This window comes from Bacillus sp. LUNF1 (assembly GCF_011008975.1).
GTDB classification, from domain to species: Bacteria; Bacillota; Bacilli; order Bacillales; family Bacillaceae; genus Bacillus; species Bacillus velezensis.
Genome location: NZ_CP048876.1, coordinates 345,514 through 576,199 on the forward strand (window position 1 = coordinate 345,514; position 230,686 = coordinate 576,199).

The following is a 230,686-nucleotide window of genomic DNA, read 5'->3' on the forward strand; positions in this document are numbered from 1 at the left end:
ATTTTCTGCCTTAATCAGCAGGCATGAAGCGCTCAGAACATCGTTTCAATCAGAGGACGGCACGCCGAGACAGGTGATTCACGAACATGTTCCGTTTCATATTGAAATGATTGAAGCGCGCGGAAGAACGAATGAACAGGTCATGAAGGACTTTGTGCGCCGTTTTGATTTATCTGAGGCGCCGCTGTTCAGAATCGGCCTGCAAACGCTCGATCACAATCGCCATATGCTGCTGTTTGATATGCATCACCTGATTTCTGACGGGGTGTCTATTTCCATCATGCTGAAGGAACTGGCTGACATCTACGGCGGAAATCAGCTGCCTGAATTGCGCATTCAATATAAAGATTATGCCGTATGGCAGGCGGAACGGGCGAAAGAAGGCTACAAGAAGGAGCGGGCGTACTGGAAAGAAGTCTTCAGCGGCGAACTGCCGGTGCTTCAGCTGCTCCCTGATTATCCGCGGCCGCAGGTGCAAAGCTTTGAAGGTGACCGCGTGTCCGCCAAGCTGCCGAAAATGCTGCGGGAACGGCTGCAGAAGCTTGCCGAGAAAAACGGAGCCACCCTTTACATGGTGCTGTTATCAGCTTACTATACGCTGCTTTCTAAGTATTCAGGACAGGAAGACATCATCGTGGGAACACCGTCAGCGGGAAGAAATCACTCTGATACCGAGGGGCTTATCGGGATGTTTGTCAACACGCTTGCGCTGCGAAGCTCCGTGAAGCAGGATCAGACATTTGCCGGCTTGTTAGGTCATGTGCGCAAGCAGGTGCTGGACGCGTTTTCTCATCAGGATTATCCGTTTGAGTGGCTGACCGAGGAGCTGAACGTGCCCCGGGATATGAGCAGGCATCCGATATTTGACACGATGTTCAGTCTGCAAAATGCTTCGGACGGTATTCCGGAGATCGGTAATCTGACGCTGTCTCTTCATGAAACAAACTTCAATATCGCCAAATTCGACCTGACCATGCAGGCTCGGGAAACAGCGGAAGGCCTTGCGCTTGATTTGGATTATTGCACGAAGCTGTTTAAGCGCTCAACTGCGGATCGCATGCTTGCGCACTATGTCCGTCTGCTGGAGAGCGCGGCAGCTCAGCCGGATGTGAAAATCAGCGAATATGATCTGCTTTCTGAACGGGAGGCTTTGACTCAATTACAGCGGGTCAATCCGGAGCGCACGGCGTACCCGAAAGAGCAAACGATCGTGCAGATCTTTGAAGAACAGGCCCGAAAGAACCCTGACCGGACGGCTCTTCAGTTCGAAGGGGAAACCCTGTCGTATCAGCAGCTGAATGAACGCGCCAATAGGCTTGCGCGGCATATTCTTTCAGTCGGAGGCGGCGGGAAAACCGCGGCTGTTCTGTGTGAACGGTCAATGGATATGATTGTTTCCATTATGGCTGTGTTAAAAGCGGGGTCCGCCTATGTGCCGATTGATCCTGAGCATCCGGTTCAGCGGATTCAGCATTTCTTCCGTGACAGCGGGGCGAATGTGCTCATGACTCAGCAAAGCCTCAAGCCGCTTGCGGAAAAGGCCGGTTTTCAAGGCGTCATTGTGCTTGCTGATGATGAGGCGAGCTATGAAAAGGACTCTCACAATCCAGCATTGCCGTTTGATTCCAAAACGATTGCCAATCTCACTTATACATCTGGCACGACGGGAACGCCGAAAGGAAACATCGTCACACATGCCAACATTTTGCGAACGGTAAAGAACACGAACTATTTGACCGTTTCTGAAGAGGACACAGTGCTCGGTCTGTCAAACTACGTCTTTGACGCTTTTATGTTTGATATGTTCGGTTCGCTGTTAAACGGTGCAAAGCTTGTGATCGTCCCGAAAGATACGGTGCTGGATATGTCACGTCTGTCCCGTGTGATCAAACGGGAGAACGTCAGCATTCTGATGATTACGACGGCCCTGTTCCACCTGCTTGTTGATATGGAGCCGTCCTGTCTGACGACGCTTCGGAAAATCATGTTCGGGGGCGAAAGAGCGTCAGTAGAACATGTCAAAAAGGCGCTGGCGGCAGTCGGAAAAGGAAGACTGCTTCATATGTACGGCCCGTCGGAAAGCACGGTGTTTGCGACATACCATCCAGTGGATGTCATTGAAGAGGATACGCTCTCCGTTCCGATCGGGAAACCGGTCAGCAATACGGAAGTCTTTATTATGAACTCAGCCGGACGCATTCAGCCGGCCGGTATCGCGGGAGAGCTGTGCGTCAGCGGTGAAGGTCTCGTAGAAGGCTACTACAACCGTCCTGAACTGACGGAAGAAAAATTTGTAAAGCATCCGTTTAAGGAAGGTGAACGGATGTATAAAACGGGCGACTTGGCCAGATGGCTTCCGAATGGCGATATCGAGTTTATCGGACGTATCGACCATCAGGTGAAAATCCGCGGTCAGCGGATTGAGCTTGGCGAAATTGAGCATCAGCTTCAAAGTCATGACCAGATTCAGGAATGCATTGTGCTCGCTGTGGATCAGGGCGCGGGTGACAAACTTCTTTGCGCGTATGTTGTCGGCCTCAGGGAAATCTCTTCCCGGGAGCTGAGGGAGCATACGGCGAAGGATCTTCCGGCTTATATGATTCCGTCCGTCTTTATTCAATTGGATGAACTGCCTCTAACAGGGAACGGAAAAATCGACAGGCGGGCGCTGCCGATGCCGGATGTGACCGCAGCGAATGCCGTGTCATATACGGCGCCGCGCAATGAAACAGAACAAAAACTGGCGGATATTTGGGCTGAGGTGCTGCAAATGGAGCGGGTCGGCGTCCATGATCAGTTCTTTGAGATCGGGGGCCACTCGTTAGCGGGGATGAAACTGCTGGCCCTTATCCAGAAGACATTCGGCGTGCAGCTTACCTTAAAGGATCTGTTCACTTCTCCGACGGCTGCGGGGCTGGCGCAGCTGATTGAAGGGGCTGAGCGGAAAACGGCAGAGAGCATCGCACCGGCTGCCGAGCGGGAAACGTATCCGGTTTCTTCACCGCAGAAGCGGATGTTTGTGCTTCAGCAGCTGGAAGGCGCTGAAACAAGCTATAACATGCCGTCTGTGCTCCGCTTAAAAGGAAAGCTTGATGCAGAAAAGCTGAAATCCGTCATGAAACAGCTGACAGAACGCCATGAAGCCTTCAGAACGACATTTGACATAAAGGATGGAGAAACGGTTCAGCGCATATGGGCGGAAGCTGATATCGACATGGAATATTATGAAGCCTCTGAAGAAGATGCTGAACGGATTATTCAGAGCTTTATCCGGCCGTTCCGCCTGGATCAGCTTCCTCTCGTCAGAACGGGACTGGTCAAGCTGGCTGAACATGACCACCTGTTGCTGTTTGATATGCACCATATCATTTCGGACGGCGCTTCAGTCGGCGTGCTGATAGATGAACTGTCCCGCTTGTATGGCGGCGAAACGCTTGATCCGCTGCGGATCCATTATAAAGACTATGCGGTATGGCAGCAGAAATTTATTCAATCAGAGCAGTACCGCAAGCAGGAGGAGCATTGGCTTCGGGAGCTTGACGGCGAGCTTCCGGTATTGACGCTGCCGGCTGATTACAGCCGTCCGGCCGTGCAAACCTTTGAAGGAGACAAGCTGGTCTTTTCTCTGACTGGGGAACAGACGTCGGCTCTTCGCAGTCTTGCGAAACAAACAGATTCTACCATGTACATGGTGCTGCTGGCGTCATACAGCGCCTTTCTCTCAAAACTGAGCGGACAGCATGACATCATTGTCGGTTCGCCGGTTGCGGGACGGTCACATGCGGATCTCGCAAACGTCATCGGTGTTTTTGTGAATACACTCGCGCTTCGTACGTATCCGGAAGCGGACAAAACGTTCACGGACTATCTTAAAGAAGTGAAACAAACCGCTTTACATGCATTTGACGCGCAGGATTATCCGCTTGAAGACCTTCTGCAAAAGGTTGAGGTGCAGCGTGATACGAGCAGAAATCCGCTGTTTGATGCAGTATTTTCAATGCAAAATGCAAATGCGGAAGATCTGGTCATGGAAGGAATTGAGCTGAAGCACCATCCGTTTGACAGAAAAACAGCCAAGTTTGACCTGACAATGACGGCTGAGGACACAGACGAAGGCTTAACGTTTGTGCTTGAATATAACACCGCGCTGTTTAAACCGGAAACGGCAGAGACATGGAAGCATTACTGGCTTCAACTGTTAGAAGCAGCAGCGGAAAATCCGGCTGCGAAGCTTTCTGGGCTTTCATTGGTGAATAAAACAGAAAAACAAGCCCTCCTTGACGCATGGAAAGGAAAAACAATTTCTGTGCCGCGGGACAAAACGGTTCACCGTCTCTTTGAGGAAACGGCCGCCCGCCACGCGAACCGGCCGGCCGCGGCATACAACGGCGCGAAGTGGACGTACGGCGAGCTGAACGCAAGGGCGAACCGCATCGCACGCATTCTCATGGACTGCGGCGTCACGGCTGACGAACGTGTCGGCATTTTGACGAAACCGTCCTTGGAAATGGCCGCGGGCGTACTCGGCGTCTTGAAAGCGGGCGCGGCATTTGTGCCGATTGACCCCGACTACCCGGAAGAGCGCATCAGCTACATCCTGCAGGACAGCGGCGCCAAGCTTCTTCTCACACAGGAAGCGCTGGACGTGCCGGAAAGCTACAAAGGAGAAACGATTCTGCTTGACGGCGGACGCTCCATTCTGAGCCTGCCGCTTGATGAAAACGATGAAGCGAACCCGCAGACGGAAACAACGGCGGATCATCTCGCTTATATGATTTACACGTCAGGAACGACCGGACAGCCGAAGGGTGTCATGGTCGAACACCATGCGCTGGTGAACCTGTGCTTCTGGCATCACGACGCATTCGCCATGACGGCGGATGATAAAAGCGCCAAATACGCGGGCTTCGGTTTTGACGCCTCCATCTGGGAAATGTTCCCGACATGGACCATCGGCGCGGAGCTTCACGTCATTGACGAAGCGATCCGGCTGGATATCACCCGCTTAAATCACTATTTCGAGGAGAACGGCGTGACCATCACCTTCCTGCCGACGCAGCTGGCCGAACAATTTATGGAGCTGGAAAATACCTCTCTCCGTATGCTTCTCGTCGGCGGTGACAAGCTGAAGCGGGCGGTGAAACAGCCGTACACGATCGTCAACAACTACGGCCCGACGGAAAACACCGTCGTCGCGACAAGCGGCGTCATCAATCCGGAGGAAGGATCGCTTTCGATCGGACGGGCGATTGCCAATACGAGAGTTTATATTCTCGGGGACGGCGATCAGGTGCAGCCGGAAGGCATTGCCGGTGAATTGTGTGTGGCCGGCCGCGGTCTTGCGCGCGGATACCTGAACCGTGAGGAAGAAACGGCGAAGCGGTTTACCGCAGATCCGTTCGTGCCCGGCGAGCGCATGTACCGGACCGGCGACCTCGTCAAATGGAACGCGCAGTGCGGCATCGAATACATCGGCCGTATCGACCAGCAGGTCAAAGTGCGGGGCTACCGGATCGAGCTTTCAGAAATCGAAGTCCGCCTCGCCCAGCTTGCGGACGTTCATGACGCAGCGGTGACGGCCGTGGAAGACAAAGCGGGCAATACCGCGCTTTGCGCCTATGTCGCGCCTCGGCAGGACGATATTGAAGCGCTCAAAGCCGCGCTGAAAGACACGCTGCCTGACTACATGGTGCCGGCGTTCTGGGTGGAGATGGACGAGCTTCCGGTCACCGCAAACGGAAAGATTGACAAAAAAGCCCTGCCGGCACCGGACATTGAAGCGGGAAGCGCCGCTTACAAAGCGCCGGAAACGGAGATGGAGACGCTGCTTTCTGACATTTGGCAGGAAGTGCTCGGTCTTGACCAGATCGGCGTAAGCGATAATTTCTTCACGCTCGGCGGGGACTCGATCAAAGGCATCCAAATGGCAAGCCGTCTGAACCAGCACGGCTACAAGCTGGAGATGAAAGACCTCTTCCAGCACCCGACCATTGAAGAGCTCGTCTCCTATGTGGAGCGAACGGAAGGCAAGCAGGCCGACCAGGGACCTGTCGAAGGCGAAGCGGAGTTAACGCCGATCCAGCGCTGGTTCTTTGAGAAAAACTTCACCGACAAACACCACTGGAACCAATCCGTCATGCTTCACGCGAAAGACGGCTTTGATCCGGAGATAACAGAAAAAACATTACATGTCCTGACGGTGCACCATGATGCGCTCCGGATGATTTATCGTGAACAAAAACCGTATTACAGAGGACTTGAGGATGTGTCTGTTGAACTGAACGTCTTTGAGCTGAACGGACCTGCTGAAGACCATGAGGACCGTATCGAAAGGGAAGCAGACCGTCTTCAAAGCAGTATTTCACTGGAAACAGGACATCTGCTGAAAGCCGGGCTCTTCCGGGCTGAAGATGGAGACCACCTTCTTCTCGCAATCCATCACTTGGTCGTGGATGGTGTATCTTGGCGGATTTTACTGGAGGACTTCACGTCCGTTTATACGCAGCTGAAGCAAGGCAATGAACCAGCGCTGCCGCCGAAAACACATTCATTCGCCGAATTTGCTGAGAGAATCAAAGAATACGCAAATACGAAGGCGTTTCTGAAAGAAGCGGATTACTGGAGAGAGCTTGAGGAAAAAGAGGTATGCACTCAGCTTCCGAAAGACAGGCAGTCTGGTGATCAGCGCATGAAACATACGAGAACGGTCAGCTTCTCTCTGACGCCTGAACAAACTGAACAGCTGACGACAAACGTACATGAAGCCTATCACACCGAAATGAACGACATCCTGCTCACGGCGCTCGGACTGGCGCTGAAAGAGTGGACGGGTGAAGACACGATCGGCGTTCATTTGGAAGGCCACGGGCGCGAAGACATTCTTGACGGCTTGAATATCACCCGGACGGTCGGATGGTTTACGAGCATGTATCCGATGATCCTTGAGATGAAGCACGCCGACGATCTTTCATATCAGCTGAAACAAATGAAAGAAGACATCAGACACATCCCGAACAAAGGAGTCGGCTACGGCATTCTGCGTTATGTAACGGCGCCCGAGCATAAAGAGAATCTTTCATTTGAGATTGATCCGGATATCAGCTTTAACTACTTAGGCCAGTTTAATGAGATGTCGGATTCCGGCTTATTTACAAGATCCGGGATGCCGTCAGGACAATCGCTGAGCCCTGACACAGAGAAGCCGAATGCGCTTGATATTGTCGGATTTATAGAAAATGGGCAGATGACGATGACGTTTGCCTATCATTCTCTCGAATTTCATGAAAAAACCATTCAATCGTTCAGTGACAGCTTTAAAGGGCACCTCTTGAAAATCATAGATCACTGCCTGGCCCAAGACGGACCTGAGCTTACGCCTAGTGATCTTGGCGATGATGATCTGACGCTTGATGAACTTGATAAATTAATGGAAATTCTCTAACAGAAAAGACAGAGGTGACATATGAGCAAAAAATCAATTCAAAAGGTGTATGCACTCACACCGATGCAGGAGGGAATGCTGTATCATGCGCTGCTTGATCCGCATTCTTCCTCCTACTTCACACAATTAGAGCTTAGGATTCACGGAAGCTTTCAGCTGGAGCTTTTTGAAAAAAGCGTCAATGAGCTGATCCGGACATATGACATCCTGCGTACGGTATTCGTGCACCAGCAGCTTCAAAAACCGCGCCAAGTCGTATTGGCGGAGCGGAAGACGAAGGTGCACTATGAAGATATCAGTCAATTAGATGAAGCGCGCCAAACCGAATATATTGAACGCTATAAACGCGGCGTGCAGCAGCAGGGCTTTCATCTGGCGAAGGATATTCTCTTTAAAGCGGCGGTGTTCAGACTCAGTGAGAAGGAGCTGTATCTCGTCTGGAGCAATCATCATATCGTCATGGACGGCTGGAGTATGGGCGTTTTGATGAAAAGCCTGTTTCAAAACTATGAAGCGCTTCGTGCCGGCCGGCCCGCCGGGGGAAGTCAGGGCAAACCTTACTCTGACTATATCAAATGGCTCGGAGGCCGGGATTATGAGGAGGCGGAACAATATTGGAGCAGCCGCCTGGCGGATTTCGAACAGCCGAGCCTGCTCCCGGGCCGTCTGGCAGCAGAAAAGAAAGACTACCAAAATGAAGAATATTCTTTTGTCTGGGATGAAGAGCTGGTCGCACAGATTCAGCAGACCGCCAACCGGCATCAAGTCACGGGGCCTAACCTGTTTCAGGCCGTTTGGGGTGCGGTGCTCAGCAAATACAACTATACAGACGATGTGGTGTTCGGCACCGTTGTATCAGGCCGTCCTTCAGAAATCAACGGCATAGAAACGATGGCGGGGCTGTTCATCAATACGATTCCCGTCAGAATCAAGATTGACAAAGGTGCAGCCTTTTCGGACGTGATGGCGGCAGTTCAGAAAAACGCCGTGGAAGCCGAGCGCTATGATTATGTGCCGCTCTATGACATTCAAAAGCGCTCCGCCCTGGACGGCAGCCTCTTAAATCATTTGGTCGCGTTTGAAAACTATCCGCTGGACAAAGAGCTGGAAAACGGGGGCATGGAGGAAAGACTCGGATTTTCCATTAAAGTTGAACATGCTTTTGAGCAGACGAGCTTTGATTTCAATCTCATCGTGTATCCGGGAAAAACGTGGACTGTCAAAATCAAATACAACGGAGCGGCTTTCGCCCATGATGCCATCGAACGAACGGCGCATCATCTGACCCGCATGATGAAAGCGGCGGTCGGAACGCCTGACGCGCCCGTGCGGGAACTCGGCCTTGTTTCAGGTGAAGAAGAGCGGCAGATTGTTGAGGTATTCAATGATACGAAAACGGCGCTTCCGGAAGAGGAGGCCGTTCACCGTTTGTTTGAAGCACAGGCAAACCGGACGCCTGCAAGTATCGCGATAAAAGAAGCGGGACGCGAATGGACCTACCGTGAAGTGAACGAAGCGGCCAACCGCCTGGCGAGACACCTTGTGAAGAGCGGGCTGGAAAAAGGCCGGACCGCCGCTATTATGAACGACCGGTCTGCGGAAACCGTTGTAGGAATGCTTGCCGTCCTAAAAGCAGGCGGCGCATATGTGCCGATTGATCCGGCTTTTCCGGAGGACCGTCTCCGCTTTATGGCGGAAGACAGCTCGATTCGGCTCGTGCTGACAGTTCAGGCATATCAAGAACAAGCGGGCGCATTGCAAGTCCCGGTCGTCATGCTGGATGAAAGCGCGGATGAAACGGTAAGCGGAACAGACTTGAATCTCCCCGCTGGCGGCAACGACTTGGCGTATATCATGTATACATCCGGATCGACCGGCAAACCGAAAGGCGTCATGATTGAACACAGAAATATCATCAGGCTCGTCAAACATTCGAATTACGTGCCGGTTCATGAAGAAGACCGGATGGCGCAAACGGGAGCCGTCAGCTTTGATGCCGGAACCTTCGAAGTCTTCGGCGCATTGCTGAACGGAGCGTCATTGCATCCGGTGAAAAAAGAGACGCTGCTTGACGCCGGACAATTCGCCCAATTTCTGAAAGAGCAGCGGATCACGACCATGTGGCTGACGTCTCCGCTGTTTAATCAGCTTGCCCAAAAGGATGCCGGCATGTTTAACACGCTCCGGCACCTCATCATCGGCGGTGATGCGCTTGTGCCGCATATCGTCAGCAAAGTGAGGAAGGCATCACCGGAGCTGTCGCTTTGGAACGGCTACGGGCCGACGGAGAATACGACGTTTTCGACGAGTTTTCTCATTGATCAGGACTACGACGGCTCGATCCCGATCGGGAAGCCGATAGGAAATTCCACTGCGTACATTATGGATGAAAACCGCAGCCTCCAGCCGATCGGCGCGCCCGGTGAGCTGTGCGTCGGCGGAAGCGGAGTGGCAAGAGGCTATGTGAATCTGCCTGAATTAACGGAGAAGCAGTTTTTACGCGATCCGTTCAGACCGGATGAAATGATATACCGGACGGGGGACTTGGCGAAGTGGCTTCCGGACGGCACGATCGAGTTTCTCGGCAGAATTGACAACCAAGTAAAGGTCCGCGGTTTCAGAATCGAGCTCGGCGAAATCGAGGCGAAAATCAGCCAGGCGGAGAATGTGACGGAATCTGCGGCTGTGATCCGGAAAAATAAAGCGGATGAAAATGAAATCTGCGCTTACTTTACCGCAGACCAAGCCCTTTCGCCGGAAGACCTGCGCAAAACGCTTTCGGAATCACTTCCGGAATACATGATTCCGGCGCACTTCATCCAGATGAATCAGTTTCCGCTGACGGCGAACGGAAAGATTGATAAAAAAGCGCTGCCTGAGCCTCAGGCTGAAGCTGTTCAAAAAGAATACGTAGCGCCGAAAACGGAAGCGGAGCAGAAACTCGCGGACATTTGGGAAGGCATTCTCGGTGTAAAAGCGGGTGTGACTGACAATTTCTTCACGATTGGCGGACATTCTTTAAAAGCCATGATGATGACCGCTAAAATTCAGGAGCACTTTCAAAAAGAAGTGCCGATTAAAGTGTTATTTGAAAAGCCGACCATTCAGGAGCTTGCGCATTATTTGCAGCATGAGAGCGAGGAGGAGCAGCAGTTTGAACCGATCCGACAAGCGCCTTATCAGAAGCATTATCCTGTTTCCTCAGCACAGCGCAGGATGTATATCCTTAATCAGCTCGGACAGGCCAGCACGAGCTACAACGTCCCTGCTGTACTTCTGCTGGAAGGATCAGTAGACAAAAAGCGTCTTGAGGAGGCCATGCAGGCATTAATCAACCGTCATGAGACACTGCGTACGTCGTTTGACATGGCAGATGGAGAAGTCGTGCAGACCATTCATAAAAATGTGTCGTTTGAGCTTGAAACCGCCGAGGGCCGGGAAGAAGATGCAGAAGAGCTGACAAAAGCCTTTATCAGACCGTTTGCGCTCAACCGCGCGCCGCTTGTCCGTTCGAAGCTGATCCGGCTTGAAGAAGACCGGCATCTTCTGCTGATTGACATGCACCACATTATTACGGACGGAAGCTCAATGGGCATTTTCATCGGTGATCTTGCGAAGCTTTATCAAGGCACGGAGCTTGCGCTGCCAAAGATTCATTATAAGGATTTTTCAGTCTGGCAGCGTGAAAAAGCAAATCTCGATCAGCACGAAGCCTACTGGCTTGAGACGTTCAAAGGCGATCTGCCGGTGCTGGATCTGCCGCTTGATTTCCCGCGTCCTGCCGAGCGCAGTTTTGAAGGGGAACGCGTCATCTTCGGGCTTGATAAACAGGTGACGGCGCAGATTAAGAAGCTGCTGGCTGATACGGATACGACGATGTACATGTTCTTGTTAGCCGCTTTTCAAGTGCTGCTGTCCAAATATTCGGGGCAGGAAGACATCATAGTCGGGTCTCCGGCGGCCGGTAGACAGCATCCTGATCTCCAAGACGTGCCGGGCATGTTTGTCAACACAGTTGCGCTTCGGTCGCATCCTGCCGGCAAAAAAACGTTCAAACAATTTCTGGATGAGGTGAAAACAGCGAGCCTTCAAGCTTTTGAGCATCAAAGCTATCCGCTTGAAGAATTAATTGAAAAACTGCCGTTAATGAGGGACACAAGCCGGAGTCCGCTGTTCAGCGTGTTATTTAATATGCAGAACATGGAGATCCCGGCCCTGCGGCTCGGAGATTTGGAGATTTCTTCATACTCCATGCATCATCATGTCGCTAAATTTGATCTTTCCTTAGAAGCGGCTGAACGCGGAGAAGAGGTCGGATTGAGCTTTGATTACGTGAAAGCCTTATTTGCGGACGAAACCATCCGCCGCTGGAGTGCTCATTTTGTCAATCTGATTAAAGCCTGCGCTGAAAATCCGGATATTCAGCTGGCCGACGCAAGCCTGCTGTCCGCTCCTGAACGGGAAGCGCTCCTTTCTGATGAAAAACGTACGGAAGCGGATCTGCCTGAGGGCACTTTTGTTTCGCTGTTTGAACGGCAAGCGCAAAAAACGCCTGATCTCACGGCGGTTGCGGGCGGAACAAGTCTGACATATCGTGAGCTTGATGAACGCTCGAACCGGTTTGCCCGCCACCTTCAGGCTTGCGGAACGGGCAGTGAGGACATCGTGGCCATTATGATGGATCGTTCGGCCGACTTGATTACCGCGATTCTCGGCGTCATGAAAGCCGGAGCGGCATTTCTCCCGATTGATCCGGAGACTCCTGAAGAGAGAATCCGCTACTCTCTCGAAGACAGCGGAACGAAGCTTCTGGTCGTCAATGAGAGAAACATGACCGCGGCCGCCGTTTATAAAGGAAAAACGGTCGTAATGGAAGACGGAGAATGGCAGAACGAAAGCGCCGACCGGCTTGAAACGAAGCCCGGCGCCGACCAGCTTGCATATATCATTTATACTTCGGGAACAACGGGCAAACCGAAAGGCGTCCAGCTGGAGCACCGCAATCTAATCAATTATGTCACATGGTTCAGCCGTGAAGCCGGTTTGACCGAAGCTGACAAATCCGTGCTGCTGTCTTCTTACGCATTTGATCTCGGCTATACGGCTATATTCCCTATTCTTCAGGCGGGCGGCGAGCTGCACATTGTGCCGAAAGAGACGTACACCGCGCCTGATCAGCTTGGTGAGTATATACAGAAAAACGGCATTACGTATATGAAACTGACGCCGTCATTGTTCCATATGATCGTCAATACAGCCCGTTTTGCGGCAGAACGCCGTTTCAGCCCGCTTCGTTTAGTGGTGCTCGGCGGAGAAAAGATCATCACGTCCGATGTCCGCAAGTTTCATGACGTATACGCCCATACCGACTTCATCAATCACTACGGGCCGACGGAAACGACGATCGGCGCCATTGCCGGACGGATCAATATGGAGCGCCTTGATCAATATGAGCAGCGTCCCGTCATCGGCCGCCCGATCGCGAATACCGGCGCGCTTGTATTGGACGGAGCAATGCAGCTCGTTCCTCCGGGCGCAAGCGGCGAGCTTTATATTACCGGGAAGGGGCTTGCAAGAGGATATCTTCACCGTCCGCAGCTGACGGCGGAGAAATTTCTCTCAAATCCTTTTTCACCGGACAGCCTGATGTACAAAACGGGAGATGTCGTCCGCAGGCTTCCTGACGGGACGATTGAATTTATCGGCCGTGCGGATGATCAGGTGAAAATCCGGGGCTACCGCATTGAATTAAAAGAGATTGAAACCGTGCTGTTAAGCGTAAACGGCATTCAGGAGGCGGTCGTTCTCGCAGTCAGCGAAGGCGGGCTGCCGGAACTGTGCGCGTACTATAAAGCCGGCAGCGAGCTGAAAGGCTCTGAGCTTCGTAAACAGCTTTCCGAAACACTGCCGTCTCATATGCTTCCGGCCTATTTCGTGCAGGTAGACCGCATTCCGCTCACAGCCAACGGAAAAACTGATAAAAACGCCCTGCCGAAACCGGGCGTCAGCCAAACGGCGCAAACAGTTTCAGCCTTGCCGGAAACGGAATTGGAGGAAAAGCTGTGCCGCATTTGGAAACAGACACTCGGTACGGATACGCTCGGCATCGACGATAATTTCTTCGATTACGGCGGGCACTCTTTAAAAGGCATGATGCTCCTCGCCAATATTCAGGCTGAACTGGACAAAACGGTTCCGTTAAAAGCGCTGTTCGAACAGCCGACTGTCCGCCTGCTTGCCGCATATATCGAAAAATCGGCGGTATCTGAGGGATATCGGGTGATCACACCGGCAGACAGTGCAGACGCGTACCCGTTATCATCCGCCCAAAAACGGATGTACGTCCTGAACCAGCTTGACCGGGAGACAATCAGCTATAATATGCCGTCCGTTCTTCTGATGGAAGGAGAAGTCAATATTTCAAGGCTTCAGGAAGCCCTCAATCAGATGATCAATCGCCACGAGTCTTTGCGGACGTCCTTTATCGATCAAAACGGCCGCCCGATGCAGCAGATCGCAGAACAGGCTGACATCGACCTGCACATCTTTGAAGCAGCGGACGAGGAGAAAGCGGATCTTATCATTCAGGCATTCATTAAGCCGTTTGATCTGAGCGCGGCTCCGCTCATTCGGACCGCTCTTGTCAGACTGAATGAAAAGAAACATCTGCTGCTGCTGGATATGCATCATATTATTGCCGACGGCGTGTCCAGAAGCATGCTGGTCAAAGAGCTCGCTCACCTTTATAAAGGGGGAAGTCTGCCGTCGCCGAACCTGCACTATAAAGACTTCGCCGTCTGGCAGAATGAACCTGAGCAGGCCGAACGGATGAAAGACAATGAGCGTTATTGGCTCTCCGCATTTTCCGGCGAGCTTCCTGAATTGAATCTGCCGACCGATTTCCCCCGTCCGCCGGTCCAAAGTTTTAAAGGACAATCCGTCCGTTTCAGAGCGGGGTGTGAAACGGAAAAAGCGGTGCGTGAATTAATGGAATCATCGGGAGCGACTCTTCATATGGTGCTTCACGCCGCGTTCCATGTCTTTTTGAGCAAAATCACGGGGCAGCGCGACATCATTATCGGCTCGGTGACCGCCGGAAGAACGAGCGCCGAAGTTCAGGAAATGCCGGGGATGTTTGTCAATACGCTTGCGCTTCGCAATGAAACGCGCAAAGAGCAAACCTTCGCCGGGCTGCTCGAACAGGTGAAACAAACCAATCTCGACGCGCTGGCGCATCAGGATTATCCGTTTGAGGATCTGATCGGAAAGCTTGACCTGCCGAGAGACATGAGCCGCAACCCGTTGTTCCAGGTGATGGTGACGACAGAAGATCCGGATAAAGAAACACTGGAACTGGAGAACCTGCGCATCACTCCGTATGAGTCGAACCAAGGCACGGCGAAATTCGATCTGACACTCGGCGGGTTTACGGATCAAGAAGGCCTCGGCCTTCAGTTTGAATATGCGGCTGATCTGTTTAAAAAAGAAACAATTGAAAAGTGGAGCGCCGGGTTCCTGCGGATTCTGAAGCAAGCGGCAGAAAGCCCGGACAGAAAGCTGCCTGAGATTTCACTGATCAGCGATGCTGAAAAACAAGCTCTCCTTGATGCATGGAAAGGAAAAACAATTTCTGTGCCGCGGGACAAAACGGTTCACCGTCTCTTTGAAGAAACGGCCGCCCGCTACGCGAACCGGCCGGCCGCGGCATACAACGGCGCGAAATGGACGTACGGCGAGCTGAACGCAAGGGCGAACCGCATCGCACGCATTCTCATGGACTGCGGCGTCACGGCTGACAAACGTGTCGGCATTTTGACGAAACCGTCCTTGGAAATGGCCGCGGGTGTACTCGGCGTCCTGAAAGCGGGCGCGGCATTTGTGCCGATTGACCCCGACTACCCGGAAGAGCGCATCAGCTACATTCTGCAGGACAGCGGCGCCAAGCTCCTTCTCACACAGGAAGCGCTGGACGTACCGGAAAGCTACAACGGAGAAACGATTCTGCTTGACGGCGGACGCTCCATTCTGAGCCTGCCGCTTGATGAAAACGATGAAGCGAACCCGCAGACGGAAACAACGGCGGATCATCTCGCTTATATGATTTACACGTCAGGAACGACCGGGCAGCCGAAGGGTGTCATGGTCGAACACCATGCGCTGGTGAACCTGTGCTTCTGGCATCACGACGCATTCGCCATGACGGCGGATGATAAAAGCGCCAAATACGCGGGCTTCGGTTTTGACGCCTCCATCTGGGAAATGTTCCCGGCATGGACCATCGGCGCGGAGCTTCACGTCATTGACGAAGCGATCCGGCTGGATATCACCCGCTTAAATCACTATTTCGAGGAGAACGGCGTGACCATCACCTTCCTGCCGACGCAGCTGGCCGAACAATTTATGGAGCTGGAAAATACCTCTCTCCGCATGCTTCTCGTCGGCGGCGACAAGCTGAAGCGGGCGGTGAAACAGCCGTACACGATCGTCAACAACTACGGACCGACGGAAAACACCGTCGTCGCGACAAGCGGCGTCATCAATCCGGAGGAAGGATCGCTTTCGATCGGACGGGCGATTGCCAATACGAGAGTTTATATTCTCGGCGACGGCGATCAGGTGCAGCCGGAAGGCATTGCCGGTGAATTGTGTGTGGCCGGCCGCGGTCTGGCGCGCGGATACCTGAACCGTGAAGAAGAAACGGCGAAGCGGTTTACCGCAGATCCGTTCGTGCCCGGCGAGCGCATGTACCGGACCGGCGACCTCGTCAAATGGAACGCGCAGTGCGGCATTGAATACATCGGCCGTATCGACCAGCAGGTCAAAGTGAGGGGCTACCGGATCGAGCTTTCAGAAATCGAAGTCCGCCTCGCCCAGCTTGCGGACGTTCACGACGCAGCGGTGACGGCCGTGGAAGACAAAGCGGGCAATACCGCGCTTTGCGCCTATGTCGCGCCTCGGCAGGACGATATTGAAGCGCTCAAATCCGCGCTGAAAGACACGCTGCCTGACTACATGGTGCCGGCGTTCTGGGTGGAGATGGACGAGCTTCCGGTCACCGCAAACGGAAAGATTGACAAAAAAGCCCTGCCGGCACCGGACATTGAAGCGGGAAGCGCCGCTTACAAAGCGCCGGAAACGGAGATGGAGACGCTGCTTTCTGACATTTGGCAGGAAGTGCTCGGTCTTGACCAGATCGGCGTAAGCGATAATTTCTTCACGCTCGGCGGCGATTCGATCAAAGGCATCCAAATGGCGAGCCGTCTGAACCAGCATGGCTACAAGCTGGAGATGAAGGATCTCTTCCAGCATCCGACCATCGAAGAGCTCGTCTCTTATGTGGAGCGGACGGAAGGCAAGCAGGCCGACCAGGGACCTGTCGAAGGCGAAGCGGAGTTAACGCCGATCCAGCGCTGGTTCTTTGAACGAAACTTTACCGACAAACACCACTGGAACCAATCCGTCATGCTTCACGCGAAAGACGGCTTTGATCCGGACCTGGTGGAAAAAACCCTGCAAGCATTGATTGAACACCATGATGCGCTCCGCATGGTTTACCGTGAAGAAAGGGAAGGCATCATTCAGACATACCTCCCTGTCACAGAATGCAAGGCAAGCTTTGACATCGTTGATCTGTACGGAACTGACGAGGATATGCTGAAAAGCCAGATTCAGCGGCTTGCCGATCATCTTCAGGGAAGTCTGGATCTGGAGAACGGTCCGCTGTTAAAAGCGGAGCAATACCGGACAGAACTAGGCGATCATCTGTTAATCGCGATTCACCATCTCGTCGTGGACGGGGTTTCATGGAGAATTCTGCTTGAGGATTTCGCTTCAGGTTATAAACAGGCGCAGCAGCAAAACAGCATCGTCTTCCCGCAGAAAACCCACTCCTTTAAAGATTGGGCGGAGGCGCTGAACACATTTGCGCAATCAGAAGAGCTGAAAAAGCAGGCGGATTATTGGGCGCAGGCAGATGCGGAAGAACTCCAGCCGCTGCCGAAAGATCATGATCCGAACAAACGGCTCGTCAAACATACGGCGGCCGTGAAATGTGAATTGACTGAGGAAGAAACGGCGCAGCTGCTCACAGATGTTCATCATCCGTACGGAACGGAAATCAACGACATTCTGCTCAGCGCGCTCGGCTTAACGATCGGTGAATGGACGGAAAACGGCAAAGTCGGCATCAACTTAGAAGGACACGGCCGGGAAGAAATCATACCGAATGTCAATATTTCACGGACGGTCGGCTGGTTTACGGCCCAATATCCTTTGATTCTGCAGATCAGCAAGGAAGACGGCGTCTCTTCCGTCATTAAAACGGTAAAAGAGACGGTGCGGCGCGTTCCTGATAAAGGTGTAGGATACGGGATTCTCCGGTATCTGTCATCCGATAAAACAGAAAGAGGCGTCACGCCTGAAATCAGTTTTAACTACTTGGGGCAGTTTGACAATGAAGTGAAAACGGAATGGTTTGAGCCGTCTCCATACGATATGGGACGTCAAGTCAGCGAAGAGTCAGAGGCGTTATACGCACTGAGCTTCAGCGGGATGGTTACAGGCGGCCGCTTCGTCATTTCTTGCTCATACAATCAGGAAGAATATGAAAGAAGCACCGTCGAAACACAGATGCAGCGGTTTAAAGACAATCTCTTAATGATCATCCGCCATTGCACGGCCAAAGAGGAGAAAGAATTTACGCCGAGCGATTTCAGCGCGCAGGATCTTGAGATGGATGAAATGGGAGACATCTTTGACATGCTTGAGGAGAATTTAACGTGACAAAAACAGATCACAGAAGGGGGGAGCGGAGCAGATGAGCCAGTTCAAAAAAGATCAAGTTCAGGACATGTATTATTTGTCGCCGATGCAGGAGGGAATGCTGTTTCATACTCTCCTGAATCCCGGCCAAAGTTTTTACATCGAACAAATGACAATGAAAGTAAAAGGCAGCTTGAATATCAAATGCCTTGAAGAAAGCATGAATGTGATTATGGACCGGTACGATGTATTTCGTACCGTGTTCATTCACGAAAAAGTAAAAAGGCCGGTCCAAGTCGTATTGAAAAAACGGCAGTTTCAGATAGAAGAAATCGATCTGACACATGTAACGGACAGCGAGCAAACAGCCAAAATCAATGAATACAAAGAACAGGATAAGATCAAGGGCTTTGATTTGACGCGGGATATTCCGATGCGGGCAGCCATTTTTAAAAAATCGGAAGAAAGCTTTGAATGGGTGTGGAGCTACCACCACATCATTTTGGACGGCTGGTGCTTCGGCATCGTCGTGCAGGATCTGTTTAAGGTATACAATGCCCTGCGCGAACAAAAGCCGTACAGCCTGCCGCCGGTCAAACCGTATAAAGACTATATCAAGTGGCTTGAAAAGCAGGATAAACAAGCATCACTGCATTACTGGCGCGGGTACTTAGAAGATTTTGAAGGACAAACGACATTTGCGGAGCAAAGAAAGAAACAAAAGGACGGCTATGAGCCGAATGAGCTGCTCTTCTCACTGCCGGAGGAGGAAACAAAAGCATTTACCGAGCTTGCAAAATCGCAGCATACCACTTTGAGTACGGCGCTGCAGGCGGTTTGGAGTGTATTAATCAGCCGCTACCAGCAGTCCGGCGATTTGATCTTCGGCACAGTCGTTTCCGGGCGTCCCGCAGAAATCAAAGGCGTTGAACATATGGTCGGGCTGTTTATCAATGCTGTTCCGAGGCGGGTGAAGCTGTCTGGGGATACCACATTTACCGGCTTGCTCAAGCAGCTGCAGGAGCAATCGCTGCAGTCTGAGCCGCATCAATATGTGCCGCTCTATGACATCCAAAGCCAAGCCGATCAGCCAAAGCTGATTGACCACATCATTGTGTTTGAAAATTATCCGCTTCAGGATGCAAAAAATGAAGAGAACAGTGAAAACGGCTTTGATATGGAGGATGTACACGTTTTTGAGAAATCGAATTATGATCTCAACCTGTTGGCTTCTCCAGGTGATGAGATGCTGATTAAGCTTGCCTATAACGGGAATGTGTTTGATGAGGCGTTTATCCTGCGCTTAAAATCTCAGCTTCTCACAGCGATTCAGCAGCTCATCCAGAAGCCGGATCAGCCTGTCAATACGATCAGACTTGTTGATGAAAAGGAAAGAGAGCTTCTGCTTACCGGCTTAAACCCGCCGGCTCAGACTCATCAGGCGAAGCCTCTGACGGATTGGTTCAAGGAAGCGGTGAATGTAAATCCTGATGCGCCGGCGCTTACGTATTCCGGCCAGACTCTTTCCTACCGTGAATTAGATGAGGAAGCGAACCGTCTTGCGCGCCGTTTGCAAAAGCAAGGTGCGGGCAAAGGCTCCGTTGTCGCGTTGTACACGAAGCGCTCGCTTGAACTGGTGATCGGCATTCTCGGCGTATTAAAAGCGGGAGCGGCTTATCTGCCGGTTGATCCGAAGCTGCCGGAAGACCGAATCTCGTATATGCTGGCTGACAGTGCGGCAGCCTGTCTGCTGACACATCAGGAGATGAAAGAAAAAGCGGCTCAGCTGCCGTATACAGGAACAACACTCATCATCGATGATCAAGCACGGTTTGAGGAACAGGCAAGCGATCCTGCAGCCGCAATTGATCCCGATGATCCGGCGTATATTATGTATACATCCGGCACAACCGGAAAGCCGAAGGGCAATATCACCACTCATGCCAATATTCAAGGATTGGTCAAGCATGTAGATTACATGGCATTTTCTGAAAAAGATACGTTCTTATCTGTTTCCAATTACGCCTTTGACGCATTTACCTTTGATTTCTACGCATCAATACTGAATGCGGCACGGCTCATTATCGCAGATGAACATACACTGCTTGATACAGAACGGCTCACTGATCTGATCCGGCAGGAGAATGTCAATGTCATGTTTGCGACAACCGCACTTTTTAATCTTCTCACCGATGCGGGAGAGGAGTGGCTGAAGGGGCTTCGCTGTGTGTTATTCGGGGGTGAGCGCGCGTCTGTGCCTCACGTCAGAAAGGCGCTTGAGATCATGGGGCCTGGTAAGCTGATTAATTGCTACGGGCCGACTGAGGGAACGGTGTTTGCGACAGCTCACGTCGTGCATGATATCCCGGATTCCATTTCCTCATTGCCGATCGGAAAGCCGATCAGCAATGCAAGTGTTTATATTCTTAACGGGCAAAATCAGCTTCAGCCATTTGGAGCTGTCGGTGAACTGTGCATCAGCGGAATGGGTGTATCAAAAGGGTATCTGAACCGTCATGACCTGACGAAGCAAACGTTTATTCCAAATCCGTTCAAGCCGGGAGAAACGCTTTACCGCACAGGGGATTTAGCACGCTGGCTGCCGGATGGAACAATTGAATACGCCGGGCGTATTGACGACCAGGTCAAAATACGCGGACACCGGATTGAGCTTGAAGAAATCGAAAAGCAGCTGCAGGAATACCCGGGTGTGAAAGATGCGGTCGTTGTTGCGGACCGCCATGAGTCCGGAGATGCATCAATCAACGCCTACCTCGTGAACCGGACGCCGCTTTCAGCTGAAGACGTAAAGAGGCACTTGAAAAAACAGCTTCCTGCTTACATGGTGCCGCAAACCTTTACTTTCTTAGAGGAGCTTCCGTTAACGACAAACGGGAAGGTCAATAAACGGCAGCTGCCGAAACCGGATCAGACTCAGGCGGCGAAAGAATGGATCGGGCCTCGAAATGCGACGGAAGAAACAATTGCGCACATCTGGTCCGACATTCTCGGCAGACAGCAGATTGGGATTCATGATGATTTCTTCGCGCTCGGAGGCCATTCCTTAAAAGCGATGACAGCAGCGTCGCGCATTAAAAAAGAGCTAGGTACGGACATTCCGGTGCAGCTGTTATTCGAAGCGACGACAATCGCAGACATTGCCGGTTATCTGCTTCACGGTGAAGAAAAAGGTATGAAAGATCTCACCATCATGAATAAAAATCAGTCTGACACACTGTTTACGTTCCCGCCGGTTCTCGGTTACGGGCTGATGTACCAGCCGCTGGCAAAACAGCTGTCCGGCTATCGAATCTGTGCGTTTGATTTTATCGAGGAAGACAACCGCATCGAACGCTACACAGAGCTGATCAATCAGCTCCAGCCGGAAGGACCGGTCAAGATGTTCGGATACTCGGCAGGCTGTACGCTCGCCTTTGAAACGGCCAAACGGCTTGAAGCCGAAGGACGTAAAGTGGAGCGGCTGATCATGGTTGATTCTTATAAAAAACAAGGCATCAGCGACTTAGAAGGCCGCACCGTAGAAAGTGATGTCCAGGCGCTGATGAAGGTAAACAGGGACAATGAAGCGCTGAATAACGAAGCCGTCAAAGAAGGGCTCGCCAAAAAAACAAACGCGTTTTATTCTTATTTCGTGCATACCGTCAGCACCGGCACGGTCAAAGCGGATATAGATCTATTAACGTCAGAACCGGACTTTGCGATGCCGCCGTGGCTCGCTTCGTGGGAGGAAGCCACGACAGGTGAATACCGTGTGAAAAAAGGCTGCGGCACGCACGCAGAAATGCTTCAGGGAGAATGTCTCGAAAGGAATGCGGCATATTTGCTCGAATTCCTAAGGAAGGAACATCTGAAGCTGACAACTTCACGATAGAAAAGGAGGAAGCCCGCCAATGGTCCAGCTCTTTAAATCGTTCGATACCACAGAAAAAACGCAGCTTATCTGTTTTCCGTTCGCAGGAGGCTATTCCGCATCATTCCGCCCGCTCCACACCTATCTTCAAGGTGAGTGTGAGATGCTTGCCGCGGAACCGCCGGGACACGGAACAAATCAAATGTCCCCCGTTGAGGATTTTGAACAGCTTGTCAGTTTATACAAGCAGGAGTTGAATCTCCATCCTGACCGCCCGTTTGTGCTGTTCGGCCACAGTATGGGAGGCATGGTCGCTTTCAGGCTGGCGCAAAAGCTGGAGCGGGAGGGCATTTACCCGCAGGCCGTGATCATCTCAGCCATTCAGCCGCCGCATGTGGAAAGGAAAAAAGTGTCTCATCTTGATGATGAAAAATTTCTCGCCCATATTATCGAGCTTGGCGGAATGCCGCAGGAGTTAGTGGAGAATAAGGAGGTCATGTCATTTTTCCTGCCTTCTTTCAGATCCGACTACCGCGCGCTTGAAAGCTTCCGTCCGTCTGATTCTCACATGATTCAATCACCCGTCCATATTTTTAACGGGCGGAAAGATAAAAAATGTATCAAAGATGCGGACGGATGGAAAAAATGGGCCGACAATCCCGTATTTCATGAGTTTTCGGACGGCCACATGTTCATATTAAGTGAAACTGAAAAAGTGGCGGAACGAATCTATGAGATTATTAACAGGAGCACGGCAGGCCAATTGTTATAGGATATGACAGACAGCATTTGCTGTCTGTTTTTTGTAACAAAATCCGCCCGCGCGTTTTCTCATTTATCAAAAATTTTATGTTATGATTTGATGGAATATAATTTTGAAGGGATTGTCGTACATGAATGATGCAGCAAAAGAGCTGAACAGAACATTATCTGAAGAAAACCCGCACGTGCTTCATATGCTTTCTGATTTGGGCAGAGAGTTGTTTTATCCGAAAGGGGTGCTGACACAATCGGCTGAAGCGAAAGCCAGGGCCGGAAAGTATAATGCCACGATCGGGATTGCCACCTCACAAGGCGAGTCCATGCACTTTTCCCATATTCAAGAGACACTGTCCGCCTATAACCCCGATGATATCTACGATTATGCTCCGCCGCAGGGAAAAGAGCCGCTCAGACAGGAATGGCTGAAAAAAATGCGTCTCGAAAATCCTTCATTAGCCGGCAAAGACATCAGCACGCCGATCGTGACAAACGCTTTAACACACGGGCTGAGCATCGCCGCCGACTTGTTCGTCAATGAAGGGGATACACTGCTTCTGCCTGATAAATATTGGGGAAATTACAATTTCATTTTCGGTGTCCGGCGCAAGGCATCCATTGAGACATACCCGCTTTTTCAGCAGGATGGGCGTTTTAATGCGGCGGGGCTGTCCGAGCTGCTGAAAAAGCAGGAAGAAAAGGCGATTGTTGTGCTGAATTTCCCGAATAATCCGACAGGCTATACGCCGGGGGAAGAGGAAGCGTCAGAAATCGTCAGCGTGATCTTGGAGGCGGCGGAGGCCGGCAAAGAGATTGTCGTGCTCGTAGACGATGCGTATTACAATCTGTTTTACGATGAAACTGCCATTCAGGAATCCATCTTCAGCAAACTCGCCCAAGTGCACGACCGGGTGCTTTGCGTGAAAATAGACGGCGCGACGAAGGAAAATTACGCGTGGGGCTTCCGCGTCGGTTTTATTACGTACAGCACAAAAAGCGAAAAAGCGCTGCGCGTGCTCGAGGAAAAAACAAAAGGGATTATCAGGGGGACGATTTCAAGCGCCCCGCATCCGTCCCAAACGTTTATGCTGCGGGCGATGCAGTCACCGGAATACGAGAAAGAAAAATCGCTGAAATATAACATCATGAAAAAACGGGCTGACAAAGTGAAAGCCGTTCTTGCAGAAAACAAGCACTATGATGACGTATGGACGCCTTACCCGTTTAACTCTGGTTATTTCATGTGTGTCCGGCTGAAAGACATAAACGCCGGCGAATTGAGATTGTCGTTGCTTGAAAAGAGAGGAATCGGGACGATATCCATTAATGAAACCGATTTGCGAATCGCATTTTCATGTGTTGAAGAGGAACACATCGCGGATCTGTTCGAAGAAATTTATCAGGAAGCAAAGCAGCTGCAGAAACAGGCGGAAATATCAGGCTGACAAAAAAGGAGGGGGACACCCTCCTTTTTCTATGCTTACAGCAGCTCTTCATACGTTTTCATCTCAATCCCGTCACAAAAATCGGGATGCGCCGCACAAACGGCCAGCTTATACTCCTCGTCAGCCTCATATGTGCGGATGAAACAAGGTTCATGTCCGTCCGGGAGCTCAATGGACACATGGCCGTCGTCTTTGAGGCGGACGCTGAATGAATCAAGCGGCAGGGAAAGCCCTTTTCCGGCCTGTTTGATAAAGCTTTCTTTCATCGACCACAGGTGGTAAAAATAATCGGTCTGCTGATCGGGGTGTTTCGCTTGCAGATCACTGTATTCCGTCGGCGAAAAAAACCGTTTGGCGATATCAATCGTGCCGGGCTTCATTTTTTCAATATCAATGCCGATCGGTTTTGAATCAACGGCGCACACGATCCAGCGACCGGAGTGGGAAATATTAAAGTGCATGTCCGGAAGCGCGGGGATGTACGGCTTTCCGTATTCCTGAACGCTGAATGAAATCCCGGCCGGATCAAGTCCGTAAGCCTTCGCCGCAGCGGTGCGGATCAGCATGTCGCCGATCAAGGTGCGGTGAGCATCCTCCTTATGGTAAAAGCGCCGGCATTTTTCCCGCTTTTCGGCGGACACGGCCGCCATCATCCGATCCTCTTCCCCTGCAGAAAGCGGGCGGTCCATATATACTCCGTAAATCTTCATGTCCAGATCCTCCGTCTGAAAATATTGTCAAAACCATCCTATCATATCAGACGAAAGCTGTCCGAAAATAAAAAAACAAAACCGTTTCGGCTTTGTTTTTAATGAACGGACGTTGCCCGCCCGGAGATCGCGTATGTTAACAGTTTAGAGGATTGCGGCAAAGAAAAACGCAGAATCAGCCCCGTCAAAACAGCCGTAATAATGGTTCCGGCGCCGATCGGTCCGCCCATCATCCAGGCTGCGGCAAGAATCGTCAGCTCAATGCCGTTCCGCACCCATTGCACGTTCCAGCCCGTTTTTTCAGATATCAGCATCATCAGAGAGTCCCGGGGGCCCGCGCCGAGCCCTGCTGATACGTAAATACCGACGCCGCACCCGATCAGCAGCAATCCGATAGAAAAACACACGGCCGCTAAGGAAAAAGCGTGCGTCTCAGGAAGCAGAAACGAAAAGAAATCAATAAACATTCCCATCAGCACCATGTTTAAGATAGCGCCGATTTTCGGGAGTGTCCTCGTGAACAGGCAGGTTAAAGCCACAATGACCGCGCCGACCACGATGGACCATTGGCCGACAGAAAGACCGAAATGCTGAAAAAGCCCATAATGAAAGGCATCCCAAGGGCTGATGCCGAGAGCTTTTCCTTTAATGGTTAACGATACCCCGAAAGACAAAATCAACAGACCAGCAAAATAAAACGTCCAGCGCATCAAGAATTCCCGCTTCAAAGAGGTCCCTTCTTTCATAAAATTTCATTAATTGTCATTGTAGCATAACCGCCAAAAAAAAGAAGAAGCGAAATCAGTGTTTCGCTTCTTCTCCCGCTCCTACAAAGGATTCAGTATACGATTTAAAAACCGCTGCGTGCGTTCTTCTTTCGGCGCGGAAAAGATGTGGGCCGGCGGTCCTTGTTCCACAATGACGCCGCCGTCAATGAAGATGACTTCATCGGCCACTTCCTGCGCGAATTTGATTTCATGGGTGACGACGACCATCGTCCAGCCTTCGTTCGCCAGATCCTTAATCACTTTGAGCACCTCGCCGACCAGCTCCGGATCGAGCGCTGACGTCGGTTCGTCAAACAGCATCAGCTCGGGCTGAATCGCAAGCGCGCGGGCGATGCCGACACGCTGCTGCTGACCGCCGGAAAGCTGGAACGGATATAAATCCATTTTGTCTTTCAGTCCGACTTTTTCCAGAAGCTCGATCGCTTCTTTTCTGACTTGCTCCTTGTCGCGCTTTTGCACTTGAACGGGTCCTTCCATGACGTTTTCAAGCGCCGTGCGGTGAGGAAACAGATGATACGCCTGAAAGACCATGCCTGATTTGCGGCGGAGGCGAAGAATATCAGCCTGCTTCACTTTTTTGGAGAAATCTATTGAAAAATCGGAGAATGCCAGCTCGCCGCGATTGGGGATCTCAAGCGCGTTCAGACAGCGCAGAAGCGTCGTTTTTCCTGAACCGGACGGCCCCAGAATGGCGATGACTTTCCCTTTTTCTATCTCCATATCTATCTTTTTTAAAATTTCATTCTGTCCGAATGATTTATTTAATCCTTTGACGGAAAGCATATCGAAACCTCCTTATTTGGCCACATAACGGTCGAGACGCCGTTCGATCACGTGCTGTACGATTGACAGCAAGAAGCAGATGATCCAATAAATAAAGGCGGCTTCAATATAGATGACCAAGATTTGATCAAGGTTTTGCGCGCCGATTTCCTGCGCTTTTCTGAACAGCTCCGCGACGAGAATCTGTGAGGCGAGAGATGTATCCTTGATCAGGCTGATAAATGTATTTGATAATGGCGGAATGGACACGCGAAACGCCTGCGGCAGGATCACGCGGAACAATGTCTTGCGATAGGTCATGCCGATCGTATAACCGGCTTCCCATTGCCCTTTCGGCACGGATGAAATAGATGCCCGGATGATTTCAGAAGCGTAGGCGCCCACGTTTAATGAAAACGCGATGACTGCGCTTGGGAAAGGGTCCAGCGTAATATTAAATGTCGGGAACAGATAAAAAATGATGAACAATTGAACGAGAAGAGGAGTGCCGCGCACCGCTGATACGTATACGCTGAACACCCATCTCAATGGTTTCATATTTGACATTCTGGCGAGCGCCGTCATCAGCGCGATGATCATTCCGAAAATAAAGGAAAGAATGGTAAGGGGAATCGAGTAATAGATTCCCCCGGAAAGAATCGGCCAGAATGACTGCTGCACCAAATCCCAAGGAATGGCTGTTGCAATCACGGGCTCCGGCAAGTTACTTAGAAACATCTTCGCCGAACCATTTTTTGGCTATTTTAGAAAGAGTCCCGTCCTCTTTCATTTCTTTTAACGCCTTGTTGACGTGAGTCACAAGTTCGCCGCTTCCTTTTCGGAATGCGAAATACGTTTGCTGCGGCTGGCCTGCTTCAAACGCGATTTTCACGTTTTTATTGCCGGACGTTTTTAAGTAGTTCAGTACGGCAAGCTTATCGTTGTAAGTCAGATCAGCGCGGCCCTGCTGAATGAGCTGAAGGGATTGCGCATGCCTTCAACGCCTTCAATTTTCGCGCCGGCTTCTTTCGCTAATTTATTGTAATTGCTTGTTAATGACTGAGCCGCTGTTTTTCCTTTGACATCAGCCTCTTTCGCAATCGTGCTGTCTTTTTTCGTCACGACGACTGCATTTGACGTTGTGTATTTATCAGAAAAATCATATTGGTTCTCACGGCCTGTTTTGCCGACTTGGTTGGCGACGACGTCAAACCGTTTCGCGTTTAAACCGGCAAACATGCTGTCCCATTGTGTTTCTTTAAAGTCAGCTTTCAGACCGAGGCGTTTCGCCACTTCTTGAATCACTTCAACATCATATCCGGTCAGTTTGTCAGTCTTTTTATCATGGAAGGTAAACGGTTCGTACGTTCCTTCTGTACCGACGGTCAGTACGCCTTTTTTCTTGACAGAAGCCCAAAGATCGCCGTCTTTTGACTTAGATCCGCTGTCCTGTGAGTTTCCGCAGGCTGCAAGCATTGCGATGCTGACCATCATGAACAAAGCGAATAATGCTTTTTTCATCTTCTTTATTCCCCACTTTTCTGAGTAGTTTTATTGAGAAAAAATAGCTCCCAATTGTAAAGGATAACTTTTTTTTAGTATGAGTCAAGTAATTGGTTTTCATGAGCGGGAATTCTTCGTGTTCCGGGATCAAAATAATTCCAAAAACTGTCTGACAGGCTTCGGCAGGTAGCTGTCTTTCCTCCAGATGACGGCCGGTGTCATGACAAACGGGTTGTCTTCGATGATAACCGTTTTGACATGCGAGCGCATATGGACGGGAATCATCGTCAAAGGCAGAATTGTGGCGCCGAACCCTGATGATACGAGGCTCAAGAGCGTCGCGGAGTCATGGCATTCACAGACAACCTGGAGGTCGAGACCGTACTGTTCACAAACTTGGAGGACTTGGTCATACACACCTCTTCCATTGACGGTGCGCAAAAGGATCAGAGGCAAAGAGGCGATGTCATTCAGTTTAATCGTTTCTCCGCACATTCGTTTTGAATGCTCGGACAGCACCAATACACACGGAATGTCTTCAAGCTCCTTCGATTCAATGCCGTCGTTTTTAATCAAGGTGGTGGTGACGGCGGCGTCAATCTGCCGGGTTTCCAGAAGCTCAAGCAGTGAGACGGGTTCATCTTCCCAAATGTTAAAGGTGAGATGCGGAAACCGCTCTTTCATCTGTGACACTTTCTCAAGCATGAGCGCTGCGCAGTAAATGGTTGACCCGACGGCAAGTGTCCCGGCCACTTCTTCCTTCAGCTCTTGTACCTCGATAATGGCATCCTCAAACTTATGAAGAATCTCTTTCGCTCTTTTCAAAAAGACATTTCCTTCATATGTAAGGGTCATTTGTTTCTTTTTATTGCGGTCAAACAGAATGACGCCCAATTCTTCTTCGAGCTGTTTCAGCTGTCTGCTTAAAGGCGGCTGTGCCATATGGAGCTTTTTGGCGGCCGTCGTGATTTTCTGCTCTTGGGCAATGGTGATGAAATAACGCAATTGCCGGATATCCATGAGAACGCTCGCTCCTTTCTTTTATACCTTTAAGGTATGATACATAGATTTAACGAATATTTTTCATATGGATATATCAGGAGTATGATGGTTTTGACACCACATTTCAAGCGTAAAGGAGGGGTCAATATGAAGCTCGTCATCGGAATGACCGGGGCAACGGGAGCCATATTCGGGATCAGGCTTTTAGAATATTTAAAAGCCGCGGAGATCGAAACCCATCTTGTCGTTTCTCCTTGGGCAAATGTCACCATTACACATGAAACCGATTATACGTTAAAAGATGTCGAGAAACTCGCATCCTATACGTATTCTCACAAAGACCAGGCAGCGGCGATTTCAAGCGGTTCGTTTGAAACGGACGGGATGATCATCGCTCCGTGCAGCATGAAATCACTGGCAAGCATCCGCACCGGAATGGCTGACAATCTGCTGACAAGGTCGGCTGACGTCATCCTGAAGGAGCGGAAAAAACTTGTGCTGCTGACAAGAGAAACACCGCTCAGCCAAATTCATTTAGAAAATATGCTAGCGCTTACAAAAATGGGTTCCGTCATTCTTCCGCCGATGCCGGCATTTTATAACAAGCCGGCTGACATGGATGAATTGATCGACCATATTGTGTTCCGGACGCTCGATCAGTTCGGTATCCGTCTGCCGGAAGCGAAACGGTGGTACGGAATTGAAAAACAAAAAGGAGGAATCTGATAATGGCCTATCAGGATTTTAGGGAATTTCTCGCCGCTCTTGAAAAAGAAGGGCAGCTCTTAACAGTAAACGAAGAGGTGAAACCGGAGCCGGATCTGGGCGCCGCAGCGCGTGCAGCCAGCAATCTCGGGGATAAAACCCCTGCGCTTTTGTTTAACAATATTTACGGACATCACCATGCGCAGGTGGCTCTGAATGTCATCGGCTCGTGGCCGAATCACGCGATGATGCTCGGCATGCCGAAAGATACGCCTGTAAAAGAACAATTCTTTGAGTTTGCCAAACGGTACGATGCATTTCCGGTGCCGGTCAAACGGGAAGAAACCGCGCCGTTTCATGAAAATGAAATAACGGAAGATATCAATCTATTTGACATCCTTCCGCTATTCAGAATCAACCAGGGGGACGGCGGCTACTATTTGGATAAAGCGTGTGTCATTTCCCGCGATCTTGAAGATCCGGACAATTTCGGCAAGCAAAATGTCGGCATTTACAGAATGCAGGTAAAGGGAAAAGACCGTCTCGGCATTCAGCCCGTGCCTCAGCATGATATTGCGATTCATCTTCGCCAAGCTGAAGAACGCGGCGTGAATCTTCCCGTTACGATCGCGCTTGGCTGTGAGCCGGTGATTACGACGGCTGCGTCAACTCCGCTGTTATACGATCAATCCGAGTATGAAATGGCCGGCGCGATTCAAGGGGAGCCCTACAGAATCGTCAAATCTAAATTGTCTGATTTAGACATCCCTTGGGGCGCTGAAGTCGTTCTGGAAGGAGAGATCCTTGCGGGAAAACGGGAATACGAAGGACCTTTCGGTGAGTTCACGGGCCATTATTCAGGCGGCCGCAGCATGCCGGTGATCAAAATCAAACGGGTATATCATAGAAACAATCCGATTTTTGAACATTTATACTTAGGCATGCCGTGGACGGAGTGCGATTATATGATCGGCATTAATACGTGCGTGCCGCTTTACCAGCAGCTCAAGGAAGCTTATCCGAACGAAATTGTCGCCGTGAATGCGATGTATACGCACGGGCTGATCGCCATTATTTCCACGAAAACGCGCTACGGCGGATTTGCCAAGGCGGTCGGCATGCGCGCCCTGACCACGCCGCACGGACTCGGCTACTGCAAAATGGTCATTGTCGTGGATGAAGATGTCGATCCGTTTAACCTGCCGCAAGTCATGTGGGCGCTCTCAACGAAAATGCATCCGAAACACGATGCAGTCATCATTCCTGACCTGTCCGTCCTTCCGCTTGACCCGGGGTCTGATCCGGCAGGGATGACACACAAAATGATTCTTGACGCCACAACGCCTGTCGCGCCGGAAACAAGAGGCCATTATTCGCAGCCGCTTGATTCTCCGCTGACAACGAAAGAGTGGGAACAAAAACTGATGGACTTAATGAATCAATAAGAAAGGATGAGGTTGCAATGAAAACATGCCCGCGCTGTGAATCGAAAAAAGGAGAAACCGTCAGCCAATCGCCGGTCAAAGGCGCTTGGGAAATTTACCAATGCCAAACCTGCTTTTTCACATGGAGATCCTGTGAACCGGAAAGCATCACGAATCCGGCGGCATTCAACCCGGCATTTAAAATTGATCCGAAAGAAACGGAGACGGCCGCACATGTTCCCGCTGTCCCGGAAAGAAAAGCGTAATGCTGACGGAGCACTTGCCGAAGGCGCTTTACACGCTTTTAGACGGGATGGAGCTTGAAAAAAAGCAGCACGACGCGTTTGTGCTGCAATCTGTGACAAAAGAAGGCCGTCCGCACGCGGCTATGATCAGCGCCGGTGAAATCGTGGCTGTGAGCAGAACAAATCTCCGGCTCGCCTTATGGAAAAACACGACGACCGTAAAAAGCCTGCTGCATTCGGGACAAGCTCTTTTCATCGCCTGGCACGGAGGAGCCGCATATTACGTCACATTGGAATGTGAGGCGCTTCCGCCGCTGAAAGAGGCGAAACACGAGCGGGAACGGTTCAGCTGCCGCGTGATCACCGTCAAGGAAGATCGGGCGAAATACGCGGATCTGACATCCGGACCGGCCATCCAGCTCCACGAACCGGAAGATGTCTTGAAGAGATGGAGAGAAACACTTGAGGAGTTAAAACGATAGACGCATAAAAAAAGCCTGCGGACGATTCCGCAGGCTTTTTTTTTATTGTACGCCTTTCATCGCCCGTTTAATAACGGGAGATAGAAGAATCAAAATAATACCAAGAATGATCGAAATAAGACCGATTGAGCCGAAGTAGGCCGCTTCAGAAATCTTATCAAACAAACCGACTACTTTTGCGTTCAGGGCTTGACCGCAGGCGTTTGTTAAAAACCACATGCTCATCGTCTGCGCTGAGAAAGCGGCAGGCGCAAGTTTCGTTGTGACGGATAAACCGACCGGTGAAAGGCAAAGCTCACCAAGCACAACCAAAAGGAAGCTGAGCACAAGCCAAAGCGGGCTCACAAGCTCGCCGCTTCCGCCCATAACCGGAAGCACCATGACTAAAAATGATAATCCGGCAAGGATAATGCCGATCGCGAATTTAATCGGTGTTGAAGGCTGGCGTTTGCCGAGCTTCATCCAGATCCACGCGAACACCGGCGCGAAAATAACGATGAATAACGGGTTCAGAGACTGGAACCATGAAGACTCAAGATGCATGCCCGCAAAGGAAAGTCTCGTGCGCTGATCCGCATATAAAGCAAGAATCGTCGCGCCCTGCTCCTGAATCGCCCAGAACATTGCGGCTGCAATAAACAGCGGAACATAAGCCGCAAGCCGTGATTTTTCCGTTTTCGTCGCTTTTTTGCTCGTGAACATCACGATAAAGTAAATAACCGGAATGACAATGCCGAGGATACTGACGGTGTCAATCACACGCTGGATCGTCAGCCAGCCGGTTTGAATCAGAACGACGATAACGGCTGCTGCGATGACCACTCCGATTCCCGTGCCGATCACTGATGATTTAGAAATCGGATTCGGTACATTGGAGCCTGCTTTGCCGAGGTATTTCTTTCTCGTAAGAGCGAAAACAATCAGTCCGAGGAACATACCGGCCGCGGCGCATCCGAAGCCTAAGTGGTAGTTGTACTTCTGTCCGAGTGTTCCGACAATTAGCGGCGCAAGCAATCCGCCGAGGTTGATCCCCATGTAAAAGATGCTGAAACCTGAGTCGCGGCGCTCGTCTTCCTTCGTATATAAATCTCCGACAACGCTGGATACGTTTGGTTTAAGCAGGCCGGTTCCGATAATGATCAGAGCCATGCTGGTAAAAAACGCCGCCGTGCTGCCAGGGAAGGCAAGAGCGATGTGCCCGAACATAATTAAAATTCCGCCGTAAAATACGGTGTTTGCCGTGCCGAATACCCGGTCGGCCAGCCATCCGCCGATGACGCTCGACATGTATACGAGAGACCCGTATATGGACATGATGGCAACTGCGGTCGTTTTATCAAAGCCGAGACCGCCATGAGCGACTTCCGTGTATAAATAGTAAAGCAATATGGCTCTCATACCATAGTAGGAGAAACGCTCCCAAAATTCGGTGAAAAACAGTGTAAACAAGCCGCGGGGATGACCGAAAAAGCCTCTTTGCGGCACAGTTTCTGTTATAGAGTCCTTATCAATAGATGCCACCTGAGCCAACCCTTTCTTAAAAAAGTGTATTACAAAAATCATATTCTTATATAATACTTGTGTCAATATAATTTATACTGAATTCAAAAAATTCCAGAATGAAAAGATATTAAAACGTTGAATATAGACGAATCTTCCTAATTCCAATGACTTATTTTGTTATATTATCTGACGAAACTATCTTTATAAACTTTTTTAATAAAATTTAAAGTATGTACAGGCGGAGCGGGATATGGCGGAATAAGATGACAATAAGAGAGGAAGGAGGAGATTATTACTTGCCGAATTGTATATTGGATATTACGGATTGCGGTGTGGCGGCAGACGGAAAAACCGACGTGACGGTAGCCATCAATCAATGCTTGGCCAGGGCCGTAAGCGAAGGCTGTCATACAGTGTTTTTTCCGCCCGGAACGTATAAAATCAACGGCACGCTTGGCGGGGACAGAAGCCAGCCGTTTCGGAACGCCGGGATTAACGTGCCGAGCCATCTCACCATCGTTTTAGATCCGGAATGCACGATTAAAGTGGCGCCGAACAGCTCCTGGGGCTACTCGGCTTTCTATATAGGCAGGCGTGAAAATGTCACCATCACCGGCGGCCGGATCATCGGGGAACGGGATGAACACACGTATACCAATGTCCCTTTGCGGTCGACCCATGAATGGGGGTTTGGAATCTGTATTGAAGGCAGCAGCAATGTGCTGATCGAAAATGTGAAGATTTCGGATTTTACGGGAGACGGCATAATTGTCAGCCCGCTCGGGTTAAAAACAAACAGTGATTACGAAACTTCAGAACAGGTGACCATCCGCCGCTGTGAGGTCAGGCAGTCAAGGCGGAACAACATTTCAATCACCGGCTGCAATACCGTTACGGTGGAAGAATGCGTGATTGAAGACGCCGGGCAAGGGAACGGAACGGCTCCGAAATTCGGAATCGATATTGAATCGTACGGAGAAGGCGATATTGATTATGAGGAAGCTCTTCATATTACGGTCCGCAACAACTTCTTCTCCGGAAACGCCGCAAGCTCAGTCACCAATTTTAACGGATATAATGTGTTAATTGAAGGAAATCATTCCGATAACACAATCAGCTACGGGTATGGGGCACATACCGTCATTTCGGGGAATGTCTTCTTTCGGTCAGACGGCGGCTCAAGAACCGCAGTCGCCGGACAAGGTGTGTCACAGGGACAGGACAGCAGCAATGCCGTCATTTCCAACAATCTGATTACCGGTTTTTCCACCGGAATAGATGTAAGGGGAAAAAGCGTCCTCGTCACCCACAACAAAATCAATCAATTTGAAAATACGGGCATCTCCGTCTATCAGGCAGAAGATGTGACCGTTGACGGCAATGTCATTGAAAACGGACGTTCCGAAACGAGACGAAGCACGGGGATGCGGGCGACGCTGTCGGAAAACGCCGTTTTTACGAATAACACTCTGAATCAGGTGACAGACGGAATCAGCATGTCGGCCGGCAATATCACCGTAAAACAAAATGTGCTGAAATCGTTCAGCCGGGGCATATGGGTCACAGGCGGAAATGCCGTTATTGAAGGAAATACGCTCATTCCGAATGCGTATCAGGGCGCCGCGGAGTCCTATGCCGTATCTGTAACAAATGAAGCCAGGGCTGTCATCAAAGGCAATCTCTTTAAGAACTATAAAAACTATCCCGTATTCAGTTCAACATCCTTGGGAACCTCTGTCATCAGCAACCGCTTTGAATCATCACCGCTCGTCGTTACCGTGTATCTGAACTCAGGCACGCATGAAGTCATAGACAATACGCTCACGATCAACCGAACGGCGGGCAGCCCGATCGGCATCTATCTGAACGGAGCCTCCAATTCCCTCGTGTCGGGCAATACCATCAACAACCTTTCCGCCGCTTCTGCTTCCGCCATCCAAACCAATTCCTCCGCAAGCACCAAAATCATCGGCAACCGCATAATCAGAGGCGTCATTGTGAAACACACGACAGATACGGAAAGCGGAAATATCGTCATCTGAAAACAATCTGCGCCGGAAAAATAAAAAGAACACATGAACTCCGAGAGAAGGAGGGATGTGTTCTTTTTTGACACAATACAGCCGTGCGCCTGTCAGGCATCTTTTTTACCTGATTTATATAAAGCGATCATTTCTCTGATTAAAAAGAGGGCGAATAAAAACAGCATCAGCCATTCTGAGAAGGTGGTCAATTTAAAAGCGGACAGGTTGTTTTGGACCGCTCCATAGAAACTGAAACCTTGTAGCATATCCATCGCGAGTGAAATCACCAGCAAGGCAGCCAGCAAAAAAAATGAAACTCCCAATATTTTCATGAGCAACACTCTCCCTTTTTATCCTTTTCGATTACGCAAAATTTATACAGACTTTCCGCCGTGCATAATCTTTTGCCGTACAGGAAGAATATGAAAAAAACGAGGAAAGGTTTTTTGCGATATGCCGCCATTTTTTAAGCAGAAGAAACAAAAAAAAGCCGATCAAAACGACCGTGACAATGAAGACAGAAAAGAAGCGGCCAGCCAGCCGGACAAAGAGCGGGATGAGCCGATCTCCCTCAGCTTAAAGCAAAATATGAAGAAGCTGTCTGAGAGGTTCGGCAACAGTGCCGATGTCGTCATCCGCCGGCTGAAAATCGGAAAAGAAGAGCTTCCGGCCGCAATTGTGTATATCGCCGGTTTGGTAGACGAACAGCTTGTCAGCCAATCCCTTCTGGAGGATTTAATCGACATCCCGTCCGTTCAGCCGGAACAAGCGGTCTGCCTGATATACGATAAAACGCTTGCGATCGGCGGGGTGAAAGAGGAGGAAAAATGGAAAAGTCTTTATGCCGGGCTGGTGGCGGGCAGCACGCTCATTTTTGTCGACGGGGCTGACAAGGCGCTGATCGCCAGCACGGAAGGGGGAGAGCACCGGTCCATTCAAGAGCCGAGCACTCAGGTCTCTTTCCGCGGCCCGCGGCAGGGATTCACTGAATCTCTGCAAACCAATATTTCCATGATCCGCAGGTATGTAAAAACGCCTGATGTATGGGTTGAAAAAATGGAGATCGGACACGAAACGAATACGGATGTCGCGCTGATGTATATTAACGGAATTTGCGATAAAAAGCTGATTAAGGAAGTCCGCAAGCGGCTGAAGCACATTGACATCGACAGCATTCTGGAATCCGGCTACATTGAACAGCTCATTGAAGACGCGCCGTTTTCTGTGTTCCCCACCGTATATCATACGGAGCGGCCGGACGTTGTGGCGGGGAATCTGCTGGAAGGACGATTTGCGATTATAGTGGACGGAACGCCGTTCGTTCTCCTCGCGCCGGCCTTATTTATTCAATTTTTTCAATCGGTTGAGGATTATTATTCACGATTTGATATCGCCACCAGCATCAGGGTGCTGCGGGTTTTGATCTTCTTCATTTCACTGGTGGCGCCGGGGATTTATGTGGCGGCGACGACCTTTCACCAGGAAATGATTCCGACGCAGCTGCTGATTGTCATCGCGGCCCAGCGGGAGACGGTGCCGTTCCCGGCCGTGATTGAAGCGCTGACGATGGAAGTGGCCTTTGAGATTCTCAGGGAGGCGGGTGTCCGGCTTCCGAGAGTTGTCGGCTCCGCCGTTTCCATAGTCGGAGCGCTTGTCATCGGCCAGGCCGCCGTACAGGCCGGCATTGTTTCCCCGGCCATGGTTATCGTCGTCGCCCTGACGGCGATTGCCAGCTTTGCGACCCCGGCTTTTGACATGGCGATATCTGCGCGGCTGATCCGGTTTCTCTTTATTCTGTCGGCGGCGGTCATGGGATTTTACGGGCTGATTCTGGGCATTATCATGATGTTTGTCCATCTGTGCGGCCTGCGTTCATTCGGATTTCCGTATATGTCCCCGCTCGCTCCTTTAACCCCGGGCGGACTGAAGGATTCCCTCCTCCGCGCTCCGTTATGGGCGGATGAAAAAAGGCCGGGACTGCTCGTGCAGGAAAACAACAGGCGCCAAGGGGAACATCAAAGACCGAAACCGGAGACATCCAGAGGAATGGTTAATAAAGATGTAGAAGAGGGCGACGGTAATGAAAAGACGTAAATGGATGCTTATCCTTTGTACGATGGTTTCCCTTATGTTTGTATCCGGATGCTGGGATAAAAGGGAGCTGACCGATTTAGCGGTGATCTCCGCCATCGGTATTGACCGGACCGAAACGGGAAAGTACGTCCTTCACTTTCAAATTATCAATCCGGGAAACGTGGCCGGCGGTCTGCAGGGCGGCGGAGCGGGAGACCGGCCTCCGGTTTCCGTCTATTCGGTGTCCGGAGACAATTTGACGGAAGCTTTGAGAAAAGGCTCGATGAAAGTGTCCAGGAGGCTCTATTTTGCGCATACAAATCTCGTGGTGTTCAGTGAAAAACTGGCGAAAGAGGAAGGGCTCAGTTTTATTCTGGACAATCTTGACCGCGACACCGAATTCAGGACGACCGCAACCGTTGTGATTGCGCATAATTCCAAGGCGGAAGACATTATTAAAGTGCTGACGCCGATTGATAAAATCCCTTCCAATAAAGTGAACAAGACGCTCAGCTTCACGCAGGAACAATACGGCAGAGTCATTAAAACCAGCCTTCAGGACGTTCTGATTGATCTCGCTTCTCCGACCGGGTCGCCGTTTATTCCTGGTTATGAAATGCACGGAGACGATAAAGCCGGTCCTACGATGGAAAATACGCAGACAACTGAACCGAAAGCAGTGCTGTCAGCGGACGGACTGGCGGTGTTCAAAAAGGATGGGAGGCTGGATTACTGGATTGAGGATGACGACAGTGTGGGGGCTGTATGGCTGCTCAATAGGATCAAGCATACGTTCATCAATGCGGATTGGAAGAACGTGAAGCATGCAATCAGTCTGCAGGTCACCCGCCAGAATACAAAGGTGACGGCCACTTTTCCGAACGGAAAACCGCATATTCACGTGCATGCTCAGGTCGAGGGGCTGGTGGACGCTGTCAGATACCCTTTCCATCTGTCTGATCCGCAAGTGCTGATGACGATGCAAAAGGCGCTCAGCGTGCAGCTTGAGAAAGATATCACCAAATCGATTGAAGATATAAAAGCCCATAAGAATGACTTCGTCGGCTTCGGAGACCTGATCTATCGGAAGCATCCGGACAAATGGAAAAAGTTCAAAGGGAAGTGGGATGAAGAATATTTCCCAAATCTCCCCGTAGATGTCAAAACGGAAGTCATTATCAGAAGAACGGGCTTGCGGAATAATCCTCTCTCAGACAAGCTTGAGCATGATTGATTTGAGGAGAAAGGAGCGAAGCGTATGGAAAATGCGAAAATCGGCACGCGTCAGCTGTTTATTATGATCATTTTGTTTGAATTGGGCAGTTCGTTATTGATCCCGCCGGGCACGATGGCCGGGCGGGATGCGTGGCTGTCCGTGCTTCTCGGGTGCGTTACCGGTCTCGGACTTTTCTACGTTTATCAGGCGCTGTATCAATTTTTTCCTGAGTCTTCTCCGAGAGATTACATGAACGAACTGATCGGCAGACATCTGAGCTGGGCGGTCTCCCTTCTTTATATTCTCTATTTTGCTTATATCGCCGCCCGCGTATTGCGGGATTTTGGCGAAATGCTTGTCACCTTCGCCTATCAGGACACGCCGATTTTAATTGTGAATGCCATGCTGATGATCGCCGCGATATTTGCGGTCAGAAAGGGAATTGAAGTGATAGCGAGAGCCGGCGAGCTGCTGTTTGGCATTATGTATTTCCTGACAGCCGTCGGGCTGATCCTCATTATCAGCTCAGGCACGATAAACCTCAGATTTCTCCAGCCCGTTTTAGCGGAGGGTGCAGGAACGGTCATTTATTCCGTGTTTAAACAGACGATGTTCATCCCGTTCGGTGAATTAATCGTGTTTGTCATGATTTTCCCTTATTTAAAAGATCGGAAAAAGGTGAAGAAAACCGGATTTATGGCGATTATCATCAGCGGGCTGTTTTTGGCGATGTCAGTGGCGATTAATATTTGTGTGCTGGACGTCAACTTAATGCTCCGCTCTCAATTTCCGCTGCTGAGCACCATACAGACAATTAAAGTGGAAGAGTTTTTAGACCGGCTGGATGTCTTTTTCATGCTCGTGCTCGTCATCGGCGGTTTTTTCAAAGTCAGCCTTTTTACATATGCGGTTGTCGTGGGCGTGTCCACGCTGTTTAAAGAAAAAAATCCGTCCCAGCTGGCCTTCCCGGTCGGATTGGGGGTGCTGATTCTCTCCATCAGCATCGCAAGCAATTTTTCGGAACACATGAATGAAGGCTTAAACATTGTGCCGATCTATATTCATCTTCCGTTTCAAGTGCTGTTCCCCGTTTTGCTGCTTATCATTGCCGTTATTAAGAAAAAGGTCAAAGGGACCGTCTATACAGTTTCGAAGAAATAACCCGGCCGGTGCGCCGGGTTATTTTAAATATCATGATTTTTGTCTTAATGCATTGACAAACTTGCCTGACAATTGTACATTTTGATTTATTCTTATAAAATTACTAGGAAATATAGGTTTAGTGGTGTTAATGTTTTCCGAACCGTATTTCAGAATAGAAGGAGATCCATCATGACAAAGAAAAAAGAAATCAAACTCGGTGTGTTTCTCGCGGGCACCGGCCATCATGTCGCTTCTTGGAGACATCCTCAGGCACCGGCGGACGCGAGCATGAATTTGGATTATTTCAAAGAACTGGCGAAAACAGCTGAGCGGGGGAAATTGGACATGCTGTTTTTGGCGGACAGTTTATCAATAGACGGCAAATCACATCCGAATGTGCTGACGCGCTTTGAGCCGTTTACGCTGCTGTCGGCGCTCGCTCAGGTCACATCCCGCATCGGTCTGACGGCGACCGCATCTACCACATACAGCGAACCGTTCCATATCGCGAGACAATTTGCATCGCTTGATCATCTTTCCAACGGCCGTGCGGGCTGGAATGTCGTCACATCTTCGATTGAATCGACCGCGCTTAATTTCAGCGGCGAAAAGCATCTTGAGCACCATCTCAGATATCAGCGCGCGGAAGAATTCGTTGAAGTCGTCAAAGGATTATGGGATTCGTGGGAGGAAGACGCCTTTATCCGTGACAAAGAATCAGGAGCATTTTTCGATAAAGACAAAATGCATGAATTGAACCATAAAGGAACATATTTCTCCGTGAGAGGGCCGTTAAATGTCGCCCGCACACCACAAGGGCGCCCAGTCATTATTCAGGCCGGATCATCAGGAGACGGAAAAGCGCTGGCAGCCAAAACGGCGGAAGTCATTTTCACCGCGCAAAATCATTTGGAGTCCGCGCAGGAATTCTATCAATCTATTAAAGAACAAGCGGCTTCTTTCGGCCGTGATCCTGAAAAAATCGCGATCATGCCGGGAATTTTTCCCGTTATTGCCGATACCGAAGAAGAAGCGCAGGCAAAATATGAAGAGCTCCAAGACCTCATCATTCCGTCTGTCGGCCTGAACATTCTGCAAAACTATCTGGGCGGCGTCGACCTTTCCGCCTGCCCGCTTGACGGCCCGCTGCCTGAATTGGATGCGGATGCGTCGAATGCCGTTAAAAGCCGGTTCAAGCTCGTTCAGGAGATGGCCAAACGCGATAACATGACCATCCGCGAGCTGTACAAATATGTGGCGGGTTCAAGAGGCCATCATATCTTTGTCGGAACGCCGGAACAGCTTGCCGATAAGATGGAAGAATGGGTCGGAAAACAAGCTTGTGACGGTTTCAACATCATGCCGCCGCTTTTGCCTGAAGGTCTCACTCTTTTTGTAGACAAAGTGATTCCAATTTTACAAGAACGGGGCGTGTTCAGAAAAGAGTATGAAGGAACGACGCTCAGAGAACATTTCGGACTGGAAAAACCGGCAAACCGATATGCCGACTAAAGGAGGGCTCATCATGTCAAGACAATACCGGCTCGCAACGGAGGCAGACGCTGATGAGCTGCTTTCACTGACACTGCGGGCGTATGAACCGATCCGCAAGCTCGGCATCAACTTTGCCGCAGCAACGGCGGATAAGGAGCTCGTTTTGAATAACATACAAAAAAACGCCTGTTACGTTTTGGAGGAAGACGGACGGATTCTGGCGACGATTTCTCTGCGGATGCCGTGGGGGCCGAATCCCGGGCCGTACGGTGTCCCTCATATTTGGTGGTTCGCCGTCGATCCTGAAACCGGAAAAAAAGGGACGGGCTCAGACATGCTGGAGTGGCTGGAGAATACAGTGCTCCGCGATACATTAAAAGCGCCTTTCGTGTCACTAGGCACAGCGGACAAGCATCCGTGGCTGATCGGCATGTACGAGCGGAAAGGCTACGTCCGTGCAGGCGAAAAGGATTTAGGAAAAGGGCACATCACCATTTATTTAAAAAAACAATTGCAGGATTAACATTTTAATAGGAAAAGGCGGGATTTCAATGAAGAAGAAAACATGGGCTTTGCTGCTGTCTGCCGCGCTTTTGGCGGTCTTAACAGCATGCGGAAACGGAAACGAAAGCGAAGGCGGCGATAACGTACTGCATGTAGGCGCCACGGGGCAAAGCTATCCGTTCGCATATAAAGAAAACGGCAAGCTGACCGGCTTTGACGTGGATGTCATGGAAGCCGTCGCGAAAAAAATCAACATGAAACTGGACTGGAAGCTGCTTGAATTCAGCGGTCTGATGGGAGAGCTCCAGACCGGCAAACTCGACACCATCTCAAACCAGGTCGCTGTCACGGACGAACGCAAGAAAACGTATAACTTCACAGAACCGTATTCGTATGCGGGCACTCAAATCGTCGTCAAAAACGATAACAAAGACATCAAATCAGTCAACGATCTAAAAGGAAAAACAGTGGCGGCCGTTCTGGGCTCAAACCACGCGAAAAACCTTGAGAGCAAGGACCCGGATAAAAAAATCAACATTAAAACGTATGAAACACAAGAAGGTACGCTGAAAGACGTGGCTTACGGACGGGTTGACGCTTATGTGAACAGCCGCAGCGTCCTGATCGCCCAGATCAAAAAGACAGGTCTGCCTCTGAAATTAGCAGGAGACCCGATTGTCTATGAAAAAGTCGCTTTCCCGTTTGCGAAAGATGCGGCTCACGATAAAATCCGCAAAAAAGTAAACAAAGCCATTGAAGACCTGCGAAAAGACGGCACGCTGAAAAAGCTGTCTGAAAAGTATTTTAAAGAAGACATCACAACGGAAGCAAAGCATTAAGAAACGGCGGTGAAAATCGAGAATGAACAGCATTGATTGGGGATTTATGTTTTCAGCTTTTCCCGCGTTAATCGAAGCCTTGCCGATCACATTACTAATGGCCGTCGCGGCCATGGTATTTGCCGTGATCGGCGGCCTTATATTAGCGCTTATCACAAAAAATCGTGTTCCTGTGCTTCACCAGCTGTCAAAGGTGTATATTTCATTTTTCCGGGGCGTGCCGACGCTCGTGCAGCTTTTCTTAATTTATTACGGCCTGCCCCAGCTCTTTCCCGGAATGAGCAAGATGACGGCGTTAACTGCGGCGATTATCGGGTTAAGCCTGAAGAATGCCGCCTACTTGGCTGAAATCTTCCGCGCGGCGCTCAACTCAGTCGATGAGGGGCAGCTTGAAGCCTGTCTGTCTGTCGGAATGACAAAATCCCAGGCGTACAGACGGATCATTTTCCCGCAAGCCGTCAGAAACGCGCTTCCCGCGACGGGAAATACGTTTATCGGCCTGTTAAAGGAAACATCGCTCGCCTTTACATTAGGAGTGATGGAAATGTTCGCCCAAGGAAAAATGTACGCATCAGGCAACCTCAAATATTTTGAGACGTATTTAGCCGTCGCGGTCATGTACTGGATTCTTACGATTATTTACAGTGTGCTGCAGGATCTGCTCGAACGGGCGATCAGCAAGCCTTATCGCACATAGGAGGAGGCTCAGGATGATACAAGTCAGACATATTCGAAAAGCATTTAAAGACCTTACCGTACTTGACGGGATCGATCTTGAGATCAAAAGCGGCGAAGTCACGGCCATCATCGGCCCGTCAGGCTCGGGAAAATCAACGCTCCTCCGTTGTTTGAATCTGCTGGAGCGCCCGGATGACGGCATCATTGAAATCGGTGATGCAAAACTGAATGCAGCGTCCTATTCGCGCAAAGACGTTCATAAGCTTCGCCAGCAGACGGCGATGGTGTTTCAGAATTACAACCTGTTCAAAAACAAAACCGCCCTGCAAAATGTGACAGAGGCGCTGATCACCGCGCAAAAGAAACCGAAAAAAGAAGCGGAACAGATCGGTATGGATCTGCTGCGGCAAGTCGGTTTAGAACACAAAGCGGACAGCTACCCGATTACGATGTCGGGCGGGCAGCAGCAGCGGATCGGGATTGCGCGCGCCTTGGCCGTTGATCCTCACGCGATTTTACTGGATGAACCGACTTCGGCCCTTGACCCTGAGCTTGTAGCCGGGGTGCTCCAAGTCATCAAATCAATTGCCGAAAAACAGACAACCATGATCATCGTCACGCATGAGATGACTTTTGCTCGTGAAGTGGCCGACAAAGTTATTTTTATGGCAGACGGACGCATCATCGAACAGGGAACGCCGGAAGAGCTGTTTGACAATCCGCAGAACGAACGGACGAAAAAATTCATTAAGCAAGTGGGAGAGCCCGCCGAACTTGTCTAAGAAGGGAAGAAGAAGAAATGGCAAATGAAACGTATGAATCATTAAACAAACGTTTAATCAATATCCGCCGCGACCTTCATGAACACCCTGAGCTGTCAGGCGAGGAATACGAAACGACGAATAAAATCCGCCGCTGGCTGGAGGAAGAAGGAATCACGGTTCTTGATATGCCGAAACTTCAAACCGGAGTGATCGCTGAAATCAAAGGAGACAAAAGCGGCCCCGTCATCGCCGTCAGAGCGGACATCGACGCATTGCCGATCGAAGAGAAAACAAACCTTCCGTTTGCTTCGCGCAACAGCGGCGTGATGCACGCCTGCGGCCATGATTTCCATACGGCATCTATCCTCGGCACGGCTTTTTTATTAAAAGAGAGAAAGCATGAGCTGAAAGGAACGGTGCGGTTTATTTTTCAGCCCGCGGAAGAAATCGCCGCCGGAGCAAGACAGGTCATTGAAGCCGGCGCGCTTGACGGTGTATCGGCGATATTCGGCATGCATAACAAACCTGACCTCCCCGTCGGTACGGTCGGTCTGAAAGAAGGCCCGCTGATGGCGAGTGTCGACCGCTTTGAAATCACCGTTAAAGGAAAAGGCGGCCACGCCGGAATCCCTGATAACAGCATTGATCCGATTCAGGCGGCAGGGCAGATTACCGGCGGCCTGCAATCAGTTGTCAGCAGAAATATCAGCTCGCTTCACAATGCCGTCGTCAGCATCACAAGAGTTCAAGGCGGCAGCTCTTGGAATGTCATCCCGGACCATGTTGAAATGGAAGGCACCGTCCGGACGTTTCAAAAGGATGCGCGTGACGCTGTTCCGAAACATATGAAGCGGGTTGCCGAAGGAATCGCAGCCGGGTTCGGGGCAGAAGCCGAATTCCGTTGGTATCCTTACCTTCCGACAGTGATGAACGACGCCCGTTTCATCCAGGCGGCGGAACAAACGGCTGAAGATCTCGGGCTTCAGACCGTTCGGGCAGAACAGTCGCCCGGCGGCGAAGACTTCGCGTTATATCAAGAAAAAATCCCCGGCTTTTTCGTCTGGATGGGAACAAACGGAACAGAAGAATGGCACCATCCCGCCTTCACACTCGACGAAAAAGCGCTCCCGGCAGCGGCTGAGTTTTTCGCCCGGCTTGCCGTCAATGTATTGGAGCAGACGGAATGAATACGGAAAATCTGACGGCCGGGCTTGCTGAGGCCGTCATGTCGTCTGTGCCGGAAACATCCGCTGAAGCGATGAAAGAAGCGCGCAAAGGACTGCTTGATTTTACAGCGGCAGCTTTTGCGGGGAGACGGGATAAAGGAGTTGAAAAGCTGGTAAAACTGGCCGAAGAAGAAGGCGGGGTGCCGATAGCGCCGCTTATCGGCAGAAATCAAAAAACCACGCCGTCCCAATCCGCGCTCATTAACGGATTCATCGCACATGCGCTTGATTTTGACGATGTTCATTCTGATGTAAGAGGACATCCGAGCGCAGTCATCCTCCCGGCTTTGATTGCAGCCGCATCAGCCGGCCGTATAGACAAGGGCCGCTTTCTCGGTGCTTATGTGACGGGAATCGAAGTGATGGCGCGGATCGGCGAGTCAGCTGGAAGGCATCATTACGAGAAAGGCTGGCACAATACAGGAACGTTAGGTGCCATTGCGGCCGCATGCGCCGTCGGATTCGCGGAGAATCTGAATCAAATCCAATTGCAGAAAGCAATCGGGTTTGCGGCCGCCCGTTCCGGAGGCATGAGAGTGCAATTCGGGACAGAAATGAAGCCGCTCCACGCAGGACTGGCCGCTCAAGCCGGATTGTTCGCCGTAAAGCTTGCAAAGGCCGGTTTCGGCGGCTCAGTTCATGCGCTCGACGGGGAGAAAGGTTTTTTCGGACTGTACGGCGATCTTGAACGGGCAGAAACCCTGCTTGTAAACAGGTGGGGAAACCCTTGGCGGATTGTGAGCCCGGGACTTTGGTTTAAGGTTTATCCGTTTTGCTCGGCGGCTCATCATGCGGCGGACGCCATTCTCAAGCTGAAGGCCGAACATGGTCTCACTTTCGGCCAAACGGAACGGATCGACGTGATTTATCCGCCGGGCGGGGACGCCGCATTGACAGAACGGCGTCCGAAAACAGGCGAAGCGGGAAGATTCAGCGTGGAATATGTGATCACCTTAGCTTTGCACGGTAAGGATTTTTCAGTTGAACATTTCACATCCGAGCCGATTCCTGAATCCTTTCAAAAAGGATTTGAGCGGATTCACCGCAGCTGCGATGACCAAATTCAGCCGGCTGAAAACGCCGTTCCGAAGGGCCGTTTTACAATTGTACGGGTTACGGCTTCCGGCGGTCATGTCTATGAAACACGTATCGACTGTCCGAAGGGAGCGCCGGGAAACGGCCTTTCTGAAAAAGACATTGAAGACAAACTCCGGCTCGCTTTGCCGGGGGAAGAGGAAAAGGCGGAAGAATTGATCAAAGCAGCCGGACAATCAAATATTGACCGTTATTTACAGCTGATATAAATAAAAAGAGCGAGGGGATGCAGCCCTCGCTCTTTTTACGTTCACTTCTATTGAATAGGGGGATATAGGGTGCGCCCCTGTCTGCGCTGGCAGGGGCGCGGTATCAGGAAACGGCCGTGCCGTTTTCTTTGACCGTGAAACTTCCTCTTGATAAGCGGATGTTGATATCAGACACTTTGGCAATTTGTTCGTCGTGCGTCACCATGATGACGCATTTGCCGTCTTTATGTGCCAAGTCCTGAAAGAGCCGGACGATTTCCTTTGACGTATCCTCGTCGAGATTTCCCGTCGGCTCGTCCGCGCAAATCAAATCCGTGTCACAGCAGAAAGCCCGCGCAATTGAAACGCGCTGCTGCTGTCCGCCGCTTAATGTCAGCACTCGCTGACGGGCCTGCTGTTCGGTGATGCCGACTTTTTTCAGCATGCTGAGCGCGAACGCATCTTTGTTGTTCTCCTTAGAGCCGGTGATCTCCATCGCTGTTGTGACATTCTGGAGCGCCGTCATATACGGGATCAGATGATAAGATTGAAAGACGATAGAGACATATTGATTTCTGAATTTGGTTAATCCGATTTTGGAGATGTCTTCTCCGTTATAAAGGATGCTTCCCTCTTTAGGTGTATCAAGGCCGCCCGCCAGAGACAGAAACGTTGTTTTCCCCGTCCCGGAGGCGCCGACAATTGTATAAAACTTCCCTTTTTCAAAGCTGATCGTTATATCCTGAAACAGCGGCTGTGATTTGTCTTGGTACCAGTAGCCGGTCTGTTGAAAGGTTAATAGGCTCATTATGCTGCCTCCTCTTATTCCTGCTTGGTCAGGATCGTTTTAGGGTGAAGCCGCATGACTGATACAGACGGCAGTAATGTGGCGATGACGGCAATTGCGACGCCGATCCCGCCAAGAATCAGAAGGTCATTCAGCGAGACGTTTACCTGCATTGTACTGATGACATCCGCGCCGGATGAATGCTGACCGAACAAGCCGCCTCCCCGCGGCATTTCTCCGCCGCCCCAGCCGCTTGTTTGCTGCTGTGAATCATCGGCTGAGCTGACCTGCTGGGAAAGAAGCTGATTTCCGAGCTGATTCGCCACAAGGCTGCCCGTGACGGATGCGATCCCGATGGCAATAACGGCGACAACCAGAATTTCCGTTAAGAATTGTCCGATGAGCTTCCAGCGCTTTTCGCCGATCGCCATCAAGACACCCATTTCATACTTGCGTTCCCTGATCGACATCATCACGATCAACCCGAGAATGACCGCGCCCGCGATGGATACAAGGTATACCACGTTTTTAGAAAATGACGCGACATTTTCAATCGGACCGGCCATTTGCTGATACACCTGATCATTTGTCGTCAGCGCGTAGGTTTTATCATCTATAGATGTTTTTTTCGCAGCCGCAACGAATGAGTCAATATATTTTGCATCATCCATATAATAAACGGCTGAGCTGATTTTGTTTTTGTTATCAGACCCTTTTAACGCCGCCGCGGCGGTGTAAGGCGTGTAGATTTTATTGTCAGGATTTAAGAATGAAAAATGCTGTGCCTGATCGTCTCCTGATGATGTTGTTTTATAGATTCCCACAATTTTAAGCTTCGTTTTCAAAGAATCATCCGCTGCTGAGGAAACGGTAATGGAGCCGCCGACTTTCAGCTTATTTTGGTCTGCCAGCGTTTCATTAATCACGGCGACTTTTGCGTCCGCATCTGTTTTTGTGATAGCGCGTCCGTCAGTGATTTTTGAACTCCCGCCTGTGAAATCATCAAGCAATGCCGTAGAGAGCACGCCTTCGATCGAGATATCCGCTGAAATCATCTGTCTTCCGCCGCCTTGAAAACGGCCGGCGCCGGAACTGGCTGATTCGCCTGAGCTTTTTATCGCATCAAAGCTTTCTGCATTTGCTGACGCTGTCGTGAGGAAGTTGTAATTTTTAACATGCTGTAAAGATGTAAGCTTCTTGGCATCTGAGACGGAAATCGGCGTTGATTCAAACGTCCTCTTTTCACCGTCTTTTTGCTGCTGCGCCATTTGCTTTTGGCGGTCAGCCTGGAGTGTGACGCTCCCGCCGAGCTGCTGCCTTGCCAGTTCGCTTGATTTCTTTGCCGCTGACTGGATCGTAAGACCGGACAGGACAAAAATGCAAATCACTGAAAACACAACCAGCTGCAAAAATGTTTTTCCCTTTTTTTCCTTCATGCTCCAAAAGGCTCTTTTTATAAAGTTCATGTCTGTTCCTCCGTGTGGGTGTCAGATCTTGTAAAACCGGCCTTCTTTAGCACCGGTCATCCGATATGTATATAGTAGGAGAAATGTATGAAAAAAATATGAACAAACTATTTCCGGGTGATGAAATAAAAACTAACAATTGTGAAACCCGAAAACATCCGAGTAAAATGGTGCTATTATAAGAAAAAGCGTCAAGATAAGCGGAGGAACCAATGAAGATATTAATGATAGAAGACAATATAAGCGTATGCACCATGACGGAAATGTTCTTTTTTAAAGAAGGGTTTGAAGCCGAATTTGTCCATGACGGAGTGGAAGGCTATCAGCGGTTCACGGAAGAGGACTGGGATTTGGTCATTCTGGACATTATGCTTCCATCCATGGACGGAGTGACGATCTGCCGGAAAATAAGAGAGACGAGCAGTGTGCCGATTATTATGCTGACCGCAAAGGACACGGAGTCTGATCAGGTGATCGGGTTTGAAATGGGGGCCGACGATTATGTCACCAAGCCGTTCAGCCCGCTGACACTAGTAGCGCGGATTAAAGCGGTGATCAGAAGATACCGGGCGACGGGGCAGGCCGTAAAAAGTGACGAATTGATCGAAACGGCGTGTTTTTCAATCAATAAGAAGACGCGGGAAGTGTTTCTGCACGGAAAACCTGTCGAGAATCTGACGCCGAAGGAATTCGATCTGCTCTTTTATCTCGCACAAAATCCGCGCCAGGTCTTTTCGAGAGAGCAGCTGCTTGAGCAGGTGTGGGGCTATCAATTTTACGGCGATGAACGTACGGTTGATGTTCATATTAAACGGCTGCGCAAAAAACTGTCCAGTGAGGAAAAACCGTTTTTATACACGGTGTGGGGGGTAGGATACAAATTTGATGAGGATTAAATACTTATATCAGCTGCTGTTAAGCCATGTCAGCATTTTGATTTTGGCCTTTTTCATCATCATTTCCCTGTTTTCGCACTTTGTGAAAGATTTTGCGTATCAAAATAAAGTGGATGAGCTGTCATCTTACGCGCAGCAGATCACAAGTGAGCTGAACGGCCGCGATCTTGATCTGCGCCGCCTGTATCCGTATCAGGACATGTTAAAAACGCGCGAGACCAGGTTTATTATTTTTGATGAACATCAGCGGCCTTACTTTTTTCCTGACGATATGCCGCCGCGCGAGAAGCTGAAAAGTAAAGAGTGGCACATGCTGAAGCAAGGGAAAACCGTTCAGATCAGAGCGGAGATGAACCGTTTTAATACGGAAGGCTTAGAAGTATCGCTTGTCGCAAAGCCGCTTTTTATCAACGATCAATTTAAAGGGGCGGTGCTGTTCGTGTCTCCCGTCAGAGGTGTCGAGCAGATGATCAGCCAGGTCAACCGCTATATGATTTACGCGATCATCAGCACCCTTATCATCACGATTCTGCTGAGCTGGCTTTTATCTAAATTTCACGTCAAGCGGATTCAGACATTGAGGGATGCGACCGGAAAAGTGGCATCAGGTGATTACGATATTTCGCTCAAGAACAGCGGCGGCGATGAAATCGGCATGCTGGCGTCCGATTTCAACACCATGGCCAAAAATCTGAAGCAATCGAGAGAGCAGATTGACCGCCTTGAAAAGCGGAGGCGCCAATTTATCGCCGATGTCTCCCATGAGCTGAGAACACCTTTGACGACCATTAACGGACTTGTGGAGGGGCTTAACAGCAACACCATCCCGGAAAAAGATAAAGAGAAATGCTTCTCGCTGATCAGCGAAGAAACGAAGCGGATGCTCAGGCTCGTGAAAGAAAACCTGGATTATGAAAAAATCAGATCCCAGCAAATCAAACTGGACAAGCTCAGTCTGCCGCTCATCGAGGTGTTTGAAATTATTAAAGAGCATCTCAATCAGCAGGCGGAGAAAAAACAAAATCAGCTGCGGATTCAAGTGGAGGACGGCGTCAAAGTGTTCGCCGATTATGACAGGCTGATCCAGATTCTCGTCAACATCACGAAAAACAGCATTCAATTTACGCAAAAGGGAGACATCACGCTGCGCGGGTATGAAGGCTATAAAGAAACGGTGATTGAAATCGAAGACACCGGGATCGGCATCTCCAAAGAGGAAATTGAGCATATATGGGAGCGGTTTTATAAGGCGGACGTGTCCAGAACGAATACGGCATACGGCGAATACGGACTCGGCCTTTCCATCGTCAGGCAGCTCGTCGAAATGCACAAGGGCACGATAGATATTGACAGCGAAAAAGGAAAAGGCACGACCTTTACAATCCGCCTTCCGCTGAATACGAAAAATGAATCATCTTGAAACCGGCGGTCCCGTCTGGCCGCCGTCTGTTTTAACTCCACTCGGAAAATTGCGCTCTGCCGAAACAAAGTTTGCGTGTTTTTCGGGATGGAAAGAGACGGAAACGTGATAAAATAACTGGTAAACAGGTCTTGGATGGGGAGGGTGAAGGAATGAAGAGCGGGTTAATTCCTTCTTCAGCAGTCGGGCAGAAAATTAACGAGTGGTACCGATACATCAGAACATTCAGCGTGCCGGATGCGGAGATCTTGAAGGCCGAGATCAAACAAGAGCTTGACCATATGGAGCCTGATTCGAACTTAGTGCTTTATTATTCCCTCATGGAATTTCGCCATCAGCTGATGCTGGACTACTTGGAGCCGCTGGAAAAACTGAAGATAGAAGACCAGCCGACCCTGTCGGAAATTCTTGATAACATTGATAACAGCCAGGCCGGCCTCAAGGGGCTTCTCGATTATTACGTCAATTTTTTCAAAGGCATGTTTGAATTTGATAAAAGAGAATTTATCTCAGCGATTACATATTATAAACAAGCTGAGAAAAAACTGGCCTTCGTATCGGACCATGTGGAACGGGCGGAGTTTTATTTTAAAGTGGCCGAAGCTTATTATCATATGAAACAAACGTATTTTTCTTTGATACATATAAAAAACGCTTATGAAATTTACGTGGAGCAGGACACATATAACGTCCGGATTATTCAATGCCATTTTGTATTCGGCGTCAATTTAATGGATGAAAGGCGCTTTGAACAGGCGGCCAAACATTTTCAGCACGCTCTGCAAATGGCCGAAAAAGAACAAAAAGCGCAGCTTGTCGGGAGGGCGCTGTATAACCTCGGACTGTGCTACTACAATCAGGACCGCATCGGCGAAGCGATTCCGTACTTTGAACGGGCGGTTGATACATTTGAATCACAAAGAATCGTCAATTCTCTTCCTCAAGCATATTTTCTAATCACACTCATTTACTTTAAACTCGGAAAAAAAGAAAAAGCGTCGGAATATCACAAGCGGGGATATGAATATGCTAAAGAAACAGACGATCCCGTTTACACGGTAAAATTCGAATGGCTGCAGGCTCTGTATCAGGCGAAACCGGATGAGGAAACAATCAGCGCGTGTTTCCGTTACCTGGAAGATAAAAATTTATACGCCGATATAGAGGATTTAGCACTAGAAGCAGCTAAATATTACTATGAACAAAATTGCTTTAAGATTTCTTCTGACTATTTTCTGAAAGTCGAAGAGGCAAGGAAACAAATACAAAGGAGTGAGGGTTTGTATGAAATTGAAATCTAAATGGTTTGTTATTTGTTTAGCAGCCGCCGCGATTTTTACAGTGACAGGAGCAGGCCAGACAGATCAGGCTGAATTCCATGTAGCTGAAAGAGGAATGACGTGAGAAGAAAATAGCCTGAACAAAGGAAAAGACTGCCCCGAGAATGTTCCCGGCAGTCTTTTTTTTGCGCGGCCGGACTCGGACAGCGGCGGAAAACAAAAGAAAACGCCGCAGGTCAAAACCTGCAGCGTCCTCATATAGACGGAGCGATGCTTAGAAACCGCCAACGAAGGCAGTACCAACAATAATCAACAGGATAAATAAAACAACGATCAAAGCGAAAGAGCTGACTCCTGAATATCCTGACATGAGCTTCACCTCCATATTGTCTATACCATACAATATGTAAAAGAAGCTGCTTTGTAAGGGATATTAGTGGACAAGAGAAAAAAGAGGCGGTGTCCTATGAGAGTAAGACTCCGGCAAAAAATTCGTCATACAGTGCCCGCACCGCGTGTCTTTCCTGTTCTTCTTTCACTCCGAACATCATACTGACTTCCGATGACCCTTGATTGATCATCTCGATGTTGACGCCGGCTTCCGACAGTGCTTTGGATGCCCTGGCGGTTGTGCCGACATTATGGCGCATCGCTTCCCCGACGACCATAATCAGCGCCAGATTATGCCTGACTGTGACCTCATCTGCTTGAAGTTCCTGCTTCAGACGGGTGACGAGCCTGTGTTCCAGTTCTGAGTCCATCTGATTGTGCCGGAGGATGATCGTGATGTCGTCAATGCCGGATGGAACGTGTTCATACGTCAATCCTTCTTCCTCCAAAATGTGAAGGGCTTTGCGGCCGAAACCGATTTCCCGGTTCATTAAATATTTGCTTATGTAAATGCTGCAAAAGCCCGTGTCGCTTGCGATGCCGATGACTGGCCCGTTCGTATTGTCACGGCTGCTGACGACGCGTGTTCCTTTCGCATCCGGATTATTCGTATTCTTAATCTGAACGGGGATGCCGGCCCGAAATGCGGGAATCAGCGCTTCATCATGAAAAACGGAAAATCCGGCATAGGAGAGCTCACGCATTTCCCGATACGTCAGTTCGTTAATTTCTTTCGGATGCCGCACGATTGACGGGTTGACGGAATAGACGGCGTCCACATCAGTAAAGTTTTCGTACAGGTCGGCTTTTAAGCCGCTGGCGAGAATGGAGCCGGTAATATCAGAACCGCTCCGGGAAAACGTCACAATCTCATGTTCCTTCGTGTAACCGAAGAATCCCGGAAAAATGATCAAGCCTTCACGGTTTCTCAGGCGGTACAAATGATCATAAGACTCAGGGAGCACCTGCGCGCTTCCGGGTTCATTCGTCACAAACAGCCCCGCTTCTTTCGGACTTACATATTCCGCTTTCACGCCCTGGCGCCGGAAGTAGGCTGCGATCAGCTTCGCGTTGTTGTCCTCGCCGCTCGCCTTCACCGCATCCATATATTGTTCGGGATTGGTTTTACAGCTGTTTAAGAGAGCGAATAGGTCACTGCGAATTCTTTCTATAATAGAGAAATCCAGGTTCAGCTCACGCGCGATGGCGGCGTACCGCTCAATGACCGTTTCGGCAAGCTCGGGCGCTGCACCTTTTTGTAAATAATGCTCCGCACAGCGGATTAACAGATCCGTCACCTTTGTATCGTCCGAGAAGCGTTTTCCCGGTGCCGATACGACGACGGCTTTCCGCGCGGGATCAGCCGTCACGATTTGAAACACTTTCTCAAGCTGGGCTCCTGACGCAAGAGAGCTGCCTCCGAATTTTACAACTTTCATGATTTACATCCCCTAATATTTAAATTTTCTCACAAATTTAATTTTTATTATCTCTCTTTCAAACATGTAAATCAAGGATTTTTTCTACGTGGGGAGAACATTTGTATTTACATGGAGGAATTTTTCCTCTGTTTGTCAGATTTGTTTCCCTCAAGCGTGTCATCATGTGCAAAAAATGATAAGCAGCCAAATGAAGGTTATAGAAAATCCTGCAAATTCTTGATAGACTGATTGTAAGACAATTTAGTGTACGGCCCGCGGATGACCGCTTTTGAAAGCAAAACTGTATTGACTGCGCTTGGAAAGATGATAAGATTATAATTGTCGTTGATAATGATAATCATTACGAGTGGGATATATGGGAGTTGTTTGGCAATCAGTCATACCGTTTGTGATGGGTGCAGGGAGGCAGCATGAAGCTACGTTACTTACTTTTGCTACTGGCGGTTTTGGCGTGTACTTCTATATTTATCGGTGTAGAAGATTTGTCGCCGCTGGATATTTTTCATTTAAATAAAGAACAGGCAGGTACATTGTTTGACAGCCGGCTGCCGCGTTTGGTGAGCATTATCATCGCCGGCATGAGCCTGAGCATCTGCGGATTAATCATGCAGCAGATCAGCCGGAATAAATTTGTATCGCCGACGACTGCGGGAACGATGGACTGGGCAAGGCTCGGAATTTTGATTTCATTAATGCTTTTTACATCAGCCAGTCCGCTTGTGAAAATGTCTATCGCTTTCGTTTTCGCGTTGGCGGGAAATTTCCTGTTCATGAAAATTCTCGAGAGGATCAAGTTTAATGATGCGATTTTTATTCCTCTCGTCGGTTTAATGCTTGGGAATATCGTCAGTTCAGTCGCCACGTTTATCGCATATAAATACGACCTGATCCAAAACCTGTCGTCCTGGCTGCAGGGGGATTTCTCACTGGTCGTCAAAGGCCGGTATGAGCTTTTATATCTGAGTATCCCGCTGGTGATCATCGCTTATGTGTATGCGGATAAATTTACGGTGGCGGGAATGGGAGAGAGCTTTTCCGTCAATCTCGGCCTAAAATACAAACGCGTCGTCAATATCGGTCTGATTATCGTGTCGCTCATCGCTTCACTGGTGATCCTGACCGTCGGGATGCTGCCGTTTCTTGGTTTGATCATTCCCAATATGGTGTCGATTTACAAAGGGGACAACCTGAGGAGCAGCCTGCCTCACACCGCTCTGCTGGGCGCTGTTTTTGTGCTGTTTTGCGACATTTTGGGAAGGGTGATCATCTTCCCGTACGAAATTTCCATCGGCCTGATGGTCGGTGTTATCGGCAGCGGCATCTTCCTGTATATGCTGTTAAGGAGAAAAGCATATGAGTCATAATAAAAAAATTACGCTGCTGGCGGCGCTCGCCATGATATGTATCGGATTCTTCCTGTTCTACGGACTGGGCAATTGGGAATACTCCCTGCCGAGACGATGCTTCAAAGTGCTTGCCATGATGCTCACCGGAGGAGCGATCGCGTTTTCAACGGTCATCTTCCAGACGATTACAAATAACCGCATACTGACACCGGGCATTTTAGGCCTCGATTCCCTGTATATGCTCATTCAGACCGTCATCGTGTTCCTGTTCGGTTCAATGAATATCGTCATGATGAACAAAAATCTTAATTTCGTCATCTCCGTCGGGCTGATGGTGCTCTTGTCACTCGTTTTGTACCAGCTCATGTTTAAAGGCGAGGGGCGGAACGTGTTTTTCCTTCTGCTTGTCGGCGTCGTGTTCGGCACGCTGTTCAACAGTCTGTCATCCTTTATGCAGATGCTGATTGATCCGAATGAGTTCCAGGTTGTTCAGGACAAAATGTTTGCCAGCTTTAACAATATCAACACCGATCTTTTATGGTTTGCCGGTGCTGTCTTTCTTCTGACAGGCATTTATGTCTGGCGGTTCACGCGGTTTTTTGACGTGCTGTCCCTCGGCAGGGAGCACGCCGTCAACCTGGGGATTGATTACGATAAGCTTGTGAAACAGATGCTCATTGTCGTCGCCATTCTTGTGTCTGTCTCTACGGCTCTTGTCGGGCCGATTATGTTTTTAGGACTGCTTGTCGTCAATCTGGCGAGAGAGTTTTTAAAAACCTACAGGCACACGTATTTAATCGCGGGTTCTGTCCTGATCAGCATCGTCGCGCTCGTCGGGGGCCAGTTCGTCGTGGAGAAAGTGTTCACATTTTCCACGACGCTGAGCGTCATCATTAATTTTGCCGGCGGGATTTATTTTATCTATCTGCTGTTAAAGGAGAATAAATCATGGTAGAGGTCAGAAATGTAAGCAAACAATACGGAGGGAAAACCGTCCTTGAGAAAACGTCTCTATCCATTCAAAAGGGCAGGCTCACCTCATTTATCGGTCCGAACGGCGCGGGGAAAAGCACGCTGCTGTCTATCATGAGCCGGCTGATTAAGACGGATTCCGGGGAAATCACGGTCGACGGGCAAGAGATCGGGGCCTGCAAAAGCAACGATCTGGCAAAAAAAATCAGCATCTTGAAGCAGACGAACCAAATCAATATCAGACTGACAATTAAAGACCTGGTCAGCTTCGGCAGATTTCCGTATTCCCAAGGGAAACTGACGGATGAAGATTGGGTGCATATCAACCAGGCCCTCAGTTATATGAAGCTGGATGATTTAAAGGATAAATACCTCGATCAGCTCAGCGGAGGCCAGTGTCAGAGGGCGTTTATCGCGATGATCATCGCTCAGGATACGGACTATATTTTTCTCGATGAGCCGCTGAACAATTTAGATATGAAGCATTCCGTTGAAATGATGAAGCTGTTGAAGCGGCTTGTGGAAGACTTCGGAAAAACGGTCGTCGTAGTGATTCACGATATCAACTTCGCATCCGTGTATTCAGACCATATCGTCGCACTGAAAAACGGACGGATCGTCAAAGAAGGGCCGGCGGAGGAGATCATTGAAACCTCCGTGCTTGAAGATATTTATGATATGACCATCCCGATTCAAGAGATTGACAGTCAGCGGATCGGTGTGTACTTTTCTTAAAAACCAGATGAGGTGAAAATCATGAAAAAATTCGCATTGCTATTCATTGCGCTCGTTACGATTTTTGTTGTTTCTGCATGCGGAAACGGGGACAAAACATCAGGCAAATCAAAAGAAACAATCACAATCAAAGATGATCTGAACAAAGAAGGAGTCAAAGTGCCGAAGAATCCGAAAAAAGTCGTCGTATTCAACTTCGGAATGCTGGACACGATGGATGAACTCGGTTTACAGGATCACGTGGCGGGGCTTCCGAAACAAAACCTTCCAAAATACTTATCTTCATATAATAGTGATAAATACGCCAATACCGGCGGTTTAAAAGAACCGGATTTTGAAAAAGTCGCGGATATTGATCCGGATTTAATCATTATCGCCCACAGACAATCTGATTCTTATAAAGAGTTCTCAAAAATCGCGCCGACGATTTATCTTGATGATGACTATACAAACTACGTTGACAGATTCAAGCAAAACACCGAAGTGATCGGCAAAATCTTCAACAAAGAAAATGAAGTGAAAGATAAGCTTGCGAAAATTGACAAATCCATTGCCGATCTGAAGAAAAAGACAAGCAGCACGGATAAAAACGGGTTAGTGGTGATGGCGAACGACGGCAAAATCAGCGCGTTCGGATCTAAATCAAGATACGGCTTCATTCATGATGTGTTCGGCGTCAAACCGGCTGACAAAAACATCGAAGCCTCATTGCACGGACAAAGCATTTCCTATGAATATATCGCCAAAACAAACCCTGATTACATGTTTGTCGTTGACCGCGGAACAGCGATCGGCACAAAATCTTCAACAAAACAAGTGGTTGAAAATGATTATGTAAAATCGGTGAAAGCTGTGAAAAACAACCATGTTGTCTACCTTGATTCAGCTACATGGTATTTATCAGGAGGCGGCCTGGAATCCATGGCTCAGATGGTGAAAGAAGTAAAAGACGGAATCGAGAAGTAAAAAAAGAACCCGGTCACATACGTGATCGGGTTCTTTTTGGTTTACCGCGTAACGGCCTGCTGCTGCTCGGGCTGACGCGGTTTTTTCTTTAATGTAAAAGATAAGAGGAAGCCGGCCAGCGCGATGCAGGCGGCTACGACAAATGCCGCATTCATGCCGTGCAGGGCGGCGTTTCCCGGAGTTGACGCATTGGCGTGTGCGGCCTGGCTGCTCATCACGGAAACTAAAAGCGCCGTACCGATAGAACCCCCGACTTGGCGGACGGTATTGTTCATGGCTGTGCCGTGCGGAATTAAGTGGCGCGGCAGGGCGTTGATTCCCGCTGTCGTCACCGGCATCATAATCATGGCTGTTCCCAAAAGCCGCGCGGTATAAACGACGACAATCCAAATGAGAGACGTCGAGTCTGTCAGATTCATAAACGGAAGGGACGTGAGCAGGATGATGAAGAATCCGGTCATCGCAAGGCCTTTTCCGCCGATTCTGTCAAACACCCGGCCGATAAACGGAGACATCATTCCCATCACAATCGCGCCCGGCAAAAGCATTAATCCGGTATCAAACGCGGATACGCCCCGGACTTTTTGCGTGTAAAGCGGGAGAATGGTTTCTGTTCCGATCAGCAGCGCGAAGACAAGCGTTCCGAGCAGGGTGGTCAGGCTGAAAATCCCGAAAGAAAACACGCGGAATTCCAGCATCGGTTTTTTGAGCTTCATCTGTCTTGCGATAAAGAAAATCAGCGCGGCCGCTCCGACAAGCAGCGAAGTCAGCACTTCAGCACTGGTCCACCCTGATGAACCGGCGCTTGAGAAGCCGTAAAGCAGGCCGCCGAATCCGAGGGTCGATAAGATCACGGATAAAATATCAATCTGTGTTTCTCGTAATGTCGTGACGTTTTTCATCAGAATAATCGCTAAAAGCAAATCGATGACCGCGATCGGGAAGATAATATAAAACAAAGACCGCCAAGAGAATGCTTCGACCGCCCATCCGGAAAGCGTCGGGCCGATCGCCGGCGCGAACGAAATAACCAAGCCGACCATACCCATGGCGCGGCCGCGCTTTTCCATCGGGAAAATCGTGAGAAATACCGTCTGCATGAGAGGCAGCATAATCCCGGCGCCGGCCGCCTGAATAATCCGGGCCGTTAAGAGCACCGGAAAATTCGGGGCGAATGCGCCGACAATGGTGCCCGCCGTGAAAATACTCATGGCGGAAATCAAGAGGGTGCGGCTCGTAAATTTCTCTATTAAAAATGCGGTAATCGGAATCAAAATCCCGTTCGTCAGCATAAACGATGTTGTCAGCCATTGTGCTTTGTTGGCGTCTATATTGAAGTCATTCATAATGTGCGGCAGCGCCGTGATAAGCAGTGTCTGGTTCAAAATGGCGACGAACGCTCCCGCCAAAAGAATCCCGACAATGACAGAGCGTTTGTATGGTGCAGTTTCAATACTCTTATTCAAGCTGATTCCTTCTTTCTTTATAGTTTGAGCAATGTTTTAACGGCTGCAAGCGGCTGGTGCAGCGGTCCGGCCTGCTCCAAATAACCGATGAGCGCTTTTATAAGAAAATCCCGCGGCTGTTTGTCCGCTGATTCTTTCTCCAGCATAGCCGCCGCGGAAGCGAGTCCTGCGACGTCATATTTTTCCTCCGGAAGGACTGAGACCGCTTCTTTCAGTTCCTTCAGGCTTTCAGCCAGCAATACGGTTTTGTCTTTCGGCTCAAATGAGGAAGCGGAGGCGATATAAAGGTCAATCATCTCCTGAGGCAATGCGGTTTCGGTTGTCCTGTTTTCGACGATGAGATTGAGATGGCGGATGATAAACTCCGTGAGCGGCTCCAGGGCGAGCGGTTCTTTTTCCAGCTTAATCAGCGTGATGCATTCTCTCAGGAGCCCCTGCAGGACGATCACCAGCTCCCATACATAAGGAATAATGTCTTCGCCGTACGTCTGAATCAGTGAATCGCGATGCCAGCAGATAAAGGTGGAGCGGGCTCTGTGGATATGCCGCTTTACCCGCTCATTAATGGAAGAGGGGCTTCCGTACATCAGCATATTAAAAAACTGCTGATTGCGCCTGAAGCCTTCAAGCTCAGCCATCAGTTTTTTGGCAAACCGTTCCTCAGGGGAGAGGCTTGTTTCTTCATTCAATAATGAAGCGGCGGCTACCATCTGTTTCTGGTTAAAATCGAGCAGCTCCAGGAGCAGGTCTTCCTTTGATTCAAACAGCTTATATAAAGATGCTTTGGAGACTTTGCACTCCTCTGCGATCGCCTGCATCGAAACCGACGAAAAGCTTTTCCCGGAAAAAAGCTTCCTTGCCGCCAGCAGAATATCCGTTTTCTTATCATTCATAAGCCCAGATTCCTTCTTTCGTCACAATAGAAAACCCATCGGTTCACAGAAAACCAATGAGTATATGATGAAAATATTAACAAAAATTTTTACATAGTGTCAACGCTTTTGTTTGAGAAATAGAAAAAACCTGCCGGAGTGTTCCGGCAGGCTGATACGTTTATTTATCCGTCTTAAATCCTTGTTTTTCAAGCATTTCACGAATGTGAGGATAATAAACCTGCTTATAGTAGGAAGTGATACCTTGTGACCAGTTTCTTGTTTCCTGTCCGTCGGTGCGTTTTTTCATGTATTCGGACATCTGCTTGTCATAGGCCTCGATATGGGTTCTTAAATCTTCTTCTTGATACGTTTCATGATGCAGAACGGCTGCTTGCGGCAGACGCGGTTTTTTCGCGGAGCGGTCTGCCGGATGGCCGATGACGAGACCGGAAACCGGGAAAACGTATTTCGGAAGTTTCAGCAATTCAATGAGTTCGTCCGGCTTGCCGCGCACGGCGCCGATCGGCACAGTGCCGAGTCCCATTGATTCAGCCGCAGCCGTTGCCGTACCCAGCGCAATCCCGACATCTACGGCTCCGACTAGAACGGACTCTAAACCGTTCGTGATCTCAAGCGGTGTATCATTATATTCTTCAAGCGCAATTTTGGCGCGGTTAAAATCAGCGCAGAATAAAAGGAAAACCGGCGCTTGGTCAATCCACGGCTGGCCGCCCGCCAATTCGGATATTTTTTTCTTCCGTTCCTTATCTTTCACCGCGATAACGGTAAATTGCTGACCGTTAATGGAAGTCGGCGCTGCCTGAGCGGCTTGGATGATAAGATCCAGCTGTTCATCCGATACGGTTTCATCTGTGTAGCTGCGGATGGAACGGTGGTCTGTTAATAATTGAAGGACTTCGTTCATGTCATTCATCCTTTCGTTACTCTGACAGTTCTGTGCGGACGACGTCAAGCGGCGCACTCAGCACTTCTTTCGCTTTTGCCACGAATCCTTGGAAATGGTCAGTTGCGTTATGGAATTTCATCGCTTCTTCATCTTTCCATTGTTCAAGCATGACGAATGTATTCTCCTCACCGACTTTTTCGAAAAGATCGTATTGCACATTTCCTTCTTCCGCGCGTGAATGCTGAAGAAGTGATTGCGCTTCTCCTAAAAATTCCTCGCGTTTATCCGCTTTTACTTTCATGTAAGCCTGTAAGACGATCATTGTTATTCCTCCTGATTGGGTTAATTTGTTATAGTTCGAATATTATCGAACTAACTGTAACATGTTTCATTGCGAAAGGTAAAGGAAAAACCCTCACCGCCTAAATTGTCACCCGCCGCTTTTATGTGTTACATTTGACTCATGAACATTCCAAACCATCCTGAAACCGAACGCTTACAGCTGACAAAGGTTCTTCATGCTCTGAGTGATCCGCTCCGCTTAGAGCTGGTCAAACAATTGGCGGAAACAACAGAAAAAACGTGCGGAACCTGCGCTGATGTCCGGGTCGCTAAATCAACGCTGTCCCATCACTTCAAAGTGCTGCGGGAAGCGGGGATCGCCCAAGTGCGCATAGACGGGAAGCACCGTTATTATTCCCTGCGCAAAGATGATTTACAAGCGGTGTTTCCCGGCCTGCTGGAGGCGATTTTGCAGACAGAACCGGACCGCTGGTAAATAAGTCCCCGAATTCCGGGGGTTTTTTTATGCGCCGAAAACTGCCCGGTAAAGCCTGAGGACGCCTTCTTGAATATCGCTCTCCTTCAGACGGGCGAACCCCAGGATAAGCTGCGGTTTGTTTGAATCGCCTCCCGCTTTCAGACGGAACCGGCTCATCGCAAACAGATCGAGCTGTTCTGCATCCGCCCGTGCCAATATCTCTTTTTCTGAACGGGCGCAGTCAAACTCCGTGACAAAATGAAGCCCCGCATTGGCGCCCTTTACACTTATTCTTTCTCCGAATGTTTCTTCCAAAGCCGAAATGAGGCGTTCCCGCATGTTCTTATAATGCTGCTTCATCTTTTTAATATGTTTCTGATATTCACCTGAATCGATAAATTCTTTCAGCGCGAGCTGGGCAAGCGTACTGCACGTATGCAGGTCATACGTTCTCTCTTTGAACGTCCGCAAAAGCCCGGGCGGCAGAACCATATAGCTGATGCGCAGACCTGGGAAAAGGGATTTTGAAAAGGTCCCCATGTAGATGACATTTTGAAACCGATCAAGGCTTTGAAGCGCCGGTATCGTATCGGCGTCATATTTAAATTCACTGTCATAATCATCTTCAATGATGAAGCGGCCGTTCTGTTCGGCGGCCCAGTTTAAAAGCTGAATCCGCCGGGAAGCCGGCATGATCACGCCTGAGGGGAATTGATGGGAAGGCGTGGTGATCAATACAGAGGGCCGGCGCTTTTCGATTTCGGCCATGGACATGCCTTTCTCATCAAGGCCGATCGTTGCTGTCTTTTTCCCGAGGTTTTGCAGCAGCCGGTACATCCTCATATATCCCGGGTTCTCCATGGCGTAGAGCGCGTCTTTTGGCAGCAGTTCCGTCAGCAGCTGCACCAGCATTTGCGTGCCCGCCCCGAGCACGATTTGTTCCGGGCGGCATGTAACGCCCCTTGTCAGGGAAATAAGCCGCGAAATTGTTTCACGGACTTCATATAAACCTTGCGGATGGACGAGTTCACCGAGTGTATGAAATGAACGGGCGGCTGCTTTATGCTCACAGCGGAACCAGCTTTTCAGGGGGAAATGCGCCGTATCCACGCTCATATGAGAAAACGAAATCCAGCCGCTTTTATCCGTCTCCCGCTCTTTCAAATCATCCGGCAATAGGAGCGAAGGCGCTTCTTCATGATAAACCGTATCAATTTCCTCCACGAAAAAACCTTTTCTTTCGACCGCATATAAATAACCTTCCGAAAGCAGCTGCTGATAAGCTGAATTCACTGAATTCACGCTGACCTTCAGCGTCTCGGCAAGCTCCCGTTTAGACGGCACCTTTGTATGAGGCATCAGGCTGCGCTTCAAAACGGCCGCTTTTATGTGCTGATAGATCTGCTGATAGATATAATCCGCCGTTTCCGAATGATCAATGGAAATCGTCAGCATCCAGACCCTGCCCCTTTCTGATACCATGGATAAATTGATTTTGGTACTTTTCATCATACCAAAAAGAAGTCAGAATGATAAGAAAACAATGCAGGGGGATGGAATCTATGAGCCAAACAGCATCATCAGAAGTGACAACTGCCCAGTGGCAGCAAAAACGGGATCAATTCGTTTCCAAGGGGGTCGGCAACGGAAACCGCGGCATGGCGGTAAAAGGGGAAGGGGCGCTTTTGTACGATTTGGACGGCAGACGATTCATTGATTTTGCCGGAGCGATCGGAACGCTGAATGTCGGCCATTCCCATCCGAAAGTGGTGGAGGCCGTGAAGAAACAGGCGGAGGATCTGATTCACCCGGGTTTTAACGTTATGATGTATCCGTCTTATATTGAGCTGGCCGAAAAACTTTGCGCCCTTGCGCCGGGAGATCATGCGAAAAAAGCGATTTTTCTCAATTCGGGGGCGGAAGCGGTGGAAAACGCCGTGAAAATCGCGAGAAAATATACGAAGCGCCAGGCTGTCGTGTCATTTACAAGAGGGTTCCACGGCCGCACGAACATGACGATGAGCATGACGAGCAAGGTGAAGCCTTATAAATACGGTTTCGGCCCATTTGCCTCAGAGGTGTATCAGGCGCCGTTTCCTTACTATTATCAAAAGCCGGCCGGCATGAGCGACGAGCAGTATGACGACTTTATCATCAGCGCTTTTGAGGATTTCTTTATCGCCGCAGTTGCACCGGAAACCGTCGCCTGTGTCGTAATGGAGCCGGTTCAGGGAGAAGGCGGCTTCATCATTCCGTCAAAACGTTTCGTCCAGCACGTCGCCGCTTTTTGTAAAAAACACGGCATTGTTTTTGTAGCGGATGAGATTCAGACCGGTTTTGCCAGAACGGGAACGTATTTTGCGATTGAACATTTCGGAGCCGTTCCGGATTTGATCACCGTTTCCAAATCACTTGCGGCCGGATTGCCGCTGAGCGGCGTCATCGGCCGGGCGGAAATGCTTGATGCCGCCGCGCCGGGTGAACTCGGGGGCACATATGCGGGAAGCCCGCTCGGCTGTGCGGCTGCGCTTGCGGTCTTGGATATTATTGAAGAAGAAGGGCTGAATCAGCGTTCCGAGGAGATCGGCCGGATCATTGAGCATCAAGCGCTCGAGTGGAAAAAAGAGCATGCCTGCATCGGAGAAGTGCGCAGACTCGGCGCGATGGCGGCCATCGAAATTGTCAAAGATCCGGACACGCGGGAACCGGACAAAGCAAAAGCCGCGGCGATCGCTAAAACGGCGAACGAGAACGGGCTGCTGCTGCTGACGGCCGGCATAAATGGCAACATTATCAGATTCCTGACGCCGCTTGTCGTGACGGATGAGCAGCTCAAAGAAGGCCTTTCCATTATCGAAGCAGCTCTGTGAGTTCAATTATTGGAATGCCGGCGGATGTGTCTGCTATCATGAAAGTATAGATACATCAACAAGCATTCAATGGCTTTACTATAGCAGAGAAAGGAATGTTCAATATGCCAGAACAATTAACAGTGTACAACCCGGCAACGGGAGAGGCGATCGAAAGCATCCCCCAGCAGACGGCCGAAGATGTTGAAAAAGCGATTGAACGTTCACATCAAGCGTTTCAATCATGGTCCAAAACATCAGCGGGAGAACGTGCCTCACTTTTGAGAAAATGGTATGAGCTGATTGTTGAAAATAAAGAAGAACTTGCGGAATTAATTACGAAAGAAAACGGCAAACCGTACGAAGAAGCGGTCGGAGAAGTTTTATACGGCGCCGGCTATATTGAATGGTTCGCCGAAGAAGCAAAACGGATTTACGGCAGAACCGTACCTGCGCCGACAACGGGCAAACGGATTGTCGTCACCCGTCAGGCGGTCGGCCCGGTAGCCGCAATCACGCCGTGGAATTTCCCAAATGCGATGATTACAAGAAAAGCCGCGCCGGCTTTGGCAGCAGGCTGTACGTTCATCATCAAACCGGCGGAGGATACGCCGCTTTCCGCTTACGCCCTTGCGCGTCTCGCATATGAAGCGGGAATTCCGAAGGACGTGATGCAAGTGGTGATCGGTGACGGAGCCGAAATCGGAAACGTCTTTACCAGCAGCCCGAAAATCCGTAAAATTACCTTCACCGGCTCAACGCCTGTCGGCAAAATCCTGATGAAAAACAGCGCCGACACCGTAAAACATATGTCAATGGAGCTTGGCGGACATGCGCCGCTGATCGTGGATGAAGACGCTGATCTTGATCTGGCGGTAGCCCAAACAATGGCCTCTAAATTCAGAAACGCCGGCCAAACTTGCGTCTGTGCGAACCGGCTGATCGTACACGAATCCGTGAAAGACGAGTTTGCGAAAAAACTGAGTGAAGAAGCTGCGAAACTCAAAGTCGGAAACGGTCTTGAAAAAGGCGTAAACGTCGGCCCTGTCATCAACAAAAAAGGCTTCGATAAAATCGTCGGCCAAATTAATGACGCCGTGGAAAAAGGCGCAAAAGTGCTGACGGGCGGAACGTATGACCAAAACGATGAAAAAGGATGCTATTTCGTGACGCCGACCGTGCTTTCAAATGTAGATACATCCATGAACATCATGCATGAAGAAACATTCGGCCCGGTTGCGCCGATCGTTACGTTCTCAGATATTGATGAAGCGATCAAGCTTGCGAACGATACGCCGTTCGGGCTTGCGGCTTATTTCTTCACAGAAAACTACCGCCGCGGCATTTATATTTCTGAACAGCTTGAATACGGCATCATCGGCTGGAATGACGGCGGTCCGTCCGCGGTTCAAGCGCCGTTCGGAGGAATGAAAGAAAGCGGCATCGGCCGTGAAGGCGGTACGGAAGGCATTGAACCGTACCTGGAAACCAAATACATGTCTATCGGACTTTAATGAGCCGAAAAGAAAGCCCCGCTACTAAGCGGGGCTGTTTTTATTGAGCGGTCTGCCGGTGAATATCGCCGGCAGGCTTTTTTGATCTTGCGGGAATAATCGGTTCGATTCCAGACAAAATAACAGCAAATACGATTGAAAGAAGGTCGCCATCATGGATATATTACTGGCTCTTCTCCCGGCTTTATTTTGGGGGAGCATCGTGTTATTTAACGTTAAATTAGGCGGCGGGCCTTACAGCCAGACGCTGGGAACGACAATCGGGGCGCTCATCGTTTCGTTTGTGCTGTATCTGTTTGTCCACCCGGTGCTGTCTGGGCGCATTTTTATTGTCGGCATCATCTCGGGGCTGTTTTGGTCGCTCGGCCAAAGCAATCAGCTTAAAAGCATACAGCTGATGGGCGTTTCAAAAACGATGCCGATATCAACGGGAATGCAGCTCGTCTCGACTTCTTTGTTCGGTGTGATCGTATTCAAAGAATGGTCAACCCCGATCGCGATTACGCTGGGTATTCTCGCCCTTATTTTTATCATCATCGGGATTGTGCTCACATCTTTAGAAGATAAAAAGGGGCGGGCGGACGGAGAACCGGGAAACTTAAAAAAAGGCATTGTCATCCTGCTGATCTCCACGCTCGGTTATTTGGTCTATGTCGTCGTCGCCCGGCTGTTCGGCGTATCCGGATGGTCAGCGCTTCTGCCGCAGGCAATCGGGATGGTCATCGGCGGACTGCTCCTGACGTACAAGCATAAACCGTTTAATAAGTACGCCCTCAAGAACATTCTGCCGGGAATCATCTGGGCGCTCGGGAATATGTTTCTGTTCATCTCACAGCCGCGCGTCGGAGTTGCGACAAGTTTTTCCCTTTCTCAAATGGGAATCGTCATCAGCACGCTCGGCGGAATCTTCATTCTCCGTGAGAGCAAAACGAAGCGTCAGCTGGTCGCGATTGCCATCGGGATTATCCTGATCATTGTGGCCGCGGTATTCTTAGGCGTTGCGAAATCAAATTCATAACATATGCAGGAGGTTTGAACATGTACACGGATTTAAAGGGAAAAGTCGTTGCCATTACGGGAGCTTCATCAGGATTAGGAAAAGCGATGGCGATCCGCTTCGGACAGGAGCAGGCGAAAGTCGTGGTTAACTACTATAGTAATGAAAAAGACGCCCAAACCGTTAAAGAAGAGATTCAAAAAGCGGGAGGCGAAGCGGTCATCGTTCAAGGAGACGTCACAAAAGAAGAAGATGTCAAAAACATCGTGCAGACCGCGGTGAAGGAATTCGGCACATTGGATGTCATGATCAATAACGCCGGCATGGAAAATCCGGTTCAGTCACATGAAATGCCGCTTAAAGACTGGAACAAAGTCATCAATACCAATCTGACCGGCGCTTTCTTAGGAAGCCGCGAAGCCATTAAATATTACGTAGAGAATGATATTCAAGGAAACGTCATTAACATGTCAAGCGTACATGAAATGATTCCATGGCCGCTGTTTGTTCACTACGCGGCGAGTAAGGGCGGCATCAAATTGATGACGGAAACGCTGGCGCTTGAGTACGCGCCGAAGCGCATCCGTGTTAACAATATCGGACCGGGAGCCATCAATACGCCGATCAACGCGGAAAAATTTGCGGATCCCGTTCAGAGAAAAGATGTGGAAAGCATGATTCCGATGGGATATATCGGTGAGCCGGAAGAAATCGCGGCTGTCGCCGTCTGGCTTGCTTCGAAGGAATCAAGCTACGTGACCGGCATTACGCTGTTTGCTGACGGAGGAATGACCAAATATCCGTCATTCCAGGCAGGCCGCGGATAAGAAAAAAAGCGATCGCAGGCTCTTTAGAGCCGGATCGCTTTTTGCTTACGCGCGTTTTTTCTTTACAAGCGCCGCGATGGAAAGGATAATCGCCGCAGCTGACAGAACGATGGCCGCAATATCAAGCGCTGATACGCCGGATTTGCTTTCTTCGTTTGACTGTTCAGCTCCGTGCGCATCCGTCACGCTGGCCGATTTCGTGATTTTCGTAATCGAGTGGGGCGTGTCGGCTTTCTCATCACCCGTCCATTCTACAATGCTGCCGTCTTTGTAATATTGGTAAGCGTCCCAAGCGGCATCTCCGCTCTTTTCAGGATTTTTCGCAACGAACGTGAACTGCTGGAATTGGCCGGGCTGAATGCCGCCGTCCTTTGCTTCCCAAGTGACGGAGACCGCTTTGTCATCATGTTTGGATACGGATGTTTTCCAGCCCGGAATCGGCTGATATTGCTGAAATTCAACGCCGGCGGGCATTTTCAGCACGACTTTCGTTGTCGGCTCATTCTTTTCCACAGGCACTTTCATCGTGTATGTTTCCCAAGAACCGGCCGCGGATTCCGCGGGTTTGACTGAGACGTGGGCGCTTGCTGTCGCCGTAAAACCGACGAGTGACAGGGTCACGGCGGATATGAATAATAAAGCCTTTTTTTTCAACATGAGATACACTCCTTAGTTTGTCGTTGAGAATATTTGGTTGATTTCATTAAAATCGTTTGTCAGCCCGTGGACTTTGATCTTCCAGTTTCCCTTTTCGGTGATGGACAGGTTGGCGGCTTCAAATGTGCCTTCCTTCGTCTTCTTCAAATCAAAGGTGCTTTCATGCTGTTTGCCGCTGAAGCCCGTCTGGTAAACAGTGACCGTAAATTGCTGAATGTCTTTTACCAAGCTGCCGTTGTGATCGGTGACAATGACTTGAAATTCATTTTTACCCGGCTGGTTCGGCGTAATGTGCAAGGACAGGGTTTCCCCGTTTCCGATCGTTTCTGAGCCGTTAAAAGGCAATGGCGCAGGCGGCGGCGGACTGGGCAGGCTTGTGAAGACGGCGGTTGTAAATAACACCGCAATGCCTAGTGCCCATTCGGCCTTTATCGTTGCGCTGATGCTCCTTTTTCTGCTGAACTTCGTCATCCATACGTGAACGGCGCCGAGCACAAGCACGATGACAAACAGTCCGATTTTCAAAAGGAGCGTCTTACCGTAAGCAGTGTGAAAGAGTGAATCAAACGTGCGGATAATGAAAAATCCGTTCAGCACGCCTGAAAATAACAGCACACCGACAGAGGCGAACGCCCAAGGAGAAAACCGTCTGACCGTTTCCCAAGCGATGGTTTTATCGGGTTTTCTCCACTCTGATGAAAGAAGCAGCACAAGCGCGGCGATACCGCCCATCCATACAGACGCGGCCGATAAATGGAGAAAGTCCATCGCGATGCCGACCGCTTTTTCGTCGATAACCGCCGCATGCCCGGCGAATGCTTTTGCCAAAAGCGAAGCGAAGAAGAATAACAGCGGCGCCGTCCAGTACGCAAATGACCGGAATGCTTTCTTCTTCAACAGCGGGATCATGGACAGGGCGAGCAGGATAAATAAGCTGATCTGGATCATCCAGACGTACCCGCCTGCCGTTTTCAGAAGCGTTTCTTTTACATAGTCCGGCTGAAACGCGGCGCTCCAAGCGCCGCCCGCGTTTTCTTTCGTCTGGATCGGGAGCTGGCAGATAAGCGCGAGCCCCGTTAAACATAAAGAAATCACGAGCAGCTTTACAGTTCGTTTTGCTTTTGATGAATCTTTATTATTTCTGTACCAAAACAGATGGAAAAAAGCCGTGCCGATAAACAGGGAGAGAGCGGTGTACAAAATACCGCGGTCGATGGCCGCTTCGGGATGAAGCGCCGCTTGCGATGATGTCTGCTCCTGAAGTTCTCCGCCGGCTTTTCCGATACTGAAAGGGATGACGCCGGATACCGGATGTCCGTCGGCCGATACCGCGTTCCATTCCGCTCTGTAAATATCATGCGGCAGATTATTTTTCAATGCCGCGGTCATGATGCGGGCATTATTTTTTTGAATCACCGTTTTGCCCGCGTCAACCCGTTCGCCGGATGAATTATAGACCTTAATGGAGTGGAATCCTTCTTCAATCTGTTCATTAAACTCAATTTCAATCTGCTTCGGCGCTTGTTTTAATTCGCTGTTCTCACCCGGATTTGAGTTTGTGATGTAGGCGTGGGCGAAGCTTGTTTTCGGAATCAAAACAAGGAACAGCAAAAAGATGAGCCAGCGTTTGTTCTGTCTCATGGATGATGACACCGCCTTCCGGTTGGTTGTTGTTATGTCTTGCTGCAGGTGCATCCCTTCTGCCTGTCGTGTAAGATGATGTCCGCCGCCTCGTCAAAGGTGCAAATGACCCCGCCGAATCCTTTTTGAAACCGTTCTGCGTAATCAAGCGTTGAGAAGGGAATCGCCTGAGGCCGGCAGCAGTGAAGGTCAATATCGGCATGGACTAAAAAGTATGCGGAAGCGGCCGTCAGCGTCGTCTGGAGAAGAAAATCTTTACAAATGACATGGGACACTTCTTCCTTTTTATCCTCATACCGCAAAATCGCGCAATGAATGCAGCACATCTGCTCAACGGCTTGTGAAACGGTAATAAGCTGAACAGAATACGAATGCTGAATCGGCCGCAGGCAATAGCCGCATTGATTGGCGCTTCGTTCTGAAGCGGGAGGGAGCGTAATGCCGCCGGGTGTCCGGATAATCCGGTTTGCATCCGCCAGCTGATTGACGTCTCTGTACACGGTCATCTCGGAGACGCCGAATCTCTCGCTTATGTCAGAGATTTTCAGCGCGCCCTCTTCTTTCAGCCATTCAAGCAAGGTTTGCTGTCTGTGAATCGGAAGCAATTCTGCATCCTCCTTTTTATACGAATGAGTGATGAACCTCCCTCTAAGAGTAGATGTTTTCACAAATGCACACAAGAGCCTGATGATAAAATATGTGAAAAAATGTTGAACAATCACAATGTAAAAGACGTAGTCAGACTCTGTTATAATAGAAGAGTTGAATGGAGGAATAAACATGAAAGAAACGACCTGCCCGAACTGCGGCAAGCCGATTACAGGCGACATGGTCAGATCATCCATGATCCCGTGCCAGTTTCAGTGCGGGCATTGCCATGTGAAATTGCGTGAATATAAAGTATCCGCTCCGATTATGGCTGTGGCCATTGCGATCACGGTGCTTTTGATTTATCTTGTGCAGATGGCCAGAACCGCCGTCATGCCGATGTTTCCGGCAGCGCGGTATGTGCCGGCCGCCATTTTCGCGCTCGTATGTGCGTATCCGGTGTTTATTGTCAGTGAGCGGCTCATTGCCAAACTCGTCGTCACAAAAGGACACATTATATACAGAAAGCGTTAAGACACCTTTGATGAGGTGTCTTTTTTTGTTAAGGAGTTGTCACAGTCTCTGTGCCAAACTCCTCTTTACTTTTCATTGAATGGGGATTGTAAGCGTTTTATGATGAAGACACAGGGGAGAGAGAAACCCCGTGTCTTATTTATTTTCATCTGAAGGCAAGCAAACAGGGAGGGAATGAACATGCAGCAAGAACAGCAAGCTGGCATGAAAGTGAAGATACAGCGGTTCGGCAGTTATTTAAGCGGTATGATCATGCCGAATATCGGCGCATTTATCGCATGGGGAATTATCACCGCGCTGTTTATTCCAGCGGGATGGTTTCCGAATCCGCAGCTGAATACATTGGTAAGCCCGATGATTACGTATCTACTGCCGCTTTTAATCGCATATACGGGCGGAAAAATGATTTACGATCACCGCGGGGGAGTCGTCGGAGCGACGGCCGCCATCGGAGTCATTGTCGGAGCGGACATTCCGATGTTCTTAGGGGCAATGATTATGGGGCCTTTGGGCGGTTATCTCATTAAACAATTAGACCGTGTGTTTAAAGATAAAGTCAGACAGGGTTTTGAAATGCTGATCAACAACTTCACGGCGGGAATTATCGGAGCTGTGCTGACGATTATCGCATTTTATGCGATCGGCCCGGTCGTCCTGTCTCTTAACAAATTGCTGGCGGCAGGTGTGGAAGTCATTGTCCACGCGAATTTGCTGCCGATTGCAAGCGTTTTCGTAGAACCGGCGAAAGTCCTGTTCCTGAATAACGCGATCAACCACGGCATTTTAAGTCCGATCGGAATCGAGCAGGCCGCCAAAGCGGGTAAATCCATTCTGTTCTTAGTGGAAGCGAACCCCGGGCCGGGACTCGGTATTTTACTGGCATATATGTTCTTTGGGAAAGGCTCTTCAAGATCGACGGCTCCGGGAGCGGCGATCATTCATTTCTTCGGGGGGATTCATGAAATCTATTTCCCTTACATTTTAATGAAACCGATGTTGATCCTCGCGGCGATCGCCGGGGGAGCGAGCGGACTGCTTACATTCTCGATCTTTAACGCGGGTCTTGTCGCCGCATCATCTCCGGGAAGCATCATCGCCATTTTGGCGCTGACGCCGAAAGGAAGCTATCTCGGCGTGCTGGCGGGCGTCATCGTTGCCGCGGCCGTATCGTTTATCGTCTCGGCGCTTATTCTGAAATCGTCTAAAGCAGGCGAAGAAGATTTGACAGCCGCGGCGGAAAAAATGCAGGAAATGAAAGGCAGGAAAAGCGAAGCGGCGGCCGCATTGGCAGACAAAGAGGAAGAGCCGGAAAACAGCGCCGCTGATATTTCCGCTGACCAAGTCAGCCGCATTATCTTCGCATGCGACGCAGGTATGGGATCGAGCGCAATGGGCGCCTCTATTTTAAGAAACAAAGTGAAAAAAGCAGACCTGGATATTGATGTGACAAATACGTCGATCAATAATCTGCCGAATGACGCGGATATCGTCATTACGCATAAGGACCTGACTGACCGCGCGAAAGCGAAGCTGCCGCAGGCGGTGCACATTTCGGTTGATAATTTCTTGAACAGCCCGAAATACGATGAACTGATTGAAAAGCTCAAAAACTAATCAAACAGAAAGAGGGATCTTCATCATGGAAGTATTGGCTAAAGCGAACATCAAACTGAACCAGACGGTGAACTCAAAAGAGGATGCCATCCGCCTCGCGGGACAGACATTGATTGATAACGGCTACGTGAAGAACGGCTATGTGGAAAAAATGTTCGAACGTGAAGAAACATCATCCACGTTTATGGGGAATTTCATCGCGATCCCGCACGGCACGGAAGATGCGAAGGATGAGGTGCTTCATTCAGGCATTTCCGTCATCCAGATTCCGGATGGTGTGGAATACGGTGAAGGCAATACGGCAAAGGTCGTTTTCGGTATCGCCGGAAAAAACAATGAACACTTAGACATCCTGTCAAACATCGCCATCATCTGCTCAGAGGAAGAAAACATCGAACGGCTGATCAGTGCAAAGACGGAAGAAGAACTGGCCGCTATTTTCAGCGAGGTGAACTGACATGATTGCCCTTCATTTCGGAGCGGGAAACATCGGACGGGGCTTTATCGGCGCCCTGCTCCATCATTCCGGCTATGACGTAGTTTTCGCTGATGTGAATGAAACGATGGTCAGCCTTCTCAATGAAAGGAAGGAATATACCGTGGAGCTTGCCGACGGCGGCCGGCAGACAGAAATCATCGGCCCTGTTTCAGCCATCAACAGCGCGGTGCAAGAACAAGAGCTGTACGGGCTGATCAATGAAGCGGCGATCATTACGACGGCGGTGGGCCCGAACGTTCTCAGACTCATCGCCCCGTCCATCGCGGAAGGGCTGAAGCGCAGAACGTCTTCTGAGCCTCTCAATATCATTGCCTGTGAAAATATGATCGGCGGTAGCAGTTTTCTGAAAAAAGAAGTTTTCGGACATTTGACGGATGCGGAGCGGGAACTCGTGAACCGGACGGTCGGCTTCCCGGATTCTGCGGTAGATCGGATCGTGCCGATTCAGCACCATGAAGATCCGCTGAAAGTATCCGTAGAACCGTTTTTTGAATGGGTCATAGACAGAACCGGCTTTGCCGGCGGCCAGCCGGTACTTAAAGGCGCGTTGTTTACGGATGATCTTACGCCTTTCATCGAGAGAAAGCTGTTTACCGTCAATACCGGTCATGCCGTTACGGCGTACGTCGGCTATCAGCGCGGATTAAAAACCGTCAAAGAGGCCATCGGCCATCCGGAAATCCGGCGTGTCGTGTACGATGCACTTTCAGAAACGGGCGAGTACTTGGTGAAAGCGTACGGCTTTAAGCAATCCGAACACGAGCAGTACATGAAGAAAATCATCGGCCGCTTTGAAAATGAATACATCACGGATGATGTGACAAGAGTCGCCAGATCACCGCTCAGAAAACTCGGAGCGAATGACAGATTAGTAGGGCCGGCTAAAAAAATAAAAGAACCGAACGCGCTGGCAGAAGGCATCGCCGCCGCCCTGCGCTTTGACTATCAGGATGATCCGGAAGCGGTTGAGCTGCAAAAGCTTATCGCGGAAAAAGGCACGAGCCGCGTTCTTCAAGACATTTGCGGTATTCAGCCGCATGAACCGCTGCACGGCATCGTGCTCAAAAAGCTCAATCAATAAAAATGAACCCGCGTCGGGGGACGCGGGTTTTTTCTTGCGTTATAATGAGAGGGAAGGGAGGCTGCGTGATGAATCAGAAGCTATTGCCACATCGTTATCCGTTTCTTTTAATTGACGGCACGACGAACAGTGAAGCCGGAAAATGGGCGGCTGCTTACAAAAATATCAGTGAAAATGACTGGTTTATAACTGAATCCCAAAGAGAGATGCCATTTTCGCTCGTCGTTGAAGCAATGGCCCAAACGGCGGCTTGCGCGGGAATTACCGGCGGTGACAGCCTCGGTCTCTTATCCGCGGTGAAGAAAGCGGAAAGGTTAGGTGCCGCTTTGCCGGGAGACCGTCTGGATCTTTTGTTTGAGGTCACGCGAATCAGACGCGGTTTTGTGTTCGGCCGGGCGAAAGCGTCCGTTGCCGGGAAGCCTGTGGCGGAAGCTGAACTCAGCATATTTATCCAGCCATCGTAAAAAAAGCCGCCTCCAGCGGCGGCTTTCGGACAAGCGTGTTATTTTGTATCATAGTCTCTTTCACTTTGTGAATTGTCCCTTTGGTCATGTTTGTGTTTTTCGTCATTGGCGTTTTCCTTCAGCTCTTCCAGCGGAATCGGATCGGTTAAATCATGATGTTCAGGATTTTCATTCGGTTTGTTCTTTTGTTTTCTTTCTTTCATCCTCCATCACCTCAATATTTCTTTTCCTCAACGTTCTCCCCGCCAAACGCAGGAAGCGGTTTTTTGTTCCTGTGGGTCATATGTATTAAAATAGAGACGACTACATTATAAAAAGTGAGGTACATATATGCCGATACAAAGAGAAGACGCAGATATTAAACTGATCGCGATTGATATGGACGGAACCCTGCTCAATGACGAGCAGCTCATCCCGGAGGAAAACCGGCGGGCGATCAAGGAAGCGGAGGCGAAAGGAATTCACGTCGTCATCAGCACAGGACGCACGCTGATGACCTGCCGCGAACTGGCTGAGTCTCTCGAGCTGTCATCCTTTTTAATCACGGCAAACGGCAGCGAGATCTGGGATTCCAACTTTGAGCTGGTTGAGCGCAAGCTTCTTCATACCGATCATATTCAAAAATTATGGGATCTGAGGAATAAGCACAACACGAATTTCTGGGCCTCTACCGTCGATAGAGTGTGGAGAGGGGAATTCCCGGAAACGATTACAGATCATCAGTGGCTCAAGTTCGGATTCGAAATCGAGGATGACGAAGTGCGGAATGAGGTGCTGCAAGAGCTCAAGGAATACAAGGAGCTCGAGATCACAAACTCCAGTCCGATCAACATCGAAGTCAATGCCCTCGGTATCAACAAAGCGGCTGCGCTGGCGAAGGTATCGGAAAAACTCGGCTTCACGATGGAAAATGTGATGGCCATGGGTGACAGTCTGAATGACATTGCCATGATTGAAAAAGCGGGTGTCGGCGTCGCCATGGGGAATGCGCAGGACATTGTGAAAGAAACAGCTGACTGGGTGACTGATGTCAACACGGAAAACGGGGTCGCCAAAGCGATCCGCCACTGGGTGTTATAATAGAAAAAAGAGAGAGTCTCAGTATGAGGCTCTCTTTTTTTAGTTTTGTCAGATTTATGACTAGGTCCATGGTAGGTTTTCTGACAAAAGGATGTTCAAACCTGTCAGAATTAAATATAATGAAGAGAAATTCAACAATTCGGAATAGTCATTCCGAATAGCGGAATGATAATAATATAAAACGTTTACAATACAGGAGGGATCTTATGTTTCAGATTGACATCAATTGTGATTTAGGAGAGAGTTTCGGTGCTTATAAAATCGGACTGGATGAAGAGATTTTGGATTATGTGACATCTGCAAACATCGCCTGCGGCTTTCATGCGGGTGATCCCAGCGTGATGCGCAAAACGGTTGCGCTTGCGGCGGAAAAAGGCGTGAAAATCGGCGCTCATCCCGGGCTGTTCGATCTGCAGGGATTCGGGCGGCGGCAGATCGCGATTACACCCGAGGAAGCGTATGATCTGACGCTGTACCAAATCGGCGCGCTGTCAGGTTTTTTAAAAGCAGAAGGTGTCGAGATGCAGCATGTGAAGCCGCACGGCGCTTTATATAATATGGCCGCCGTCAATCCCGGCCTGTCAGCAGCCATCGCTCAGGCGGTCTGTCATTTTGATCCCGGGCTTATTCTTTTCGGGCTTTCCGGAAGCGAGCTGATTAAAGCGGGAGATCGAATCGGACTGAGGACGGCAAGCGAAGTGTTTGCGGACCGCACCTATCAGGAAGACGGCACGCTGACGCCGCGTTCAGAGCCGGATGCGCTGATTCAGGATGACAAAAAAGCGGTCGGTCAAGTGATTCAAATGGTGAAAGACAGCACGGTGACATCACGTAAGGGACAAGCTGTAAGCCTGAAAGCGGACACGGTCTGCATTCACGGAGACGGAGCCCACGCCCTCACATTCGCAAAAACAATCAAAAAAGAATTAAAAACGGCAGACATTCAAATCAGCGCGCTTGCAAAAGACTGAGCAGCAGAGGGAGGAAGACAGCATGGAGCAAAAGAAAAAAACAGCCGGAAAGGCTTCCGGCAAATGGTCGATTCTTTTAGGCGCGACATTTTTGATGGCGACATCATCAATCGGGCCCGGCTTTCTGACGCAAACGGCCACGTTTACCAATACATTGGCGGCAAGCTTCGGCTTTATCATTTTAATTTCTATTATTTTGGACATTTTCGCGCAAACCAATGTATGGCGGATTATCGCGGTTTCCGGAAAGCGCGGCCAAGAGATTGCCAATATGGTGCTTCCGGGCGCCGGTTATGCCATTGCTTTTCTGGTCATGCTCGGCGGACTTGCGTTTAATATCGGAAACATCGGCGGCGCGGGTCTCGGTCTTCAAGTATTATTCGGGATCAAACCGGAGATCGGCGCTTTAATCAGCGCAGCGGTCGCGGTGCTGATTTTTGTCATAAAGGAAGCCGGAAAAGTCATGGACCGTTTTATGCAGATCGCCGGCATCGTCATGATCGTATTGACGGTGTATGTTGCCGTAACGACGGCTCCGCCGGTCGGACACGCCGTTGTGAAAACTTTTATGCCTGATCATATCAGTGTGCTGGCGATCGTGACGCTTGTCGGCGGCACAGTCGGCGGGTACATTACATTTGCCGGAGGCCACCGTTTGCTTGATTCAGGCATCCAAGGGAAAGAAGTCATCCCTCAGGTTACGAAAAGCTCCATCACAGGCGTTCTGATTACATCGATTATGCGGATTGCCCTGTTTCTCGCCGTGCTCGGCGTCGTCTCAAAGGGCCTGAGCATTGATCCTGATAATCCGGCGGCTTCTGTATTCCGGCTTGCGGCGGGAAATGTAGGCTATAAAATTTTCGGCGTCATCATGTGGTCTGCCGCTATCACGTCTGTCATCGGCGCCGCCTATACATCGGTATCATTTTTCAAATCATTTTCAACAAAAATCGAAAAGCACTCACATGGCGTAATTATCGGTTTTATCATCGTATCCACTCTTATTTTTGTCACGATCGGCCAGCCTGCCAAAATTCTGGTCGCGGTCGGTTCGCTTAACGGCTTAATTCTGCCGCTTGCATTAGCGATGATTCTGTTGGGCGCTTATAAGAAAAAAATCGTCGGCGATTACAAGCATCCGATCTGGCTCACGATTGCAGGGGCGATCGTAGTAGTTGTCATGGCGGTTATGGGCATCTATACATTATTCACGCAAATGCCGCAGCTATGGAGCTGATGATATGAAAAACCATATGAGTGACATGAGCCCCGAAGAAGCCAGACAGCTGATCAGGAAAGGGCAGATGACCGGGCCGACGGTGGGGATGGCCGCTTCTTACGCACAAGCCAATCTCGTCGTTTTGCAAAAGGATCTTGCCTTTGATTTTCTCTTATTCTGCCAGCGCAATCAAAAGCCTTGTCCGGTGCTTGACGTGACGGATGCGGGTTCACCCGTTCCGGCAATAGCTGCGCAAGGAGCTGATATCCGGACGGACTTTCCGAAATACAGGATTTATCGGCATGGCGTGCTTACTGAAGAGGTAACGGATATTACGCCGTATTGGAAGGATGATGATGTCGGGTTTTTGATCGGCTGCAGTTTTTCATTCGAGCAAGCCCTTATTAATCAGCACATTCCAATCAGGCATATTGATGAAGGCGTGAACGTTCCCATGTATAAAACAAATATTGACTGTGTTCCCGCCGGCCCATTTTCAGGAAAGATGGTCGTCAGCATGAGACCGATTCCGGAAAGGCTTGCAGTCCGGGCGGCGCAGGTCACGTCACGTTTTCCCGCCGTGCACGGCGCCCCCGTCCGCATCGGAAATCCGCAAAGCATCGGTATCAGCGATTTGCAACAGCCGGATTTCGGAGATGCCGTAACGGTGCGGGAAGGTGAAGTTCCCGTATTCTGGGCCTGCGGCGTTACACCCCAGGCGGTGATCATGGAAGCAAAGCCTGATATTGTGATAACACATTCACCGGGGCACATGCTGATCACCGATATACGAAATGAATCGCTTGCTGTCCTGTAAGTGAGAAAGAATACAACGAGGTGATGACAATGATGCAGTATAGCGGAAATACAGCGCTTGATATACAGCCGTACGGTGATTCCGCCGTTATCATCCGCTTTGGCGGGCACATCAGCGAAGAGGTCAACAGCCGGGTGCATGCGGCGGCAGCCTGTATGGAAGAACGGCCGTTTCCGGGCTTCGTTGAATGTATTCCGGCATTCACAAGCTTAACGATCTTTTATGATATGTATGCCGTCTCAAACATAAAAAAAGGCGTCTCTCCTTTTGCCTTGGTCAAGAAAGAAGTGACAGAACGTCTCAGCCATATAATGACCGACCGCCAGAAAGAGCGCCGGGTGATGGAAATCCCCGTTTGTTACGGCGGTGATTTCGGTCCCGATTTAGAAGAGGTCGCTGAGATGAACGATCTGACCCCGGAAGACGTCATCCGTATTCATACTGAAGGCGAATATCTCGTTTATATGCTCGGATTTGCGCCGGGATTTCCGTTTTTAGGAGGAATGTCTGAGCGGATCAGAGCGCCGAGAAAGGCGTCACCAAGGCCGTCCATCCCGGCCGGTTCAGTAGGAATCGCGGGAATGCAGACCGGTGTGTATCCGATATCCACTCCCGGCGGCTGGCAGCTGATCGGCAGCACCCCGCTCCGGCTTTTCAGGCCGGAAGAACATCCGCCGAGTCTTTTGAGAGCGGGCGATACGGTGAAATTCGTCCGGATCACGGCAGAGGAATACAGCCGCATCAAGGAGGGAGCCGAATGAGTATGAAAGTGGTAAAGCCCGGTCTCTTGACGACGGTTCAGGACACGGGACGCACGGGGTATCAGAAATACGGTGTGCTGGGAAGCGGCGCAATGGATACGATCTCTCTGCGCATCGCCAATCTTCTTGCCGGAAATCAAGAAAAAGAGGCGGGACTGGAAATTACGCTCATGGGGCCCGGGCCTTCCTTTGAATTTTCAGAACCTGCGGTTATTGCCGTGACGGGAGCTGATTTTGCCCTTCATATTAATGGGGAGCCCGCTCCTCTGTGGAAACCGGTTTTGATAAAGGAAAACAGCGTCGTCTCATTCGGGCCGTGCAAGATGGGGAGCCGCGCATATCTCGCCGTCGCGGGGGGATTTGACGTGCCCGCCGTCATGGAAAGCAAGAGCACGTATGTCAGAGCGGGGATCGGCGGTTTTTGCGGAAGAGCGCTGCAAAAAGATGATGAGCTGCCGCTCGGCCGTATGACGCCATGTTCGGAATCAATCGCGTACCGTCTGAGCGATTCTTTCGGACAGCATGGTTTCTCAGCGCCTGATTGGTCTGTCAGCAGCAGAGGGTTTCTGCCGCTGAAAAAAAATCCGGTTATACGAGTGCTTGAAGGCGCTCAATTTCACGCTTTTACAGAAGAAGCAAAATTGCGTTTTTATCAAGAGTCATATACGGTCACGCCTCAATCCGACCGAATGGGCTACCGGCTGAAGGGCGCTCCGCTTGAATTGCGGGAGCCGCTGGAGATGGTATCTGAGGCCGTGACGTTCGGAACGGTGCAGGTGCCGCCGGACGGCAATCCGATTATTCTGCTGGCTGACAGACAGACGACGGGGGGCTATCCGCGGATGGCGCATATCATATCCGCCGATCTTCCTCTCGTCGCCCAAACGATGCCGGGGGAACATATCACGTTCCGGGCCGTTTCGCTGGAGGAAGCGGAAATGCTGCTTTTGGAGAAGGAACAGCAGCTGAAGGAGCTGAAAGCAAGGCTCAAAATGGAATGGCTGATCTGACAAAGGGGCTAAAGACCATGGAAAACTTAAACAAAACCGTCATCAAATCAATGGAACTGCTTCATTTGTTTCTGACTGAACCGAGCCTGAGCTTAAATGAACTGGTTTCTCTATCGGAGATGCCGAAGACCTCGGTTCACCGGATGGCAAGCTCGCTGGAAGAAACGGGGTTTCTCATCCGGGCGGCAGACGGCCGTTATCAGCTTGGTCTGATCTTTTTACAATTCGGCCAGCTCGTCTCTGAACGTCTGGATATCAGGAAAATAGCCAAACCGATTATGGAAGAGCTGTGCGGCGAAGTGGATGAGGCCGTTCAGCTGATCATGAGGGACGGGGATGAAGCCATTTACGTCGAGAAAATTGAAGGCACCCAAACCGTCCGCCTGTATACGGCAATCGGCCGCCGGTCTCCGCTGTACGCGGGAGCGTGCGCCAGAAGCATTCTATCGTTTCTGCCAAAAGAGGAGATTGACACATACATTCAGAAGACAAAGCTTGCCGCAATCGCCTCAGGCACGATGACGGATCGGGCTGAACTGCTTCAATCTATTGAAAGATCCTTACAATCAGGTTATACGATCAGCTATTCGGAATTAGAGGATTACACGGCGGCGATCGGAGCGCCGATTTTCAATCACGAAGGTAAGGTGGCTGCCGGAATCAGCATCGCCGGCTTCGAAGCCCGGTTTTCAGAGGACAGGCTGCCGTATTTAACCGAAAAGGTCAAAAACGCCGCACAGCATATTTCTGAGAAATTGGGTTATTGACCGAGCCAATTTTTCTTCACTCGCGTACATTACAATATCGATAGTAACGAGTGGAGGAAAGTAAATGGGACTTGTTTATACGGCGCTGGGGGATTCTTTGACGACGGGAAGGGGATCCGGGCCGTTTTCCGCCGGTTTTGTCCAGCGGTTCGGGCGCATGATGGCAGAAGATTTACAGACAAGAACCGACGTATCCATCTTTGCCAAATCAGGCCTTGAGACGGTAGAAATTCTCGGGCTTATGTCCTTGCCGTACATTCAGAGGCGGATTCAGGCTGCTGATATGATTACGATTACAGGCTGCGGCAACGATTTGATCGATTCGGTTCAGGCATATCAGCAAACATCGGACGCTTCGGTGTTCACCAGCGTGTCCAGTCACTGCCATGAGAACTTTGAAAAGATGATAGCCAAGATCGCTGCCTTAAAAGGGCCGCACCCGTCTCCTTATGAGATCCGCGTCTTTAATTTATACAATCCTTTCCCGGGCATCTCCATTGCAGAAAAATGGATATCCTCTTATAATGCGCACCTCAGCACACTCGCATCGGCGCCGCACGTCAAAATCGCCGACGTCCACAGCGCTTTCAAAGGAAAAATGAATGAATATCTCTCTCATGACCGCGTACACCCCAACAGTAAGGGATATGAAGTCATGGCATGCGTCCTGCGGGGGCTCGGATACGGAAGCCTCGCCCGCTCATAAAAGCGCGCTCCTTTTCATCGGGAGCGCGCTTTTCGTGCTCCTTAAAACAAACTTAAAATTGCCCGACTTTCGTTCTATCCGCGCAAAAAATACGCTAGAATAATGGGGGATAAAGACAGAAATAGAATTGTGTTCAAAAAATGATAACAGAAAGGATGGATTGCTTTGCTGCGCGCCTTAAAACTGTCACTCGCGATGCTGATTATTATACTTGCGGCCGCCGCATTTACGTATGCGGAACATACCTCAGTCATACAGCCGGTTATGCTCGTGTTTCTCGGTGCGGTCATGTTCATTCAGGGGCTGGAGGAAAAACGGAAAGAAAACGACGGCTCCGGGAAATTCAATATCTATACCGCCGTTTTTGTATGGTCAATCTCCTTAATCGGTTTTACGCTTCACGCGATCTGAGTCTGATAGATCCTGAAAATGCTCCACAACGGGAAATGGTGAATAAAAACGGTGCAGTAAGGCTTTCCATTCCTGATATTCCGGCGATCCGCGAAAGCCTTTTGTATGATCTTCTAATGTCTCCCATTCCACAAGCAGCAAATATTTATGCGTCTTTTCCATACATTTGGACAAGGAATGGGACAGATAACCTTTCATGCCCGCGATAATCGGCTCCGCCCGGCGGAATGCCTCTTCGAATTCCCCCTCAAGACCTTCTTTTACATAAAGCATGGCTGCTTCTCTGATCATCTGAAATTCCCCCTTTTTTTAATAGATACATTGTATAAGAATATGGCCCGTGACGGCAGGAAAAACAAAAAAATTTAAAACAATATGAGAAAAAAATCCTTGCCAGCCTGATTTGGTTTAGGAGAAAATAACAGTTGGAAGGCAGGGGAATAGACAGTGAAAAAAGGGTTATACCTATTACTTTTACTCGCAGGAATCATAGGTTTGATCGGCTGCTCGAAAACGGAATCGGCCGAAGACAGAATGAAAGATTTCGTAAAAGACTGGAACAGCGGTCATTACGATAAGATGTACCAAAGTCTCACCCAGGATGAAAAGAAAAAGCTATCCAAAAAGGATTTTGTAAAACGATATGAAACCATTTATGAACAAGCAGGGGTCAAAAATCTGAAAGTCACTGCCGAAAAACAGGACGAAGACGACAAGAAAAAAGATGACCTCCAGCACATCGATTATAAAGTCAGCATGGATACAAAAGCAGGGAAGGTCGCTTTTGAAAACACGGCCGTCCTGAAAAAAGAAAAAACAGACGATGGAGAATCATGGAACATCGACTGGAATCCTTCTTTTATTTTCAAACAGCTTTCCGATGACAAAACCGTGCAGATCGCAAATGAAGAACCGAAGCGCGGACAAATTTACGACAAAGACGGAAAAGGTCTCGCCGTGAATACCGAGGTGCCGGAAATCGGCATTATCCCTGGAAAACTCGGTAAGGATAAAGACAGCGTGATCAAAAAACTGTCTGAAAAACTGGACCTTTCTGAAGACGATATCAAAAGCAAACTGAAACAGGGCTGGGTAAAAGACGACTCCTATGTCCCGATTCAAAAAATCAGACCGGATGATGAAAGCAAGGTCAAAAGCCTGCTCGCATTAGACGGCGTGACGAAAACGAAAGTCAGCTCCCGCTACTATCCGTACGGCGAAAAAGCAGCCCATCTGACCGGCTATATTAAAACCATCACAGCGGAGCAGCTGAAAAAAGCGAAAGACGGCCAATACAGCGATACTTCCAAAATCGGCATCGCCGGCCTTGAGAATGTATATGAAGACAAGCTGCGCGGCACGGCCGGCTGGAAAATATACGTCCCGCAAACAGGTGAGGTCATTGCTGAAAAGAAAGCCGAAAGCGGGCAGGATATTCATGTAACGATTGACATGAAAACGCAGACGAAGCTGTATGATTCTATGAAAGATGACAGCGGAGCGGCAGTCGCCCTCGAACCGCAAACGGGAGAGACACTCGCGCTCGTCAGCGCACCGTCTTATGACCCGAACGGCTTTATTTTCGGCTGGAGCGGAAAAGAATGGAAAAACCTGAATGAAGATAAAAACAATCCATTTTCAGCGAAATTCAACAAACTTTATGCGCCGGGATCAACGATTAAACCGATTGCCGCGGCAGTCGGCCTGACAAACGGCACATTGAAAGCGTCGGAAAAGAAAAAAATCACCGGAAAAGAGTGGCAGAAAGATTCAAGCTGGGGCGGTTACCATGTCACACGCGTATCAGAGCGCCTGAATGAAGTGGATCTCGAAAACGCGCTGATCACATCGGACAACATCTACTTTGCGCAAAATGCCATAGATGCCGGAGCGGACGCGTTTACAAAAGGATTAAAAACATTTGGCTTTGATGAAGAGATTCCGTACCAATTTCCGATTGAAAAGTCTTCAATCGCTAACGGCAAGCTTGATTCCGAGATCCTTCTCGGAGATACGGGCTACGGCCAGGGGCAGATGATGATGTCTCCGCTGCACTTAGCGGCTGACTATACCGCATTTGTAACAGACGGAAATCTCGTCAAACCGACATTGATCAAAGACGGAGAAAAAACACCGCAAATCTGGCATAAGCAAGTGGTGTCGAAAGCCAATGCCGAAGAAATCACGAAAGGGCTGAGAGGCGTCGTTGAAGATCCGCGCGGCTCTGCATATCAGCCGGCCGTAAGCGGCATTACCGTAGCCGGAAAAACCGGTACAGCCGAGCTGAAAACGTCTAAAGAAGATAAAGACGGCAAAGAAAACGGCTGGTTTGTCGGTTACGATTATAAAAAGAAAGACCTCTTGATCGCGATGATGATTCAAGACGTCAAAAAACGCGGCGGAAGCCATTACGTCGTTGAAAAAGCGAAAAAGCAGTTTCAGAATCATTAAATGACGATTTTTGCGGGCTGAAAGGAAAATCGGCCGCCGAAGCAGAATGAAACAGCATGGGCAATTCCTGAAAACAGAGATACAAGAGGCTCTAAGAAAAAAGGGGGATTTCACATGCAGCGCATTCAATTGGCTGAAGACCTGGAATTTTCAAGAGTGATACACGGGCTTTGGCGTCTGAACGAATGGAATGTTTCAGACGGAGAGCTGCTGAATCTGATTGAATGGTGCATCAGCCAAGGCATCACCACCTTCGACCATGCCGATATATACGGCGGTTATACGTGTGAAAAGCTGTTCGGCGGCGCTTTGTCCCTTTCGCCTTCAATAAGGGAGCGAATCGAAATCGTCACAAAATGCGGGATTGTCATTGAATCACCGGAACGGCCCGGAAACAAGTCGCATCATTATAATACGTCGAAGTCTCACATTTTAGCGTCGGCGGAGCAGTCGCTTTTGAATCTGAATACGGATTATCTGGACGTGCTGCTCATTCACAGACCGGACCCGCTTATGGACCCGGAGGCTGTGGCTGAAGCGTTTCACGCGCTGAAAAGCTCGGGAAAGGTCAGATATTTCGGGGTGTCGAACTTTAAAGCGCACCAGTACAGAATGCTCGAATCCTATTTGGATGATCCGCTTATCACAAACCAAATTGAAATTTCGGCGTACGAGCTTGAAAATATTCATGACGGCACGCTGGATTTCTGTCAGGAAAAACGCATTCCGCCGATGGCGTGGTCACCGCTTGCGGGCGGGAGCGTCTTTACCGGACAATCAGATAAGGACGTCCGAATCCGTGCCGCGCTTCGTTCCGTACAGGAAGAAATCGGCGCCGCTTCCATTGACGAAGTCATGTACGCATGGCTGTTCACCCACCCGGCAGACATCATGCCGATTGTCGGCAGCGGAAAAGAGAACCGCATTTCCGCCGCGGTGCGTGCATCCGCGTACAAACTCAGCCATGATCAGTGGTTCCGGATTTATACCGGTGTCCAAGGCTGCGATATTCCATAAACAGAACAAACGCCCGGAAGCTAGCTTCCGGGCGTTTGTTTATGTGGTGTGCAATGTCTAAAAACAAGTAAGGTCACTTTGAAGTATAGCCGTGCGGATCAAGAGTAACAAGCGTCATGGCATATTATCTGACACATTTTTCTTTTTCAATACTGTCACACGGCCCAGTGCCAAATTGCCATTTGAAAATGGTTGAATAATCATTGAAAGCGTTTTATATTATAACTTACACCACTTTCCCCGGCAGCACTCCCCATATGCCATACTTCTCACAACTAGAAAATCTGGAGGCGCGTTTCATGTATATGACAGCGAGAGAACAAAAATTAATGAAACATCTTTTACTGCAGAACCGGTACGAGACAGTGCATGAACTGGCGGAAGCTTTACAAGTCAGCACAAGAACCGTTCACCGCGAGTTAAAAACAATCAAACCGATGATGGAATCATTCGGTCTGGCACTTGATAAACAGCCCGGCAAAGGACTGAAAGCGGTAGGAAACCCGGAGGACAAACAAAAACTCCTGTCAGACCTGTCCTATGAACAGTATGAATACAGCGCTGAGGAGCGGAAACTTTTAATTCTATGTTCACTATTAGAGTCTCAAGAGCCGATTAAGCTCTACAGTCTGGCGAACGAACTGCAAGTGACAAACGCGACGATCAGCTATGACCTGGATGAGCTGGAGACTTGGATTGCGCCCTTCGGCTTGACGCTGATCCGAAAAAGGGGCTTCGGCATTCAGCTGACGGGGCCGGAAAATGCGAAACGGAAAATCGTCGGCAATCTCATCGTCAACCGCCTTGATATTCAAAGCTTTTTGGAAGCGGTTGAATTGAATATTAAAGGAAAACCGGACGATGCTGAAAAAATGTTCGGCGTCGTAAATAAAGCGGAACTTTTGAAAATGGACCGGCTCTTAATTCAGCTCAAGGAAAAAATCGCGATCGCCTTATCTGACAGCTCATACATGGCGCTTGCGGTTCATTTAACCTTTGCGATGGACCGGATCAGGCTCGGAGAAACCATCACGATGGAGGATTCGGAACTAAAAGCGCTGCAGCAGACGAAGGAGTACGGCTCTGCGCTGGAAATGGCAAAAGAGCTTGAAAAAGCGTTCGGCGTTTCAATTCCGGAAGCTGAGATCGGATATATCACCATTCATTTGCGGAGCGCCAACCGCAAATACAAAACGGAATTCAAACCGGAAGACATAGAGGTTGAAACGGCCTTGCAAACGAAGCAGCTGATCGGCTTCATTTCTGAAAAAATTAAAATTGATCTGACGGAAAACGGTTCTTTATACGATGGTTTAATCGCCCATCTGGAGCCTGCGATCAACCGGGTAAAAGAAAATATCGACATGTACAATCCGATGACTGAGCAAATTAAACGCGACTACTTTCTGCTGTACATGGCCGTAGAAGAAGGAATGGAAAAATTCTTTCCGGGGCTTCTTTTCTCTGATGATGAGATCGCTTTCATCGTTCTTCACTTCGGCTCCGCTCTGGAAATCAAACGGGAAGAAGCGAAGATCAAAGCGCTGATCGTCTGTTCAAGCGGCATCGGATCGTCCAAAATGCTCGCATCCAGGCTGAAAAAAGAGCTTCCGGAAATCCGTTCCTTTGATATGTCTTCCCTCATCGAACTGAAGGATCGAGACATCACCGCGTATGACATGATCGTATCCACCGTTCCGATCCCGTATGAAAACATTGATTACGTCATGGTCAGTCCGCTTTTAAACGAAGAAGACGCTGATCAGGTCAAGCAGTACATCAAAAGAAAAATTCCGCTGATTCTTGACAAAAAAAGAAACGGTAAAAGAGAAGAGAAGCAGCCGGAGACGCCTGATATGCTGGAAGCGGCCGGCCGTATGGCGCATTACGCGGCGGTTATCCAAAGCGTGCTGCGGAACTTTTCGGTCAAATCCATTGAGTCAAACACGGCGTATGAGCTGTTTTTGAACCGTATGTTTGACATGCTGGAGCAAGAAGGATTGATTCATAATGCCCAAAAAACCGCACAGTGCCTTGCTGAGCGTGAACGACAGGGCGGACTCGGCATTCCGGGAACGGCGATGGCCCTGTACCATCTCAAAAATGAAGAAATTGTCACGCCTTTTTTCAAAATTTATGATTTGACAGCTCCATGCAGTGTCAAAGGCATGGACGGAAATTCCCTGACCGTCGACCGCGCTTTGGTGATGATGGCGCCGGCTGATATGCCTGCTGAAGGGTCGGAAATACTAAGTGCGGTCAGTTCGGCCATCATCGAGTCCGAAGACAGTATAAAAGCCTTCCAGACTGAGGATGAGGCCGATTTATACAAACGTTTAAACAAGCTGTTTTATCATTTCATTCGGGAGAAAGGACAGCGGTAAACAGGAAGCGCACACCTCATGTGGGGTGTGTTTTTTTATGCATGTATGAGGGTAAGGGGAAGGGAAGAAACTAAAAACACGGGACTATTGTATCATTCACCGATGGAATAGTTCTAAAACAAAATAGTTTTACAAGTTATATTTTTTGGTTTAAAATGGGTTGCGTGAGAAAGAAAATCTGACAGAGTTTTTTTGTGATTTATCATTATGGGAGATGAAAATATGGAGACATTACAGCATCTGATTCTGCATGACATTTCAAATAGCGAAGAGATCGAAGCTGTAAAAAGCGGTGCGCATACCCTGACCTACGCGGAATATCGAAAACGAATCAACCAGCTTGCACAAGCGCTTCTTGATAAAGGAATAAAAAAAGGCGACAGAGTGGCGATGCTTTGCAAAAACGGCCACGCGGCATCCATTGTCATGTTTGCGGCACTCGAAATCGGCGCGGTGGTTGTGCCGGTCAGCTGGCAATTAACACCTTACGAAATGAAGGGCATTTTAGCAGCCTGTGAACCGAAAGCTGTTTTTTACGGCACTGAATTTAAAGAGATCATGGAAGAAGTGCTTCCTGCGCTTGCATCTTCTCTTAAACTGAAGGTCGTAACAGGAACAGCTGCGGAGACAACGCCTCAGTTTGACGCTTTATTGACAGGCTCCGGTGAAACACCGGACGTCGAAACGGTGTCTGAAAACGATACGGCATTGCTGATGTTTACCTCAGGTACAACCGGCAATCCGAAACGCTGCATGATCACTCACGGCGGCATATACAACTACGTAAACGCGACATTGGCATACACGGGGAGAATGCAGCATGTCCGCTTCTTAGCATGCCATCCGAATTACCATACGAGCGCGATTATCTGCCAGATGGTCGGCACGATGAGCGGAACGACATTCATTATGACAGACAATCAGGACCCTGTGGAAAACCTGAAGCTCATCGAAAAAGAAAAAATACAAACCATCATGGCGCTGCCAGTCTATTTCACATACCTGCTGAAAGCATGGGAAACGCATCAGACTGACATGTCTTCTATCGTTTATATGATGACGGGAGGAACAAAGGTGCCAAGCAGTCTGATTCAGCAGTATCTCGACATCGGCATTCCGCTCATGCATGGATATGGAAGCACGGAAGCGTGGGGCATCAGCTCTTGGAATCCGCAAATGGGAATGGATAAAGCCGCTTCCGCGGGTAAACCGATGGAAGAAGTGGACGTCCGCGTTGTAGATCCGGAAACAGGTGAATTCCTTCCGCAAGGTTCAATCGGAGAAGTCGCTGTGAAAAGTCCGTTTTTATTCAAAGGCTACGAAGGTAACGAAGAAGCGACACGAAAAGTGCTGAAAGACGGCTGGTTCCATACCGGCGATTCCGGCTATGTGGATGAAGACGGATTTATCTTTATCACCGGACGTTATAAAGATGTCATCATCTACGGCGGCGATAATATTTATCCCGACCAGATTGAAGAGGTCATTCAGCAAGTGCCGGGCATTCTCGAAACGGCGGTTGTCGGTATCCCTGATCCGCTCTACGGCGAAAAGCCGAAAGCGTTCATCGTGACAAACGGCAGAGAAGGCCTGACAGAAGAAGAAGTGACCCGTTTCCTTCAAGAACGTCTTGCCGCCTTTAAAATTCCGGACATTGAGTTCGTCAGCGAACTTCCGAAAAACAACCTTGGAAAAGTGAGAAAAGACGTGCTCCGCAAACAAGCGGTCCGTTCATAATTGAAAACAAAGACCCGGCTGCGAGCCGGGTTTTTTTCTTGCGTTCCATGTGAAACATTTTACTCCGAAAACATTTTGAACTGTCTCAATCATGTTTATCCGGAAGACTGCCGAGGTAGACAAGAAATATGAGATCGAACAAGAAGGAGGAACTTGACATGGAAAACTATCCGAAGGAATTCCCGGCGGAATCACAAAACCGCCAGCCGGGCATTGAGAACGAAATGAATCCGGCGCCTGTTTACGAATACAAAGAATATAAAGGCGCTGACAAATTAAAAGGAAAAACCGCACTTATCACAGGGGGCGACAGCGGTATCGGACGCGCCGTAGCGGTTGCTTACGCGAAGGAAGGCGCAAATGTCGCGATCGTCTATTTTGATGAACACGGTGATGCGGAAGATACAAAAAAACGAGTGGAAGAAGAAGGCGTAAAATGTCTGTTAATCCCCGGCGATGTCGGTGAGGAAGACTTTTGCAATGAAGCCGTTGAAAAAACGGTTGAAGAATTCGGGCGTCTTGATATTCTCGTGAATAACGCCGCGGAACAGCATCCGAAAGAAAGCATTAAAGACATCACAAGCGAGCAGCTTCACAGAACCTTTAAAACAAACTTTTACTCACAATTTTATTTGACTAAAAAAGCGATTGATTACATGAAGCCGGGCAGCGCGATCATTAATACGACATCCATTAATCCTTACACAGGCAATCCGCAGCTGATTGACTACACGGCTACGAAAGGCGCGATTAACGGTTTTACGAGATCCATGGCGCAAGCGCTCGTCAACGACGGTATCCGTGTCAACGCCGTGGCGCCGGGACCGATCTGGACACCGCTTATTCCGGCGACATTCTCAGAAGAAACAGTCGCTTCCTTCGGTCAGACTACGCCGATGGGCCGGGCAGGCCAGCCTGTTGAACATGTCGGCTGCTATGTGCTCTTGGCCTCAGACGAATCATCTTATATGACCGGACAGACGCTGCATGTCAACGGCGGCAAATTTGTGACCACATAAGGGGGCTGAAGCATGACGATATCGAAGCATGACGTGAATGCATACTATCAAAAAGCGGGAATCGTTCTGACTGATGATGAAGTCGAAGACATTCAAATCATGGATTACGGCTTAGGCAAGCTTAAGGAAACCGGGCTTCAGCTGTTTATTTACGTGAATACCGACCGCTACTGTTCGAAAGAATTGGTGCTCTTCCCGCGCCAGACGTGTCCGGAACACCGCCATCCGCCGGTCGGCAGCGAGAAGGGAAAACAAGAGACATTCCGCTGCCGCTGGGGGAAGGTGTATCTCTACGTGGAAGGCGAAAAGACAGAGAACCCAAGCGTCCTCCCGCCGAAAGAAGACAAGGAATACTACACCGTCTGGCATGAGATTGTGCTTGAGCCGGGCGGACAATACACCATTCCGCCGGATACGAAGCATTGGTTTCAAGCGGGAGAAGAAGGGGCGGTCGTCACGGAAATGTCATCGACAAGCACGGATGATCACGATGTTTTCACCGACCCGCGCATTTAAGGATGAGGCTGCACGCCTCATCTTTTTTTGTATGGAAAAAAGTGAATTTACCTGTATAATGGCTAATAAAGGAAAGAAGGTGCGGTCGTGTTTTCCTGTCAAATCTGGGAACATCTGAAGATCAGATTGCTTGCTAAAGAAGATACGGACGAATTGTATTCTGTTATGAAGCGAAATCAAAACCATCTCAGCGAATGGCTCAGCTGGGCGGAAGAACTGGCTGATATCGATACGTACCGAGATGTGATCATCCCCGAATGGCGCTATAAATACGCGGAAGAGAATGGGTTTGACGCCGGAATTTTTGTGAAGGGCCGGTTTTGCGGCATGATCAGCATCCATAATGCCGATCCAGTCAATCAAAAAGCAGAGATCGGCTACTGGCTGGATCGAGAGCATGAAGGATTCGGCATTATCACCGCAAGCTGCCGGGCGGTCATCACCCATGCATTTCAGGATCTCGGCCTGAACCGCATCATGATCAGCGCGGCTGAAAAAAACACGAAAAGCAGGGCGGTGGCGGAACGGCTCGGATTTCAGAAAGAAGGACTGACGAGAGAAGGCATTTTCGTACAGGGCGCCTATCATGACACGGTGAACTACAGCATGCTGAAGCGGGAATGGAGCGAAGATCGGCAGAAGAGCACATTTCTTGGTTTAAATGTCTCCCCAATGTGGAAAAGTAACAGCGGAGACGTTAAAAAGGAGTGATTCTTCATGAATCAAAATGAAATCAAAGAAAAAGTGCTTGAAGTACTGGATCATCATAAAGTCGGTTCGCTTGCGACGGTAGAGCAAGGCAAACCGCATTCACGCTACATGACATTTTTCCATGACGGCTTAACGATTTACACGCCGACGAGCAAAGACACTCATAAAGCGGAAGAAATTGAAAACAATCCGAATGTTCATATTCTGTTAGGGTATGACTGTGAAGGATTCGGTGACGCTTATGTGGAAGTGGCCGGAACCGCCAAACTGAACAACTCAGCCGATTTAAAAGAAAAGCTGTGGGATCCGAAACTGGAACGCTGGTTTGACGGAAAAGACGATCCGAACCTTGTGATTCTGGAAATTGAACCGAAGCAGATCAAGCTCATGAACGCGGGTGAAAAAACGCCGGCCGAGCTGGAACTTTAATAAATCATTTGATTATTCAGGGGCAATCTGTTATACTTAATTGCTAAGTGACAACATGCAAATAAAAAAGAAAGTAAACTTCTTTTTTCTGTTTTGATATAGAAGCTTCAGGCTTCAACGGACAGCTTGAAAAAAAGCTGAGCTTATTCTTTTCCTTCTGACATTCGCCCCTAACGAAGAGATGGAAAAAAGACTTTTTGTTTTACAATTCACACCGGCGCGGCTTCGGAGCCGCAGTGACGATTGAGAGGTAGGGCTTTCGTTGTCTTGTGTTCAAGAACTTCCATGGTGTTTACTTTCGAAGAATGATTCTGTCGGAACTGTTTATACGAATCACCCGCGGGCTAAGGCGGGCAACCATATATTATTTATTTGCGTAAGAAAAGAATAAGACAAAAACCGCGCCGGACATCCGGGCGGTTTTTTTATGTAACCGGCCGAAACCTCGCCGCAGTCTGCAGAGTCTAATCAGTAGAAAAGATTTGGAGGAATCATACATTGCACGTTATTACTTCACAAGTACTGTTTATCTTCTGTTTTCTGCTGCTGATACATTCGGTTGAAACGCTTGCCTATGCAACACGGCTTTCCGGCGCGAGAGTCGGATTTATCGCGTCAGCGCTGTCATTATTTAATGTCATGGTCATCGTGTCGCGTATGTCAAACATGGTTCAGCAGCCGTTTACCGGACATCTGATTGATGCCGCCGGATCAAACGCCCTGTCTGTTGTGGGCGCTCAGTTTCGATTTTTAATATTCGGCTCCACGGTCGGAACGATACTCGGCATCTGTCTTTTGCCGACATTCGTCGCGTTATTCACCAGGGCGATTATACACTTGGCGGACGGAGGAGGCTCCGTCATGCAGGTATTTAAAAAAGGATTTTCACTGAACGGGCTGAAGCATGCGCGTTCTTATATCAGACTGCCGTCAGTCTCCTATTTAAAGGGGCTTCAATTCCGAATGATCCCGAAACGCTTGTTTGTCATTAATATGGTCATTACGTCTATTTACACGATCGGTGTTCTGTCCGCTCTGTACGCCGGCCTTCTGGCGCCTGAGCACAGCACGACCGCCGTGATGGCATCAGGCTTAATCAACGGAGTTGCGACCATGCTGTTGGCTGTGTTTGTTGATCCGAAAGTATCCGTACTGGCAGACGATGTGGCGAAGGGCAAGCGCAGCTACGTCTCCTTAAAATGGACATCATTGACGATGGTGACATCAAGGGTGGCGGGCACGCTTCTCGCCCAGCTCGTGTTCATCCCCGGCGCTTATTATATCGCCTGGGTGACGAAATGGATGTAACGCATGAAAAAAGCTCCTCTTCTGCAGAGGAGCTTTTTTATTGATAATTTCTCAGGCCGCGATCATAAATAAAATTACCGAACGGAATAAAGGCCGCGATAAAACCGGCGGCTGACCATTTCACATGCCATTTGACAGTAAACGCCGCATACGCCAGCACCGCCAGATAAATGATAAACAAACCGCCGTGAATGGAACCGGCAATGGTGACGGCGAGCGGATGATGAGCCCAATACTTCAGCGGCATCGCGATAAACAGCAGCACCAAAAGCGACATTCCTTCAATAAACCCCATCGTGCGAAGTCTGCCGATCGGCGTGTGTAACATACAGCTCCCTCCTGTCGGACATCTTTTTTCCTCTATACTATAAGCAAAGGGCAGTCCTAATATGACCATTTCGCGTCAGTTCCTAAAAAACCTTTATTAATTCAGCCTGTTGTTCTTGTCATTTTTCGGATTTCTCTTGATAATATAGCCAAAAGGGTAAGGAAGGACTACAGTCATGAAACTAGATAATGTTGATCTGAGCATCATTAAAGAGCTGCAGCGGGACAGCCGCCTGTCCATGCGGGAGCTTGGCAGAAAAATCAAATTGTCAGCCCCGTCCGTCACAGAGCGTGTCAGACAGCTTGAATCTTTCGGCGTTATTAAGCGCTATACATTGGACATTGATCAAAAAAAGATCGGGCTTCCCGTCTCCTGCATTGTTGAAGCGACAGTGAAAAACGGAAAATACGATCAATTCAAAACCTACATTCAATCCATTCCCAACATTGAATTTTGCTTTCGGGTCGCCGGCGCGGCGTGTTATATGCTGAAGATTAACGCGGACAGCCTGGAAACGATCGAACACTTCATCAACCGCACCTCTCCGTATGCCCAAACCGTGACCCACGTCATTTTCTCAGAAATTGACACAAAAAACGTCCTCGATTAGAGAGAGCGTGAGGAAGTCTGTTATAATAACAGGATGATTGTGAAAGAAAGAGAAGTGAAAAGCATGTCAAAAACAGTTGTATTAGCTGAAAAACCTTCAGTCGGCCGGGACTTGGCCCGCGTGCTGAAGTGTCATAAAAAAGGAAACGGATATCTTGAAGGCGACCGCTACATCGTCACATGGGCGCTCGGACATCTGGTAACGCTCGCTGACCCTGAAGGATACGGCAAAGAATTTCAATCATGGCGGCTTGAGGATCTGCCGATAATTCCGGAGCCTTTGAAGCTCGTCGTCATTAAAAAAACAGGAAAACAGTTCAATGCGGTCAAAGCTCAGCTTGTCCGAAAAGACGTCAGCCAGATCGTAATCGCTACAGACGCAGGACGGGAAGGGGAACTTGTGGCCCGCTGGATCATCGAAAAGGCAAACGTCCGCAAACCGATCAAGCGGCTGTGGATTTCCTCTGTGACGGATAAGGCGATTAAAGAAGGATTTCAAAAGCTCCGCAACGGCAAAGAGTACGAAAATCTGTATCATTCCGCCGTTGCCAGAGCGGAAGCGGATTGGATCGTCGGCATCAACGCGACCCGCGCGCTGACGACAAAATTTAACGCGCAGCTGTCATGCGGACGCGTCCAGACTCCGACACTGGCGATGATCGCCAAGCGTGAAGCGGACATTCAGGCGTTCAAACCCGTCCCTTATTACGGTCTCCGCGCGGCGGCTGATCAGATGACGCTGACATGGCAGGATAAAAAAACAAAGCAGACTAGAACATTCGATCAGACGGTGACCGGCCGTTTGGCAAAAGACCTGCAAGGAAAGCCGGCAGTCATTTCAGAATTGAAAAAAACGGCGAAGAAAAGCTTCGCACCCGGTCTTTACGACTTGACGGAATTGCAGCGGGACGCTCATAAGCGCTTCGGTTTCTCCGCAAAAGAGACGCTGTCCGTGCTTCAAAAGCTGTATGAACAGCATAAGCTTGTCACTTACCCGCGGACAGATTCCAGATTCCTTTCCGCAGACATCGTGCCGACTTTAAAAGACCGTTTAAACGGCATGGAAGTTAAGCCGTACGCGCAATACGTCAATCAAATACTGAAGCGGGGCGTCAAAGCGCATAAAGGATTCGTCAATGATGCGAAAGTATCGGATCACCATGCCATTATTCCGACAGAGGAGCCGCTGATCCTTTCAAGCCTCAGCGACAAAGAACGAAAGCTTTACGATCTGATCGCCAAACGTTTTCTCGCCGTGTTAATGCCGGCGTTCGAATACGAAGAAACAAAGGTCACAGCCGATATCGGCGGCGAAACATTTACCGCAAAAGGGAAAACGGTTCAATCGCCTGGCTGGAAAGCCGTGTATGATATGTACGAAGATGACGACGATCATGAGGAAGACAAAGACCAGACGCTCCCGGATCTTCAGCAGGGTCAGCGCCTCACTGTCTCATCATTGAAAGAAACGAGCGGACAGACGAAACCGCCGGCGCGCTTTAATGAAGGCACGCTGTTATCCGCAATGGAGAACCCAAGCGCCTTTATGCAGGGAGAAGAGAAGAACCTTGTGAAAACATTGGGTGAAACCGGCGGACTCGGAACAGTCGCCACCCGCGCTGATATCATTGAAAAACTGTTCAATAGTTTCTTAATCGAGAAAAAAGAAAAAGATATTTTCATCACGTCAAAAGGGAAGCAGCTCTTACAGCTCGTCCCGGAAGATTTAAAATCACCGGCCTTAACCGCTGAGTGGGAGCAAAAGCTCTCCGCCATCGCAGCGGGTAAACTGAAATCCGCCGTGTTCATTAAAGACATGAAAACATATGCGGGCAAAACGGTGAAGGAAATCAAAAACAGCAGCCAGACTTTCAGACATGACAACATTTCAGGCACCGCCTGCCCTGATTGCGGCAAAATGATGCTTAAAGTCAACGGCAAACGCGGCACGATGCTCGTGTGTCAGGATCGGGAATGCGGCAGCCGGAAAACGCTGGCGAGAAAAACAAACGCCCGCTGTCCGAACTGTCATAAGAAAATGGAGCTTCGCGGCCAGGGCGAAGGCCAAACCTTCGCATGTGTATGCGGCCACCGGGAGAAACTGTCCGTCTTTGAAAAGCGCAAGGCGAAAGATAAATCCGGACGCGCATCCAAGCGGGACATCAACTCTTATATGAAAAGCCAAAACAAAGAGGAGCCGATGAACAACGCGCTGGCAGAACAGCTGAAAAAACTCGGCCTGGATAAATAGATCAGTGAAAGGCAGCATTTGTAAAGAAATGCTGCCTTTTGTTGTGTTTTTAACTGTAATGGGAATACGATCCAGACGAAGAGGGGAAAGGTGAGCAGGCGGCGCTCCCATTTAAAATTTTCCAATGTGAAAAAATGCTAGTATTCTTTTATCGTTTCCTATATAGTAAAAATACTTTGTGAAAAAATAAGATATGGGTCTAAAAAAGGGTTTATAAAATAGGAGGATGGACTGTGAAGCAATTCGTTTTTCGTCTGATGATCCTTTTGATTTCGATCGTTCTGACGGCGGGGTGCGCGGAGGCCGGCACTGAAAAACAGGCGGCGGCCGAACCGTCCGGACCGCTTCAGCCCGCAGAGCATTTTATTTATCATAAATTGATGAACGGGCGGGGGATGATCCGGACGAACATATCCGGTGAGCCGGAATATTTATCTGAGTCTCTCGGACTATGGATGGCATTTTTGCTGAACAGGAAAGATGAACGGCAGTTTCAAGCGCAATATCAGCTTCTCACCGATTCGTTTCTGACGAAAAACGGGCTCGTGTCGTGGAAGATTGACGGGAATAAAGCGAGCGGCACCAATGCCTTAATTGATGATTTCAGAATTATGAACTGTCTGAATGAGGCCGGAACCCTGTGGGGAAACAGTGAATACGGGAAAACGTCGGTGCAGATCGGGAAGGCGCTGGAAAAATACAATACGAATGACGGGTATTTTACGGATTATTATGATGCCGCTTCAAATGCCGCGTCAAAGACCGTGACGTTGTCCTATGTCGACCCCGGCGCCTTACAGATGCTCAGAGAAAAGGGAATTATCGATGAGAAAACGGAAAACCTGAACCTTGATGTTCTCAATCTTGCGCCCCTGAAAAATGGTTTTCTGCCGAAATCGTTCAATACCGAAACTAAGGAATACAAATATGACAGCGAAGTGAATATCATCGACCAGCTGTACGCCGCCGTGAATCTGAAGCGGGGCGATGGCAAAGCCGCTGTGCTGTCGAAATGGATTATAAAGGAATTTAAGTCGCGCGGACAGCTGTACGGACGATACAGCGCAGACACGAAGGAGCCGGCGGTTCAATACGAATCACCGTCCGTTTACGCCCTGGCCGTTCTTTTTTTAGCAGAACAAAAAGCTGATCCGGCTGTCATCAAGCCGCTTTATGAAAGAATGACTTCATTTGAAACACTGGACACGCTGAAACCTGATTACGGCGGCTATATGAGCGGGGACGATACACATTCTTTCGATAACCTGCTGCCGCTTCTGGCTGAAAGGAAATTGTTTAATGAAAATATCATTCAATGAATCACAAAAACTGTGCAGCTACACAGCAGTTATGCTGGTGCTGCTGTCTTTTTTTATTTACTATGCGTCTCAGCAATCCGCAGGGCTTCTGATAACCTGCATCACATTGCTTGTCACGGGAGCCGGCATATGGTTCGGGGCAATCTACGCGCTCGTCATCACCTTACTCGTCTTATTTGTTCTCGGCAGCCTGCTCCTGTGGTTTCAGACCGGGAGCTTTATGGCGTCTGCCGGTGCCGAAAGTCTGCAGGTGCTGGTCATTTGGGGGATTGCGCTGCTGCTCTTTTCTTACATAGCGGGAAGGATTCACGAGTTGGCGAAGGGGCTTGAGCGCTCAGTGAAACAGCTGCGTGAAGAGATTACGAGCTTTGTCGCCGTCGACAGGGTGACCGGCTTTGACAACCATCTGCGGATGAAGCTGGAGCTTTCTGAGGAAATCAAGCGGGCGGAACGCTACGGCAATTCCTTCGTCTTTTTGCTGCTGCACATGCATTATTTCAAAGAATTCAAATCCCTCTACGGAGAAAAAGAGACCGATCGGCTGCTGGCGTTTATCAGCCGCCAAATCCGGTCAAGCGTTCGGGAAACAGACAAAAAATTCAGGCCGTCCGCCGAACGGTTCGGCATCGTGCTGACCCATACGCCTGAAGAAAACATGCCGGCCGTTCTGGCGAAGCTGAAAAAGGAATTGGATACGTACCGGCTGCAAAACGGTAAATACGTCTCCATCACCTTCCGTGTATGTTACTTGGCGTACCGAAAGGATTTACAAACGGCCGAGCAATTTTTAAATGAACTGGAAAACGAGATGATGATGAATGAACTCTAAATGGATACGTCTCTTACTCTCGGCGCTCTTCATGATTTCGGCGGTTTATGTTCCCCTCACGGCGGAAGCAAAAGACAAAAAGGACGGCATTCTCATTATTTATACAAGCACGGACGGCAAAGAAACCGCTGAGGTCAAAATGCTTGATCTGACCGCGGGCCATTTCTCATCCGCCGTCACCGTGAAAAGCGACGGAGACATCACAGCAGCCGATCTCAAAAAGAATCGGCGCGTCATCTATTACGGCGTCACGAAAAAAAAGCTCAGCACATCATTTGTGTCTCTGATCAGCAGTATGCCGCAGCAGCTTATCAGCATCGGCTATAACGCTGGGCAGTTCCGCCAATTTGCGGGTTTGTCCCTGGCAGAAAAAGAAACGGTATACTGCATTTACAGCAAAGAAGAAAAAACAGACATGCCGCTTGAAAAAGGGATGTCCGTGCTCGGCGTATCGGGAGTAAAAGGGGAGCCCCTTTATACATACCGGTCCGGTGACGGCAGCACCCGCCCTTTTATGTGGAAAACGGCGCGCTCTGACTATTATTTCGGTGTGACGAGCCTGTTAAATGATTCGTTTCTGACGGCGAAAGCGCTGCGCAACGCATTCGGAGAATCAGAGGACGGCACCCTCCTTTATTTGCGGCTTGAGGACATCAGTCCGATGTCAGATGAAACATTGCTTTACGAAGCGGGCGCTTACCTGCATAAAAGACACATTCCGTTTATTCTGGCGGTCATTCCGGTCTATCTCAACCCGGAAAACGGAGAAAAAGTATACCTGGCGGACAAGCCGAAAATGGTCAGCGTCCTGAAAAAACTTCAGCAAATGGGCGGCAGTATCATTATTCACGGCTACACGCACGCATACCGATACAGCGAAACGGGAGAAGGCTTTGAATTTTGGGATGCCAAAGCGGATCAGCCGATTACGTCAGAAAATGCGGATGATACTCCGGTCAAGCTTGAAAAGGAACAGGATTTTCCGAATGAAAAAGCGTACCGGGCGTATGTGAAGCCTTTCCGTGAAAAAGAAAACATCTACACAAGAACGAAGCTGGAGCAGGCGATTGACGATCTGACAGAGCTCGGCCTTTACCCGCTGTCATTCGAAGCGCCGCACTATACGATGTCTGAAGAAGGCTACAAAATCGCATCTTCTTATTTCTCCAGCATTTTCGGACAAGTGCAGCTCAGCGGCACGACGTGGAAAACCTCGGGCGCCCCTCCGTTCGTCTCAAAGCCGGCTATGCTGCACGGGATGACGCTGTACCCAGAAACAATCGGTTATGCCGATAGCTCAAAGGAAAATCCGCTCGGAGATATGGAGAATCATATTTCGCAGATGATTGATTTCGGCGGCGGAACGGCGGGCGGTTTCTACCATCCGTATCTCGGCATGAAATACCTCCCCGAGCTCGTCAATCAGATGGAGCGGATTCCCGGCGGCGAGTGGCTCGATCTGAAGAAAACGAAGCAAACGGTAACGTCGGACAGCGTCAGGATCAAAACGGACGGAGACGGAACCATTCATGTGGAAAACAAGATTCATCCGATAACGGCCTTTTTCAATCACCATCAGCAGACGCCTCTGGAAAAAGCGCTTTGGATTCTCTCCGGCGTGGTGTTATTGTTTATCATCATGTTCGCCTGCTACGTTCTATATTTGCGCGCCACATTAAAAAAACGAATCTTTAAGGAGAGAAGAACCCTTGAGTAACATTCTGTTTTTTATCTCATTAAGTTTAATATGGGTGATGCTTCTCTATCACATGTTTCTGATGCAGGGCGGATTCAGGCATTATATGACCTTCGAACGGAACATTCCGAAATGGCGCGCAATGATGGGGGAGCTCCCGAAGGTCAGCGTGCTCATTCCCGCGCATAATGAGGAGGTCGTCATCAGGCAGACGCTGAAGGCGATGGTGAACCTGTATTATCCGAAAGAAAGGCTTGAGATCATCGTCGTTAACGATAATTCCTCCGACCGGACGGGAGACATCGTCAATGAATTTTCCCGTCAGTATGACTTCATTAAAATGGTCATCACAAAGCCCCCGAACGCCGGAAAAGGAAAATCTTCGGCGCTGAACTCAGGGTTCGCGGAATCGAACGGAGACGTGATCTGCGTGTATGATGCAGACAATACGCCGGAAAAAATGGCGGTGTACTACCTGGTTCTCGGTCTGATGAATGATGAGAAAGCGGGAGCGGTTGTCGGGAAATTCCGTGTCATCAATGCGGCCAAAACGATCCTGACGAAGTTTATCAATATAGAAACCATCTGCTTTCAGTGGATGGCGCAGGGCGGCAGATGGAAATGGTTCAAAATCGCCACCATCCCGGGAACGAACTTCGCGATCAGGCGGAGCATTATCGAACAGCTCGGCGGCTGGGATGATAAGGCGCTGGCGGAGGATACCGAGCTGACCATCCGCGTGTATAATCTCGGCTACCATATCCGCTTTTTCCCGGCGGCTGTGACATGGGAGCAGGAGCCTGAGACATGGAAGGTCTGGTGGCGTCAGCGGACAAGATGGGCGCGCGGCAACCAATACGTTGTTCTCAAGTTTTTATCCCAATTTTTCAAGCTGAAACGCAAGCGGATCATCTTCGATCTGTTTTATTTCTTTTTTACGTATTTTTTGTTTTTCTTCGGTGTGATCATGTCAAACACGATTTTTATCATCAATCTTTTTTACGACCTGCATCTGGCAGTCGGGTTTTTGGCGATGATTTTGTGGATACTGGCCTTTTTCCTGTTTATGACTGAGGTCATGATTACTTTAAGCATTGAAAAAACAGAAATGAACAAACAAAACTTCTTTATCGTATTTCTGATGTACTTTACATACTCCCAGGCTTGGATCGTGCTCGTCATCTGGTCATTATTCACAGAGATTAAGCACCGCTTGTTCAAGCAGGAAGTCAAGTGGTACAAAACGGAGCGATACAATCAAAATAAAAGCGGGTGACCTTTTTGAAAAAAGCGATCATATTGATAACTGGCCTTTTGCTATTGATGTATAACGGGCAGGCGGCCGCGGCCCGGGAACTGAAAACGGACGGTTCCGCCCTCGGAACAAGCGCCGGCGCAAAAGAGCAGCAGGCGCTGACCGGCGATCTGATGACACTGTACGGGGCGAAAGACAGCGCAGAGCTGACCTATCAGATTCCTGCGGGAGCTTCGAATGCCGATCAGTCGCTTCTGATTGATTACGAGGCGTCAAACTTATTAATTGCCCCGTCTTCTTTAACCATCGCCATTGATGATGAACCCGTCAAATCCATAAAGCTTGACGGCAGTTCCAAGCGGAAAACGGTGAAGCTCAATCTCAGCAAAAGCCAATCCGCCCAAGGCTATCACAATGTATCATTACGATTTTACGGCGTATTAAAAGAGGGCGTCTGCGTCAGGCAGGATACGTCAGGCAACTGGATAAAAATTTATCCGGACAGCCGCCTTGTGCTTTCAGAAGCAAGCAAGTCAAAGGGAGCGGATCTCGGCCATTTCCCGTATCCGTTTGCCCAATCAGGCAATACGGGTGAAGAAACCGATATTATCCTTCCTGACAAACCGACCTCGGCGGAAGCTGAAGCCGCAGTCAAAACAGAAGCATATCTGAAAACGGCAGACAGCAGGCTGAAGGTATCCTATGTAAAAGAATCCGACGCCGGCAAAATCAGCAATCCGTCAATTGTCATCGGCGCTGATCAGCATTGGAACGGGAAAATAAAAGAGCTTTTCGAACGGGGGAACATCAAAGCGGAAGACAACAAACTTCTTCTCGCTGAACGGGTTCTGACATCAGGGGACAAACGGCAGCCCGTCCTGTTTGTCACGGCGCAATCAGACAAAACGCTGGCGGATAAAATCCGCGTCATCACAGACAGCGCTTATTCAAGCCAGCTGGGCGGAGATACTTTGACAATCGGCCGCCTTCAGCCCGCTGCGGAAAAGACAGGCAATAAACTGACACTAGAGGACTTCGGCGCGGGAAATGTAACGGTCGGATCAAACAAAACGGCGTCAGAGCACTTCTTTTACCCTGCGGCGGCCGCTGTTGATAAAGACGGGAAGGTCAAGTTTTCGCTCACATTAAAGACGTCGGAATCGGTCCGGACGAAGGCGGATTCAGATGATGATGCTGAGAGAGCGGAACTGAACGTCATGGTCAACGGACAGCCGAATGCGGTGCGTCTTGATGATCTCGGCAATCAAGATAAAGACGGCTTTTACCACGTCTCAATCCCGATTGATCCGAAGCTTTTGCGAAGCAGCAGGTACATTGATCTGCAATTTGTCACATCAGGTTTGAAACATAACAATCCGTGTATCGACCGTGACGAAAACAAATGGGTCTATATTGATAAAAGCAGCACGCTGACGTATCCGGTAAGCGATGCGGCGCAGAAAGCGGACTTCGGGCAATGGCCGCTCCCGTTTGCGGGCGGCGGGAAAGAGAAAACAGTGATCGTCATCCCGAATGACGTAAACATGCAGACACTGAAAGAACTTTCTCTGGTGGCGGATTCATTCGGAAACGGCTTTACCGTAAAGACGGCATCAGACATGAAGGAAGCGGATGCCAAAGGCCGGAATGTTGTGTTTATCGGAGGCCTGCCGCAAATTCCGCTTTTGAAATCAAACGCCTCTAAGCTTCTCGTGCCGTCAGACCGCAGCGGAGCTTACGATGTTTCTTCGTTTCAGATGCTGAATGAGACAACGAAACAAGTCGCGTTTACCCAGAAATCACCTTGGGACTCAGACAGCAGTATTGCTGTTTTTGCTCCGTTATCAGGAAGCGGCGCGGCTGTCACAAAAGAGCTGATCAGCTTTTTAGACAGCACAAGCGATGCGGCAACCGTCGTCAACGAAACGACAGGCAAGCAGCTGTTTTCGAACCATCAGCAAATCAAGTCAGATAACAGCAGTCCATCGGCTGATACGAAAAGCCGTTCCGCAACACTGAACGTCACGTATATCGCTGTTTTCGCGGCGCTTATGATCATTGCGGCCGGTCTGATCTGGCTGACGGCAAGAAGGAAAAAAAGAAAAACGGATCATGAAAAAAGCGAAGAGTAATGAAGGAAAAAGAGGCCGTTAACAGGCCTCTTTTTTTGTATTTTTATTTCCATTTTTGGCGGTGATTTTTTTATTTTTGAAACAGCATAAAAGCCCCTTTACAACTGAACGGGACGGGAGTATGATCTCTTTTATAATCTATATCGCTTAATCTGTAATCAGAGCGGGGGAACCAATTTGCGGCGCGTCATGCCGCTTGGGGTGAATCCTTTTTCAGGTAGGGCCAACTCTCATAAGCCCGAATCCGACAGCTAACCTCGTAAGCGTTCATGAGAGGAGATGAATGAAACCTGTGCACGATTATGGCGCAGGGGCATCCGTTTGCCTCTGTGTCTTTTTGCTGTGCTGAAATAAGGCATGCAATCAGCATTCGGAGACATCATAGCAGTAAGAGTTTGTAAATCAAACGGAAAATGAAAAAAAGGGGAAGACAACAAATGTACCATTCAATCAAAAGATTTTTGATTGGGAAACCGCTGAAATCACAGGCGGCCGGAGAGCAGAAACTCACGAAACTCAAGGCGCTCGCCATGCTTTCTTCAGACGCGCTGTCATCAGTTGCTTACGGAACGGAACAGATTCTGATCATTTTGGCTGCGGTAAGCGCGGCCGCGTTTTGGTATTCCATTCCGATCGCAGTCGGCGTTCTCATTTTGCTGCTTGCTTTGATTCTGTCCTACAGACAGATTATTTACGCTTATCCGCAAGGCGGAGGCGCTTATATGGTTTCAAAAGAAAACCTTGGTGAGAAGCCGGGCCTGATTGCGGGCGGCTCATTGCTTGTTGATTATATTCTGACGGTGGCGGTAAGCATTTCTGCCGGAACTGACGCCATTACATCGGCATTTCCGGCTTTGCACCCGCATCATTTGCTCATTGCTGTTTTGCTTGTGATTCTGATTATGATTTTAAATTTGAGAGGACTGTCAGAGTCGGCGTCCATTTTGGCGTATCCCGTCTATCTGTTTGTGGCGGCGCTTGTCCTTTTGATCGTCGTCGGACTGTTTAAGCTTATGACGGGTCAGGTTCATCCGGCCGAACACACGCCGATCGGCACACCCGTGGCGGGCATCACGCTGTTTTTGCTGCTGAAGGCCTTTTCATCCGGCTGTTCGGCACTGACCGGTGTTGAAGCCATTTCAAACGCGATCCCTGCCTTTAAAAATCCTCCGGCGAAAAACGCGGCCCGCACTTTGGCCATGATGGGGATTCTGCTGGCGATCTTATTTACGGGGATTACGGTGCTGGCGTACGGCTACGGCACGGGACCGAAGCCTGACGAGACCGTTATTTCACAAATCGCCGCGGAAACTTTCGGCCGCCATACGGTGTATTATTTCATTCAAGGCGTTACATCCTTGATTCTCGTGCTTGCGGCGAATACGGGCTTTTCCGCTTTTCCGCAGCTGGCGTTTAATTTAGCGCGCGATCAGTATATGCCGAGAATGTTTACGGTACGGGGCGACCGGTTAGGATTTTCAAACGGAATTATCTTTCTCGGTATCGCGTCCATCTTGCTCATTCTTTTATTCGGGGGCCGCACGGAACATTTAATTCCGCTTTATGCTGTCGGCGTGTTCATTCCGTTTACGCTGTCGCAAACGGGAATGTGCATCAAGTGGATCAGGCAGAAGCCGAAGGGCTGGGCGGTAAAAATGCTGATCAACTCATGCGGCGCCGCCATTTCATTTATGGTGCTGTGTATTTTATTCGCGACAAAGTTCAATCTTGTCTGGCCGGTGCTGTTATTCATGCCTGCTGTCGTCATGCTGTTTTTCGTCATTAAAAATCACTACACCGCGGTCGGCGAACAGCTGCGGGTCGTTGATCAGCAGCCTGAGGAAATCAAGGGAACTGTCGTCATCGTGCCTGTCGCCGGTGTCACCACCGTCGTCCAAAAATCGATTCAGTATGCGAAATCATTATCGGATCAGGTCATTGCGGTTCATGTTTCCTTTGACAGAGAAAACGAAAAAAAGGTGGAAAAGCGCTGGGAAGAGCTTCATAACGGCGTCCGCCTCGTCACCCTGCATTCCTCATACCGCAGTTTGGTTCACCCGTTTGATAAGTTTTTAGAAACGGTCGAACAGAAAGCGAAAAAAGAACAGTTCTCCGTGATGGTGCTGTTTCCGCAATTTATTACGAAGAAACGCTGGCAGACCATCCTTCACAACCAATCAGCCTTCTTGCTCCGCGTCCGGCTGTTTTGGAAGAAGGACATCATCGTCGCCACCCTGCCGTATCATTTTAAAAAGTAACGGCAAAGACCGCAGGCTGAAATGCCGCGGTCTTTTTTGTAAAGGAGGACGACATGGCACAAGGCGCTTTTGTCATCATACAAAATGACGGGCGGGACATATTGCTCGTAAAACGAAAACATTCCCTTATGGGATTTGCCCGGCGGCGGGATCGCAGAAGGTGAAACACCTGAAGCCGCAGCCGTCAGAGAGGCCTTCGAAGAAACCGGTTATAACGTGACCATCATAAAAAAAGCCGGTGAGTATGAAAGGCCGGCATTTGAAGATACACAGCACGTTTTCATCGGAGCCATTACCGGAGGAACTCCGCTGATGAACGGGCCGGAAACCGCCGCCTTACGCTGGTTTTCCCCAAACCGGCTGCCGCTGTTCATGGTGCCGAACAGAAAACAGCAAATAAAAGACGGACTCAATGGGGCGGCAAATCATAAGGCAGTCCTTAAAGACCGGAATCTGTTATCCATCCTTGATCTGCTAAGAAAAAAGCTGAGAGTATAGCCCGTGTTTCAACCCGTTTGAAAAAGGGGATGAATACAGGTAAAAGGAGGATGCAGTATGCCAAGTAAAACAGCAGGACACGTAATGACGGAGCTGCTTGAACAATGGGGAGTCGGTCATATATACGGCATTCCCGGAGACAGCATTAATGAATTTATCGAAGAACTGAGACATGAACGAAATAACCTGACATTCATCCAAACCCGGCACGAAGAAGTCGCAGCCCTGGCCGCCGCGGCTGAGGCAAAACTGACCGGGCAGATCGGTGTCTGTCTTTCAATCGCAGGGCCGGGGGCCGTTCATCTGCTGAACGGTTTATACGACGCCAAAGCGGACGGCGTTCCGGTGCTGGCGATTGCGGGACAGGTGGCTTCCGATGAAATCGGCCGTGACAGCTTTCAGGAAATCAAATTAGAGCAAATGTTTGAGGACGTGGCGGTGTTCAACCAGCAAGTACATACGGCAGAAGCGCTGCCCGATCTTCTGAATCAGGCGATCCGCACGGCTTACAGCAAAAAAGGCGTTGCCGTTTTAACCGTTTCTGATGATTTATTCGCGCAAAAAATCAAACGGGAGCCGGTTTATACATCGCCGATATACCTCAAAGCCGATATAGAGCCGAAAAAAGAACATCTCGTGACATGCGCGCAATATATTAACAACGCAAAAAAACCGGTCATTCTCGCCGGCCAAGGGTTAAAATCAGCAAAAGAGGAGCTGCTCGCATTCGCCGATAAAGCGGCCGCTCCAATTGTGATTACCCTTCCGGCAAAAGGCGTCGTGCCTGACAGCCATCCCCACTTTCTCGGGAATCTCGGACAAATCGGCACAAAGCCCGCCTACGAAGCCATGGAGGAATGTGATCTGCTGATTATGCTCGGCACATCGTTCCCGTACAGGGATTATCTCCCAGATGATACGCCTGCCATTCAGCTTGATTCGGATCCGGCGAAAATCGGGAAGCGCTATCCCGTCAATGCGGGAATTGTCAGTGATGCGGCTCTGGGGCTGAAAGAGCTGACGGAATACATTGAATATAAAGAAGACAGAAGATTTTTAGACGCCTGCACCGAGCACATGAAGCATTGGTGGAAGGAAATCGAAAAGGATGAAACCGAAGCGACTCATCCGCTCAAGCCGCAGCAGGTCATTGCCCGGCTTCAGGATGCCGCCGCAGAGGACGCTGTCCTGTCGGTGGATGTCGGAACGGTTACGGTGTGGATGGCCCGCCATTTTAAAATGAAGAAGCAGGACTTTATCGTCTCAAGCTGGCTCGCCACGATGGGATGCGGGCTTCCGGGAGCGATTGCCGCAAGCCTTGCCGAACCTGAGCGGCAGTCCATCGCCATTTGCGGAGACGGCGGATTTTCAATGGTGATGCAGGACCTGCCGACGGCTGTTAAATACAAACTGCCGATTACGGTTGTCGTTTTAAACAACGAAAATTTAGGCATGATTGAATATGAACAGCGGGTCAAAGGCAACATTGACTACGTCACCCAGCTGCAAAATATGGATTACGCCGCTTTTGCAGAAAGCTGCGGAGCAAAAGGCATCAAAGTGACGAAACACGAGGAATTGGCTCCCGCTTTTCATGAAGCGCTCAACTCAAATGAGCCAGTCGTCATCGACGCCGTCATCGGCGATGAGCCGCCGCTTCCGGGAAAAATCACTTACGGCCAAGCGAAGGGCTTCAGCAAATACATGCTGAAAAACTTCTTTGAAAACCAAAAAATCGAAATGCCGTCACTCAAGAAAAGCTTAAAACGGCTGTTTTAAAAAAGCCGGCGCTTACAAAAAAATAAACAGGCAGCATGCCTGTTTATTTTTTTGTTTGTTGAGGCGACTTGGCTTGCATATAGCCGTCCTAAACGGAAACGGAGATTGTGAATAACCACAGCTGGCGAGCGATGGCTGATAAAAAACTTAAGAAGGACCAGGACAGTTCATAACAAACGTGGTTCGCACATCAGCATCGCCCAGCCCTTATCAGCAAAAACAGGAACTAAGACCAGCGGGGCGACGTACACCGTCAAGAAAGGCGATGCTCTTTCTGTCATTGCACAGAAAAACGGCGTGAGCATGGCCACCCTGCAAAGGTTGAACGGCATCAAGAATCCGAATTTTATCAAAGTCGGCCAAGTATTAAAGCTGACGGATTCGGCCAGCCCCCAACAAAAGGCAAAAAATCATCTTACACGCTGCCTTCAGGCGTTTTTAAAGTGACAAGCCCCTTAACTAAGGGAACGTCCGTGAAACAGATACAGACAGCTTTGGCGGCTCTTTATTACTATCCGGACAAAGGGGCGAAGAATAACGGAATAGATGGTGCATACGGGTCGAAAACAGCAAATGCAGTCAAACGGTTCCAGTCCATGTATGGATTGACTGCTGACGGCATTTACGGGCCGAAAACGAAAGCAAGGCTTGGAGAAATGTTAAAATGGAAATAAAAAAGCAGGCTCTAAATTGCCTGCTTTTCTTTTTATTAGCCTAATTTCTCTTTTGAGATCTTATCCAAATTAGTAAAAAGTATATCCAGGCCCGAAAATAAGAAAGTTATGAAGAATGAAAGAAGAATTTCTCCACCTTGAAATATAGATATGTTTTCAATGATATTATTGGAAACATATTTAATTGAGAAGTAAACAGCAGCCCATGCAAAAATGAATTCAAGTATATAGGCTAACCAAGTAGGTAATTTAAAAATATGAGTAATTCCTTTTACAATTGCCATAAGGATTAGCATATAAATTAAAGCTAAAATACTTACGACGACAGAAAATATGTATAAGTCTGAAAGTGAACCATAGATGATATACTCTCCGAAAAAATGATTTACAGTTATAGCTACAAAATAAATAACTAGGCTAGGTACAGTTATAGCGAAGAACAGGGAGAATCCAATAAGCCCTATGAATGCTGCATGAGCTAAGTGGTTGGGTGGTGTATCCACAATCTCCTTTTTTAATAGAATCATAAAAATAAGAGATGAAATAACAAGACAGCATAGTATGGTGAGCAATACGGTAATAAAGATAGCCATGTTAACCTCCAATGAAAAAGTGCTATTAGAGTGAGTCTAACAGCACTTTAAATTTTAAATATGTTAAATCAAAGCAACAATGAATTTAGCTAAAGTGGTAGCTACATCTGTAGGAGCTCCGATAGCTTTAAAAGCTTTTGTAAATTGTTTTACACCCCAATTTTCACCTTTATCCATAATGTCGGCAACCTTTTTAGAATTTTTTCTAATCCATGCCGCAGCTTTAGGGGAGAAAGGCTTTAAGGCTTTTGATAAAAGCCATCCACCTGAACGGCAGGCAGCTCTGAAAGCCTTATAGGACCATGAAACTACACCTTGGGTTTGGTAGTCACCATTGAGAGCCGCTTTGGTTGGAATAGTGCCAGGCATTCCAGTTGGAATAGTTCCTGGTGCAGTTTTCGTTACCGGTACAGGAGTTGCGGTTCTGTTTTCAGCTGCTAAAGCACCTGAAGTACCCAAGAATGATGTAAGTAGAGTTGCGCTTAAAACTACAGGAATTACTTTCTTCTTCATATATATTTTCCTCCTAATAATTTATGAATAATAATAAAATGTTTCATCGCTAACGTTGTCCAATGAGCGAGGCTTTTAGCCTTGTCAGAAAGTCCAGACTTTTTAAGTGAAAGATAAATATCCTCTCCATGTCAGTACAACTCAAGGAAACATATTCGTTTAATAGCTTCTTTAAAACCAGTTCAAGCTAAAAGGGAAACGGCTTATCAATTATTATAAAAAATTGGTTTGGTAATTCCAGTGGCATTAGTAGTAATATCACGGTTTTCTTCAGCTAAGGATGTGGGGACAAAAGAAGTAGTTACAAGAGCTAAAGATGTGGCAAATAGAATACCATTAGCTACGGGTTTAAAGAAAAACCCTCCCTTAGGAATGTAATCTGCCAGCGGAATGCAAGACTATGTATTTAGGATAGTCCTATATTCTCCGCTTTGAATATTTTTCCACCTCCTTCAGATACCATTCTATCAATAGGTATTTTTTGGGTAAATAGTATTTTTATACAGTATTTAATGTTGAGTTATAATTTACCTGAGGCTTGTTTAAAAACAAGTTAATCAAAGTGATTATGACGCAAAAGAGAATTGCGGTTTTTTTTCGTTTTCACTTTTTGTTCAAATAGTTATAATATTACAAAAATAGTGATTAGAGGGAGAGGTATATATGGATCAAGTTTTGCCGTCGTCCCAAGTTGGTGTCAAGATCAATGAATGGTACAAAATGATTCGCCAGTTCAGTGTGCCTGATGCTGAGATTTTAAAGGCTGAAGTAGAACAGGAAATAGAGGAGATGGAAGAGGATCAGGATTTGCTTGTCTTTTATTCATTGATGTGCTTTCGTCACCAATTGATGTTAGATTCCTTGGAGCCGGAAGACAGATATAGAGATCGCCCTACAGTCGACGAACTGCTTGAAAAAATAGAAAAACCACAAAAAAGACTTACAGGCCTCTTGAAATATTACTCATTGTTTTTTCGTGGAATGTATGAATTTGATCATAAAGAGTATGTTGAAGCGATAAGCTATTATCGCAAAGCAGAGAGAGAGTTGAATGCTGTATCAGATGAAATGGAGCAAGCTGAATTTCATTACAAAATAGCTGATGCCTATTATCAAATTGATCAGCACTTTGTTTCCCTCAATCATTTAAAAAAAGCCAAGCAATTGTTTGAAAAAAGTCAACTATACAAAGTGAAAGTGATTGGCTGTAATATGATGGTCGGTGCTAACATGTACGATATGTACAGGCTGACGGAGGCAGAATCATATTATCGGGAAGCATTAAGTATCGCCCGTGGCTTGGATGAGGAAAAAGTGAAAAGAATTATCGGAGTGATCTTTCATAACTTAGGCTTAGTTTATTTAAGAGGGAAAAATTTGATTGCTGCTGAAGAGAATTTCAAAAAGGCAATAGACGTGAAAGAACATATTGATACAGTGTATGGAGTGAGATCATTATATATGATGGCGAATGTCCTGTACCAATGTGATAAAGCCAAGGAAGCACGTTTCTTTTATGAAACGGCTCTAAATCGTGCTCGGACTTCTAATGAAGAAGAATATTTGGCTAAATTAAAAATCATTAATTCATTATACGAAGAATATAATGAAACAGCAGTGAAACAAAGCTTAGGCTACTTAGAAGGGAAACGCCTTTGGTCTGATTTCGCAGAGCTGACTGAAAAATTAGGTGACTTTCATTTTGAGAAGAGAAACTATGCAGAGGGAAGAAACTTTTTAAAGAAAACCATACACGCCCAAACACAAATACTTAAGGTTACGGAGGCTATATAATGAAAAAGGTTATAATCAGCTCCGCTTTAATCGCTATTCTTTTCACTGGATTATTAAGTGTAACAAATGTTTATACTGCTGAAATGAGTGATTCTGGAACTTTCCACATCGCTGAAAAAGCTATAAATATTTAAGTATTCTCCAATTTTTGACCTCCATCTTTTAAGACTGGGGGATTTCTTTTTCTTATCCAGTAATCAACATACGCAGCCTCATAAGGTTCTTAAGCGTTACTTGTATTGCGTTCACTTTTCCGTTTTGCTGTGATGATTTCTTGAACGATGCATGCATGAGAAAGACGCCGTCCATTTTTAAGCCTTTCTTCAATCATTCAAGGAAAAACAAAGGAGCTATCGAGAAGATTTCGACCTTGATAAACAGGCTGCATGCCTGTTTATTTTTTTTGTTTGTTGAGCGACTTGGCTTGCATTTAGCCGCCCTAAACGGAAACGGAGATTGTGAAAAACCACAGCTGGCGAGCGATGGCTGATCAAGAAACTTATGAAGGACCAGTGCTCAGTGCAATTCATCTCAAGAACAGCCAGAGAGCGGTCACAACAGCGATCATAAAGTAATCTCCCTCATTCAGTGTAGTTCCATTTTTGACAAACACATGTGCCGTCCGGTTTGTCTTTGTCCCTTTCAAGGTTTTAAGCGCAATGTTCTTCCCTATATTGTAATAAACAATTTTAAATAGATAATATGCCAGCGAACAGAGTAAAAAGAGCAACATGAACTTGCCAATAAACAATATCATGTTTTATTACTCCCTTTTGCAGTTTTTTCGTATGAATATATGACGGAAAAGTCAGGATGTTATATAAAAGGAGAAGTATTTTACGGAGACTGGTGTTATTCATTAATGAATGGCTCATCGAAACATCTCCAGATCCGGAATCATTTCAAAACGAAAGAGAAGCCCGAGGATTATTAAAAAACAGTCCCTAATTTGTCCGCTTTTTTTTGAAAATATGATCCAAGATGAACATAAAGAGGGTGAATAAGAAGGACACCGTAATCATATCTATCAGAGATATATTAGAGGTTCTTTTTATTAACAGCAGCCATACCACCTGCAAAACGAAATAAATAGAAAAATAGGATATATATGTCATGATCCTCATATTTGTTACCCCCTTAGCCTAATTTCTCTTTTGTGATCTTATCCAAATTAGTGAAAAGGATATCCAATCCCGAAAATAAGAAAGTGATGAACAATGAAAGAAGAATTTCTCCGCCTTGAAATATAGATATGTTCTCAATGATATGATTGGAAACGTATTGAATTGAGAAGTAAACAGCAGCCCATGCAAAAATGAATTCAAGGATGTAGGCTGACCAAGCAGGCAATGTCAAAACATGAGTCATTCCTTTTACAATTGCCGTAAGGATAAGCATATAAACTAAAGCTAAGATACTGACGACGACAGAAAATATGTATAAGTCTGAAAGTGAACCATATATGATATATTCTCCGAAAAAATGATTTACAGTTATAGCTGCAAAATAAATAACTAGGCTGGGTACAGTTATAGCGAAGAACAGAGAGAATCCAATAAGCCCTATGAATGCTGCATGAGCTAAGCGGTTTGGCGGTGTATCCACGATCTCTTTTTTTAATAGAATCATAAAAATAAGAGATGAAATCACAAGGCAGCATAAGAAAGTGAGCAGAACAGTAAAAAAGACAGTCATGTGACATCTCCAATGAAAAAGTGCTATTAGAGTGAATCTAACAGCACTTTGCATTACTTCATACGTATTTTCCTGACGATCATTTATGAATGATTTTAAAATGCTTTCATTGCTAAAGTTGTCAATTGAGCGAGGTTTTTAGCCTGGCTGTCAGAAAGTCCGGACTTTTTAAGTGAAAGATAAAGATTCTTTTCCACGTCAGCCCAGCTTAAGGCGACATACTCGTTCAGCATTTTCTTTAAAACCGGTTCTATGTGTTCATTGAAAACGGATTCGAGTTCATTTCTTATTTTCTTTCCTGCTAATTTTTCAACAAGATTGAATAATTTTGTTTTATTTTTCAGCACTTCTCTGATTACATCTTTGACTGGTTTTGACACAGATGCATCGCTTTGTGCTTTAAGTCCGTAGGAAAATTGCGTATCAGTCTGATAAAAAAATGATTTGGCCGTTCCAGTGGCATTGGCAGTATTATTATGATTTTCTTTAGCTAAGGATGCGGGGACAAAAGCAGTAGTTACAAGGGCTAAAGATGCGGCAAACAGAATGCCTTTAGCTGCGTGTTTAATGGGAAATCCTCCTTTAGAAATGTAGTGTAGAGAGAAATGAAAGACTATGTATTTAGGCGGGACCGATATGATCCGCTTTGAACATTTTCCCCTCTCAGATACCATTCTATCAATAGGTATTTTTGGGGTAAATAGGATTTTAATACAGTATTTTTCTTATAATTCAAAATCTTCTTTAGCAGGATTCATTTTGGCTGCAGTTTCGATGATGGGACATGGGCTGAAGCCTATATAACACATGTACAGGCTGTTTGAGGCGGAATCACATTATCGGAGCGGTTTTATAATTTAGGGTTAATGAATAAAAATAAACAGGCGGCATGCCTGTTTATTTTCGTTTGCGTGAAAGAGCGAAGAAAAACGGGAAGGCAGAGCCGGCCAATAACGTACCGAATAAAAACATGCCCCCGATGAACACATGATAGTTCACCCCGCCGATCCAAAGCCCCGTAATTAAGGAAACGATGCTTAATGCGATCATGAAAAAGCCGGGAATCAGACGTTTCTTACCCGTTGTCCGATAAGCAATAAGAGAACAGAAGATGCCGATGACAATCGGCACAATCCACAGATAAAAAAGGATAAATACTGACATAAGCAAAACTCCGATTTTTCTTCTATCATACCAAAAACGCCCGGAAAAAGATACGAACGGCACCCGGCGTCAAAAGAAAAACCGGCCGCTATGGCCGGTTTTTTTCTAACGGAATGAATCGTAGATCACAAACAAATTAAGCGCGATCACTAAAACCGCAATCAGCCAGGCAAGAGCCGTCACCCATCTTCGGTTCGTCAGGGCGCCCATCAGGCGTTTATTGCTTGTAAACATAATCAGCGGCACGAGAGCAAAGGAGATGCCGAATGAAAGAACGACCTGGCTCCATACGAGCGCTTCTGTGGCGTTGACCCCTGAGATAATGATGATCATCGGGGGAATGATGGTAATGAAACGCCGCAAGTAAAGCGGGATACGGTAACGGATGAAGCCCTGCATGATAATATCGCCTGACAATGTGCCGACAGAAGAGCTTGAAAGCCCTGCGGCCAGCAGCCCGATCCCGAAGAGAATGGCTGAAGCCGGTCCGATATAGTGGCCGAATTGCTGATAAGCCACGTCTAAATCTTCTACATACAGCCCGTTCTTGAAGAAAAGCGCGGCAGCGACGATGAGCATGCTTGCGTTAATCGCCCCGGCGATCACCATCGCGATGAGAATGTCAATCGTCTCGAATCTAAAAATCTTTTTCCGCTCACTATCCGTTTTTCCGACGACACGGCGCTGTGTCAGTGCGGAATGTAAGTAAATGGCATGCGGCATCACGGTTGCGCCGAGTATCCCGGTTGCCAAGAGCACACTGTCCATTCCGTCAATTTTCGGGATAAACAGCCCTTCGAGAACGGAAGCGGCGTCAGGTTTGGCAAAGAAGGTTTGCAGAGCGAAGGCGATCACCACGACAAACAGAAGTCCGGCGATGCCCGCTTCCAGCGCCCGGTAACCCCGGCGCTGCAGCTCTAAAATCGCGAATGATCCGATCGCCGCGATAATGGCCGCTTCAACCATCGGTATGCCGAACAGCAGGTTGAGTCCGAGCGCCGCCCCGATAAATTCTGCCAGATCAGTTGCCATAATCACCAGTTCACCCTGTATCCACAGCCCGGCTGATACCCATTTCGGATACCGGTCTCTGGCGATTTCCGGAAGGTTTTTACCCGTGGCAATGCCGAGCTTCGCGGAAAGAACTTGGATTAAAAAAGCCATCAAGTTTGAAAAGAGGATGACCCACAGCAGCATATACCCAAATTTCGAACCAGCTGAGATATTCGTAGCGAAGTTTCCCGGATCAATGTAGGCAATCGCCGCGATAAAGGCTGGGCCTAAGAAAGGCAGAAGCCGCTTGAATCCCTTGCTTTTGCCGTCAAGTGCATCCTGCACGGCTTTTGCTTGCAGTGATTGTGCTGAGATGTCTTTGCTCATTATGTCTCACCTAAATTCCGATAGATTTTTAGCTAAATAACAAAAAGTTTCCTAGACGCAAATTATTTTATCTACATCATAAATCTGCTATTATGAGATGTCAAGTTCTTTATGTTCAATAAACCGGCACATAGATGCCCTGTTTTATCTATGATATGTATCCCGCCGAAGAAAGGTCCGAAAATGAAAACGGCATCGTTCCGGGAAAGAAGCGATGCCGTTCGCAAAGCGTGTTTCCGCGTCCGATCATGCGCGGATGCGTTGAGCGTTCTTTTAAAAAGATGAAAAGAGGACACTTGCTCATATAACTTCACAACTTCCTGTCCGCCCAACTGATCCTTAGAAAAAGACGCTGTATTTCCTCCGTTTTCCCGGGTAAATAGAATAATAATGTTTCTTTCCATTGGAAGATAAAACCTTTCTGTACCATTCAAATGACCTCCGGAAAAACTCGGACCGCTCTGAATAAACGTTTGAATCAACGATATATCAGTGATTCCAGTCCAATAAACCGCTGTTATTTATCAAATAAAGAATCGGCATGGTCACTTGCGAAGAAAAGAAGTTGGAGCATTAGACTTATTTCAGTCTCCCGGGCAAAAAAGTATAATAACGTCAGGAAAGCTTTCCAGCCATATGATAAAAGAGGGGGAATTTTCTTGGTACGTCGTTTGTCGATCATTTCTTTCGCCATGATTTTTGCTGTTTCTTTATTCGCTTTTGGCGGCTCTGCATCAGCAGCAGCTTTCAAACCTAAAGCTGAACCGGACGTTTCCATTTTAGCCAGCGGGGGTACAGTTGGTATTTACGGTGCTAATATGCGCTCATGCTCTAAGGTCAGCTGTTCAACGATCACAACATTCTCAAGCGGTAAAAAAATTACAGGTTCTTGGGTAACCGGAGAATATGTTCAAGGCCACTACACGAATTCTAATAAATGGCTGAAAGTCACGTATGCAGGAGCGACAGGCTACGTTTCAGTCACCACACTATCTTATTATTACGGTTTATAAGCAGAAAAACCTCGTTCTCTTGAGAGCGGGGTTTTTCCTTTATTCCGATTCAATTTCCGCGTTTCGTTTCATCATCGTGTTTCATCAGCTGATCAATTTCTTCTTTAGAAGCGTTTTTTTTCCACTCTTTCGCCTGACTTGTCGCAATGGGAATGGCCCGTCCTTCTTCATAACCCTCATCTACCATCGCATTCGCGATTTCGATCGCTTTTTTCTTCACAGGTTCCTCGAGATTCTTCAATGATTGCGGATAATCCTTCATAGACCAAGGCATGTCTATCACTCCTTTATGAAAAGTGTTTCCCGCCTGAAGAAAAAGAAAACCGCCTCATCAAAAAGAATGACAGCTATTTTTACGAGAGACCAGCAATTTCCGAATAAAATATAAAGGATAAAGAAGCAAGTACAGATTGAATGCCCACCACATAAAATCAAAATCACCGATAAATACCCAAAAGGCAATCGCTTGCAGGCCTGAACAAAAGGTCAGCACAAGTGATATTAATGCGAAAGAGCGCCATAACGCATGTTTCCGTTTATAAAGAAACAAGCTGTACAGCCCGGTTATCGAAATGAAAATATCTAAGGGAAAGAATGACCAGTTCCAGGCCATTATCATGGCGTTATCATAATCTTTAAACACCATGTTTTTTGGAATCCACTCAAAAAAAGTAACAATCCAATAAACGATAAATCCAATATCTGTGATGAGGAAGAGAACCTTTAACCCTTTCATCATCTGTTTCTGTCCGTATGAACGCTGATGCCGTTTGATGACGTTTCACTTTCAGAAATAAAGTTTAAGGAAACAACACCGATGATGATCAGAAGAACAGAGACAGCTTTTATGACAGAGAACTGTTCATGAAAGAAAAAAATTCCGATCGCGGAAATCAGCACGATCCCCATTCCCGACCAGACCGCATACGCGATGGAGACACTTATATATTTCAAAGTCAAAGTAAGAAAACAAAGGCTGCCGATATAAAACAATAATAATAAAATACTTGGGACAAGTTTTGTAAATCCATTTGATAATTTCATGCTGACCGTACCCAATACTTCAAAAATGATCGCTAAACTTAAATAAATCCATTGCATTCAACATTCTCCTTCAATCGTATTATTCAAAATTATACAATATATAGAATTTGAAGAAAATTAAACAATGGAATGTTTTCCGGATAAAAAATCCGGCCGGGTGTAAAAAGAAAACGCCATAAAGGTATACTATGAACAAAGAAATCAGAAAGGACGTGCAGGACGGGTGACAGAAGAGCGGACAGACCTGGAAAGACAACTGAGAGACATTCAAAAATGGGAAAAGGCGCAGCAGAGGGTGATGTTCTGGCAAACATTCACCCGCTTGCCGTTTCAGCTTTTGGACAAGCTGACACCGCAATTTATTCAGAGGAAAATCGGACTCATTCTCGATGAAACGGGAACGTTTATTCAGTCAGGCGGACAGTACCTTACATCAGAAAAGCGCATCATGAAAAAGTTTCAAAAACGGCTGCCGCACGGTACATGTCAAACGCTTCACGACATCCGCAATGCGCCGCTTGCCGTCATGGACGAAATCGCAGAAGCCATAGCGCGTACAAGCGTAAAGGCCGCGACGGTGCAGGGAGCCGCAACGGGAGTCGGCGGTGTATTCACGCTGGCGGCAGACATTCCGGCGATGCTCGGCCTGTCCTTAAAGACGCTGCAGGATATCGCGGTTGCTTACGGCTTTGATCCGAAAGACAAAAAAGAACGCGTGTTTATCGTCAAATTGCTCCAGCTTGCATCCAGTGACGTCATCGGAAAAAAAGCGATCCTGCAAGATTTACGGCAATATGATCAAAACGACCGCGCCTATCAGCGCGTCGCCTCGCAAATCCAAGGCTGGCGGGAAGTCGTTTACAGCTACCGCGATACGTTCGCCGCGAAAAAACTGCTGCAAATGGTTCCGGTCGCGGGCATCATCTTCGGCGCGTCCGCCAACCGTTCAGCTTTAGAAAGCATCGCGGAAACAGGCACCATGCTTTATAAAAAACGCCGGATTCTAAAACGCATGCACGATACAGAATGATAAAAACCACCCGAAAACACATTCAATGTGTTTTCTTTGTTTAGCAGTTCTGAAATCGGGAAACCAACAACCAACACCAATTAAAGGAGGAATTCAAAAATGGCACAAGATAATAACAAAATGAGCAGAGAAGAAGCAGGTAAAAAAGGCGGAGAAGCGACAAGCAATAACCATGACAAAGAATTCTATCAGGAAATTGGTCAAAAAGGCGGAGAAGCAACAAGCAAAAATCACGACAAAGAATTCTATCAGGAAATCGGTGAAAAAGGCGGAGAAGCAACAAGCAAAAATCACGACAAAGAATTCTATCAGGAAATCGGTGAAAAAGGCGGAGAAGCAACAAGCAATAACCATGACAAGGATTTCTATCAAGAAATCGGCCAAAAAGGCGGAGAAGCAACAAGCAAAAATCATGACAAAGATTTTTATAAGGAAATCGGCCAAAAAGGCGGAAACAGACGAAGCAGCTAATAAAAGCATAAAAGGCAGACAACCTGCAGATCAAAAGCGATCCGGCGCATCAGCTGGATCGCTTTTTATTTTGGGAAAATCTTGATCTGAGCCGCCGTTGCGATACAATAAAATGAAAAAGGGGTTTTTCACTCGTGTCTGACATGCTGAATTTGCTCGCTATCGCCAATAAAGTCAAAGAAAAACACGACAATTTTTCAATCGCGGAGATCAATGACCACTGTGTGCGCCTCGCAGTGTTTACGGGAGAATATGACTGGCACCATCACCCTGACTCAGATGAATGGTTCATCGTTCTGGAAGGTGAGCTGCTGATCGATTTTAAGGACAAAGAAACCGCAGTGCTCAAAGCAAATGACAGCCTGCTCATCCCGAAAGGCACGATTCACCGCACCCGCTCATACGTCAGAACCGTGAATCTCTGTGTCGAGCATACGCATGCGAAAACAGTCATCACAGAGGAACGGTCATGCTGATCAAGAAGATTGTATGTGAAACAGACGCTGCAAACGCTGAAGCATTTGCGCAAGCACAGTCAAGGTGGGGAGCATTATCATGTGTAAATGGCTTCGTCAAACAGGCCGGCGGGTGGCGGAAAAACGCAGACGGCCTGTTCATCGCAGAGATCATCAGCGTTTGGGAGAACAGACAGGCCTATGATGATTTTATGGGGAACGAACATGACCGCATATACGAAGAAATCGAGCAGAAGGCTGCGATTCTTTCAATAGAAGTGATGCTGTACGAAGAGGATGAAGCTATCATTCACGAGCTGTTACATCACCCGGACATCCGATACGAACCGGACTGGACGGTTCAGAAGGCATAATGAAAGCCCAAAACAGTTTGTTTTGGGCTTTGTCTTTACTCGCGTCCGGGAAGCGTGTTGTGGACATACGGCGGGACGGGATCCAGCTTAGCTATTTCGCCGTGCGCTTTCGGTTCCTTTTCGTATTCAAATGGTTCTCCGTCCGGCGCTGTTTCCTTCAGCCAATTTTGTTCAGCGCTTTCTGCTCCATCTGAGAAATGAATAAGCTTATGGGAGAATGACTGTTTTTCCAGCGCCTTCGGGAATGTGGAAGGAACGATCGGACCTTCCTGTTCTTCTAATTCTTTAATGGCCGCAAGCCATTGGTTTTGATGCATGGTATCGCGGGCCAATAAAAAGCTGAGCATATCTTTCACGCCTTTATCATCGGTCATTTCATACAGGCGTGCGACTTGAAGCCTTCCTTGTGATTCGGCGTTCAGATTGGCCCGGAAGTCTGCCAGAAGGTTTCCGCTTGCGACGATATAGCCTGCGCTCCACGGAACGCCCGTGCTGCTCTCCGGCATTGCGCCGAGTCCTGAGACAATTGCATGATGCGGATTCATCCCGCCTAAAATGGACCCGATGACCGGATCATCAGCCGCTTTTTCCTGCTCTGCCAGCGGGGCGTCTTCTAACAGTCTCGCAATCATCGTCGCGATCATTTCGACATGGCCGATTTCTTCCGTCGCGGTATCCATCAGAAGATCCTTATATTTTTCATTGCCCCGTGTATTCCATCCTTGGAACAAATATTGCATGGCGACGGATATCTCCCCGTATTGTCCCCCTAAAATTTCCTGCATCTTTTTTGCGAACAGCGGGTCAGGACGATCCGGTTTAGCCGGATGCTGCAGTTTTTTCGTATGTGTAAACATGTCTCCATCTCCTTTTTTGCTCTGTCCCTATTTACTTCCCCGGCGGGAAAAGGGATGAAACGGAGATGGGCGTATTGGTCCTGCTAAGGCTCGCGGCGCAAGGATAACAAATCCTGCACAAGCCCGCGGCCGATCACCTGTTCATATTGTCCGTAAATCGGGTCGAGGCGTTGCATCCATGTGTTCTTTTCCGCTTTGCTCAGCACATGAATATGAATGGATGAATTCTTCTTTATCTCTTCAAGCTGGTCTTTATTCATTTTCTCAGCGGAGGCTTCGTTCCATTCCGTCGTTTCTCTCATCGCCTCCGTTAAGATGGCTCTCGTTTTTTCTGTCTGCGAATTCCAGAAATGCTCGTCGGTCATCACGGCATAACCGAGGTACCCGTGATTGCTGATTGTCAAATAATCTTGAACATTATAAAATTTTTTAGAATAGATATTTGAAATCGTATTTTCTTCTCCGTCTACAAGATTGCTTTCCAAGAGCTGAAACGTGGAATTAAAGGAATCCTGCCGCGGGTGCGCGCCGAGCAGACGGTATTGGTCTTCGATCACGCTGCTCGGCATGATCCTGAGCGCCTGTCCTTTCAAATCGTCCGGAGTGAAGATCGGTCCTTTATTTGACGTAAGCTGCTTAAATCCGTTCGTCCAGTACGCCAGTCCTTTCAAATGATGCTTTTCTAATGAAGCGAACAGGCGTGTGCCGATTTTGCCGTTGAGGCCTTCTTGCACGGCTTTATAGTTTGTAAACGCGTACGGCAGATCCAAAACACCCCATTCGGGAGACAGTGATCCGAGCTTTGAGGTGGAGGGAGCGATGAATTGCACGTCCCCGTTTTGGAGGGCGTTTATTTCTTCATTATCTGAATAGAGGCTCCCGTTTGGAAACACCTCTACTTTAATGGTGCCGCCGGACTTTTGATAGACAAGGTCGGCAAACTTATTCGCCGCCCGCCCTTTAGGCGTGTTTTCAGCAACGACATGGCTAAATTTGAAAACGATTTGATCTTTCAGGCCTTCCTGTTCGTCATCATAATACGGTTCATCCGTTGAGAAATGATCATGAAAGCCGATGAATAAAGCGGTTCCGATACCGAGTACCATCAGGCTGAGACAAGTCAGCAAGCTTTTCATCGAAAACCCCCTCCGCCATTTTCTATAACAAGCATAATCGGGCGGGCCGTTTTCGTAAAGAGACGGAAAGGAAGAGGCCAATGACGAAAAAAAAGCTCACCATCCGCTGGAAAATCACCATACTTTCTTATATCGTCGTGCTTTTTACCTTTTTGATCGTCGGCATCGTGCTGATCGGCAATATTCAGCATACAGAGGAGCGCGAGCTAAAAAAACGGCTGATGAATACCGCGCGGACGGTATCTGAGATGACCGATGTCAAACGCGCCCTCGAGCAGAAAAAACAAAGGGATGACGTGCGCCATGCGGTCGAAGAAATAAGGATCATCAATGAAGCGGACTACATCGTCGTCATGGATATGGATCATATCCGCTATTCGCATCCCGTCAGCACAATGATCGGAAAGCGTTCAAGGGGTGAGGACGAAGCCGCGGCGTTCGCCGAGCACATTTATTTTTCCGAAGCAAAGGGAGAGATCGGCACCGCCGTCCGCGCTTTTTATCCCATCAAAGACCGGGATTTGAATCAGATCGGCGTCGTTCTGGCCGGTAAAGCGCTGCCCGGATTCGGTGAAATTCTTCTTCAGCTGAAACATGAAATACTGTTTATCGTTCTGCTGGCGCTCGGGTTCGGACTGGCCGGCTCCTTTTTACTGGCCCGCCACATCAAAAAACAAATGTTTTGGCTGGAGCCCCATGAGATCGTGAGAATGTATGAGGAACGGACCGCTACGTTTCATTCAATGAATGAGGGCGTCATCGCGATCGATAACCAGCATCACATCACCATTTTTAATGAAAAAGCGAAGCAGATATTCAATGTCAGACAAGAGACCGATGGCAGGCTGATCTGGGACGTGTTAAAAGATTCGCGGCTCCCTGAGATCGTCGAGCGGAACCGAGCCGTATACAATGAAGAAATCCAAGTCAGCGGAAAGGTGATCATGAGCAGCAGAATTCCGATCGTCATGAAAAAGAAGGTCATCGGAGCCGTCGCCATTTTTCAGGACAGGACGGAAGCGGCGAAAATGGCGGAAGAACTGACCGGTGTGAAAAATTTTGTCGATGCGCTCAGAGTTCAAAATCATGAACATATGAACAAGCTTCACACCATCGCGGGACTGATTCAGCTCGGAAAATCAGAAAAAGCGCTCCAGCTTGCTTTTAAGGAATCGTCAGAACAAGAAAGCGTCACCGATTTTCTTCATCAGGCCATTCAGAATGACGCTGCGGCGGGGCTGCTGTTAAGCAAAATCAAAAGAGGAAAAGAGCTTGGCATCTCTGTGAAAATTGATGAAAACAGCAGTTTCTCGGCATTTCCGGAGCATGTCGACCAGCATGACATTGTCGTCCTGCTCGGCAATTTAATCGAGAATGCGTTCGGCGCATTCGAAACAGCGGACACGGAGGACAAACATATTGACATCAGTATCGAGCAAAATGATGAGGTGCTTGCTATATTAATAGAAGACAACGGAAGCGGGATTTCCGATCAGCACATTCCGCGCCTTTATGACAAAGGGTTTACCGTCAATAAAACGGGAGGAACGGGATACGGCTTGTACCTCGTCAAACAAATCGTCGACAAAGGGATGGGCGTCATTGAAGTCGACACACGGCAGGGACAGGGAACGGCATTTTCTATTTTATTTCCGATGAAGGGAGAGGAATCATTCGATGGACATCAAGGTACTGCTTATTGAAGATGATCCGATGGTGCAGGAGGTGAATAAAGAATTTATCACCGGTGTTTCGGGGTTCAGCGTAATCGCCACGGCCGCTGACGGAGACGAGGGAATCAGGCTTATAAAAGATCTGCGGCCCGGGCTCGTGGTATTAGACGTATACATGCCGAAAAAAGACGGAATTAAAACGCTCCAGGAAATCAGAAAACAAAAGCTCGAAGTGGACGTCATCATCGTCTCGGCCGCAAAAGACAAAGAAACAATCCAGCTTATGCTGCAAAACGGTGCGGCCGACTATATTTTGAAGCCGTTTAAGCTGGAGCGGATGAGACAGGCGCTCGAAAACTATAAACAATATAAACGGAAAATTGAAGAGCATGACACCATGTCGCAAGAGCAGCTTGACATGCTGCTTAAAATTCCGCAAAATCCGTCCAGGGATCTGCCGAAGGGGTTAAATCATTTTACGATGAATGAAATTTTGACCTATATGAAACAGCAGACGGAGCCGCTTTCAGCTGAAGAAGCCGCCAAAGCGCTCGGGATCGCAAGGGTGACGGCGCGGCGTTATCTTGATTTTCTTGAGAAAGACGGCCAGATTAAGCTCGACATTCAATACGGGGGAGTGGGCCGGCCGGTTAACCGCTACAAATTCGTCCGCTAGCCGAGACCAAAAAGACCAAAATGTCCGTTATGATCATAAGCTTCCCCTCTTCGTATGAAAACGCTATCATTCTCGTATAGACGCAGCGAGAGGCAAGGGGGAGTAGGGATGAAAATTTTCAAAAATCTTACGGTGCAGGTCATCACGGCGGTGATCATCGGCGTCATTGTCGGACTTGTGTGGCCTGAGGCCGGGAAGCAGATGAAGCCGCTCGGCGATACATTTATCAATGCGGTAAAAATGATTATCGCACCGATCATATTCCTGACGATCGTGCTTGGCATCGCCAAGATGGGAGACATGAAAAAAGTCGGCAAAGTCGGGGGAAAAGCATTTATTTATTTTGAAGTCGTGACCACCATCGCCCTTATTATCGGACTTCTGGTCGTCAATATCATGAAACCCGGTGAGGGGCTTGATTACAGCAAGCTTGAAAAAGGGGATGTCTCTCAGTACACGCAAAACGGGGGACAGGGGATTGACTGGATTGAGTTTATCACTCACATCGTTCCGTCAAATATGGTTGACGCTTTCGCAAAAGGCGACATTCTTCAGGTCTTATTCTTTTCTGTTTTATTCGGTGTCGGCCTGGCGGCGCTCGGTGAAAGAGGCAAAAGCATTATTGATTTCTTTGATAAACTGTCGCACGTTTTTTTCAAAATCATCGGCTACATCATGCGCGCGGCGCCGATCGGCGCATTCGGGGCCATGGCCTATACGATCGGGCACTTCGGCCTTGATTCCATCAAGCCGCTGGCGAGTCTGATGCTGTCTGTATACGTTACGATGTTCCTGTTTGTATTTGTCGCTTTGAATATCATTTGCAAACTATTCGGTTTCAGCTTGTGGAACTATCTCCGTTTTATTAAAGATGAACTGCTCATCGTTCTCGGCACAAGCTCTTCTGAGTCCGTCCTTCCGCGGATGATGGATAAAATGGAGCGTTACGGCTGTTCCAAATCGGTTGTCGGCCTTGTCATTCCGACGGGATATTCTTTTAACCTGGACGGCACCTCGATTTATCTGTCCATGGCGACGGTTTTTCTGGCGCAGGTGTTCGGTGTTGACCTTACCATCGGCCAGCAGGTTACGATCATTCTCGTGCTGATGCTGACATCAAAAGGCGCGGCGGGCGTAACCGGAAGCGGATTTATCGTACTTGCCTCCACTTTATCGGCGCTTCAGGTTATCCCGCTGGAGGGACTGGCGCTGCTCCTCGGCGTTGACCGCTTTATGAGTGAAGGAAGGGCGATCGTCAACCTGATCGGAAACGGAATCGCCACCATCATCGTAGCCAAGAGCGAAAATGAGTTTGACGAAACGAAAAGCACACAGGCCGTAAAAGAAATGAAAACGGCGGTATAAAAGGAAAGGAACGGCATGCATCGGGCATGCCGTTCTTTTTTTCGGCCTCCATGAGTAAAAAAGATAAATTTGTTTAAATTTATTAGGAGGTGGACAAAGACCTTAGCGTCATTTTGTTATATAATTTACAATTAGAGAGTGAAAGATGAAATCTAAGGGCTTTTTGTCCTAGCAGGAGTGTATAAATGGCGGCTATTTTTAAATTTTTTCAGCATCCGGGTGTCAGACGTTTTTCCGTTTTTCTTGTTTTGACTGGGGTGTTAGTTGTATTCCGAAGTATGATTAATTTGATTTTGCTTACGTTTATTTTTACTTTTCTGATGGATCGGCTGGAGACTGTCATCCGGCACGTGTTGAACCATTTTTTCCGGATCAGCCAGAGGGTGGTCATCACCGTTTTATATATTGCGCTGGCTGTCGGGGCGACTGTCGGAGGCTTTGTCTTTTACCCGATTGTTGCCAAGCAGATTGAACAGCTGATTAAGCAGATCAAGCACATCGCGTATCATCCCGATGTCATTCCGTTTTATGATGAGATATCGAGCGTGTTCGGCGATATCAATATCGGTTCCTATGTAAAAGAAGGTTTTAATGTACTGTATACATACTTGGCCGATATCAGCACTTTCGGTTTGCAGGTCGTGATGTCACTGATTCTCAGCATGTTTTTCCTGTTCGAGAAAAAGCGGCTCACGGAGTTTATGAAAAAATTTCAGCACAGCAAGCTGTCTGTTTTTTACTACGAACTTGCTTATTTCGGCAGCAAATTTGCGAGAACATTCGGCAAAGTGCTTGAAGCCCAATTTATTATCGCGCTGGTGAACTGTATCCTCACCTTGATCGCATTGGCGATTCTGCATTTTCCGCAGCTGTTCGGCCTTTCAATCATGGTCTTTTTCCTCGGGCTCATTCCCGTGGCGGGTGTGGTGATTTCGCTCATTCCGCTCAGCATCATTGCGTATACGACGGGCGGCGCAGCGTATGTCATCTACATCGTGCTGGTCATTTTCGTCATCCATGCGATTGAGACGTACTTCCTTAATCCGAAACTGATGTCAGCGAAAACGGAACTGCCGATCTTTTTTACCTTTACGGTTCTGATTTTCTCGGAACATTTCTTCGGTATCTGGGGCTTGATTATCGGAATTCCGATTTTTGTGTTCCTGCTTGATATTCTGGATGTCGTCAATAATGAAGAAAAGGAAAAAAACGGACCGGTCCCGGATAAGACATAACGTCGGCTCCGGCTCTTCACGAATATATGACTAATGTTATAATGCAGACAGTGCCTATGTACGGGCACTGTTTATTTTTTGTGAAAAAGGAGGAAGGCTGTATGACTGAGCCGATTTTACATATTGAAGGCCTTGACAAAACAATAGGCAAAAAGCACATTTTAAAAAACATCAGCATGGATGTCAGGCAGGGCGAGATCATCGGTTTGCTCGGTCCGAACGGGTCGGGAAAAACCACACTTATCCGAATCATCGTCGGTATTTTAAAGAAAAACAGCGGCACGATTACAATTAACGGCTTTCAGCACGATGCTGATTTCGAAAAAGCGCTTGAATCAGTCGGAGCGATCGTGGAAAATCCTGAATTCTACCCGTACCTGACGGGGTGGGAAAATCTGAAGCACTTTGCCAACATGCACAAAAACATCAAAGAGGACAGGCTTCAGGAAGTCATCGAGCGGGTCGGGCTCACAAACGCCGTTCATGACAAAATTAAAACGTATTCCCTTGGTATGCGTCAGCGTCTCGGGATTGCGCAGGCCATTCTTCACCGTCCGAATCTGCTCATTTTAGATGAACCGACAAACGGGCTTGATCCCGGCGGAATGAAGGATTTCCGCGATCACTTAAAGGAACTCGCGGAGCTTGAAGGGACGAGCATCCTTTTTGCGACGCATTTATTGCGTGAAGTGGAGGACCTTTGCGACCGTGTCATCATCATTCAAAAAGGTGAGATCAAAACAGAGGTTGTTCTGCGCGGCGCTGAGGAAAAAGAAGAAAAAGCCGTCCTCGACATTCAGCCGGCTGACGAAGCCTTCGAATGGCTGTCCCAACAGCAATTTGCTCCGGAGAAAAACGGCGGGGGCATTACCGTCACCGTAGCGAAGAAGGACATCCCGGCATTAAACCGTGCGCTCGTCGGACAAGACTTTCTCGTGTATTCCATCATGCCGTATGCGGAATCGCTGGAGGATGAATTCATGAAAGTGACGACGGCGCTTCAAGAGGAGGGGGAGACGAATGTTTAAATTGACAGCGAATGAGCATATGAAGCTCTTTAACCGAAAAGTCTCATTAGTGGCGCTGATTCTGATGGCCGTTCTCCAATTTATTATGGCGCTTGTCATTAAACGGCTTGTCATCAGTTCCGGAACGGATGAGAATTTCATCGGCTATATGGCGTACGCGCCCGGGCTGAATATTCTGCTTGAGGCGTTAACAATCGTGATCGCGGCAACGATCATTTCCGCTGAATTTGATAAGAAAACGATCAAATTTTTGTTAATCCGCCCGGTAAAGCGGGAGCGGATTTTTGTATCTAAACTCATTACCGTATTTTTGGTCAGCTTGTACCTGTATGCGGCGTACTATGTTCTGTCTCTGCTGTTCGGCATGGCTTTCTTCGGCGTGTCGGTGACATCTGAATCAGGGACGCTTCTTATGAACACCCTGAAAGTAATCGGCACGAACTGGGTCGAGGCGTTTGCGATGGCATGTTTTGGCTTGTTGTGTTCTTCTGTATTCCGAAACAGCGCAACGGCCGTCATTTTGTCATTTATCGTGCTGTACGGCGCAAAATCACTCGTGACGATTATGTCGCTCTTCCAAAACAAATGGGGAAGTTTTCTGCTGTTCGCAAATACTGACCTGACGCAATATATGAGCGGGGCGAAACCGCTGTTTGCGGGAATGACGCCGTTATTTTCCGCAGGCATTATCATTATCCATATCGTATTCTTCTTAGCCGTCGCTTGGTGGAGCTTTTGCAAACGCGATGTTCGGGTATAAAGTAAAGGAATGACATTTTTGTGAAAAAGATCACGATAAATCAATAATTTATGCTATTTTGATTTATAATAAAGGTAATGACGGAGGTGCTCACTTGAGAAATTTTATTACCGCATTACCGATTGTGTTATTGCTTGGTTTTTCCTTTGTGTCATTCATGTTCCAATTCGAACATCTTGTTTATTTCAGACTTGCGCTGGGATTGTTTTCTACAGTGGGGCTGTTTCTCTTATATAAATTGAAGACGGGATTCCGTTATTTCATCATCTACCTGTATGCAAGCTGGATCGTGCTTGCGGCGGTTACCGCGTTTGAAGAGCCGATTTTTTCAAGCTTTTTCTTTGGCGGGCTTGTGATGACGATGGGGTATCTCACATATATGCTGATTTATCTCGGGCTCAAGCAGGACCGCGGCCCGGAAGCAGTCTGAACGCGCTATTCCATGGAATAGCGCGTTTTTTTGTACAGCCTCACAGTTGCGAAACGAGACTTGAATCTCTATAATACTTATTAACTTTATCGGAATTATAATGGGGGGATTCCAGTGTCTTTATGGATACAGAATGAACGGCAGAGGGAATGGATGGAAAAAATCGGCCTGCTTGCAGACGAATTTCAAACAACAGCCGCGCTTGATGATGAGGCGGGCCGTTTTCCCGCGGAGAAAATTCAAAGACTGCGCGACGCAGGATATACGGCGTTAACAGTACCTGAGGCATTCGGCGGTGCAGGCATTTCCGTTTATGATATGGTGCTGTTTCAGGAACGGCTGGCGCGGGGAGACGCGGCCGTGGCTCTCGGAATCGGCTGGCATTTATCCGTCATGGGTGAGCTCGGAGAAGGAAACAGCTGGGATGAAGATGTCTTTTCATTTATCACAGAAGAGGTGAAAAAGGGAGCTGTCCTGAACAGGGCAGCGACGGAACGGCAGACCGGCAGTCCGACGAGGGGAGGAAGACCCGGCACCTCCGCTGTCAAAAAAGACGGAAAATGGGTGCTGAACGGCCGAAAAACCTTTACAACCCTTTCGCTGACTTTGGATTATATGCTTGTGACGGCATGGATTGAAGAAAAACAAACGACCGGTGTTTTTCTCATTCATAAAGATCAGGCAGGCGTTTCAGTCGAAGAAACATGGGATATGATTGCCATGAAGGCGACCGGAAGCCATGATCTCCTTTTAGATCATGTCACGGTCAATGACGAGCGGCTTGTGGAGCTTATCAGCGGGCCAAGAGCGGCGAAAGTGAATGGCTGGCTGCTTCACATTCCCGCTGCTTATCTGGGTATCGCTCAAGCGGCAAGGGACTATGCCGTCCGGTTTGCATCCGAATATTCGCCGAGCAGCCTGAACGGACCGATTAAAGACGTGCCGGCTGTTCAGCAGCGTGTCGGGGAAATGGAGCTCGAATTGTTAAAAGCGAGACAGTTTCTCTTCACGGCGGCGCAAATGTATGATGACCCGAAACGCCGCCCTTTCATCAAAAGCGAGCTCGGCGCCGCAAAACATATTGTGACAAATGCCGTCCTTTCTGTTGTTGATAAAGCAATGAGAATCACTGGCGCAAAAAGCCTTGAGCGAAACAATCCGCTTCAGCGGTATTATCGGGATGCCCGGGCCGGCCTTCACAATCCGCCGATGGACGATGCGGTCATCGGCAAATTAGCGGCGGAAGCCTTTGAGCAATAAAAAAAAGAGCCTGAAAAAGGCTCTTTTTATGTATGGCTGTTGTGCCGGAGCAGTTTTTGATGCTTGCGGTCAATTCTGTCATAGATCACATTCATCAGCTTTTGATTATTCATAATGGCCGCCTTGTTTTCTTTTATCAGCTGTTCGTATGTTTTTATTTTACGTTTCGCCATAAGTCCGCACCTTCCTTACATATTTGTATTCGCTTTCTAATTCTCCGAGCGATAATTCATATAAATGCCGTTCCGACTTTTTGTATATTCCGTTATTGATCAGCAAATGGATCAGATGTTTTTTTCGTCCTTCAACTGATGATCTGAGCTGAGGAGAAGACCTCATGATTACCCTCCTAATCAAATGATATTGAGAATCATTATCAATTAATGAAAGTATACAATGGGCATATTCATATGTAAAGGAAAAATACCGCCAATTTTTCGACAAAAAGTTTCCCGGGGAATAATGCTGTCGAATTGATTTGATTCTGTCAGATCAAAGCTGCTATTTTTCCGCTTTTCCATCCATACTATGAATGAGAATGGAGGAGTCCTTACATGAATGATCAAACGGCAAACTTAAAACGGGGTGAGAAAGGCGCGATTCTTAATATCGCCGCGTACCTCATCCTTGCCGCCGTCAAACTGGTGATCGGTCTTATTTATCATTCTGAAGCGCTCAGAGCGGACGGGTTAAATAATGCCACGGATATTGCCGCATCACTGGCTGTGCTGATCGGGCTCCGGATTTCCCAGCGCCCCGCTGACACTGATCATGCCTACGGACATTATCGGGCTGAAACAATTTCTTCATTAATTGCGTCTTTTATTATGATGGCGGTCGGTATTGAAGTGCTGATCGGAGGAGCAAAGGCGATTGTCAGCGGAACGGAGGCCGAGCCGAGCCTCATTGCGGCATGGACGGCGCTCGGAAGCGCGATTGTAATGTACGGCATGTATGTATATAACAGCCGTCTTGCGGATCGGGTTAAAAGTTCTGCGCTTCATGCGGCGGCGAAAGACAGCCGTTCTGACGCCTATGTCAGTATTGGGGCGTTTATAGGCGTCTTAACGGCCCGGCTTCATCTGCCGTGGATTGATCCGGTCATTGCTTTTCTGATCGGAATCATCATCTGTAAGACGGCATGGGACATCTTCAAAGATGCTTCCCACTCATTGACGGACGGGTTTGATCTGAAAGATTTGGAGCCGTATAAACACACGGTGAAAGAAATAAAAGAGGTCAGCAGGCTGAAGGATGTGAAAGCAAGGTATTTGGGGAGAACGGTTCATGTGGAAATGGTCATTACGGTAGATCCGGGACTGTCTGTGAAAGAAGGCCATGAAGTAGCCGATGAAGTCGAATATGCAATAAAACATGAACATGATGTGACTCATGTCCATGTTCATGTAGAGCCTGAAGTCATAAACAAAGATCGTGAAACGAATTAAATATGCTGTGATAAAAACTCTGTGACTTCTTCGGGCGTTTTCGCGTTTGCGCTGTGAAGATGCGCTTTCTTTTCGCCGTTTTTAAAGATCAGAAGGCTCGGGATGCCCATTACCTGATATTTGTCGGCAAGCTCAGGGAGCTCGTCTCTGTTCAGTTCATACCAATCATTTTGATTATATTCTTCCAAAATATCGCCGATGAACATATTCATGCGCGTGCAGTCAGGGCACCAGTCAGCGAAAAATTTCACGATGATTTCCTTGTCGGATTGAATAAGTTCATTAAATTGTTCTGTTGTACTGATTTTTTTCATATGACACATCTCCTTTTCCATGCCATTTTAATATAAAATAAAAAGGAATTACATACAAATGCTTTCATATTCAGAATGCCCAAAAATAATTAGATCATTTTCTGAGGAAAGTGATAAGATAGTAAAGATGAATTGTTGTGGGGGGAATATCCATTGAAAACAAGTCTAGGATTGGTGTACGGCGGAAAGTCAGCCGAACACAATGTATCGCTGCAGACAGCATTAGCTGTAACAAAAGCGCTTAATACTGAGAAGTTTGATATACATCCGATTTACATCACTGAAAAAGGAGAATGGCAAAGAGGCCCGCTGCTGACTGAGCCGGTTTCCAACGTGAAAATGCTTCAGCTGGAACAAAACGGTGAAAGTTTTGCTCTATCAGCATTGAACCGGGAAATGTTTCCTGAAGCGTCGCCTGACGAAAAGGCGACGATCGATGTCGTATTTCCGCTTCTGCACGGACCGAACGGTGAAGACGGCACCATTCAGGGTCTGCTGGAATTGCTGAACGTTCCTTATGTCGGCAACGGAGTGCTTGCATCATCAGCCGGCATGGATAAAGTCATCATGAAGCATTTGTTCGCTCAAGCGGGGCTTCCGCAGGCGAAGTACGCCGCTTTCTTAAAAAAGGACTGGAAACAGACGCCGGACAGCTGCTTACAGCAGGTTGAAGAGGAGCTGGGATATCCGTGCTTCGTCAAACCGGCGAACCTCGGATCAAGCGTCGGAATCAGCAAATGCCGAAACCGTGAAGAGCTTGAAAAAGCCTTCGAACTGGCTTTTGAGTATGACCGGAAAATTGTGGTGGAAGAAGGAATCGCCGGAAGAGAAATCGAAATCGGCGTACTCGGAAATGACGAACCGAAATGCTCCGCCGTCGGTGAAATCGCGCCGAAAACCGACTTTTACGATTACAAGGCGAAATATGAAGACGGCGACACGGATTTAATGATTCCCGCGCAAGTGACGGATGAACAATATGCGGAAATCAGCGAAATGGCGATTAAAGCCTTCAAAGCGATTGACGGATCAGGCCTTGTCCGCGCCGATTTCTTCCTGACCAATGACGGGCAAGTGCTCATTAACGAAGTGAACACAATGCCGGGCTTTACGCCATTCAGCATGTTCCCGCTGCTTTGGAAAGAAGCAGGCGTAGATTACAGTGATCTGATCGAACAGCTGGTTGAGCTGGCAAAAGAACGCCATGCCGAAAAACAGCTGATTAAACATACATTTTAATGAAGACGGACACTGCCTGAAGGGGCAGTGTCTTTTCCCGTAACAGACAACATTTTCAGAAAGCGAGGTGCCACCTTTGATAAAGCGAACTGTAAAGCGAATCGCAGACATGGTCAAAGGCACACTGACAAATCCCGTATTTGAACAAACAATGATTGAGGGCGCCGCAACCGATACGCGGACTTTGGAAAAAAATCAGCTGTTCATTCCTTTAAAAGGCGAGCATTTTAACGGCCACACCTTTGTGCCGCAAGCATTCGAAAAAGGCGTTTCCGCGGTGTTGTGGGACCGCTCTGAACCGAATCCGCCGGAAGAGCGTGCTGTCATCCTGGTCGATGACACGCTGGAGGCGTTGCAAACATTGGCAAAAGCTTATTTGGAAGAGCTCGGCACACGGGTTATCGGGGTGACCGGGAGCAACGGAAAAACGACAACGAAAGACATGCTTCACGCCGTTCTCGGCACGCAGTACCGCGTTCACAAAACCGCCGGCAATTTCAACAATCATATCGGCCTGCCGCTGACTGTGCTTGCCATGCCTGAAGATACAGAAATCGCCGTTTTAGAAATGGGAATGAGCGCGAGGGGCGAAATTGATTTTCTGAGCCGTCTTGCTGAACCGGAAGCTGCCGTCATTACCAATATCGGCGAATCCCACATGCAGGATTTAGGCTCAAGAGAAGGAATTGCGGAGGCGAAACTTGAAATTATAAACGGACTTCGGGAAGACGGCGTTCTGTTTTATTTCGGGGATGAGCCGCTGCTCCGCCAAAAGGCGTACACTTGCCGGACAACGACATACGGCGCAGGCGCGGACAATGATCTCCGCCTGAAAGAAATAAAACAGGCGGAAGAAGGCACGTACTTTAATATCGACGGGATCGACCGTTCTTTCTTTATTCCCGTTCTCGGCAGACATAATGTGATGAATGCCATGGCCGCATACGCCGCCGGCATCTATTTCGGCATTACGCCGGAAAATGCCGCTCTGGGACTGAGCCGCCTGAAGGTGACGGGGATGAGATTGGAACTGGTCAAAACGGACAACGGCATCTCGATCGTAAACGACGCGTATAATGCGAGCCCGACGTCAATGAAAGCGGCGGTCGAATTAATTGAAACGATGAAAGGCTATCGGAAGAAAATGCTCGTGCTCGGTGATATGCTTGAACTTGGTGATGAAGAAAAAGCATTCCACGAAGAATGCGGAGCTGCGGTCAATCCGGCGGAAATCGACCATGTATTTACTTACGGCACACTCGGCGCATTCATCGCTGACGGAGCGCGCCGGCATTTTGAAGAAGGGCGCGTCAGCCATTATCTTGACAAAAAAGAACTGCTTCACGCCATACAGGAAATGGCCGCTTCCGGCGATCTCCTTCTGTTTAAAGCATCGAGAGGTATGAAGCTCGAAGAAATCGTTAAAGATTTATTAGAGAAGAACTGAAAAAATACTGATCAGCATTATAAAAATATACAAAAATGAAGAAACTAATTCAGGGTGAAATAATTCTGTCCGTATGAAAAAGAAAGACCGCCGGCTGGGAAATCCCGTCCGGCGCGGGGGCCGGCCTCGTTCGCGGGAAGAATTCGGTCAGGCCGCTTCCGGCCGCCTGACCATCTCGCCTTATTGAAAAACACATAGTGTAATGGTAAGATTAAACGTAAAGTAATTCGGGCTTTGTATACGTATGATCCTGTCCTTTGGATGAAAGGGCGGTTTTTAGTGGTAAATCACGACATTACTGAAACAGCAATTAGAAGGAGTTTGAATAATTTGACTATAACGTTTCAAGATTTTCAATTAAGTTCTGATCTCATGAAGGCAATTAATCGTATGGGGTTTGAAGAAGCAACGCCGATTCAGGCACAAACGATTCCGCTCGGACTTTCAAATAAAGACGTCATTGGACAAGCGCAAACAGGTACAGGTAAAACAGCTGCGTTTGGTATACCCCTTGTTGAAAAAATGAACCCCGAGTCTCCTAATATTCAAGCAATCGTAATCGCGCCAACCCGTGAATTAGCCATTCAAGTATCTGAAGAGTTATATAAAATCGGACAAGATAAGCGTGCGAAAGTGCTGCCTATTTATGGCGGACAGGATATCGGACGTCAGATCCGCGCATTGAAGAAAAACCCGCATATCATCGTAGGTACGCCGGGGCGTCTTCTTGACCATATCAACCGCCGTACGATCCGTTTAAACAACGTGAATACGGTTGTCATGGATGAGGCTGATGAAATGCTGAACATGGGATTCATTGATGATATTGAATCCATTCTCTCAAATGTACCGAGCGAGCACCAAACGCTCTTATTCTCAGCAACAATGCCTGCGCCGATCAAACGGATCGCAGAGCGTTTCATGACTGAGCCGGAACACGTAAAAGTAAAAGCGAAAGAAATGACTGTGTCCAACATTCAGCAGTTCTACTTGGAAGTGCAGGAACGCAAAAAATTCGATACCCTGACTCGTCTTCTTGACATTCAGTCTCCGGAACTTGCGATCGTATTCGGACGTACGAAACGCCGTGTCGATGAGCTTGCTGAAGCCCTGAACCTTCGCGGATATGCGGCCGAAGGAATTCACGGCGACTTAACGCAGGCGAAACGTATGGTTGCGCTTCGTAAATTTAAAGAAGGTGCGATCGAAGTGCTTGTAGCGACTGACGTTGCCGCCCGCGGACTTGATATCTCAGGCGTTACCCACGTTTACAACTTTGACGTGCCTCAAGATCCTGAAAGCTACGTTCACCGTATCGGAAGAACGGGACGCGCAGGAAAAACGGGTATGGCGATGACGTTTATCACACCGCGTGAGAAAAACATGCTTCGCGCGATCGAACAAACGACAAAACGCAAAATGGACCGCATGAAAGAGCCGACGCTTGACGAAGCATTAGAAGGTCAGCAGCAGATGACGGTTGACCGTCTGCGCACGGCGATCAGCGAAAACAACCTGAACTTCTACATGACGGCAGCTGCGGAATTGTTAGAAGATCATGATGCAGTGACAGTTGTGGCTGCAGCCATTAAAATGGCGACAAAAGAGCCGGACAGCACGCCTGTACGCCTCACTGATGAAGCGCCGATGGTCAGCAAACGCTATAAAAACCAGCGTACTTCTAAGCGCAGAGAAGGCCAAGGCGGCGGCTACCGCGGCGGCAAAGGGAAAACCAACAACCGTTCTTCCTACGATAAAAAACGCTCAAGCGACCGCCGTTCTTCAGGTGACAGACGCCAGAAAAAATCATACTAAGACACAGGAAGCGGACCCTTTTACGGGGTCCGCTTTTTTTGATATGCCGGAAAGTGAATCTTTTTTGCAAATCAGCCGTATTTGTATGTATGATAAAAAATGGGAGGTAGGTATGTTGAGAGCACAGCCAAAAAATCGAATCAGTCCAAGCGGCTTAAAAGTCTGGCGTCTTCAGGAAATCATCCTGTCCGCCTTCTGTCTTCTGGCCGTTATAGCAGCAGCTGTTTTAAGCCATTTCTTCCATTGGCCGTATTGGATCACCGGAGTCCTCGGCATCATTTGGATCTTCGGTTCAGTGATATCCATCTATGCCATACCGAAAATCAGGCACAGGATCTGGCGCTATGAAGTCCATGAAAATGAAATTGATATTCAATCCGGCATTTTTATTGTCAAACGGGTCATTGTGCCGATGGTGAGGGTGCAGCACGTAGATACTTCACAAGGCCCGCTCCTCAGAAGGTACCGTCTGGCCTCAGTCAAAATCTCCACGGCGGCAACCGTTCATTCCATTCCGGCGCTTGATATGGAGGAAGCTGACCGGCTGAGGGATTCCATTTCCCGTCTGGCAAGGGTGACGGAAGATGATGTCTGAGCCGAAACGTCTGCATCCGGCGGCCGTGATTTTGAACTTATTCCATACTATTATCGAAACCATTAAAAACATTATTCTGCCATTTTTTCTCGTCTATATTGTTAATTCCAACCACTTCATCCGCTTTTACGGAGGCATTGCGCTCGCCGTCCTGCTTATCTGGCTGATTACGGCTAGTGTGATCGAGTGGAGAAAATTTACATACCGGATTGAGGACGGAGAATTCAGAATTGAAGAAGGCTTGTTTTTTACGAAAAAGAGATACATCTCCATTGACCGGATTCAATCAATGAATACGAGTGCCGGCATCATTCAGCAGCTTTTTAAGCTTGTTAAGCTTCAAATCGAAACGGCCGGCGACGGGAAAAACGCCGAGGCTGTCTTATCCGCCATTACTGTGGAAGAGGCGGAACGGATCAGAGCGGCTGTTTTTCAGCAAAAAGCGGAGCAAGAAGAACGAGGGGAGACCGCAGCGGAGCAGGAGCCGATGCGCGGGGAAGATGTGCAATCCGTTTACCGCCTGTCTGTAGGTGAGCTGCTTATGGCCGCCTCAACATCCGGGGGAATCGGTGTCATCATCTCAGCGGTATTCGCCCTCTTTTCTCAGATTGATGAAGTACTTCCGATGGACTGGCTCTATGACAGGTTCTCCTTTCTCAAGCATGCGAGCATCGGCATATACGCCGTGATCATTTTCATAGGATTGTTCATCGCATGGCTGTTAAGCATCGCCGGTATGATGATCAAGCATGCCAACTTTAAGATAGAAAAAAAAGAACACGAATTGGTCATTACCAGAGGAATTATTGAAAAACATCAAGTGACGATCCCGCTCCGTAAAATCCAAGCCATTAAAATGAAAGAAAATGTGATCAGGCAATTATTCGGATACGCGACGGTTGCGATTGTCAGCGCCGGCAGTGCGGGGAATGAGAAAGAAGGAGCACAGACGATTCTGTTTCCGATCATCCGCAAATCAAAGCTCGGAGTGATGCTGAACGGTTTCACACCGGATTACGTGCTGGAAGAAAACCGGAATCATTTGCCGAAAAGGGCGCTGCGCCGGTATTTATTCCGATCCATAATCTTCTCGGTTTTCGTGATCATCCCGCTTTGTATTCTGTTTAAACCGTGGGGATATGCATCGCTCCTTGTGCTTCCCGTCGAAATGGTGCTTGGATATGCCTCGTTTAGGACAGCGTCATGGTGCATAAACGGCGGCAGGCTTCAGATCACCACGAGGCTGGTCGGGAAGACGACCACGATTATGCTGAGAAGAAGAATGCAGATGTTTGAAGTCAGCCGTTCCTTTCTGCAAAAAAGAAGGCGGCTCGCATCTGTGGCTACCGCAGTGAAATCAGCTCACCACATGGAGCATGTCATGCTGAAGGATGTCAGCGAGGAAGATGCCGAACGCATCGGGCGCTGGTATTCATATGAAAAAGCGGACGGTTAATACCGCCGCTTTTTTTGCTGCACGCATAAAAAGGAAAGCAAAAATCCGCCTGCCAGTCCGAACAAATGCGCCATAATGTTAATATTAGAGTTGATAAACGTCGACAGTACCGCGATGATAAGCAGGGTCATAATCATTTTCGACTGATCCCGGCCGATCAGCTCCTTGCGGAAAACAGTCAAAAACACATACACGCCGAAAAGTCCGAAGATCGCGCCGGATGCGCCGACATGCACATAATCAAGCGGTTCGGCAAGATACGTGCCGATATTGCCGATGATGCCCGATGCAGTGTACACAATCAGAAAACGGACTTTTCCGAGCATCTGCTCAAGCGGGGGCGCGAATAAAAAGAGAGACATGGAGTTAAACAAAAGGTGAGTGAAATTCGCGTGTAAAAACATCGGTGTCACCAGCCGCCACCATTCTCCCGAGGAAACGCCGTAATTATAGCCGGTCACAGCATCTGACCACATCATGACGGAATGAAGCGGCATACTGAAAAACAGCCACAAGAACGCCTGCAGCGCCAAAATACAGCTGACGGCCGGATAACGTCTGATAAAAGTCTGGAAATTTTCCGTTCGTATAAACATCGCAAGCCCCTTTGCATCTGATTTGTTACATATATAGTAACACGTTTATGACATAAACCGTTTTTTAGTACGGACTTTTAGGAGGAATTCACATGATTTTCGGAATCGGAATCGACATCGTTGAACTGCACAGAATTGAAAACATGCTCAGCCGGCAGGCGAGGTTTCCGCAAAGAATATTGACGGAGGCTGAATACGCTCGTTTTACATTGCTGTCGGACAAAAGGAAAATTGAATTTCTCGCGGGAAGATTTGCGGCAAAAGAAGCCTTTTCGAAAGCATACGGCACAGGTATCGGCAAAGAGCTCAGCTTTCAGGATATTGAAACCGGAAACGACACAGCGGGAAAGCCTGTGCTGGCCTGCGCCAAGCTTGACGGCGCGGCGGTTCACGTCTCCATTACCCATACAAAAGAATACGCCGCGGCACAGGTCGTGATTGAAAGGTTGTCACGCTAGTCTGCATATTAGCCGGAACCCCTTCATATATTTGATAGTGCATTAAGGGAGACAAGTTGTTTGAGGCTTTTATGGTACGCGTCCGTCCGTTCAGGGCGTACCGTTAAAGTCAAACAAGCGATTTCTTCCCTTTACATCAATTGAGAAGAAGGGGTTGAAAAAAGGTGAGAAAAAGCTTTGTTTTGCTTTTAACGGGACTGCTTGCCGTCCTTATTCTTTCGGCCTGCGGCCAAAAATCACAGGAAGATATCGTGAACGGTTTAGATAAGAAGGCGAAGGAATACACCTCGTACAAAGCGAAAGCCAAAATGACCATCGAAACGGGGAGTGATCCGCAAGTATACAATGTGGAAATCTGGCATAAAAAACCTTCCCTGTACCGGGTCTATTTGGAAAATCCGAAAAAAGACCAAAACCAAGTCATCTTACGGAACGCCAACGGAGTCTTTGTCCTCACGCCGTCTCTAAATAAGAGCTTCCGCTTCCAAAGCGACTGGCCGAATAACAGCAGCCAAGTATATTTGTTTGAGTCACTTGTAAAGGACGTGCAGCATGACAAAGACGCCGTCTATTCCGCCAAAGATAAAAAGTACACGTTTGAAACAAAAACAAACTATCAGCACAACAAAATGCTGCCGACTCAGGAAATCACTTTCAACAAAAAGGACATGAGCCCATCGCTCGTCAAAGTCATGGATACAGATCGGAAAGTGATGGTGAAAGTCGAATTCAAAAGCTTTGAATTCAACAAGCCGTTTGATAAAGACTCTTTTGACGAGAAGAAAAATATGACGCTTTCCCAGATGGACGTCGCCACAAGCGCCAAGCCGTCTGATTCATTTGCGGTCAAAACACCGCTTCAAGTGCCGGCCGGCGTCAAAAAGCTTGAAGAGAAAGATATTTCAACGGCGGACGGCAAACGGATCGTCATGACTTACGGCGGAGAAAAATCATTCACCCTTATTCAAGAAAAAGCCCATATCGCAAAAGCCGCCTCTGCCGTCACGCTGAAAGGCGAACCGGTTAATCTCGGCTTCACGGTGGCCGCATTATCTGATGCGTCTTTAACGTGGACATATGACGGAGTGGATTACCTTCTGTCATCACAGGATCTGACAAAAGATGAAATGGTGGCCGCCGCCAAAAGCATGCAGGGACAGTCGTCAAAATAACGTCAAAAAAGAGGCCGCCGCTGTCGGTCTCTTTTTTGATTCCATTTCACTTTGCAGAATAATTTTAGTATGATAATAACAATATGAATTGAAAATAATGCTAGGAAGTGTATCGAATGAACACAGCATCCTTTTACAGAGAAACGTGGGCGGAAATCAACCTGTCCGCGATTAAAGAAAATGTCACGCATATGAAAAAACACATCGGGCAAAACGTCCATCTCATGGCGGTTGTAAAGGCGAATGCTTACGGCCACGGAGATTTGGAAGTTGGGAAAGCCGCGCTTGAAGCGGGTGCCTCTTGTCTTGCCGTAGCCATACTGGATGAAGCAATTTCATTGAGGAAACGGGGCATTACAGCGCCGATTCTCGTGCTTGGCGCCGTGCCGCCCGAATATGTACAAGCAGCTGCCGAGTATGACGTAACACTCACGGGGTATTCTGTTGAATGGCTTCAGGAAGCTGCGCGCCACCTCGGAAGTAAAACAGTGCCGTTTCATCTGAAAGTCGACACCGGCATGAACAGACTCGGAGTCAAAACGGAGGAAGAAATCCAAAGCGTGTTAAAAATCCTCAGCCAAAATCCCGGTTTAGTCTGTAAAGGCGTATTCACCCACTTTGCTACCGCGGATGAGAAAAACAGAGATTATTTCCTCTTCCAGTTTAACCGCTTTAAAAAATTGATCGCTCCGCTCCCTTTAAAAGAATTGATGGTGCACTGCGCGAACAGCGCTGCCGGACTTCGTCTTAAAAAAGGCTTCTTTAACGCGGTTCGTTTCGGCATCAGTATGTACGGGCTTCGTCCTTCTGCTGACATCCAAAGCGAAATTCCGTTTCATTTAAAACCGGCTTTTGCGCTGCACTCTGTTTTATCCCATGTGAAAAAGATCCGCAAAGGGGAAAGCGTCAGCTACGGCGCAACATATACGGCAGAGAAGGATCAATGGATCGGAACGGTCCCCATCGGCTATGCGGACGGGTGGCTCCGCAAGCTGAGCGGCACGTCTGTGCTGATCGGAGGCAAACGGATGAACATCGCGGGAAGAATCTGCATGGATCAATTGATGGTCGAATTAGATCAATCTTATCCGCCGGGCACCAAAGTCACCCTGATCGGCAGCCAGAAGGAAGAAACGATCACGATGGATGAAATCGCAGGGCGGCTTGAGACGATTAATTACGAGGTCCCTTGTACCATTAGTTCCCGCGTTCCCCGTATGTTTTTGGAAAATGAGAGTATAATGGAAGTAAGAAATCCTTTACTGCAAGATAATACAAACAAGTAGCCGTCATCCGGAAAAAGAGAATTTATAAAACAGCTTTGCTTGACGTTTGAATAATGGTATCATTATGTCTGGATGGATGTATTGGTCGTATCCGTAAGTTTGGTGGAGGTGTATGTTTTTTGTCTGAATCCAGCGCAAGAACCGAAATGAAAATCAGCTTGCCTGAAAACTTAGTAGCTGAATTGGATGGTGTAGCGATGCGGGAGAAACGAAGCAGAAACGAACTGATATCACAAGCAGTGAGAGCGTATGTCAGCGAACGGACAACTCGCCATAACCGTGATTTGATGAGACGCGGGTATATGGAAATGGCGAAAATCAACTTGAATATCTCTTCTGAGGCTCACTATGCTGAGTGCGAAGCAGAAACGACCGTTGAGCGCTTAGTCAGCGGAGGATAATCATTTTGATTGTAAAGCGCGGCGATGTTTATTTTGCTGATTTATCTCCTGTTGTTGGCTCAGAGCAAGGCGGCGTACGCCCGGTTTTAGTGATCCAAAATGATATCGGAAATCGCTTTAGCCCGACTGCTATTGTTGCAGCCATAACAGCCCAAATACAGAAAGCGAAATTACCAACCCACGTCGAAATTGATGCAAAACGCTACGGTTTTGAAAGAGATTCCGTTATTTTGCTGGAGCAAATTCGGACGATTGACAAGCAAAGATTAACGGATAAAATAACTCATCTGGATGATGAAATGATGGATAAGGTTGATGAAGCCTTGCAAATCAGTTTGGCACTCATTGATTTTTAGTCATATTTTGGTTGCTCATATGGAGCAACTTTTTTTGTTTTCGAAAAACATAAGCGCTATAATAAAGAGATAATCAAACAAAATTTGTTGTTTTGTGTCGGGAGGTCAGTGAAACCCATGTCGAATCAGAAAGTGTACCAGTTCATCATTGATCAGCATGATGAACTGCTTGATACTTGGACAGCCAAACTAAAAGAAGTAGGCAATCAGGAAGACTATCAGCTTACGAATCACATATGTGAAAATATTTGTAAAGACTATATAGACATTCTTTTATTATCGACTAAAAATGACGAGGCTACGGAAGAGCAGATCAGTGAACTCGCACTGCGCGCCGTTCAGCTCGGCCTGTCACTGAAACTTCTTTCAGCCACCCTGTCAGAGTTTTGGAAACTGCTTTACGAAACGATGGTCGACCTTAATATGGCCGATCAGGACAGAGCAGATTTGATTTTGGAAATAGACAGCTTTTTCAATCCGATCAACACGGAAATTTTAAATCAGTATTCTATCTCCTGGGAAAAGACGGTTACTTTGCAAAAAATCGCGCTTCAGGAATTGTCGGCTCCGCTGATCCCGGTATTTGAGCATGTAACGGTCATGCCGCTTGTCGGGACGATTGATACGGAGCGTGCAAAGCACATTATGGAAAATCTGTTAAACGGCGTCGTAAAGCACCGTTCACAGGTTGTATTAATTGATATCACGGGCGTGCCGGTCGTTGATACGATGGTGGCGCACCATATTATTCAGGCATCGGAAGCGGTGCGGCTTGTCGGCGCGAAATGCCTGCTCGTCGGAATCCGTCCGGAAATCGCGCAGACGATCGTTAATCTGGGAATTGATTTGTCGCAGGTTATTACGAAGAATACCCTTCAAAAAGGAATTCAAACAGCGCTTGAAATGACAAATCGAAAAATCGTTTCATTGGGGGAATAACATTGTGAGACATCCAAAAATCCCGATCCTGAAACTGTATAACTGCTTATTGGTATCCATCCAATGGGAACTTGACGACCAGACAGCTTTGCATTTTCAAGAAGATCTGCTGAACAAAATCTATGAAACCGGCGCAAACGGGGTCGTCATTGACCTGACATCCGTTGACATGATCGATTCATTTATCGCGAAAGTGCTCGGCGATGTCATCACCATGTCTAAATTGATGGGCGCAAAGGTCGTATTGACGGGAATTCAGCCTGCTGTGGCGGTCACATTGATTGAACTCGGAATCTCACTTGAGGAAATTGAAACAGCGCTCGATTTAGAGCAAGGGCTTGAGACATTGAAGCGGGAATTGGGGGAATAGCGATGAACGACCAATCCTGTGTGAAAATCATGACAGAATGGGATATCGTAGCCGCCAGACAGCTTGGCCGCAACGTTGCGAAGGAATTAGGCTTCGGCACGGTGGACCAGGCCAGAATCACGACGGCTATCTCAGAATTGGCCAGAAACATTTACTTATATGCAGGCAAGGGCCAGGTCAGCATAGAACAAGTAAACGACAGAGGGAAAAAAGGCCTTAAAATTATAGCAGAAGACAAAGGACCCGGAATCCCCGACATCCGTAAAGTGATGGAAGACGGCTTTTCAACGTCAGGCGGACTGGGAGCGGGCCTTCCGGGCGTCAAAAGGCTGATGGACGAATTCAGCCTGCAATCTGTTGCAGAGGAAGGAACAGAGATTCAAGCCGTGAAATGGCTTCGGTAGGAGGTTAGAACGTGGATTTCAGGGAGGTTATAGAGCAGCGGTATCATCAGCTGCTTAGCCGATATATAGCCGAATTAACAGAAACATCTTTATATCAAGCCCAAAAATTCAGCCGAAAAACGATTGAACATCAGGTTCCTCCGGAGGAGATCATCAGCATCCACCGAAAAGTAGTAAAGGAACTGTATCCGGATCTGCCGGAAGATGTTTTTCATTCGCTGGATTTTTTAATAGAAGTCATGATTGGCTACGGGATGGCTTATCAGGAACATCAAAGTCTGAGAGATATCCAGCAGGAGCTTCGTTCAGAAATTGAAATTGCCGCAAATGTTCAGCAGACGCTGCTTGGCACAAAAATTCCTGAAGAAGAAGATCTGGATATCGGGGCGATCAGCGTCCCCGCCAAACAGATGAGCGGGGACTATTATCACTTTGTCAAAGACAAGGAATCGATTAACATCGCGATAGCCGATGTCATCGGAAAAGGAATACCCGCCGCATTGTGCATGTCGATGATCAAGTATGCCATGGACTCTCTTCCGGAGACCGGCATTCACCCCTCCCAAGTGCTGAAAAATCTTAACCGCGTTGTAGAACAGAACGTGGACTCAAGCATGTTTATCACCATGTTTTACGCAAACTACAATACGAAAAATCACCAATTTACATATGCCTCTGCGGGGCATGAACCGGGCTTCTACTACTCTGAAAAAGAAAAAAAGTTTTATGATCTGGAGGCAAAAGGATTGGTGCTGGGAATTTCTCAGGATTTTGATTACAGCCAATATGAACAGCACATGGACGAAGGAGACATGATCGTTCTTTTTTCTGACGGCGTCACCGAATGCCGTACCGAAAACGGTTTCTTAGAACGCAGTGACATTCAGCGCATGCTGGAAGAACATATGGACTGCTCCGCGCAGGATATGGTCAAAAATATTTACGACAGCCTGCTGAGACTCCAGGACTTTCAGCTTCATGACGATTTTACGTTAATTGTTTTGAAAAGAAAGGTTTAAAAAAACAGCAGCACGGGTAAAAAGCCATTAGCACGAGTAAGGATAACTTTCAGAGGTGATACGATGAATTTAACGGTAGATATGAAGGAGAATCTTTCAGATATACAAATCAATATCGCTGGAGAAATCGATGTATACTCAGCTCCGGTGGTTCGTGAAAAGCTGATGCCCCTGGCAAACGAGGGGAAGGACATGAGAATCTGCTTAAAAGATGTAAATTATATGGACAGTACGGGTTTAGGCGTTTTTGTAGGCGTGTTTAAAACGGTGAGCAAGGAAGGCGGCTCTCTCAAGCTTGAGAATCTTTCCGACCGGCTCGTCCGTCTGTTTGAAATTACGGGGCTTAAGGACATCATCGACATTTCGGCAAAGTCAGAAGGTGGCGTGCAATGAGTACATCAGTTGATTATATAGAGATGAAAATTCCGGCTGAACCGGAATATGTAGGAATCGTCAGGCTTACGTTATCAGGTGTCGCAAGCAGAATGGGCTATACCTATGATGACATTGAAGATTTAAAAATCGCTGTCAGCGAAGCTTGTACAAACGCTGTCCAGCATGCATACAATGATGAAAATAAGGGAGAAGTATCCGTGCGGTTCGGTGTGTTTGAGGATCGGCTGGAGGTCATTGTCGCCGATCAGGGAGACAGCTTTGATTTTGATCAGAAGCAGCAGGATCTCGGGCCGTACACACCTTCGCACACAGTCGATCAATTGTCAGAAGGAGGGCTCGGTCTGTATTTAATGGAAACGCTCATGGATGAAGTCAAAGTTCAAAGCAACTCTGGCGTAACCGTGGCGATGACAAAGTATTTAAATGGGGAGCGAGTTGATCATGGCACAACCATCAAAAACTACGAAACTAACTAAAGATGAAGTTGATCGGCTCATACGCGACTTTCAAACACATGATAATAAAGAAGCCCAGGAAACACTCGTCGAGGTGTATACCAATCTCGTCGAAATGCTGGCAAAGAAATATTCAAAAGGAAAAAGCTTTCATGAAGACCTCCGCCAGGTCGGGATGATCGGACTTCTCGGAGCCATTAAACGGTATGATCCCGAGGTCGGCAAATCCTTTGAAGCATTTGCGATTCCGACCATCATCGGCGAAATCAAACGCTTCCTCAGAGATAAAACATGGAGCGTACACGTCCCGAGACGGATTAAAGAACTCGGGCCGCGCATTAAAATGGCGGTGGATCAGCTGACGACAGAGACGCAGCGGTCGCCGAAAGTCGAAGAAATCGCAGCCTTTCTCGATGTGTCAGAAGAGGAAGTGCTTGAAACGATGGAGATGGGAAAAAGCTATCAGGCGCTGTCTGTCGATCACAGCATCGAAGCGGATGCGGACGGAAGCACCGTCACAATTTTAGATATCGTCGGGTCGCAGGAGGAAGGATACGAACGCGTCAACCAGCAGATGATGCTCAAAAGCGTGCTTCATGTGCTGTCCGACCGCGAAAAACAGATTATCGATCTAACATTTGTGCAAAATAAAAGCCAAAAAGAAACAGGGGACATTCTCGGAATATCTCAAATGCACGTCTCGCGCCTGCAGCGGAAAGCGGTGAAAAAACTGAGAGAGGCCTTGATTGGAGATCCCTCCATGGAGCTAATGTAATGATTCAGGTTGAAGAAAATGAACATGTTCAAACTCTTGTATACCAATTAAATAAAGAAGGCAAGTCCATATGCGGCGACAGCTTTTTTATGAAGGCGAATGAAGAAGAATTAGTTTGCGCGGTAGCGGACGGTCTCGGCAGCGGATCTCTTGCCAACGAATCCTCGTCAGCCATTAAAGACATCGTGGAAACGTATGCGGATGAGGATGTGGAAAGCATCATTGAGCGCTGCAATCAAGCGATGAAAAACAAAAGAGGGGCGACTGCCTCCATCTTAAAAATCAATTTCATCAAAAGGGAATTGACATACTGCTCGATCGGCAATGTCCGTTTCTTCCTGCACTCCCCATCAGGCGAAGTCTTTCATCCGCTGCCGATTTCGGGTTACCTCTCAGGCAAACCGCAAAGATACAAAACGTATACGTCATCATACGAAAAAGGGGCGAGGTTCATCATCTACACGGATGGGCTTGAGGTTCCGCATATCCGCACCTGCTTAAAGCAGGGACACTCAATAGAAGATATATCAAAATCACTTCATCCGTACACAACATCCAGACGTGATGATTTGACCTATATTCTAGGGCAGCTTTTATCGTAAGGCTGCTTTTTTTATGTTCCGCCGTTTTTTGATACACTAGAGAAAGAATGAAGAGATGGAGGCTTTTGTGATATGGAAACGTTAGCCCTTTTGAAAAAACAAATTGCTGAAGAAACAGCGTTATCCCAAAAACATGTCGAAAGTGTCATCCGCCTGCTGGAAGACGGCAATACCGTCCCGTTTATTGCGCGGTACCGAAAAGAGCAGACCGGCTCAATGGACGAGGTGCAGATTCAGGCAATCTCCGAGCGGTGGCAATACATACAAAACCTGACGCAGCGGAAAGAAGAAGTCATCAGATTGATCTCTGAGCAGGACAAGCTGTCGGAAGGGCTGAAGCAAAAAATCGAACAAGCGGTCAAGCTTCAGGAAGTCGAGGATTTATACCGTCCCTTCAAACAAAAACGGAAAACAAAAGCCACCGTCGCCAAAAGCAAAGGCCTTGAACCGCTTGCGGACTATATTCTTTCTCTCCCGAAAGAAAACCGCCTTCACGACATCGCTGATCAATATATCAGTGCAGAAAAAGAAGTCGCTTCAAGAGAGGAGGCCATTGAAGGCGCGAAGCACATCATAGCCGAACAAATCTCGGATGATCCTCATTTCAGAAAGTGGATTCGCCAGGAAACGTATAAAAAAGGAATTCTCACTTCCGCGGCAGGCAAGTCAGCCGCAGATGACGAGAAAAACGTCTATGAAATGTACTACGAGTACGCAGAGCCGATCCAAAAGGTCGTTCCTCACAGAGTGCTTGCGATGAACCGCGGTGAAAAAGAAGGCATTTTAAAGATTGCGATCGAACCGCCCGCCGATCAGATAAAAGCTTATTTAGAAAAGCAAATCATCAAACACCGTGAAACGCCTGTGAAAGAAACGCTGAAAGAAGCCATTGAGGACAGTTACAAACGTCTGATCCAGCCGGCTATTGAGCGCGATATCCGCAAAGAGCTGTCAGAAAAAGCAGACGCGCAGGCGATTCATATTTTCGCTGAAAACCTGCGTAAGCTCCTGCTGCAGCCGCCGATGAAGGGGAAAGTTGTGCTCGGCGTCGATCCGGCCTTCCGTACGGGGTGCAAACTGGCAGTTGTTGATGAGACGGGAAAAGTGCTGAAAATCGACGTCATTTACCCGCACGCTCCCGTAAAAAAGACAGCGGAAGCCCGGAAAAAAATCAAAGAATTGCTGGACCGGTACGAAGTCGAGGTTGTGGCGATCGGAAACGGCACGGCATCACGGGAGACAGAGCAATTCGTCGTTGATGTGCTGAAAGAAACAGAGCGGGACATTTATTATGTCATCGTCAATGAGGCCGGAGCAAGCGTGTATTCCGCGTCAGAAATCGCCCGTGAAGAATTTCCGGATTTTCAGGTCGAAGAGCGCAGCGCCGTCTCCATCGCGCGGAGGTTGCAGGACCCGCTGGCCGAGCTTGTGAAAATTGATCCTAAATCCGTCGGCGTCGGACAATACCAGCATGATGTCAGCCAAAAGCATTTAAATGAATCACTCCGTTTTGTCGTAGAGACCGTCGTCAACCAAGTCGGGGTGAATGTCAATACAGCATCAGCCGCGCTGCTTCAATATGTAGCCGGGTTATCCAAAACCGTTGCCGGTAATATCGTTAAAAAAAGGGAAGAGCTCGGAAAATTTACAAATCGCAAAGAGCTGAAAGAAATCCCGCGTCTCGGCGCAAAAACATATGAACAGTGCATCGGCTTTTTGAGAGTGCCTGGGGGACCGGAGCCGCTCGACCGCACCGGGATACACCCGGAAAGCTATAAAGAGACAAAGGCGCTGCTCAAAAAACTGCAGCTCACTGCGGATCAGATCGGAAGCGCGGACGCAAAAGAGAAAATAAGCGCACTGCCGCTGTCTGAAACGGCTGAAGAGCTTGGTATAGGGGAAATTACGCTTGCGGATATTTGCGGGCAGCTGACAAGGCCGGAGCGAGATCCTCGTGACGAAGTGCCGAAGCCTTTGCTGAAAAAAGACGTTCTGCAGCTTGAGGATTTAAAGGAAGGAATGGAATTGCAGGGCACCGTCCGCAACGTTGTAGACTTCGGAGCTTTCGTCGATATCGGCGTCAAACAGGACGGGCTTGTGCACATTTCAAAACTGAGCAATCAATACGTCAAACATCCTCTCGACGTCGTATCGGTCGGGGACATCGTCACCGTATGGGTCGAAGGGGTGGACGTGCAAAAAGGCAGAGTGTCGCTGTCTATGGTAAAATAAAAGCACTGCTTACGAGCAGTGTTTTTTTCTGTAGAAATACCAGCACTGGTTCAGCAGTTTGATTTGGTAATTGTCCTTTTCTAAAAACGCTTTTTGCATTTGTTTCATCAGCCAATTCGGCATGGCTCATTCCTCCTCAGCTTTTAGTTAGAGGTCGGTTTTAACTCATTGTATGCGAACGGTGAATTGTCCCGTTCAATGTTTTTAAAGCGGGGTGCACTTATGGATAACGAACAACTTCAAAAGCTGACGGAAGACATCTCTGCACAAGATTTCGGAAAACCGTTCCGTCACCGGGCCTTTTTCAATGACCGGCTGAAAACGACAGGCGGGCGGTACATGCTGTCTTCCCATAACATCGAATTAAACCGAAAATATCTTCTCGAACACGGGCAGAGCGAGCTGGAAGGAATCATTAAACACGAGCTGTGCCATTACCACCTTCACCTTGAAGGAAAAGGGTACAAGCACAGAGACAAGGACTTCAGAGAACTGCTTCAGAAAGTCGGAGCGCCGAGATTCTGCACGCCGCTGCAAACCAAAAAGCCACAAAAGAAAACATATATGTATAGATGCGCGGCCTGCGGCCAACAGTATATAAAGAAGCGGGCAATGAACCCGGAAAGATATGCCTGCGGAAAATGCAGAGGGAAAATCAAAAGAATTTTTTAAAAAGGCTTGACTCATTTTAATGTTCTATGTTAAATTATAAAAGTCGTTGAGAGACAACGACACTTTCTCAAAAAAATAAATGTTGCTTCTTGACACAATATGTCGCATCATTTATAATAAAGAAAGTCTGATTATTCCACAGTAGCTCAGTGGTAGAGCTATCGGCTGTTAACCGATCGGTCGCAGGTTCGAATCCTGCCTGTGGAGCCATATGGAGAAGTACTCAAGTGGCTGAAGAGGCGCCCCTGCTAAGGGTGTAGGTCGCGTAAGCGGCGCGAGGGTTCAAATCCCTCCTTCTCCGCCAGATAAGTTCTCAACCAGACGGCCCGTTGGTCAAGCGGTTAAGACACCGCCCTTTCACGGCGGTAACACGGGTTCGAATCCCGTACGGGTCACCATTTACCTTCGTTGGGCTATAGCCAAGCGGTAAGGCAACGGACTTTGACTCCGTCATGCGTTGGTTCGAATCCAGCTAGCCCAGCCATTTTATTTAAAAATTTTGATTCACTTTTAGAGCGAGCCATTAGCTCAGTTGGTAGAGCATCTGACTTTTAATCAGAGGGTCGAAGGTTCGAGTCCTTCATGGCTCACCACTTGTCACGCGGGTGTGGCGGAATTGGCAGACGCGCTAGACTTAGGATCTAGTGTCTTACGACGTGGGGGTTCGAGTCCCTTCACCCGCACTTTATTTTCAAAGTGCTGATCATCATCACTAGCTTATATGCTTAGTGGAAAGACAGCTTCATAGCACGCGGTCGTGGCGGAATGGCAGACGCGCTAGGTTGAGGGCCTAGTGGGTGAATAACCCGTGGAGGTTCAAGTCCTCTCGGCCGCATCTCAATAATACCAAGGGTTTAACTACCTTTGGTATTATTTTTTTATGTATAAAATGCAACCCTGTAGAAAATTTTATCATTAACCACATAGTAAACTTCCTTTGGAATTCGGTTATTTTGTAATAGACGATTAGAAACAAGAAGAGATAAATTAGAAATGAAGGTCATCCTCATTTAACCTCAATTGTGGTAGAATTGATCTAAAATAACATGGAGGATTTATGAAATTATGGATGATCTAGCAAGATTGATTTGTGGTGACTATGCTCAACATAAATCAATTGAAAGTCTGTATGATGTACTCTTTAATAATATAAAAAACATGGAAACAAGAATTAATGTTTTGCTAACTAATGATAGTGATGATTTGACCTTATTAGGCCCTTTTTATGCAAGAAACATATTGGAATCTTCATGTTCAGCTTTAATAGGAAGATTTGATCCTTTTAGATTGATTTACGTGCACAAAATTCAATCTTTAGATAGCTATAGTATTGGTAAGAAATCAAGTGGAGCGATAAATTGGAATGGTGATGTTTTTGAAAAAAAATCAAACGGTGCTATATGGAACCCAGATAAAGAATTTCAAAAGGTAGGGCGAGGCCTCTTTGGAGATGCATATGGTGATACATTTTGGAATCCTGCTTATCAGATGTTGATTGATGATGAGACCATTCAAGATGATGAATCATTAGATTATTACCGAAGTTCAGTTGACCCAGATAAATTCACAGAGTTTTTAAGAACACGATCGTCTAAAATTTATTCATCCCTTTCCAAGGGGGTACATAGTGAATTTTTGATTAAACCAGAAATAATATATGATAAATCAACTGTAGTCGAATTATTATTAGATGCTGTGAAATTTTGTTCTATTATTGGACTTGTTAGTCATTATATAGACTCTTGTATTTGTCGTTTGCCTTATGATAACGCTTTTGTAATCTATCAAAAATTATATAATTGGGTGGAGAATCATTATGAGTGATTTATTTGATAGCAAATTAATATTGGCAGCAGAAGATTTTCCAGATGAAGAGTTTCGTAAATATCATACTTTTTCTAAGTACGAAAATAAAATTATAAGAAAATTAATAGCTCATGGACCGGTACTTATAAGGGGAGGGCGAGGAAGTGGAAAAAGTGCATTATTAAAAGAAGCTTATTTTAGATCGAATGAAGGAGATCTCTCTGAAAATGTTCTGGGAGTTTATGTGAGCGTTAGGCACCTTCCCTTACTTAGGGCAGAAGGGAAAGATTATGAAGATATATTTTGTAAGTTACTAATAGATAAAATAAGAATTGCTATTGACAAGTATATAGATATTCCTGTTGATGATTTCAGTCCTGCTTCAGAGATCGGGACTATTCAAAGTGAACTTACGAATCTATCTGAGAAAATTGAAAAACGTATAATACTGTTTTTCGATGATGCTGCACATATAGGTAGAGAAACATCTTTAAAAGAATTTTTTGATATCTTCAGAACTTTATCAAGCAATACTATTTCATGTAAAGCGACTATTTATCCAGGTGTTACAGAGTTCGGTTCTAGATTTGATTTGCTTAATGATGCAACAGTAATAGATATTTCACGGAATGAGGAAAACCCATCTTTTACGTCATTCTTTAAGGAAATATTAGAAAGGCGGTATTCAAATTCCTCGCTTCAAGAGTTCTTAAAAGTTTCTATTGAGGATTTTTCGGGATTTGTTGGTAGAGCAGTTACGGGTAATGTTAGAGCATTTATTTATGCAATTAATCACATTATTGAAATATCGGAAGAACATGAAGTAATTGGGCTCCGTGAAATTGAAGCAACATTAAAACATTTAGCAACAGAATACTACTGGCCCTTACTTGAAGAATTAGAACCGAAGCTTGGAAAATATGAACCCTTAATAAGGCCTACTAGAGAGCTTACAGAGACGTTATATAAAGAAGTTAGTTACTTTGTGGACAGGCCGGGGTATGGTCCTTCTTGTTTAATTCATCGAGATGTAATTGAACGGCTAAAAAAACTTTTCGAAATAATGGAGTATGCTGGTTTTATTGTAAAACGAGATTCATCCAGAGCAATGAAAAGTGGTGGAAGAGGAACTAGGTATATTTTGAATTTATCAAGTTTGTTGGAAGTTATCCCGGGGAATAGACTCACGACGGATTTATTCAAAAAATGGAATAGTATAGAAAAGGAATATCCTCAAATATATAAACGAGGTGTATTAGATAATATAATTCTTCCTGAATTAAAAGGAAATGGGTCTCTAGGGATTTTAGAAAAACCAATCTCTGTGCTTAAAAAATCAAATGCATATCCGTATGGCTTAACTTCTAGAAGAATAGAAATTTTAGAGAGTAGTAACTTCAAAACAGTTGGGGATTTAGCTGACGCGAATGATGATCAAATACTAGAATTAGAGAGAATTGGAGACCACTGGTTAGGTCGAATAAAAAGTGTTGTTGGGCAAGCTATTTGGATGTAATTTATATTGGTGAGTGGGTCGGAAAACCCAACCTCTATCTTAAATATTTCCCATTTAAAAAGAAGAGTAGGCAAGTTGCTACTCTTCATCTTTTTATCCACTATCTTGTGCTATTTGTGAGAGAATAAATAACCATAAGAAAAGGCAGCTGAACAATGCCCTAAAGGGATTTTTCAGCAGAAAATTTTTGTTTTGATGGATAAAATAAGAAAATGCGTGGATGCTAACCATGAAAAAGGTTTGTTTATCAGTGACGCTTTCAGTAAGAATTGAATATTTTTTATTCTCTTCAAAGAACTTTTTCACTCCAGAGTAATTCACATTTAACCTCACATACATTTAATTTTGGTTTGCAATTCATCGATCTTATTAAGTTCATACTCATAATCACAGTTTTCTTCTAAAACAAAATTCATAGTTTCAAAGAAACTTTTCGCATTCTTTAAAAGTGATTCAAAAAAATCAAGTTTCGGTAGTAATACTTTTTGTTTTTGGTCAATTTCAAATAACAACATATCATTCGATATTGATTTCATTTTCAATAGAAGGGGTTGATCTGGAAAATAAGTTTCGCTTTTTCCCGTTTCAATAGCTTCTTCAATTAGATTTAAAAAATAAGCCCACAATTGGTCAACCAAGTCCCACATAGTGACATCAAGCAAATCTTGTTCACCATATTTTAAAATAATCGCCCCACATAAATAGTAAGAGTCTAACTGTGGTTTTATGCTCTTTAGTCCCTCTATATTGTTAAGGGGGACAAAGTAATCGTTAACATTCTTTTTTAAGACTGAAAGATCCTTTATCTTCTTATTTGGCTTGAGAATTAATGATTGTATATAAAACATTCTTACCTCTCCTATTTTTCCGGATAGAATTGACCTACTCTTCCTTTTTGAAAGCCTACAACATATTGCTGACCCTTATACGTTCCTCTAATTTGATAACTGAATTTTGTTCCTTTTTGTACTAACTCTTCACGGTTTTGTTTCATGATTGATTCTATCGCATCTGCAACATCGCTAACAGTCATCTCTTTATTGAGAAAAGATTGACGAGACTTAACTGAACCATCCCATAAACTAGGATGATGGCGCTCTAAAATATGCTTCATTCCACGTTTATCAATGAGAAATGATTGTCCTCCAAAAATGTATTTCCTGCTTTGAAAAGTCTCTAATTCGTTTACAACTTCATGCGGCTTTGCTTTTTTTATACCATGTGTAGCAGACTGGTTCTTAAAAACTTCAAGTGCAGAGTTTTTATAACTCTCCCCATCAATTGTGTTGAAAGGAAAAGTCCCTGAACCGCCAGCCATTGCATATTGTTGTTCAAAAACATTTGGTATTTTAACGTATTCAATCCCTTTTTTTATTCCTGTTTTTGAAACTTCAAGTGTCTTAATTGCAGCAAATTTTGAACCGGCTTTTGCAACTTTGGATACTTTATCAATACCCTTTGGACCAACTATTGCAAGAACAACAGTGCTGCCGACATAGGACACCCATTTTGCCCTGCTGTAGCTATCTCCATTAATCATATCACGTTGGAAAGTGTCTTCTATGTCTTTTGCTATGATCTTATAAGTATCGATTGGATGTAAGACGGCGTTCACCGTTCCAGAAAGCGTTTCAATAGGGTGCATTGCAAGTTGATAGAGACCCATCACGGTATCTTTACCTGCTTCATACATTCCAACTGCAATACCTTTTCCGATTTCGGCTTTTTGTTGAAGTTCTTCGAGCTGGCGGAAATAAACTTTTTGGTCAGGCTCCAAATTTTCGTATCCAATTTTTTCAGCAATTTTTAAATACTCGTCAGGATCTGTTACATTTACAAGCTGTTTTTTCAAATCTTTAATTTCGCGTTGTTTAGCTTCCTCTTTTTTGAGCTTTAAATAAGCTTCAGACCGCTTTTCGATATCGCCTTTTTTCTTATGTATGTCACTCTCGCGATAAGCCTTGGCATTATAATGTATAGGTGAAGCGTTTTTGCCCCTACCTGTTGACTCCTGTAACTTTTGAAAGTCTGCTTTAATAAATTGTTCGTTAGGTTCAGTCATTGCATATTCAGTTTTTAAGTTCTCGTCTGTATCGCCTATTTTCTCAATAGTTTTTTTTCGTTTGTTTTCGGCGGACGAGAGCTCATCCTTAAAAGCCTCTGTTGAAAATAAATCAAGTGGAAGAATGTCATCAATATCACTCAGTATATCTTTCATTGCTTTCTTCTGCTCGGACATAATTGCTTGTGATTTTCTATATGCGTTTGCCAGTTCGTGTTCTAAGAAGGATTCTTCGATATATGCATCAGATAAGCTGGCATCTTCCAGAATACCGGAGATGCTAGTAAGGAAAGCGATTTTCATATCAATTAAATCAATCCATTGATCAGCTACACCGGTGTGATCGTGAAAAAATGCTTTAATATTGTTTGCTCCCTTCCCAGAGAACTCACTATCATCAAGATCAGCAACTGCCGTAAAGGCTTTTCTTAAATTAATCATTTGATTTTTCAACTCTTTATAATCGTTTGCTCGGTTTTCAGCTTCAGATAACAAAGACTTTGCTTCAAATACTTTCATTGGACAATCCTTTCAGTAAGTTTATATCTAAATATTACCATGGATAGGATGTGAAGTTCGAAAAAATTGTTGAAGAAGAGGTAATGAATTGAACGTAATGAGATTTCGAGAAGTGGGGAATTAAGGGGGTTTTTTTTCTCACCAATTATTAACCATAATTCATTCAAACCTATAGAAATGATGTAATGTGGTGTTAGAAAGTGTAATGAAAACAAGCTTTCATAATCAGTGATACGGATTTACAATGTTGAGGGCCCAGCGGGTGAGTAACCCGTGGAGGTACAAGTCCTCTCGGCCGCATCTCAATGATACCAAGGGTTATAGAGATCCTTGGTATTTTTTTGTGCTTATTTTTAAATGATCTACTGCCCACAAACTGCCCGCTTACCTAAAGTAAGTCATTTGCAGTAGACATCGCACAAATATTTTCATTATTTATAGATAGTTACTAATGCCTCAAACTCCAATTTGCAAAAGCAGAGAAAGTGCTGCTAAGCATGGAAGAAAACCAAGACTTCGAGGAAAATGTTTGCTGATGTTGAAAATTTTTCGATTGAAGTCGCTGATTATTTTCATGAACGAGGAAGCTTAATGCTTTCTACGAAAATTAAAAAAGGGGAGATGATTGATGAAAATCAGCCGGTGTCTATTGGCTGCAGTGATTTTAGGTAGTGTGTTTTCAATAACTTATTGCAAAGTGATCAAAATACTCAAACTATCTGGACAATACTTTGCTTGGTCTTATTTGTCGATAGTCGCCGTAACGAAAGCACTAAACAACACATTAAAGAGATTCTTTTGATATGACGGACACATATGACAGTTTGCGATTGTCAAAATTCAATGTTTAATCTTTGTTCAACTTACCAAGTTCAGTTAAAAATTTGTTAAAATTGTGATAAATGTATGAAAGGATTAAATGTTCATATCGAAACATTTGGATTACAGGGAAAGGGAAACAAATACATGTCGATTTACCAAAAATAAAACCATTACCTAAGAAATGTTTCTTTATTTCCAGCTGGATTTAAAAAATAATTTTGTTAGGTGTCATGCAATAAATTCAATTGTCGGTGATTGGCCTGTTTAAATGCATCCATTATTTCATACCCGGTGCTACTTATTTCTGTTGTAGTCTGTATACTGATTAATAGGTAAAGAAAGTCGAAAAGGTATACGAAATTCTTCATACAAATTAAAGTTTTGAATGAAAGAGCAGGATTACTCCTGCTCTTTTTCTTTCTAATTGGGCTGGATTAAACGCAGACGGTTATTCCTTGGGAAAAACAAAAAAATTTCTTCTATCCATTGACTAGCTGGGCTTTAGCCGGGTTTCTATCACCCTGTTGGGCTTGTCAGATTTTAAAAAGATATGGTACGTTTATAGTGTTTTGTTTCACCTGATTGTGGGGTAATAAAGATAGAATCAGTAAATAATTCTAAGGAACGACCTCAATCTTATAATAAACATATTGGAAGACGGAAGAACTAAAATAAAGGTTTAGGATACTTTGAAGAAATAAAATTTTTTTTGATTGTGATAATATTCACAATAGAGCTGTATTAAGGGGAATCATTTCTCCAAATATTCTGCAGAAAATACCAACCACAGCCCACGGATATATCACTAACCGCTTTGGCTGGTATTATCTGTTGGATGTTTCTCTTTTTGTTGCTTTTTGTATTATTTTTAGTCCAATCGGCAAAAATAAGTTAAGGAAACCAGCGAAAACACTTAATTTCATCCTTCTTTCCTGGTTTACAATGTTATTTGGCTGATATGGATATTAGTCGAGTCTTTTAAGGTACAGTTGAACCAATCATCCACTATGCCGTTAGCTCTCCATCAGGTGAAACAGAAACCCCCAGACTTTTAGAGAAGCATTACGCTATACATTCTGGGACTGCGTGCTTGGACCGTTTATACGCTTGTATAATGTGGATTTGATAATTAAGGAGTCGATATTATTAAATGAAGTTTAACAAGAAAAAAATTAACGTTGTAGACATTCAAAAAGCGAAGAAAAGCGTGTTTGCTACAGGGATAGGAAACGCGATGGAATGGTTTGATTTTGCTTTATATTCTTATTTGGCAGTTATTATTAGTAAAAACTTTTTCAGTCCAGTTCAAAACGATGAATTAAAGTTAATATTTACTTTTGCTACATTTGCAATTGCCTTTTTGCTTAGACCGGTAGGCGGAATTATTTTTGGTAAAGTTGGTGACAAATTTGGTCGGAAAATAGTATTAACAATTACTATTTTAATGATGGCTTTATCTACTTTAATAATTGGTGTGCTTCCTACCTATGATCAGATTGGTGTATGGGCCCCTATATTATTACTCTTAGCTCGTATTCTGCAAGGTTTTTCTGTGGGTGGAGAGTACGCTGGTGCAATGGTATATATCGCAGAATCTTCTCCAGATAATAAGCGTATAAGGTTAGGCAGCGGTTTAGAAATCGGCACATTATCTGGTTATATAGTAGCTTCTGTTTTAGTTACAGTACTTTTCTGGACTTTATCTGATGTTCAAATGAATAGTTGGGGATGGAGAATTCCTTTCTTCTTAAGTATTCCAATAGGATTATTTGGTTTATATTTGAGAAGTCATTTAGATGAATCACCAATCTTTGAAAATGACATCTCTGAAAACCAAGAACAACAACCCGGTTTATTAGAAGTCATTAAAACATATAAAAAAGATATCTTTTTATGTATCGTATTTGTGGCGTTTTTCAATATAACCAATTACCTATTGTTAGGTTATATGCCTTCTTATTTAGATGAGAACCTTGGTATAAGTGATAATATAAGTACACCGGTTACAGCAATTGTATTGATTATTATGGTACCGTTCGCTTTAACTTTCGGTAAACTAGGAGATAAATTAGGAAATAAAAAAGTTATATCAATTGGATTAGTATTAGGAATTGTATTTTCGATTATCTCTTTTCAATTTCTTAATATGGGGAATATAACATTCTTATTTATAGGACTTTTAATGTTAGGTATTGTATTATCTGTATACGAAGGCACTATGCCAGGATCTTTACCTACGTTGTTCCATACTGACATTAGATATCGTACATTATCCTGGACATTCAACTTATCAGTTTCTATTTTTGGTGGAACAACACCTTTAGTTGCTTCTTGGTTAACCCATGTGACAAGAAACAATTTGGCGCCGGGTTTCTATTTATTAGCAGTTAGTTTAATTGGCTTAATAGTTGTGTTAACCTTATTTAAAGATACTTCAGGTAAATCTTTAAAAGGTTCTTACCCAACAGTTGCTTCTAAGGCTGAGTTTCAAGAAGCTGTTGAAAATCCAAAAGATGCACTGTGGTGGAAAATGGAACAAACAGAAAAGGAATGAAAAAAACATCCATTTAATTGACCGGCTACTCGAAATACAGACTCAGAATAAGCTGGGATTATCCGAGCAGCAAGAACTGCAGCTCTTTTATATTCTGGAGGGCTTACTGCTTTGCAAAAGCAGCGTTGCTATTCTCGATCGTCATTATTTTATTGGTTGTGTCCTAATAATAAAACATTGACGCAAGAACGAAGAGATATTAAAAGGTCCGAGCAATACAGCAAAATAAGAAGCAAGAAGCTTTGTTATGCCAGTTCTTCTCCCGAAGGAGAGCTGGCTTTTTATTTTCTATATGGGGTCCAAAGCAGAAAACGAGAACTTGTACGTTAATCACAGTATTTGGTTCTTCTTGTTTTATGGGAGAAGGAAAAAATATCTGTTAAAGGTTTAGGCGAAGAATTATATCTAGACTCCGGAACATTAACTCCAGTTTTAAAACGACTTGAGGAGCGAGGTCTTATTATAAGAGAGCGTTCAAAAGAGGACGAACGAAGTGTAATTATTACGTTAACAACTGAAGGGAATGAGTTTAAAGAAAAAGTCACAATGATACCTAATGCAGTATTTGATAAAACCGGTTGTAATGAAGAAGAAATTAAAAGTTATAACAAGGAAATTCGTAATTTACTTAACATGCTGACAACTGAGCAATAGTTTTATGAATATAGATGGCGGGCCCAGCGGGTGAATAACCCGTGGAGGTTCAAGTCCTCTCGGCCGCATCAATGATACCAAGGGTTTTGACACCCTTGGTATTTTTTGTTTATAGAAACTTATCTGTTACTGTCCACTTACTTATAGTAGGTCGTATGATTTGTCAGTCACCTTCATCCTTCTGCTGACTGCGTGCGGCGGTAGTAAATATGATAATGATTAATGAAGTGATGAAGCAGGAGAAGAAAGTCAGAAAAGAAATGCGAGCAGATTCAGATGAGCACAAAAGAGATAACGCCATAATTCGTGTATATGATGACGGGAAATATATTCAACTTGTGTTTTATCAGCCAGAAGAAAGTTCTCGTAGGCTGACTGCTTATTCTTATTATGAGAAGCTTGGAGATTCTTATGAGGAAATGGCACATATGCCGGGTGATGGTGATGGCGACCGCCTTGGTCTTTATAAGAAAACACCTGATTATAAAGAGGTTAAAGGCAAGGAAACAAAAACAATGTGCTTGTTCATTCCTGATAGGGGAACAATTGTTTTACCGTTAAGTTGTTGTGTGAGAGCCAGTATGTTAAAATGCTACGTAGATTTAATAATAAAGTTTAGATTCTAGGAGATTTATTTATGAAGTTGGATGAATTCACCATCGGGCAGGTTTTTCAAACTAAATCTTTTGAATTAACAAAAGAGAATATAATGAATTTTGCAGAAGTGTATGACCCACAATACATGCATTTAAATGAAGAAAAAGCAAAAATGGGCAGATTTAATGGAATTATTGCTTCTGGAATACAAACGTTATCTATTACTTTTAAGCTTTGGATTGAAGAAGGGCGTCATGAAGACGATATTATTGCTGGGACAGGAATGAATAATATAAAATTCCTAGCACCCGTTTACCCTAATGATAGACTGAACACTATTGTTAAGGTTATTGATAAAAAACCAAATAAAAGCCAGACGGGGATACTTACTGTATTGTTATCTACCTATAATCAGAAAGAGGAAAAAGTGTTTGAAGGTGAGTTATCAGTATTAATTAAACGCTAAATGACCTTTGTGGCATATCATCGTCACCTTTCATTTTTTATAGATGTCTGGATGAAATGAGCAATCATCTTAATTAATTGAGTGGACTTTGAGTCTGCTCTTTTTTATTTGTTCAACCCATGTCAAGAAACAAAGGACTAACAATAACGAAAAAATCATCTCGTAAATACGAATTTAAACATTGCTGCCTTGAAGTTTTTGCATATTCCTCTGTACCATTGCACCGGATGAATATCTATAATGAGCGTTCTATCCTTCGATGTTATGTTTCCTTTTTACTTTTTGGTTTTGTCAGTTCAAAGCTGTACTTTACCATGTCATGGATTTGGTGCTCTGGGAGTCCCTCATCTAAGGTAAGAGTATTCCAATGCTCCTTGTTCATATGGTATCCGGGCTTGATTTCTTCAAAAAGACCACGTAGAAAATCAGCCCTTTCAGGTTCGCATTTAAGGTTGACACATAAGTGTTCGTCGCGAGTGAAGATAAGTGCAAATATTTTCTTATTCCCTTTGTGACGAATTGCAGTCCAACCATCTCCGAAAGGATGGTCTTCATAAGAGTTTGGAAAGGTTAGGCAGTAATCTTTTATTCCATCATAATTCATTATCAATTCACCCCATACCTCATTATTTTTATATACAGAACATATTCGTTCAAACTAAGATTTGCGGTTTCTTTTATACCAATCCGAGATTTCCTCAAGTCTTTGTTTGAACTTAGCTTCTGAACCTTGAGTTGTTGGATAGTAATACTCACGCCCTATTAAAGAATCTGGCATCGTCTGCATTGTCGTTAATTTTTCCTCTGTATCATGAGCATATTTATATCCCTTACCGTAATCTAAATCTTTCATCAAAAGGAGCAGACTTTATGTCTGCTCTTTTTTTGTTCATGAAAAAGCCATTTTTTTATTCCCAGTCTGATAAAAGATTTTCTGTGAAATCATTTAGCAATTATTGGTCAATTTTTCTTTTTCAATAATATCCTTTACCACATCCTCAATTGTGATATGCCCAAGAGCTTTTTCCAAGGCAGATTGGGCGATTTCAAATATTGGACCAATTGTACTTTGAATGTTCCGGCCTACAGGACATTGAGGATTGGGATTTTCATGTATACTAAACAATTCTTTATCTTGAACAACATTAACTGCTCTATAAACATCAAGTAAGGTGATTTCAGTTAAATCCTTCGCTAATTCAGCTCCTGCAATACCTGGCCGAACATTTACTAAACCTGCTTTTTTCAGCATCCCCATAATTTTTCTTATGAAGGCGGGATTTGTATTTACACTTCCAGCTAAAAATTCAGAAGTGCTAATTCCGTCTTCATTTATTTCAATAAGAGCCAATATATGAATTCCTACAGCAAAACGGCTGCTAATAGACATGATTTCTTCACCATCCTAATTACATTACACTCTTTATAGTACACTTGTAACTGAATGTATTACAAGTTCTTTTACTCTAATATGCTCAATTAACAAGATGATAAAAGTATTGACAAATAAATAAGGTGTAACTAAAATTATTACATGTAATCAATATGGTTACATTTAAAATTTTGAATGATTAGGAGGACTTTAAATTGAAAATTGGAATCATTGGTGCAACCGGAAAAGCTGGAAGTCTTATCTTGAAAGAAGCGGTAAGCAGGGGACATGAAGTAACTGCAATTGTAAGAGATGCTGCAAAACTTAAAGAGGAAAAGATTTCAATCATTGAAAAAAATATAATTGATCTTACATCGGATGATCTAAAAAAGTTAGATGTAATAGTTAATGCCTTCGGTGCTCCATTAGGAGAAGAACAGGCACATGTAGATGCTGGCCGGGCATTAATTAGGGCATTAAAAGGAACGGGTACAAGAGCTGTAATTGTAGGTGGAGCAGGGAGTCTTTATGTAGACGAAAATAAAACTGTCAGTGTAATGGATACACCTGATTTCCCGGAGATTTTTATTCCAACAGCTAAAGGGCAAGGTCGTAACTTGCAAGAACTAAAGGAAACTTCTGATATTAACTGGACATTTATCAGTCCTTCAGCGGTATTTGACCCAGACGGGAAAAGAACTGGATTTTATCAGTCGGGAAAAGATCATCTTCTTGTGAATTCGAAAGGCGAAAGTTATATCAGCTATGCAGACTATGCAATTGCAGTATTGGATGAAATCGAAAATCCAAAACATATAAATGAACGCTTTACAGTGGTTGGAGAAGCTGAATAAGTGATTGAGTAGAAACAAAGGGGTACCATTAGTGTCATCGCTAATGGTATTTTCCTTCTAAGAATGTACGGAGACATTGAAAACTTTGCAATCAGAGTAGCGGATTACTTTTATGAAAAAGGGGTATCACGTTTAGAGCTTTTGTAAACCCACTCGTTTTCGTGAGTGGGCTTTTTAAAAATACACCTATCAACATGATTTTTATTATTAAGTACGGTAAGGGGTCAGTCAAAACTTCATAATGTCACTTTCGAATAATATCGATTAAACTTGATTGAATAGATCAAGACATAAATAACGATTAGTGCGGCAAATGTGTTTAGAACAATGGTTTTATAACAGAAAACACAGTTTCACTTTATTGAGGGCCCAGCGGGTGAATAACCCGTGGAGGTTCAAGTCCTCTCGGCCGCATCCCAATGATACCAAGGGTTTTGACACCTTTGGTATTTTTTGTTGTAAGTGCATGTGGCATTAAAAAAGTGCTGACCTCTGCACAAAATCTTTGCGCGAGTCTGCACTTTTATTCTGCAAGATACACTGCCCATTATCATCGATTATGGGCGTTTATTTAATCCGTTCTTACCCGAGCTGATACCTGGCTTTTAGGAAGTTTTTTTTAAGTGGGTAAAACCAACAAATTTTTTGCCTTCTTCATCCCATAGGCGGAACTTTAACGACTTAATACTTGTTGCCAGTGTGATGGTCGGAACGTTTTGCAATGGTTCAGTGTTATTATGCACGATTTCAAGCTTATAGTTTGGGACTCTTGGGCTTAAATGATGAACATGATGGAAACCGATATTGCCTGTTAACCATTGCATGACTTTTGGAAGCTTATAAAAAGAGCTTCCTTCAACGGCTGCTTTTACATATTCCCAATGCTCATCTTCTTCGAAATATGAATCCTCAAACGTATGCTGAATATAAAACATCCAAATTCCGAGGGATCCCGATATCATAAAAATTGGCGTCTGGACCAGCAGAAAGTTTTGCCAGCCGATAGCCCAACATAAAAGTGCTGCCAAAGCGACAATCCCCAGGTTGGTTACATATGTATTCATCCGTTCTTTGCGTTTTGCCCCTTTACGATTAAAACGATTGGTAATCCCGAAGACGTAAATCGGTCCGATAATAAACATAACAAACGGATTTCTGTACAAACGGTACATTATTTTTGTCTTAGTTGAGGCTTCTTTATATTCCTCAACAGTCAGTACCCAAATATCGCCCGTACCGCGTTTGTCCAGGTTGCTGCTTGTCGCATGATGGACAGAATGATCGTGTGCCCAATGATCAAACGGATGCAGAGTCAGAATTCCTGTAATTGTTCCAAGGATTCGATTCGCCTTTCGGTTCTTAAAAAAGGAATAGTGGCAGCAATCATGAAAGATAATGAAGGTTCTCACTAAAAAACCTGCTGCAACGACAGAAATCGCTAATGTAAGGATATAAGAAATCGACAAGCTCTTATAGGCCAAACACCATAACAGGAAAAACGGCACCAATGTGTTAATGATTTGATAAATACTTTTTTGTAAATCGGACTTTTCATAAGGGGTAACCAGTTTTCTCAAAGTCCTTAGGTTTTGTTCATTCATTTTTAAAAGCTTCCCCTTCCCTGATGTTCTTAATCTGCGTATAGAAAACGTTTTATTGCCTTTGAAGTCCCAGCTGTTATACCCCATGTATAATAAGTATCTTTCCTAATCCTGTGTAAAATTATTGAAGGTCAGAAAATGATCTCCATCTCAATTAAATCTTTATTAGCAAGGGCCAGCCGGGATACAAAAAGCGTATGAAGATTATACCCAGCTCTTTATCGGGCCAAACTCTCTCCATGCTCCCCTATGTGAATCAGTTTATTTAGACCGTAAACTTTGATTGTTTGAGGAACAAACATGACAAGTTAATACCGTTAAAATAGGGGTATACCTGAGTGATCGTTTGGAAACATGTGCAGAAACAAAGCTATACCAGTGAACAGCCAAGAATATTTTGTGCTTGAACAAGAAACAGCTGAGCTTTTTAAAGAAACCTTTAACAATCAATATGAAGTACTGGGTTTGAAGGCACTCGTGATTCATTTTCACGGTGTTTTCAAACCATAGCTATTAATAGGCATCTTATTTTGCACTGGTATCGACAGGTTTAACAAATAAAACATGAATGAACACATTATTAATTTGCAGTTATTTCCGTTTCGTGATATGATAAAGGAGAATTATTTTTGTTCGTGTAAAGGATAGTATGAATATCGACTTTTCGTCTTGATGATACTTTGGGCAAGGATAGTAATACAATGTGTAACACACTAGGAGGCAACAAAAATGGAACAAGGTACAGTTAAATGGTTTAATGCAGAAAAAGGTTTTGGATTTATCGAACGTGAAAATGGAGACGATGTATTCGTACACTTTTCTGCAATCCAAAGTGACGGATTCAAATCTTTAGACGAAGGTCAAAAAGTAACGTTTGACGTTGAGCAAGGTGCTCGTGGAGCTCAAGCTGCTAACGTTCAAAAAACTGCTTAATCTTCAATCGTTTATACAAACAGGCTCTTTATATAGGGCCTGTTTTTTTATGTTCTCTGTATCATACTGAATAAAAAAACCCTACTCAACGTTCGAGTAGGGACAGTTGCTACAAGGTAAGAAAAAGGTTTAAAACCTCAAAGGATTGTTTACAGTATAACATACCGGATTGACGATATGTGGAATATATATAAATGATTTGTTTTTATGTTCTCAAGATAACTGTATGTTATTCTTTGTTACAATTCGCATATCTCTTTTATGAAAAGAAGATAAACAACTGCTATTCACTGTGGAAGCAGATGTAAGAAATTTTTAAAGATAAAGAGGGGAGTGGTTGTTTTTTCTTCTGGAAATAATCACTTAGACCTAAAACAATGAAAGCCCTGCCTCTCTTCCATCCTTACGGCTCCTTGTCCGTGCCAGTGTGAATCAGGATTACAAAAATCAAGTGACTATTTCATCGAGAATTCAAGTGTTCGTTGAAGAAAAAAATAAAACAGATTAGATTGTAGGAGTAATAAAAGCGGTTAATGTTTTAAAAGTAAGTTGGAGAAGTTGAACGTCTAATCGTAATATTCAGAAAACTTTCGAATGCTTTTTGGAATGCAAAACATTATTTAAAATTAACCTTAGCAGAAACTTTTTATTTGTTTTTCAGTGATTCCTTTAATGACTTCCAGTTCACTAATCAAAAATTCATATGCATTATCCAACATTTTTTTTTCGCTTGAATTAAGTGCTTTTTCTTTCTTCATTCGCATTAAATCACGTACAACTTCAGCGCCTTCTTGTATTTCACCCGTTTTTATTTTGTTCGTGTTTACTACATACCTTTGCTTCCATGGCAGTAACCTATCTGATTCACCATGCTGAAAAATGTGTATAATGTGTTTTAATGCACGTATATCAGTAACTGGCCGTATACTTGAACTCAATATTTTACGCGTTGGAATCATAACTGTCATATTACTGATTGACATTCTTATGACATAATACTGTTGTTTTTCCTCTAAGAATTGTTTTTCTTCTATGGCTTCAATTGTACCTGCTCCGTGCATTGGATAAACAATGTTATCGCCAATTTGAAACATATAATCCACCTCCATATATGGGAACTTAACTTAAGGTTACCATATATGGAGTGAGATATCAAATTTTTAATGATAACATGGTCATTTATTGGTGTCAATAACTTTTTTTAAAAAACAACATCAAAATAAGAGGGAACCTGTGGGATTCCTAAAAAAGGAAAGGTCAATTGGTCCGTGTATATCTTGGAATCTCGACTAATTAACAGAGATCAGTTTTTCGTTGAAAATGAGTTATTAAATCTCCTTTAGGAGTTCATGCCTTGACATCAATTGTGATTAATCTTTTGGGTTTAACGTAAAACAGGGGATACTAATATTAACTCTTTATAATCATTCTCATGCCGTCTTGAAAATTGACAGTATACCTGTAAGGGTATAATATTGATTCACAAACATTATCTAGTTAATAATGTAGTGTGATAAAGCAGAGTATGAAGTGATAGTTGATAACATGCAAATATATAAATTTCAAAGAAGGAGTTCAACGCATGGAATATGATCAAAAGATTAAAAATCGCTTACGCCGGATAGAAGGACAGATAAAAGGTGTATTGACCATGATGGAACAAGGAAAAGATTGCAGAGAGGTTGTGACCCAATTAGCTGCTTCACGTAATGCGATCGATCGAGCAATGGGTTTGATTGTGAGCACAAACCTTGAACATTGTGTTCGTGAAAGTTTAGAAAAGGGAGAAGACACACAACACTTAGTAAAAGAAGCGGTCGAATTATTGGTAAAGAGCCGATAAAAAAATTCATCAACCTATCATCTTTAAGGTTGACGAATTTTTTTATTTATTATAATATACCCCTACCGGTATTTTGGATTGAATAATAGGAGATCTTTCGAAAAAAATTTTAATTCTAATATACCCCCAGGGGTAATAGTGATTTAGTCAGGAGAATAAACATGACAAAACAAACAAAACGCACAACAATTGTTTTATTTAGCGGCGAATATGACAAAGCAATGGCAGCCTATATTATTGCAAATGGTGCAGCTGCCTACGATCATGAAGTGACGATCTTCCATACGTTTTGGGGATTAAACGCTTTACGTAAAGAAGAGCTGATTCCAGTGAAAAAAGGATTTCTTGAAAAAATGTTTGGAAAGATAATGCCTCGCGGTGCTAATAAGTTGGGTTTATCTAAAATGAACTTTGCAGGTATAGGCCCTAAAATGATTAAAAATGTGATGAAAAAGCATAATGCACTTACGTTGCCTCAGTTGATTGAGATGGCTCAAGAACAAGGTGTAAAGCTCGTAGCTTGTACGATGACAATGGATCTTCTTGGTTTACAGGAAAAAGAACTATTAGATGATATCGACTATGCTGGTGTAGCTGCTTATTTGGCAGATGCTGAAGAAGGCAATGTCAACTTATTTATCTAATGTTATCCATTGCAAATTGAATAAGTGAAGGGGGTTATAACACTATGAATAGCGGAGTAATGTTCAATACTTTACTCATTTTATTTTTACTTTGGATCGTATTTCGACGTTTTTTCCCATTGCATGGTGTTAAACAAATAACAACTGCTGATTTAAAGTCAGAGCTGAAAAATAAAGACAAACAGTTTATAGATGTACGAACACCTTATGAGTTCCGCACAAGGCATATTAAAGGGTTCAAAAATATTCCTTTGTCTATCTTGCCTCGTCAAACTCATCAGCTTTCGAAAGACAAAGACGTCTTTGTGATCTGCCAAAGCGGAATGAGAAGTATAAAGGCAAGTAAAATATTGAAGAAACAAGGGTTTAAAAATATCACAAATATAAAAGGTGGTATGAATACATGGTATTAACATCCAGAGAGTAACTTTTTGCATATTTATATACCCCCACCCCTATATAAGAAAAGGAGGAAAAAATCGTGAAAGCAAATATTGTATTAGACGCTAAAGGCTTGTCATGCCCAATGCCTATCGTAAAAACAAAGAAGAAAATAAAAGAATTAAAAGCTGGTGACATATTAGAAATTCAAGCAACAGATAAAGGATCGGCGACAGATCTGCAAGCATGGGCAAAAAGCTCAGGCCATGAATATCTAGGTACTGAAACAGAGGGAGAAGTCCTTCGTCACTTTCTTCGAAAAGGAGGAGAGCATTCATCAGAAAATGCATCTTCAATTCCTGAGATTTCATTAGAAGCTTTCACACAGAAAGTGGATCGTGATGAGTCTCTTCACATTTTAGATGTACGAGAGATCGAGGAGTATGAAGAAGCCCATATCCCCGGAGCGGTGCATATCCCTCTTGGCGAAGTGGAAAAGCGCTCTAACGCATTAAACAAAAATGATGAAATTTATATTATTTGCCATTCAGGAAGAAGAAGTGAAATGGCAGCTCACACCATGAAAAAACAAGGTTTTAAAAAGGTTATTAATGTTATTCCCGGTATGCGGGATTGGACAGGCAAAACAGAAAAAGGAGGTATGTAAACATGACCGTGCAAGCACTTACCGCAAAAGAAGTCACACAAAAAATCTTTCACAAAGAATCTTTATTTATTTTGGATGTGCGTAATGAAAATGATTTTAGCGATTGGAAGATTGAAGGACATTATTTTGACCATTTAAATGTACCGTATTTCGATCTTTTAGATGGCGTAGAAGATATCTTGGAGAAAATTCCTTCTGATAAAGAAGTGCTGGTCGTTTGTGCAAAAGAAGGTTCATCTGTCATGGTATCCGAAATGCTTTCTGAAGCAGGTCATTCTGTATCCTATCTTAAGGGCGGAATGAAAGCATGGAGCGAACATTTAGAGCCGGTAAAAGTCGGGGATTTAAAAGATGGCGGTGAGATGTATCAGTTTGTTCGAATCGGTAAAGGCTGCCTGTCATACATGGTCATCTCCAATGGTGAAGCAGCGATTATTGATGCGACACGTATGGCGGATATTTTTATAGACTTTGCGAAAGAGAAGGGTGCGGAGATTACTCACGTATTTGATACACATCTTCACGCAGACCATATTTCAGGCGGCAGAGTCATAGCTGAAAAAACAAAAGCAACCTACTGGTTACCACCGAAGGATGCAGAAGAAGCGGTATTTGATTATCAGCCGCTGGAAGAAGGCAACGATATTGTCATTGGAAACACAAAGATTGGCATTCAACCGATTTATTCACCGGGGCACACGATTGGTTCCACTTCTTTCATTGTCGATGATCAGTATCTTCTTTCAGGTGATATCTTGTTTATTGATTCAATCGGAAGACCAGACTTAGCCGGTATGGCAGAAGATTGGGCGGAAGATTTAAGAACAACGCTTTATAGCCGTTACAACGCGTTATCACAGGATTTAATTGTATTACCGGCACACTTTATGATCATTGACGAGCTAAATGATGATGGAAGTGTTGGTAAAAAACTAAGTACATTATTTAGCGAGAACCATGGTTTGAACATTGCGGATGAAAGAGAATTTAGACACCTAGTAACAGATCATTTGCCTCCGCAGCCAAATGCATACCAAGAGATTCGGAAAACAAACATGGGGAAAATCAGCCCGGATGAAGAAAAACAGCGTGAAATGGAGATTGGTCCAAACCGCTGTGCAATACGGTAACACAAGTTTCTATTAAAAAGAGGAGAGATGAACATGAAATCAGATAAAGTATTAGACGCAAAAGGCCTGGCATGCCCAATGCCAATCGTCAGAACAAAGAAAGCGATGAATGAACTGGAATCAGGTCAAATATTAGAAGTGCATGCAACAGATAAGGGAGCTAAAAATGATCTTGCAGCTTGGTCTAAATCAGGCGGGCATGACCTTTTAGAGCAAACTGATGAAGGCGATGTATTGAAATTCTGGATTAAAAAAGGCTAATGAATGTGAAAGGGTATCGAATACAAAGATGCCCTTTTTCTTTGAAAGGAGGAACTAAAATGGATATTGCCTTTATCACAACTCTTTTCATTATAGGGTTTATTGGTGCCTTTATTTCCGGAATGATGGGTATTGGCGGATCAGTTATTAATTATCCAATGCTATTATACATTCCTTCTTTAGTGGGAGTGATGTCATTAACTGCCCATGAAGTTTCAGGGATAGGGGCTATTCAAGTTTTCTTTGCGACACTTGGCGGTGTTTGGGCTTATCGTAAAAGTGGTTTTTTAAATAAAGCGTTAATTATGTACATGGGAAGCAGCATCCTTTTAGGGAGTGTATTGGGGAGTTACTTTTCTCATTATATATCTGAAAAAGGAATTAACTTTATCTACGGAATTCTGGCTATACTAGCAGTTGTTTTAATGTTTATACCTAAAAAAGGACAAGAACATAGCGAAGACGAAGAAGTGATATTTAATAAATGGTTGGCTTCGTCCCTAGCGTTTATCATTGGTGGCGTATCAGGTATTTTAGGAGCTGGCGGCGCTTTTATCCTAGTCCCCATTATGTTATCGATTTTAAATATCCCTGTTAGAATCACAGTCGCTTCATCTCTTGCGATTACATTTCTTTCATCTATTGGCGCAACAGTTGGAAAAGTAATCACGGGCCAGGTTCTTTTTGCACCGGCTCTGGTTCTTATGATTGTCAGTTTAATTGCTTCTCCTATTGGCGCATCAGTTGGGCAAAAAGTAAATACAAAATTCCTGCAATGGATTTTAGCGCTATTAATAAGTGCGACAGCTATTAAAATTTGGTTAGAGCTCCTTTGATATGAGTCAGCGGGTAAAATGAAAGATTAAAAGATTCATCACTCCTTATAAACAAACACTAATATATAAAGGTTTTGTAATAGAAAGCACAGTTTCACTTTATTGAGGGCCCAGCGGGTGAATAACCTCTGGAGGTTCAAGACCTCTCAGCCGCATCACAATGATACCAAGGGTTCTGACACTTTTGGTATTTTTTGTTTACAGCTGCCCCGTTACTTATAGCAAGTCGTCTGGTTTGCCAGCTATCTTTTTTAAAGACCCTTTTTCGATTAATGAAATGATAAAATAGGAGAAGACAGCCAAAATGAAATGAGAGCAGATTCAGATGAGAAACACAAGAATAACTCATCGTGATCGTATTCGTACACATTTTTACAGAGGAGGACAATTATGATTGGAATACTGGCAGGAATGGGGGCAAAATCTACTGGGCCATTTGTAGATAAGGTAGTAGACGAGTGCCAAAAAATATATGGAGCAATACATGACATGGATTTCCCTCATATGATGATTTATTCTTGTCCGACTCCTTTCTATATGAATAAACCTCTCAATCATACGGACATGGAAAAGGCAATTATTGAGGGAGCTGTAAAGCTTGAAAAAACGGGTGTTGATTTTATTGCCATCCCATGTAATACCGCACATATCTATTTTAATCAAATAAAAAAATCGCTTTCAGTCCCTTTACTAAACATGGTTGATGAAACCATAAAAAAAATATCTAAAGGTTCAAAAAAAGCAGCTCTTTTAGCCACCGTTCCTACGGTTCAATCTGGAATATTTCAAGAAGCGTTAAACAGAGAAGGTTATGATTTTTTACATCAAGATAGTTGGCAAATCTATGTCGATCACATAATAGAAAAGATTAAACAAGGTCAAATCAATGAGGCTGGTACATTATATGATGAATTACACCGTGACTTAGCAGAAAAGGTTGATACTGTTATCATTGCATGTACGGATTTAAATATGGTCACGGATCAAAAAAGCAGCGAACTCAACATTGTTGATTCATCAGCTTGTCTCGCTCAAGCCATTGTAAATAAGTATGTATCATTAACAAAATAAGCCGTCTGATTTATCAGCAAATTCAGGGCGCTTTTTTCCGTTAAAGCGCCCGGCTTCGGCAGATATATAATCCTCGATTACTTCTTGAATGTAACTTCCCCGCGTTATTGTTCCTTTAACATTGAATATTTTCGATACGCTTTATAGTAACTGATGCCGAAGACAACAGCCATAAGAGCGGGAAGCGACCTTAAAAGGGCAAATGGAGTTTCAAATAAAAATGCTTTCCAAAACATTGCGCCTTCCATACTCCACAGACCTTCAGCTAAATACAAACCTGAATCCTTGTAAATCAAATAAGAATAAAATAAGCAAAGTAAACCAAAACAAGATGAATAACTCATTAGTCTTTTATAATAACTACTCTTTGATTGGCGATCCGAGAAGATTTCATTTTGACCATCATCTTCTTTCTGCCAATATCGAGTTCCGCTAAGCCATGGGCTGTTTATATAACTCCAGCCGAAGTCTTCATAGATCTCTCTGTAGTCTTTGAACTTTTTCTTTGATAAATAATCATGATAATCCAGTCTCATCACATATCTCTTGTCGGTTTTTTCGAAAGTGTATATTCCTAATCCGCTGATATTTGTACAGCGATAGCCTTTTTGCAATTGCTCGTTCAGCCATTGCTCCTCTTTTTCAATATCAAAAAACATCTTAAATGTCTTCATTCGATTCACTTCCTTCGTACAGGGATAAAATATGCAGTAACCTGTTTTGTTCCATTTTCAAAATGGCGCTTCCTTCCGCAGTTATCATATAAACTTTTCTCCGGCCCGACTCTCCAACAGGTTCAATCCAGCCATGCTTATTCAAGTTTTCAATCGCGCCGTATAATGTGCCGGCTGCTAAAATAACAGTTCCGTTACTCATCTTTTCGATCTTCTGCATGGCGGCATAGCCATGAAGCGGCTCCCGCAAAGCTAATAAAATATAATGCATGGTTTCAGACAGCGGTAATAATTTATGTTTCATATCCTCATCCTCTATTCAGTCTGACTATATAGTTAAACTTAATACAGTCCAACTGAATAGTCAATGGTCTTTTCAAAATTTGTCAAAGGAACTTGAAAATCAAATCTAAAAAGTCGCTTTTCTTACGTAATGGGAAGCGGCTTCTGAGTAGTCCTATTCAATTAAATGGCCCGATTGTTGGGTGTAATGCTTAACTTCAGTGCTTGAAATGCCGGGCGGTAATAAGCTTTCACTTTATCAAATGCCCAGCGTATAATTAACCCGTGAAGGTCCAAACCCTCTCAGCCGCATTAAAAATACCAAGGGTTTTGAGTCCCTTGGTATTTTTTGTTCATTGTTTTAAGATGTGAATTTCCTTAGTGGCTGTCGTTCCAGTTTTTCTCTATAAATGTATTCGCAGGCTGTAAGTTGGTTTTGTTCGCAATTTCAATGACAGCGGGAACCACGGAAGGGTCTGTTTTGGAGAAGTTAGGAATCCGCGGATCTAACCGGAAAAAGCGGTCTCCCAGAAGGTTCGCGCTGACCATAGATTCATAGTAGCCATTTCCGCCGGCGATCATCTGAAGAAATGGCAGTAAAGGTTCATTAGGCGACCTGTCCAAAAGAACTCCCCAATTTGGAGGAAGGTTCTTCAGGTTTTCGGGACGTATGTTATCCGCACTTACCATTCCCCACCCTCTCGTATCTCTTCTTAACCGAGTCGGGGCTTCACCTGTACCGATGGATAGCGCCGCAATTTGATCCAATGGCACGTTGGCTTTACCAACCGCAAACGCGATACTGGCCGTACTGGGGTTCGTTGCCACTACATATCCGTCCACGTAGTTTTGATAGGCTCGCTGCGTCGCGGGGGCACCGCTGCTCCGCAGTATGACATCACTCACTTTCTCATTTAAATAGGGAGAGCCGGGAAAGTTGTGAAATAATACGGGCGTCCAACGATCCAGTGCGGGGGAGTATAATTTGAATGAAGGGACAACAATTCGTTTTCTTACATCTTTAAGACGAAGGCCTGGCGGGAAAAAGTTTCGTACCGCTTTAATAAAACCGGAGTATGGTAATTGCTGATTGAAAACAGGTCCGCCCGGCCGGGAAGTGCTGAATGCGGGCAGGATTTCATCCTCAAAATACTGAAGTGTTTCCTTCGGAGATCTTCCGCTTGCTAATGCAAGGGCAGTAAATGAACCGATTGAGTTTCCCGCAAATACATGGGTTCGGCTTATTAATGCTGGATTTTCTTCAGCCAGTCTGTTCAATAGTTGTAAACTTAAAGCACCTAAGGTACCGCCCCCGTCAAAGGTCATGATCCGATATTTTGCCAAAGCTGATTTCTCCTTTCTGATGAAAACTATCATTCAGTATATGTTCAGCCAGAGTCTATTGTATGGATGAATGAATATCTTCTTATCTTAAATTACCAATCCAGCGAGTCGGGAAAGAATACGTTTTTTATTTAAAGAGGTTTTTTCCGGGAAGAAGGAGAATTATTTAAAAATAAAAGGGGGAAAACACTTGAATACGATTGACCTTATTATTTTAAATTTTGAAGAAGTAAGACGGCGAAGCATCAAGTTATGGACAGCTATACCTGAGGAAAAAATGGACTGGCGCCCGGATTCCGAAGCAATGTCGTGTAAGGAAATGATAAGACATGTATTAGAAGCGGAATTTCTTTATCATCACATTTTACTAAAACAAATGAATGAGTCTTCAGAGGAATCTAAAAACCCATATGAATCAAAAACGTTTACCACAGTAACCGAAGAATTAGAATTTGCAAAACCGTATCGGGCCGAGTTTTTGACATTCATCAAATCGTTAAACGAAACAGATTTAACAAATATAAAGATTGACAGGTCTGATGTTGGATATATTCGCGAACTAGGAGACATGTTATTAAGAATCGCTTACCATGAGTCCGTACATACCGGTCAGCTTTTAGACTATCTCAGAACTGCTGAAGTGGACAGGCCTTTAATTTGGGACTAGTTAAATGATTGTGTTTTACACGGGAAGGGGAAAGAATGGAATATAAACCGATTAATTTCCAAGAGAAATTAGCTGCGTTCCAAGATCAATGGTCTCCAAAAGTAATCGCTGAAATGAATGATTATCAATTTAAACTTGTTAAGGTACAAGGGGATTTTGTTTGGCATAAGCATGACGAAACAGATGAAGTCTTCATTGTCATTAAGGGTAATTTAATCATTGAATTTCGTGATGGAGAAGTAAAATTAAATGAAGGTGAAATGTTTGTCATTCCGAAAAATGTTGAACATAAACCTTATGCAGAATCAGAGTGTCACATTTTGCTTGCAGAACCTAAAGGTGTTGTGAATACCGGGCAGGAAATAACTGATCAAACAGCTGAAAATGATGTCTGGGTCTAGCCTGTAACAAAAAACGATCAAAACTCCGAAAGATTGAATGACGATTAGAGAAAATGATCAGGAAAACCAATTAAGAATGATTTAAGGTTAAATATTGAAAAATTTTGTTAATATTATAATACATTGTTTGGAAATGTAATCATTTTATAAGGAGTTTTCTAATTGCGTTGGAGTAAATGGTTCAATATTTTTTGCATAGCAGCATTGGGATCAATATATGGCTATAAATTGTTTACTAACCAAGAAGTCAGTACGGCTCGTTTGATCATAGCTGCTGCAATTATCTTGTGGAACATTGTCGGACTTTTTAGCAAAGAACCAGTAAAACAAACACAGCAAGCAAACTAAAAGTCAAAAACACAAAAAGTTGGTACAGAAGGATGCTGCAGCGCGCAGCATCCTTTTTCGTAGTCTCCCTTTTACGCTGCTTATAATAATCGTCAAAAAGCATTCAAGTTTCATCAAGCATCCAGAATCTGTTGCATCGATAAATGGAAATTGCCCTAAAATGTGCCGGTTCATCAAAATACCAGTCCAAGCTGCAGTTATTTATTTACATAGTATGTAAAGATTGAAAAATGAGAGAAGGAGTGGCGTAATGTATTATAACGAAGGTGAAGATCAACAGTACGTTCAGAAGAAAAAGCCATACAACGAAGCCTGTGACCTTGGCCATGATTTTGATATGGCGGACGATGAAGCAAGAGCGGAAGCAGCAAGAGAAGCAGAAGCGAGAGCCAGAGCGGAAGAGGCAATAGCAAGAGCGGAAGAAGCAAGAGCCAGAGCAGCAGAAGCAAAGGTAGAAGCGGCAAAATTAGCAGCAAAAGCGAAATGTAAAAAACGTCATAAGAAAGAGAAAAAACAGGATTGCAAACGTAAGCACAAGAAGAAAAAATAAGAGCTTTTCATCATGTAAAAGATAAGATTCAATGTGTATTGATGTTATCCGTACAGGGGTGCAAAAACGATAAAGAATAAGATTCTTGTCGGGGGATCAAGCAGAAAGATTGCTCAGCCGGTGTCTCAGCAGAACCACGCATGGCAGGGCAAACATAATTTTCTATGGACTTCCATAGTTTGGTCGGGATATCACGTCAATAAATGTAAGTGCCTATCATGATAAAAAAGGCAGGAGAGACAAGAGTTTCGGCAGCTTGCCGCTCTTGTCTTTTTTTGTTTTCAAATCATCTTCGCGTATATGTGTCTATTTATAAGTTTGCAGAACATCTGTCTAAGAATTTGTCCAATTCCTACATATACTGGTATCGGAATCAAATGCTTATTGGGAGTGAAATAGATGGGATCAGCACAGTTAACGGGACGCGTCATCTTCAAAGGGGACCCCGGCTATACACAGGCGGTTAAGAATTGGAACCCTTATGTTGATGTCTGTCCGCTTGTCTTTGTTTTTGCACAAAATTCATACGATGTAAGTAATGCTATTAAATGGGCTCGTGAGAAGAATGTGCCTATGCGTGTCAGAAGCGGCCGCCATGCTCTGGATAAAAATCTTTCCACGGTAAGTGATGGGATTGTTATTGATGTGAGTGACATGAATAAAGTTTTCTTAGATGAAAAAAACGCGGTAGCAACCGTTCAAACCGGCATTCACGTCGGCCCGCTTGTAAAAGGTTTAGCTCGGGAAGGTTTTATGGCCCCGTTCGGAGACAGTCCAACCGTCGGAATCGGAGGAATCACAATGGGAGGCGGATTTGGAGTGCTTTCCCGATCGATCGGCCTGATAAGCGATAACCTTCTCGCATTGAAAATGGTAGATGCCAAAGGCAGGATTATTCAAGCAAATCAATCCCGCAATGAAGATTTACTGTGGGCTTCCAGAGGCGGCGGGGGAGGCAATTTCGGATATAACACCCAATATACGTTCAAAGTTCACCGTGCCCCTAAAACCGCAACCGTCTTTAATATTATATGGCCGTGGGAACAGTTAGAAACGGTATTTAAAGCGTGGCAAAAATGGGCGCCGTTTACAGACGAACGATTAGGATGCTACCTTGAGATTTACAGCAAAGTAAATGGCTTGTGCCATGTGGAAGGATTGTTCCTCGGTTCAAAACCAGAGCTGGTTCAATTATTAAAACCTTTATTAAATGCCGGAACGCCGGCACAAACAGTAATCAAAACACTATACTACCCGGATTGTATAGATTTCTTAGATCCTGACGAACCGATTCCCGGCAGATCGGATCAGAGTGTTAAATTCTCCTCGGCGTGGGCGCTCAATCTTTGGCCGGAAGAACCTATTGCAGTAATGAGACAATTTTTAGAAAAAGCGACCGGGACAGAAACCAATTTCTTTTTTATCAATTGGGGCGGCGCGATAAGCAGAGTTCCAAGCAGTGAAACAGCCTTCTATTGGCGCCGGCCATTGTTTTATACGGAATGGACGGCCAGTTGGAAAAATAAATCACAAGAAGCTTCGAATCTTGCATCAGTTGAAAGAGTGCGTCAGCTGATGAAACCATATGTAACAGGTTCATATGTGAATGTTCCGGATCAAAATATCGAGAACTTCGGGAAAGCATATTATGGCTCAAACTTTGCAAGGCTTCAAAGAATAAAGGCGAAATACGATCCCGAAAATGTATTCCGTTTTCCGCAAAGCATCCCGCCATCGTATAAATAGTTTGATCGTTTTGGGAAACAAAATAAAATGCTGCGTTTGCATTCTGTTGGAACACACCAGAACATTCAGGTGTGTTTTTATTGTTGCTTTCATTTCTGAAATGTGGTTATTCACTTATACCCCAGTGCGGATTCCAAACGATTTCCCATAAGTGTCCATCGGGGTCTTGGAAGTGACCGGCATATCCGCCTCAAAAAGTATCATGAGCGGGATCAGTTATCGTTGCTCCTGCCTGTTATGACTTTATCGCCTTCAGCTTTACTGATGACGTTATGTCCTCATGTAAATTCCGCAGTACTGGGAGCAGTTAACGTAACGTTTGATTCATGTGCGATGTTTTTGCGGTCCCAAAGGGCAAGTCCCGTTTGCAAGTCAAAAAAAGCAGCTGTGCGCCATGTTCAAATTCTGTACAGGCTATTCCTTCTGTAGGCAGACCCAAGCCATCCTGATAGAAGTGCAGCGATTTTTCTAAAGTGTCTGCGCCTAAAGTAATTACTGTAATCCGCGGCTTCATACCAATCATTGATTAAGAGCAATATAAAGTATTGGACATTTTCATCAAAAATATTTTGACATTTCAGTAAAGAACCTATATATTCATATATGAGCATATAATCATATATGGTTATTTTTGTGTCCATGTTAGAATGCTTCATAACAGAAAAGAAATAATAAATGCAGTGTATGAGATAAGGAGGAGATTTTTATGGGTCATAATCACAAACACGCTGGCAGATCTAATAAGAAGGTTTTATTGATCTCTTTTATCGTGATTACAGGTTATATGATAATAGAAGCGATAGGCGGATTTTTAACCAATAGTTTAGCGCTTTTATCAGATGCAGGCCATATGCTGAGTGATTCAATCTCATTAATGGTTGCTCTGATTGCTTTTAAATTGGCCGAAAAAAAGGCAAGTCATCATAAGACATTCGGCTACAAACGATTTGAGATTCTTGCAGCTGTGATAAACGGTGTTGCATTAATATTGATTTCCCTTTATATCATTTATGAAGCAATCAAACGTTTCTCTCATCCGCCGGAGGTAGCAACAACCGGAATGCTGACGATTAGTATCATCGGGTTAGCTGTAAATATATTGGTCGCTTGGATTATGCTGAACGGCGGAGATACAAAGAATAACCTGAACATAAGAGGGGCTTACTTACATGTGATAAGTGACATGCTCGGATCTGTAGGTGCCATACTGGCTGCGATCCTTATCATCTTCTTCGGGTGGAGCTGGGCAGATCCAGCGGCCAGTGTCATTGTGGCTATTCTTGTTCTGAGAAGCGGTTACCATGTGACGAAAGACTCCATTCACGTATTAATGGAAGGAACTCCGGAAAATATCGATGTCACTGACATCATTCATACAATTGAAGAGACAGAAGGAATTCAAAGCATTCATGATTTGCACATATGGTCTATCACAAGCGGATTGAATGCTCTTTCCTGCCACGCTGTTGTTAACGATCAACTGACCATTTCAGAAAGCGAAAGTATTTTACGCAAAATTGAACATGAACTTGGAGATAAAGGCATTACACATGTAACCATTCAAATGGAAACAGCAGCGCATAATCACGACAATACGATTCTTTGTCAGGCTCAAACTGAGAATCCGCATGACCATCATCATCATTAATAGGGGACTCACTTTGTCTTCTGACAATTAAGATAAAACCGCGGGGGGGATTCATATGTACGACACAATAGTAATCGGAGCTGGTCAGGCAGGAATCTCAGTAGGATATTATCTAAAGAAGTCGAAACAAAAGTTTATCATTTTGGATAAAAGTCATGAAGTGGGAGAAAGCTGGAAAAACCGGTATGACTCGTTGGTTTTATTTACTTCTCGAATGTACAGCTCTTTGCCTGGAATGCAGCTTGAAGGAGACAAGCATGGACTCCCTTCAAAAAATGAAATTGCTGCTTATTTGAAAAAATATGTTGAAAGATTTGAAATCCCGATCCAATTACGAACAGAAGTAATAAGTGTCCAAAAATTAAAGAACGATTTCTTAATAAGAACAAGCTGGGAAGAATATCAAACGAAGAATCTTGTGATGGCCGCAGGTCCTTTTCATACCCCTAACATTCCATCAATATCAAGGGATGTAGCCGATCATATTCATCAATTACATTCTTCACAATATAAACATTCAAAACAACTGGCGCCTGGGAATGTACTGGTCGTCGGCGGCGGGAATAGCGGGGCTCAGATAGCTGTTGAATTATCCAAAGAAAGAGTTACATATTTGGCTTGCAGTAATAAACCGGCTTATTTCCCTTTATGGATTGGAAAAAGAAGCATCTTTTGGTGGTTTGATAAATTAGGAGTTTTACGTGCAAGTCATACATCAATATTAGGCAAGTTCATTCAAAAGAAAGGCGACCCCATATTTGGGTATGAATTAAAACATGCGATAAGACAGAAGAAGATCATCTTAAAACAAAGAGTCATAGCCGGAAAGCAAAATGAAATCATTTTTAAAGACTCATCTTCATTAGAAGTAAACAATATCATTTGGGCAACTGGTTTTAAGAATCCGCTTTGTTGGATGAAAATAGAAGGTGTTTTGGATAAGGAAGGCCGAATTATACATCACCGGGGTGTTTCAGCTGTGGAAGGATTGTATTTTATTGGTTTGCCTTGGCAGCATAGGCGAGGTTCAGCGCTGCTTCAAGGTGTAGGAAATGATGCTGAATACATTGTAAAACAAATGAACGGTGGATAGACTGAGGAGAGCAGTAACTTACGGGTTTACTGCTCTTTTTTGTGTTGAATAAGTCCGGTTATATGACTGTGTAAAGCCGAAAAAATCTTTTGGCTTAATTAATAAGAAGATCCCTGACTCATTGATTGTGCAACATTCTGACGTACTTCCCGAGCTAACTGCGCGGCACGTAAGGAAGCCTGCCAAATAGCCGGACTCACTGCAGATTGACTGATGGATAATGCCTGTTGTGTAGCTGGAACCATTGGTCTTAGGAGATTTTCCGCCTCGTCTACAGATGACGCGTATTGGTGACCGGCTGCTCTTCGCAGGTCTGCTATCGCTGCGGGGAAGTTTGACCATAGACGAAGTATTGAATTCATGCAGCCAACCATAAGAGGAAAATGAGGAGCACGGCCTTGTCCGGAGGCGAGAAGCTCTGCCGCGCCTAAAGCGGAATAAACGTGATAGCTCAACGGAGTAAGGTATTTCGCGTGTACAATATGAAGTTCTCGTAATCCCCAAGTGTCTGGAAGAAATCTGAATTCTGAACTCATACCGCATCCCAGAGCGAGTGCTCTGCTGACAGCCTGCAAGTGTTTCACTACTGCAGCCATTGATTGTTGAAAGGAGGATGAGTGTATTGGAATTTGTTGAATCGCAGATAAATGGCTTCGCATTTTATGATTTGCCTGACTTAAATCAGGCTGCTGTCTGTAATCATATACATAATACGGATAATAATAATACATATCTAAACTCCCTTTATGAATGACTTTTAGGAGCAGGATATGCACCCAGATTGTTTTTGATAAGGGCATGTGCCTAAATTATCCATCAGTGCAACTATTTTAGTTCGCGCATATTCAGTTTGAACTAAATGGATTCACATGGAGAGCGTGCCTTTACTCCTCGTTCAGACTCACTAATTTAATTCTTTCAAGCAAAAGTCGAAATAGCCCAAATAACAAGCCAGAAAACACACTATCTCTGGTTGTCGGACTGGTGAGTGCATACCCCGGGCAGGTTCAAGTTTCTCGGCTGTAACAGTGTTACCAAGAGTTGCAGACCTTTGGTATTTTTTATGCAAACGGATTTTGTGGCCAAAACGTTTCTGCTAACTTAAGTCTTTTAGGCTGAACAAGGGAATATCTTAGTGTGGCACACTCTCATTACAAAAAGCATAGGATAATATCACAAAAATTTAAAATTGCGGGGATGAAAAATGTATTATATACCTTTTTCGCATCAATGTTATTATTGTGCGAATGTACCGATGTATAGCGATGGAAGATCTGTTTATTGGACTGTTCCAAATAACTATGATCCTTCATACGAAGATAGAAACCTTCTTTTGAAAGATTATGGACCAAAACCATTTGTTGTGAATATCAATAAAGCCGCAAAACAAAACAATACGTTCCGTACGGCCCTATGGACAGGAGAGCATTTTCAAATTACTTTGATGAGTCTTGGTATTGGAGAAGATATCGGTTTGGAGATCCATCCTCACGTAGATCAATTCTTACGGATTGAGCAAGGCCGAGGGATAGTTAAAATGGGCAAGAGTAAAAATAATTTAAGTTTCCGAAGAAATGTCTATGATGATTATGCCATTGTTGTCCCTGCCGGCACTTGGCACAATGTTATTAATACGGGTAATACGCCGTTAAAACTATATTCAATTTATGCTCCTCCCAACCATCCGTTCGGTACAGTTCATGTGACAAAGGCAGATGCAGCGGCTGCGGAAGATTAGTATAGGATTCCAGAGGACTTTGCTGCTGCAAAGACTATAGAAAAAATGGTATTGGGACAGCATGATGAAATGGCTGAAACACAAAATATTAACGTTTCAGCTTGTCATAGTGCAGTTGATGCGATGCTTTATTCCACAACTTTTCAACAGCAAATGTGGTTTTTTGTCTGACCATTTTAATTGATTGGCAGTCAGTGAAAATAGACAATCCGCAGGGAATATGTAATAAATTTATCCTTGCTCCTCCTAATAAGCGGCTTAACTGCGAAGTTTCTGTTCCTCTTCAAACCATTTGCGAAGCTGATGAATATGAGCTTGATGATATCTATTATGGTCTGCCATATGCCATATTCCCCATTGAATGGTTGCTTGTTTTTCTGCTTCATAATCTACTGTATGATTCAGCTGATCGTCAGTTAACTGATAACAAACAGACTTAAACATGCTGAATACTTCTTCATAATCAGTGAGAATTTGTTTTAATGAAACACCGGAAATGAAAGGGATCTTATTGTTCTGATCTAACATTGGTCCATACTTCTCTTCAAGCTGCTTTGGTATCGGTTCACCCTTTATTCTGAATATCCAGTTGAGATCAACATATGCTAAGTGCCTTATTAGCTGAGCTGCACTATTGTATGTTTGATTTGGTCCTTTATAATCGATCTCCTGCTTGTAATTTTCATTAACGGCAGAATACAGCATTCCCACAAGATGATCCATGTGCGTTTCACCTTTTAAATCTAAAATCATTAACCCTACCTCATTAGCATAATTTTTATATTCAGTTTGCCTTATTACTCATATTTGTCAAGTAATCCAGGGAATGGGCCGCTGTAAGACGAAGCTATGAAGCAGGCTCTCTTTGCCTGCTTTTTTTTGTGTGTCGGTCTTTACATCTGACATGCTGAATTATCTGAAACTGTACCTTTTTAAATGTCAGACAGTGTTATATGATACTCTGCAGATATTCAAGAATATGTACTTGGAGGACATTCTCATGCGAAATTTTAATGTTGCTATCCCTACGCCTTTTCATGAAGATGAAAGTTTATATTTAGAAGGATTTGATGCTATTGTCGAACATTTGAAAAACAGCGGTATCCATTCGTTACTCATATGCGGCACGACTGGTGAACAGCATTCACTCAGCATAGATGAGCGTCTTCAGATCATTGAGTATGTTAATCAGCGAAATTTGAAGATGTTGAACTGATGTTCGGTGTTTCAGCCGTAAGAACCAGTGATGCCGTCAAACTGATGAAACACATCGAGAAAACCAATATTGATTCTGTACTGATTGGTTTTCCTCCTTATATAAGACCGACACAGCAGCAAGCCGTTTATTACGTTGACGAACTTCTCAGTCATACCTCTAAAGAGGCTGTGCTTTATAATAACCCCCGGCCGGACCGGTTTTAATCTGAGTGAGAAAGCGCTTAAAGACTTAATAAGCCGGCATCCCGGGATAAGGGGGCTGAAAGAAGGAGGAGACGTTCTGCGTCATAAACAAACAGAGTTCCCTGATCACTTTATTTTGTTTGCGGAAGGAGACGTTGAATTTCCGAAGATGCTGAGTAACGGGTGTAACGGCCTGTCAAGCATGGCCGGAAATGTCTATCCTGAAGAAATCAGAGAAAGCTTCAGCAGCTTATCAGAAAATAAACCGATTAATCTGGATCGAATAAACGATCTGATTGCTGAAGTGACAAATCATCATACTGTCATGAATATAAAAAATCACTATAGGAAGATTGGGATTCAAGCAGGCAGCTGCCGGTCACCCATTATATAAGAAATGTTCCGTCGCGGATAAGTGAAAAATGTGATCAGCGTGCTTTCTGTACTTGGATTAGGCTTAATAAGCAAGTTATATAATACTGTCATTAGCGGGGGCGTAAGCATTTGTTTAGCTTTACATAAGGGAAACCTTATGATATGGTGATTATTGCTAATATTGACAAGAAAGAGGTGAAAGCGATGATAACGATTTATGGAATTTTGTATGGTAAAAACGCAAAAATTGGAAACGTCTTGGCGGATAAAGGGAGCAGTCTGTCCTTTTTTAAGCCAAATCACCATACAAAAACAGTTATCGGTGCTTTTTCTCTATGTCAAATAAACGTAATCCAATGACATAATGTCCTTGTTTATTTGTGCATGATGTTATTTAAGCGTAACACCGATAATTGTGTCGGTGTTTTTTTGTGCCTGATTTTAAAAAAAGGTTAGATGATCACTCCCTTCTATTTACTCAAACAAACCAGAGTATTATGGAAGGATGAGAAAACATGCAACAAAAAAACAAGTATATAAGAATTCAAGAGTTCCTGAAGCAAAAAAAATTTCCTGATTTTAGAATGAATCAAATCAAAAATGCTGTATTCCAAGGGAGAATAAATCATTTCAATGAAATAACGGTTCTTCCTAAATCCTTGAGAAAATTGTTAATAGAGGAGTTCGGAGAGTCAATTTTAAATATTGCTCCTTTAAAAGTGCAGCATTCTGAGCAAGTTACAAAAGTCTTATTTGAAATTTCAGGAGACGAAAAAATAGAAACGGTTAATATGAAATATAAAGCCGGTTGGGAGTCATTTTGTATATCCTCGCAGTGCGGCTGTCATTTCGGCTGTAAATTTTGTGCAACAGGAGATATTGGTTTGAAACGCAATTTAACGTCAGATGAAATGACTGACCAAATTTTGTACTTTCACTTAAAAGGACATTCAATTGACAGTATTTCTTTTATGGGAATGGGAGAAGCATTAGCGAATGTACAAGTTTTTGATGCTTTACATGTGCTTACAAATCCGGAGTTGTTTGCTTTAAGCCCTCGCAGGTTATCTATTTCGACCATAGGTATTATTCCGGGCATAAAAAAAATCACACAGGATTATCCGCAGGTCAACCTGACGTTTTCATTACATTCTCCTTTTAATGAACAGCGAAGCAAGTTAATGCCGATTAATGAACGCTTCCCGTTATTGGAGGTAATGGACACATTAGATGAGCATATACGTGTGACCTCAAGAAAAGTTTATATTGCTTATATTATGCTGCCGGGAGTTAATGATTCTATTGATCATGCGAATGAAGTAGTAAATCTTTTAAGAAGCAGATATAAGAGAGGGAACTTGTTCCATGTAAACATCATTAGATATAACCCGACTGTTAGTTCACCTATGAGATTTGAAGAAGTAAATGAGAAACAAGTTGTAAACTTCTATAAAAAATTAAAGTCAGCAGGAATTAACGTGACCGTCAGAAGTCAATTTGGCATTGATATAGATGCTGCTTGCGGACAATTATATGGAAATTATCAAAAAAATAAGAACCAATAAATCAGGTGCAGAACTCGGTTTGACTTCATATTATTTCATTTGATAACGTAAAATGGTTATCGTGATTTTAAAAAAAGATAACCGTTTTTATAAAAAAAGGAGTCATAACGTTGCTGAAAAGGTTTTTTCTTGTTTTTCTTACGCTGATAATGTCTATATTTGCTGTATTCGCGGCTGCTGAAGAGTCTCCCGGCGATCGTGTCATTTCCTTTGACGAGCCTATGATTTTATTGATCTCGCTCGGAATCATCTTATGTTTGTTCATTCCGCCATTCGTCATGTCCTTTTTTGGCAGTTTGGTTGTGAGAATCATATCCGGAGTCTATCAATGTTTTATCGTCCTCACGTTTGCGGGGCTCGTTCCGATTGGATTTCTGATTCCCAATGGCTTTTTGACAATTCTTGCTGCCGTCCTGGGAACTTTGGTCAGTTCAGCCAGTGTTGCGGCCACCTTATTCGTTGGCAGGACAGAGAACATAAGTAAACTTTCATAAGCGGTTTTGACAACAATAACACGCGTTCCAAAAACACCAAGTGTCACAGACCCTTGGTGTTTTTTAATTCCGGCAGAAAAGAAGGTATAATGGGCGGGGAAGAGGTGTCAGCCAATGAAAATAACCAGAGAGACATTAGAAAAACAGCAAATTTGGATATATGGTGTGACTCTTGTGATCGGAGGAATAGCGGGGATCGCCGGGAAAGATTCAGGACTTCGCTGGGGATGGACGATATCACCGCTTATCGCTGTTCTCATGTATGCCATGTTTGCCCAAATCCCATTCTTGAAGCTGAGGGAAGCCATGTCAAACCTCAAGTTTATGGCGGCTTTACTGATCGGTAATTTCTTAGCTGTACCTGTCGTTGTATGGGTGTTAACCGCCATTTTTCCTCAATCTCCTCCTATATTATTAGGGGTTTGTTTGGTATTACTTACACCTTGTATTGATTACGTCATCGTCTTTACTCAGCTCGGCAAAGGAAATGAGAGATTAATACTGGCTTCCACGCCGGTTTTGTTCGCTCTTCAGATGGTATTGCTTCCGTTATACCTGTGGCTGTTTATCGGGAAAGAAGTGATAGGAGCTGTTCATGCAGAACCGTTTCTGGAAGCATTCTTATGTTTAATAGCGGTGCCGCTGCTCGCGGCGGTGATGACTCAATTATGGGCTGATAAGAAGCCGGCGGGAGAAAAGATGTTAGAGTGGACGGCGTGGCTGCCTGTTCCTTTTATGGCTCTGGTCTTACTGGCGGTCGTCGCCACACAAATCGGCAAGGTCATCAGTGATGCTGACATCATTATACGTGTGATCCCAATCTATCTGTTATTCCTGCTCATTATGCCGTTTGTTTCCCGGTTTATCGCATATGCGTTCCGTCTGGATACAGGCGAAGGAAGAGCATTGATCTTCAGCACGGGCACAAGAAATTCTCTCGCAGTCCTTCCGTTAGCGCTGGCTTTGCCGGATGCTTGGGCCTCATTAGCCGTCGCTGTTATCGTCACACAGACGATTGTTGAGCTGATAGGCGAATTGGTTTATATAAAAGCGGTGCCCGGATGGCTGCTGAAATAAAAAATAATCTGAACAGGAAAAAACATACCAACAAATATTGGTATGTTTTTTATATCGATTATAAAGTTGAAATATCAATGACGAAACGGTAGCGGACATCGCTTCGGAGAACCCGTTCGTACGCTTCGTCGACTTGATTGGCGGGTATCACTTCAATTTTAGGAGCAATGCCGTGCTCGGCGGCGAAATCAAGCATCTCCTGAGTCTGCGGAATACCGCCGACGAGTGAACCCGCAATGCTGCGGCGGCCCGTGATTAAGGAGAACACACTGTATGAGTCCGGCTTAGCTGGCGCTCCCACATTTACCAATGTACCGTCAATTCGAAGCAGAGATAAGTAGGCATCTACGTCAAGGTTCGCGGATACTGTATTTAAAATAAGATCAAAACGTCCGCCCAGTTCAGTAAATGTATCCGGATCGCTTGTTGCAAAGTAATGATCGGCTCCAAATTCAAGCGCTTCGTCTTTTTTGTTCATTGAGCGGCTGAGGACGGTGACCTCTGCGCCTAAAGCGTGCGCGAATTGAACGGCTAAATGTCCGAGCCCGCCCATTCCGACAATCGCCACTTTTTTGCCGGGGCCGGCATTCCAGTGTTTCAGCGGAGAATAGGTGGTAATGCCCGCGCACAATAGCGGGCTGGCAGCATCCAAATCCAGCTGATCCGGAATCCGGACAACGAATCTGTCAGTGACAACTATTTTCTGGCTGTAGCCGCCGTACGTAGGGTTTCCGTCGTAGTCCAGGTTATTATAAGTTTGAACAACGCCTTTTGTGCAATATTGTTCGTCTCCGTTAAGGCAGTATTCACATTCCCCGCAGGAGTCTACAAAACAGCCGACACCCACACGGTCGCCGACGGCAAATGTGGTGACTTCTTCACCCACGGCTTCCACAACTCCGGCAATTTCGTGCCCGGGAACCATCGGAAAGATTCCGCCGCCCCATTCATCGAATGCGCTGTGGATGTCTGAGTGACAAATCCCGCTGTACTTAATATCAATCAGGATATCGTGCGGCCGTAATGCTCTTCTCTCAATCATCGTCCGCTCAAATTTAGCTTTTGCATGCGGAGCGCTTAATACACGAGTCGGATGACTATTACACATGGTTATCTTCCTTTCCAAGATAAAGTGATGAATCCTCTGTTCGATTTTACTTTAAATGTTAAAGCGGACTTTAAGTCAAGGAGTTTGGTTTATTTTTTTATGAAATGATATCCTATAATGGCACGCTTATGAAAGGTATGAAGGACGGGTGGTAAGAATATGAAGATTGTGCAGGCTGCAAAGCAGGTTGAGTTATCAGCCGCAACGCTTAGGTATTATGAAAGTATAGGACTGATTCCTCCGGTAAAACGCGATGAAAGCGGCATCCGCGTTTATGACGAAGATGATGTGAATTGGATTCAATTTATAAAATGCATGAGAAGTGCCGGGCTGTCGATTGAGGCGCTGATTGAATATACCGCTTTATTTATTGAAGGAGCCGATCATACGATCGAACCCCGAAAAAACATCCTGATAAATGAAAGGAAAAGGCTGACGGAGAAACAGAGGGAAATTGATGAAACCATAAAACGATTAAACAGGAAGATTGAGGATTACGAAGATATCCTTGAAAATGAAGCGAAACTTAAAAACAGATTGAAAGCTGAATGTATTTCTGAATGAAGAGAAGGTGTCCCGGACGCCGGGCCGCATGAAATGTACCAAGGGAAACGAGCCTTGGTTTTTTTTATTTTCTAAAGAGAGGAAACAAAACAGCTTTTTCTATCTTATCAATCATTACTTATCCTTTTTTCAGCTTGACTTTTTTACTGCAGACTTTTAAAGTGTGAAATGTTGCTTAGACTGTGATTAGCGACTTTAATGCTGAAAAGAGGTGGTTTACCCAGATGAACAATAAAAAGAACCCTTGGGCGTTATTGCCTTTAGTCTTATTCGTAGGGCTTTTTGTCGGCTCTGGTCTGGTGACCGGAGATTTTTATAAATTGCCGATCTTGATTGCCGCGATCATTGCGTCAGCTTTTGCGCTGTTATTTAACCGGAAGAAATCGCTCAATCAAAAAATAGAATGGTTCGCTTCCGGTGCGGGACATCCTGATATTATCATTATGGTTATGATTTTTATATTGGCAGGTGCCTTTGCTTCAGCGGCTGAAGCGATGGGGGCGGTGCATTCAACTGTCAATCTTGCTTTGAGCGTTATTCCGCAGCAGTTTTTGCTGCCGGGGCTGTTTATCATTGCTTGTTTTATTTCTATATCGATGGGAACATCAATGGGCACGATTGCGGCGGTTGCGCCGATCAGCGCGGGCTTGAGCGGAGAGCTTGGCATCTCCGGCGCGATTACGATGGCGGCTGTGGTCGGCGGAGCTATGTTCGGAGATAATCTTTCTTTTATTTCCGATACGACCATCGCGTCAGTCCGGACGCAAAAAACACAAATGATGGATAAATTCAAAACAAACTTTCTGATTGTTTTGCCTGCTGCCATTGTGACTGTTATTATCTTATTTTTTATTCCGGCAGGCCACGCCGGCCATACGGGTGCTGAATCTTACAACTGGATTAAGGTGCTTCCTTATGTCGCCGTGCTAGTTTTTGCGTTAATAGGTATTAATGTGATGGCTGTCATATTCGGCGGATTGGTTTTGACGGGAATCATCGGATTAGCGGGCGGGAGCCTGACGCTTGACTCTTATTTTAAGGCGATTACGGATGGAATTGCCGGAATGAGCGATCTGATCATCCTGTCCATGCTGATCGGCGGGATGGTCGGCGTGATGAAACAAAACGGCGGGATCGACTTTTTACTGGAGTTCATCACGAAACGAATCCGTTCGAAAAAAGGCGCCGAGGCCGGCATTGCCGGACTGGTCAGCGTGACGAATCTGGCTGCGGCCAATAATACGATCTCGATTATCGCAGCCGGGCCGATTGCAAAGAATATCGCTGATAAATTCAACATCGACAACAGAAAATCGGCAAGTATTCTGGATATCTTTTCTTGCATGATTCAAGGATTGATTCCTTACGGCGCGCAGCTGTTATCAGCCGGGAAATTCGGGAATATTTCACCCGTCAGCATCCTGCCATACTCTTTCTATCCCGTTTTAATCGGAATCTGCGGCATCGCCGCCATCATATTTGGACTGCCGAAATTCACAAGAAATAATAGATAACAAAAGGCGCCGTTCGGCGCCTTTTTTCTTTCATGACAGCCAAGCATTTCTCAAAAGCTGTACGCCCTGTGTGATCTGATCCGTATCGAGATGGGCGAAACCTAGCTTTATGATCGGCGGTTCGGGTTTTTCGGCAACGAAATAAACGGCGGTAGGATATACCTTCACTCCGTACTGAAAAGCGCGTTCGATTAATGTTTCTTCTGTATAATTCAGGTGAACTCTCACCAATATATACAATCCCGACTGCTCGCCGATGATCGTCACATGATCGCCGAACTGCTGCTTTACATGTGAAATCAAGTGCTGCATTTTTCGCCTGTAAACAATGCGCATGCGCTTAATATGGCGGGTCCATTCACCGGCCTTCATCAATTCAGCCATGGTCAGCTGGTTAAGCGAAGAAGCGGTGCTTTCGAAATGAATAAACCGTTTTTTATACCGGTGCAAAAGGCGCTGCGGCAAAACCATATAGCTTATGCGGATGCCCGGAAGAAAGGATTTTGAGAAATTCCCTAAATAAATCACCCGGTCTGATTGAATGGAAGCAAGAGCGGGAAACGGCTGCTGTGTGTAACGGAATTCACTGTCATAATCATCCTCAAGAATATAACCCTCTCTATGATTCACCCAATTGATCAGAGTTTGGCGCTGCTGAATGGACATGCTTACGCCGTAAGGGCTGTGATGGGAGGGGGTCACATAGATTAATTTTTCTTTCATTGCATGTAATTGAGAAAAATCAGCTCCGTTTTCATAGACAGGCATCGTTTCCAGAGAAAGCCCGTGAAATTGAAATGCCGCTCTGGCACCGTCAAATCCGGGGTCTTCAACGATCATTCCCGAAAAATCCTCTTTCAGAATCCGGCTGAGATATATCAGCAACTGCTGGGTGCTGCTGCCGATGATAATGGAATCCGCATCTGTTTTCACTCCGCGGGATTCCAAGAGATAAGCGGCAATTTGTTCACGCAGGTCTCTCTCGCCGAACGGTTCACCGTACAGGAAGCTTTTCTCTGATGTCAAAACTTGATTGTATAATTTTCTCCATGTTTTCAGAGGAAAATGCTTTTGATCGACGGCTCCGGCGCGAAAATCAATCAGAACCGGCTGAGTTGATTCGGATTTTTCAGCGTAAACAACATCGTTTTCTTTTTGAAATATAGAAGGTTCTACTTCATTTACAAAATAACCTTTGCGTGTTTCTCCGCGAATGTATCCCTCCGCTAAAAGAAGATCATAAGCCATCAGCGTTGTATTACGGCTTACCCGCAGGGAATCTGCCAGTTCCCGAATCGAAGGCAGCCGCTCATCTGCCTGAATATTTCCCTGCTCAATCAATGTTTTAAATTGCTCGTAAATTTGTTTGTATTTCGGGGTGTCGCTTCCGAAAGCGAAAATCATATTTTTCATCAGATGTTCTCCTCTGACATGTATATTTATTCAAAACTGTACCTTTTTAAATGTCAGTTGATATCTTATTATAGCGGAAAGCGCTTTATCAATCCATGTTCAGAGAGGAGAGTTTTGTATGTATATTCCCGCTCCATTTCAGCTGAGTGAAGCTGAAGCGTGCGATGTAATCAAAGAGTATGGTTTCGCAGCATTGTTTTCAACAGCGGAAGGCATGCCGTATGCGACCCACCTGCCATTGATGATGAGTAAGAATAACGAATGCTTATACGGTCATTTTGCATTGCCGAACCCCCAATGGAAAGAGATTGATGGCCAAAACGTGTTAGCCGTTTTTCAAGGGCCTCATTGTTATATCTCGCCTAAATGGTATGAGACGAATCAGGCTGTACCCACTTGGAATTATGTGGCGGTTCATGTTTACGGAGAGGCGGAGCTTTTGGATGAGGAAGAAACCGTGCAGTCGATGAGTGATCTCGTATTGAAATACGAAAGCCCCGATAGCCCGTACAAATTAGAGGATGTCGATGCGAAATTGCTGGCAGGCATGAACAAAGGGGTAAAAGGCTTTAAAATCAAAGTCAGCAAAATAGAGGGGAAAGCAAAGCTGAGTCAAAATCATTCAGCTGCAAGACAAGGGCTGGTCGTACAACAGCTCAAACAGATTCCTCATACAAACGAACAGCTCATTTCCGGCTTGATGGAAGAAAACATCAAACGGATCACTGCGAACAACTGACAAGCATATTAAAAACATACCGGCAGCATGCGGTATGTTTTTTCAGGTTATGAAGCTTTTCTCAGGATGAATAACGACTCAAACAGCACATAAATCAACGGCGCCATTAAAATGAAGAAAGAATGAAAAATAGCATATGGTATGAGTAAGTAAACGATAAGTTTCAATAGAATGGTAGACGGTTTATTGAATGTCCAGCGGTTCTTCAAGATATCAGTCATACAAGCTAAAACAAGGCCGACCGTCAAATATCCGGCTGCTATGTACAGATAAATAAAAAGGTAAAACGGGTAAGAAGACAACGGCGGTGTGTCCTCTTGTGTCATTTTTAAACTCACGTAAAAGACTAATAAAAAGCAAACGGACGAAACGAAAGCTAACAAAAGGTGTTTATATAAATACTTCTTCATGTGTTCACCTGCCTATGGCGCAATTATTTCTTAACATATTATGACATGGTTTTACCGCTGCTGAAAGAATTGGAAGTCCGGCTATATGAGCGGGGCGTAAAGAATCAATATTATCTTTTCATGAATCCGGATTTTTTGTTCGGATGGATGTAAAGAAGAATACACCAAAAAAAGCTGTCAGCTTGGTCCTGACGGCTTATTTTTGGGGAAAGGCTTATTTCTCCGTGGTGAAATAAAGCAATGCTATGACCGGAAAAGCGATTCCAATCCATAATGTGATACTCCACCCGCCTGAGGCGTATGCCCATCCTCCGATTGATGATCCTATAGCACCGCCCAGAAAGAAGATTGCCATAAATAATCCGTTTAATCGGCTGCGAAATTCAGGTGCCAACGAAAAAATGGCACGCTGACTGAGTACGAGATTGGCAGATACCCCCATATCCAACAGGATAGCTGCGGCCACCAGAACTGCTATTCCGACGGGGGAGCTGCTCTGAATTATGAGCGGGAGTAATAAAGAAATGATGACAACACCGAGAGCGATTCCGGTGGCAAGCCGGGTCAAGCCGCGATCAGCCAGACGGCCGCCTATCGGTGCAGCCGCTGCACCCGCAATGCCCGCTAATGCATACAGCGCGATTGCCTTTTGAGAAAAATGAAAAGCAGGACCGGACAATAATAAAGGCACAGTCGTCCAGAATAAGCTGAAAGCTCCAAATACAAACGCATGATAAATGGCACGGCGGCGTAAGACCGGAGTCGTGCGCAGCAGCTTCCACATTGAACCGAGTAAGACGGTGTAGCTTGTGTTTGCTGTTGGTTTTCTGGCAGGAAGCACTTTTGATAAGATGATTGCCAGGACAACACTTAACGCGGCGGATAAAGCAAATATGGCATTCCACCCCCATATATCAGCGACCAGGCTGGATATCGGACGGGAAAGCATAATACCGAGCAGCAGGCCGCTCATCACATTGCCGACAACCCGGCCGCGTGCGGCATCTGGTGCAAGGTATGATGCGAACGGAACTAGCACTTGGGCCGCGATTGATCCCAGTCCGATGAAAAACGCAGCAGCTAAAAACAGTGTTCCATGCTTCACAAATGCTGTCAGTGTCAAAGCGGCTGCGCTTAGAAGGAGCGATACAACGACAAGTTTTTTGTTTTCGATAATGTCTCCCAAAGGGACGAGAAACAGTAAGCCGGCAACGTATCCGATTTGAGTCAGCGTGACAATTAATCCGGCGCTGCTTGGAGAAAGCCCGATTGCCGCACTAATGAATCCTGCCAAGGGCTGTGCATAATAAAGATTAGCGACAATGATACCGCATGCCGTTGCGAGAAGAAGGGTTAAACCAGGTGAAATTCCCTGATCTGCTGTTTGTTTGTTTTCTTTAGCCATATGAATGAACTCCTTTTTAAGTGGTTTTTATGATGCTTGATAAATGATTTGCTGATTCATCTCCTTTACGCAGAGGCTTTTGGAGTCTGTGTTTCATCAAGATTTCCCTCAAGTTATTTTGTAAACTAAACGTTTAGTTTTATTATAAGCAAATGATATACTAAACGTTCAGTTTTGTAAATGGGTTTCTGTTTTCTTTTTTTATACAGGTTAAGTATACTGAACGTATCGTTTATAATTCGGGAAGGAATGATTCATGTGCAGAGTAAACGAGGGCGGCCGCGCGATGAAGGAACACATAAGGCAATTCTTTCTGCAGCGTATGACCTATTGTTGGAAAATGGCTTTGACGCGGTGACAGTCGATAAAATTGCTGAGCGTGCCAAAGTGAGTAAGGCAACGATTTATAAATGGTGGTCAAACAAGGCTGCCGTTATCATGGACAGCTTTCTTTCGACCGCTACGGACAGACTGCCTGTGCCCGATACAGGATCAACAGTGCAAGATATATTGACCCACGCCACGAATTTAGCAAGGTTTTTGACGAGCCGGGAAGGAACCGTTATTAAGGAATTAATCGGTGCGGGGCAGCTGGATGCAAAATTGGCGGAAGAATATCGCACGCGATTTTTCAAGCCCCGCCGCCTCCAAGCGAAAGGCCTTCTGGAAAAGGGAATTCAAAAAGGTGAATTAAGAGAGAATCTTGATATTGACGTTAGCATCGATCTCATTTACGGACCGATTTTCTATCGTCTGCTTATTACAGGTGATGAGGTGAATGATTCTTATGTGCATGATCTGGTGATGAGTGCGTTTAAGGGAGTTCAGCCTGCCTGAAAAATACCCGGATCATGTGAAAGAGATGCAGACTTTTGCTGCCTATGGGCGGAACATAATCAAAAGGCCGAACAAGTTCATTGTTCGGCCTTTTCTGATTGATTTGCGAACCGCCGGGCGGCCGCCACGCAAGCGATAACGCCGGCATTCACCGCCGCAAGTTCCCATCCTGCTTTTTCATGGAGAATCATGGCGGCCAGTAACAGTCCGAAGAAAGGCTGCAGAAGCTGCAGCTGTCCGACCGCGGCGATGCCTCCCTGGGCGAGTCCGCGATACCAGAATACGAAGCCGATCAGCATGCTGAATATTGAGACATATGCAAGACTGAGCAGTGCGGGCGCGCCGATGTTTGACCATGAGTCCGGCATGAAGCAGAAAGACAGGATGAACATAAGGGGAAGCGATAAAACGAGTGCCCAAGAGATTACCTGCCAGTTGCCAAGCCGCCGGGAGAGGCGGGCGCCTTCGGCATAACCGAGACCGCACACGATAATCGAAGCGATCATGTACGTATCACCGAGCGGAGAGGATTCTCCTCCTTGCAGCAGAGCATATCCGGCTACGAGGATGCTGCCGGCAGCCGAGAAAATCCAAAAGACCGGCCTGGGCCGTTCGCCTCCGCGCAGGACGCCGAAGATCGCCGTCGCAAGCGGAAGAAGCCCGATGTAGACAATGGCATGAGCGGATGTGACATGCTGAAGCGCTAATGCTGTAAGCAGCGGGAAACCGATCACGACGCCGAGCGCTACTGTTATTAGTGAAATGATGTCGCTTTTGGCAGGGCGTTTCTCCTGAAAAATGAGGAGCAGAGCGCCTGCCAATATACCGGCTATCGCGGCGCGGCATACGGTGAGAAATACCGGATCAAAGTCCGCTACAGCCAAGCGGGTCGCGGGAAGCGAGCCGCTGAAAATGAGCACGCCGATAAACCCGTTAATCCAGCCGTTTGTAGCTTTATTCATTTTCCAATCACTCCAATATATATTTCTAAACCCATTTTCAAAGTTTATAATGACTATAAACTGAAATTGACCTTATACAAATGGCCAGTTTTTATAAAAAGAAGAATGCCAGTTTGGAGGGAGTAAAAATGGATATCACGCCATTTTTAAATAGAGATCTGGATATTCCGCTTTATCAGCAGCTTTATCGGCATTTTAAGGAAAATATGCATCAGGGCCGTCTTCCTAAAGGACTGAAGCTTCCTTCAAAAAGGCTTTTGTCAAGTCAGCTTTCCGTCAGTCAGACGACTGTGGAGCGTGCCTATGAACAGCTTGCCGCCGAAGGCTATATTGTCAGTAAGCCGAGAAGCGGATGGTTTGCCGATTATGACTCGGACGCCGTCTATGTGAAAAAGCCGGGCGCTTCGCCTGTTCAAACAAAGGCGAAGGAAGACCGCCAATGGATTGATTTTCACTACGGCACTGTGGATGCCGCTCATTTTCCTTTTTCGGCATGGCGCAAAAGCATGGTTGCAAGCTTAGATCAATACGGGCATGAGCTTTATCGGCCCGGGGATGATTTGGGCGAGCTTGAACTGAGAACGCTCATTTCAGAGTACTTATATCAGTCGCGCGGCGTGAATTGTCTTCCTGAACAAGTGATAGTCGGCGCCGGGAACCCTGCTCTTTTGCAAATGCTGTGCAAAATATTTGAAGCAAATCTATCCATCGGATATGAAGATCCGGGTTATCCGAGAGCGAGGGAGATTTTTAAAGCCAATCACATGAAGATCATTCCGATACCCGTCGATGATGAAGGAGTCTGTATCCGGAAGCTGAATGAAGAGCGGCCGCGTCTTGTATATGTCACGCCTTCTCATCAATTTACGTTAGGAACGATTATGCCGGTAAACAGAAGGATTCAGCTGCTGAAATGGGCGAAGGAACATCAATCGTTCATTATAGAAGATGATTATGACGGAGAATTCAGATACACCGGCCAGCCGATCCCATCATTGCAGGGGCTTGATCAGCATCACCGTGTCATTTATATGGGAACGTTTTCCCAATCTCTGCTTCCTTCGCTGCGCATCAGCTATATGATTCTTCCTTTGCCGCTTATCGAAAAAGGCAGGGAAATCGCTTCTTTATATAAACAGACCGTCTCCTGCCACAGTCAGCTGACGCTGGCTCAATTTATCAAAAGCGGAGAGTGGCAGAAACATATTAACAGAATGAGAAAGCTGTACCGGAAAAAAAGAGCGGTATTATTAGAGGCCGTGCGGCGCGAGCTGGGACAATACGTCAGGATTCGCGGAGAAAATTCCGGGCTGCGGATTTTACTTGACGTTCATCTGCCTTTCAGCGAAAAAGAGCTGATTGAAAAGGCGGAGGAACAAGGCGTCAAAATCTATCCCGTGTCTCTTACCTATCAAAAACAGGTCCCTGAAAAAACAGTTTCCCTCGGATTCGCGGGGGTTTCTGAAACCGATATACAAGAAGGCATAAAAAAACTGAGAGCTGCCTGGGTGCTGTAAAAGGCAGCTCTCAGTTTGAAATACTGAAGCTTGAGTCAGGGGTGCTGTCTCAGCAGCAAAACGATTTATAGGACGGGCAGGCGGAGCGCAGTATCAATATTTTGCAAATTGAGCCGGACTTGTTCATTTGTGTTCCACGGGTGATACCAGCCTTTTTCCATCATATAGCGTGAGATTTGCTCGTGCATGTCAAGGGCTTCTTCTAAGTGCCGGGTGAGGATCGCTTTCACTTCAGGCGTTCCGGCTTCCGTCGCCGCCATCGCATAGTTCCTGACACCGCTTTTTGCCGAATTCAATAAATCCATTGCGACAATTTGGTCTGTCAGCGCATTCATTCCCGTCAAGTATTCAATAATCGGATTCATTCGTCATTCATCTCCTCATTCATGCTGTGCATCAGATAAAATTGAGGCAAATTCCTGCAATTGCCTTGTTGATGTATCCACATCCTGCTGCATGATTTCTTTCAGCTGCGGATCGGATACGAGCGCTTTCATGGTTTTAGATTTCGTCAGACAAAGTGACTTAAAAGAAGCCATCTCCTGAATTTCGAGTAATTCATGTAAGGCGCTGGTCATTTCTGTAGCCTCCGTTCTTTAAGGTTTGAGTACAACTTTAATACAATCATCTGTTTTCGTGTCAAACATCTCATAGCCGTGCTTCGCTTCACTAAGCGGAATGACATGGCTTACAACATCGCCCGGATCAATTTTGCCGGTTGACACCAGTTCAAACATATACGGCATATAGTGGATGACCGGAGCTTGTCCTGATCGGATATTGACGTTTCGCTGCATGATATCGCCAAGGGGAAACCCGTTGTATCTGCCGCCGTACACACCCGTAATCTGGATCGTTCCGCCTTTTCGCACCGCTTGGGACGCGATGACCAATGCGCTCATCGCCCCGCCCTGAAGTTTTAATCCGCTGGCGAGGAACTCAAGATCCGTCATTTTTCCGTCCATGCCGACGGCGTCAATGACCACATCAGCGCCGCCTTTGGTGATTTCCTTCAGGTAGCTGCCCGTATTTTCGTGGTCTTCGAAGTTCACGATTTCCACTTTATTCGTCCGTTTCGCATGCTGGAGACGGTAGTTGACATAGTCTACGGCTATTACGCGTTTCGCTCCCTTTAACCAGCAGAATTTTTGAGCGAAAAGGCCCACGGGCCCGCAGCCGAGAACGATAACTGTATCGCCTTCTTTTACGCCGGCATTGTCAACGCTCCAAAAGCCGGTTGTCATCGCATCGGAAATAACACTCAGTTTCTCATCCGGTTCTTCGCATGTTTCGGGAACTTTAAAATGAGTAAAGTTCGCAAATGGAACGCGCAAATACTCCGCCTGGCCTCCCGGATAGCCGCCGGCATTTCCTGAATAGCCGAAATAAGCGCCTATATCGCCGTTCTCATTTGATTGATCACATTGGCTTTCCAGGTGATTTTTACAATAAACGCATTCTCCGCAGGCGATATTAAAAGGAATAATGACGCGGTCGCCTTTTTTGACTTTCGTCACGCCGGGACCGGTTTCTTCCACGATGCCCATCGGTTCATGGCCGATGATGTAGTCTTCCTGCAAATTCGGGATGAGTCCGTGGATTAAATGTAAATCTGATCCGCAAATTGCCGTACTTGTGACTTTTATAATCATGTCATCGTGTTTTTCAATCTTCGGATCAGGCACGTCTTTGACAACGACGTTTTTCACTCCTTGATACGTTACGGCCTTCATGCTGTAATACCTCCAGTGTTAGTGTTCATCAGGTGTGCGGTCAAACATCCCTTTTCTGTTTGTTTCAACGGGAAACAGGTTCATGCTTCCGACCATGAGGGTATTTTTCGCAGAGAGCTGATCCAATTTATACTGTTCGCTCAGATCATGCGGGTGAAACCACTTTTTGCTGACCATCAAGTCTGTTATCTCCTGATGCATCGCGATTCCCTGCATGAGCTGTTTGCGCAGCAAAGCTCTTACATCAGGTGAAGCGGTTTCTGTTAAAGCGACGGCGGTATTTCTGACGCCTTCTTTTGCCCGTAAAAGAAAATCCATTGCGAATGTCATATCTGCGAGTTCAGGGACGTGTAATGAATTGATTGGATCTAAATGGTCATGATTCAACGATGCTTACCTTCCTTTCAATTGATGATCGAAGTCGGCCGGTTTTGAGGAACAGGAGCCTGAAAAGATGCCCGTTCATAAACCGCCTGCAGATCAGCCAGGTCTTGCGAGGCTTGCTGAACATCTTTCTCCATTAACGTTTTCAGATCCTGATCAAACACAAGCCCTTGCATGAGCTTGGATTTCGCGACACAAAGCGTCTTGAAGTTAATGATTTCATGTAAGTCCAACGACTCGTGAGCCGCTAATTCACGCTTATCCATAATCGTCTGAAACCTCCCTTTGTAGAAATACGTAGTTAATTTCCCCTGAGAAAAGAGGTCTAGTCTTACAAATTTTGTTTATCAGAAAAGCGGAGAAAAAGCCTGACGGTGCATCAAAAAAGGAGGAAGCACAATCGCTTCCTCTTGTTCACATGGAATGGCTGTTGGTGTCATGAACGTTTTTCTGATGCGCGGGCGGTTTTGCCGCGCGGGAGACGAGACCGCTGAAACCCGGAAAAGGTCATAAAAAAGATATGAACAAAAGCAGCTTGCGCACAATCCCGCAGGCTGTTTTTTCTTTCACCCGTCATGCAGGAACAGAAGGGGAAGGTGAGAAGCAGGCACTTATGGTATGATGACAAATAGAATAAAACCTCGTGAGGCCGGTCGGCTAAAAGGAAGTGAACAGAGATTGTTTGGTACAAAACATCAAGAAGACTATGTCTCCCGTGACAGACGCTCATTGCATATGCTTGCGCTTCGGGTGCCCGGTCTGGCGTTTATTTTTATGGTATATGCCGCATCAGTCTCTTTGCAGTACATTTATGAAAGCTGGACGGTTTTTTTGCTGCTGTTATTCACGATATTGATCGTCATTTTTACCGTGCTGCATTGGCATTCCCATCGCTGGGTCAAGAAAAAAACGTTTCTTTATTTCATCATACAGGGATTTATCATATATACATCGGCTAACTTGATGGCCGGCGGTTATATCGCGGTAGTCGTCGGTCTCTATGCCTTTTTAATCGGGCAGATTATCGGAATGGCGGATAAGGGAAAAACGCTGCTCATACTCTATCTTTTCATTTTAATGTCCATAGCAGCCCTGCACCAGGAGCATCCGCATCATCTGCTGCGTTTCATCGTTATCGCCGCTCCCATCATGATCGTGATTATCACGTATGCGGCAACATTTTTCGCGCAAGTTGATGAAAAAATAAAAACACAGGTGACGCTTGAAAAATTAGAGCTCGCTCACCGGCAAGTGAAACAGCTGACGCTTCAAAACGAAAGGCAGCGGATGGCGAGAGACTTGCACGATACGCTTGCACAAGGGCTGGTCAGCTTGCATATGCAGCTTGAAGCGGTGCAAGTTCATCTTTCGAAAGATAACACTGACAGAGCGAAAGACATCATCAGCCAGTCAATGGACAGAGTGAAGGGCACATTGGCTGATGCGCGCTCGGCCATTGACAACCTTCGCAGCAAATCAGAAGAGATCGGGTTCTTAAAAGAAAGCATCACTGAACAAATCAACCATTTTACAGAAGCCTCCGGGCTGTCTTGTTTTTTAGAGTACAGCGTGCATCATGTGCTTGACGTTCATACGGCGGAGAATTGCCATTACATGATCGGAGAAGGCCTGACAAACGCCGCCAAGCATGCAGAAGCAAAGAATGTCTGGGTATCCGTTCAGGAAGAAGAGGGACAGGTCCGCATAACCGTCAAAGATGACGGGAAAGGCTTTGATGCCGGAACAGAAATGAGAAAAAGCGGACATTACGGGCTGCTTGGGATACAAGAACGCGTCAATATGATGAACGGCATTTTCCGTATAACAAGCGCCAGATCAGCGGGGACTCAAATTGAGATCATCATACCAATTCAAGGAGAGGCAGAACATGTATAAAGTGTTAATAGCAGATGACCATCTTGTCGTCAGAGAAGGTCTGAAGCTTTTGATAGAAACAAATGAACATTACACCATAACGGGAGAGGCGGAAAACGGGAAAACCGCCGTCCGCCTCGCAGAGGAACTAAAGCCCGATGTCATTCTCATGGATCTGTACATGCCGGAAATGAGCGGGCTGGAAGCCATTAAACAGATAAAAGAGCATTCTGATGTGCCGATCATTATTCTGACGACCTATAATGAAGATCATCTGATGATAGAAGGCATCGAATCAGGCGCAAACGGTTATCTGCTGAAAGACACAAGCTCAGAAACCTTATTTCATACGATGGATGCGGCGGTCAGGGGAGAAGTGCTTCTGCAGCCGGACATCTTGCGCCGTTTCCGGGAAATGAAAATGGAACGGGCAAATGCCAATGAAACACAGCTGACGGAAAAGGAAATCATAGTTCTAGAAGCCGTTGCGAAAGGACATAAAAGCAAAGCGATCGCCTTCGATTTAGGAATCTCAGAGCGGACGGTAAAAGCGAGATTAACATCGATTTATAACAAATTAGGCGCTGATTCGCGGACGGAAGCCGTCACCATTGCCATGCAAAAAGGCATTCTGAAACTGAATATATAATGAAAAACTGCCCAAACGTACATGCCCCTATGTACGTTTTTTTTATGTGAATGTGAACTACAATTAGGCAGAAAGTAATGATTGGAGAGGAGTATTCGATGTCTGGATTTTTATATAAATTAGGGGGATGGTCTGCCCGCAACCGATTAAAAATGATCAGTGCGTGGCTCGTGATACTGATCGCTTCGGTTGTGATCGCCATCTCGTTAAAACCTGCTTTTTCTGATGATATGTCAATACCTGACACACCTTCTGAAAAGGCAATGGATATGATTCAAAAAGAATTTTCAAAGGGTCCCGATAAAGGAAGCATACGGGTTATTTTCGGTGCTGAAGATGGGAAAAAACTGACGTCAAAATCAGAAAAACAAGCGATCGAAGAGACATTAAAGAAGATCAAAACAGATCATTCAGTCGCTTCGATTGCAAGTCCTTTTGAGACAGGAACCATTTCTAAAGACGGATCAGTGGCATATGCCGATATTACGTATAAAAAAGCGGCGGATGACATTTCGGCCGCGTCTGTTTCACATATCAAACACAGTCTGTCTGCCGCAGGAGACAAGGGCCTGCAGACGGAGCTCAGCGGTGATGTGCCGGGGGCCGGTGTTGAAGTCGGCGGTGTATCAGAAATTATCGGCGTTGTGCTGGCATTCGTCGTACTGGCTATTACGTTTGGTTCATTAGTCATAGCGGGGCTGCCGATTGTCACGGCCCTGATCGGATTAGGCGTAAGCGTCGCGCTGACGTTAATCGGGACACAGTTCTTTACGATAGCCTCGGTCAGTCTCTCATTATCCGGAATGATCGGCCTGGCCGTCGGGATTGATTATGCGCTGTTTATCTTTACGAAGCATCGTCAGTTTTTGGGCGAAGGTGTACAAAAAAATGAATCGATCGCTAAAGCCGCGGGAACGGCAGGCAGCGCCGTCGTTTTTGCGGGACTGACCGTGATCGTCGCGCTTTGCGGATTGACCGTTGTCGGCATTCCGTTCATGTCTGCGATGGGGTTGACAGCGGCACTCAGTGTGCTGATGGCTGTATTGGCATCAGTAACGCTGGTGCCCGCAGTGTTATCGGTCGCAGAAAAACGGATGATTCCGACATCAAATAAGAAGAAAGAAAAGAAAAGCGCCGACACGAATGCCTGGGGGCGCTTTGTTACAAAGAGGCCTATTCTGTTAAGCATTTTCAGCATTATTCTTTTAGCCGTCATCAGTCTGCCGGCCATGCATTTAGAGCTGGGGCTGCCTGATGCGGGAATGAAAGCGAAAGACAGCCCGGATCGCCGCGCCTATGATCTGTTGTCTAAAGGATTCGGCGAAGGCTTTAACGGCAAGCTGACAATTGTTGCCGATGCAAAAGATGTTAAGGGCAATAAAAATGAAGCATTCCAAGACGCCGTGAAAGAAATGAAGGACTTGCATAATGTGGCGAGCGTCACCCCTGCCATGCCGAACGAAAAAGGGGACTATGCCATCATTACGGCAGTGCCTGAAACCGGGCCGAACGATACGGCAACGAAAGAGTTAGTGCAGGATATACGGAAACTGTCAGACAAAAACGGCATCCGTCTGCTCGTCACCGGGTCAACCGCGGTGAACATTGATATTTCAGATCGGTTAAACGATGCCATTCCGGAATTCGCCATTCTTATTGTCGGGTTTGCATTTGTATTGCTGACCGTCGTTTTCCGTTCTCTTCTCGTGCCGCTTGCGGCCGTTCTTGGCTTTTTGCTGACAATGACCGCAACACTCGGGTTATCGGTATTCGTCCTGCAGGATGGGAATTTCACCGGCTTGCTGAGCATTCCGGAAAAAGGCCCGATTCTTGCCTTCCTGCCTATTTTAGCAATCGGTATTCTTTTCGGACTGGCGATGGATTATCAAGTATTCCTTGTCAGCAGAATGAGAGAAGAATATGTCAAAACAAAAAATCCGGTACAAGCCATCCATGCCGGATTGAAGCATAGCGGGCCTGTCGTAACAGCGGCGGGGCTGATCATGATTTTCGTCTTCGCGGGATTTGTCTTCGCTGGGGACTCTATGATCAAATCCATGGGATTAGCAATGACCTTCGGTGTTCTTTTCGATGCGTTCATTGTAAGAATGACCATCATTCCGAGTGTCATGAAGCTGATGGGACATGCGGCCTGGTACTTGCCGAGGTGGCTGGATAAAATCATTCCGAACGTGGATATCGAAGGCCATAAGCTGACACAAGGCAAAACACCGGAGAAACCGGAAGAATAAAATGAAAAAGCAGATCGTTTTGATCTGCTTTTTTTATGTGCTGACCGCATCCATGAAAAGAGAAAAAAGCTTTTTCATGTCCTCATGTTTTTTTGTCAGCATTTCGGGATGCCATTGCACGCCGACGACAAATAATTCACCCGTCCGTTCAATCGCTTCAATGGCCCCGTCTTTCGCATAAGCCGCGGCTTTAAACGAAGGCGCCGTCTCTTTTATGATCTGGTGATGGAATGAATTCACCCGCGCAGAATCGCCAAACAAAGAATGGAGACGTGTCCCTTTTTCAAAAGAAACATGATGGGTTTTTAACGGCGGATCTTTTTCTTGATCGTGCTTGATTTCAGCAAATGAAGCGTGTGTCAGATCCTGATATAAAGTTCCCCCGTAAGTGACATTTAACATATGCATCCCCCGGCAGATTGCCAGAATCGGCTTCTCTAATGCAACCGCCGTGAGAATCAGCTCCTTCTCGTAGGCGTCCCGATCAGGAAAGGTCTTTCTTAAAGCCTGTAAAGGTTCTTCGCCGTAAAACAGCGGGTCTATATCCTGACCGCCGGACAGAATGATCCCGTCAACATGAGAGACCTGTTCCTTTAAAAGCGCCGTCTCTTGAATCACCGGCAATATAAACGGCACACCGCCGGCCTCAGAAACAGACTGAATATAATCATTATTGACATATGCCCGATTATAACCCGGGAAAGGACCGGATTGATCAGCCATAATGTTTCCCGTAATTCCGATGCGTTTGGCCATTCTTCGTCCCCCTGAACTATGCTCATAATAAATCTGAACGTAGGTTGTACAAATCAGTTTGAAATTATTCTTCATGATACGTGAGCTTTCCAAAACAAAACCCGTGACAATCACGGGTTTTTACATTCATTTCAATTTCTTGATTTCTTCCGTCAGCTCTTTGAATTTTTGATCAAGCTCACGATATTGTTTATCAGCCGGAGTCATGAAGCTGAGTTTTCCGAGGACTTCCTGCCGTTCGGTTTCAAGCTTTAATCGCAGTTCTTCAGCATCGTCCCTGACGGAGGGAGATTCTTTCCATTGTTTTCGGACGCTGCCGTTTGAGATATCAAGCCGGATGTCCGTCGTTTTTTCGACAAAGTAACGATCATGAGATACGATGATGAGCGTTCCGTCGTATCGGGCCAAAGTGTCTTCAAGCTGCTCGCGTGACGGCAGATCAAGGTGGTTTGTCGGCTCATCCAGAATCAGCACATCTTTCTCTTCCAGAATAAACGCCATCAGTTTGCATTTGACCCGCTCTCCCATGCTCATCTTGCCGATGGGTTCCGTCCATTGCGCTGCGGTAAATCCTAAATGCTTCATGAGGGATTGAACATTTCCCCTTGCTTCGAACGTTTCTTTGTAAAAAAGCTGTTCGGGGGTTTTATCAAGCGGAAGGTCGAATACTTCCTGGGTTAAATATCCCACGTTTGCAGACGGAGAAATCCATATGCCGCCCTGCGCTTTTTCCTGACCGAGGATGACCTTCAATAATGTTGTTTTCCCGCTGCCGTTCGGGCCTGTAATCGCGATCTTTTCACCGTGCATCACAGTGAAATTCACATTTTTGAAAAGCGTTCGGCCGTCATATGACTTTGTGACATCACTTACTTCTAAAAAACGCTTTCCCGCTTTTTTGCGATGCTCAATGGAAAAACGGACTTCATACTCCGCTTCAACCGGTTCTGCTTTCGCTTTTTCAAGCTCTTTTTCAAGACGCTTCTGCTTTGATTTAATCTGGGCGTCCGTGCGTTTTGCTTTTACGCGATGGTATTCTTTAAATCCTTCTATTTTCGTTGATTGGGCATGGGCTTTTTTTGACCAGGCGCTCAGCTCGTTCATTTGAGCTTCAATCCGTCTGATCATATGCTGCTGATTCTCATATTCCCGCTGCTGTGTCAGCCTTCTCTGTTTGCGGACCTCCATATAGCTTGAATAATTCCCTTTATGCTCAATGAGTTTCTTTCCTTCGATGGCCCAGATTTTTGTCGCCGCTGCATCTATAAAAGCACGATCATGCGAAACGAAAATAATGGTGCCTTTGTAATTCTTGATCTGATTTAGCAGTATTTCTAAACTGTGCTGATCGAGGTGGTTCGTCGGCTCATCTAATAACAAAAGGCTGCTTGAGGAGGAGAAACCTTTGGCAAGACGGGCTTTCAATTTTTCTCCGCCGCTTAATTGCGAAAAGGCGCGTGCGGGCACGTTCCACTTTTCTAACAAGGCTGCCTCCGCAGGCTCCGGATGGCCGGAATCATAAGCTTCCGTTTCTTGTTCCACCATATATATGTTCACATCTTGCATCATCTGGATCTGTCCTTGTGACGGCGCTTTTTGATTGCAGATCAATTGCAGCAATAACGATTTGCCGGCGCCGTTTTTGCCGATAACGCCGATGATGTCACCTTGCTGAACGCTCGCGCTGATCTGTTCAAAAAGGGGAACGCTGTTGATTTCATAACTGATGCCGCTTAACTTTAACATTTCTTTCATATGTCAATCCCTCGCTTTTAAGGGAGGACAAAAAAATCCTCCCAATTGATTTGGAAGGATTAGCCGTACCTGTGCATGATCAAATAAGCTATTTTTACATAGCTTTCGTATCGTATAGAAAATGGGCAGACTAATCCTATTTTTTCTGATTTGAAATATTTGATTTCAAACGGTCAAAATAAGATTAGTTAATCATTGTCCACCCATCATCCCTTCGTATTTGTTACGAACAGTGTAGCACACACTTATCTGTAAAAGCAAAGGGTATAAGCCTTTTTATTCCAGATTGGAGACTTCCCACTCTTCTTCTAAAACGGCATAATAATATTCATCCCACCATTCATTATCATGGGGGATGCATTTTTTAAAAAAGCCTTCCCGTCTCATCCCGATCTTTTCCATCACCCGGTGCGAAGCCGTGTTTTCCGGCTGACATGTCGCAATGATCCGATGTAATTTCATCTTGTTAAACCCGAATGCCAGCACGGCGCGCGCCGCCTCTGAAGCATATCCTTTGCCCTGGTATTCCGGGTGAAACACCCAGCCGATTTCATACGTATGATCGCCAAAATACTGAAAAAAAACAATGTGGCCAATGACCGTTTCCTCATCCTTCAATAAAACGGGAAACTTCCCGGCATGTTCACCCCTGTTTTCAGTAACGAATTTCCTGGCATCATCTTCGGTAAAGACACCCTCTGGTATATATTTCATGACATTCGGATTTGAGGTGTACGCATAGACATCCTGCCAATCTTCCGGTTCAAATGTGCGAATGACGAGCCTGTCAGTTTTGATATTCATTTTTTATGTTCCTCCATCAAAAAAGGTTTCATTTACTACTTCTACTACTTCGATTGAAAGGTGTAAAAACCTTTGAGCGGGGAAGAGCCGAATAAAAAAAGCCTGCAGCTATACACTGCAGGCGGTTATTTTTCATTTGCGGCGGGCAGGTTTGTAAACCCGAATTGCCCTCCGACAGCTTCTTTTACTTCATGAATAACGATAAATGATTTCGGATCAATTTTTTGAACATGTTTTTTGATTTTCAGCAATTCGTTCTTTTTAATGACGACATAGATAATGCGCTTGTCTTTGCTGCCGTAATACCCGTATCCGTAAAAAATCGTCGCCGCGTTGCCGTACTCGGAGGTGATGGCTTTGGCGATTTCTTCGTATTGGTCAGACATAATGGTGAGGGCTTTTTTATTATGGAAACCCTCAATGACAATATCGACGATTTTGGCGCATAGATAAACGAAGATAAACGTATACAGCATATGATTGAGGCCGATCGCTAAAACGGATGCGAAAATGATGACACAATCCATGTAAAACATGCTTTTCGAGATGTTAAAGCCCTTTGTGTAATTTAATAAATACGCCAAAAGCGTGGTTCCGCCGGTAGATCCGTCAGCGATAAAGATCAATGCCAGCCCCGCTCCCATCAGCAGAGCGCCGAATACAATCCCGAGCACCATGTCGTGCACGCCGAACGGAATAAAGCTGACGATGCTGAGAAAAACAGAAGTCATTCCCGTCCCGAGTATCGTGTATAAAATCGTTTTTTTCGTTAAAAATTTATAAGCCAGCCCGATAAAAATCAAATTTACAACCAGAGTCGTAATACTTGCAGGTATATGAAAAAGATAATATAACACGAGAGCGATTCCCACGGTGCTGCCGTCCCCTAAATGATTCGGGATGACGAAAAATTCCACGGACGCCGCGATAAGAAAGGCTCCGGCCATAATCATCAGTATATCCTTGCAAATGTTCTTCATGTGCAAACCTCCTCCGCAGTCAAAAATATATAAAAAACAAAAACGCCTCAAAAATTATCCAGAAGAACTAAATAATTTTTAAGACGAATCATTCACAATCTCGTTTGTTCATTCAGTAAAGAATGATCAGCTTCAATATCGAAGATTATATAGACACCTTCACATCTTGTCAATGCCGTGAAAATTGATTTTTCTGCAGTGTATATGAGGTTTAAATCAAGTTGAAACGAGGAATTATATCAGAAGAGTTTTCATTTCTGCTCTATCAATAAGAGAAATGTAATGAGAGACAACGAAGAAGGGATGATGACATTGGAACGAATTTTTATCAGTCCGGCCAAATACGTGCAGGGAAAAAACGCAATTGAAACGATCGGCGGACATCTGGAGGGCGTTGGTGAAAAAGCCGTCGTCATCGCGGACAAAACCGTATGGGATATCGCGGGCCACAAGGTGACGGCTGAATTAAAGAAAAGCAATATTTCTTCTGAAGAGGCGGTTTTCAACGGCGAAGCCTCCCAGGAAGAAATGAAAAGAATTGCCGGCATCGCAGAAAAAGCAGGCGCGACTATTGTCATCGGAGTCGGCGGCGGTAAAACGCTTGATACGGCCAAAGCCGTATCAGATGAAATAAACGGCTATACCGTTATCGTGCCGACGGCCGCTTCAACGGATGCTCCGACAAGCGGGCTGTCTGTCGTGTATTCTGAACAAGGCGCGTTCGAAAACTATCGTTTCTATCATAAGAATCCTGACCTGGTTCTGGTCGATACGAAAATCGTCGCGGAAGCTCCGCCGCGCTTTTTAGCATCAGGGATTGCCGATGCGATGGCGACGTGGATAGAGGCGCGCAGTGTCATCGCCAATGGCGGTAAAACGATGGCGGGCGGAATTCCGACAATCGCCGGAGAGGCTATCGCGGAAAAATGTGAAGCGGTATTATTCAAATACGGCCGTCTCGCTTATGAGTCTGTGAAAGCGAAAGCCGTTACGCCCGCATTGGAAGCGGTGGTTGAAGCCAATACACTTCTGAGCGGACTGGGATTTGAAAGCGGCGGCTTAGCTGCGGCGCATGCCATTCATAACGGATTTACCGCGCTTGAAGGTGAAATCCATCACTTGACCCACGGTGAAAAAGTGGCATTCGGCACGCTCGTTCAATTGGCGCTGGAAAAACGCTCGCTTGAGGAAATTGAGCGGTATATCGCGTTTTATATCAGCTTGGGGCTGCCTGTCACACTTGAAGACATCAAATTGAAAGACGCATCTAAAGAGGACATTATGAAAGTGGCAGAAGCCGCGACGATTGAAGAAGAAACAATTCATGCCGCTTTTGACGTGACGGCTGACGACGTGGCGGATGCCATTATAGCGGCTGATCAATACGCAAAAGCATTTAAAGAAAAACACGCGTAAAACCTTTTACCGCGTGACCCGGAACCAAGGGCTGTTACAGCTCTTGGTTTTTTTTATGCCCTTTGAAAACTTTTAAAAATAAAGAAAAAATTATGATACAATATACAAATGTTTTGAGAGATTGACAAAGGAAAGGTGGGAACGATATGCTGCATAATCCGACCGGTAAGGAGCGGCTTGCGCTGGCTTTTCTTCTCGGAATGCTTGCGATACTGGGGCCGCTCAATATAGATATGTATCTGCCGAGTTTCCCTGAAATCGCTGAAGATTTAAGCGCCCGCGCATCGCTTGTCCAACTCAGTTTAACCGCTTGTCTGATCGGACTGACAATCGGACAGGTTGTTGTCGGCCCGTTAAGTGACGCGAAGGGAAGAAGAAAACCGTTATTACTATGTATTTTTTTATTTGCGTTGTTTTCTCTGTTTTGCGCGCTTGCACCGAACATTGTAACATTAGTGATTGCCCGTTTTCTTCAAGGATTCACCGCTTCGGCAGGACTCGTTTTATCCCGTGCAATCGTCAGAGATGTGTTTACGGGAAGAGAGCTTTCTAAATTTTTCTCGCTGCTGATGGTCATTACCGCCGTAGCGCCGATGGTGGCGCCGATGACGGGAGGCGCGATTTTACTGCTTCCGTTTGCATCATGGCATACGATTTTTCTCTTTTTAACGTTTATCGGTTTTTTGCTTGTGTTCATCATTGCGCTCAAGCTGACAGAAACCCTGCCGCCGGAAAAGCGGATTCCGAGCTCCATCGGAAATTCCGTGCGGACAATGGGAAGCCTGCTGAAGGATCGGTCATTTATCGGCTATGCGCTGACGGTCGGTTTTATTCACGGCGGGAGCTTTGCGTATGTCTCCGGAACGCCTTTCGTGTATCAGGATATTTACGGAGTATCGCCTCAGGTATTCAGTGTTTTATTCGGCATAAACGGTCTGGCGATCATTACCGGAAGCTTTATCATCGGGCGTTTCGGCGGGATCATTCACGAAAAAAGCCTGCTGAGAATCGGCGTGATTACAGCGATGGCGGCGACTGCCGTTCTGCTCGTCATGACGAGCATTCACGGGCCGCTTGCGGCACTGGTGATTTCAATTTTTATTTATATGATTACGATCGGCATGACGCTGACAAGCACCTTTACATTGGCGATGGAAAAGCAGGGACACCGCGCGGGAAGCGCAAGCGCACTGCTCGGCATGCTTCCGCTTCTTCTCGGTTCCATCGTGTCGCCGCTTGTGGGGATGAATGAAGCGACGGCCGTGCCGATGGGGGCAATTATGTTCACGACATCCGTTATCGGTTCCATCGCTTTTTTCGCCTTAACAACAAAACCGGAGAAAGCAAAAAAGGAGTGAAATGATTCACTCCTTTTTTTGATGCCCGCTATTCATATTTCTTCAGCACGATCGCCGAATTATGTCCGCCAAAGCCGAATGAGTTGGAAAGGCCGATCGTTAACGATTGCTGGCGGGGCCCGTCTGCTACATAGTCCAAATCACATGCCGAATCAGGGCGCTGCAGATTGATCGTCGGCGGAATGATGCCGTGTCTCAAGCTTTCTGTCAGAGCGATGGCTTCAACGCCGCCTGCCGCGCCAAGCATGTGGCCGAGCATTGATTTGTTGGCCGTGACCGGAATGTCATAGGCAAGCTCCCCGAATAATGTCTTGATGGCCAACGTTTCAGAAAGATCTCCGGCTTTTGTGCTTGTCGCATGAGCGCTTACGACATCAATGTCTTCCGCTGAAACGTTCGCCTTTTTCAAAGCGTTTTTCATCGCCAGGTATGCGCCCGTTCCTTCCGGATGGGAGGCCACCATATGATAGGCGTCAGAGCTCGCGCCATAGCCGAGCACCTCACAAAGGATCGGGGCATTTCTGCCGATTGCGCTATCCAATGATTCCAATACTAAGATGCCCGCGCCTTCACTCATGACAAACCCATCGCGATCCGCGTCAAACGGCCGGCTTGCCGCGGCGGGGTCTTCGTTTCTCGCTGACAGCGCGTGGGCATTGCCGAAGCTGGCTAATGACAAATTCGTAATCGCCGCTTCCGCTCCCCCGGCAAACATGATATCTGCGTCATCATTCCGAATGGCGTTGAATGCTTCCCCGATCGACGTATTGCCGATGGAACACGCGGTGACGGGAGAAAGTGAGGGGCCGAGCGCGCCTAATCTGATGCTGATTTGAGCGGCGGCCGCGTTTGAGATCATCATGGCGACAAGGCTCGGGCTCACTTTTCGCGCTCCCCGTTCATTTAAAGTATGAACGTTCTCAATCAAAGTCGTGATGCCGCCGATTCCCGAGCCGACGTACACGCCGAGGCGTTCACGGTCAATCTGATCGAGCTGAATCCCGGAGCTTTCAAGCGCCTGTTCCGCTGCCGCTAGAGCAAACTGGCTGAAACGGTCAAGCCGTCTCGCTTCTTTTCTGCCCCATCTTTCTTCTGCGTCAAAATCACGGACGGTACCGGCTATTTTTGTCTTTGAGCCGGAGACATCAAACGAATCGATGAAAGAGATTCCCGATTTTCCTTCCGTCAGGTGTTTCCAAAATGTATGCACATCATTGCCGAGAGGTGAAATCACTCCCATTCCGGTGATCACAACTCTTTTCATGGTCATTCCTCCTTCGGTATGTATTTATTGTAACTCGCAATTATCCTATTACAAGTTGTAGATTATCCTAGTATAATGAATACCAGGGTAAGAGAGGAGAGATTCGGTATGATACCAGAAGGAAGATTGCAGGCGCTCTCAGAGTTTTTAAAAACGCAGCGGGCCAAAATTTCTCCGCAGATGGCCGGGCTGCCGATGGGCACACGGAGAAGAACGCCCGGACTCCGAAGAGAAGAGGTCGCGCAATTAGCCGGCGTAAGCACCACGTGGTATACGTGGCTGGAGCAGGGCAGAGACATTAAAGTGTCCGCAGCCGTATTGGACGCCGTTTCCGATGCCCTGCAGCTCAACAAAGATGAGAGAAATTATTTATACGCGCTTGCCATTGAGGAGGGCGTGAAGCAGCCGTTTACCGCGGAGGAAGAAGCGGTTATCAGCCCGTCGCTTTCAAAAATCCTGCAGGAGCTCCGTTATTGCCCCACCATTATCTCGGACAGGCGGTGTCATATCGTGGGATGGAACCAGGCCGCGGCTCACGTGTTTTTAGATTTTGAACAAATTCCTCTTGAAAAGCGGAATCTCATAGAGCTATTGTTTTCCAGAAAAGAATTAAGAAGTTTAGCCGTGAACTGGGAGCACTTTGTGAAAGGATTCATCGCCATTTTCAGAACGTATTACGGCCAGTATGTAGCTGATACGTGGTATTCTCAGTTTATAGAAGAAATGGAGAAAACGTATTCGGAATTTCATACGCTGTGGAATGAGAGCGAAGTCAGCTCGGCACCCGAAGTATTAATTGAGTTCCGCCACGCGAAGGCGGGAAAAATGGTCTTTAACCTGACTTCATTTCAGGTTCAGGGCAACAGTGATCTGCGCTGCAGTGTGTATACGCCGGTAGATCATACCGAAACGGAAGCAAAGCTGAAAAAGCTCTTCGAAAACAGGTGAAGAACAGAAAAAAACGGGAGGCGGCTGCCTCCCGTTTCAGTTTAAAATAAAAGCATGAGACCGGCGATGGCCGGTGTTAAAAAAATGGCTGATTTCAGAATGACTTTCGGCACGAGGTTGGTGAATTTCGCGCCGACATATGCGCCGCACATCGTTCCGATCAGCACTTTGACCAACAGCATATAATCGACAAATCCTTCCGTCACATAACCGAGTCCTCCGCCGACCGCAAGCGGAATAATGACAAGCATGGTGGTGCCGACCGACTGGCGGATGGATAAGCGCAAAAGAATCATTAAGCCGATTTGAATAAAAGGGGCAGAACCGATCCCGAATGTTCCGGACAAGATTCCTGCGATGACACCGAGTACAACGGCTTTCACCCATATGTTCAGATTGCTTTGCCGTCCGGAATCTTCTTGTGTTTCTTTTACAATAAATAACCGGACTAAAATAAGCAGAGCAGATAAAAACAGCATGCCCGCCGTCAAGTAATGCAGCAAATCTGCGGGGATAAGGGAAGTAAGCCTTGCCCCGAAAAACGAACCGAATGCCGCAAAAACGCCGACGATGAGACCGATTTTCATCTGAATATTGCCTTCACGGTAGTGGCTGAAAGCCCCAGATAAACTTGTGAAAGCCATTCCGGCAAGGGAGGTGCCCAACGCCGTATGAATCGGTACGTGAAACAGTATAGTTAAAAGTGCAATGACAAAACCGGCTCCCCCGGCGCCGATAAACCCGAGAATAATCCCGAGAAGAAACATAACGAGTATAATAAACACAATCTTCTCCTCCATTTAGATGCCTGATCACCATGTTCCGCTCCGCTGTATCAGGCTTTTAACAATCGACCGTCGACCGTCGTCTAATATCTTTATGTTACCTCAAATTTAATGTATTGGCAAGAAGCCGAATCGCTTTTATACAGAGGGTTTACAGCTCTTTCACCATCACTTTTTCCCCGTTTGAGTCCAGCTCTCCATTGAATAAGAAGCCGAATTTTTGATAAAGCCGCAATGCGTGCACGTTATCTTCAAACAGGCTTAAATAAATCCGTCTGCAATCATATATTCGAACGAGATGGCGGATAAGGGCATCAAGCAACAGCTTGCCCAATCCCCGTCCCTGATAGCGTTCATCAATAAAAAAACGATCAAGCCACACTCTGCCGTTTTCATTTTCCTCATCATATTCCGGAAACCATCCGTACATGGAAAAGCCGACCAATTCCCCGTTAACATAAAGACCGGCCGGCTGATAATGCCGGCAATCCTCAGCATCTTGTAAGCACTCTTCCGCGGTTTCAATAAATGAAGTCTGGCTTTCCCTTACATGAAGCGCCAGTATATCGGCACGGTTTTTTTCCGTGACTGCTCTGATTTCAATCGTCATACTTGATACTCCTCTTCCGCTTTTTTTGAGACGGTAAAGCTTGCAGTGCGTAAGCCATTTGTGAATCAGCCTTCTCTGATCATCATAAAGGATATGGTTACCGTATAGTCAAGGAGGCATTATGAGCGAAGACGTCAGAAAATACTTCACAACGGGTGAATTTGCAAAACTGTGCCACGTAAAAAAACAAACCCTGTTCCATTATGACGAGATCGGCCTGCTTTCTCCGGAAATCAAAAAAGCGAATGGATACAGATACTATTCCTATCATCAATTCGAACTGTTCCAGGTCATCGGTCTGTTTAAGGAGGCCGGCGTGCCCTTGAAGCAGATCAAACCGCTCTTAACAGACAAAACCCCTGAGGGTATCATCACGCTTTTAAAAGAGAGATCTTCAGAAATCGAAAGCAAAATCAAAAAGCTGGAGCACCTGCAAGGGATGATTCAGACAAAGGTGAAGCTGACCGAACAAGCCTTGGAGACAGACTTTTCCTCCGTCTCATTGCAGCGATTAGATGAAGAGACACTTATGATAGGACGACCCGTACTCCATTTGCCAGAACGGCAATATACTGCCGCCATTTCCGAATTGATCCGCTATATGCGGGTACATGGGCTCGATCAGGGGCATCCGGTCGGCGGACTGTTTGCGCGGGAGCAGATTCTGAAAAAAGAATTCTACAACTACACCCATTTTTATATGAAGACAGATGAAGGCATCGAGAATAGAGACCTCCATATCAAGCCGAAAGGGCTTTATGCCGTCGGGTACCAAATAGGGGATGAAGCGGAAGCGGCTTACCGCAGCATCATGCAGTTTATTGAAGAGTATGGGCTGGAAATGGGCGATTATGCATATGAAGAATATATGCTTGATGAGGTTGTGGCGGACGGGTTTGACAATCAGATCACAAGAATCCAGCTGCAAGTCCGCAATCCATAAAGCCGATGCCGCCGTTCATTTACGTCTTTTAACAAACCTTGTATAATGAGAAAATCAGATTGCAATTGAGGTGAAACACGATATGTTTCTAGCGCCCTTATTTGAACATGATGTACCGGCAGCACTTCTCCGCCCTTAATGGAGGAAAGTGACTGCGCTTCTCTCCGTTAGGGCATATAACGTGACCTAATATGATAACGGAGGGTGCATCAAATTGAAAAATACATTGTTCGGTTCGATTTATTTGGCATTGGCCGCCAGTATCTGGGGCGGTATGTATGTCGTTGTAAAAGTTGTGGTAGCGGTCATTCCGCCGCTTGAACTGGTATGGCTGAGATATGCGGTGGCGCTTCTTTCGCTTTTGATTCTCAGTTTGTTTACACACCAATCCTGGAAAGTTCATAAACGTGATTTATTACTGATCGCTGCGATCGGATTGATCGGCAACACGATTTCGATCGTCACGCAGGAAATCGGCACGAAATTATCAACCGCGCAGATGGGTGCGATTATTACGGCATCCACTCCCGCATTTATGGTTGTATTTGCCCGGCTGATGTTGAAAGAGCGGTTAACGCTGAAAAAAGGAATATCGACAGGGCTGGCGACGATCGGAGTATTGCTCATTGTGGGGAACGGAGATCTCGATATGTCGAGCCAGCTCGGCGGTCTCTCGCTTCTGGCTGCGGCGCTGACATGGGCTTTGATGTCTGTGCTGATGAAACGGGTTCCCGGCCATTACTCACCGCTTGTGGTCACAACGTATTCCATTTGCGTCGCATTTGTCATCCTGACCCCGTTTACAGCGGGCCCGCTTCAGGAGATTCCTTTGTCTCAGCTTGCCCGGCCTGAGATATGGGGCGGACTTTTATATTTGGGTGTGATCTCAACCGCCTGCGCGTTCATGCTTTGGAATCGCGGATTGCAATTGCTGAATGCGGCAAGCGGCGGTCTGTTTTTCTTCTTTCAGCCGCTTTCCGGAACATTGCTCGGCTGGCTGCTGCTGGGAGAGACGATCGGAGGAACCTTCTGGATCGGAGCGGCTCTTATTGTTTCAGGCGTCGTTCTTGTCATGAAAGAAAAATAGAAAATGAAAAAAAGCCATTCAGCAAATGAATGGCTTTTTTCTGTTTTCCCGGCAGGATTCGCCCCTCCATAAACAGAAAACAAGGAGCAGAAACGGATCATGGGCACCGGTACTCTCAAGGTGCAATACCCGGACCCTCAGGGTTTCGTCAATTAACATAACGGGCGGTGAAAAAATGGAGCCAAAATGGCTAGATTGGGCAAAACAGCTTCAATCCGCGGCGCAAGCGGGGCTGGCTTATTCCAAAGACATATATGATATTGAGAGATTTGAAGAAATAAGAAAAATAAGTGTGGATATCATGGCGCATCATACCGGCATCGACAAAAGGGTCATAAAAGACGTATTCGCCGGTGACACGGGCTACCCCACTCCGAAAGTTGATATCAGAGCGGCAGTTTTTAAAGATCAGAGCATATTAATGGTAAGAGAGAAAAGCGACGGCAGATGGGCGCTGCCGGGCGGATGGGCTGATATCGGGTTTTCTCCGGGCGAGACCGCTGTCAAAGAAGTAAAAGAGGAGTCGGGAATCGACGTAAAGCCCGTTAAACTGTTAGCTGTAATGGATAAGAAATGCCATTCGCATCCGCCGTCCGCCGTCCACGTTTACAAAGTGTTTATCAAATGCGAGATCATCGGCGGCCGGCTCAGGGAGGGAACGGAAACAAGCGCGGCAGGCTTTTTTGCGGAGACGGAACTGCCGCCGCTATCTGAAGCCCGCAATACGGAAAGTCAGATTGAAAGGATGTTTGCATATCTCAAACATCCGGACGAACCCGTTTATTTTGATTAAGACAGCAATCAGAAAGAAAAGGGGGTCCGAGTATAATGAAGGATTCAATTAAACAGCAGGCGCAGCGGCAATTTGCCAAAAACGCCGCGAAATATGTGACTAGTCCAGGACACACTGCAGGAGAGGATTTGGCGTATCTCGTTTCAGCTTCCGGTGCCGAAAAGCATATGGACGTGCTGGATATCGCGACGGGAGGCGGACATACGGCTAACGCTCTCGCTCCTCTCGTACGATCTGTTATCGCATATGACCTCACGGAAGAAATGTTAGCCGCCGCTGAAGCATTTATAACCGGAAACGGATGGACGAACGTGTCATTCGAAAAAGGCGATGCTGAAAAGATGCCGTTTTCCGATGCTGCTTTCGATATCGTCACATGCAGAATCGCGGCGCATCATTTTCCCGATGTCAGAGCCTTTGTTCATGAAGCGTTTCGGGTTGTCAAACCGGGCGGCAGACTGCTTCTCATTGACAATACCGCACCTGAAAAGGATGAATATGACCATTTTTATAATGACATTGAAAAGAAACGGGATCAGAGCCACTTTCGGGCGTGGAAAAAAACAGAATGGCTCCGTTTTCTGGAGACAGCCGGCTTCCGGATTGAATCCGCTGTCTGCTTTTTGAAACCATTTCAATTTACCGTCTGGTGTGAACGGGCAGGCCTGACTGAAGAGAAAGCCGCATTACTGGAAAAACAGATGCTGGATGCTCCTCGTGATATACAGCGGTTTTTTTCTGTAGAAAAGAATCAATCAGGCCGTATTGCGGGCTTCACAGGTGAATCGGCCTGTTTCTGCGCGGTCCGTCCCGTCTGAGACGAAAAAAACCGCTGTGCAGTTTTCCTGCCCGCGGTTTTTTCGTATTATCTGTTCTTGATTTGAGAAATAACAGCGGAAGTGACGTCTTCCGCTGAATGTTTTCCGCCGACATCAGGAGTCAGAATGCCGCTGTTTGTGACCGTTTCAATAGATTGTAAGAGGAGATGGCCCAGTTCCTCTTCTCCGAATGAATCGAGCATTAATTTCGCCGTCCATATTTGGCCTATAGGATTGGCAATTCCTTTTCCGACAATATCCGGGGCGGAGCCGTGAACAGGCTCAAACATGGAAGGATATTTGCCGTTTACATTGATGTTGGCTGCGAGAGCGATTCCGATGCTTCCCATAATCGCCGCGCCGATATCTGTCAGCACATCTCCGAACAGATTCGAAGCGACAATGACATCAAAGCGTTCCGGCTGCGTGACAAAGAAGGCCGCCAGTGCATCGATATGCTGGGAATCCGTCTCAATCCCGGCGTACTCCCGGCTGACCTCTTTAAAGATGTCATCCCAGAACGGCATCGAGTGAATAATACCGTTTGATTTCGTCGCGCTTGTGACGTGTTTCCGCCGACTTGCCGCCAGTTCGAAAGCATACCGCATCACTCTTTCCGTACCCCGGCGGGAAAAGACCGCGTTTTGTATGGCGATTTCGTCCTCACCCTGATAGATTCTGCCGCCGACAGAGCTGTACTCGCCCTCACTGTTTTCGCGGACGACTATCAGATCAAAATCCTTCGGGTTAACGAGGGGGGAAGTGATTCCCGGCAGGAGCTTTGCCGGCCGCACATTAATCACCTGTTCAAATTCCCGGCGTATCTTGATGAGCAGCCCCCACAGCGAAACATGATCGGGGACGAGTTTTTGATTCCCCACCGCTCCCAAAAACAAAGCATCAAAGTGCTGTAACGTTTCTAATCCATCATCCGGCATCATAGTCCCGTGCTCCAAATAATACTCGCAGCTCCATGGAAAAGAAGTGAAATCAAAGGCAATGCCTCCATGTAATTCGGCGATTGCGTTCAACACCCGTTCCGCTTGCGGAACTGTTTCTTTCCCTACACCGTCCCCCGGTATGCTGGCAATCTTGTATGTTTTCATGTTTCCGTCACCTCTGAATGAATTGTTTTCGGTTTACGGCAGACCGTCGACTGTCGTTCATCATAATTCCATATTACGCCACATCCGATATGCTGACAAGCTCGGGAATGTTGCTTCCATAGATAAACTGTTATATGATCTTGGTAACAATAAGGCCTAAATTGTATGAAGAGGTAGGAAAGATGGATAATTTTAAATTAGATAAGCCAATCCCGTATTATCTGCAATTTTATTCCCAATTGAAAAAAATGATATTTGACGGGATTTTTAAACCGGGTGAACGGCTGAATGAGACTCAGCTGGCCAAGGATTTCGGAGTCAGCCGGTCGCCGGTCAGAGAAGCCATGCGGCTCCTTGAAAAGGACGGGCTTTTGACGGCAGACGATCGAAACGGCTTTGTCATTTATTCTTTGTCCGTTAAGGATGTTGAAGAGATTTATAAAATCAGAATGTCACTTGAATCACTGGCGGTCGAACTGGTTATTGATGAAGCGGCTGAGAGTGAAATTGACCTCATTGAAAAACAGCTGCGGGAAACGGAAGAAGCCATCAATAAAGGCGTCAAAGAGACTGAGATTATTTCCTTAAACGAGTCGTTTCATCGGCTCCTTGTGGATTTCAGCCGCAACAGCCGGCTGGCCATGCTGCTTGAGCATGTCAATGTGCTGATTCATTTTTGCAGAGTTCTTAATTTTAAAGGCGATGACCGTGCGGAGGTTATCCTGCATGAGCACCGGAAAGTCTTTGAAGAAATAAAAAAGGGCGACAAAACAAAAGCCGTGCAATATATGACGGAGCATCTCAAGCATGATGAAGAACATCTGAAAGGCGTGCTCAAAGAGGGAGAAACAGACGAATCATCACGATAGACAAGGTGAAAAGCCTTGTCTTTTTTTTGCCGATGTCATCGAACCGTCATAAAGACCTGACGGATGTTCCTTGCATGATTTTTTCCGCGTCATTTATGATGGATATGGAAGAGACGCAAAAAAGGTAAAGGAGTTTGAAAAATGGCGAAACATATACTGATGATCAATTTTCCCGCAGAAGGACACGTAAACCCGACTTTGGGTATGACAAAGGCCTTCAGCGAACGGGGCGATCACGTTCATTATATCTCAACGGAAAAATACAAAAGCAGACTGGAAGGAGTAGGGGCGAAAGTTCATCTTCACAGCGATCTGCTCAGAATGACACCCATTGATCCCGGCAGTCCGTCCGGCATACTTGCATTTTTAAAGGTTCATATCAAAACGTCACTGGAGATTTTACATATTGTGCAGCGGCTGGCAGAGGACATTCAATTCGACGCCGTCTATTATGATAAATTCGGTGCGGGAGAGCTGGTGCGGGATTATCTCAACATTCCCGGCATCTCTTCTTCAGCATCCTTCCTGTTCAATGAAGACCGTCTGAAAATACTGCCGCTCCACCCGGAATCGGGCGTGCCGTTTCAGCCGGACAGGGAATGTGAAGAGCTGTTGGCCGAGATGAAAGACAAATACGGTGTCGCCCCTGACAGCATGGTTCAATTTATGAACAACACAGGTGAATTGAACGTCGTCTATACAAGCAGATATTTTCAGCCCGAAAGTGAGACATTCGGAGATGATTATTTATTTATCGGCCCGAGTTTTCCGAAGAGAAAAGGGCGCGTCGACTTCCCGATTGACTCATTAAAGAATGAAAAAGTCATTTATATCTCAATGGGAACGGTGCTCGGGGACACAGAAGCGTTTTTCAATCTGTGCATAGACGCGTTCTCAGATTTTGAAGGAAAAGTAGTCATTGCCGCCGGGGAAAAAGCCGATCTGTCGAAAATCAAACAGGCGCCGGAAAACTTTATCATCGCTCCATACGTGCCGCAGCTTGAAGTGCTGGAGCAGGCCGACGTGTTTGTCACGCATGGCGGAATGAACAGTGTAAATGAAGGCATTCATTATCAAGTGCCGCTGGTGGTCATCCCGCACGATAAAGACCAGCCGATGGTTGCGCGCCGCCTGACTGAATTGGATGCAGGCTATACAGTGCAAAAAGATGAAGTAAGCGCTGAAAAGGTAAGGCTTGCCGCGGAAGAAGTGCTGCATAACGGAAAATACAAACAAGGCATTCAAGCCATTAATGAAAGCTTTAAAGAATGTACGGACATGAAGGATGTCCTTGCCCGGATCGACCGGTTTATTGAACAAAAACATGCTCAATAATACATGGAAAAAGCCTGTTTCCTCTGCCAAAGGGAAACAGGCTTTTTATAATGGCTTTTAGATGATGTGATGTTCTTCATTTGCAAGTTTCACAAGAGTCAGAAGAGATTCTGCCTCACGTGCGTCGAGTGTTTTTGCCAGACGGTTTTTTTCAAAGATCTGCTGGCCGAAGACATTCACTGACGCCTGGTCAACCGCCGTGTGCCAGTTCTTTTGTGAATGATTCTCAGAAAAAGAGAAAACGAACACGGCAAAGACCGCTATAAGCATCGCCATGACCCAAAATTTTTGCCGATTTCCTGCTGCTGACATAGGCCGCCTCCTAAACATTTTACTGGTATTAGATCATATATGAGCTGTTTTTAACAGAGTAAAGAAGTCATTTTTTCATGTAGTCCAAATGAAACGGAGTACAGCCGAAAGCCCGCCAGTCAGGCCGATGAGCCAATTCATATTTTGTTCATATTTTATTAAAAGTTTATCCAAGCCTGTCCTTTACAGTAGATATAACCACAAAATGCTGCTGAAAGGAGCCTTTAAAAAATGCATATTCATATGATCAACAAAAACCAGTTTGAGAGTGACTTGGAGGCGGCCGGCTTCAGCCCTCAGGCAGATGATATTATCGGCAAAATGAAAGAGTACGTAACGGAATACGCGGCTTCATCCGAACGGTTCCTGATTGAAATTCAAACCGTCATGAACGAATACAAAGCCGTCGTCTGCGCGATGTTTTCGACCATGGAAATTGCCGGTGCAAATAAAGACGAGAAGCATGTTGAATTTGAAGCCTGCACAGTATTTTGTGAATAAAAGACATTCATCAAACCTCCGCGGCTGCCTGAACGGCAGTATAACGACTGGTGTTTCGAGAAGGGAAAATATTGAAACTTCTAAAGCGGCCGTTCGTATAAAAGAGTAAATCAGCTTGTATATGGAGGTTCGTGAAATGAACGATAAGAAAAAACAAGCGTTTGAACAGCTTTTCAGCACTTTAGACGAAAGACATGAAATAAACGGCGCTGTATTGGCAGCGGAAAACGGCCGCATCTTATACCAGGGTTCATTCGGCGCTGCAGAACTGAAAACAAAGAGGATGCTGAATGACCAATCGGTCTTTGAATTGGCCTCAGTATCGAAGCCGTTTACAGCTTTGGGCGTTATCATTTTAGAGCAGCAAGGGAAGCTGCGTTATGACGATATGATAGAGCGGTGGCTTCCTGATTTTCCTTATCCGGGCATTACCATTCGGCATTTACTCCATCATACGTCAGGATTGCCGGACTATATGGAGTTGTTCTTAACACATTGGGACCGGGACAGAATTGCCGTTAATCAAGATGTGATCAATATGCTTAAGCAGCATAAGCCGGATGCTTATTTCCCGCCTGGCAAGGAGTGGCTTTACAGTAATACGGGGTATGTGGTGTTAGCGGTTATTATAGAAATTGTATCAGGCATGAGTTTTGCTGAATTTATGAAACAAGCCGTATTTCATCCGCTTCGTATGCACGATACGCGCATTTATAACAGAAGGCTGAGTAAAGAAAACATCCCGAACTATGCATATGGCTATGTGTATGATGTTCATTCCGGAGAATATGTGCTGCCGGATGAACTTGAGGAAACCGATTATGTCGTCTTTCTTGACGGGATTCAAGGTGACGGAACCGTTAACTCCGCTATAAGAGATTTATATCTGTTTGATCAGGCTCTTTATACAGAAGAAATCATCAGCAAAGAGTCTAAAGATCAAGCGTTTACACCGGGCTATTGGAATGAAGAAGAGCAATTCGGATACGGATTTGGCTGGATGATTCAAAACAGCCGGCAAAAAGGGAAGGTTATCAGTCACGACGGAGGCTGGCCGGGCTATTCAACTCTGATGATCCGGTATATTGACCAGAATAAAACATTGATTTATCTAAGCAATATGGAACAATCGTATCAATTTGAACAAGCCGTAATTGCCGCGGCTGTAAACATCTTATTTGATCAGCCATACGTGATTCCGAAACGTCCGGCAGATCAGAAAAAAGCAGATATCGATCCTGCGAATTACAGCAGATTTACCGGCAATTACTCATTTCAGGATGACACACATGCATCGGTGGCGGTAAAAGAAAACCGATTGTATCTTACAATAGACGGGCAGACACCATTCGAATTATTCCCAATGACGGAAACCCGTTATTTTGTCAGGGCGCTGCCGCTTGAAATTGAATTTGCAGGTGATAAAGCACACAGAGCCCCGCATTTTGTTTTATATCAGGACGGCACAGAAGAAACGGCTGTGCGGATAGATTGAGTGACATGCAAAACAAAACCGCCGTCCTGAGAAGACGGCGGTAATAGAAAAGTCAAACCCCTTTGATGACGCGAAATTTTCTTTTCGGCTCTGACATAAATATAGAAGAAAAAATCATAGCTCCGAGCATTGTGATGTATTCCATATAAAGCGAAACTTCTGCCAAAACCAACCCCGCAATCATTAAAACAGCGCCCAATACCACCGCAAAAACCTTCGTTTTCATGATGAGTTCCCCCTATTATCTGATAATTGAATTATACTGCATCTCCATTAATGTGTACATTTTGTGAACAATTTCACCTGATGAAAGGCAATAAAGAGAGATTTGAAGAATTAGGAGAAATGACAGGCCATCTTTTTGTTTTACTGAAGAAACGAAAGGGAAAGTGAAAAATCAAAAAGGCAAAGGAGTTCTTGAAATGAAAGCGAGACTATTTTTATTCAGCATGTTTCTCCTGATCCCCGTTCTGGCGCTTGCCGGATGCAACAGCCAATCTTCAGGAGGAAGCGAAAAAGCGAAAGACAAAGAAACGCACTCTCACGAAGACATGAATCACTCAGGTTCATCCGAGGTGCCGAAAGGTTTAAAGAAGGCCGAAAATCCGACTTATAAAGTCGGCAGTGACGTCATGATTTTAGCTTCTCATATGAAAGGCATGAAAAATGCACAAGGAACCGTAAAAGGTGCTTATGATACAACGGTTTACAGTGTATCTTACACTCCGAAAACGGGAGGAAAGCGCGTCGAAGATCATAAATGGGTCATTCAGGAAGAGCTGAAGGGCGCCGGTGATAAAACGTTAAAACCGGGTGACAAGGCCGTGATCGAGGCATCCCATATGAAAGGCATGAAGGGCGCCGAAGCCGTTATTGATTCAGCCAAAAAGACAACCGTGTATATGGTCGACTATACACCGACTGACGGCGGCCAAAAAGTAACCAATCATAAATGGGTGACAGAAGACGAGCTTGCTGCCGCAAAATAAAAAGACCGCAAAAGCCGAAGGAACTCCTTTGGCTTTTTTGCGGTCTCACATTTATGCGGATTTTCTTTTCAAAGCGGGTCTCGTTAAAGAGAATACAGCTAACGCGACAGCGATAATGACAATCAAACCGCCGCACCAGGCTGTTGCTGTGACAGAACCGGTTTGTCCGATCACTCCGCCGCCGATGGCTGACCCGAGCGCGATGCCGATCTGCAAAGCGGACGTGTTGAAGCTTTGCTGAATATCGGAAGACTCAGGCGCAATTTTGATTAAATAGCTTTGCTGCGCCGGCGCAAGGCTCCAGCTGAGCAATCCCCAGATCACCATCGCAGGCAGGAAAATGATTAAAGAAACCGTTGTCAGCGGAAGAATAAACAGGATCAGAGCGAAAGAAACGGTCACAAGCATGATGCTTTTAAATGCCCCTAAACGGTCATACAGCCAGCCTCCGAACGGGCCGCCGCATACCGCTGACAGACCGAACAAAAAGTAGCATACACTGACCCAAACGGAACTCAAATGAAGCGTTCTTTCCAAAAAAGGCGCAAAGTAGGCATAGAGTGTGTAATGCCCCGCCAATGTAAACAAGGTGACAAGATGTGCGCTGGCAATTTTGGCGGACCCGATCGTCTTGATCTGCTCACGAAACGGAATCATTTTTTCAGCAGGTATTTTTTCAAAAAAGACGCTGATAATCAGCATGGAAATGAGAGATAATACGCCGATTCCCAAGAACAGAACGCGCCATCCGAAGGCATTGCTGATGATAATGCCGACAGGCACGCCTAAAGCGATTGCGGAGCTGAACCCCATGAAAATGATGCCGATCGCCCGCGCTCTGTATTCAGGCGCCACGATTTTAGGAGCAATCGTTAAAGAAAGGACGACAATCAGCCCTGTGCTCATGGAAGCGAGCACCCGTGACACCATAAGTACGGCGAAATTGGGACTGAAATAAGCGACCAGATTACTTAGGAAGAAAATAAACAGTGCGATTAAATAAAGACGCTTTCGTTCAGCCTTTGCCGTCACTGCCAAAAGCAGCGGGCCGGATACCGCGTAACCGAGCGCAAACACGCTGATCAGCTGCCCCGCGCTGACGATGGATATATCTAAGTCGGAAGCGATTTGCGGAAGAATACCGCCCACAATTAATTCAACCAATCCGACTGCGATGGTAGATGCTGCAAGCAGAAATACTTTGAAATTCATGTACAGATACTCCTTTTTTTATTTTTTAGAAAATAAAAAATCCTGATTACAAAAAGTGTACGGGACAATTTTTGTAATCAGGATTTTACGGTTCCTGGTAGACACCCTCAAACCATATCATTGAGGTTATACAATGTATGCAATATTCGGTTGTGTCCGTTTCTGCAAAAAATTCTACCATAATAGTGAGGGATATTCCATAGAAAATTCGAGGAAATCCTTTCAAATTTCAATATCGGCGGC

At 46.3% G+C, this 230,686-nt stretch carries 219 protein-coding genes, 7 tRNA genes, 12 pseudogenes and 2 riboswitches (1 of these 240 cut by a window edge); of the genes and pseudogenes, 164 read left to right on the top strand and 74 right to left on the bottom strand.

What is annotated here, in order from left to right; genetic code table 11:
- The 5 genes from srfAA to G4O42_RS01865 all read left to right on the top strand — a co-directional run.
- Positions 1-7,441, top strand: partial view of a surfactin non-ribosomal peptide synthetase SrfAA gene (gene srfAA / locus G4O42_RS01845; protein WP_057766256.1) — the 3' portion only. 3,314 nt of this gene lie to the left of the window's left edge; 7,441 of the gene's 10,755 nt are visible here — the last part of the coding sequence; its start codon lies off the left edge, out of view; its stop codon occupies positions 7,439-7,441.
- Between the two features lie 21 nt (positions 7,442-7,462).
- Positions 7,463-18,223 (top strand): surfactin non-ribosomal peptide synthetase SrfAB, encoded by a 10,761-nt coding sequence (gene srfAB, locus G4O42_RS19855; protein ID WP_057766253.1) that lies wholly within the window; start codon positions 7,463-7,465, stop codon positions 18,221-18,223.
- A gap of 34 nt (positions 18,224-18,257) precedes the next feature.
- A complete protein-coding gene (gene srfAC / locus G4O42_RS01855; RefSeq protein ID WP_032872840.1) occupies positions 18,258-22,094 on the top strand; it encodes a surfactin non-ribosomal peptide synthetase SrfAC in 3,837 nt (1,278 codons plus the stop codon).
- Positions 22,095-22,113: 19 nt separating this feature from the next.
- Complete coding sequence (gene srfAD, locus G4O42_RS01860) at positions 22,114-22,845, top strand: surfactin biosynthesis thioesterase SrfAD (RefSeq protein ID WP_007609310.1); 732 nt, start codon at positions 22,114-22,116, stop codon at positions 22,843-22,845.
- A 121-nt stretch (positions 22,846-22,966) separates the two neighbouring features.
- A complete protein-coding gene (locus G4O42_RS01865) occupies positions 22,967-24,277 on the top strand; it encodes an aminotransferase class I/II-fold pyridoxal phosphate-dependent enzyme (RefSeq protein WP_032872843.1) in 1,311 nt (436 codons plus the stop codon).
- Between the two features lie 35 nt (positions 24,278-24,312).
- Here G4O42_RS01865 and G4O42_RS01870 read toward each other — a convergent pair whose 3' ends face one another.
- The 6 genes and pseudogenes from G4O42_RS01870 to G4O42_RS01895 all read right to left on the bottom strand — a co-directional run bounded on the left by G4O42_RS01870 (position 24,313) and on the right by G4O42_RS01895 (position 29,060).
- Positions 24,313-24,987 carry a 4'-phosphopantetheinyl transferase family protein gene (locus G4O42_RS01870; RefSeq protein WP_007410244.1) on the bottom strand — a complete coding sequence of 225 codons (675 nt, stop codon included), beginning with the start codon at positions 24,985-24,987 and terminating at the stop codon, positions 24,313-24,315.
- 98 nt (positions 24,988-25,085) lie between these two features.
- Positions 25,086-25,697 carry a YczE/YyaS/YitT family protein gene (locus tag G4O42_RS01875; RefSeq protein WP_023356699.1) on the bottom strand — a complete coding sequence of 204 codons (612 nt, stop codon included), beginning with the start codon at positions 25,695-25,697 and terminating at the stop codon, positions 25,086-25,088.
- A 117-nt stretch (positions 25,698-25,814) separates the two neighbouring features.
- Positions 25,815-26,558 (bottom strand): cystine ABC transporter ATP-binding protein TcyC, encoded by a 744-nt coding sequence (gene tcyC / locus G4O42_RS01880; RefSeq protein ID WP_007609342.1) that lies wholly within the window; start codon positions 26,556-26,558, stop codon positions 25,815-25,817.
- 12 nt (positions 26,559-26,570) lie between these two features.
- Complete coding sequence (locus tag G4O42_RS01885) at positions 26,571-27,275, bottom strand: amino acid ABC transporter permease (protein WP_032872846.1); 705 nt, start codon at positions 27,273-27,275, stop codon at positions 26,571-26,573.
- Positions 27,262-28,058: pseudogene (tcyA, locus tag G4O42_RS01890) on the bottom strand (cystine ABC transporter substrate-binding lipoprotein TcyA). Before tcyA ends, G4O42_RS01885 begins: the two are co-directional and overlap by 14 nt.
- Positions 28,059-28,187: 129 nt before the next feature.
- Positions 28,188-29,060, bottom strand: a complete 873-nt coding sequence (locus tag G4O42_RS01895; RefSeq protein ID WP_032872848.1) for a transcriptional regulator BsdA — start codon at positions 29,058-29,060, stop codon at positions 28,188-28,190.
- Positions 29,061-29,153: 93 nt separating this feature from the next.
- Between G4O42_RS01895 and G4O42_RS01900 the strand changes: the two genes are divergently transcribed.
- From G4O42_RS01900 to G4O42_RS01915, 4 genes are read left to right on the top strand one after another with little or no spacing between them, the layout of a single operon-like run.
- Positions 29,154-29,768 (top strand): non-oxidative hydroxyarylic acid decarboxylases subunit B, encoded by a 615-nt coding sequence (locus G4O42_RS01900; protein ID WP_087920750.1) that lies wholly within the window; start codon positions 29,154-29,156, stop codon positions 29,766-29,768.
- Between the two features lie 2 nt (positions 29,769-29,770).
- Complete coding sequence (gene bsdC / locus G4O42_RS01905; RefSeq protein ID WP_007609358.1) at positions 29,771-31,192, top strand: phenolic acid decarboxylase BsdC; 1,422 nt, start codon at positions 29,771-29,773, stop codon at positions 31,190-31,192.
- Between the two features lie 17 nt (positions 31,193-31,209).
- Complete coding sequence (locus tag G4O42_RS01910) at positions 31,210-31,437, top strand: non-oxidative hydroxyarylic acid decarboxylases subunit D (RefSeq protein ID WP_007410250.1); 228 nt, start codon at positions 31,210-31,212, stop codon at positions 31,435-31,437.
- Positions 31,437-31,898, top strand: a complete 462-nt coding sequence (locus G4O42_RS01915) for a hypothetical protein (RefSeq protein ID WP_032872850.1) — start codon at positions 31,437-31,439, stop codon at positions 31,896-31,898. Before G4O42_RS01910 ends, G4O42_RS01915 begins: the two co-directional genes overlap by 1 nt.
- 42 nt (positions 31,899-31,940) lie before the next feature.
- Here the strand turns inward: G4O42_RS01915 and G4O42_RS01920 are convergent, their stop codons facing one another.
- Positions 31,941-33,419 carry a peptide MFS transporter gene (locus G4O42_RS01920; RefSeq protein WP_032872853.1) on the bottom strand — a complete coding sequence of 493 codons (1,479 nt, stop codon included), beginning with the start codon at positions 33,417-33,419 and terminating at the stop codon, positions 31,941-31,943.
- A 278-nt stretch (positions 33,420-33,697) separates the two neighbouring features.
- Between G4O42_RS01920 and G4O42_RS01925 the strand changes: the two genes are divergently transcribed.
- The gene (locus G4O42_RS01925) at positions 33,698-35,443 is read left to right on the top strand and encodes a right-handed parallel beta-helix repeat-containing protein (RefSeq protein WP_032872855.1); all 1,746 of its coding nucleotides are present in this window, start codon (positions 33,698-33,700) and stop codon (positions 35,441-35,443) included.
- Between the two features lie 92 nt (positions 35,444-35,535).
- Here G4O42_RS01925 and G4O42_RS01930 read toward each other — a convergent pair whose 3' ends face one another.
- Complete coding sequence (locus G4O42_RS01930) at positions 35,536-35,757, bottom strand: YczF family membrane protein (protein WP_032872857.1); 222 nt, start codon at positions 35,755-35,757, stop codon at positions 35,536-35,538.
- A gap of 121 nt (positions 35,758-35,878) precedes the next feature.
- Between G4O42_RS01930 and gerKA the strand changes: the two genes are divergently transcribed.
- The 10 genes from gerKA to G4O42_RS01980 all read left to right on the top strand — a co-directional run bounded on the left by gerKA (position 35,879) and on the right by G4O42_RS01980 (position 46,666).
- Positions 35,879-37,519, top strand: a complete 1,641-nt coding sequence (gene gerKA / locus G4O42_RS01935; protein WP_032872859.1) for a spore germination protein GerKA — start codon at positions 35,879-35,881, stop codon at positions 37,517-37,519.
- A complete protein-coding gene (locus G4O42_RS01940; RefSeq protein WP_032872862.1) occupies positions 37,506-38,732 on the top strand; it encodes a Ger(x)C family spore germination protein in 1,227 nt (408 codons plus the stop codon). Before gerKA ends, G4O42_RS01940 begins: the two co-directional genes overlap by 14 nt.
- 24 nt (positions 38,733-38,756) lie before the next feature.
- Positions 38,757-39,875: an endospore germination permease GerKB gene (locus G4O42_RS01945; protein WP_032872864.1), complete on the top strand. Its 1,119-nt coding sequence runs from the start codon at positions 38,757-38,759 to the stop codon at positions 39,873-39,875.
- A 168-nt stretch (positions 39,876-40,043) separates the two neighbouring features.
- Positions 40,044-41,369, top strand: a complete 1,326-nt coding sequence (locus G4O42_RS01950; RefSeq protein WP_029326230.1) for an LLM class flavin-dependent oxidoreductase — start codon at positions 40,044-40,046, stop codon at positions 41,367-41,369.
- Between the two features lie 13 nt (positions 41,370-41,382).
- A complete protein-coding gene (locus G4O42_RS01955) occupies positions 41,383-41,874 on the top strand; it encodes a GNAT family N-acetyltransferase (protein ID WP_003156352.1) in 492 nt (163 codons plus the stop codon).
- Positions 41,875-41,902: 28 nt separating this feature from the next.
- Complete coding sequence (locus tag G4O42_RS01960; RefSeq protein WP_032872866.1) at positions 41,903-42,694, top strand: amino acid ABC transporter substrate-binding protein; 792 nt, start codon at positions 41,903-41,905, stop codon at positions 42,692-42,694.
- A gap of 22 nt (positions 42,695-42,716) precedes the next feature.
- Positions 42,717-43,391, top strand: coding sequence for an amino acid ABC transporter permease (locus G4O42_RS01965; RefSeq protein ID WP_007410261.1), 675 nt, complete (start codon positions 42,717-42,719; stop codon positions 43,389-43,391).
- 13 nt (positions 43,392-43,404) lie between these two features.
- Positions 43,405-44,154 carry an amino acid ABC transporter ATP-binding protein gene (locus G4O42_RS01970; RefSeq protein WP_032872867.1) on the top strand — a complete coding sequence of 250 codons (750 nt, stop codon included), beginning with the start codon at positions 43,405-43,407 and terminating at the stop codon, positions 44,152-44,154.
- A 17-nt stretch (positions 44,155-44,171) separates the two neighbouring features.
- The gene (locus tag G4O42_RS01975; protein WP_032872869.1) at positions 44,172-45,323 is read left to right on the top strand and encodes a M20 peptidase aminoacylase family protein; all 1,152 of its coding nucleotides are present in this window, start codon (positions 44,172-44,174) and stop codon (positions 45,321-45,323) included.
- The gene (locus G4O42_RS01980) at positions 45,320-46,666 is read left to right on the top strand and encodes an MmgE/PrpD family protein (RefSeq protein WP_032872872.1); all 1,347 of its coding nucleotides are present in this window, start codon (positions 45,320-45,322) and stop codon (positions 46,664-46,666) included. Before G4O42_RS01975 ends, G4O42_RS01980 begins: the two co-directional genes overlap by 4 nt.
- Before the next feature lie 103 nt (positions 46,667-46,769).
- Here G4O42_RS01980 and G4O42_RS01985 read toward each other — a convergent pair whose 3' ends face one another.
- Together G4O42_RS01985 and G4O42_RS01990 are read right to left on the bottom strand one after the other, a co-directional pair.
- Positions 46,770-47,453, bottom strand: a complete 684-nt coding sequence (locus G4O42_RS01985) for an ABC transporter ATP-binding protein (RefSeq protein ID WP_032872874.1) — start codon at positions 47,451-47,453, stop codon at positions 46,770-46,772.
- Between the two features lie 14 nt (positions 47,454-47,467).
- Complete coding sequence (locus tag G4O42_RS01990; protein ID WP_032872876.1) at positions 47,468-48,898, bottom strand: ABC transporter permease; 1,431 nt, start codon at positions 48,896-48,898, stop codon at positions 47,468-47,470.
- Between the two features lie 212 nt (positions 48,899-49,110).
- Between G4O42_RS01990 and yclJ the strand changes: the two genes are divergently transcribed.
- From yclJ to phrC, 4 genes are all read left to right on the top strand, one after another.
- Complete coding sequence (gene yclJ, locus G4O42_RS01995) at positions 49,111-49,794, top strand: two-component system response regulator YclJ (RefSeq protein WP_032872879.1); 684 nt, start codon at positions 49,111-49,113, stop codon at positions 49,792-49,794.
- Positions 49,781-51,214: a two-component system sensor histidine kinase YclK gene (gene yclK, locus G4O42_RS02000; protein WP_161503657.1), complete on the top strand. Its 1,434-nt coding sequence runs from the start codon at positions 49,781-49,783 to the stop codon at positions 51,212-51,214. The genes yclJ and yclK overlap by 14 nt, the downstream gene beginning before the upstream one ends.
- A gap of 152 nt (positions 51,215-51,366) precedes the next feature.
- The gene (locus tag G4O42_RS02005; RefSeq protein ID WP_007410270.1) at positions 51,367-52,515 is read left to right on the top strand and encodes a Rap family tetratricopeptide repeat protein; all 1,149 of its coding nucleotides are present in this window, start codon (positions 51,367-51,369) and stop codon (positions 52,513-52,515) included.
- Positions 52,499-52,618: a phosphatase RapC inhibitor PhrC gene (gene phrC, locus G4O42_RS02010; protein WP_003156334.1), complete on the top strand. Its 120-nt coding sequence runs from the start codon at positions 52,499-52,501 to the stop codon at positions 52,616-52,618. Before G4O42_RS02005 ends, phrC begins: the two co-directional genes overlap by 17 nt.
- A 150-nt stretch (positions 52,619-52,768) precedes the next feature.
- Here phrC and G4O42_RS02015 read toward each other — a convergent pair whose 3' ends face one another.
- Both G4O42_RS02015 and G4O42_RS02020 read right to left on the bottom strand, forming a co-directional pair.
- A complete protein-coding gene (locus G4O42_RS02015) occupies positions 52,769-52,879 on the bottom strand; it encodes a YjcZ family sporulation protein (protein WP_369878517.1) in 111 nt (36 codons plus the stop codon).
- A 79-nt stretch (positions 52,880-52,958) separates the two neighbouring features.
- Positions 52,959-54,323, bottom strand: coding sequence for an aspartate kinase (locus G4O42_RS02020; RefSeq protein ID WP_007609394.1), 1,365 nt, complete (start codon positions 54,321-54,323; stop codon positions 52,959-52,961).
- Positions 54,324-54,736: 413 nt separating this feature from the next.
- On the opposite strand from G4O42_RS02020, the gene G4O42_RS02025 reads away from it, so the two are divergent.
- Genes G4O42_RS02025 through G4O42_RS02040 form a run of 4 tightly spaced genes read left to right on the top strand, consistent with a single transcriptional unit; the run spans position 54,737 to position 58,345 of the window.
- Positions 54,737-55,690 (top strand): ABC transporter permease, encoded by a 954-nt coding sequence (locus G4O42_RS02025; RefSeq protein WP_032872883.1) that lies wholly within the window; start codon positions 54,737-54,739, stop codon positions 55,688-55,690.
- Positions 55,680-56,627, top strand: coding sequence for an iron chelate uptake ABC transporter family permease subunit (locus G4O42_RS02030; protein WP_014416905.1), 948 nt, complete (start codon positions 55,680-55,682; stop codon positions 56,625-56,627). The genes G4O42_RS02025 and G4O42_RS02030 overlap by 11 nt, the downstream gene beginning before the upstream one ends.
- The gene (locus G4O42_RS02035) at positions 56,621-57,379 is read left to right on the top strand and encodes an iron ABC transporter ATP-binding protein (RefSeq protein WP_007609404.1); all 759 of its coding nucleotides are present in this window, start codon (positions 56,621-56,623) and stop codon (positions 57,377-57,379) included. The genes G4O42_RS02030 and G4O42_RS02035 overlap by 7 nt, the downstream gene beginning before the upstream one ends.
- A gap of 21 nt (positions 57,380-57,400) precedes the next feature.
- Positions 57,401-58,345 (top strand): siderophore ABC transporter substrate-binding protein, encoded by a 945-nt coding sequence (locus G4O42_RS02040; protein ID WP_003156329.1) that lies wholly within the window; start codon positions 57,401-57,403, stop codon positions 58,343-58,345.
- A 41-nt stretch (positions 58,346-58,386) separates the two neighbouring features.
- On the opposite strand, the gene G4O42_RS02045 is transcribed toward G4O42_RS02040, so the two are convergent.
- From G4O42_RS02045 to G4O42_RS02060, 4 genes are all read right to left on the bottom strand, one after another.
- Positions 58,387-59,811 carry an MDR family MFS transporter gene (locus tag G4O42_RS02045; RefSeq protein WP_045555063.1) on the bottom strand — a complete coding sequence of 475 codons (1,425 nt, stop codon included), beginning with the start codon at positions 59,809-59,811 and terminating at the stop codon, positions 58,387-58,389.
- A gap of 17 nt (positions 59,812-59,828) precedes the next feature.
- Positions 59,829-60,704 carry a TetR/AcrR family transcriptional regulator gene (locus tag G4O42_RS02050; protein ID WP_032872887.1) on the bottom strand — a complete coding sequence of 292 codons (876 nt, stop codon included), beginning with the start codon at positions 60,702-60,704 and terminating at the stop codon, positions 59,829-59,831.
- Between the two features lie 160 nt (positions 60,705-60,864).
- On the bottom strand, positions 60,865-61,611 hold the full coding sequence (gene nfsA, locus G4O42_RS02055; RefSeq protein ID WP_032872890.1) for an oxygen-insensitive NADPH nitroreductase: 747 nt from the start codon (positions 61,609-61,611) through the stop codon (positions 60,865-60,867).
- 16 nt (positions 61,612-61,627) lie between these two features.
- A complete protein-coding gene (locus G4O42_RS02060; RefSeq protein WP_032872892.1) occupies positions 61,628-61,915 on the bottom strand; it encodes a putative quinol monooxygenase in 288 nt (95 codons plus the stop codon).
- A gap of 141 nt (positions 61,916-62,056) precedes the next feature.
- On the opposite strand from G4O42_RS02060, the gene G4O42_RS02065 reads away from it, so the two are divergent.
- Entirely contained in the window at positions 62,057-62,371 is a 315-nt protein-coding gene (locus G4O42_RS02065) for an ArsR/SmtB family transcription factor (RefSeq protein WP_032872895.1), read from the top strand.
- Positions 62,372-62,398: 27 nt separating this feature from the next.
- Here G4O42_RS02065 and gabR read toward each other — a convergent pair whose 3' ends face one another.
- A complete protein-coding gene (gene gabR / locus G4O42_RS02070) occupies positions 62,399-63,808 on the bottom strand; it encodes a MocR-like transcriptional regulator GabR (RefSeq protein ID WP_032872897.1) in 1,410 nt (469 codons plus the stop codon).
- Positions 63,809-63,915: 107 nt separating this feature from the next.
- Here gabR and gabT point away from each other — a divergent pair, with 107 nt between their 5' ends.
- The 4 genes from gabT to gdh all read left to right on the top strand — a co-directional run bounded on the left by gabT (position 63,916) and on the right by gdh (position 68,540).
- Positions 63,916-65,223, top strand: coding sequence for a 4-aminobutyrate--2-oxoglutarate transaminase (gene gabT / locus G4O42_RS02075; RefSeq protein ID WP_032872899.1), 1,308 nt, complete (start codon positions 63,916-63,918; stop codon positions 65,221-65,223).
- A 104-nt stretch (positions 65,224-65,327) separates the two neighbouring features.
- A complete protein-coding gene (gene gabD / locus G4O42_RS02080; RefSeq protein WP_032872902.1) occupies positions 65,328-66,716 on the top strand; it encodes a succinate-semialdehyde dehydrogenase in 1,389 nt (462 codons plus the stop codon).
- Between the two features lie 154 nt (positions 66,717-66,870).
- Positions 66,871-67,734, top strand: coding sequence for a RhaT/GlcU family sugar-proton symporter (locus tag G4O42_RS02085; protein WP_003156317.1), 864 nt, complete (start codon positions 66,871-66,873; stop codon positions 67,732-67,734).
- Between the two features lie 20 nt (positions 67,735-67,754).
- Positions 67,755-68,540 (top strand): glucose 1-dehydrogenase, encoded by a 786-nt coding sequence (gene gdh / locus G4O42_RS02090; RefSeq protein ID WP_007609424.1) that lies wholly within the window; start codon positions 67,755-67,757, stop codon positions 68,538-68,540.
- Positions 68,541-68,585: 45 nt separating this feature from the next.
- On the opposite strand, the gene G4O42_RS02095 is transcribed toward gdh, so the two are convergent.
- From G4O42_RS02095 to G4O42_RS02105, 3 genes are read right to left on the bottom strand one after another with little or no spacing between them, the layout of a single operon-like run.
- Positions 68,586-69,197, bottom strand: coding sequence for a YcnI family copper-binding membrane protein (locus tag G4O42_RS02095; protein WP_007410287.1), 612 nt, complete (start codon positions 69,195-69,197; stop codon positions 68,586-68,588).
- 12 nt (positions 69,198-69,209) lie between these two features.
- On the bottom strand, positions 69,210-70,838 hold the full coding sequence (locus G4O42_RS02100; RefSeq protein ID WP_032873155.1) for a copper resistance CopC/CopD family protein: 1,629 nt from the start codon (positions 70,836-70,838) through the stop codon (positions 69,210-69,212).
- 32 nt (positions 70,839-70,870) lie between these two features.
- Entirely contained in the window at positions 70,871-71,443 is a 573-nt protein-coding gene (locus G4O42_RS02105; RefSeq protein WP_007609432.1) for a DeoR family transcriptional regulator, read from the bottom strand.
- A gap of 175 nt (positions 71,444-71,618) precedes the next feature.
- Here G4O42_RS02105 and G4O42_RS02110 point away from each other — a divergent pair, with 175 nt between their 5' ends.
- The 5 genes from G4O42_RS02110 (at position 71,619) to G4O42_RS02130 (ending at position 75,618) form a co-directional block, all read left to right on the top strand.
- Entirely contained in the window at positions 71,619-71,960 is a 342-nt protein-coding gene (locus tag G4O42_RS02110; protein ID WP_007609433.1) for a hypothetical protein, read from the top strand.
- Between the two features lie 174 nt (positions 71,961-72,134).
- On the top strand, positions 72,135-73,574 hold the full coding sequence (locus G4O42_RS02115) for a PTS mannitol transporter subunit IIBC (RefSeq protein WP_014720723.1): 1,440 nt from the start codon (positions 72,135-72,137) through the stop codon (positions 73,572-73,574).
- A 25-nt stretch (positions 73,575-73,599) separates the two neighbouring features.
- Positions 73,600-74,031 carry a PTS mannitol transporter subunit IIA gene (locus G4O42_RS02120; RefSeq protein ID WP_012116817.1) on the top strand — a complete coding sequence of 144 codons (432 nt, stop codon included), beginning with the start codon at positions 73,600-73,602 and terminating at the stop codon, positions 74,029-74,031.
- A gap of 1 nt (position 74,032) precedes the next feature.
- Complete coding sequence (locus G4O42_RS02125) at positions 74,033-75,154, top strand: mannitol-1-phosphate 5-dehydrogenase (RefSeq protein WP_032872904.1); 1,122 nt, start codon at positions 74,033-74,035, stop codon at positions 75,152-75,154.
- A gap of 68 nt (positions 75,155-75,222) precedes the next feature.
- A complete protein-coding gene (locus G4O42_RS02130) occupies positions 75,223-75,618 on the top strand; it encodes a 3-hydroxyacyl-ACP dehydratase FabZ family protein (protein WP_032872906.1) in 396 nt (131 codons plus the stop codon).
- A 38-nt stretch (positions 75,619-75,656) separates the two neighbouring features.
- Here the strand turns inward: G4O42_RS02130 and G4O42_RS02135 are convergent, their stop codons facing one another.
- Positions 75,657-75,821 carry a hypothetical protein gene (locus tag G4O42_RS02135; protein WP_003156294.1) on the bottom strand — a complete coding sequence of 55 codons (165 nt, stop codon included), beginning with the start codon at positions 75,819-75,821 and terminating at the stop codon, positions 75,657-75,659.
- A 127-nt stretch (positions 75,822-75,948) separates the two neighbouring features.
- Between G4O42_RS02135 and G4O42_RS02140 the strand changes: the two genes are divergently transcribed.
- From G4O42_RS02140 to G4O42_RS02180, 9 genes are all read left to right on the top strand, one after another.
- Positions 75,949-76,698: a Cof-type HAD-IIB family hydrolase gene (locus tag G4O42_RS02140; protein WP_032872909.1), complete on the top strand. Its 750-nt coding sequence runs from the start codon at positions 75,949-75,951 to the stop codon at positions 76,696-76,698.
- Between the two features lie 206 nt (positions 76,699-76,904).
- Positions 76,905-77,669 carry a 5-oxoprolinase subunit PxpA gene (locus G4O42_RS02145; RefSeq protein ID WP_032872912.1) on the top strand — a complete coding sequence of 255 codons (765 nt, stop codon included), beginning with the start codon at positions 76,905-76,907 and terminating at the stop codon, positions 77,667-77,669.
- A gap of 22 nt (positions 77,670-77,691) precedes the next feature.
- Positions 77,692-78,906, top strand: coding sequence for an NRAMP family divalent metal transporter (locus G4O42_RS02150; RefSeq protein WP_029326223.1), 1,215 nt, complete (start codon positions 77,692-77,694; stop codon positions 78,904-78,906).
- Between the two features lie 4 nt (positions 78,907-78,910).
- Positions 78,911-79,705, top strand: coding sequence for a putative hydro-lyase (locus G4O42_RS02155; protein WP_032872915.1), 795 nt, complete (start codon positions 78,911-78,913; stop codon positions 79,703-79,705).
- A gap of 29 nt (positions 79,706-79,734) precedes the next feature.
- Positions 79,735-80,466, top strand: a complete 732-nt coding sequence (gene pxpB / locus G4O42_RS02160; protein ID WP_032872918.1) for a 5-oxoprolinase subunit PxpB — start codon at positions 79,735-79,737, stop codon at positions 80,464-80,466.
- Positions 80,467-80,468: 2 nt separating this feature from the next.
- A complete protein-coding gene (locus G4O42_RS02165) occupies positions 80,469-81,476 on the top strand; it encodes a 5-oxoprolinase subunit C family protein (protein WP_014720726.1) in 1,008 nt (335 codons plus the stop codon).
- A 17-nt stretch (positions 81,477-81,493) separates the two neighbouring features.
- The gene (locus tag G4O42_RS02170) at positions 81,494-82,243 is read left to right on the top strand and encodes an IclR family transcriptional regulator (RefSeq protein ID WP_032872921.1); all 750 of its coding nucleotides are present in this window, start codon (positions 81,494-81,496) and stop codon (positions 82,241-82,243) included.
- Between the two features lie 64 nt (positions 82,244-82,307).
- Positions 82,308-82,949, top strand: a complete 642-nt coding sequence (gene lipC, locus G4O42_RS02175) for a spore germination lipase LipC (protein ID WP_032872923.1) — start codon at positions 82,308-82,310, stop codon at positions 82,947-82,949.
- A 195-nt stretch (positions 82,950-83,144) separates the two neighbouring features.
- Positions 83,145-83,360: a YczI family protein gene (locus G4O42_RS02180; RefSeq protein ID WP_369719110.1), complete on the top strand. Its 216-nt coding sequence runs from the start codon at positions 83,145-83,147 to the stop codon at positions 83,358-83,360.
- On the opposite strand, the gene G4O42_RS02185 is transcribed toward G4O42_RS02180, so the two are convergent.
- A complete protein-coding gene (locus tag G4O42_RS02185; RefSeq protein ID WP_003156282.1) occupies positions 83,331-83,651 on the bottom strand; it encodes an antibiotic biosynthesis monooxygenase family protein in 321 nt (106 codons plus the stop codon). The two genes, G4O42_RS02180 and G4O42_RS02185, sit on opposite strands and share 30 nt — an antisense overlap.
- A gap of 156 nt (positions 83,652-83,807) precedes the next feature.
- On the opposite strand from G4O42_RS02185, the gene G4O42_RS02190 reads away from it, so the two are divergent.
- The 9 genes from G4O42_RS02190 (at position 83,808) to G4O42_RS02230 (ending at position 94,932) form a co-directional block, all read left to right on the top strand.
- The gene (locus tag G4O42_RS02190; protein WP_032872925.1) at positions 83,808-85,811 is read left to right on the top strand and encodes a penicillin-binding transpeptidase domain-containing protein; all 2,004 of its coding nucleotides are present in this window, start codon (positions 83,808-83,810) and stop codon (positions 85,809-85,811) included.
- 114 nt (positions 85,812-85,925) lie between these two features.
- Positions 85,926-86,828 (top strand): aldo/keto reductase, encoded by a 903-nt coding sequence (locus G4O42_RS02195; protein ID WP_014416927.1) that lies wholly within the window; start codon positions 85,926-85,928, stop codon positions 86,826-86,828.
- A gap of 299 nt (positions 86,829-87,127) precedes the next feature.
- Positions 87,128-89,212, top strand: coding sequence for a BglG family transcription antiterminator (locus G4O42_RS02200; RefSeq protein ID WP_032872927.1), 2,085 nt, complete (start codon positions 87,128-87,130; stop codon positions 89,210-89,212).
- 222 nt (positions 89,213-89,434) lie between these two features.
- A complete protein-coding gene (locus tag G4O42_RS02205; RefSeq protein ID WP_032872929.1) occupies positions 89,435-90,949 on the top strand; it encodes a class I adenylate-forming enzyme family protein in 1,515 nt (504 codons plus the stop codon).
- A 158-nt stretch (positions 90,950-91,107) separates the two neighbouring features.
- Complete coding sequence (locus G4O42_RS02210; protein ID WP_023356711.1) at positions 91,108-91,968, top strand: SDR family oxidoreductase; 861 nt, start codon at positions 91,108-91,110, stop codon at positions 91,966-91,968.
- A 12-nt stretch (positions 91,969-91,980) separates the two neighbouring features.
- Entirely contained in the window at positions 91,981-92,484 is a 504-nt protein-coding gene (locus G4O42_RS02215) for a D-lyxose/D-mannose family sugar isomerase (protein ID WP_032872931.1), read from the top strand.
- 87 nt (positions 92,485-92,571) lie between these two features.
- Positions 92,572-93,195, top strand: a complete 624-nt coding sequence (locus tag G4O42_RS02220) for a GNAT family N-acetyltransferase (protein ID WP_032872933.1) — start codon at positions 92,572-92,574, stop codon at positions 93,193-93,195.
- Positions 93,196-93,201: 6 nt separating this feature from the next.
- Positions 93,202-93,624, top strand: coding sequence for a pyridoxamine 5'-phosphate oxidase family protein (locus G4O42_RS02225; protein WP_003156270.1), 423 nt, complete (start codon positions 93,202-93,204; stop codon positions 93,622-93,624).
- A gap of 498 nt (positions 93,625-94,122) precedes the next feature.
- Positions 94,123-94,932, top strand: a complete 810-nt coding sequence (locus tag G4O42_RS02230; RefSeq protein ID WP_032872935.1) for a lipid II flippase Amj — start codon at positions 94,123-94,125, stop codon at positions 94,930-94,932.
- A gap of 37 nt (positions 94,933-94,969) precedes the next feature.
- Here G4O42_RS02230 and G4O42_RS02235 read toward each other — a convergent pair whose 3' ends face one another.
- Positions 94,970-95,260 (bottom strand): DUF3817 domain-containing protein, encoded by a 291-nt coding sequence (locus G4O42_RS02235; RefSeq protein ID WP_003156265.1) that lies wholly within the window; start codon positions 95,258-95,260, stop codon positions 94,970-94,972.
- A 175-nt stretch (positions 95,261-95,435) separates the two neighbouring features.
- Here G4O42_RS02235 and lrpC point away from each other — a divergent pair, with 175 nt between their 5' ends.
- From lrpC to G4O42_RS20195, 11 genes and pseudogenes are all read left to right on the top strand, one after another.
- Complete coding sequence (lrpC, locus tag G4O42_RS02240; RefSeq protein WP_003156263.1) at positions 95,436-95,870, top strand: transcriptional regulator LrpC; 435 nt, start codon at positions 95,436-95,438, stop codon at positions 95,868-95,870.
- Between the two features lie 63 nt (positions 95,871-95,933).
- Complete coding sequence (locus tag G4O42_RS02245) at positions 95,934-98,120, top strand: DNA topoisomerase III (RefSeq protein ID WP_029326219.1); 2,187 nt, start codon at positions 95,934-95,936, stop codon at positions 98,118-98,120.
- 233 nt (positions 98,121-98,353) lie between these two features.
- The gene (locus G4O42_RS02250) at positions 98,354-99,439 is read left to right on the top strand and encodes a hypothetical protein (protein WP_032872937.1); all 1,086 of its coding nucleotides are present in this window, start codon (positions 98,354-98,356) and stop codon (positions 99,437-99,439) included.
- Positions 99,420-100,268, top strand: coding sequence for a diguanylate cyclase domain-containing protein (locus G4O42_RS02255; protein ID WP_032872939.1), 849 nt, complete (start codon positions 99,420-99,422; stop codon positions 100,266-100,268). Before G4O42_RS02250 ends, G4O42_RS02255 begins: the two co-directional genes overlap by 20 nt.
- Entirely contained in the window at positions 100,258-101,985 is a 1,728-nt protein-coding gene (locus G4O42_RS02260) for a DUF2334 domain-containing protein (RefSeq protein WP_032872941.1), read from the top strand. The genes G4O42_RS02255 and G4O42_RS02260 overlap by 11 nt, the downstream gene beginning before the upstream one ends.
- A complete protein-coding gene (locus tag G4O42_RS02265; protein ID WP_032872943.1) occupies positions 101,978-103,240 on the top strand; it encodes a glycosyltransferase family 2 protein in 1,263 nt (420 codons plus the stop codon). Before G4O42_RS02260 ends, G4O42_RS02265 begins: the two co-directional genes overlap by 8 nt.
- Positions 103,241-103,245: 5 nt before the next feature.
- Positions 103,246-105,351 (top strand): cellulose biosynthesis cyclic di-GMP-binding regulatory protein BcsB, encoded by a 2,106-nt coding sequence (locus G4O42_RS02270; protein WP_032872945.1) that lies wholly within the window; start codon positions 103,246-103,248, stop codon positions 105,349-105,351.
- A gap of 134 nt (positions 105,352-105,485) precedes the next feature.
- Positions 105,486-105,632, top strand: a riboswitch (cyclic di-AMP (ydaO/yuaA leader).
- Positions 105,633-105,788: 156 nt separating this feature from the next.
- On the top strand, positions 105,789-107,609 hold the full coding sequence (locus tag G4O42_RS02275; protein WP_032872947.1) for an APC family permease: 1,821 nt from the start codon (positions 105,789-105,791) through the stop codon (positions 107,607-107,609).
- 53 nt (positions 107,610-107,662) lie between these two features.
- Positions 107,663-108,107, top strand: a pseudogene (locus G4O42_RS02280) (NUDIX hydrolase).
- Positions 108,108-108,164: 57 nt separating this feature from the next.
- The gene (locus tag G4O42_RS02285) at positions 108,165-109,886 is read left to right on the top strand and encodes a pyruvate oxidase (RefSeq protein ID WP_014304370.1); all 1,722 of its coding nucleotides are present in this window, start codon (positions 108,165-108,167) and stop codon (positions 109,884-109,886) included.
- A 413-nt stretch (positions 109,887-110,299) separates the two neighbouring features.
- A pseudogene (locus G4O42_RS20195) lies at positions 110,300-110,560 on the top strand (peptidoglycan-binding domain-containing protein); the annotation flags it as partial.
- 35 nt (positions 110,561-110,595) lie between these two features.
- On the opposite strand, the gene G4O42_RS02300 reads toward G4O42_RS20195, so the two are convergent.
- Both G4O42_RS02300 and G4O42_RS02305 read right to left on the bottom strand, forming a co-directional pair.
- Positions 110,596-111,153 (bottom strand): hypothetical protein, encoded by a 558-nt coding sequence (locus tag G4O42_RS02300; protein WP_032872951.1) that lies wholly within the window; start codon positions 111,151-111,153, stop codon positions 110,596-110,598.
- A 63-nt stretch (positions 111,154-111,216) separates the two neighbouring features.
- Entirely contained in the window at positions 111,217-111,666 is a 450-nt protein-coding gene (locus G4O42_RS02305) for a hypothetical protein (protein ID WP_049589365.1), read from the bottom strand.
- A gap of 663 nt (positions 111,667-112,329) precedes the next feature.
- Between G4O42_RS02305 and G4O42_RS02310 the strand changes: the two genes are divergently transcribed.
- Together G4O42_RS02310 and G4O42_RS20080 are read left to right on the top strand one after the other, a co-directional pair.
- Complete coding sequence (locus G4O42_RS02310) at positions 112,330-113,460, top strand: Rap family tetratricopeptide repeat protein (RefSeq protein ID WP_032872953.1); 1,131 nt, start codon at positions 112,330-112,332, stop codon at positions 113,458-113,460.
- Positions 113,460-113,594: a hypothetical protein gene (locus G4O42_RS20080; RefSeq protein WP_255322095.1), complete on the top strand. Its 135-nt coding sequence runs from the start codon at positions 113,460-113,462 to the stop codon at positions 113,592-113,594. Before G4O42_RS02310 ends, G4O42_RS20080 begins: the two co-directional genes overlap by 1 nt.
- Positions 113,595-113,986: 392 nt before the next feature.
- Here G4O42_RS20080 and G4O42_RS19870 read toward each other — a convergent pair whose 3' ends face one another.
- The 5 genes from G4O42_RS19870 to G4O42_RS02335 all read right to left on the bottom strand — a co-directional run bounded on the left by G4O42_RS19870 (position 113,987) and on the right by G4O42_RS02335 (position 117,702).
- Positions 113,987-114,217 (bottom strand): hypothetical protein, encoded by a 231-nt coding sequence (locus G4O42_RS19870; protein ID WP_032872955.1) that lies wholly within the window; start codon positions 114,215-114,217, stop codon positions 113,987-113,989.
- A 380-nt stretch (positions 114,218-114,597) separates the two neighbouring features.
- Entirely contained in the window at positions 114,598-115,155 is a 558-nt protein-coding gene (locus G4O42_RS02320; RefSeq protein ID WP_032872960.1) for a hypothetical protein, read from the bottom strand.
- Between the two features lie 95 nt (positions 115,156-115,250).
- The gene (locus G4O42_RS19805) at positions 115,251-115,829 is read right to left on the bottom strand and encodes a hypothetical protein (protein ID WP_171006740.1); all 579 of its coding nucleotides are present in this window, start codon (positions 115,827-115,829) and stop codon (positions 115,251-115,253) included.
- A 223-nt stretch (positions 115,830-116,052) separates the two neighbouring features.
- A complete protein-coding gene (locus tag G4O42_RS02330) occupies positions 116,053-116,319 on the bottom strand; it encodes a hypothetical protein (protein ID WP_007609521.1) in 267 nt (88 codons plus the stop codon).
- A 105-nt stretch (positions 116,320-116,424) separates the two neighbouring features.
- Entirely contained in the window at positions 116,425-117,702 is a 1,278-nt protein-coding gene (locus tag G4O42_RS02335; RefSeq protein ID WP_087920751.1) for an Nramp family divalent metal transporter, read from the bottom strand.
- 656 nt (positions 117,703-118,358) lie between these two features.
- Between G4O42_RS02335 and G4O42_RS02340 the strand changes: the two genes are divergently transcribed.
- Entirely contained in the window at positions 118,359-118,712 is a 354-nt protein-coding gene (locus G4O42_RS02340) for a hypothetical protein (RefSeq protein WP_038457007.1), read from the top strand.
- A 58-nt stretch (positions 118,713-118,770) separates the two neighbouring features.
- On the opposite strand, the pseudogene G4O42_RS02345 reads toward G4O42_RS02340, so the two are convergent.
- The 3 genes and pseudogenes from G4O42_RS02345 to G4O42_RS02355 form a co-directional block, all read right to left on the bottom strand.
- Positions 118,771-118,986, bottom strand: a pseudogene (locus tag G4O42_RS02345) (DUF2188 domain-containing protein); the annotation flags it as partial.
- A 57-nt stretch (positions 118,987-119,043) separates the two neighbouring features.
- Positions 119,044-119,451, bottom strand: coding sequence for a DUF5360 family protein (locus tag G4O42_RS02350; RefSeq protein WP_032872965.1), 408 nt, complete (start codon positions 119,449-119,451; stop codon positions 119,044-119,046).
- The gene (locus G4O42_RS02355) at positions 119,448-119,813 is read right to left on the bottom strand and encodes a DMT family transporter (RefSeq protein ID WP_007609539.1); all 366 of its coding nucleotides are present in this window, start codon (positions 119,811-119,813) and stop codon (positions 119,448-119,450) included. Before G4O42_RS02355 ends, G4O42_RS02350 begins: the two co-directional genes overlap by 4 nt.
- A gap of 166 nt (positions 119,814-119,979) precedes the next feature.
- Between G4O42_RS02355 and G4O42_RS02360 the strand changes: the two genes are divergently transcribed.
- The 4 genes from G4O42_RS02360 to G4O42_RS02375 all read left to right on the top strand — a co-directional run bounded on the left by G4O42_RS02360 (position 119,980) and on the right by G4O42_RS02375 (position 122,086).
- A complete protein-coding gene (locus G4O42_RS02360) occupies positions 119,980-120,786 on the top strand; it encodes an EcsC family protein (RefSeq protein WP_032872967.1) in 807 nt (268 codons plus the stop codon).
- A 99-nt stretch (positions 120,787-120,885) separates the two neighbouring features.
- Positions 120,886-121,257 carry a glucose starvation-inducible protein GsiB gene (gene gsiB, locus G4O42_RS02365; protein WP_007609544.1) on the top strand — a complete coding sequence of 124 codons (372 nt, stop codon included), beginning with the start codon at positions 120,886-120,888 and terminating at the stop codon, positions 121,255-121,257.
- A gap of 134 nt (positions 121,258-121,391) precedes the next feature.
- Entirely contained in the window at positions 121,392-121,733 is a 342-nt protein-coding gene (locus G4O42_RS02370; protein WP_014304387.1) for a cupin domain-containing protein, read from the top strand.
- Positions 121,727-122,086 carry a DUF4937 domain-containing protein gene (locus G4O42_RS02375; protein WP_032872968.1) on the top strand — a complete coding sequence of 120 codons (360 nt, stop codon included), beginning with the start codon at positions 121,727-121,729 and terminating at the stop codon, positions 122,084-122,086. Before G4O42_RS02370 ends, G4O42_RS02375 begins: the two co-directional genes overlap by 7 nt.
- Before the next feature lie 35 nt (positions 122,087-122,121).
- Here the strand turns inward: G4O42_RS02375 and G4O42_RS02380 are convergent, their stop codons facing one another.
- A complete protein-coding gene (locus G4O42_RS02380) occupies positions 122,122-122,943 on the bottom strand; it encodes a manganese catalase (RefSeq protein WP_014416954.1) in 822 nt (273 codons plus the stop codon).
- 83 nt (positions 122,944-123,026) lie between these two features.
- Positions 123,027-124,079: a TRAP transporter substrate-binding protein gene (locus G4O42_RS02385; protein ID WP_032872970.1), complete on the bottom strand. Its 1,053-nt coding sequence runs from the start codon at positions 124,077-124,079 to the stop codon at positions 123,027-123,029.
- A gap of 80 nt (positions 124,080-124,159) precedes the next feature.
- On the opposite strand from G4O42_RS02385, the gene G4O42_RS02390 reads away from it, so the two are divergent.
- The 8 genes from G4O42_RS02390 to G4O42_RS02425 all read left to right on the top strand — a co-directional run bounded on the left by G4O42_RS02390 (position 124,160) and on the right by G4O42_RS02425 (position 132,506).
- On the top strand, positions 124,160-125,782 hold the full coding sequence (locus G4O42_RS02390) for a two-component system sensor histidine kinase DctS (RefSeq protein ID WP_032872971.1): 1,623 nt from the start codon (positions 124,160-124,162) through the stop codon (positions 125,780-125,782).
- Entirely contained in the window at positions 125,757-126,428 is a 672-nt protein-coding gene (locus tag G4O42_RS02395; RefSeq protein ID WP_003156219.1) for a two-component system response regulator DctR, read from the top strand. Before G4O42_RS02390 ends, G4O42_RS02395 begins: the two co-directional genes overlap by 26 nt.
- Before the next feature lie 108 nt (positions 126,429-126,536).
- The gene (dctP, locus tag G4O42_RS02400) at positions 126,537-127,793 is read left to right on the top strand and encodes a C4-dicarboxylate transporter DctP (protein ID WP_032872974.1); all 1,257 of its coding nucleotides are present in this window, start codon (positions 126,537-126,539) and stop codon (positions 127,791-127,793) included.
- 185 nt (positions 127,794-127,978) lie between these two features.
- A complete protein-coding gene (locus G4O42_RS02405; RefSeq protein WP_007410215.1) occupies positions 127,979-129,028 on the top strand; it encodes an AI-2E family transporter in 1,050 nt (349 codons plus the stop codon).
- A gap of 101 nt (positions 129,029-129,129) precedes the next feature.
- Positions 129,130-130,056: an ABC transporter ATP-binding protein gene (locus tag G4O42_RS02410; protein ID WP_032872976.1), complete on the top strand. Its 927-nt coding sequence runs from the start codon at positions 129,130-129,132 to the stop codon at positions 130,054-130,056.
- Positions 130,049-130,816, top strand: a complete 768-nt coding sequence (locus G4O42_RS02415) for an ABC transporter permease (RefSeq protein WP_032872978.1) — start codon at positions 130,049-130,051, stop codon at positions 130,814-130,816. The genes G4O42_RS02410 and G4O42_RS02415 overlap by 8 nt, the downstream gene beginning before the upstream one ends.
- Positions 130,817-130,910: 94 nt before the next feature.
- Positions 130,911-131,246, top strand: coding sequence for a hypothetical protein (locus G4O42_RS02420; RefSeq protein WP_032872980.1), 336 nt, complete (start codon positions 130,911-130,913; stop codon positions 131,244-131,246).
- Positions 131,247-131,360: 114 nt separating this feature from the next.
- Positions 131,361-132,506, top strand: coding sequence for an acyl-CoA dehydrogenase family protein (locus G4O42_RS02425; RefSeq protein ID WP_032872982.1), 1,146 nt, complete (start codon positions 131,361-131,363; stop codon positions 132,504-132,506).
- Positions 132,507-132,532: 26 nt separating this feature from the next.
- Here G4O42_RS02425 and fbpB read toward each other — a convergent pair whose 3' ends face one another.
- Positions 132,533-132,679 carry a Fur-regulated basic protein FbpB gene (fbpB, locus tag G4O42_RS02430; RefSeq protein WP_003156206.1) on the bottom strand — a complete coding sequence of 49 codons (147 nt, stop codon included), beginning with the start codon at positions 132,677-132,679 and terminating at the stop codon, positions 132,533-132,535.
- A complete protein-coding gene (locus G4O42_RS02435) occupies positions 132,666-132,845 on the bottom strand; it encodes a Fur-regulated basic protein FbpA (RefSeq protein ID WP_032872984.1) in 180 nt (59 codons plus the stop codon). The genes fbpB and G4O42_RS02435 overlap by 14 nt, the downstream gene beginning before the upstream one ends.
- 215 nt (positions 132,846-133,060) lie before the next feature.
- Here G4O42_RS02435 and G4O42_RS02440 point away from each other — a divergent pair, with 215 nt between their 5' ends.
- Positions 133,061-133,954, top strand: a complete 894-nt coding sequence (locus G4O42_RS02440; RefSeq protein WP_032872987.1) for a cation diffusion facilitator family transporter — start codon at positions 133,061-133,063, stop codon at positions 133,952-133,954.
- Here the strand turns inward: G4O42_RS02440 and G4O42_RS02445 are convergent.
- Entirely contained in the window at positions 133,951-134,268 is a 318-nt protein-coding gene (locus tag G4O42_RS02445) for a thioredoxin family protein (RefSeq protein WP_003156200.1), read from the bottom strand. The two genes, G4O42_RS02440 and G4O42_RS02445, sit on opposite strands and share 4 nt — an antisense overlap.
- 153 nt (positions 134,269-134,421) lie before the next feature.
- Here G4O42_RS02445 and G4O42_RS02450 point away from each other — a divergent pair, with 153 nt between their 5' ends.
- From G4O42_RS02450 to G4O42_RS02470, 5 genes are all read left to right on the top strand, one after another.
- Complete coding sequence (locus G4O42_RS02450; RefSeq protein ID WP_032872989.1) at positions 134,422-135,507, top strand: D-alanine--D-alanine ligase; 1,086 nt, start codon at positions 134,422-134,424, stop codon at positions 135,505-135,507.
- A 76-nt stretch (positions 135,508-135,583) separates the two neighbouring features.
- Positions 135,584-136,954, top strand: coding sequence for a UDP-N-acetylmuramoyl-tripeptide--D-alanyl-D-alanine ligase (locus G4O42_RS02455; RefSeq protein WP_032872991.1), 1,371 nt, complete (start codon positions 135,584-135,586; stop codon positions 136,952-136,954).
- A gap of 330 nt (positions 136,955-137,284) precedes the next feature.
- Positions 137,285-138,769 (top strand): degradosome RNA helicase CshA, encoded by a 1,485-nt coding sequence (gene cshA / locus G4O42_RS02460; RefSeq protein ID WP_032872993.1) that lies wholly within the window; start codon positions 137,285-137,287, stop codon positions 138,767-138,769.
- Positions 138,770-138,884: 115 nt separating this feature from the next.
- The gene (locus G4O42_RS02465; RefSeq protein WP_032873159.1) at positions 138,885-139,364 is read left to right on the top strand and encodes a PH domain-containing protein; all 480 of its coding nucleotides are present in this window, start codon (positions 138,885-138,887) and stop codon (positions 139,362-139,364) included.
- On the top strand, positions 139,354-140,820 hold the full coding sequence (locus tag G4O42_RS02470) for a PH domain-containing protein (protein ID WP_032872995.1): 1,467 nt from the start codon (positions 139,354-139,356) through the stop codon (positions 140,818-140,820). Before G4O42_RS02465 ends, G4O42_RS02470 begins: the two co-directional genes overlap by 11 nt.
- On the opposite strand, the gene G4O42_RS02475 is transcribed toward G4O42_RS02470, so the two are convergent.
- Complete coding sequence (locus G4O42_RS02475) at positions 140,817-141,416, bottom strand: rhomboid family intramembrane serine protease (RefSeq protein WP_032872997.1); 600 nt, start codon at positions 141,414-141,416, stop codon at positions 140,817-140,819. The two genes, G4O42_RS02470 and G4O42_RS02475, sit on opposite strands and share 4 nt — an antisense overlap.
- 92 nt (positions 141,417-141,508) lie before the next feature.
- On the opposite strand from G4O42_RS02475, the gene acpS reads away from it, so the two are divergent.
- The 14 genes from acpS (at position 141,509) to G4O42_RS02545 (ending at position 152,281) form a co-directional block, all read left to right on the top strand.
- Complete coding sequence (gene acpS / locus G4O42_RS02480) at positions 141,509-141,874, top strand: holo-ACP synthase (RefSeq protein ID WP_007609580.1); 366 nt, start codon at positions 141,509-141,511, stop codon at positions 141,872-141,874.
- A gap of 164 nt (positions 141,875-142,038) precedes the next feature.
- Positions 142,039-143,046, top strand: a complete 1,008-nt coding sequence (locus G4O42_RS02485; protein ID WP_032872999.1) for a LolA family protein — start codon at positions 142,039-142,041, stop codon at positions 143,044-143,046.
- Between the two features lie 116 nt (positions 143,047-143,162).
- Positions 143,163-144,332 (top strand): alanine racemase, encoded by a 1,170-nt coding sequence (gene alr, locus G4O42_RS02490; protein ID WP_032873001.1) that lies wholly within the window; start codon positions 143,163-143,165, stop codon positions 144,330-144,332.
- Positions 144,333-144,451: 119 nt separating this feature from the next.
- Positions 144,452-144,733 carry a type II toxin-antitoxin system antitoxin EndoAI gene (gene endB, locus G4O42_RS02495; RefSeq protein ID WP_003156188.1) on the top strand — a complete coding sequence of 94 codons (282 nt, stop codon included), beginning with the start codon at positions 144,452-144,454 and terminating at the stop codon, positions 144,731-144,733.
- A gap of 5 nt (positions 144,734-144,738) precedes the next feature.
- The gene (ndoA, locus tag G4O42_RS02500) at positions 144,739-145,089 is read left to right on the top strand and encodes a type II toxin-antitoxin system endoribonuclease NdoA (protein WP_003156187.1); all 351 of its coding nucleotides are present in this window, start codon (positions 144,739-144,741) and stop codon (positions 145,087-145,089) included.
- Positions 145,090-145,206: 117 nt separating this feature from the next.
- The gene (locus G4O42_RS02505; protein ID WP_003156182.1) at positions 145,207-146,028 is read left to right on the top strand and encodes an STAS domain-containing protein; all 822 of its coding nucleotides are present in this window, start codon (positions 145,207-145,209) and stop codon (positions 146,026-146,028) included.
- Between the two features lie 4 nt (positions 146,029-146,032).
- Positions 146,033-146,398, top strand: a complete 366-nt coding sequence (gene rsbS / locus G4O42_RS02510) for an RsbT antagonist protein RsbS (protein ID WP_003156180.1) — start codon at positions 146,033-146,035, stop codon at positions 146,396-146,398.
- Between the two features lie 2 nt (positions 146,399-146,400).
- The gene (locus tag G4O42_RS02515; RefSeq protein ID WP_003156178.1) at positions 146,401-146,802 is read left to right on the top strand and encodes an anti-sigma regulatory factor; all 402 of its coding nucleotides are present in this window, start codon (positions 146,401-146,403) and stop codon (positions 146,800-146,802) included.
- Between the two features lie 11 nt (positions 146,803-146,813).
- Entirely contained in the window at positions 146,814-147,821 is a 1,008-nt protein-coding gene (locus G4O42_RS02520; protein WP_007609589.1) for a PP2C family protein-serine/threonine phosphatase, read from the top strand.
- A gap of 63 nt (positions 147,822-147,884) precedes the next feature.
- Positions 147,885-148,214 (top strand): anti-sigma factor antagonist RsbV, encoded by a 330-nt coding sequence (gene rsbV / locus G4O42_RS02525; protein ID WP_003156176.1) that lies wholly within the window; start codon positions 147,885-147,887, stop codon positions 148,212-148,214.
- Positions 148,211-148,693 (top strand): anti-sigma B factor RsbW, encoded by a 483-nt coding sequence (rsbW, locus tag G4O42_RS02530; protein WP_007609591.1) that lies wholly within the window; start codon positions 148,211-148,213, stop codon positions 148,691-148,693. The genes rsbV and rsbW overlap by 4 nt, the downstream gene beginning before the upstream one ends.
- On the top strand, positions 148,659-149,447 hold the full coding sequence (gene sigB / locus G4O42_RS02535) for an RNA polymerase sigma factor SigB (protein ID WP_032873003.1): 789 nt from the start codon (positions 148,659-148,661) through the stop codon (positions 149,445-149,447). Before rsbW ends, sigB begins: the two co-directional genes overlap by 35 nt.
- Positions 149,447-150,049, top strand: a complete 603-nt coding sequence (gene rsbX, locus G4O42_RS02540; RefSeq protein WP_007410234.1) for a phosphoserine phosphatase RsbX — start codon at positions 149,447-149,449, stop codon at positions 150,047-150,049. Before sigB ends, rsbX begins: the two co-directional genes overlap by 1 nt.
- A 72-nt stretch (positions 150,050-150,121) precedes the next feature.
- Positions 150,122-152,281, top strand: a complete 2,160-nt coding sequence (locus tag G4O42_RS02545; RefSeq protein ID WP_032873005.1) for a Tex family protein — start codon at positions 150,122-150,124, stop codon at positions 152,279-152,281.
- A gap of 9 nt (positions 152,282-152,290) precedes the next feature.
- Here G4O42_RS02545 and cmpA read toward each other — a convergent pair whose 3' ends face one another.
- Positions 152,291-152,404 carry a cortex morphogenetic protein CmpA gene (gene cmpA, locus G4O42_RS02550; protein WP_003156164.1) on the bottom strand — a complete coding sequence of 38 codons (114 nt, stop codon included), beginning with the start codon at positions 152,402-152,404 and terminating at the stop codon, positions 152,291-152,293.
- Positions 152,405-152,503: 99 nt separating this feature from the next.
- On the opposite strand from cmpA, the gene G4O42_RS02555 reads away from it, so the two are divergent.
- The 10 genes from G4O42_RS02555 to G4O42_RS02600 all read left to right on the top strand — a co-directional run bounded on the left by G4O42_RS02555 (position 152,504) and on the right by G4O42_RS02600 (position 156,275).
- On the top strand, positions 152,504-152,953 hold the full coding sequence (locus tag G4O42_RS02555) for a SprT family protein (protein ID WP_029326211.1): 450 nt from the start codon (positions 152,504-152,506) through the stop codon (positions 152,951-152,953).
- A 135-nt stretch (positions 152,954-153,088) separates the two neighbouring features.
- A tRNA-Asn gene (locus tag G4O42_RS02560) sits at positions 153,089-153,163 on the top strand.
- A 3-nt stretch (positions 153,164-153,166) separates the two neighbouring features.
- Positions 153,167-153,257, top strand: a tRNA-Ser gene (locus tag G4O42_RS02565).
- Between the two features lie 19 nt (positions 153,258-153,276).
- Positions 153,277-153,351: transfer RNA gene (locus G4O42_RS02570), tRNA-Glu, on the top strand.
- An 11-nt stretch (positions 153,352-153,362) separates the two neighbouring features.
- Positions 153,363-153,437 (top strand) — tRNA-Gln (locus G4O42_RS02575).
- A gap of 33 nt (positions 153,438-153,470) precedes the next feature.
- Positions 153,471-153,546: transfer RNA gene (locus G4O42_RS02580), tRNA-Lys, on the top strand.
- A gap of 8 nt (positions 153,547-153,554) precedes the next feature.
- Positions 153,555-153,636: transfer RNA gene (locus G4O42_RS02585), tRNA-Leu, on the top strand.
- Positions 153,637-153,704: 68 nt separating this feature from the next.
- Positions 153,705-153,788: transfer RNA gene (locus G4O42_RS02590), tRNA-Leu, on the top strand.
- Positions 153,789-154,018: 230 nt separating this feature from the next.
- Complete coding sequence (locus tag G4O42_RS02595; protein ID WP_032873007.1) at positions 154,019-154,777, top strand: hypothetical protein; 759 nt, start codon at positions 154,019-154,021, stop codon at positions 154,775-154,777.
- Complete coding sequence (locus tag G4O42_RS02600) at positions 154,770-156,275, top strand: P-loop NTPase family protein (protein WP_032873009.1); 1,506 nt, start codon at positions 154,770-154,772, stop codon at positions 156,273-156,275. The genes G4O42_RS02595 and G4O42_RS02600 overlap by 8 nt, the downstream gene beginning before the upstream one ends.
- 329 nt (positions 156,276-156,604) lie before the next feature.
- On the opposite strand, the gene G4O42_RS02605 is transcribed toward G4O42_RS02600, so the two are convergent.
- Together G4O42_RS02605 and G4O42_RS02610 are read right to left on the bottom strand one after the other, a co-directional pair.
- Positions 156,605-157,123 (bottom strand): hypothetical protein, encoded by a 519-nt coding sequence (locus G4O42_RS02605; protein WP_032873014.1) that lies wholly within the window; start codon positions 157,121-157,123, stop codon positions 156,605-156,607.
- Positions 157,124-157,134: 11 nt separating this feature from the next.
- Positions 157,135-158,856 (bottom strand): ribonuclease YeeF family protein, encoded by a 1,722-nt coding sequence (locus G4O42_RS02610; RefSeq protein WP_032873017.1) that lies wholly within the window; start codon positions 158,854-158,856, stop codon positions 157,135-157,137.
- A 516-nt stretch (positions 158,857-159,372) separates the two neighbouring features.
- On the opposite strand from G4O42_RS02610, the pseudogene G4O42_RS02615 reads away from it, so the two are divergent.
- The 8 genes and pseudogenes from G4O42_RS02615 to G4O42_RS02645 form a co-directional block, all read left to right on the top strand.
- Positions 159,373-159,528 (top strand): annotated as a pseudogene (locus G4O42_RS02615) (tetratricopeptide repeat protein); the annotation flags it as partial.
- Positions 159,506-159,570 (top strand): annotated as a pseudogene (locus G4O42_RS20200) (phosphatase RapI inhibitor PhrI); the annotation flags it as partial. The pseudogenes G4O42_RS02615 and G4O42_RS20200, both read left to right, overlap by 23 nt.
- Positions 159,567-159,707, top strand: a pseudogene (locus G4O42_RS02620) (IS1595 family transposase); the annotation flags it as partial. The pseudogenes G4O42_RS20200 and G4O42_RS02620, both read left to right, overlap by 4 nt.
- Positions 159,708-160,380: 673 nt before the next feature.
- Positions 160,381-160,790, top strand: a pseudogene (locus G4O42_RS02625) (BCCT family transporter); the annotation flags it as partial.
- A 38-nt stretch (positions 160,791-160,828) separates the two neighbouring features.
- Positions 160,829-162,232 (top strand): MFS transporter, encoded by a 1,404-nt coding sequence (locus tag G4O42_RS02630; protein ID WP_032873021.1) that lies wholly within the window; start codon positions 160,829-160,831, stop codon positions 162,230-162,232.
- A gap of 339 nt (positions 162,233-162,571) precedes the next feature.
- Entirely contained in the window at positions 162,572-162,886 is a 315-nt protein-coding gene (locus G4O42_RS02635) for a MarR family winged helix-turn-helix transcriptional regulator (RefSeq protein WP_072588824.1), read from the top strand.
- A 160-nt stretch (positions 162,887-163,046) separates the two neighbouring features.
- Positions 163,047-163,398: pseudogene (locus tag G4O42_RS02640) on the top strand (cystatin-like fold lipoprotein); the annotation flags it as partial.
- A gap of 125 nt (positions 163,399-163,523) precedes the next feature.
- Positions 163,524-163,949 carry a MaoC family dehydratase gene (locus G4O42_RS02645; protein ID WP_032873026.1) on the top strand — a complete coding sequence of 142 codons (426 nt, stop codon included), beginning with the start codon at positions 163,524-163,526 and terminating at the stop codon, positions 163,947-163,949.
- Between the two features lie 262 nt (positions 163,950-164,211).
- Here the strand turns inward: G4O42_RS02645 and G4O42_RS02650 are convergent, their stop codons facing one another.
- From G4O42_RS02650 to G4O42_RS02660, 3 genes are all read right to left on the bottom strand, one after another.
- Positions 164,212-164,553 (bottom strand): MmcQ/YjbR family DNA-binding protein, encoded by a 342-nt coding sequence (locus G4O42_RS02650; RefSeq protein WP_012116882.1) that lies wholly within the window; start codon positions 164,551-164,553, stop codon positions 164,212-164,214.
- Between the two features lie 54 nt (positions 164,554-164,607).
- Complete coding sequence (locus G4O42_RS02655) at positions 164,608-164,802, bottom strand: AAA family ATPase (RefSeq protein WP_045555027.1); 195 nt, start codon at positions 164,800-164,802, stop codon at positions 164,608-164,610.
- A 93-nt stretch (positions 164,803-164,895) separates the two neighbouring features.
- A complete protein-coding gene (locus G4O42_RS02660; RefSeq protein ID WP_015239220.1) occupies positions 164,896-165,339 on the bottom strand; it encodes an Rrf2 family transcriptional regulator in 444 nt (147 codons plus the stop codon).
- Positions 165,340-165,536: 197 nt separating this feature from the next.
- Here G4O42_RS02660 and G4O42_RS02665 point away from each other — a divergent pair, with 197 nt between their 5' ends.
- A complete protein-coding gene (locus tag G4O42_RS02665) occupies positions 165,537-166,175 on the top strand; it encodes an NAD(P)-dependent oxidoreductase (RefSeq protein ID WP_014416975.1) in 639 nt (212 codons plus the stop codon).
- A gap of 605 nt (positions 166,176-166,780) precedes the next feature.
- Here the strand turns inward: G4O42_RS02665 and desA are convergent.
- On the bottom strand, positions 166,781-167,776 hold the full coding sequence (gene desA, locus G4O42_RS02670) for a Delta(5) desaturase DesA (protein WP_202596927.1): 996 nt from the start codon (positions 167,774-167,776) through the stop codon (positions 166,781-166,783).
- Between the two features lie 184 nt (positions 167,777-167,960).
- Between desA and G4O42_RS20205 the strand changes: the two genes are divergently transcribed.
- A complete protein-coding gene (locus tag G4O42_RS20205) occupies positions 167,961-168,059 on the top strand; it encodes a molecular chaperone TorD family protein (protein ID WP_074534332.1) in 99 nt (32 codons plus the stop codon).
- Between the two features lie 446 nt (positions 168,060-168,505).
- Entirely contained in the window at positions 168,506-168,709 is a 204-nt protein-coding gene (gene cspC / locus G4O42_RS02680) for a cold shock protein CspC (protein ID WP_003156143.1), read from the top strand.
- A 632-nt stretch (positions 168,710-169,341) separates the two neighbouring features.
- On the opposite strand, the gene G4O42_RS02685 is transcribed toward cspC, so the two are convergent.
- Positions 169,342-169,803 carry a CarD family transcriptional regulator gene (locus tag G4O42_RS02685; protein ID WP_032873030.1) on the bottom strand — a complete coding sequence of 154 codons (462 nt, stop codon included), beginning with the start codon at positions 169,801-169,803 and terminating at the stop codon, positions 169,342-169,344.
- A gap of 488 nt (positions 169,804-170,291) precedes the next feature.
- On the opposite strand from G4O42_RS02685, the gene G4O42_RS02690 reads away from it, so the two are divergent.
- From G4O42_RS02690 to G4O42_RS02725, 8 genes and pseudogenes are all read left to right on the top strand, one after another.
- On the top strand, positions 170,292-170,552 hold the full coding sequence (locus tag G4O42_RS02690) for a metal-sensitive transcriptional regulator (RefSeq protein WP_014416981.1): 261 nt from the start codon (positions 170,292-170,294) through the stop codon (positions 170,550-170,552).
- Positions 170,553-170,713: 161 nt separating this feature from the next.
- Positions 170,714-171,196: a DsrE/DsrF/DrsH-like family protein gene (locus tag G4O42_RS02695; protein ID WP_032873032.1), complete on the top strand. Its 483-nt coding sequence runs from the start codon at positions 170,714-170,716 to the stop codon at positions 171,194-171,196.
- Positions 171,197-171,240: 44 nt separating this feature from the next.
- The gene (locus tag G4O42_RS02700) at positions 171,241-171,609 is read left to right on the top strand and encodes a rhodanese-like domain-containing protein (protein WP_014416982.1); all 369 of its coding nucleotides are present in this window, start codon (positions 171,241-171,243) and stop codon (positions 171,607-171,609) included.
- Between the two features lie 65 nt (positions 171,610-171,674).
- Positions 171,675-172,244: a sulfurtransferase TusA family protein gene (locus G4O42_RS02705; RefSeq protein WP_032873034.1), complete on the top strand. Its 570-nt coding sequence runs from the start codon at positions 171,675-171,677 to the stop codon at positions 172,242-172,244.
- Positions 172,210-173,374: pseudogene (locus tag G4O42_RS02710) on the top strand (MBL fold metallo-hydrolase). The gene G4O42_RS02705 and the pseudogene G4O42_RS02710 overlap by 35 nt, the downstream one beginning before the upstream one ends.
- 33 nt (positions 173,375-173,407) lie before the next feature.
- Positions 173,408-173,635 (top strand): sulfurtransferase TusA family protein, encoded by a 228-nt coding sequence (locus G4O42_RS02715; RefSeq protein ID WP_003156135.1) that lies wholly within the window; start codon positions 173,408-173,410, stop codon positions 173,633-173,635.
- Between the two features lie 59 nt (positions 173,636-173,694).
- Entirely contained in the window at positions 173,695-174,471 is a 777-nt protein-coding gene (locus G4O42_RS02720) for a sulfite exporter TauE/SafE family protein (RefSeq protein ID WP_029974195.1), read from the top strand.
- 390 nt (positions 174,472-174,861) lie between these two features.
- Positions 174,862-175,542: an aspartate/glutamate racemase family protein gene (locus tag G4O42_RS02725; RefSeq protein ID WP_032873039.1), complete on the top strand. Its 681-nt coding sequence runs from the start codon at positions 174,862-174,864 to the stop codon at positions 175,540-175,542.
- 104 nt (positions 175,543-175,646) lie between these two features.
- On the opposite strand, the gene G4O42_RS02730 is transcribed toward G4O42_RS02725, so the two are convergent.
- The 3 genes from G4O42_RS02730 to cotR form a co-directional block, all read right to left on the bottom strand.
- Positions 175,647-176,216, bottom strand: coding sequence for a DUF2812 domain-containing protein (locus G4O42_RS02730; RefSeq protein ID WP_032873041.1), 570 nt, complete (start codon positions 176,214-176,216; stop codon positions 175,647-175,649).
- Complete coding sequence (locus G4O42_RS02735) at positions 176,203-176,520, bottom strand: PadR family transcriptional regulator (RefSeq protein ID WP_012116900.1); 318 nt, start codon at positions 176,518-176,520, stop codon at positions 176,203-176,205. Before G4O42_RS02735 ends, G4O42_RS02730 begins: the two co-directional genes overlap by 14 nt.
- Positions 176,521-176,876: 356 nt before the next feature.
- The gene (cotR, locus tag G4O42_RS02740; RefSeq protein ID WP_032873043.1) at positions 176,877-177,842 is read right to left on the bottom strand and encodes a sporulation hydrolase CotR; all 966 of its coding nucleotides are present in this window, start codon (positions 177,840-177,842) and stop codon (positions 176,877-176,879) included.
- Positions 177,843-178,032: 190 nt separating this feature from the next.
- Here cotR and G4O42_RS02745 point away from each other — a divergent pair, with 190 nt between their 5' ends.
- From G4O42_RS02745 to G4O42_RS02765, 5 genes are all read left to right on the top strand, one after another.
- Entirely contained in the window at positions 178,033-178,509 is a 477-nt protein-coding gene (locus G4O42_RS02745) for a DinB family protein (protein ID WP_007609648.1), read from the top strand.
- Between the two features lie 35 nt (positions 178,510-178,544).
- Complete coding sequence (locus G4O42_RS02750; RefSeq protein WP_017419204.1) at positions 178,545-178,910, top strand: cupin domain-containing protein; 366 nt, start codon at positions 178,545-178,547, stop codon at positions 178,908-178,910.
- A 162-nt stretch (positions 178,911-179,072) separates the two neighbouring features.
- Positions 179,073-179,258 (top strand): hypothetical protein, encoded by a 186-nt coding sequence (locus G4O42_RS02755; RefSeq protein ID WP_017419203.1) that lies wholly within the window; start codon positions 179,073-179,075, stop codon positions 179,256-179,258.
- Positions 179,259-179,508: 250 nt separating this feature from the next.
- Positions 179,509-179,808: a hypothetical protein gene (locus G4O42_RS02760; RefSeq protein WP_032873045.1), complete on the top strand. Its 300-nt coding sequence runs from the start codon at positions 179,509-179,511 to the stop codon at positions 179,806-179,808.
- Between the two features lie 399 nt (positions 179,809-180,207).
- Positions 180,208-181,554, top strand: a complete 1,347-nt coding sequence (locus tag G4O42_RS02765; RefSeq protein WP_032873047.1) for an FAD-binding oxidoreductase — start codon at positions 180,208-180,210, stop codon at positions 181,552-181,554.
- 106 nt (positions 181,555-181,660) lie between these two features.
- Here G4O42_RS02765 and G4O42_RS19875 read toward each other — a convergent pair.
- Positions 181,661-182,068 (bottom strand): annotated as a pseudogene (locus G4O42_RS19875) (VOC family protein).
- A gap of 192 nt (positions 182,069-182,260) precedes the next feature.
- On the opposite strand from G4O42_RS19875, the gene G4O42_RS02775 reads away from it, so the two are divergent.
- Together G4O42_RS02775 and G4O42_RS02780 are read left to right on the top strand one after the other, a co-directional pair.
- Complete coding sequence (locus G4O42_RS02775; RefSeq protein ID WP_032873049.1) at positions 182,261-183,202, top strand: cation diffusion facilitator family transporter; 942 nt, start codon at positions 182,261-182,263, stop codon at positions 183,200-183,202.
- 55 nt (positions 183,203-183,257) lie between these two features.
- On the top strand, positions 183,258-184,295 hold the full coding sequence (locus G4O42_RS02780; protein WP_032873051.1) for a flavin-containing monooxygenase: 1,038 nt from the start codon (positions 183,258-183,260) through the stop codon (positions 184,293-184,295).
- Between the two features lie 98 nt (positions 184,296-184,393).
- Here the strand turns inward: G4O42_RS02780 and G4O42_RS02785 are convergent, their stop codons facing one another.
- Positions 184,394-185,095: a hypothetical protein gene (locus G4O42_RS02785; RefSeq protein ID WP_223204431.1), complete on the bottom strand. Its 702-nt coding sequence runs from the start codon at positions 185,093-185,095 to the stop codon at positions 184,394-184,396.
- Between the two features lie 404 nt (positions 185,096-185,499).
- Between G4O42_RS02785 and G4O42_RS02790 the strand changes: the two genes are divergently transcribed.
- The gene (locus G4O42_RS02790) at positions 185,500-186,033 is read left to right on the top strand and encodes a cupin domain-containing protein (protein ID WP_032873054.1); all 534 of its coding nucleotides are present in this window, start codon (positions 185,500-185,502) and stop codon (positions 186,031-186,033) included.
- Positions 186,034-186,291: 258 nt separating this feature from the next.
- Here the strand turns inward: G4O42_RS02790 and G4O42_RS02795 are convergent, their stop codons facing one another.
- Positions 186,292-186,786 (bottom strand): DinB family protein, encoded by a 495-nt coding sequence (locus G4O42_RS02795; protein ID WP_370465914.1) that lies wholly within the window; start codon positions 186,784-186,786, stop codon positions 186,292-186,294.
- Positions 186,787-187,033: 247 nt separating this feature from the next.
- Here G4O42_RS02795 and G4O42_RS19880 point away from each other — a divergent pair.
- From G4O42_RS19880 to G4O42_RS02825, 5 genes and pseudogenes are all read left to right on the top strand, one after another.
- Positions 187,034-187,828: pseudogene (locus G4O42_RS19880) on the top strand (dihydrodipicolinate synthase family protein).
- Positions 187,829-187,971: 143 nt separating this feature from the next.
- On the top strand, positions 187,972-188,169 hold the full coding sequence (locus G4O42_RS02810; protein WP_108017287.1) for a hypothetical protein: 198 nt from the start codon (positions 187,972-187,974) through the stop codon (positions 188,167-188,169).
- 155 nt (positions 188,170-188,324) lie between these two features.
- On the top strand, positions 188,325-189,374 hold the full coding sequence (locus G4O42_RS02815) for a Cfr family 23S rRNA (adenine(2503)-C(8))-methyltransferase (RefSeq protein WP_032873058.1): 1,050 nt from the start codon (positions 188,325-188,327) through the stop codon (positions 189,372-189,374).
- A gap of 110 nt (positions 189,375-189,484) precedes the next feature.
- Entirely contained in the window at positions 189,485-189,868 is a 384-nt protein-coding gene (locus G4O42_RS02820) for a hypothetical protein (protein WP_032873060.1), read from the top strand.
- Between the two features lie 114 nt (positions 189,869-189,982).
- Positions 189,983-190,945, top strand: coding sequence for an arsenic resistance protein (locus tag G4O42_RS02825; RefSeq protein WP_032873063.1), 963 nt, complete (start codon positions 189,983-189,985; stop codon positions 190,943-190,945).
- Between the two features lie 58 nt (positions 190,946-191,003).
- On the opposite strand, the gene G4O42_RS02830 is transcribed toward G4O42_RS02825, so the two are convergent.
- Positions 191,004-192,053, bottom strand: coding sequence for an NAD(P)-dependent alcohol dehydrogenase (locus G4O42_RS02830; protein WP_032873065.1), 1,050 nt, complete (start codon positions 192,051-192,053; stop codon positions 191,004-191,006).
- A 159-nt stretch (positions 192,054-192,212) separates the two neighbouring features.
- Between G4O42_RS02830 and G4O42_RS02835 the strand changes: the two genes are divergently transcribed.
- Entirely contained in the window at positions 192,213-192,617 is a 405-nt protein-coding gene (locus tag G4O42_RS02835; protein WP_032873067.1) for a MerR family transcriptional regulator, read from the top strand.
- A gap of 224 nt (positions 192,618-192,841) precedes the next feature.
- On the top strand, positions 192,842-194,131 hold the full coding sequence (locus tag G4O42_RS02840) for a Na+/H+ antiporter NhaC family protein (RefSeq protein WP_032873069.1): 1,290 nt from the start codon (positions 192,842-192,844) through the stop codon (positions 194,129-194,131).
- Between the two features lie 30 nt (positions 194,132-194,161).
- On the opposite strand, the gene pdxR (G4O42_RS02845) is transcribed toward G4O42_RS02840, so the two are convergent.
- Positions 194,162-195,544, bottom strand: a complete 1,383-nt coding sequence (gene pdxR, locus G4O42_RS02845; protein WP_032873071.1) for a MocR-like pyridoxine biosynthesis transcription factor PdxR — start codon at positions 195,542-195,544, stop codon at positions 194,162-194,164.
- A gap of 118 nt (positions 195,545-195,662) precedes the next feature.
- Between pdxR (G4O42_RS02845) and G4O42_RS02850 the strand changes: the two genes are divergently transcribed.
- Positions 195,663-196,283 (top strand): FMN-binding negative transcriptional regulator, encoded by a 621-nt coding sequence (locus G4O42_RS02850; protein ID WP_007609692.1) that lies wholly within the window; start codon positions 195,663-195,665, stop codon positions 196,281-196,283.
- A gap of 47 nt (positions 196,284-196,330) precedes the next feature.
- Here the strand turns inward: G4O42_RS02850 and G4O42_RS20145 are convergent, their stop codons facing one another.
- Positions 196,331-196,693: a hypothetical protein gene (locus G4O42_RS20145; protein ID WP_032873073.1), complete on the bottom strand. Its 363-nt coding sequence runs from the start codon at positions 196,691-196,693 to the stop codon at positions 196,331-196,333.
- A gap of 214 nt (positions 196,694-196,907) precedes the next feature.
- A complete protein-coding gene (locus G4O42_RS02860; RefSeq protein ID WP_032873076.1) occupies positions 196,908-198,098 on the bottom strand; it encodes an MFS transporter in 1,191 nt (396 codons plus the stop codon).
- A gap of 258 nt (positions 198,099-198,356) precedes the next feature.
- Between G4O42_RS02860 and G4O42_RS02865 the strand changes: the two genes are divergently transcribed.
- Complete coding sequence (locus G4O42_RS02865; protein ID WP_007409331.1) at positions 198,357-198,935, top strand: TetR/AcrR family transcriptional regulator; 579 nt, start codon at positions 198,357-198,359, stop codon at positions 198,933-198,935.
- A 77-nt stretch (positions 198,936-199,012) separates the two neighbouring features.
- Here G4O42_RS02865 and G4O42_RS02870 read toward each other — a convergent pair whose 3' ends face one another.
- A complete protein-coding gene (locus G4O42_RS02870) occupies positions 199,013-199,897 on the bottom strand; it encodes a DMT family transporter (protein WP_032873078.1) in 885 nt (294 codons plus the stop codon).
- Between the two features lie 128 nt (positions 199,898-200,025).
- Here G4O42_RS02870 and pdxR (G4O42_RS02875) point away from each other — a divergent pair, with 128 nt between their 5' ends.
- Entirely contained in the window at positions 200,026-201,414 is a 1,389-nt protein-coding gene (pdxR, locus tag G4O42_RS02875; RefSeq protein ID WP_032873080.1) for a MocR-like pyridoxine biosynthesis transcription factor PdxR, read from the top strand.
- 65 nt (positions 201,415-201,479) lie between these two features.
- On the opposite strand, the gene G4O42_RS02880 is transcribed toward pdxR (G4O42_RS02875), so the two are convergent.
- The 5 genes from G4O42_RS02880 to G4O42_RS02900 are packed head-to-tail and all read right to left on the bottom strand — an operon-like array spanning position 201,480 to position 203,797.
- On the bottom strand, positions 201,480-201,779 hold the full coding sequence (locus G4O42_RS02880) for a spore coat protein (protein WP_014417026.1): 300 nt from the start codon (positions 201,777-201,779) through the stop codon (positions 201,480-201,482).
- Positions 201,780-201,794: 15 nt separating this feature from the next.
- A complete protein-coding gene (locus G4O42_RS02885) occupies positions 201,795-201,992 on the bottom strand; it encodes a hypothetical protein (RefSeq protein ID WP_029974162.1) in 198 nt (65 codons plus the stop codon).
- Positions 201,993-202,010: 18 nt separating this feature from the next.
- Entirely contained in the window at positions 202,011-203,147 is a 1,137-nt protein-coding gene (locus G4O42_RS02890; RefSeq protein WP_014417028.1) for a zinc-dependent alcohol dehydrogenase, read from the bottom strand.
- Positions 203,148-203,165: 18 nt separating this feature from the next.
- Positions 203,166-203,534 (bottom strand): spore coat protein, encoded by a 369-nt coding sequence (locus G4O42_RS02895; protein WP_032873082.1) that lies wholly within the window; start codon positions 203,532-203,534, stop codon positions 203,166-203,168.
- A gap of 17 nt (positions 203,535-203,551) precedes the next feature.
- Entirely contained in the window at positions 203,552-203,797 is a 246-nt protein-coding gene (locus tag G4O42_RS02900; protein ID WP_032873084.1) for a hypothetical protein, read from the bottom strand.
- A gap of 412 nt (positions 203,798-204,209) precedes the next feature.
- Between G4O42_RS02900 and G4O42_RS02905 the strand changes: the two genes are divergently transcribed.
- The 3 genes from G4O42_RS02905 (at position 204,210) to G4O42_RS02915 (ending at position 208,307) form a co-directional block, all read left to right on the top strand.
- A complete protein-coding gene (locus G4O42_RS02905) occupies positions 204,210-205,427 on the top strand; it encodes a sensor histidine kinase (protein ID WP_032873086.1) in 1,218 nt (405 codons plus the stop codon).
- Positions 205,420-206,055: a two-component system response regulator YdfI gene (ydfI, locus tag G4O42_RS02910; protein WP_032873088.1), complete on the top strand. Its 636-nt coding sequence runs from the start codon at positions 205,420-205,422 to the stop codon at positions 206,053-206,055. The genes G4O42_RS02905 and ydfI overlap by 8 nt, the downstream gene beginning before the upstream one ends.
- A 98-nt stretch (positions 206,056-206,153) precedes the next feature.
- The gene (locus tag G4O42_RS02915) at positions 206,154-208,307 is read left to right on the top strand and encodes an MMPL family transporter (RefSeq protein ID WP_032873090.1); all 2,154 of its coding nucleotides are present in this window, start codon (positions 206,154-206,156) and stop codon (positions 208,305-208,307) included.
- 33 nt (positions 208,308-208,340) lie between these two features.
- Here the strand turns inward: G4O42_RS02915 and G4O42_RS02920 are convergent, their stop codons facing one another.
- From G4O42_RS02920 to G4O42_RS02935, 4 genes are all read right to left on the bottom strand, one after another.
- Complete coding sequence (locus tag G4O42_RS02920; protein ID WP_032873092.1) at positions 208,341-209,063, bottom strand: gamma-glutamyl-gamma-aminobutyrate hydrolase family protein; 723 nt, start codon at positions 209,061-209,063, stop codon at positions 208,341-208,343.
- A 126-nt stretch (positions 209,064-209,189) separates the two neighbouring features.
- Complete coding sequence (abc-f, locus tag G4O42_RS02925) at positions 209,190-210,818, bottom strand: ribosomal protection-like ABC-F family protein (protein WP_032873094.1); 1,629 nt, start codon at positions 210,816-210,818, stop codon at positions 209,190-209,192.
- Between the two features lie 276 nt (positions 210,819-211,094).
- The gene (locus G4O42_RS02930) at positions 211,095-211,622 is read right to left on the bottom strand and encodes a GNAT family N-acetyltransferase (RefSeq protein WP_032873096.1); all 528 of its coding nucleotides are present in this window, start codon (positions 211,620-211,622) and stop codon (positions 211,095-211,097) included.
- Between the two features lie 125 nt (positions 211,623-211,747).
- The gene (locus tag G4O42_RS02935; RefSeq protein ID WP_032873098.1) at positions 211,748-212,602 is read right to left on the bottom strand and encodes a YitT family protein; all 855 of its coding nucleotides are present in this window, start codon (positions 212,600-212,602) and stop codon (positions 211,748-211,750) included.
- Positions 212,603-212,884: 282 nt separating this feature from the next.
- Between G4O42_RS02935 and G4O42_RS02940 the strand changes: the two genes are divergently transcribed.
- Both G4O42_RS02940 and G4O42_RS02945 read left to right on the top strand, forming a co-directional pair.
- Positions 212,885-214,018, top strand: coding sequence for a glycerol dehydrogenase (locus G4O42_RS02940; protein WP_014304447.1), 1,134 nt, complete (start codon positions 212,885-212,887; stop codon positions 214,016-214,018).
- 146 nt (positions 214,019-214,164) lie between these two features.
- Positions 214,165-215,376 carry a Bcr/CflA family efflux MFS transporter gene (locus tag G4O42_RS02945; protein WP_032873100.1) on the top strand — a complete coding sequence of 404 codons (1,212 nt, stop codon included), beginning with the start codon at positions 214,165-214,167 and terminating at the stop codon, positions 215,374-215,376.
- 28 nt (positions 215,377-215,404) lie between these two features.
- Here the strand turns inward: G4O42_RS02945 and fabF are convergent, their stop codons facing one another.
- Entirely contained in the window at positions 215,405-216,640 is a 1,236-nt protein-coding gene (fabF, locus tag G4O42_RS02950) for a beta-ketoacyl-ACP synthase II (RefSeq protein WP_032873102.1), read from the bottom strand.
- 108 nt (positions 216,641-216,748) lie between these two features.
- Here fabF and G4O42_RS02955 point away from each other — a divergent pair, with 108 nt between their 5' ends.
- Entirely contained in the window at positions 216,749-217,588 is an 840-nt protein-coding gene (locus G4O42_RS02955; protein ID WP_032873104.1) for a helix-turn-helix transcriptional regulator, read from the top strand.
- A gap of 41 nt (positions 217,589-217,629) precedes the next feature.
- Here G4O42_RS02955 and G4O42_RS02960 read toward each other — a convergent pair whose 3' ends face one another.
- Entirely contained in the window at positions 217,630-218,373 is a 744-nt protein-coding gene (locus G4O42_RS02960) for a sulfite exporter TauE/SafE family protein (RefSeq protein WP_032873106.1), read from the bottom strand.
- Between the two features lie 151 nt (positions 218,374-218,524).
- On the bottom strand, positions 218,525-218,983 hold the full coding sequence (locus G4O42_RS02965; RefSeq protein ID WP_032873108.1) for a GNAT family N-acetyltransferase: 459 nt from the start codon (positions 218,981-218,983) through the stop codon (positions 218,525-218,527).
- A gap of 121 nt (positions 218,984-219,104) precedes the next feature.
- On the opposite strand from G4O42_RS02965, the gene G4O42_RS02970 reads away from it, so the two are divergent.
- The 4 genes from G4O42_RS02970 to G4O42_RS02985 all read left to right on the top strand — a co-directional run bounded on the left by G4O42_RS02970 (position 219,105) and on the right by G4O42_RS02985 (position 222,624).
- Positions 219,105-219,926: a MerR family transcriptional regulator gene (locus tag G4O42_RS02970; protein WP_032873110.1), complete on the top strand. Its 822-nt coding sequence runs from the start codon at positions 219,105-219,107 to the stop codon at positions 219,924-219,926.
- Positions 219,927-220,140: 214 nt separating this feature from the next.
- Positions 220,141-221,013 (top strand): DMT family transporter, encoded by an 873-nt coding sequence (locus G4O42_RS02975; protein WP_032873112.1) that lies wholly within the window; start codon positions 220,141-220,143, stop codon positions 221,011-221,013.
- 175 nt (positions 221,014-221,188) lie between these two features.
- Positions 221,189-221,806 carry an NUDIX hydrolase gene (locus G4O42_RS02980; protein WP_032873114.1) on the top strand — a complete coding sequence of 206 codons (618 nt, stop codon included), beginning with the start codon at positions 221,189-221,191 and terminating at the stop codon, positions 221,804-221,806.
- 35 nt (positions 221,807-221,841) lie between these two features.
- The gene (locus G4O42_RS02985) at positions 221,842-222,624 is read left to right on the top strand and encodes a class I SAM-dependent methyltransferase (protein WP_032873116.1); all 783 of its coding nucleotides are present in this window, start codon (positions 221,842-221,844) and stop codon (positions 222,622-222,624) included.
- A 47-nt stretch (positions 222,625-222,671) separates the two neighbouring features.
- On the opposite strand, the gene G4O42_RS02990 is transcribed toward G4O42_RS02985, so the two are convergent.
- Entirely contained in the window at positions 222,672-223,730 is a 1,059-nt protein-coding gene (locus G4O42_RS02990) for a tartrate dehydrogenase (RefSeq protein ID WP_032873118.1), read from the bottom strand.
- 182 nt (positions 223,731-223,912) lie between these two features.
- On the opposite strand from G4O42_RS02990, the gene G4O42_RS02995 reads away from it, so the two are divergent.
- Entirely contained in the window at positions 223,913-224,599 is a 687-nt protein-coding gene (locus G4O42_RS02995; RefSeq protein ID WP_032873120.1) for a GntR family transcriptional regulator, read from the top strand.
- A gap of 141 nt (positions 224,600-224,740) precedes the next feature.
- Positions 224,741-225,934, top strand: coding sequence for a macrolide family glycosyltransferase (locus G4O42_RS03000; RefSeq protein WP_032873121.1), 1,194 nt, complete (start codon positions 224,741-224,743; stop codon positions 225,932-225,934).
- A gap of 57 nt (positions 225,935-225,991) precedes the next feature.
- Here G4O42_RS03000 and G4O42_RS03005 read toward each other — a convergent pair whose 3' ends face one another.
- Positions 225,992-226,246 (bottom strand): hypothetical protein, encoded by a 255-nt coding sequence (locus G4O42_RS03005; protein WP_032873123.1) that lies wholly within the window; start codon positions 226,244-226,246, stop codon positions 225,992-225,994.
- A 231-nt stretch (positions 226,247-226,477) separates the two neighbouring features.
- Here G4O42_RS03005 and G4O42_RS03010 point away from each other — a divergent pair, with 231 nt between their 5' ends.
- Together G4O42_RS03010 and G4O42_RS03015 are read left to right on the top strand one after the other, a co-directional pair.
- Positions 226,478-226,747, top strand: coding sequence for a hypothetical protein (locus G4O42_RS03010; RefSeq protein ID WP_032873126.1), 270 nt, complete (start codon positions 226,478-226,480; stop codon positions 226,745-226,747).
- Between the two features lie 136 nt (positions 226,748-226,883).
- Positions 226,884-228,242 carry a serine hydrolase gene (locus tag G4O42_RS03015; protein ID WP_032873129.1) on the top strand — a complete coding sequence of 453 codons (1,359 nt, stop codon included), beginning with the start codon at positions 226,884-226,886 and terminating at the stop codon, positions 228,240-228,242.
- A 52-nt stretch (positions 228,243-228,294) separates the two neighbouring features.
- On the opposite strand, the gene G4O42_RS03020 is transcribed toward G4O42_RS03015, so the two are convergent.
- On the bottom strand, positions 228,295-228,468 hold the full coding sequence (locus G4O42_RS03020) for a hypothetical protein (RefSeq protein ID WP_007409301.1): 174 nt from the start codon (positions 228,466-228,468) through the stop codon (positions 228,295-228,297).
- 196 nt (positions 228,469-228,664) lie between these two features.
- Between G4O42_RS03020 and G4O42_RS03025 the strand changes: the two genes are divergently transcribed.
- The gene (locus G4O42_RS03025) at positions 228,665-229,231 is read left to right on the top strand and encodes a YdhK family protein (protein WP_032873132.1); all 567 of its coding nucleotides are present in this window, start codon (positions 228,665-228,667) and stop codon (positions 229,229-229,231) included.
- 51 nt (positions 229,232-229,282) lie between these two features.
- On the opposite strand, the gene G4O42_RS03030 is transcribed toward G4O42_RS03025, so the two are convergent.
- On the bottom strand, positions 229,283-230,443 hold the full coding sequence (locus G4O42_RS03030; protein WP_032873135.1) for an MFS transporter: 1,161 nt from the start codon (positions 230,441-230,443) through the stop codon (positions 229,283-229,285).
- 54 nt (positions 230,444-230,497) lie between these two features.
- Positions 230,498-230,597: riboswitch (purine riboswitch) on the bottom strand.
- Positions 230,598-230,686 lie beyond the last annotated feature (89 nt).

Bases quoted from the DNA above. Each gene is read 5' to 3' on its own strand.
- srfAB (WP_057766253.1), top strand. From the start codon at position 7,463: ATGAGCAAAAAATCAATTCAAAAGGTGTATGCACTCACACCGATGCAG.
- srfAC (WP_032872840.1), top strand. From the start codon at position 18,258: ATGAGCCAGTTCAAAAAAGATCAAGTTCAGGACATGTATTATTTGTCG.
- srfAD (WP_007609310.1), top strand. From the start codon at position 22,114: ATGGTCCAGCTCTTTAAATCGTTCGATACCACAGAAAAAACGCAGCTT.
- G4O42_RS01865 (WP_032872843.1), top strand. From the start codon at position 22,967: ATGAATGATGCAGCAAAAGAGCTGAACAGAACATTATCTGAAGAAAAC.
- G4O42_RS01870 (WP_007410244.1), bottom strand. From the start codon at position 24,987: ATGAAGATTTACGGAGTATATATGGACCGCCCGCTTTCTGCAGGGGAA.
- G4O42_RS01875 (WP_023356699.1), bottom strand. From the start codon at position 25,697: ATGCGCTGGACGTTTTATTTTGCTGGTCTGTTGATTTTGTCTTTCGGG.
- tcyC (WP_007609342.1), bottom strand. From the start codon at position 26,558: ATGCTTTCCGTCAAAGGATTAAATAAATCATTCGGACAGAATGAAATT.
- G4O42_RS01885 (WP_032872846.1), bottom strand. From the start codon at position 27,275: ATGTTTCTAAGTAACTTGCCGGAGCCCGTGATTGCAACAGCCATTCCT.
- G4O42_RS01895 (WP_032872848.1), bottom strand. From the start codon at position 29,060: ATGGATATCCGGCAATTGCGTTATTTCATCACCATTGCCCAAGAGCAG.
- bsdC (WP_007609358.1), top strand. From the start codon at position 29,771: ATGGCCTATCAGGATTTTAGGGAATTTCTCGCCGCTCTTGAAAAAGAA.
- G4O42_RS01910 (WP_007410250.1), top strand. From the start codon at position 31,210: ATGAAAACATGCCCGCGCTGTGAATCGAAAAAAGGAGAAACCGTCAGC.
- G4O42_RS01915 (WP_032872850.1), top strand. From the start codon at position 31,437: ATGCTGACGGAGCACTTGCCGAAGGCGCTTTACACGCTTTTAGACGGG.
- G4O42_RS01930 (WP_032872857.1), bottom strand. From the start codon at position 35,757: ATGAAAATATTGGGAGTTTCATTTTTTTTGCTGGCTGCCTTGCTGGTG.
- gerKA (WP_032872859.1), top strand. From the start codon at position 35,879: ATGCCGCCATTTTTTAAGCAGAAGAAACAAAAAAAAGCCGATCAAAAC.
- G4O42_RS01940 (WP_032872862.1), top strand. From the start codon at position 37,506: ATGAAAAGACGTAAATGGATGCTTATCCTTTGTACGATGGTTTCCCTT.
- G4O42_RS01945 (WP_032872864.1), top strand. From the start codon at position 38,757: ATGGAAAATGCGAAAATCGGCACGCGTCAGCTGTTTATTATGATCATT.
- G4O42_RS01955 (WP_003156352.1), top strand. From the start codon at position 41,383: ATGTCAAGACAATACCGGCTCGCAACGGAGGCAGACGCTGATGAGCTG.
- G4O42_RS01960 (WP_032872866.1), top strand. From the start codon at position 41,903: ATGAAGAAGAAAACATGGGCTTTGCTGCTGTCTGCCGCGCTTTTGGCG.
- G4O42_RS01965 (WP_007410261.1), top strand. From the start codon at position 42,717: ATGAACAGCATTGATTGGGGATTTATGTTTTCAGCTTTTCCCGCGTTA.
- G4O42_RS01970 (WP_032872867.1), top strand. From the start codon at position 43,405: ATGATACAAGTCAGACATATTCGAAAAGCATTTAAAGACCTTACCGTA.
- G4O42_RS01975 (WP_032872869.1), top strand. From the start codon at position 44,172: ATGGCAAATGAAACGTATGAATCATTAAACAAACGTTTAATCAATATC.
- G4O42_RS01980 (WP_032872872.1), top strand. From the start codon at position 45,320: ATGAATACGGAAAATCTGACGGCCGGGCTTGCTGAGGCCGTCATGTCG.
- G4O42_RS01985 (WP_032872874.1), bottom strand. From the start codon at position 47,453: ATGAGCCTATTAACCTTTCAACAGACCGGCTACTGGTACCAAGACAAA.
- G4O42_RS01990 (WP_032872876.1), bottom strand. From the start codon at position 48,898: ATGAACTTTATAAAAAGAGCCTTTTGGAGCATGAAGGAAAAAAAGGGA.
- yclJ (WP_032872879.1), top strand. From the start codon at position 49,111: ATGAAGATATTAATGATAGAAGACAATATAAGCGTATGCACCATGACG.
- G4O42_RS02005 (WP_007410270.1), top strand. From the start codon at position 51,367: ATGAAGAGCGGGTTAATTCCTTCTTCAGCAGTCGGGCAGAAAATTAAC.
- phrC (WP_003156334.1), top strand. From the start codon at position 52,499: ATGAAATTGAAATCTAAATGGTTTGTTATTTGTTTAGCAGCCGCCGCG.
- G4O42_RS02015 (WP_369878517.1), bottom strand. From the start codon at position 52,879: ATGGAGGTGAAGCTCATGTCAGGATATTCAGGAGTCAGCTCTTTCGCT.
- G4O42_RS02020 (WP_007609394.1), bottom strand. From the start codon at position 54,323: ATGAAAGTTGTAAAATTCGGAGGCAGCTCTCTTGCGTCAGGAGCCCAG.
- G4O42_RS02025 (WP_032872883.1), top strand. From the start codon at position 54,737: ATGAAGCTACGTTACTTACTTTTGCTACTGGCGGTTTTGGCGTGTACT.
- G4O42_RS02030 (WP_014416905.1), top strand. From the start codon at position 55,680: ATGAGTCATAATAAAAAAATTACGCTGCTGGCGGCGCTCGCCATGATA.
- G4O42_RS02035 (WP_007609404.1), top strand. From the start codon at position 56,621: ATGGTAGAGGTCAGAAATGTAAGCAAACAATACGGAGGGAAAACCGTC.
- G4O42_RS02040 (WP_003156329.1), top strand. From the start codon at position 57,401: ATGAAAAAATTCGCATTGCTATTCATTGCGCTCGTTACGATTTTTGTT.
- G4O42_RS02050 (WP_032872887.1), bottom strand. From the start codon at position 60,704: ATGAATGATAAGAAAACGGATATTCTGCTGGCGGCAAGGAAGCTTTTT.
- nfsA (WP_032872890.1), bottom strand. From the start codon at position 61,611: ATGAACGAAGTCCTTCAATTATTAACAGACCACCGTTCCATCCGCAGC.
- G4O42_RS02060 (WP_032872892.1), bottom strand. From the start codon at position 61,915: ATGATCGTCTTACAGGCTTACATGAAAGTAAAAGCGGATAAACGCGAG.
- G4O42_RS02065 (WP_032872895.1), top strand. From the start codon at position 62,057: ATGAACATTCCAAACCATCCTGAAACCGAACGCTTACAGCTGACAAAG.
- gabR (WP_032872897.1), bottom strand. From the start codon at position 63,808: ATGCTGACGATTTCCATTGATCATTCGGAAACGGCGGATTATATCTAT.
- gabT (WP_032872899.1), top strand. From the start codon at position 63,916: ATGAGCCAAACAGCATCATCAGAAGTGACAACTGCCCAGTGGCAGCAA.
- gabD (WP_032872902.1), top strand. From the start codon at position 65,328: ATGCCAGAACAATTAACAGTGTACAACCCGGCAACGGGAGAGGCGATC.
- G4O42_RS02085 (WP_003156317.1), top strand. From the start codon at position 66,871: ATGGATATATTACTGGCTCTTCTCCCGGCTTTATTTTGGGGGAGCATC.
- gdh (WP_007609424.1), top strand. From the start codon at position 67,755: ATGTACACGGATTTAAAGGGAAAAGTCGTTGCCATTACGGGAGCTTCA.
- G4O42_RS02095 (WP_007410287.1), bottom strand. From the start codon at position 69,197: ATGTTGAAAAAAAAGGCTTTATTATTCATATCCGCCGTGACCCTGTCA.
- G4O42_RS02100 (WP_032873155.1), bottom strand. From the start codon at position 70,838: ATGAGACAGAACAAACGCTGGCTCATCTTTTTGCTGTTCCTTGTTTTG.
- G4O42_RS02110 (WP_007609433.1), top strand. From the start codon at position 71,619: ATGAAAGAAACGACCTGCCCGAACTGCGGCAAGCCGATTACAGGCGAC.
- G4O42_RS02115 (WP_014720723.1), top strand. From the start codon at position 72,135: ATGAACATGCAGCAAGAACAGCAAGCTGGCATGAAAGTGAAGATACAG.
- G4O42_RS02120 (WP_012116817.1), top strand. From the start codon at position 73,600: ATGGAAGTATTGGCTAAAGCGAACATCAAACTGAACCAGACGGTGAAC.
- G4O42_RS02125 (WP_032872904.1), top strand. From the start codon at position 74,033: ATGATTGCCCTTCATTTCGGAGCGGGAAACATCGGACGGGGCTTTATC.
- G4O42_RS02130 (WP_032872906.1), top strand. From the start codon at position 75,223: ATGAATCAGAAGCTATTGCCACATCGTTATCCGTTTCTTTTAATTGAC.
- G4O42_RS02135 (WP_003156294.1), bottom strand. From the start codon at position 75,821: ATGAAAGAAAGAAAACAAAAGAACAAACCGAATGAAAATCCTGAACAT.
- G4O42_RS02140 (WP_032872909.1), top strand. From the start codon at position 75,949: ATGCCGATACAAAGAGAAGACGCAGATATTAAACTGATCGCGATTGAT.
- G4O42_RS02145 (WP_032872912.1), top strand. From the start codon at position 76,905: ATGTTTCAGATTGACATCAATTGTGATTTAGGAGAGAGTTTCGGTGCT.
- G4O42_RS02150 (WP_029326223.1), top strand. From the start codon at position 77,692: ATGGAGCAAAAGAAAAAAACAGCCGGAAAGGCTTCCGGCAAATGGTCG.
- G4O42_RS02155 (WP_032872915.1), top strand. From the start codon at position 78,911: ATGAAAAACCATATGAGTGACATGAGCCCCGAAGAAGCCAGACAGCTG.
- pxpB (WP_032872918.1), top strand. From the start codon at position 79,735: ATGATGCAGTATAGCGGAAATACAGCGCTTGATATACAGCCGTACGGT.
- G4O42_RS02165 (WP_014720726.1), top strand. From the start codon at position 80,469: ATGAAAGTGGTAAAGCCCGGTCTCTTGACGACGGTTCAGGACACGGGA.
- G4O42_RS02170 (WP_032872921.1), top strand. From the start codon at position 81,494: ATGGAAAACTTAAACAAAACCGTCATCAAATCAATGGAACTGCTTCAT.
- lipC (WP_032872923.1), top strand. From the start codon at position 82,308: ATGGGACTTGTTTATACGGCGCTGGGGGATTCTTTGACGACGGGAAGG.
- G4O42_RS02180 (WP_369719110.1), top strand. From the start codon at position 83,145: ATGCTGATTATTATACTTGCGGCCGCCGCATTTACGTATGCGGAACAT.
- G4O42_RS02185 (WP_003156282.1), bottom strand. From the start codon at position 83,651: ATGATCAGAGAAGCAGCCATGCTTTATGTAAAAGAAGGTCTTGAGGGG.
- G4O42_RS02195 (WP_014416927.1), top strand. From the start codon at position 85,926: ATGCAGCGCATTCAATTGGCTGAAGACCTGGAATTTTCAAGAGTGATA.
- G4O42_RS02200 (WP_032872927.1), top strand. From the start codon at position 87,128: ATGTATATGACAGCGAGAGAACAAAAATTAATGAAACATCTTTTACTG.
- G4O42_RS02205 (WP_032872929.1), top strand. From the start codon at position 89,435: ATGGAGACATTACAGCATCTGATTCTGCATGACATTTCAAATAGCGAA.
- G4O42_RS02210 (WP_023356711.1), top strand. From the start codon at position 91,108: ATGGAAAACTATCCGAAGGAATTCCCGGCGGAATCACAAAACCGCCAG.
- G4O42_RS02215 (WP_032872931.1), top strand. From the start codon at position 91,981: ATGACGATATCGAAGCATGACGTGAATGCATACTATCAAAAAGCGGGA.
- G4O42_RS02225 (WP_003156270.1), top strand. From the start codon at position 93,202: ATGAATCAAAATGAAATCAAAGAAAAAGTGCTTGAAGTACTGGATCAT.
- G4O42_RS02235 (WP_003156265.1), bottom strand. From the start codon at position 95,260: ATGTTACACACGCCGATCGGCAGACTTCGCACGATGGGGTTTATTGAA.
- lrpC (WP_003156263.1), top strand. From the start codon at position 95,436: ATGAAACTAGATAATGTTGATCTGAGCATCATTAAAGAGCTGCAGCGG.
- G4O42_RS02245 (WP_029326219.1), top strand. From the start codon at position 95,934: ATGTCAAAAACAGTTGTATTAGCTGAAAAACCTTCAGTCGGCCGGGAC.
- G4O42_RS02255 (WP_032872939.1), top strand. From the start codon at position 99,420: ATGAAAATATCATTCAATGAATCACAAAAACTGTGCAGCTACACAGCA.
- G4O42_RS02260 (WP_032872941.1), top strand. From the start codon at position 100,258: ATGAACTCTAAATGGATACGTCTCTTACTCTCGGCGCTCTTCATGATT.
- G4O42_RS02275 (WP_032872947.1), top strand. From the start codon at position 105,789: ATGTACCATTCAATCAAAAGATTTTTGATTGGGAAACCGCTGAAATCA.
- G4O42_RS02285 (WP_014304370.1), top strand. From the start codon at position 108,165: ATGCCAAGTAAAACAGCAGGACACGTAATGACGGAGCTGCTTGAACAA.
- G4O42_RS02300 (WP_032872951.1), bottom strand. From the start codon at position 111,153: ATGGCTATCTTTATTACCGTATTGCTCACCATACTATGCTGTCTTGTT.
- G4O42_RS02305 (WP_049589365.1), bottom strand. From the start codon at position 111,666: ATGAAGAAGAAAGTAATTCCTGTAGTTTTAAGCGCAACTCTACTTACA.
- G4O42_RS02310 (WP_032872953.1), top strand. From the start codon at position 112,330: ATGGATCAAGTTTTGCCGTCGTCCCAAGTTGGTGTCAAGATCAATGAA.
- G4O42_RS20080 (WP_255322095.1), top strand. From the start codon at position 113,460: ATGAAAAAGGTTATAATCAGCTCCGCTTTAATCGCTATTCTTTTCACT.
- G4O42_RS19870 (WP_032872955.1), bottom strand. From the start codon at position 114,217: ATGATATTGTTTATTGGCAAGTTCATGTTGCTCTTTTTACTCTGTTCG.
- G4O42_RS02320 (WP_032872960.1), bottom strand. From the start codon at position 115,155: ATGACTGTCTTTTTTACTGTTCTGCTCACTTTCTTATGCTGCCTTGTG.
- G4O42_RS19805 (WP_171006740.1), bottom strand. From the start codon at position 115,829: ATGGTATCTGAGAGGGGAAAATGTTCAAAGCGGATCATATCGGTCCCG.
- G4O42_RS02330 (WP_007609521.1), bottom strand. From the start codon at position 116,319: ATGTCAGTATTTATCCTTTTTTATCTGTGGATTGTGCCGATTGTCATC.
- G4O42_RS02350 (WP_032872965.1), bottom strand. From the start codon at position 119,451: ATGATGAAAGGGTTAAAGGTTCTCTTCCTCATCACAGATATTGGATTT.
- G4O42_RS02355 (WP_007609539.1), bottom strand. From the start codon at position 119,813: ATGCAATGGATTTATTTAAGTTTAGCGATCATTTTTGAAGTATTGGGT.
- gsiB (WP_007609544.1), top strand. From the start codon at position 120,886: ATGGCACAAGATAATAACAAAATGAGCAGAGAAGAAGCAGGTAAAAAA.
- G4O42_RS02375 (WP_032872968.1), top strand. From the start codon at position 121,727: ATGCTGATCAAGAAGATTGTATGTGAAACAGACGCTGCAAACGCTGAA.
- G4O42_RS02380 (WP_014416954.1), bottom strand. From the start codon at position 122,943: ATGTTTACACATACGAAAAAACTGCAGCATCCGGCTAAACCGGATCGT.
- G4O42_RS02385 (WP_032872970.1), bottom strand. From the start codon at position 124,079: ATGAAAAGCTTGCTGACTTGTCTCAGCCTGATGGTACTCGGTATCGGA.
- G4O42_RS02390 (WP_032872971.1), top strand. From the start codon at position 124,160: ATGACGAAAAAAAAGCTCACCATCCGCTGGAAAATCACCATACTTTCT.
- G4O42_RS02395 (WP_003156219.1), top strand. From the start codon at position 125,757: ATGGACATCAAGGTACTGCTTATTGAAGATGATCCGATGGTGCAGGAG.
- dctP (WP_032872974.1), top strand. From the start codon at position 126,537: ATGAAAATTTTCAAAAATCTTACGGTGCAGGTCATCACGGCGGTGATC.
- G4O42_RS02405 (WP_007410215.1), top strand. From the start codon at position 127,979: ATGGCGGCTATTTTTAAATTTTTTCAGCATCCGGGTGTCAGACGTTTT.
- G4O42_RS02410 (WP_032872976.1), top strand. From the start codon at position 129,130: ATGACTGAGCCGATTTTACATATTGAAGGCCTTGACAAAACAATAGGC.
- G4O42_RS02415 (WP_032872978.1), top strand. From the start codon at position 130,049: ATGTTTAAATTGACAGCGAATGAGCATATGAAGCTCTTTAACCGAAAA.
- fbpB (WP_003156206.1), bottom strand. From the start codon at position 132,679: ATGGCGAAACGTAAAATAAAAACATACGAACAGCTGATAAAAGAAAAC.
- G4O42_RS02435 (WP_032872984.1), bottom strand. From the start codon at position 132,845: ATGAGGTCTTCTCCTCAGCTCAGATCATCAGTTGAAGGACGAAAAAAA.
- G4O42_RS02440 (WP_032872987.1), top strand. From the start codon at position 133,061: ATGAATGATCAAACGGCAAACTTAAAACGGGGTGAGAAAGGCGCGATT.
- G4O42_RS02445 (WP_003156200.1), bottom strand. From the start codon at position 134,268: ATGAAAAAAATCAGTACAACAGAACAATTTAATGAACTTATTCAATCC.
- G4O42_RS02470 (WP_032872995.1), top strand. From the start codon at position 139,354: ATGATGTCTGAGCCGAAACGTCTGCATCCGGCGGCCGTGATTTTGAAC.
- G4O42_RS02475 (WP_032872997.1), bottom strand. From the start codon at position 141,416: ATGTTTATACGAACGGAAAATTTCCAGACTTTTATCAGACGTTATCCG.
- acpS (WP_007609580.1), top strand. From the start codon at position 141,509: ATGATTTTCGGAATCGGAATCGACATCGTTGAACTGCACAGAATTGAA.
- alr (WP_032873001.1), top strand. From the start codon at position 143,163: ATGAACACAGCATCCTTTTACAGAGAAACGTGGGCGGAAATCAACCTG.
- G4O42_RS02505 (WP_003156182.1), top strand. From the start codon at position 145,207: ATGTCGAATCAGAAAGTGTACCAGTTCATCATTGATCAGCATGATGAA.
- G4O42_RS02515 (WP_003156178.1), top strand. From the start codon at position 146,401: ATGAACGACCAATCCTGTGTGAAAATCATGACAGAATGGGATATCGTA.
- rsbV (WP_003156176.1), top strand. From the start codon at position 147,885: ATGAATTTAACGGTAGATATGAAGGAGAATCTTTCAGATATACAAATC.
- rsbW (WP_007609591.1), top strand. From the start codon at position 148,211: ATGAGTACATCAGTTGATTATATAGAGATGAAAATTCCGGCTGAACCG.
- sigB (WP_032873003.1), top strand. From the start codon at position 148,659: ATGGCACAACCATCAAAAACTACGAAACTAACTAAAGATGAAGTTGAT.
- rsbX (WP_007410234.1), top strand. From the start codon at position 149,447: ATGATTCAGGTTGAAGAAAATGAACATGTTCAAACTCTTGTATACCAA.
- G4O42_RS02545 (WP_032873005.1), top strand. From the start codon at position 150,122: ATGGAAACGTTAGCCCTTTTGAAAAAACAAATTGCTGAAGAAACAGCG.
- cmpA (WP_003156164.1), bottom strand. From the start codon at position 152,404: ATGCCGAATTGGCTGATGAAACAAATGCAAAAAGCGTTTTTAGAAAAG.
- G4O42_RS02555 (WP_029326211.1), top strand. From the start codon at position 152,504: ATGGATAACGAACAACTTCAAAAGCTGACGGAAGACATCTCTGCACAA.
- G4O42_RS02595 (WP_032873007.1), top strand. From the start codon at position 154,019: ATGGATGATCTAGCAAGATTGATTTGTGGTGACTATGCTCAACATAAA.
- G4O42_RS02600 (WP_032873009.1), top strand. From the start codon at position 154,770: ATGAGTGATTTATTTGATAGCAAATTAATATTGGCAGCAGAAGATTTT.
- G4O42_RS02605 (WP_032873014.1), bottom strand. From the start codon at position 157,123: ATGTTTTATATACAATCATTAATTCTCAAGCCAAATAAGAAGATAAAG.
- G4O42_RS02610 (WP_032873017.1), bottom strand. From the start codon at position 158,856: ATGAAAGTATTTGAAGCAAAGTCTTTGTTATCTGAAGCTGAAAACCGA.
- G4O42_RS02630 (WP_032873021.1), top strand. From the start codon at position 160,829: ATGAAGTTTAACAAGAAAAAAATTAACGTTGTAGACATTCAAAAAGCG.
- G4O42_RS02645 (WP_032873026.1), top strand. From the start codon at position 163,524: ATGAAGTTGGATGAATTCACCATCGGGCAGGTTTTTCAAACTAAATCT.
- G4O42_RS02650 (WP_012116882.1), bottom strand. From the start codon at position 164,553: ATGAATTATGATGGAATAAAAGATTACTGCCTAACCTTTCCAAACTCT.
- G4O42_RS02655 (WP_045555027.1), bottom strand. From the start codon at position 164,802: ATGAAAGATTTAGATTACGGTAAGGGATATAAATATGCTCATGATACA.
- G4O42_RS02660 (WP_015239220.1), bottom strand. From the start codon at position 165,339: ATGTCTATTAGCAGCCGTTTTGCTGTAGGAATTCATATATTGGCTCTT.
- desA (WP_202596927.1), bottom strand. From the start codon at position 167,776: ATGAATGAACAAAACCTAAGGACTTTGAGAAAACTGGTTACCCCTTAT.
- cspC (WP_003156143.1), top strand. From the start codon at position 168,506: ATGGAACAAGGTACAGTTAAATGGTTTAATGCAGAAAAAGGTTTTGGA.
- G4O42_RS02685 (WP_032873030.1), bottom strand. From the start codon at position 169,803: ATGTTTCAAATTGGCGATAACATTGTTTATCCAATGCACGGAGCAGGT.
- G4O42_RS02690 (WP_014416981.1), top strand. From the start codon at position 170,292: ATGGAATATGATCAAAAGATTAAAAATCGCTTACGCCGGATAGAAGGA.
- G4O42_RS02695 (WP_032873032.1), top strand. From the start codon at position 170,714: ATGACAAAACAAACAAAACGCACAACAATTGTTTTATTTAGCGGCGAA.
- G4O42_RS02700 (WP_014416982.1), top strand. From the start codon at position 171,241: ATGAATAGCGGAGTAATGTTCAATACTTTACTCATTTTATTTTTACTT.
- G4O42_RS02715 (WP_003156135.1), top strand. From the start codon at position 173,408: ATGAAATCAGATAAAGTATTAGACGCAAAAGGCCTGGCATGCCCAATG.
- G4O42_RS02720 (WP_029974195.1), top strand. From the start codon at position 173,695: ATGGATATTGCCTTTATCACAACTCTTTTCATTATAGGGTTTATTGGT.
- G4O42_RS02725 (WP_032873039.1), top strand. From the start codon at position 174,862: ATGATTGGAATACTGGCAGGAATGGGGGCAAAATCTACTGGGCCATTT.
- G4O42_RS02730 (WP_032873041.1), bottom strand. From the start codon at position 176,216: ATGAAGACATTTAAGATGTTTTTTGATATTGAAAAAGAGGAGCAATGG.
- G4O42_RS02735 (WP_012116900.1), bottom strand. From the start codon at position 176,520: ATGAAACATAAATTATTACCGCTGTCTGAAACCATGCATTATATTTTA.
- G4O42_RS02750 (WP_017419204.1), top strand. From the start codon at position 178,545: ATGGAATATAAACCGATTAATTTCCAAGAGAAATTAGCTGCGTTCCAA.
- G4O42_RS02760 (WP_032873045.1), top strand. From the start codon at position 179,509: ATGTATTATAACGAAGGTGAAGATCAACAGTACGTTCAGAAGAAAAAG.
- G4O42_RS02765 (WP_032873047.1), top strand. From the start codon at position 180,208: ATGGGATCAGCACAGTTAACGGGACGCGTCATCTTCAAAGGGGACCCC.
- G4O42_RS02775 (WP_032873049.1), top strand. From the start codon at position 182,261: ATGGGTCATAATCACAAACACGCTGGCAGATCTAATAAGAAGGTTTTA.
- G4O42_RS02780 (WP_032873051.1), top strand. From the start codon at position 183,258: ATGTACGACACAATAGTAATCGGAGCTGGTCAGGCAGGAATCTCAGTA.
- G4O42_RS02785 (WP_223204431.1), bottom strand. From the start codon at position 185,095: ATGCCCTTATCAAAAACAATCTGGGTGCATATCCTGCTCCTAAAAGTC.
- G4O42_RS02790 (WP_032873054.1), top strand. From the start codon at position 185,500: ATGTATTATATACCTTTTTCGCATCAATGTTATTATTGTGCGAATGTA.
- G4O42_RS02795 (WP_370465914.1), bottom strand. From the start codon at position 186,786: ATGATTTTAGATTTAAAAGGTGAAACGCACATGGATCATCTTGTGGGA.
- G4O42_RS02810 (WP_108017287.1), top strand. From the start codon at position 187,972: ATGGTGATTATTGCTAATATTGACAAGAAAGAGGTGAAAGCGATGATA.
- G4O42_RS02815 (WP_032873058.1), top strand. From the start codon at position 188,325: ATGCAACAAAAAAACAAGTATATAAGAATTCAAGAGTTCCTGAAGCAA.
- G4O42_RS02825 (WP_032873063.1), top strand. From the start codon at position 189,983: ATGAAAATAACCAGAGAGACATTAGAAAAACAGCAAATTTGGATATAT.
- G4O42_RS02830 (WP_032873065.1), bottom strand. From the start codon at position 192,053: ATGTGTAATAGTCATCCGACTCGTGTATTAAGCGCTCCGCATGCAAAA.
- G4O42_RS02835 (WP_032873067.1), top strand. From the start codon at position 192,213: ATGAAGATTGTGCAGGCTGCAAAGCAGGTTGAGTTATCAGCCGCAACG.
- G4O42_RS02840 (WP_032873069.1), top strand. From the start codon at position 192,842: ATGAACAATAAAAAGAACCCTTGGGCGTTATTGCCTTTAGTCTTATTC.
- pdxR (WP_032873071.1), bottom strand. From the start codon at position 195,544: ATGAAAAATATGATTTTCGCTTTCGGAAGCGACACCCCGAAATACAAA.
- G4O42_RS02850 (WP_007609692.1), top strand. From the start codon at position 195,663: ATGTATATTCCCGCTCCATTTCAGCTGAGTGAAGCTGAAGCGTGCGAT.
- G4O42_RS20145 (WP_032873073.1), bottom strand. From the start codon at position 196,693: ATGAAGAAGTATTTATATAAACACCTTTTGTTAGCTTTCGTTTCGTCC.
- G4O42_RS02860 (WP_032873076.1), bottom strand. From the start codon at position 198,098: ATGGCTAAAGAAAACAAACAAACAGCAGATCAGGGAATTTCACCTGGT.
- G4O42_RS02870 (WP_032873078.1), bottom strand. From the start codon at position 199,897: ATGAATAAAGCTACAAACGGCTGGATTAACGGGTTTATCGGCGTGCTC.
- pdxR (WP_032873080.1), top strand. From the start codon at position 200,026: ATGGATATCACGCCATTTTTAAATAGAGATCTGGATATTCCGCTTTAT.
- G4O42_RS02880 (WP_014417026.1), bottom strand. From the start codon at position 201,779: ATGAATCCGATTATTGAATACTTGACGGGAATGAATGCGCTGACAGAC.
- G4O42_RS02885 (WP_029974162.1), bottom strand. From the start codon at position 201,992: ATGACCAGCGCCTTACATGAATTACTCGAAATTCAGGAGATGGCTTCT.
- G4O42_RS02890 (WP_014417028.1), bottom strand. From the start codon at position 203,147: ATGAAGGCCGTAACGTATCAAGGAGTGAAAAACGTCGTTGTCAAAGAC.
- G4O42_RS02900 (WP_032873084.1), bottom strand. From the start codon at position 203,797: ATGGATAAGCGTGAATTAGCGGCTCACGAGTCGTTGGACTTACATGAA.
- ydfI (WP_032873088.1), top strand. From the start codon at position 205,420: ATGTATAAAGTGTTAATAGCAGATGACCATCTTGTCGTCAGAGAAGGT.
- G4O42_RS02915 (WP_032873090.1), top strand. From the start codon at position 206,154: ATGTCTGGATTTTTATATAAATTAGGGGGATGGTCTGCCCGCAACCGA.
- G4O42_RS02920 (WP_032873092.1), bottom strand. From the start codon at position 209,063: ATGGCCAAACGCATCGGAATTACGGGAAACATTATGGCTGATCAATCC.
- abc-f (WP_032873094.1), bottom strand. From the start codon at position 210,818: ATGAAAGAAATGTTAAAGTTAAGCGGCATCAGTTATGAAATCAACAGC.
- G4O42_RS02930 (WP_032873096.1), bottom strand. From the start codon at position 211,622: ATGAATATCAAAACTGACAGGCTCGTCATTCGCACATTTGAACCGGAA.
- G4O42_RS02935 (WP_032873098.1), bottom strand. From the start codon at position 212,602: ATGAAGAACATTTGCAAGGATATACTGATGATTATGGCCGGAGCCTTT.
- G4O42_RS02940 (WP_014304447.1), top strand. From the start codon at position 212,885: ATGAGAGACAACGAAGAAGGGATGATGACATTGGAACGAATTTTTATC.
- G4O42_RS02945 (WP_032873100.1), top strand. From the start codon at position 214,165: ATGCTGCATAATCCGACCGGTAAGGAGCGGCTTGCGCTGGCTTTTCTT.
- fabF (WP_032873102.1), bottom strand. From the start codon at position 216,640: ATGAAAAGAGTTGTGATCACCGGAATGGGAGTGATTTCACCTCTCGGC.
- G4O42_RS02955 (WP_032873104.1), top strand. From the start codon at position 216,749: ATGATACCAGAAGGAAGATTGCAGGCGCTCTCAGAGTTTTTAAAAACG.
- G4O42_RS02965 (WP_032873108.1), bottom strand. From the start codon at position 218,983: ATGACGATTGAAATCAGAGCAGTCACGGAAAAAAACCGTGCCGATATA.
- G4O42_RS02970 (WP_032873110.1), top strand. From the start codon at position 219,105: ATGAGCGAAGACGTCAGAAAATACTTCACAACGGGTGAATTTGCAAAA.
- G4O42_RS02980 (WP_032873114.1), top strand. From the start codon at position 221,189: ATGGAGCCAAAATGGCTAGATTGGGCAAAACAGCTTCAATCCGCGGCG.
- G4O42_RS02985 (WP_032873116.1), top strand. From the start codon at position 221,842: ATGAAGGATTCAATTAAACAGCAGGCGCAGCGGCAATTTGCCAAAAAC.
- G4O42_RS02990 (WP_032873118.1), bottom strand. From the start codon at position 223,730: ATGAAAACATACAAGATTGCCAGCATACCGGGGGACGGTGTAGGGAAA.
- G4O42_RS02995 (WP_032873120.1), top strand. From the start codon at position 223,913: ATGGATAATTTTAAATTAGATAAGCCAATCCCGTATTATCTGCAATTT.
- G4O42_RS03000 (WP_032873121.1), top strand. From the start codon at position 224,741: ATGGCGAAACATATACTGATGATCAATTTTCCCGCAGAAGGACACGTA.
- G4O42_RS03005 (WP_032873123.1), bottom strand. From the start codon at position 226,246: ATGTCAGCAGCAGGAAATCGGCAAAAATTTTGGGTCATGGCGATGCTT.
- G4O42_RS03010 (WP_032873126.1), top strand. From the start codon at position 226,478: ATGCATATTCATATGATCAACAAAAACCAGTTTGAGAGTGACTTGGAG.
- G4O42_RS03015 (WP_032873129.1), top strand. From the start codon at position 226,884: ATGAACGATAAGAAAAAACAAGCGTTTGAACAGCTTTTCAGCACTTTA.
- G4O42_RS03020 (WP_007409301.1), bottom strand. From the start codon at position 228,468: ATGAAAACGAAGGTTTTTGCGGTGGTATTGGGCGCTGTTTTAATGATT.
- G4O42_RS03025 (WP_032873132.1), top strand. From the start codon at position 228,665: ATGAAAGCGAGACTATTTTTATTCAGCATGTTTCTCCTGATCCCCGTT.
- G4O42_RS03030 (WP_032873135.1), bottom strand. From the start codon at position 230,443: ATGAATTTCAAAGTATTTCTGCTTGCAGCATCTACCATCGCAGTCGGA.